161 protein-coding genes, 3 tRNA genes, 1 other RNA gene and 3 pseudogenes (1 of these 168 cut by a window edge) are annotated in these 187,686 nt (G+C 37.1%); 76 read left to right on the forward strand and 92 right to left on the reverse strand.

Annotated features, from left to right (window positions below; genetic code table 11):
• The 4 genes in view from pdxH to BUL40_RS09065 are tightly spaced (at most 10 nt apart) and all read left to right on the forward strand, a layout consistent with a single transcriptional unit that may run on beyond the window.
• Window positions 1–133 carry the 3' portion of a pyridoxamine 5'-phosphate oxidase gene (pdxH, locus tag BUL40_RS09050; protein WP_080318993.1) on the forward strand. 515 nt of this gene lie to the left of the window's left edge, so the window shows 133 of its 648 coding nt (coding positions 516–648); its start codon lies off the left edge, out of view; its stop codon occupies window positions 131–133.
• Between the two features lie 10 nt (window positions 134–143).
• On the forward strand, window positions 144–629 hold the full coding sequence (locus BUL40_RS09055; protein ID WP_080318994.1) for a SixA phosphatase family protein: 486 nt from the start codon (window positions 144–146) through the stop codon (window positions 627–629).
• Entirely contained in the window at window positions 630–2,714 is a 2,085-nt protein-coding gene (ppk1, locus tag BUL40_RS09060; RefSeq protein WP_010519735.1) for a polyphosphate kinase 1, read from the forward strand.
• The gene (locus BUL40_RS09065) at window positions 2,715–3,617 is read left to right on the forward strand and encodes a Ppx/GppA phosphatase family protein (protein WP_010519734.1); all 903 of its coding nucleotides are present in this window, start codon (window positions 2,715–2,717) and stop codon (window positions 3,615–3,617) included. It abuts the gene before it with no gap.
• Here the strand turns inward: BUL40_RS09065 and miaE are convergent.
• Window positions 3,604–4,185 carry a tRNA-(ms[2]io[6]A)-hydroxylase gene (miaE, locus tag BUL40_RS09070; RefSeq protein WP_010519733.1) on the reverse strand — a complete coding sequence of 194 codons (582 nt, stop codon included), beginning with the start codon at window positions 4,183–4,185 and terminating at the stop codon, window positions 3,604–3,606. The two genes, BUL40_RS09065 and miaE, sit on opposite strands and share 14 nt — an antisense overlap.
• A 95-nt stretch (window positions 4,186–4,280) precedes the next feature.
• Between miaE and BUL40_RS09075 the strand changes: the two genes are divergently transcribed.
• From BUL40_RS09075 to BUL40_RS09105, 7 genes are read left to right on the forward strand one after another with little or no spacing between them, the layout of a single operon-like run.
• Window positions 4,281–5,111 (forward strand): EboA domain-containing protein, encoded by an 831-nt coding sequence (locus BUL40_RS09075; RefSeq protein ID WP_080318995.1) that lies wholly within the window; start codon window positions 4,281–4,283, stop codon window positions 5,109–5,111.
• 1 nt (window position 5,112) lies between these two features.
• Window positions 5,113–6,024 carry a TatD family hydrolase gene (locus tag BUL40_RS09080; protein WP_080318996.1) on the forward strand — a complete coding sequence of 304 codons (912 nt, stop codon included), beginning with the start codon at window positions 5,113–5,115 and terminating at the stop codon, window positions 6,022–6,024.
• Window positions 6,024–6,926, forward strand: a complete 903-nt coding sequence (gene eboC, locus BUL40_RS09085) for a UbiA-like protein EboC (protein WP_080318997.1) — start codon at window positions 6,024–6,026, stop codon at window positions 6,924–6,926. Before BUL40_RS09080 ends, eboC begins: the two co-directional genes overlap by 1 nt.
• 2 nt (window positions 6,927–6,928) lie before the next feature.
• The gene (locus BUL40_RS09090; protein WP_080318998.1) at window positions 6,929–8,080 is read left to right on the forward strand and encodes a 3-dehydroquinate synthase; all 1,152 of its coding nucleotides are present in this window, start codon (window positions 6,929–6,931) and stop codon (window positions 8,078–8,080) included.
• A gap of 15 nt (window positions 8,081–8,095) precedes the next feature.
• Window positions 8,096–9,283 carry a metabolite traffic protein EboE gene (gene eboE / locus BUL40_RS09095; RefSeq protein WP_080318999.1) on the forward strand — a complete coding sequence of 396 codons (1,188 nt, stop codon included), beginning with the start codon at window positions 8,096–8,098 and terminating at the stop codon, window positions 9,281–9,283.
• Window positions 9,283–10,656 carry an alkaline phosphatase family protein gene (locus BUL40_RS09100; protein WP_080319000.1) on the forward strand — a complete coding sequence of 458 codons (1,374 nt, stop codon included), beginning with the start codon at window positions 9,283–9,285 and terminating at the stop codon, window positions 10,654–10,656. The genes eboE and BUL40_RS09100 overlap by 1 nt, the downstream gene beginning before the upstream one ends.
• A 2-nt stretch (window positions 10,657–10,658) precedes the next feature.
• Window positions 10,659–11,012 (forward strand): transmembrane 220 family protein, encoded by a 354-nt coding sequence (locus tag BUL40_RS09105; RefSeq protein WP_010519726.1) that lies wholly within the window; start codon window positions 10,659–10,661, stop codon window positions 11,010–11,012.
• On the opposite strand, the gene BUL40_RS09110 is transcribed toward BUL40_RS09105, so the two are convergent.
• On the reverse strand, window positions 11,009–12,772 hold the full coding sequence (locus BUL40_RS09110) for a DNA polymerase III subunit gamma/tau (protein ID WP_080319001.1): 1,764 nt from the start codon (window positions 12,770–12,772) through the stop codon (window positions 11,009–11,011). The two genes, BUL40_RS09105 and BUL40_RS09110, sit on opposite strands and share 4 nt — an antisense overlap.
• A gap of 107 nt (window positions 12,773–12,879) precedes the next feature.
• On the opposite strand from BUL40_RS09110, the gene rnpB reads away from it, so the two are divergent.
• Window positions 12,880–13,184: RNase P RNA component class A (gene rnpB / locus BUL40_RS09115), an RNA gene on the forward strand.
• Window positions 13,185–13,327: 143 nt separating this feature from the next.
• Here the strand turns inward: rnpB and rsmD are convergent.
• From rsmD to BUL40_RS09130, 3 genes are read right to left on the reverse strand one after another with little or no spacing between them, the layout of a single operon-like run.
• Entirely contained in the window at window positions 13,328–13,876 is a 549-nt protein-coding gene (rsmD, locus tag BUL40_RS09120; RefSeq protein WP_080319002.1) for a 16S rRNA (guanine(966)-N(2))-methyltransferase RsmD, read from the reverse strand.
• Entirely contained in the window at window positions 13,877–14,677 is an 801-nt protein-coding gene (locus tag BUL40_RS09125) for a DUF3822 family protein (protein ID WP_080319003.1), read from the reverse strand.
• A gap of 4 nt (window positions 14,678–14,681) precedes the next feature.
• Window positions 14,682–15,332 carry a hypothetical protein gene (locus BUL40_RS09130; protein WP_080319004.1) on the reverse strand — a complete coding sequence of 217 codons (651 nt, stop codon included), beginning with the start codon at window positions 15,330–15,332 and terminating at the stop codon, window positions 14,682–14,684.
• Between the two features lie 103 nt (window positions 15,333–15,435).
• Here BUL40_RS09130 and BUL40_RS09135 point away from each other — a divergent pair, with 103 nt between their 5' ends.
• The 7 genes from BUL40_RS09135 to BUL40_RS09165 all read left to right on the forward strand — a co-directional run bounded on the left by BUL40_RS09135 (window position 15,436) and on the right by BUL40_RS09165 (window position 22,643).
• Complete coding sequence (locus BUL40_RS09135) at window positions 15,436–16,875, forward strand: ATP-dependent DNA helicase (RefSeq protein ID WP_080319005.1); 1,440 nt, start codon at window positions 15,436–15,438, stop codon at window positions 16,873–16,875.
• Window positions 16,876–16,902: 27 nt separating this feature from the next.
• Window positions 16,903–17,472: a DUF4126 domain-containing protein gene (locus BUL40_RS09140; RefSeq protein ID WP_010519720.1), complete on the forward strand. Its 570-nt coding sequence runs from the start codon at window positions 16,903–16,905 to the stop codon at window positions 17,470–17,472.
• A 23-nt stretch (window positions 17,473–17,495) separates the two neighbouring features.
• A complete protein-coding gene (gene kdsB / locus BUL40_RS09145; RefSeq protein WP_080319006.1) occupies window positions 17,496–18,224 on the forward strand; it encodes a 3-deoxy-manno-octulosonate cytidylyltransferase in 729 nt (242 codons plus the stop codon).
• Entirely contained in the window at window positions 18,215–18,922 is a 708-nt protein-coding gene (locus BUL40_RS09150) for an HAD family hydrolase (protein ID WP_080319007.1), read from the forward strand. Before kdsB ends, BUL40_RS09150 begins: the two co-directional genes overlap by 10 nt.
• Window positions 18,923–18,984: 62 nt before the next feature.
• On the forward strand, window positions 18,985–20,040 hold the full coding sequence (locus BUL40_RS09155) for an iron-containing alcohol dehydrogenase family protein (protein ID WP_080319008.1): 1,056 nt from the start codon (window positions 18,985–18,987) through the stop codon (window positions 20,038–20,040).
• Entirely contained in the window at window positions 20,040–20,585 is a 546-nt protein-coding gene (locus BUL40_RS09160; RefSeq protein ID WP_080319009.1) for a 1-acyl-sn-glycerol-3-phosphate acyltransferase, read from the forward strand. Before BUL40_RS09155 ends, BUL40_RS09160 begins: the two co-directional genes overlap by 1 nt.
• 117 nt (window positions 20,586–20,702) lie before the next feature.
• Window positions 20,703–22,643: an NHL repeat-containing protein gene (locus tag BUL40_RS09165; protein WP_080319010.1), complete on the forward strand. Its 1,941-nt coding sequence runs from the start codon at window positions 20,703–20,705 to the stop codon at window positions 22,641–22,643.
• A gap of 53 nt (window positions 22,644–22,696) precedes the next feature.
• Here the strand turns inward: BUL40_RS09165 and BUL40_RS09170 are convergent, their stop codons facing one another.
• The 9 genes from BUL40_RS09170 to BUL40_RS09210 all read right to left on the reverse strand — a co-directional run bounded on the left by BUL40_RS09170 (window position 22,697) and on the right by BUL40_RS09210 (window position 31,082).
• Window positions 22,697–23,857, reverse strand: a complete 1,161-nt coding sequence (locus BUL40_RS09170) for an alpha-hydroxy acid oxidase (RefSeq protein ID WP_080319011.1) — start codon at window positions 23,855–23,857, stop codon at window positions 22,697–22,699.
• A complete protein-coding gene (locus tag BUL40_RS09175; protein ID WP_394336967.1) occupies window positions 23,854–24,192 on the reverse strand; it encodes an L-rhamnose mutarotase in 339 nt (112 codons plus the stop codon). The genes BUL40_RS09170 and BUL40_RS09175 overlap by 4 nt, the downstream gene beginning before the upstream one ends.
• A gap of 1 nt (window position 24,193) precedes the next feature.
• Entirely contained in the window at window positions 24,194–25,498 is a 1,305-nt protein-coding gene (gene fucP / locus BUL40_RS09180; RefSeq protein WP_080319126.1) for an L-fucose:H+ symporter permease, read from the reverse strand.
• Between the two features lie 34 nt (window positions 25,499–25,532).
• Entirely contained in the window at window positions 25,533–26,312 is a 780-nt protein-coding gene (locus BUL40_RS09185) for an L-fucose dehydrogenase (RefSeq protein ID WP_080319012.1), read from the reverse strand.
• 30 nt (window positions 26,313–26,342) lie between these two features.
• On the reverse strand, window positions 26,343–27,167 hold the full coding sequence (locus tag BUL40_RS09190) for an amidohydrolase family protein (RefSeq protein ID WP_080319013.1): 825 nt from the start codon (window positions 27,165–27,167) through the stop codon (window positions 26,343–26,345).
• On the reverse strand, window positions 27,167–28,021 hold the full coding sequence (locus tag BUL40_RS09195; RefSeq protein ID WP_080319014.1) for a fumarylacetoacetate hydrolase family protein: 855 nt from the start codon (window positions 28,019–28,021) through the stop codon (window positions 27,167–27,169). The genes BUL40_RS09190 and BUL40_RS09195 overlap by 1 nt, the downstream gene beginning before the upstream one ends.
• Window positions 28,022–28,031: 10 nt before the next feature.
• The gene (locus tag BUL40_RS09200) at window positions 28,032–28,805 is read right to left on the reverse strand and encodes an SDR family NAD(P)-dependent oxidoreductase (protein WP_080319015.1); all 774 of its coding nucleotides are present in this window, start codon (window positions 28,803–28,805) and stop codon (window positions 28,032–28,034) included.
• Window positions 28,802–30,127, reverse strand: a complete 1,326-nt coding sequence (locus BUL40_RS09205) for an L-fuconate dehydratase (protein WP_080319016.1) — start codon at window positions 30,125–30,127, stop codon at window positions 28,802–28,804. Before BUL40_RS09205 ends, BUL40_RS09200 begins: the two co-directional genes overlap by 4 nt.
• Window positions 30,128–30,212: 85 nt before the next feature.
• The gene (locus tag BUL40_RS09210; protein ID WP_080319017.1) at window positions 30,213–31,082 is read right to left on the reverse strand and encodes an AraC family transcriptional regulator; all 870 of its coding nucleotides are present in this window, start codon (window positions 31,080–31,082) and stop codon (window positions 30,213–30,215) included.
• Between the two features lie 165 nt (window positions 31,083–31,247).
• On the opposite strand from BUL40_RS09210, the gene BUL40_RS09215 reads away from it, so the two are divergent.
• A complete protein-coding gene (locus BUL40_RS09215; RefSeq protein ID WP_080319018.1) occupies window positions 31,248–31,589 on the forward strand; it encodes a pyruvate kinase in 342 nt (113 codons plus the stop codon).
• A 59-nt stretch (window positions 31,590–31,648) separates the two neighbouring features.
• Here the strand turns inward: BUL40_RS09215 and BUL40_RS09220 are convergent, their stop codons facing one another.
• From BUL40_RS09220 to thrA, 7 genes are all read right to left on the reverse strand, one after another.
• Window positions 31,649–32,359: a YebC/PmpR family DNA-binding transcriptional regulator gene (locus tag BUL40_RS09220; RefSeq protein ID WP_080319019.1), complete on the reverse strand. Its 711-nt coding sequence runs from the start codon at window positions 32,357–32,359 to the stop codon at window positions 31,649–31,651.
• Window positions 32,360–32,427: 68 nt separating this feature from the next.
• Window positions 32,428–32,706: a 4a-hydroxytetrahydrobiopterin dehydratase gene (locus BUL40_RS09225; RefSeq protein ID WP_010519703.1), complete on the reverse strand. Its 279-nt coding sequence runs from the start codon at window positions 32,704–32,706 to the stop codon at window positions 32,428–32,430.
• A 16-nt stretch (window positions 32,707–32,722) separates the two neighbouring features.
• Entirely contained in the window at window positions 32,723–33,556 is an 834-nt protein-coding gene (locus tag BUL40_RS09230; protein ID WP_080319020.1) for a sugar nucleotide-binding protein, read from the reverse strand.
• Window positions 33,557–33,637: 81 nt separating this feature from the next.
• Window positions 33,638–34,720, reverse strand: a complete 1,083-nt coding sequence (gene gcvT, locus BUL40_RS09235) for a glycine cleavage system aminomethyltransferase GcvT (protein ID WP_080319021.1) — start codon at window positions 34,718–34,720, stop codon at window positions 33,638–33,640.
• A 64-nt stretch (window positions 34,721–34,784) separates the two neighbouring features.
• Window positions 34,785–36,083, reverse strand: a complete 1,299-nt coding sequence (thrC, locus tag BUL40_RS09240; protein WP_080319022.1) for a threonine synthase — start codon at window positions 36,081–36,083, stop codon at window positions 34,785–34,787.
• Window position 36,084: 1 nt separating this feature from the next.
• The gene (locus tag BUL40_RS09245) at window positions 36,085–37,008 is read right to left on the reverse strand and encodes a homoserine kinase (protein WP_080319023.1); all 924 of its coding nucleotides are present in this window, start codon (window positions 37,006–37,008) and stop codon (window positions 36,085–36,087) included.
• Window positions 37,009–37,010: 2 nt separating this feature from the next.
• Entirely contained in the window at window positions 37,011–39,452 is a 2,442-nt protein-coding gene (thrA, locus tag BUL40_RS09250; protein WP_080319024.1) for a bifunctional aspartate kinase/homoserine dehydrogenase I, read from the reverse strand.
• A 255-nt stretch (window positions 39,453–39,707) separates the two neighbouring features.
• Here thrA and BUL40_RS09255 point away from each other — a divergent pair, with 255 nt between their 5' ends.
• Window positions 39,708–41,264: an NAD(P)H-hydrate dehydratase gene (locus BUL40_RS09255; RefSeq protein ID WP_080319025.1), complete on the forward strand. Its 1,557-nt coding sequence runs from the start codon at window positions 39,708–39,710 to the stop codon at window positions 41,262–41,264.
• A gap of 7 nt (window positions 41,265–41,271) precedes the next feature.
• On the opposite strand, the gene BUL40_RS09260 is transcribed toward BUL40_RS09255, so the two are convergent.
• A complete protein-coding gene (locus BUL40_RS09260) occupies window positions 41,272–41,679 on the reverse strand; it encodes a hypothetical protein (RefSeq protein WP_010519696.1) in 408 nt (135 codons plus the stop codon).
• A 186-nt stretch (window positions 41,680–41,865) separates the two neighbouring features.
• Entirely contained in the window at window positions 41,866–44,424 is a 2,559-nt protein-coding gene (locus BUL40_RS09265; protein ID WP_010519695.1) for an ATP-dependent Clp protease ATP-binding subunit, read from the reverse strand.
• Between the two features lie 258 nt (window positions 44,425–44,682).
• Between BUL40_RS09265 and gyrA the strand changes: the two genes are divergently transcribed.
• Window positions 44,683–47,241 carry a DNA gyrase subunit A gene (gene gyrA, locus BUL40_RS09270; RefSeq protein ID WP_080319026.1) on the forward strand — a complete coding sequence of 853 codons (2,559 nt, stop codon included), beginning with the start codon at window positions 44,683–44,685 and terminating at the stop codon, window positions 47,239–47,241.
• Window positions 47,242–47,295: 54 nt separating this feature from the next.
• Window positions 47,296–48,543, forward strand: coding sequence for a tetratricopeptide repeat protein (locus BUL40_RS09275; protein WP_080319027.1), 1,248 nt, complete (start codon window positions 47,296–47,298; stop codon window positions 48,541–48,543).
• 53 nt (window positions 48,544–48,596) lie between these two features.
• Here BUL40_RS09275 and BUL40_RS09280 read toward each other — a convergent pair whose 3' ends face one another.
• Entirely contained in the window at window positions 48,597–49,349 is a 753-nt protein-coding gene (locus BUL40_RS09280) for a C40 family peptidase (RefSeq protein ID WP_010519692.1), read from the reverse strand.
• An 11-nt stretch (window positions 49,350–49,360) separates the two neighbouring features.
• Window positions 49,361–50,536, reverse strand: coding sequence for an acetyl-CoA C-acyltransferase (locus tag BUL40_RS09285; protein ID WP_080319028.1), 1,176 nt, complete (start codon window positions 50,534–50,536; stop codon window positions 49,361–49,363).
• A gap of 113 nt (window positions 50,537–50,649) precedes the next feature.
• Here BUL40_RS09285 and BUL40_RS09290 point away from each other — a divergent pair, with 113 nt between their 5' ends.
• The 4 genes from BUL40_RS09290 (at window position 50,650) to BUL40_RS09305 (ending at window position 54,489) form a co-directional block, all read left to right on the forward strand.
• Window positions 50,650–52,689 (forward strand): HD family phosphohydrolase, encoded by a 2,040-nt coding sequence (locus BUL40_RS09290; RefSeq protein WP_080319029.1) that lies wholly within the window; start codon window positions 50,650–50,652, stop codon window positions 52,687–52,689.
• 107 nt (window positions 52,690–52,796) lie between these two features.
• Window positions 52,797–52,880, forward strand: a tRNA-Ser gene (locus BUL40_RS09295).
• Between the two features lie 26 nt (window positions 52,881–52,906).
• Window positions 52,907–52,981 (forward strand) — tRNA-Pro (locus BUL40_RS09300).
• Window positions 52,982–53,232: 251 nt separating this feature from the next.
• Window positions 53,233–54,489: a site-specific integrase gene (locus BUL40_RS09305; protein ID WP_080319030.1), complete on the forward strand. Its 1,257-nt coding sequence runs from the start codon at window positions 53,233–53,235 to the stop codon at window positions 54,487–54,489.
• Between the two features lie 66 nt (window positions 54,490–54,555).
• Here BUL40_RS09305 and BUL40_RS09310 read toward each other — a convergent pair.
• The 14 genes and pseudogenes from BUL40_RS09310 to BUL40_RS09365 form a co-directional block, all read right to left on the reverse strand.
• Window positions 54,556–55,351, reverse strand: a pseudogene (locus tag BUL40_RS09310) (DUF4138 domain-containing protein).
• 12 nt (window positions 55,352–55,363) lie between these two features.
• Window positions 55,364–56,152: a conjugative transposon protein TraM gene (gene traM / locus BUL40_RS09315; protein ID WP_080319031.1), complete on the reverse strand. Its 789-nt coding sequence runs from the start codon at window positions 56,150–56,152 to the stop codon at window positions 55,364–55,366.
• 26 nt (window positions 56,153–56,178) lie between these two features.
• Window positions 56,179–56,370, reverse strand: a pseudogene (locus tag BUL40_RS15935) (hypothetical protein); the annotation flags it as partial.
• Window positions 56,371–56,496: 126 nt separating this feature from the next.
• A pseudogene (locus BUL40_RS15940) lies at window positions 56,497–56,634 on the reverse strand (DUF6734 family protein); the annotation flags it as partial.
• A gap of 116 nt (window positions 56,635–56,750) precedes the next feature.
• Window positions 56,751–57,869: a UDP-galactopyranose mutase gene (glf, locus tag BUL40_RS09320; protein WP_080319032.1), complete on the reverse strand. Its 1,119-nt coding sequence runs from the start codon at window positions 57,867–57,869 to the stop codon at window positions 56,751–56,753.
• Window positions 57,870–58,511: a DUF707 domain-containing protein gene (locus tag BUL40_RS09325; protein WP_080319033.1), complete on the reverse strand. Its 642-nt coding sequence runs from the start codon at window positions 58,509–58,511 to the stop codon at window positions 57,870–57,872.
• 244 nt (window positions 58,512–58,755) lie between these two features.
• Window positions 58,756–59,295: a glycosyl transferase family 90 gene (locus BUL40_RS09330; RefSeq protein WP_080319034.1), complete on the reverse strand. Its 540-nt coding sequence runs from the start codon at window positions 59,293–59,295 to the stop codon at window positions 58,756–58,758.
• A 251-nt stretch (window positions 59,296–59,546) separates the two neighbouring features.
• The gene (locus BUL40_RS09335; protein ID WP_080319035.1) at window positions 59,547–60,386 is read right to left on the reverse strand and encodes a lantibiotic dehydratase C-terminal domain-containing protein; all 840 of its coding nucleotides are present in this window, start codon (window positions 60,384–60,386) and stop codon (window positions 59,547–59,549) included.
• Window positions 60,387–60,398: 12 nt separating this feature from the next.
• Window positions 60,399–61,520: a glycosyltransferase family A protein gene (locus BUL40_RS09340; RefSeq protein ID WP_080319036.1), complete on the reverse strand. Its 1,122-nt coding sequence runs from the start codon at window positions 61,518–61,520 to the stop codon at window positions 60,399–60,401.
• A 9-nt stretch (window positions 61,521–61,529) separates the two neighbouring features.
• Entirely contained in the window at window positions 61,530–62,864 is a 1,335-nt protein-coding gene (locus BUL40_RS09345) for an HlyD family secretion protein (protein WP_217983358.1), read from the reverse strand.
• Window positions 62,861–65,059, reverse strand: a complete 2,199-nt coding sequence (locus BUL40_RS09350; RefSeq protein ID WP_080319037.1) for a peptidase domain-containing ABC transporter — start codon at window positions 65,057–65,059, stop codon at window positions 62,861–62,863. Before BUL40_RS09350 ends, BUL40_RS09345 begins: the two co-directional genes overlap by 4 nt.
• A 50-nt stretch (window positions 65,060–65,109) precedes the next feature.
• Window positions 65,110–66,282, reverse strand: coding sequence for a TlpA disulfide reductase family protein (locus BUL40_RS09355; RefSeq protein WP_080319038.1), 1,173 nt, complete (start codon window positions 66,280–66,282; stop codon window positions 65,110–65,112).
• Window positions 66,283–66,442: 160 nt separating this feature from the next.
• Window positions 66,443–66,631 carry a hypothetical protein gene (locus BUL40_RS09360; RefSeq protein ID WP_080319039.1) on the reverse strand — a complete coding sequence of 63 codons (189 nt, stop codon included), beginning with the start codon at window positions 66,629–66,631 and terminating at the stop codon, window positions 66,443–66,445.
• Between the two features lie 124 nt (window positions 66,632–66,755).
• On the reverse strand, window positions 66,756–68,339 hold the full coding sequence (locus BUL40_RS09365) for a vitamin K epoxide reductase family protein (RefSeq protein WP_080319040.1): 1,584 nt from the start codon (window positions 68,337–68,339) through the stop codon (window positions 66,756–66,758).
• 2,183 nt (window positions 68,340–70,522) lie between these two features.
• Here BUL40_RS09365 and BUL40_RS09370 point away from each other — a divergent pair.
• Together BUL40_RS09370 and BUL40_RS09375 are read left to right on the forward strand one after the other, a co-directional pair.
• Window positions 70,523–71,635, forward strand: a complete 1,113-nt coding sequence (locus BUL40_RS09370; RefSeq protein ID WP_080319128.1) for a formylglycine-generating enzyme family protein — start codon at window positions 70,523–70,525, stop codon at window positions 71,633–71,635.
• A gap of 206 nt (window positions 71,636–71,841) precedes the next feature.
• Window positions 71,842–76,284, forward strand: a complete 4,443-nt coding sequence (locus BUL40_RS09375) for a chemotaxis protein CheB (RefSeq protein ID WP_080319041.1) — start codon at window positions 71,842–71,844, stop codon at window positions 76,282–76,284.
• On the opposite strand, the gene BUL40_RS09380 is transcribed toward BUL40_RS09375, so the two are convergent.
• Window positions 76,281–76,595, reverse strand: coding sequence for a hypothetical protein (locus BUL40_RS09380; protein WP_141239653.1), 315 nt, complete (start codon window positions 76,593–76,595; stop codon window positions 76,281–76,283). The genes BUL40_RS09375 and BUL40_RS09380 overlap by 4 nt on opposite strands.
• A gap of 160 nt (window positions 76,596–76,755) precedes the next feature.
• Between BUL40_RS09380 and BUL40_RS09385 the strand changes: the two genes are divergently transcribed.
• Entirely contained in the window at window positions 76,756–77,706 is a 951-nt protein-coding gene (locus BUL40_RS09385; RefSeq protein ID WP_080319043.1) for an alpha/beta hydrolase, read from the forward strand.
• A 38-nt stretch (window positions 77,707–77,744) separates the two neighbouring features.
• On the opposite strand, the gene BUL40_RS09390 is transcribed toward BUL40_RS09385, so the two are convergent.
• Together BUL40_RS09390 and BUL40_RS09395 are read right to left on the reverse strand one after the other, a co-directional pair.
• The gene (locus BUL40_RS09390; RefSeq protein ID WP_010519642.1) at window positions 77,745–79,544 is read right to left on the reverse strand and encodes a ribonucleoside-diphosphate reductase subunit alpha; all 1,800 of its coding nucleotides are present in this window, start codon (window positions 79,542–79,544) and stop codon (window positions 77,745–77,747) included.
• Window positions 79,545–79,550: 6 nt separating this feature from the next.
• Complete coding sequence (locus BUL40_RS09395; protein ID WP_010519641.1) at window positions 79,551–80,825, reverse strand: ribonucleotide-diphosphate reductase subunit beta; 1,275 nt, start codon at window positions 80,823–80,825, stop codon at window positions 79,551–79,553.
• A 413-nt stretch (window positions 80,826–81,238) separates the two neighbouring features.
• On the opposite strand from BUL40_RS09395, the gene galK reads away from it, so the two are divergent.
• The 11 genes from galK (at window position 81,239) to BUL40_RS09450 (ending at window position 92,782) form a co-directional block, all read left to right on the forward strand.
• Window positions 81,239–82,378 (forward strand): galactokinase, encoded by a 1,140-nt coding sequence (galK, locus tag BUL40_RS09400; RefSeq protein ID WP_080319044.1) that lies wholly within the window; start codon window positions 81,239–81,241, stop codon window positions 82,376–82,378.
• On the forward strand, window positions 82,362–83,399 hold the full coding sequence (locus tag BUL40_RS09405; protein WP_080319045.1) for a UDP-glucose--hexose-1-phosphate uridylyltransferase: 1,038 nt from the start codon (window positions 82,362–82,364) through the stop codon (window positions 83,397–83,399). Before galK ends, BUL40_RS09405 begins: the two co-directional genes overlap by 17 nt.
• Window positions 83,400–83,481: 82 nt before the next feature.
• Entirely contained in the window at window positions 83,482–85,137 is a 1,656-nt protein-coding gene (locus BUL40_RS09410; RefSeq protein WP_080319046.1) for a glycerol-3-phosphate dehydrogenase/oxidase, read from the forward strand.
• A 405-nt stretch (window positions 85,138–85,542) separates the two neighbouring features.
• A complete protein-coding gene (locus tag BUL40_RS09415) occupies window positions 85,543–86,940 on the forward strand; it encodes an arginine decarboxylase (RefSeq protein ID WP_080319047.1) in 1,398 nt (465 codons plus the stop codon).
• Between the two features lie 54 nt (window positions 86,941–86,994).
• A complete protein-coding gene (speB, locus tag BUL40_RS09420; RefSeq protein WP_080319048.1) occupies window positions 86,995–87,933 on the forward strand; it encodes an agmatinase in 939 nt (312 codons plus the stop codon).
• Entirely contained in the window at window positions 87,923–88,897 is a 975-nt protein-coding gene (locus BUL40_RS09425) for a deoxyhypusine synthase family protein (protein WP_010519635.1), read from the forward strand. Before speB ends, BUL40_RS09425 begins: the two co-directional genes overlap by 11 nt.
• Before the next feature lie 32 nt (window positions 88,898–88,929).
• Complete coding sequence (locus tag BUL40_RS09430; protein WP_080319049.1) at window positions 88,930–89,235, forward strand: hypothetical protein; 306 nt, start codon at window positions 88,930–88,932, stop codon at window positions 89,233–89,235.
• Window positions 89,236–89,279: 44 nt separating this feature from the next.
• The gene (locus BUL40_RS09435) at window positions 89,280–89,726 is read left to right on the forward strand and encodes an NUDIX hydrolase (protein WP_080319050.1); all 447 of its coding nucleotides are present in this window, start codon (window positions 89,280–89,282) and stop codon (window positions 89,724–89,726) included.
• Between the two features lie 19 nt (window positions 89,727–89,745).
• Window positions 89,746–90,531, forward strand: a complete 786-nt coding sequence (locus BUL40_RS09440; RefSeq protein ID WP_080319051.1) for an RMD1 family protein — start codon at window positions 89,746–89,748, stop codon at window positions 90,529–90,531.
• Between the two features lie 11 nt (window positions 90,532–90,542).
• Window positions 90,543–91,913: a 30S ribosomal protein S6--L-glutamate ligase gene (rimK, locus tag BUL40_RS09445; protein ID WP_010519631.1), complete on the forward strand. Its 1,371-nt coding sequence runs from the start codon at window positions 90,543–90,545 to the stop codon at window positions 91,911–91,913.
• A 170-nt stretch (window positions 91,914–92,083) separates the two neighbouring features.
• Complete coding sequence (locus tag BUL40_RS09450) at window positions 92,084–92,782, forward strand: hypothetical protein (protein WP_080319052.1); 699 nt, start codon at window positions 92,084–92,086, stop codon at window positions 92,780–92,782.
• Between the two features lie 31 nt (window positions 92,783–92,813).
• Here BUL40_RS09450 and BUL40_RS09455 read toward each other — a convergent pair whose 3' ends face one another.
• The 5 genes from BUL40_RS09455 to BUL40_RS09475 all read right to left on the reverse strand — a co-directional run bounded on the left by BUL40_RS09455 (window position 92,814) and on the right by BUL40_RS09475 (window position 100,236).
• Entirely contained in the window at window positions 92,814–94,220 is a 1,407-nt protein-coding gene (locus BUL40_RS09455; RefSeq protein ID WP_080319053.1) for a purine-cytosine permease family protein, read from the reverse strand.
• A gap of 26 nt (window positions 94,221–94,246) precedes the next feature.
• Complete coding sequence (locus BUL40_RS09460) at window positions 94,247–95,392, reverse strand: alpha-hydroxy acid oxidase (protein WP_080319054.1); 1,146 nt, start codon at window positions 95,390–95,392, stop codon at window positions 94,247–94,249.
• Between the two features lie 2 nt (window positions 95,393–95,394).
• A complete protein-coding gene (locus BUL40_RS09465) occupies window positions 95,395–96,768 on the reverse strand; it encodes an FGGY-family carbohydrate kinase (protein ID WP_080319055.1) in 1,374 nt (457 codons plus the stop codon).
• A gap of 9 nt (window positions 96,769–96,777) precedes the next feature.
• On the reverse strand, window positions 96,778–98,058 hold the full coding sequence (locus tag BUL40_RS09470; protein WP_080319056.1) for a TIM barrel protein: 1,281 nt from the start codon (window positions 98,056–98,058) through the stop codon (window positions 96,778–96,780).
• 78 nt (window positions 98,059–98,136) lie between these two features.
• Entirely contained in the window at window positions 98,137–100,236 is a 2,100-nt protein-coding gene (locus tag BUL40_RS09475; RefSeq protein WP_080319057.1) for a bifunctional aldolase/short-chain dehydrogenase, read from the reverse strand.
• Between the two features lie 298 nt (window positions 100,237–100,534).
• Between BUL40_RS09475 and BUL40_RS09480 the strand changes: the two genes are divergently transcribed.
• Window positions 100,535–101,047 (forward strand): GNAT family N-acetyltransferase, encoded by a 513-nt coding sequence (locus BUL40_RS09480; RefSeq protein WP_080319058.1) that lies wholly within the window; start codon window positions 100,535–100,537, stop codon window positions 101,045–101,047.
• A 167-nt stretch (window positions 101,048–101,214) separates the two neighbouring features.
• Here BUL40_RS09480 and BUL40_RS09485 read toward each other — a convergent pair whose 3' ends face one another.
• Window positions 101,215–101,949, reverse strand: coding sequence for an NUDIX hydrolase (locus BUL40_RS09485; RefSeq protein ID WP_010517668.1), 735 nt, complete (start codon window positions 101,947–101,949; stop codon window positions 101,215–101,217).
• A gap of 187 nt (window positions 101,950–102,136) precedes the next feature.
• Between BUL40_RS09485 and BUL40_RS09490 the strand changes: the two genes are divergently transcribed.
• Genes BUL40_RS09490 through BUL40_RS09525 form a run of 8 tightly spaced genes read left to right on the forward strand, consistent with a single transcriptional unit; the run spans window position 102,137 to window position 114,446 of the window.
• Complete coding sequence (locus BUL40_RS09490) at window positions 102,137–103,678, forward strand: alpha-N-arabinofuranosidase (protein WP_080319059.1); 1,542 nt, start codon at window positions 102,137–102,139, stop codon at window positions 103,676–103,678.
• A 7-nt stretch (window positions 103,679–103,685) separates the two neighbouring features.
• Entirely contained in the window at window positions 103,686–105,653 is a 1,968-nt protein-coding gene (locus BUL40_RS09495) for a glycoside hydrolase family 127 protein (protein ID WP_244901849.1), read from the forward strand.
• A 1-nt stretch (window position 105,654) separates the two neighbouring features.
• Window positions 105,655–107,691 carry an alpha-L-arabinofuranosidase C-terminal domain-containing protein gene (locus tag BUL40_RS09500; protein WP_080319061.1) on the forward strand — a complete coding sequence of 679 codons (2,037 nt, stop codon included), beginning with the start codon at window positions 105,655–105,657 and terminating at the stop codon, window positions 107,689–107,691.
• 7 nt (window positions 107,692–107,698) lie between these two features.
• Window positions 107,699–109,375, forward strand: a complete 1,677-nt coding sequence (locus BUL40_RS09505) for a ribulokinase (RefSeq protein WP_080319129.1) — start codon at window positions 107,699–107,701, stop codon at window positions 109,373–109,375.
• A complete protein-coding gene (locus tag BUL40_RS09510; RefSeq protein WP_080319062.1) occupies window positions 109,375–110,076 on the forward strand; it encodes an L-ribulose-5-phosphate 4-epimerase in 702 nt (233 codons plus the stop codon). The genes BUL40_RS09505 and BUL40_RS09510 overlap by 1 nt, the downstream gene beginning before the upstream one ends.
• 12 nt (window positions 110,077–110,088) lie before the next feature.
• Window positions 110,089–111,597: an L-arabinose isomerase gene (gene araA / locus BUL40_RS09515; RefSeq protein WP_080319063.1), complete on the forward strand. Its 1,509-nt coding sequence runs from the start codon at window positions 110,089–110,091 to the stop codon at window positions 111,595–111,597.
• A gap of 21 nt (window positions 111,598–111,618) precedes the next feature.
• Window positions 111,619–112,806 (forward strand): aldose epimerase family protein, encoded by a 1,188-nt coding sequence (locus BUL40_RS09520; protein WP_080319064.1) that lies wholly within the window; start codon window positions 111,619–111,621, stop codon window positions 112,804–112,806.
• Between the two features lie 20 nt (window positions 112,807–112,826).
• Complete coding sequence (locus tag BUL40_RS09525; RefSeq protein WP_080319065.1) at window positions 112,827–114,446, forward strand: sodium:solute symporter; 1,620 nt, start codon at window positions 112,827–112,829, stop codon at window positions 114,444–114,446.
• Window positions 114,447–114,479: 33 nt separating this feature from the next.
• Here the strand turns inward: BUL40_RS09525 and BUL40_RS09530 are convergent, their stop codons facing one another.
• Genes BUL40_RS09530 through nirB form a run of 5 tightly spaced genes read right to left on the reverse strand, consistent with a single transcriptional unit; the run spans window position 114,480 to window position 120,178 of the window.
• Window positions 114,480–114,848, reverse strand: coding sequence for a DUF7009 family protein (locus tag BUL40_RS09530; RefSeq protein WP_080319066.1), 369 nt, complete (start codon window positions 114,846–114,848; stop codon window positions 114,480–114,482).
• Entirely contained in the window at window positions 114,838–116,652 is a 1,815-nt protein-coding gene (locus BUL40_RS09535; RefSeq protein WP_080319067.1) for a PAS domain-containing sensor histidine kinase, read from the reverse strand. Before BUL40_RS09535 ends, BUL40_RS09530 begins: the two co-directional genes overlap by 11 nt.
• Window positions 116,653–116,655: 3 nt before the next feature.
• Window positions 116,656–117,243, reverse strand: a complete 588-nt coding sequence (locus BUL40_RS09540; RefSeq protein WP_010517651.1) for a DUF4202 domain-containing protein — start codon at window positions 117,241–117,243, stop codon at window positions 116,656–116,658.
• Between the two features lie 20 nt (window positions 117,244–117,263).
• On the reverse strand, window positions 117,264–117,641 hold the full coding sequence (gene nirD, locus BUL40_RS09545; protein WP_080319068.1) for a nitrite reductase small subunit NirD: 378 nt from the start codon (window positions 117,639–117,641) through the stop codon (window positions 117,264–117,266).
• A 23-nt stretch (window positions 117,642–117,664) separates the two neighbouring features.
• Window positions 117,665–120,178, reverse strand: a complete 2,514-nt coding sequence (nirB, locus tag BUL40_RS09550) for a nitrite reductase large subunit NirB (protein ID WP_080319069.1) — start codon at window positions 120,176–120,178, stop codon at window positions 117,665–117,667.
• Window positions 120,179–120,298: 120 nt separating this feature from the next.
• Between nirB and cobA the strand changes: the two genes are divergently transcribed.
• From cobA to BUL40_RS09595, 9 genes are all read left to right on the forward strand, one after another.
• Complete coding sequence (cobA, locus tag BUL40_RS09555; RefSeq protein WP_080319070.1) at window positions 120,299–121,075, forward strand: uroporphyrinogen-III C-methyltransferase; 777 nt, start codon at window positions 120,299–120,301, stop codon at window positions 121,073–121,075.
• Window positions 121,076–121,275: 200 nt separating this feature from the next.
• Window positions 121,276–122,661 carry a CmpA/NrtA family ABC transporter substrate-binding protein gene (locus BUL40_RS09560; protein WP_080319071.1) on the forward strand — a complete coding sequence of 462 codons (1,386 nt, stop codon included), beginning with the start codon at window positions 121,276–121,278 and terminating at the stop codon, window positions 122,659–122,661.
• A gap of 12 nt (window positions 122,662–122,673) precedes the next feature.
• Window positions 122,674–123,780: an ABC transporter permease gene (locus BUL40_RS09565; protein WP_080319072.1), complete on the forward strand. Its 1,107-nt coding sequence runs from the start codon at window positions 122,674–122,676 to the stop codon at window positions 123,778–123,780.
• 11 nt (window positions 123,781–123,791) lie between these two features.
• Entirely contained in the window at window positions 123,792–124,631 is an 840-nt protein-coding gene (locus BUL40_RS09570; RefSeq protein ID WP_010517639.1) for an ABC transporter ATP-binding protein, read from the forward strand.
• Window positions 124,632–124,649: 18 nt separating this feature from the next.
• Window positions 124,650–125,477, forward strand: coding sequence for an ABC transporter ATP-binding protein (locus BUL40_RS09575; RefSeq protein ID WP_080319073.1), 828 nt, complete (start codon window positions 124,650–124,652; stop codon window positions 125,475–125,477).
• A 43-nt stretch (window positions 125,478–125,520) separates the two neighbouring features.
• On the forward strand, window positions 125,521–126,804 hold the full coding sequence (locus tag BUL40_RS09580; protein ID WP_080319074.1) for an alginate export family protein: 1,284 nt from the start codon (window positions 125,521–125,523) through the stop codon (window positions 126,802–126,804).
• A 100-nt stretch (window positions 126,805–126,904) separates the two neighbouring features.
• Entirely contained in the window at window positions 126,905–127,573 is a 669-nt protein-coding gene (locus BUL40_RS09585) for a response regulator transcription factor (RefSeq protein ID WP_029511420.1), read from the forward strand.
• Window positions 127,574–127,701: 128 nt separating this feature from the next.
• Window positions 127,702–131,229 (forward strand): nitrate reductase, encoded by a 3,528-nt coding sequence (locus BUL40_RS09590; RefSeq protein ID WP_080319075.1) that lies wholly within the window; start codon window positions 127,702–127,704, stop codon window positions 131,227–131,229.
• A gap of 10 nt (window positions 131,230–131,239) precedes the next feature.
• Entirely contained in the window at window positions 131,240–132,682 is a 1,443-nt protein-coding gene (locus tag BUL40_RS09595; RefSeq protein WP_080319076.1) for a rubredoxin, read from the forward strand.
• Between the two features lie 14 nt (window positions 132,683–132,696).
• Here BUL40_RS09595 and cls read toward each other — a convergent pair whose 3' ends face one another.
• From cls to BUL40_RS09620, 5 genes are read right to left on the reverse strand one after another with little or no spacing between them, the layout of a single operon-like run.
• Window positions 132,697–134,103 (reverse strand): cardiolipin synthase, encoded by a 1,407-nt coding sequence (gene cls, locus BUL40_RS09600; RefSeq protein WP_080319077.1) that lies wholly within the window; start codon window positions 134,101–134,103, stop codon window positions 132,697–132,699.
• A 60-nt stretch (window positions 134,104–134,163) separates the two neighbouring features.
• Entirely contained in the window at window positions 134,164–135,465 is a 1,302-nt protein-coding gene (locus tag BUL40_RS09605) for an ATP-dependent 6-phosphofructokinase (RefSeq protein WP_080319078.1), read from the reverse strand.
• Between the two features lie 11 nt (window positions 135,466–135,476).
• Window positions 135,477–137,105 carry a phosphoenolpyruvate carboxykinase (ATP) gene (gene pckA / locus BUL40_RS09610; RefSeq protein WP_080319079.1) on the reverse strand — a complete coding sequence of 543 codons (1,629 nt, stop codon included), beginning with the start codon at window positions 137,103–137,105 and terminating at the stop codon, window positions 135,477–135,479.
• Window positions 137,106–137,126: 21 nt separating this feature from the next.
• On the reverse strand, window positions 137,127–138,965 hold the full coding sequence (locus BUL40_RS09615) for an SLC13 family permease (protein WP_080319080.1): 1,839 nt from the start codon (window positions 138,963–138,965) through the stop codon (window positions 137,127–137,129).
• A 20-nt stretch (window positions 138,966–138,985) separates the two neighbouring features.
• On the reverse strand, window positions 138,986–139,777 hold the full coding sequence (locus BUL40_RS09620; protein ID WP_010517624.1) for a universal stress protein: 792 nt from the start codon (window positions 139,775–139,777) through the stop codon (window positions 138,986–138,988).
• A 188-nt stretch (window positions 139,778–139,965) separates the two neighbouring features.
• Between BUL40_RS09620 and BUL40_RS09625 the strand changes: the two genes are divergently transcribed.
• From BUL40_RS09625 to BUL40_RS09670, 10 genes are all read left to right on the forward strand, one after another.
• Window positions 139,966–140,682 (forward strand): DUF2490 domain-containing protein, encoded by a 717-nt coding sequence (locus tag BUL40_RS09625; protein ID WP_080319081.1) that lies wholly within the window; start codon window positions 139,966–139,968, stop codon window positions 140,680–140,682.
• Window positions 140,683–140,781: 99 nt separating this feature from the next.
• Entirely contained in the window at window positions 140,782–141,513 is a 732-nt protein-coding gene (locus BUL40_RS09630) for an energy transducer TonB (RefSeq protein WP_080319082.1), read from the forward strand.
• A gap of 168 nt (window positions 141,514–141,681) precedes the next feature.
• Complete coding sequence (gene hemN, locus BUL40_RS09635) at window positions 141,682–143,040, forward strand: oxygen-independent coproporphyrinogen III oxidase (RefSeq protein ID WP_080319083.1); 1,359 nt, start codon at window positions 141,682–141,684, stop codon at window positions 143,038–143,040.
• A 19-nt stretch (window positions 143,041–143,059) separates the two neighbouring features.
• Entirely contained in the window at window positions 143,060–143,881 is an 822-nt protein-coding gene (locus BUL40_RS09640; protein WP_080319084.1) for a universal stress protein, read from the forward strand.
• 125 nt (window positions 143,882–144,006) lie between these two features.
• The gene (locus BUL40_RS09645) at window positions 144,007–144,426 is read left to right on the forward strand and encodes a CBS domain-containing protein (protein WP_010517616.1); all 420 of its coding nucleotides are present in this window, start codon (window positions 144,007–144,009) and stop codon (window positions 144,424–144,426) included.
• Between the two features lie 167 nt (window positions 144,427–144,593).
• The gene (locus BUL40_RS09650; protein WP_080319085.1) at window positions 144,594–145,448 is read left to right on the forward strand and encodes a DUF5694 domain-containing protein; all 855 of its coding nucleotides are present in this window, start codon (window positions 144,594–144,596) and stop codon (window positions 145,446–145,448) included.
• A 79-nt stretch (window positions 145,449–145,527) separates the two neighbouring features.
• Window positions 145,528–146,271 carry a sulfite exporter TauE/SafE family protein gene (locus tag BUL40_RS09655; protein WP_080319086.1) on the forward strand — a complete coding sequence of 248 codons (744 nt, stop codon included), beginning with the start codon at window positions 145,528–145,530 and terminating at the stop codon, window positions 146,269–146,271.
• 63 nt (window positions 146,272–146,334) lie between these two features.
• On the forward strand, window positions 146,335–148,827 hold the full coding sequence (locus BUL40_RS09660; protein ID WP_080319087.1) for a glycoside hydrolase family 3 protein: 2,493 nt from the start codon (window positions 146,335–146,337) through the stop codon (window positions 148,825–148,827).
• Window positions 148,828–148,916: 89 nt separating this feature from the next.
• Window positions 148,917–149,279: a DUF2200 domain-containing protein gene (locus tag BUL40_RS09665; RefSeq protein ID WP_080319088.1), complete on the forward strand. Its 363-nt coding sequence runs from the start codon at window positions 148,917–148,919 to the stop codon at window positions 149,277–149,279.
• A 2-nt stretch (window positions 149,280–149,281) separates the two neighbouring features.
• Entirely contained in the window at window positions 149,282–150,571 is a 1,290-nt protein-coding gene (locus tag BUL40_RS09670) for a nucleoside hydrolase-like domain-containing protein (RefSeq protein ID WP_080319089.1), read from the forward strand.
• 77 nt (window positions 150,572–150,648) lie between these two features.
• Here BUL40_RS09670 and BUL40_RS09675 read toward each other — a convergent pair whose 3' ends face one another.
• The 14 genes from BUL40_RS09675 to BUL40_RS09735 all read right to left on the reverse strand — a co-directional run bounded on the left by BUL40_RS09675 (window position 150,649) and on the right by BUL40_RS09735 (window position 164,217).
• Entirely contained in the window at window positions 150,649–151,503 is an 855-nt protein-coding gene (locus tag BUL40_RS09675) for a phospholipase D family protein (protein WP_080319090.1), read from the reverse strand.
• A 294-nt stretch (window positions 151,504–151,797) separates the two neighbouring features.
• Window positions 151,798–152,220 carry a hypothetical protein gene (locus tag BUL40_RS09680; protein ID WP_080319091.1) on the reverse strand — a complete coding sequence of 141 codons (423 nt, stop codon included), beginning with the start codon at window positions 152,218–152,220 and terminating at the stop codon, window positions 151,798–151,800.
• A gap of 128 nt (window positions 152,221–152,348) precedes the next feature.
• Window positions 152,349–152,960, reverse strand: coding sequence for a hypothetical protein (locus BUL40_RS09685; RefSeq protein ID WP_080319092.1), 612 nt, complete (start codon window positions 152,958–152,960; stop codon window positions 152,349–152,351).
• A 77-nt stretch (window positions 152,961–153,037) separates the two neighbouring features.
• Complete coding sequence (locus BUL40_RS09690) at window positions 153,038–153,370, reverse strand: hypothetical protein (RefSeq protein ID WP_217983359.1); 333 nt, start codon at window positions 153,368–153,370, stop codon at window positions 153,038–153,040.
• A gap of 67 nt (window positions 153,371–153,437) precedes the next feature.
• A complete protein-coding gene (locus BUL40_RS15750; protein WP_176465468.1) occupies window positions 153,438–153,605 on the reverse strand; it encodes a hypothetical protein in 168 nt (55 codons plus the stop codon).
• Between the two features lie 12 nt (window positions 153,606–153,617).
• On the reverse strand, window positions 153,618–155,207 hold the full coding sequence (locus BUL40_RS09695) for an erythromycin esterase family protein (protein ID WP_141239655.1): 1,590 nt from the start codon (window positions 155,205–155,207) through the stop codon (window positions 153,618–153,620).
• A gap of 76 nt (window positions 155,208–155,283) precedes the next feature.
• Entirely contained in the window at window positions 155,284–155,883 is a 600-nt protein-coding gene (locus BUL40_RS09700; protein WP_080319094.1) for a hypothetical protein, read from the reverse strand.
• Between the two features lie 539 nt (window positions 155,884–156,422).
• The gene (locus tag BUL40_RS09705; RefSeq protein ID WP_080319095.1) at window positions 156,423–157,979 is read right to left on the reverse strand and encodes a TlpA family protein disulfide reductase; all 1,557 of its coding nucleotides are present in this window, start codon (window positions 157,977–157,979) and stop codon (window positions 156,423–156,425) included.
• A gap of 599 nt (window positions 157,980–158,578) precedes the next feature.
• A complete protein-coding gene (locus tag BUL40_RS09710; protein WP_080319096.1) occupies window positions 158,579–159,484 on the reverse strand; it encodes a carboxypeptidase-like regulatory domain-containing protein in 906 nt (301 codons plus the stop codon).
• Between the two features lie 582 nt (window positions 159,485–160,066).
• Window positions 160,067–160,750 (reverse strand): hypothetical protein, encoded by a 684-nt coding sequence (locus tag BUL40_RS09715; protein ID WP_244901850.1) that lies wholly within the window; start codon window positions 160,748–160,750, stop codon window positions 160,067–160,069.
• 89 nt (window positions 160,751–160,839) lie between these two features.
• Entirely contained in the window at window positions 160,840–162,699 is a 1,860-nt protein-coding gene (locus BUL40_RS09720) for an AIPR family protein (RefSeq protein ID WP_080319098.1), read from the reverse strand.
• A gap of 159 nt (window positions 162,700–162,858) precedes the next feature.
• Window positions 162,859–163,173, reverse strand: coding sequence for a hypothetical protein (locus tag BUL40_RS09725; RefSeq protein ID WP_080319099.1), 315 nt, complete (start codon window positions 163,171–163,173; stop codon window positions 162,859–162,861).
• Window positions 163,174–163,177: 4 nt separating this feature from the next.
• Window positions 163,178–163,678 carry a hypothetical protein gene (locus BUL40_RS09730; protein ID WP_080319100.1) on the reverse strand — a complete coding sequence of 167 codons (501 nt, stop codon included), beginning with the start codon at window positions 163,676–163,678 and terminating at the stop codon, window positions 163,178–163,180.
• Between the two features lie 11 nt (window positions 163,679–163,689).
• On the reverse strand, window positions 163,690–164,217 hold the full coding sequence (locus BUL40_RS09735; RefSeq protein WP_080319101.1) for a hypothetical protein: 528 nt from the start codon (window positions 164,215–164,217) through the stop codon (window positions 163,690–163,692).
• A gap of 810 nt (window positions 164,218–165,027) precedes the next feature.
• Here BUL40_RS09735 and BUL40_RS09740 point away from each other — a divergent pair.
• Window positions 165,028–165,480: a GNAT family N-acetyltransferase gene (locus BUL40_RS09740; protein ID WP_080319102.1), complete on the forward strand. Its 453-nt coding sequence runs from the start codon at window positions 165,028–165,030 to the stop codon at window positions 165,478–165,480.
• Between the two features lie 134 nt (window positions 165,481–165,614).
• On the opposite strand, the gene BUL40_RS09745 is transcribed toward BUL40_RS09740, so the two are convergent.
• From BUL40_RS09745 to BUL40_RS09780, 8 genes are all read right to left on the reverse strand, one after another.
• A complete protein-coding gene (locus BUL40_RS09745; RefSeq protein ID WP_080319103.1) occupies window positions 165,615–166,325 on the reverse strand; it encodes a sulfite exporter TauE/SafE family protein in 711 nt (236 codons plus the stop codon).
• Between the two features lie 3 nt (window positions 166,326–166,328).
• Complete coding sequence (locus tag BUL40_RS09750) at window positions 166,329–166,775, reverse strand: FixH family protein (protein WP_080319104.1); 447 nt, start codon at window positions 166,773–166,775, stop codon at window positions 166,329–166,331.
• Between the two features lie 11 nt (window positions 166,776–166,786).
• The gene (gene ccoG / locus BUL40_RS09755) at window positions 166,787–168,199 is read right to left on the reverse strand and encodes a cytochrome c oxidase accessory protein CcoG (RefSeq protein ID WP_080319105.1); all 1,413 of its coding nucleotides are present in this window, start codon (window positions 168,197–168,199) and stop codon (window positions 166,787–166,789) included.
• A gap of 19 nt (window positions 168,200–168,218) precedes the next feature.
• Window positions 168,219–169,172 carry a cbb3-type cytochrome c oxidase N-terminal domain-containing protein gene (locus BUL40_RS09760; protein ID WP_080319106.1) on the reverse strand — a complete coding sequence of 318 codons (954 nt, stop codon included), beginning with the start codon at window positions 169,170–169,172 and terminating at the stop codon, window positions 168,219–168,221.
• Between the two features lie 3 nt (window positions 169,173–169,175).
• Window positions 169,176–169,361, reverse strand: a complete 186-nt coding sequence (locus tag BUL40_RS09765) for a hypothetical protein (RefSeq protein ID WP_010518594.1) — start codon at window positions 169,359–169,361, stop codon at window positions 169,176–169,178.
• Between the two features lie 15 nt (window positions 169,362–169,376).
• Window positions 169,377–171,575, reverse strand: a complete 2,199-nt coding sequence (ccoN, locus tag BUL40_RS09770; RefSeq protein WP_080319107.1) for a cytochrome-c oxidase, cbb3-type subunit I — start codon at window positions 171,573–171,575, stop codon at window positions 169,377–169,379.
• Window positions 171,576–171,577: 2 nt separating this feature from the next.
• Window positions 171,578–171,772 (reverse strand): cbb3-type cytochrome oxidase assembly protein CcoS, encoded by a 195-nt coding sequence (gene ccoS, locus BUL40_RS09775; RefSeq protein ID WP_080319108.1) that lies wholly within the window; start codon window positions 171,770–171,772, stop codon window positions 171,578–171,580.
• 70 nt (window positions 171,773–171,842) lie between these two features.
• Window positions 171,843–174,209 carry a heavy metal translocating P-type ATPase gene (locus tag BUL40_RS09780; RefSeq protein WP_080319109.1) on the reverse strand — a complete coding sequence of 789 codons (2,367 nt, stop codon included), beginning with the start codon at window positions 174,207–174,209 and terminating at the stop codon, window positions 171,843–171,845.
• A 126-nt stretch (window positions 174,210–174,335) separates the two neighbouring features.
• On the opposite strand from BUL40_RS09780, the gene BUL40_RS09785 reads away from it, so the two are divergent.
• Window positions 174,336–175,025 (forward strand): Crp/Fnr family transcriptional regulator, encoded by a 690-nt coding sequence (locus tag BUL40_RS09785; protein ID WP_029511483.1) that lies wholly within the window; start codon window positions 174,336–174,338, stop codon window positions 175,023–175,025.
• Between the two features lie 83 nt (window positions 175,026–175,108).
• Window positions 175,109–176,014 carry a universal stress protein gene (locus tag BUL40_RS09790; RefSeq protein ID WP_080319110.1) on the forward strand — a complete coding sequence of 302 codons (906 nt, stop codon included), beginning with the start codon at window positions 175,109–175,111 and terminating at the stop codon, window positions 176,012–176,014.
• On the opposite strand, the gene BUL40_RS09795 is transcribed toward BUL40_RS09790, so the two are convergent.
• The gene (locus BUL40_RS09795) at window positions 176,011–176,235 is read right to left on the reverse strand and encodes a hypothetical protein (protein WP_080319111.1); all 225 of its coding nucleotides are present in this window, start codon (window positions 176,233–176,235) and stop codon (window positions 176,011–176,013) included. The genes BUL40_RS09790 and BUL40_RS09795 overlap by 4 nt on opposite strands.
• Window positions 176,236–176,412: 177 nt before the next feature.
• Here BUL40_RS09795 and BUL40_RS09800 point away from each other — a divergent pair.
• Window positions 176,413–176,486: transfer RNA gene (locus BUL40_RS09800), tRNA-Arg, on the forward strand.
• A gap of 45 nt (window positions 176,487–176,531) precedes the next feature.
• Here the strand turns inward: BUL40_RS09800 and BUL40_RS09805 are convergent.
• Window positions 176,532–176,714, reverse strand: a complete 183-nt coding sequence (locus tag BUL40_RS09805) for a hypothetical protein (protein WP_080319112.1) — start codon at window positions 176,712–176,714, stop codon at window positions 176,532–176,534.
• 327 nt (window positions 176,715–177,041) lie between these two features.
• On the opposite strand from BUL40_RS09805, the gene BUL40_RS09810 reads away from it, so the two are divergent.
• The 3 genes from BUL40_RS09810 to BUL40_RS09820 all read left to right on the forward strand — a co-directional run bounded on the left by BUL40_RS09810 (window position 177,042) and on the right by BUL40_RS09820 (window position 178,303).
• Window positions 177,042–177,512 (forward strand): Hsp20/alpha crystallin family protein, encoded by a 471-nt coding sequence (locus BUL40_RS09810; RefSeq protein ID WP_010518602.1) that lies wholly within the window; start codon window positions 177,042–177,044, stop codon window positions 177,510–177,512.
• A gap of 71 nt (window positions 177,513–177,583) precedes the next feature.
• Window positions 177,584–177,811 carry a hypothetical protein gene (locus BUL40_RS09815; protein ID WP_080319113.1) on the forward strand — a complete coding sequence of 76 codons (228 nt, stop codon included), beginning with the start codon at window positions 177,584–177,586 and terminating at the stop codon, window positions 177,809–177,811.
• Between the two features lie 21 nt (window positions 177,812–177,832).
• The gene (locus tag BUL40_RS09820) at window positions 177,833–178,303 is read left to right on the forward strand and encodes a hypothetical protein (RefSeq protein ID WP_080319114.1); all 471 of its coding nucleotides are present in this window, start codon (window positions 177,833–177,835) and stop codon (window positions 178,301–178,303) included.
• Window positions 178,304–178,591: 288 nt separating this feature from the next.
• On the opposite strand, the gene BUL40_RS09825 is transcribed toward BUL40_RS09820, so the two are convergent.
• The 10 genes from BUL40_RS09825 to BUL40_RS09870 form a co-directional block, all read right to left on the reverse strand.
• Window positions 178,592–180,541, reverse strand: a complete 1,950-nt coding sequence (locus tag BUL40_RS09825; protein ID WP_080319115.1) for a GNAT family N-acetyltransferase — start codon at window positions 180,539–180,541, stop codon at window positions 178,592–178,594.
• Between the two features lie 207 nt (window positions 180,542–180,748).
• Entirely contained in the window at window positions 180,749–181,129 is a 381-nt protein-coding gene (locus tag BUL40_RS09830; protein ID WP_080319116.1) for a VOC family protein, read from the reverse strand.
• Between the two features lie 129 nt (window positions 181,130–181,258).
• Window positions 181,259–182,140 (reverse strand): PhzF family phenazine biosynthesis protein, encoded by an 882-nt coding sequence (locus BUL40_RS09835; RefSeq protein ID WP_080319117.1) that lies wholly within the window; start codon window positions 182,138–182,140, stop codon window positions 181,259–181,261.
• A gap of 106 nt (window positions 182,141–182,246) precedes the next feature.
• On the reverse strand, window positions 182,247–182,756 hold the full coding sequence (locus tag BUL40_RS09840) for a sigma-70 family RNA polymerase sigma factor (RefSeq protein WP_244901851.1): 510 nt from the start codon (window positions 182,754–182,756) through the stop codon (window positions 182,247–182,249).
• A gap of 136 nt (window positions 182,757–182,892) precedes the next feature.
• Window positions 182,893–183,246 (reverse strand): DoxX family protein, encoded by a 354-nt coding sequence (locus BUL40_RS09845; RefSeq protein WP_080319118.1) that lies wholly within the window; start codon window positions 183,244–183,246, stop codon window positions 182,893–182,895.
• A gap of 1 nt (window position 183,247) precedes the next feature.
• Window positions 183,248–184,108, reverse strand: coding sequence for an SDR family oxidoreductase (locus BUL40_RS09850; RefSeq protein WP_080319119.1), 861 nt, complete (start codon window positions 184,106–184,108; stop codon window positions 183,248–183,250).
• A gap of 51 nt (window positions 184,109–184,159) precedes the next feature.
• Window positions 184,160–184,717 (reverse strand): TetR/AcrR family transcriptional regulator, encoded by a 558-nt coding sequence (locus BUL40_RS15895; RefSeq protein ID WP_080319120.1) that lies wholly within the window; start codon window positions 184,715–184,717, stop codon window positions 184,160–184,162.
• Between the two features lie 239 nt (window positions 184,718–184,956).
• Window positions 184,957–185,652 (reverse strand): hypothetical protein, encoded by a 696-nt coding sequence (locus tag BUL40_RS09860; protein ID WP_080319121.1) that lies wholly within the window; start codon window positions 185,650–185,652, stop codon window positions 184,957–184,959.
• A 27-nt stretch (window positions 185,653–185,679) separates the two neighbouring features.
• Window positions 185,680–186,519 carry a hypothetical protein gene (locus BUL40_RS09865; RefSeq protein ID WP_080319122.1) on the reverse strand — a complete coding sequence of 280 codons (840 nt, stop codon included), beginning with the start codon at window positions 186,517–186,519 and terminating at the stop codon, window positions 185,680–185,682.
• A gap of 215 nt (window positions 186,520–186,734) precedes the next feature.
• Window positions 186,735–187,469, reverse strand: coding sequence for a DUF7003 family protein (locus BUL40_RS09870; RefSeq protein ID WP_080319123.1), 735 nt, complete (start codon window positions 187,467–187,469; stop codon window positions 186,735–186,737).
• Window positions 187,470–187,686 lie beyond the last annotated feature (217 nt).

The following is a 187,686-nucleotide window of genomic DNA, read 5'->3' on the forward strand; positions in this document are numbered from 1 at the left end:
ACATTGGGGTGGCTATTTGGTGCGCCCTGTTTCCATTGAATTTTGGCAAGGCAGGCCCAATAGATTGCATGATCGCATTCGGTTTTCGCTACAAGAGGATTTAGATTGGAAAATAGAACGTTTGCAACCTTAAAACAGCTTACATGAAAACCGTAATTTTTATTAGACATGGCAAATCTTCGTGGGATTTGGAGGTAAGTGATAGGGATAGACCATTAAAGGAACGAGGAATTAAGGACGCCTATTTGGTAGGAGAGTATTTGTATGCAATCAATAAGGATATAACAGCTGCATACGCTAGTCCTGCCAACAGAGCCCTACATACCGCCATAATTGTTTTAAAAACAATAGGATTTAATTTGCAAAATTTTTCTGTGTCTAATGATTTGTATGACTTTTCTGGAGAAAGCGTGCTGCAGTTTCTAAAAAAATTAGAGAATAAACATGATTGTGTTCTTGTCTTTGGCCATAACCATGCCTTTACAGAAATGGTTAACAAGCTAGGAAATACATACCTAGATAATTTGCCAACTGCCGGTATGGCCATACTAAATTTTGACATAGAAAACTGGACCAATATAACTAAAGGAAAAACAGAAAAACTTATCTTTCCAAAAGAATTAAGATAAATGGCAAAACCTAAGAACGATTACATAAATAGAGAAATTAGTTGGTTGCATTTTAATGACCGTGTACTGCAAGAGAGTGCAGATAAAGATGTACCATTAATTGAGCGTTTACGTTTCTTAGGTATTTTTAGCAACAATTTAGATGAGTTTTTTAAGGTACGCTATGCCACTGTAAAACGAATTGTGGATGCTGGTAAAAGTGGAAAAAGTGTACTTGGAGGAGAAAAGGCAAAGGATCTTTTGGAAGAGATTACTCGCATTGTAATTAAGCAACAAAGTAAGAGTTTAGAAATCTTAAACAAAATTCAGCGCGAGCTGGCCACGGAAAACATTTTTATGATTAATGAAACCCAGGTTTCAGAATCGCAAGCGCCATTCGTCAAGGATTACTTTTTAAAGAAAGTTAATCCAGAACTTACTACAATAATTTTAAACAATCTTAGGGAATTTCCACTCTTAAAAGATACTGCTGCTTATTTGGCGGTTCGTATGGTATTAGAAGATGAGGTAGGCACTTTTCTACGTAAACGAAACGAAGTTCAATATGCTCTGATAGAGATTCCAAAAGGCATAGACCGTTTTGTAGAATTACCAGAAGAAGATGGTAAGAATTACATTATTATGTTAGATGATGTAATACGCTATTGTTTAAATAGCATATTTACCATGTTTGAATATAAGGAGATATCTGCACACATGATCAAGATTACAAGAGATGCAGAATTGGATATAGATAATGATTTGAGTAAGAGCTTTATTCAAAAGATATCCTCTAGTGTAGAGCATCGTAAGATTAGCGATCCGGTACGTTTTGTTTACGATAAAAAAATTAAAATAGATACGCTACGTTTTTTGAAGGAAAAAATGGAGATTGAAGAAACGGATAGCGTTATTCCTGGTGGTAGATACCATAACCGTAGGGATTATATGGGGTTTCCAAGTTTGGGAAGAACAGACCTGTTGTACGATAAGATAAAACCCCTACCCATTAAAGGGCTGAGTTTAGAGGGAAGTATTTTTGAGAAGATTGCGCAAAAAGACTATTTGCAATATGCACCTTACCACACTTTTGGGTACCTAATAAAGTTTTTGAAAGAAGCGGCTTTAGATCCGTATGTAAAATCCATTAAAATTACAATTTACCGTTTGGCATCCGATTCTCAGGTGGCCGCAGCACTTATAAATGCGGTGAAAAATGGAAAAGATGTTACGGTTCAAATTGAATTACAAGCAAGGTTTGATGAGCGTAATAACATAGAGTATGCCAGTAAGCTACAAGAAGAGGGCATTAAATTAATTTTTGGGGTACCTGGTCTAAAGGTACATTCCAAAATATGTTTGGTAGAGCGTTTAGAAGGCGAAAAAATTAAACACTATGGGTTTATTAGCACGGGTAATTTCAATGAAAAAACGGCCCGTATTTATACAGATTATACACTGTTTACGGCTCATGAGGAGATTTTAAGAGAAATAGATAAAGTGTTTGGCTTCTTTGAGACCACTTATAAAATTAATAAATACAAACACCTCATAGTTTCTCCCCACTACACAAAAAGTAGGTTTTCTAAGTTAATAGATATTGAGATAGCTAACGCGAAAGCGGGTAAAGAGGCGTACATACGCATTAAGATGAATAGCTTTACCTCTTACAAAATGGTAGATAAGTTGTACGAAGCTAGTAGGGCAGGGGTAAAAGTGCAATTGATTATTCGAGGAATTTGTTGTCTAATTCCTGGAGTAGAAGGAATGAGTGAGAATATTGAAGCCATAAGTGTGGTAGATAAATTTTTAGAACATCCTAGGTTGTTCATTTTTGGGAATAATGGCGACCCCAAAATTTATATTTCCTCAGCAGATTGGATGACAAGAAATATAGATTATCGCGTAGAAGTAGGTTGTCCTATTTACGATGAAGATATTAAACAAGAACTTATAGATACGTTTGAGATTTCTTGGAAAGACAATATTAAGGCGCGCGAGTTTACTGCAAAACAAGACAATGCTTACAGGGATGACGATAAACCTAAAGTGCGCTCACAATTTGCTACTTATGATTATTACCAAAAGCGAATAGAGAACGAATAGATGGCCATTAATATTCGAAAATTTGCCGCTATTGATATTGGTTCCAATGCGGTTCGTTTTTTGGTGCATAACGTTATTGAAAGAAAAGGGCAACCCGTAAAATTCAAAAAAAGTGAGCTTATTCGGGTGCCAATTCGTCTGGGAGAAGATGCTTTTATCCTTGGTGAGATTTCTGAGAAGAATCAAAACAGAATGCTAAAGGCTATGAAATCCTTTAAATTATTAATGGATGTTTATGGTGTAGAAGCGTATTGGGCTTGTGCAACCTCTGCTATGAGAGAAGCCAATAATGGTCAAGAATTAGTATCTAAAATTGCAACAGAAGCCAATATAGATGTAGATATTATAGATGGCAAAGTGGAAGCCAAAATAATAGCTAGTACAGACTTAAAAGAACTACTGCAAAACGGAAAAACGTATTTGTATGTTGATGTTGGTGGAGGTAGTACAGAATTTACCATTTTTAACGGTAACCAGGTCAAAGGCTCAAAATCATTTAAAATTGGAACTGTTAGGTTGCTAAACCAACAAGTAAAAGAATCTGTTTGGGACGCGATAAAATTGTGGATAAAAGACCATTTAAAGGATGCGGAGAATGTGGAAATAATTGGGTCTGGAGGTAATATTAATAAGCTGCATAAAATGTCTGGTCGTAAAATTGGGCAGCCGTTATCTTACATATGGCTCAATGCACAATACCACTTTTTGGATGCTATGTCTTATGAAGATCGTATAGCAGAGTTAGGATTAAATCAAGATAGAGCAGATGTAATTGTACCAGCCACCAAAATATTCCTTAATACCGCAAAATGGTCCAAAGCAAAAAAGATACATGTTCCTAAGATTGGTTTATCAGACGGGATGATAAAGACTTTGTATCATAAGGTAACTACCCATGCATAGTTTCTTTTTTACCTAGTTTTTTCATAATCTCGGCTTCGTAGTTTAATAAATCCTGCCATTTTTTATCTACAACTTCTTTTTCACCGTATTTCCTAGCAAATTTTAAAAACATGGTATAATGGTTTGCTTCACTTACCATTAATTTTCGGTAAAAATCACGAAGGTCGGCATCGTTTATGTTTTCAGATAATAATCTAAATCGCTCACAGCTGCGTGCCTCAATCATTGCCGCATAAAGAAGTTTGTGTACCAGATGTGTTGTTTTGCTTCCACCCTTTGGAAAAAACTTCATCAATTCAATTACATATTCATCCTTACGTTCTCTTCCTAAATTTAAATTTCGTTCTAAAATTTTTTCGTGAACCATATTAAAATGCCCCATTTCTTCCCTGGATAAAGCAATCATTTCTTTTACTAAATCAGACTTATCTGGAAATCCAATAATTAAAGAAATTGCCATACTAGCCGCTTTTTGTTCGCAATAGGCATGGTCTGTTAAGATTTCTTCTATATTTTTTTCTACAATATTTACCCAACGCGGATCTGTTGGTAGTTTAAGTCCTAACATGATTTCTAAAATTTGGAGCAAAGATAAATTGATAGTATTAAATAAATTAAATTAACCCTCGTTATATTTGTAAGACCAACAGATTCTAACCTTTTATGAGTTTATCCGCTAACAGATATCTAGAGGATATTTTTTTAAGTAACGGAAAAGAAAAGCAGCTATCTTGGTTGCGGCAACAAATCAATAGTATTCTTAGCGCAAAATCGAAACAAAAACTATATATAACTTATAGTTTATGCGCCAATCATTTTAATGCGGATGTTACCTTTGATTTAGTACATGAGCAACAAAGTTTTACAGTTAATACCACTTTGTTAGAAGCTGCTCGGTTGTATTTATTGCAAACGGTTCTAATTCAAGAGCCAAATTTTGTTAAAGCGGTACAACAGCTTATACAGGTAGCCGACAAAACAGAGTTGGAAGCTTTTTTAAAACACCTCTACTTATTGCCAAATGCCATAGATTATAAGTTTGCGGGCGTGGAAGCCTTAAGAACCAACATTGCGACTGTTTTTAATGCAATATCTCAACAGAATCCTTACCCTGGCGCCTATTTTAACGATGCGGAATGGAACCAAATGTATCTAAAAGCAGCTTTTATGCAACAAGATTTGACTAAAATTCTTGACGTGGATAAAAGAGCAAATAAGGATTTAACCCGTATAATTTTAGATTATGCACATGAAAGATGGGCAGCTGGCCGTACTATTGACCCGCTGTTTTGGAGACCTGTTTCTAAATTTATAGATGGTGATGTTTTACATGATTTGGCAAGACTTTTTTCTAGTGCCAATATAAAAGAAAGAAAGGCGGCTACCTTGGTTTGCCAAAGCGCAACAAATGAAAGTGCCAAAAAGCTGTTAAAAGAAAATAATGAATTTCAGGAAGACGCCATAAGCGGTAAATTAACCTGGCAAAATATTTAAGATGGAAGAAGAAAAATTGATGATTATTGATCCCCATGTACACATGACATCTAGAACTACGGATGATTATGAAGCTATGGCTGCAGCAGGTGTAGTTGCGGTTATAGAACCTTCTTTCTGGTTGGGGCAGCCTAGAACCCAAGTTGGGTCTTTTCAAGATTATTTTAGTAGTCTAGTGGGGTGGGAGCCTTTTAGGGCATCTCAATTTGGAATTAAGCACTACTGTACAATTGGCTTAAATTCTAAAGAGGCAAATAACATTCCTTTGGCAGAAGAAGTAATGGATTTATTGCCATTATATCTACACAAAGATAATGTTGTGGGTATAGGAGAAATTGGATACGATGACCAAACACCAGCAGAAGACCGTTTTTTTAGAGAGCAGTTAGAACTTGCCAAGACGTTCAATATGATGGTTCAAGTACATACACCACATAGAGACAAGAAAGCGGGCACCTTAAAAAGTATGGAGGTTTGTTTGGAACATGGTCTAGATCCTGGTATGGTGGTGATTGATCATAACAACGAAGAAACCGTTAAATCGGTTTTAGATAAAGGTTTTATAGCAGCTTTTACTATTTATCCTAAAACCAAAATGGGTAATCAACGTATGGTAGAAGTAGTGCGGAAATTTGGAAGCACCAATATTATTGTTGATAGTTCTGCAGATTGGGGTGTAAGTGATCCTTTGGCCGTACCTAAAACAGCGAACCTAATGTTGCAAAATGGTATTCCAAGAGAAGATGTGGTTAAAACTTGTTACCAAAATGCACTTGACTTTTTTGGTCGTTCAGGGAAAATGAAGCCAGAACATTGGTTAACTCCAGAGGCTATTGATCAACGAAAATTGTTTAATAACAATAGTGTATTAAGGGGCCAAGAGCCAAAAGTAGAAAACAATAAAATACTCTAATGGGTACTGTTTTTAAGGCCTATTTACAATTGTGTAGGCCAGCAAATTTACCTACTGCTGCAGCAGACGTGTTGGCGGGTTTAGCCATTTCTGGATTGTTTGGAAGTTTAGCGTATTTTGAATTTCCAAACTTTTTAAATAGTAACCTTATTTTGTTGGTTTTTGCATCGGTATTCTTATATGCTGGAGGTGTAGTACTAAACGATGTTTATGATTTTGAATTGGACAAAAAAGAAAGACCTGAAAGGCCAATACCTAGTGGAAGAGTAGCATACAAGAATGCCATGGTTTTTGGGTACACTTTGCTATTAATAGGTATAATTTGTGCTTTTTTGGTGAAATTAGAATGCGGTGTAGTAGCCATGGCATTGGCAACGGCTATCTTATCTTACGATAAGGTGGCAAAACACCATTCGTTTTTGGGCCCTTTGAATATGGGGATTTGCAGGGGGCTTAATTTATTTATGGGTATACTGTACGTGAATCAACTTGATAATTGGTTGTATGCCTTAATCCCTGTTGTTTTTATCTTTGCGGTTACATTGATTAGCAGGGAAGAGGTGCATGGCAAGAACAAGCTTAACATTGTTTTTGCAGGCTTATTATATACTTTGGTAATAGGGGCTGTAATCGTTTTAAATTACTTTTACGGTCTAAACGAGGGTGTTTCTTATTTGTTCTTTATTGTTCTTTTCGCATTTATGGTGTTTTTGCCTTTAATAAGGGCATACGTCAAGAATACGCCCCAGAATATCAAAAAGTCAGTTAAAGCAGGTGTATTATCAATTGTGCTACTAGATGCAGCTATGGCTGTAGGGTTTACCAGTATAGCGTACGGCATTGCTATACTTCTGCTTTTACCGTTATCTATCCTTTTGGCTAAAAAATTTGCTGTTACTTAACTATGGATTTTAATAAACTCACTACCATTAAACAAGCTTTTCAGGTAAATTACCAGTATGAGTTGCATTTTACGTCTTCGGTATTTCAAGCCGAAAATTCTTTGTTTCGAAGAATTATTGAAAATTATGCTCCAACTCGTCCTGTTAAGTGCTTGTTTATTATTGATGATAAGGTAAGCCAATTGCACCCAGAGTTAGTAAGTCAGATAAAAGCCTATTGTAAAGAAAATGAAAATCAGTTACAGTTTACAACCGCCTTGGTGGTTCCCGGTGGCGAGATAGCCAAAAAAGAACCCAATCATACCCAAACTATTTTAGCGGCAATCAATGATTTTGCAATCTGTAGACACTCTTTTGTGGTTGCGATTGGTGGTGGTGCACTAATAGATATGGTAGGTTACGCTGCTACAATAGCACATAGAGGTGTTAAATTAATACGTATACCTACTACTGTATTGGCACAGAACGATGCCGCTGTAGGTGTAAAAAATAGTATTAACGCCTTTGGGAAAAAGAATTTTTTGGGAACCTTTTCTTTGCCCTATGCCATTATTAACGATTTGGATTTTCTAGAAACATTAGAACAGCGAGATTGGATAAGCGGGGTGGCAGAGGCTATTAAGGTCGCATTAATAAAAGACAAGACCTTTTTTGAATCCATAGCAAATTCTGCAACGCAATTAGCGGCTAGAAAATTAGAACCAATGGCAAGGTTGATACATAGGTGTGCGGCATTGCATATGGAGCATATATCTAAAGGAGGTGACCCATTTGAAAGTGGATCTTCCCGTCCGTTGGATTTTGGGCATTGGGCGGCACATAAACTTGAGTACATGACCAATTACCGTCTGCGGCATGGTGAAGCCGTAGCTATTGGTATGGCTATAGACATAACTTATGCCTGTTTTATAAATCTACTATCTAAAGAAGAAAAAGACCAGATTATTCAAGTTTTGGAAACTATTGGTTTCGACTTGAGAATACCTATTGAGCAGTTTCAAATTAAAGAGTTGTTAGAAGGGATTGAAGAGTTTAGAGAGCATCTAGGTGGCGAATTGACCATTACTTTAATCAATGCTATTGGAACCAAAGTAGATGTGCATCAAATAGATTATCCGGTAATGGAGAAAGCAATTGCAGCTTTTATTAATTAAGAACTAAATACTAGTATGGAAATAAATAATAGACATTTAACCTATTGTACCAACATTCATGCTGGGGGTGATTGGGCTGAAACATTTGATTCCATACAAGAAAATTTACCCGCATTAAAACAAAGCGTTTCACCTAACAAAATAATGGGGTTAGGTTTAAGATTGAGTAACAAAGCAAGCTTAGAACTAGGTGAAAAAGATAACCTAGTTCAATTTAAAAAGTGGCTTGATCAAGAAGAATGCTATGTTTTTACTATGAATGGTTTCCCGTACGGAAATTTTCATGGTGAACCAGTAAAGGATAAGGTACATGCACCGGATTGGACTACGGAAGACAGGGTAAAATACACGCAACGTTTGTTTGGTCAACTGGCATTTTTGGCTCCTGCTAACATGGAGGCAGGTATTTCTACGTCTCCAATTTCTTATAAACACTGGTATAGTACTGAAGCTTCTAAAACTATAGCTTTTAGAACGGGAGCTAGAAATATGGTTCGTATAGCAGACTATTTAAATCGTCTAGAGAAAGAAACCGGGCGCTATATGCATTTAGATGTAGAACCTGAACCTGACGGATTTTTAGAGAATACCACTGAGGTACTCACTTTTTATAAAGATTACTTAATTCCTGAGGCACTAGTATTTTTTAATAATTCAGGTAAAACAGAAATCGAAATTACCGCTTTGGTAAAAAGGTATATAACACTATGCTACGATGTTTGCCATTATGCTTTAGCTTTTGAAGAGCCTGAATTTACTTTTGAGCAAATGCAAAAAGCGGGTATATCCATAGGAAAAATACAGGTTAGTGCGGCCTTGAAAATAGTATACGATGACAACCATATAGACATTATTTGGAAAACGTTAGAGGAGTTTAACGAGCCGGTTTACTTGCACCAAGTAACAGAAGAGAAAGCAGGGAAAATAGTAACGTATAACGATTTGCCGTTGGTCTTGGATAAGAAATCACCGTTTACAGAATTACGCTCGCACTTTCATGTTCCCATTTTTTTAGAAGATTATGGGGTATTAAAATCTACCCAAGACCAAATTTTAAAAGTATTGGCCTTGTTACAAACAAACCATGTAAGTAATCATTTAGAAGTTGAAACCTATACATGGGATGTTTTACCACAGGCCTTAAAATTACCTTTGGTAGATTCAATTGCAAGGGAATTAAATTGGATGAAAAGTAGGCTATAATGAAAAAGACCGTGGTAATTAATGTAGTAGGGTTAAGCCAACGCTTAATTGGGGAGTACACTCCGTTTATTAGTCAATTTTTGGCTAACGGTAAAGCAGCAGTTATAGAACCAGTGTTACCTGCGGTAACGTGTAGTGCACAAAGCACGTATCTAACAGGTAAATTACCTACGGAACACGGTATAGTAGGCAATGGTTGGTATTTTAAAGATGAATACGAGGTTAAATTTTGGCGTCAATCCAACGCTTTGGTACAGGCCCCAAAAATATGGGACGACTTAAAAGGCATAGACCCTAAATTTACTTGTGCCAATATGTTTTGGTGGTACAATATGTATTCTAATGCAGATTATAGTGTAACTCCTAGACCAAATTATTTAGCAGATGGCCGCAAGATTCCAGATATATATAGTAATCCAGCGTCGTTACGAGATGAATTGCAAGGGCAATTGGGAAGGTTTCCCTTGTTTCACTTTTGGGGGCCAAAAACAAGTATTAAATCTACAAAATGGATTGTAGATGCCACTATAGAGACCGATAAAAAGTACAATCCTACGCTTACCTTGGTGTACTTGCCACATTTGGATTATAACATGCAGCGCTACGGTCTCAATTTTGAAATAATTAAAAATGATTTAAAGGAAATTGATAGTGAAGTGGCCAAACTTGTTACTTATTATGAAGCACAGCAAGCCAATGTAATTTTGTTATCCGAGTATGGTATAACAGATGTTTCCAATCCCATTCATCTAAACAGACATTTAAGAAAAGCTAATTTATTGGGTGTCCGTGTTGAGCGAGGTTTAGAATTATTAGATGCGGGAGCAAGTGAAGCGTTTGCGGTAGCGGACCATCAAATAGCGCATGTATATGTCAAAAACAAAGAAAAGCTACCTTTAGTGGCTTCAATCTTAAAGGAAATTAAAGGTGTAGAACGGGTTATTCCCAAATCTGAATTGGATAACGTAGGTTTAGCGCACGACCGCGCAGGCGATTTTGTTTTGGTGGCAAATGCAACGAGCTGGTTTACCTATTACTTTTGGGAAGATGATGAAAAAGCTCCAGATTACGCACGTATGGTAGATATTCATAAAAAACCTGGATATGACCCTGTAGAGATGCTTACCAATCCTAGCGATAAACTAATTATGGCCAAAGTAGCTTGGAAGTTGGCCAAAAAGAAACTTGGTTTTAGGAGTGTGTTAGATATTATACCACTAAAGGCAGAATTGATTAAGGGTTCTCATGGTAGAAAACCAGAAGATAAGGCAGATTGGCCTATATTTATTAGTAATGCCAATCACTTAAATGTGCAATCCGAGATTTCGGCTACCGCAGTTTATGATCAACTTAAAAACCATATTTTATTATAATTATGAACCTATTTTTCAAAGTTTTAGCCGGTTTGTTCGCTATCCTATTTGGTTTTGCTATAGTAGTACAGTTTAATGATCCAGATGCTTTTAAATGGGTAATTATTTATGCTATGGCATTGTTAGCATCCATTTTGTTTATTTTTAACGCGCTCAAAATATATCAAGCTTTATTTTTAATGGCGTTCTATGTTGCATTAACGGTAATCTACTGGCCAAGTGTATTTGAAGGTGTGCAGTTAGATCAAGGTATGAAAACTGAAAATATAGAATTGGCTCGTGAATCTTTAGGTTCACTAATTGCAGCGGTTGTAATGCTGGTTTATGCGCTACGTATTAAGTTTGGAAAAACCTAAAAGTCTAAATCAAATTCCCTTCTAAGAATATCAAGTGCAGGGTTTTTCTCTCGTAGCTTTTCAAATTTCTCTTGAGGAGTAAACGCAAATTTTTTGGCCACCTCTTCGTTTACAGATATTTGAAGTTCTATATTATAGTTTTGTAATTTTTCCCTCAAGTATTGAATCAATGGTCCCTGTTCCCGTTCCACCTCTTTTTTCATGGTGCTATTGGGTAGCTCTATCCATAAGGTGTGTTCTCCTTTTTTTCTAGGTATATCTGCTTGTAGATTAGAAGCTAGTATCTTTTTACCGTTCTTTTCAATTTTATTTACAAAATCGTTCCAATGGCGTTGCATGTCCTTTTCCTCAAAAGGTTTTGTAGGTAGATTTTTATGGTCTACTTCATCTACCTTTTGGGACTCGTGTACTTTTTTAGCCTTTATGCTGGATAACGACAAGCCAGAAACCCGTTTTTTACGTTCAGTTAAAGATATACCAACTTTCTTTGATTCTTCTACGCTTTGGGTATTTGTTGCTTGTGCTGTTTCGGTTTCTGATTTTACCTTAGGTTGTACCACTTCTTTTTCTTCCGCAACTTGGCTTCTGGTATGGGGTAGGGTAACCTCCTCTGTTATACTATAATTTTTTGAGGGAGCTTTGGTAAACGGTTGTCCTCTAAAATAAGTGGCAGGTATTATAAAATCAGGCTTTTTTTTTTCAGCCTCAAAACTTAATGAAGCTAATTTCATTAAGCAAAGTTCTACTAGTAACCTTTGGTTTTTACTAGTTTTATATTGCAAATCGCACGTATTGGCCAGCTCTAAAGCGTTAAGTAGTAATGGTCTTTTAAATTGTTTGGCTTGTTCTAAGTATTTAGCTTTTGCTCCTTCCCCTACTTCTAATAGAATGTGTGTATCTGGGTGTTGACTTACCAATAAATCCCTAAAATGGGAGGCCAAGCCGGTAATAAAATGATGCCCATCAAAACCTAATGCCAAGGTCTCATTAAAATGAATTAGCAGTGAGGGAATATTATTTTCCAACATTAAATCCGTTGCCTTAAAAAAGGTATCGTAATCTAAAACATTAAGGTTTTCCGTAACGGCCAAACGGGTTAAATTATTACCAGAAAAGCTTACTACACGATCAAAAATAGAAAGAGCATCTCGCATGGCGCCATCTGCCTTTTGGGCAATTATATGCAAGGCGTCGTCTTCTGCGGTTATTCCTTGCTCTTCTGCAATGTATTTTAAATATTCCGCAGCATCTTTAACGGTAATCCGTTTAAAATCAAATATCTGACAGCGTGATAATATGGTGGGAATAATTTTGTGCTTTTCTGTTGTAGCCAGTATAAAAATGGCATGCTTTGGCGGTTCTTCCAACGTTTTTAAAAATGCGTTGAAAGCCGATTGAGATAGCATATGTACCTCATCTATAATATATACCTTGTATTTGCCTGTTTGCGGTGGTATTCTAACTTGGTCAATTAAGTTTCTAATATCGTCCACAGAGTTATTAGATGCCGCATCTAATTCAAAAATATTGAAGGCAAAATCTTCCTCCTCACTTTCGGTACCATCTTGGTTTATTTTTTTTGCCAAAATACGGGCACAGGTAGTTTTACCCACTCCTCTTGGGCCACAAAACAAAAGTGCTTGTGCCAAATGGTTATTGGCAATTGCGTTTTCTAAAGTGTTGGTAATTGCCTGTTGGCCTACCACATCTTTAAAAGTTTTGGGTCTATATTTTCTGGCAGATACAATAAATGGTTCCAAACGCTAATCTTAATGTGCATTACAAATATAAAAATTGAAGTGCTTTTGTATTGGTAACAAATCTAAAGGCATTCATCTTTTTATTAACAATTAAAGTATCTTTGCCAGCTGCAGGCCACCTTATCGCTGCCGTGTTTGGCACGGGAGAGGAAAGTCCGGACACCGTAGTGCAACATAGCGGGTAACGCCCGTCCGCCGAAAGGCGAGGACCAGTGCAACAGAAAGCAAGTACAGTTAGGCTGTAGTGAAACCAGGTAAACTCTATGTGGTGCAACGTCATGTATACCAACGCTTGAGGGTTGCACGCCCAAGTTGGAGGGTAGGCGGTTAGACCTTAAAAGTAATTTTAAGGCTAGATAAATGATAAGGACCCATTTTGGGAACAGAATCCGGCTTATGGCCTGCTTTTTTGTAAACTAGTTATTAATTGTTCAAAAGGATGTGTAGGCTTAACAAGAAGCTGTTTTTCTTCTTTCTTGTGATTTATCTATTGTTATTTTAAAATGGATAAAAAGGTCTGGAAATTCTTAGGAGTCATTTAGGAATTTGGCTTGCCTAATCTTCTTCTTCTAAACCAAAAAAGCTAAAAACATTACTACCATATTTCCGGTCTTCTAAAAAGTAGGGTAGCTGGTCCATTTTAGTTTGGGGGCTGTGTTCTACTATCAAAGTACCTTCTGGTAGTAACAGGTTATTCTCAAAGATTAATTCAGGAATTTTTGCAAATTGTTCTTGAGTAAATTCATAGGGTGGGTCGGCAAAAATAACATCGTATTGTAGCCTATGACGTTCTAAGAATTTGTAGACATCTATTTTTATTACTTCTATAGAAAAATCTAGTTCCTGGGCTGTTTTTTGAATGTATTTAATACAGCCCATGTGTTGGTCTACGGCTGTTATTTGCTTTGTTCCTCTAGAGGCAAATTCAAAACTTATGTTTCCGGTTCCTGCAAAAAGGTCTAACACTTGTAAATCTTCTATATAATAGCTATTGCGCAAAATATTGAATAAGCTTTCCTTGGCCATGTCCGTTGTAGGCCTCACAGGTAATTTTTTAGGGGCTACTAGCCTTTTACCTTTATATTTTCCAGATATTATTCGCATTTATAAGGAGCTTAATAGCGTTAAGTCTATTGCGTTTTTTTGATGAACATCTAGTTCATAAGCCGTATTTTCAGGTTCGGCTAAGTATATCTGTTTAATATACTTTTCCGTAAGTATAAAGTTTTCGTCTGCAATGTCTATACTTCCAAACAAATGGCAAGGCACTTTTTCGGTATCCAATCCTAATTGTTCGTACGTGAAAAGAATATAATAAAGGAAATCTTCTTTTGATAAATAATCAAATTGATTATATAACTTAAGTTGTTTGTGTTCTATAACGCATATTTCCAGTGTTTTAGGGGTAACATGTACGTAGCAGGTTTTTTGCTGTTTACTTTCCGCTAATAGGGTTTGTATTACGGCCAAGCTAGAATGTTTAAACTCAAATGCGCCAAATAGATTTAAAAGGTAATTGTTTATGTTCGTGAAAGGTACATAAACACAAATAATATCTTGGTTAGGAACTTGATCGTAAACAATCTGATCCGTTGCAAGGATTTTTGCGTTAAATTTTAGGTAATTAGCCAATTCTTCTGGATCAAATAGAGCTTTGGGTACCAAACTAAATAGGTTGTTTCTGTGTAAAACCACAACTTCATTAAAATCTACACCAGTAAGGTTGTGCTTTTCAATGGTAGCTTTTAATTCTTTTAGGAGAAGGTAAGGAGTTAGCTCTGTTTTGAACGTAACTTGGTCTACCATTTCTATTTTTTTAGAAATGGTGTCTAGTACACAAAAAGAAAGTCCATTCAAGCTTACCTGAATGGACAGTTTCTTAAAATTATTCTTAGAATCGGTCACCCCATTAATTTTCTAATTTTCTATCATAGATAGGAGGCCAGTTACCGTTAGTGCTAACCTCGGTTAAAGAGCCTACTTTAATTGTGTTTCCATTAACTTCTTCAACACTATTATGGGAGTTTTCCTTTGCTCTTAAATCATCTGGTTGATCGTAAAGAATGACATCTTTTTTAACGCTTACCTCAAATACAGGAGCTTTAAAACCACTCTTTTCAATAATATCCGTTTTCATATCAAACTTTACATCTCCTTGAGCATAAGGTACGTTCATCATAGAAGTGTAGCGGTTATCCTTACCAAATAAAGTATCTTTTACCTTTACAAATCCTAAAGTATCTACCACAACGGTATCTACCTGCATGTCTATCTGGAATCTTTTATCGTAACGCATAAAAGAAGAATCACGTTGCTGGGTAATAGTAAAGTTGGCCGTATCTATAAATTGGATAAGGCTATTAAAATCTTTAGCATATTTTCCGTTTACTTTTTTGTAGGCCTCTTGAGAATCTCTAATATCCTTAAGTTTGGCGATAACGGCAGCATAACGCTCTTCACGTACTTTATTAAACTCAATAGGAGCCATTACGGACTGATAGATTAAATAAGCAAAAACTCCGCATAAAATCCAAAGAGCTATTTGTAAAATGGTCTTCATTCTATATAGTATTAATTACATTTAGTGGTTAAAAGCAAATCTACAATTTTTTTTGAATGATGAAAGTTTTTGTCCTAAAAATGATGGCTATCTTTGACCAAGTATGGACCAACTTACACCTGAAAATTTTTACGTTTATTTAATTGACAAATTTCCACACAAGCCTACTACGCTGCAAGACTTAACGTTACGCCAATTAGCAGAGTTTGTAATGTCTAAATCAAGAGAACAACTTTTCTTGTTGAAAGGATATGCGGGTACAGGAAAAACTACTATAATTGGTAGCTTGGTAAAAAGTCTTTGGAAGGTTAAAAAAACCGCGGTGTTATTGGCACCAACAGGTAGGGCCGCCAAGGTTATGACCAATTATTCAAATACACAGGCGTTTACTATTCATAAAAAAATCTATTTCCCTAAAAAACAACAGGGTGGCGGGGTACAATTTACCCTTGCGCCCAATAAGCATAGAAATACCGTTTTTATTGTAGACGAGGCATCTATGATTCCAGATGCACCTTCAGATTCCAAATTATTTGAAAATGGTTCTTTATTGGACGATTTAATATTTTATGTATACAACGGTCATAATTGTAAGCTGGTTTTAATTGGTGATACGGCCCAGCTACCACCGGTTAAATTAGATTTGAGTCCTGCATTGGACGCCGGTAAATTAGAATTGAACTATAATAAAGATGTGAAAAAAATAGAATTGGACGAGGTAATGCGACAATCTATTACCTCCGGTATTCTTTTTAATGCCACCAATTTAAGAGAGCAACTGCAAGATGCGTTTTATACCGATTTTAAATTTTCTGTGACCGGTTTTACAGATATTGCCAGGTTGGTTGATGGTTATGAGGTACAAGAGGCCATAGATACTTCGTATGCAGAAAACGGTAAGGAAGAAACCGCCATTATAGTACGCTCTAATAAAAGGGCCAACTTATTTAATGAGAACATTAGAAGCAGAATTCTTTTTTTGGAAAACGAAATTTCTGTGGGTGATTTTATGATGGTGGTCAAAAACAATTATTTCTGGCTTAAACCAAATTCGGAAGCTGGGTTTATTGCCAATGGCGATATCATAGAAATCCTAGAGCTTTTTGCCATAAAAGAATTGTATGGTTTTAAATTTGCAGAAGTAAAGGTACAAATGGTAGATTACCCCAACCAAAAACCTTTTGAAACGGTTTTATTGTTGGATACCATTGCCGCAGAAACCCCTTCTTTATCCTATGAGGATGGCAATAGGTTATACCAAGAGGTAAGCCAAGACTATGCCCATGAAAAATCTAACTACAAGCGATTTTTAGGGGTTAAGAATAATAAGTATTTCAATGCATTACAAGTAAAATTTAGCTATGCTATAACTTGTCATAAATCGCAAGGCGGCCAATGGGACACGGTATTTGTAGAGCAACCCTACATGCCAAATGGCATGGATAAGGAAAATTTAAGGTGGTTGTATACTGCGATTACAAGAGCCAAGAACAAATTATATCTTATTGGGTTTAAGAAGGATTTTTTTCTTGAAGACGAATAGCCTATTTTTAAACAAATACATTTTGCCATGACTTCGGAAACCATCATCAGTATATTTTTAGGTATAGGCCTTGCTGCTTCTGCAGGTTTTAGGGTCTTTTTGCCACTTTTTGCTTTAAGTTTAGCTTCTTATTTTGGTGTTTGGGAACTAAATGATAGCTGGAATTGGATAGGAAGTCTGGCAGCCGTTTTAACTCTTGGCGCGGCAACTGTTTTTGAGGTTTTTGCATACTTTATTCCCTGGGTAGATAATGCCCTGGATAGTTTGGCTATACCATTGGCTGCCATTGCTGGTACGGCGGTAATGGTGTCTACAATTGCAGATTTAGATCCAGTTATAACATGGTCTTTAGCTATAATTGCAGGCGGGGGTACGGCTTCTGCTATAAAAGGTGCCAATGCAGCGGGTAGGCTTACTTCAACCGCTACAACAGGTGGTTTGGCAAACCCAGTGGTTTCTACGGTAGAAACCGGTACGGCGGTAGTTGTTTCTACTGCTTCTATTTTTGCGCCTATTGTGGCAGTACTATTAGTTATTGTAATTTTGGCAATCATTTTTAGGGTCTATAGAAAACTCAGACCACGATTTAAAAATTAAAACAACATCGCATACCCAATTTTATGAAGGTAATTTCCATGATACCTGCACGGTATAAGGCCTCTAGGTTTCCTGCTAAATTAATGCAAGATTTGGCTGGCAAGCCAGTTATTCTTAGAACCTATGAAGCGGCCGTAAACACCAAATTATTTCAAGCTGTTTATGTAGTTACGGATAGTAAAGAAATCTTCGATTTGATAAAAGAAAATGGGGGTGACGTAATTATGAGTAAAAAGGAACACGAGAGCGGTAGTGATCGTATTGCAGAAGCAGTTGCTGATCTAGATGTTGATATTGTGGTAAATGTTCAAGGAGACGAACCGTTTATAGATCAAGAAAGTTTAGAAAAGGTAATCCAGGTTTTTAAAAAGGATTCCCAAAAAGAAATAGATTTGGCATCGTTAATGACACCCATAACCGATTGGGAGGAAATAGAAAATCCAAATACCGTTAAGGTAATTGTAGATAACCAAGATTTTGCACTCTATTTTTCCCGTTCACCTATTCCTTATCCGAGGGAAAAACAAGGGGGAGCTACATATTACAAACACAAAGGTATTTACGCCTTTAGAAAAAAGGCTATTCAAGATTTTACACAGCTACCCATGTTACCCTTAGAGGCCACGGAGAAAATTGAAGCCATTCGCTTTTTAGAATACGGCAAAAAAATTAAAATGGTAGAAACGCATGTAACGGGTGTAGAAATAGATACCCCGGAAGATTTGGAAAGAGCACGTAAGGAATGGAAGTAGATTACAAGAAGATTAAAGTTATAGGCTTTGATGCAGATGATACCCTTTGGGTAAACGAAACTTATTTTAGGGAAACTGAAGAGCGTTTTGCAACTTTATTGGAAAATTATGAAACCAAAAACAAAGTAGACCAAGAACTCTTTAAAATGGAGATAAAAAATCTTGACCTCTACGGTTATGGAATCAAAGGTTTTGTATTATCCATGATAGAGTCTGCTTTAGACCTTTCCCAAAATAAAATTCCGCAAGAAACTTTGGTAGAGATATTGGATTTGGGTAAAAAAATGATTTCCCAACCGGTTGAGTTACTAGATGGGGTAAAGGAAACTTTAAAGACTTTGAGTGATAAAGGTTACCGATTAATAGTATTGACTAAAGGTGACTTGCTAGACCAAGAGCGGAAGTTAGAAAAGTCTGGTTTAAGCAGCTACTTTCATCATGTAGAGGTGTTGAGCGATAAGAAAGAAAGCAACTACAAAAACCTCTTGGAACACCTAGAGATAGATGTAGATGAATTTTTAATGGTAGGGAATTCCATTAAGTCAGATGTTATACCCTTGGTAAACCTTGGCGCCAAGGCCGTTCATATTCCATTCCATACTACTTGGGTACACGAAACGGTTAGCGCCAAAGAAGAACAAGAGAGCGATTATCTAAAATTAAATTCGATAAAAGAGCTTATACCTCTTTTTAATTAAAACCAAATTGGTTTATAAAGTACAGAACACTGGAACAGACTAAAACATACAAGAATTTTCCAATGGTGCCCAGAGTGGTGTTTGGCCGAGGTAGTTTTGCAAGTATAGACACCATCTTAATGCCAAAACGTAGAAATTCTGAGGCCCCATTTATTTACTTAGTAGATGCCTTTTTTGAAGGTACGGATTTACACACAAAAATACCCCTGTTATTTGACGACCAGATTATTTACATATCTGCAGAAGAAGAGCCCAAAACAGAACAAGTAGATGCATTGGTAGCCAAATTAAAGGCAGACTATACCGAGTTACCGTCTGGAATTATTGGAATAGGAGGTGGCACCCTTTTAGATATGGCCAAGGCGGTTGCCCTGTTAATGACCAATCCTGGGTCATCTGCAGATTATCAAGGGTGGGATTTAATACAACGGCCCGGTTTATACCATGTAGGCATACCCACTATTAGTGGTACTGGTGCAGAGGTATCTAGAACTGCGGTTCTAATGGGGCCTGAAAAAAAATTGGGCTTAAACTCAGACTACACCACCTATGACCAAGTAATTTTAGACCCTAATTTTTTGGCAACTGTACCCAAAGAACAGTGGTTTTATACCGGTATGGACTGTTTTATTCATTGTGTGGAATCTTTGGAGGGTACTTACCTTAATGCCTTTAGTGAAAGTTATGGAGAAAAAGCCTATGACTTATGTAAAGAGGTATTTCTAGGAGATATTCCAAAATTGGAGGCAGAAGAAAAATTGATGATGGCCTCTTGGCATGGCGGTATGAGTATTGCTTATTCTCAAGTAGGCGTGGCACATGCCATGAGTTACGGGTTATCTTATGTATTAAGTACCAAACATGGTATTGGTAATTGTTTGGTTTTTCAGTTTTTAGAAGAATTTTATCCTGAAGGCGTGGCACTATTTAATAAAATGATGCAAAAACATAACATTTCCTTACCTAAAGGGATTTGTGCTAATTGCACCGATGCTGAATTGGAACTAATGGCCAAAATAGCGTTGGGTATGGCACCGTTATGGGAAAATGCATTGGGTCCTAATTGGGAATCTAAAATTTCCAAAGAAGATTTAATCGCCATCTACAAAAAGATTTAATGGCAAAATGGCTTTCCCATATAATCTTATTTAAAATTATGGGTTGGAAATTCAATGGTGAATTTCCAGATGTTAATAAATGCGTCATTGCCGTTATACCACATACCCATTGGATGGATTTTGTTGTAGGGGTCTTATGTAGAAGTATCATCAACAAGAAAATGCATTTTATTGGTAAAAAAGCATTGTTTAAACCACCATATGGATGGTTTTTTAGGTGGATGGGAGGTACTCCTGTAGACCGGTCTAAGAACAGTAACCTAGTACAGTCCGTTGCCGCAATTTTTAACCAGAAAAAAGTATTTAGGTTGGCCTTGGCTCCAGAAGGTACAAGGAAGAAAGTAACTGATTTAAAAACAGGGTTCTACTACATTGCATTAAGTGCCAAGGTTCCCATTGTACTAGTAGCCTTTGATTTTGGTAAAAAGGAAGTCAAATTTAGTAAGCCTTTTGATCCCACGGGCGATTACATTAAGGATTTAAACTACATACGTACGTTTTTTAAAGGGGTAACAGGTAAAATTCCACAGTACAGTTATTCCTAAACCAGTTGTAATTAGATTTAACAATCATCGTTTTTTTTAACAGAATTTGGCAGTTTTTAAGAAAACCTCATGCTCAAATTCTCGTAAGTAATTTCCAGAACAATTAAACAGATTCTTATGAAAGTTTTAAAAACACTAACTGGTAGGTCATTGCTGTTATCGGCATGTACTGCCTTAATTTTTACCGCTTGTAGCGATGATGATTCTGAAATGATGGGTATGGAAGATGATGATATGCAAGTGGGTAGACGAGCACAATTGTATACTACGAACAATGAAAATGGGGATATAACCATTTTTGATTTAACCAATGATTCACAGGTTACATTAAACACCAATTCTACAGCGGCAGAAGGTATTTATTACAATGCTGCAGAAGATTTAGTGGTACAAGCTTCAAGGTCAGGATTGGCATTAGAGGCCTATTCAGAAGTTAGTGCGTTAACGGCTAATACAGCTGTTTCTGTTAGTTTAAGTGCTAATGCAGATTTAGAAAGCCCAAGGGAATTAGCGGTAAAGGGCAACACTTATGTGGTAGCAGACAACGGAAGCAACAAACTTTTTGTCTACACCAAAAGTACGGCAGGGTTTAACTTGGATACTACAGTAGAAGTGCCTTTTGCCTTGTGGGGCATTACCTTTAAAGGCGATGATTTATATGCAGTAGTAGATAAGTCTAGTGATTTAGCAGTTTATTATGATTTCGTTGCAAATGCATCTACGGGTGCAATGGCTCCCAATAAAAGAGTTACCATAGAAGGCATTGTTAGAACCCATGGATTGGCGTATAGTGGTGCGGATGATACCATGGTAATGACGGATATTGGGGATGCTGCCAATACTACAGACGATGGTGGTTTTCATATCATAAAGGATTTTTCTACAAAATTTGACGCTTTATCAGATGGTGATGTTTTGCCCATGGGCATGCAAACAAGGGTGGCCGGTGATGCCACGCTAATGGGTAATCCAATAGATGTTGCTTACGATTCAGAAACGGATGCAGTTTATATCTCCGATATAGGTACTGGAAAAGTATTGGGTTTTACAAATATCAATACTGGTGGTAATCTTTCACCTAGCTTTAATAAAGATCTTACATCTGCTTCCTCTATTTTCTTTTCTAGTGATGAAACGGATATGGATTTTGGAAATGGTTCAACTAATTTCGCATCAACCTTATTTACAACTAGCACAGCAAATGGAAATATCACGGTTTACGATCTTTTAACGGGTGCTGTAAAAACGGTAGAAACTACATCCACGGCTACAGAAGGTATTTATTATTCTGCTTTGGATGATGTAGTGCTTCAAGCATCGCGTTCTAACCTTATGGTAGAAGCATTTACAGATTTTTCTAATAATATGGATGCAGCAATGATTTCTCCATCCGGACAGAGTATGGCAGATTTAAATAGCCCAAGGGAAATAGCAGTATACGGTAGTAAAGTGGTAGTGGCAGATAATGGAGAAAATAAGTTATTTGTGTATTCCTATGCCAATGGTAGCTTTACAATGGAAGGTGTTTATGAAACAGGTTTTCCGGTATGGGGTATTGCTTTTAAAGGAAATGATTTACTAGCAGTGGTAGATACTACAAGCGATTTGGCAATTTATGGCGATTTCTTTTCCAATATTGCAGATGGCACATTAACCACAACAAAACGTATAACCGTAGAAGGTATAGTAAGAACCCATGGTATAGCCTATAGCGCAGCAGATGATGTTTTGGTTTTAACAGATATAGGAGATGCTGCAAATACCACGGATGACGGTGGATTTCAGGTAACCATGAACGCAACAGCCATGTTAGATGCGGTAGAAAATGGAGGAACTTTGGCCTTGGCCAATCAACTTAGGGTGGCAGGTGCTGCCACTCAAATGGGTAATCCAATTGATGTTGCCTATGACCATAAGACCAAAACAGTTTACGTTGCAGAAATTGGTAACGGTAAAATTTTAGGTTTTACGGGTGCTTTAGAAGCAACAGGAGATATAGCGCCAGCTTTGGCTAATGATTTGGAAGCTGCAGCTTCACTATACTTATATAATAATTAAGTTAGTTTTTTTTGATTGAGAAGAAAAGGCTGCCAATTGGCGGCCTTTTTTATTTATAAAGTGTTTAGGTGATTTGGAAAATCGGCTACTTCTTCGCAGCAAAGTTGTTCCATAACCTGTTGTAACTCGGTCTTTAGTAATGAGATGGTATGGTCTCCTCCTTTGCTGCCCAATGCAGCAACACCATACATAAAAGATCTACCTAAAAAAGTAAAAGCCGCCCCAGAGGCCATAGTTCTAGCAATATCTGGTCCTGAGCGCAAACCGCTATCCATCATTACTTTAATTTGGTCGCCATATTTTGCGGCAATTCTTGTTAAGGGTCTAATGGTAGATTCTCCCGCATCTAATTGTCTACCCCCATGGTTAGAAACTATAATACCGTCTAACCCTAAACGGATGGCTTTTTCGGCATCCATTTCCGTAGCAACGCCCTTTAAAACCAATTTACCTTTCCACATATCTCTAATTGGTTTAATCTTTTCTTCGTTTAACCTGCCAGAAAAAGTCTGATCCATAAATTTGCCCAGTTGTTTTAAATCCAAGTTTTTGGGCATATAAGGTTTAAGAGTCTCAAAATTAGGCTGACCGTGAACTAGGGTTTTATAAGCCCATTCTGGTTTGCCCAAAATTTGTAAAATATTACTTAAGCTCATTTTTGGGGGCATGGCTAAGCCATTTCTTATATCTCTAGGTCTAAACCCAAAGGTGGGCACGTCACATAGAATTACCAATACGGGGCAAGCTGCTGCTGCGGCCCTATTAATAATATCGTCTCGTAACTTATTTTCAGCTGGGTGATAGAGCTGAAACCATGCTTTACCTTCTGTAATTTCAGAAATGCGTTCAATACTACTAGTAGTAACCGTACTTAAAATAAATGGTATATTATGCTCAAAGGCTGCTTTGGCCAGAATTTCAGGGGCATTGGGCCACATTAAACCTTGAAGCCCAACGGGGGCAATACCAAAGGGAGCATCGTAGGTATGGCCAAATAATTCTGTCTGCATGGTGGAGCCTTGGTGTTTGCTTAAATAGCTAGGCAAGAGTTCTATCGCCCTTATATCCGTTGTGTTTTTTATAAGATTAACATCTTCATTGCAACCACCGTCTAAATACTCAAAAGCAAATTTTGGAATTTTTCGTTTTGCTTTATTCCGCAAATCCGTTACGGAAGGGTAGGCGTTATTAATTATCCACTTGTTGTTGCTCATAATTTAAAAATCAAGTCCATTAATTGCCACTTTTCTCCTGGTTTTGCTAGTGGTAATGCTTTTTGGTATTTCCACATAAGTGTTTCCCATTCTTGAACTTTAGCATTATTTTTATCCATTTCTTCTTTCAATTCAAAGGAAAAATTGTCTCCTGTTTCCATTATCATAAATAGTCTATTCGCAACCAGGTAGATTTCTAAATCTATAATACCTGCGGCTTTTATACTGCTGATAATTTCTGGCCAAACTTTAGTATGATGTTTTTTGTAGGCCGCTATTAATTCGGTATCGTCTATTAAATCTAAAGCAAAGCAATGCCTTTGTTTTTTCATCATATTAATCAAATAGTTTTTGTGCATAATTACCATAGAGGGCAATCACGATAAAGCAACCCAAGGGTAAAATAAATGAGAAGTTTATCTCGCTTATTCCTAAAATTTGGGTGTCGTTTACTCCATAACCGCCAATATCAATAATTCTGCCCTGTAAATTTGGCATTAATGCCCCACCAACTATGGCCATGACCAACCCGGCCGCTCCAATTTTAGATTCTTCTTCTTTTAAACCTTCTAAAGCAATACCATAAATAGTAGGGAACATTACACTCATAAACAAGGTTATGCATACCAACCCATAAAGACCAATAATACCTTGTACGGTTATGGTTAATATGGCGCTAAGTATTGCCGCAATTGCATAAAACTTGAGTAGTTTACCTGCAGAGATAAAACGAAGTAAATAGGTGCCAATAACGCGACCTACCAAGAATAAAATAAAGGCCGCAAATTGATAGTTAGCCGCACGTTCACTAGAGATTCCAATAGCTTCGGCATATTGGTAAATGTAGGTCCAGCACATAATTTGGGCTCCAACATAGAATACTTGAGAAAGTACACCAAAAACGTAATTTTTATTCTTTTTTAGCGAATTAAATGTTTGGGCAATACTAGGTATGTTGCCATCCCCTTTAGTTTGGGGCATTTTACTTACTCCAATTAGCACAAAAATACCAATGATTACAAGTCCTAGAATTACATAAGGGTCTCGTATAACCATTAAATCCGCAGTTCTAATCATTGCTTTTTTGGTTTCGCTTAAAGCAGCATAGTTATCTATGTCATCTGATTGTAGATTTTTTAAAACAAACTGTTGGGCCACAAAAAGGCCTAATAATAGGCCTACGGGATTAAACGCTTGGGCAAGATTTAATCTTTGTGTTGCCGTTTTTGGTTCTCCCATTGCGAGGATGTAGGGGTTGGCCGTGGTTTCTAAAAAAGCTAGGCCAAAGGTTAAAATATAAAGGCCCAAGCAAAAGAACCAAAATTGTTCGGTTATGGCCGCTGGATAAAATAGTAAAGCGCCAACAGCATAAAGCGCCAAGCCAATTAATACGCCAATCTTATATGAAAATTTTCTAACGAACAATGCTGCAGGTAGTGCCATACAGAAATAACCACCATAAAAAGCCATTTGTACCCAAGCTGCCTGGGCATTAGAAAGTTCTAAAACTTTTTTAAAAGCTTGTACCATAGGGTCTGTAACCGCATTGGCAAATCCCCAAAGCGCAAATAAAGATGTAATTAAAATAAAGGGAATCAGTGTTTTCTTGGCCACAACGGCCGGTTTTTGGTCTATTTTCATTCTAGTTTTTAGTTGTTTGTTTGTGGTATGCAGTTTATAGGGCTCTATCAAGATGGGTATAACCACCATCTACAAAAAGTAATTGTCCTGTGGTATGGCTAGATTTATCTGAAAGCAAAAATGCCACTGTATTTCCAATTTCAAATTCAGTGGTCATTCTATTCTCCAAAGGAATTTTATTATTGATTTCTTCTAAACGTTCTTTGGAATTGGGTAAAGAACTTATCCATCTCTCGTATAACGGAGTATAACATTCTGCAACAATTACGGCGTTTACTCTAATGGAGTGGGGTAGTAGTTCTACCGCCCATTCTCTTGTAAGTGCGTTGCGGCCACCGTTGGCTGCGGCATAACCAGAGGTGCCTCCTTGCCCCGTCACAGATGTTTTGGAGCCTATATTAACAATTGCCCCTTTATTAATTTTTAGTTGGGGTAGGGCATAATGGGCCATCATGTAATAGTGGGTAAGGTTTCTAGAGATAGAACGCATAAAATCTTCATGATTTCCTTTTTCTAGGCCAACAGAATCATTAACCCCTGCATTGTTTACCAAACCATCTAAGGTTCCAAAGGCGGCTAAACACTCATTAACAGCTTTTTTACAATCTTCTGGTTGGGTAAGCTCTGCCTTACAGTAGGCTGCTTTAACCCCAAACTGCTCTAATTCTCTTATAACCAATTTTAGATTGGTTTCGTTTCTACCAACTATAAATAGATTGGCGCCTTCTTGGGCTAGGGTTAGGGCAATACCCCTACCAATACCAGAAGAACCGCCTGTTATTAAAATAACTTTGTTTTTTAAGTTTAAATCCATTCTACGTTTGTGTAAGCGGTTTAGTAATCTTTAAAGCTTATAAAATTTAATGGCATTATTGGCCATAATTTTACTTCTTTCATTTTCAGTTAAAGTAGCGGTATAATTTTTAACAATAGATAAGACCTCATTGAAATTTGCAGCAAGATTGGATACGGGCCAATCTGAACCAAATAATAATCTATCGCAACCAAATGCTTCAAATACTACGTCTAAATAAGGTTCAAAAACATCTGGGGTCCATTTCTCCCAATTTGCTTCGGTAACTAGACCAGAAACTTTACAAGAAACATTGGGTAATTGTGCTAATTCTTGCAAGTCTTTTTTCCAATTTAAGATGCGGCCATCTTTAATATAGGGTTTCCCCAAATGGTCTAGTACAAAAAACTGGTTGGGAAATTTTTTTACTAATTTTTTTGCCGCTTGTAATTGATTAGGAAAAACTAAAATATCATAGGTTAGGCCATATTTTTCCAATTTACCAATACCATGTAAAAATGATGCACTAAGCATAAAATCTTGGTGTTCTGCCTGCAAAATATGTCTAACGCCTTTAAAAGCATTGAAAGTGCTGTAATGTGCCAAGCTTTCTTCTACGGAATTATCGCATAGGTCTACCCAACCTACAACCCCTTTTATAAAAGAATAAGTTTTTGCTAAGCCTAAGAGAAAATCGGTTTCTTCTAAAGATTGGTCTGCTTGTACGGCAATACAGCCATCAATACTATTGGTTTGGTAATGGGGTAGTACATCTTCTGGTAGAAAATTACGCCTAATGACCTGCATAGAATCATCTATCCAAGAATCTCGGACAGGGTTATATTTCCAAAAATGTTGATGGCCGTCTATTATCATTAGCTATAGGCTTGCGCTATTTGAGACGATACTCCTAGTTTATCTATCCCTAATTCTACTACATCTCCGGGTTTTAAGTAACGTGGTGGATCAAAACCAAGCCCTACACCAAATGGTGTACCTGTAGAAATAATATCTCCTGGCAATAGCGTCATGTATTCGCTTATATAACTTACTAAATGCGGTATATCAAAAATTAAATCTTCTGTGTTGCTATCTTGTAAAAGTTCTCCATTTACCTTAAGCCATAGATTTAAATTATGCGGATTGGGAACCTCTTCTTTAGTTGCTAAAAATGGACCTATGGGCGCAAACGTATCACAACTTTTACCTTTTACCCATTGCCCTTCTTTTTCTAATTGAAAAGCACGTTCGCTATAGTCGTTATGTAATGTATAACCGGCAACATAGTCCAGAGCATTTTCTTTAGATACGTAGCTGGCTTTTTTACCAATTACTACTGCTAACTCTACTTCCCAATCTGTTTTTTCACTATTTCTTGGAATTATAACAGGGTCATTAGGGCCGCAAATGGCAGAAGTAGCCTTAAAAAACAACACAGGTTCTTTAGGCAAGGCCATGCCACTTTCCGCAGCATGTTTGGCGTAATTTAAGCCAACGCACACTATTTTTGATGGTCTTTTAATTGGGGGCCCCAATCTTTCTTGATTATTTATTACGGGTAAAGCGGTTTCGTTTTGGGCCACGTATTGTGCCAATGATGAAAGGCCATCGTTTTCAAAGAAAGCTTCATCATAGTCTGAAACAAATCCGGAAACATCTAGTCTTATGTTGTCTTCTGTTAATATGCCCGGTTTTTCTTGGCCGGGTGCGCCAAAGCGTATTAATTTCATTTTAAATTTTTTATCCGTTTAGTTTTATGAATCCACCATCTATTGGAAAATCGGTTCCCGTAATAAAAGACGCTTCATCTGAGCATAAGTATAGTGCCAAGTTAGCAATCTCTTCTGGTTTTCCCATTCTTCCAATAGGCTGCGTGGCCGATAGTTTTCTGAACATTTCCTCTTCCTGCCCAGGATAATTTGCTTTTAAAAAACCATCCACAAAGGGTGTATGTACACGTGCCGGAGAAATACTGTTACATCTTATGTTATGGGCCAAATAATCTTTGGCTATGGAATAGGTCATAGTTAATATAGCCCCTTTGCTCATGGAATAAGCAAAGCGGTCTGTAATACCTACAGAAGACGCAATCGAAGCCATGTTAATTATTACCCCGCCGTGCTCTTTAAGGTGAGGTACCATGGCATACATACAATTATAGGCGCCTTTTACATTAACATTATATACCCGATCTAAATCTTCTTCTGTTGTTTGTTCAATATTCCCAATATGGGCAATACCAGCATTATTTATTAAAATGGATAAAGGATGCGCTGCGGCAATGCTATTTACCGTATTTAGTACTTGTTGCTGATCAACAACGTTACAGGTGTAGGCAAAAGCTTTACCCTTTCTTTGTTCTATTTGAAGTAAAGTATCTATTGCATTTTCTTTACTAATTTCAATGATATGAACGGTAGCACCTTGTTCTGCAAATGTTTTGGCTATGGCCTGTCCAATACCACTTCCTCCACCAGTTACCAAGGCATGTTTTCCAGTTAGGTTAAATTTCATGATACTTTAGTTTTTAATTCTTCTTTCCAAAATTTGCCGCTTGGAAACTCGTAGGTGTCCAAGGATTTATTTTTCATGGTAATGCTATATCCCGGTAATTTAGGGGGCATATATGCACCATTCTTTATTACAACAGGTTCTATAAAATGTTCGTGCAAATGGTCTACAAACTCAATGATACGATCATCTAATTTACCACTTATGGCAATGTAATCTATCATTGATAAATGTTGTACGTACTCACAAAGGCCAACACCACCGGCATGGGGGCAAACGGGAATGTCAAATTTGGCCGCCATGAATAGTATGGCCAAAATTTCGTTTACGCCGCCAACCCTACAACTATCAATTTGGCAAATGCCTAAGGCACCTGCTTGCATCAATTGTTTAAAAATAACCCTGTTTTGGCAATGTTCTCCTGTTGCTACTTCTATAGGGTCTACGGCTTTAGCAATTTTGGCATGTCCTAGTATATCATCCGGACTAGTAGGTTCTTCTATCCACCATGGATTAAATTGCTTTAACGATTCCATGTTGGTAATGGCTTCGTCCACATCCCATTTTTGGTTGGCATCCATCATTAATTTTAAATCGTCACCAATTTCTTCTCTAATAATAGAGGCTCTTCTCATGTCGTCCTGGAGGTCTGAACCTACCTTGATTTTCATGTGTTTAAAACCACTTTCTTTAGCTTCTCTACAAAGCCTTCTCATTTTATCATCAGAATAGCCCAACCAACCAGCAGATGTAGTATAGGCGGGGTATCCATTTTTTTCTAAATGGGCAATACGCTCTGCTTTGGATTTTTCCTTGCTTTTTAGAAGATCAAGCGCTTCCTCTGGGGTAATGGCATCTGTGATATAGGTAAAATCCACACAACTAACCAGTTCTTCTGGACTCATATCTGCCAATAGTTTCCAAAGTGGTTTTTGCGCCACTTTGGCGTATAGATCCCATACGGCATTTACCACTGCACCGGTTGCTAAATGTATAACGCCTTTTTCTGGGCCCAACCATCTTAACTGGCTATCTCCGGTTATCATTTTCCAGAAAGCACCCATGTTGCTCGTAAAACTTTCCAATGTTTTACCAACAACCAAGTGAGCCAATGATTCTATGGCCTTTGTACATAATTCATTGCCCCTACCAATGGTAAAGGTTAAACCATGACCTTCTAAGCCTTGTACATTTGTTTCTAAAATTACATAGGCTGCAGAATAGTCTGGATCTGGATTCATGGCATCTGAGCCATCTAAAGATTTGCTGGTAGGAAAGCGAATATCGCGAGCAATTACGGCAGTAATTGTTACGGGTTTAGACATGTGTTACTGTTTTAATCAAAAGTAGCTGTCTATTTTTGACAAAACCACCTAATTAAACGCAGATACCTGTACTTTTTTTGCAATTTTAGAAATGTTTCTGATGCCTTTTTAGGTAAGAACGAGGCGTTTCTCCTTTGATCAATTTAAATTGTCTGTTAAAATTAGAAATATTGCCAAAACCACTTATGAAGGCAATATGTGTTATACTTTCTTTGTCTTCCAAAAGAAGTTTACACGCAAAACCCACCCGTATTTCATTTAAAAACCGAGTAAATGGCTTTCTATGGGTATTTTTAAAAAAACGGCTAAAAGCGGACGGATTCATATGGATATGATTAGCAACATCTTTTGCACTAATGGCATTGTGGAAATTGTTAAATACAAACTCATAGATGTTGTTCATTTTATCGTCTGCAGTTTTATGAAATGTATTTATAAACCCATTACTAGATAGTATTTCAAAGGATTCTGTTTGTGCTAATTCTAGTAGAATTTCCAAAATTCGTAAAAAACGGATACCATCATTATAATTACTAAGATTTAGAAGATTGTTTTTTAGTGTGTCTGTTAAGTCAAAAAAACGAATGCCCTGGCTCGCCTTTGCGAGTAATTTAGAGATAGCGCTCATTTCTGGGAGGGCAAAGAAAGTTTGTCCTGCAAAGTTTTCTTTAAAATGAATAGCTACCGCTTCTGCCTCAAGTGGATTCTCCTTATCAAAATAAGAATCATCATTTAACCACATATGCGGTACATTTTTACCAATTAAAACAAGTTCTCCACGATCAAACTTACCAATATGGTCACCAATAAAACGAGTGCCAGAACTTTTTAGAATATAAACCAATTCCAATTCTTCATGGAAGTGCCAAATTTTTAGAAAATGTGGATAGCAATTATGAGAAACTGTTATAGAAGTGTTATCAATGCTGGAACGGTCTAGCAAATGTAGGCGCATTTTCAAAGTTTTGTTGAAAGAAACAATGTATAAAAAATATTAGTTTAAAACGTGATTTTAGCTAGGAGACTCTCTTTTAAACTGTTATAAATATGTTAATAAACCACTCTAAAACTACTTTTCTTGCACGGGCCTTACCGGTATATTTGTGGCGTAAACGGTAATATGAGACCATTAGAAATAGGAGATAAAGTGTATAATGTAAAGCAGAATGGTTTTGCTGATTTTAAAAGGTATTCTTTTTCTGTTGTTGTAGAACTTACGAAAACCTTAGCGGTTTTAAAGAATGGGGTTCGCTTAATTAATGTGCCAAAAGAGTCTTTTATTATGGAAGATGTTGGCTATTCTGTGTATAGAAAAAAAGGTGTGCACTGGCATTTGGTTAGTTTAAATGCCATACGTTCCGCTCAAATAGAGAATAGACGTATTGCTGCGCACGATTGGTTTAAGGAAAAAGAGTTTACTGTTGAAGAAATGATTAAAGTACATGATTTATTAAAAGGATAACTTCATTCTAGAATAAATAAGAAAGCCGCTAAGTAGCGGCTTTCTATTAAATGCATAAATTATTCTTTCATGGTGTGGTACACGTTCTGTACGTCATCGTCTTCTTCTATCTTTTCCAATAATTTTTCCACATCCGCAATTTGTTCTTCGTTTAATTCTTTGGTTACTTGTGGTATGCGTTCAAAACCAGAAGATAAAATTTCAATTCCCCTAGATTCCAACTCTTTTTGTAAATCTCCAAAGCTTTCAAAAGGGGCATAAATTAAAATACCGTCTTCATCCACAAAAACCTCTTCGGCACCAAAATCAATCAACTCCAATTCTAATTCTTCCGGGTCTAGCCCTTCACCATTAATTCTAAAATTACAGGTATGGTCAAACATAAACTCTACAGATCCAGAAGTACCCAAGCTACCATTACATTTATTAAAATAACTTCTAATATTGGCCACGGTACGGGTATTATTATCTGTAGCCGTTTCTATTAAAATGGCAATGCCATGTGGTGCATAGCCTTCAAAAAGAACTTCTTTGTAATCTCCCTGACTTTTGTCAGAAGCTCTTTTAATGGCTCTTTCTATATTGTCTTTGGGCATGTTTACAGATTTGGCATTCTGTATAACCGCACGTAGTCTAGAGTTGGCATCCGGGTCTGGGCCACCTTCTTTAACTGCCATTACGATGTCTTTGCCAATTCTGGTAAACGCTTTGGACATTGCTGCCCAACGTTTCATTTTTCTGGCTTTTCTAAACTCAAAAGCTCTTCCCATGTTTACAATTTGATTTTTATGATAGCGACAAATTTAATCAATCAAGATTAAGAAATACAAATTTGGGCCTAGGCTAAATCTTGAATAGTTTTGGCAAGATCAAAATCTTTTTGGGTAACCCCACCAGCATCATGCGTGTTCAATTTTATGCTCACGGAATTGTATACATTTTCCCAATCTGGATGGTGGTTTTGTGCTTCACATTCAAACGCAACTCTTGTCATGAAAGCAAATGCCTGCTTAAAGTTTTTAAAGGTGTAGTTTTTTTGAATACAACCGTCTTTGTGCTCCCAACCTTTTAAGTTGGGTAGTTTTTCTGCAATTTCTTTTTCCGTCAATTTTTCCATGACCTAAAGTTAACCATTATTCTATAGGTAAATGATGGTCTATAACTTCTTGGTAGCCAAATTGTAGGTTTTTGGGTAGTAAATGATTTTTGGGCAAAGCGGCAAGATAACGGTCGTCATTGCTTGTGTAGACTTTTTTAAGAATAGGATGAAAATTACCAAGATTTTGAATGGTTTCTTTTATAAAATCTTCATGGTGCACCAAATCTTTACTTCCAAGGTGGTAAATTCCATAAAGATTCTGGTTTATGATGTAATGTATTTGTTGTGATAATTTATCATCATCAATAACATTGGTTATTAAATTTGGAAACACCTCTATAGGTTCGTTCTCCTGTAAAGCCGTTCTTATTTCTTTAAGACGTGGGGAGGCATTGCCAAAAACCATAGAGACTCTTAGTATGGCCATTTTCTCCTGAGGTATTCTCATGAGCATGTTCTCTATCCTAATTTTTAATTTTCCGTAAATACTACCAGATAAGGTTTTGTCATACTCATACGAAGGAAACTTGCTGTAGGCATCAAAAACATTGGCAGACGAAATGAATAGAATTTTGGCATCATTTTCCGATACATATTCTACCAAATGTTGGTGGGCAATTAGCTGGGCAGCAAAATCGCCCCTAACGGAAGAAATTATAACATCGGGTTTAATTTTATCCAAAATTGCAAAAACATCGTCCTCTACCATATTGTAAGGATAAAATTGCTGATTATCCCTAAACGTAGGGTTGGTGCAATAGGTGCCATACGTATCAAAATAACCCCTAAGTTCTTTGTATAGGGCATTTCCAATAAATCCGCTACCACCTAAAATCAGTATTTTTTTTCCTTTTTCTCTACTACTCAAATCCGCTTTCTCCTTAATTTAAAAAACAAACATCCTATCTTTTACAAAGGTAGGATGCTTTAATTTAGTGTTCGTTTTTGTCTAAACCTTATAAAAAGGCAATTTTACCACTTGTGCGGGCACTGTCTTTTTACGTATTTGTATGTGTATTTGGGTGCCTGGTTTGGCCATATTGGTAGGTACGTACCCCAATCCAATGCCTTTGTTAAGAGAAGGAGACATGGTACCAGAGGTAACGGTTCCAACTGTGGTATTGTCCGCTACAATATCATATCCTTGTCTAGGTATTGCTTTTTCTAGCATTTCAAAAGCCACCAACTTTTTAGAAACCCCATTTTCTTTTTGTAAGGCCAATGCATCCGAGTTAACAAAATCTTTATTGAATTTGGTAATCCACCCTAAACCAGCTTCCAATGGTGAAGTAGAATCGTCTATATCATTACCATATAAACAATAACCCATTTCTAAACGTAAGGTATCTCTTGCGGCCAAACCAATTGGCTTAATTCCGTAAGCTTTTCCTGCTTCAAAAACCTTGTCCCAGACTTGCTGTACTTCAGCATTCTTGCAATAAATCTCAAACCCACCGGAGCCTGTGTATCCTGTTGCAGAAATTATTACATGCTCTATTCCGGCAAAATCACCAACTACAAAGTTGTAGAAGTTGATGGCGGATAAATCATGAGCGCTCAAAGATTGCATGGCTTCAACGGCTTTTGGACCCTGAATGGCCAAAAGAGAATACCCTTCGGATAAATCTTTCATGCTGGCTCCAAACTCCTTGTTGTATTTAGAAATATGATTCCAATCTTTCTCTATGTTAGCCGCGTTTACAACCAATAGATAGGTTTCTTCCTTAACACGATAGATGATTAAATCGTCTACCACACCGCCTGTTTCATTGGGCATACAACTATATTGTGCTTTACCAACCGTAAGTTTACTGGCATCATTAGAACTGATTTTTTGAATCAATGCCAAAGCGTTAGGTCCTTCAATCAAAAACTCTCCCATGTGGGAAACATCAAAAACACCAACTCCGTTGCGAACGGTTTCGTGCTCTGCGTTTACGCCTTCATAGGAAACAGGCATTTCATAACCAGCAAAGGGTACCATTTTAGCACCTAAAGCAAGGTGTGTATCGTTTAAAGCAGTTTTTTTCATTAGTTGAAATTTAGTCTGCGCAAAAATATTAAATCTAGATGGGTTAAAACGTGGCTATTTGTAATTATGATTTTAATAGATAGGATTTTAGTTCTTCATAGGTGGTTATGGCAATGGCTTCCTTTTTTCCATTCATAACTTTCATAATTTGCGGCGGTATTTCTGGTTCTATATCAAGCGTTTCTTTTACCACCGGTAAAAATTTAACAGGATGCGCAGTTTCTAAAAATATGCCATAGGTGTTTGGATTTGTTTCCTGGAATTTCTTAAGTCCAAGATAACCTACGGCTCCATGTGGATCCGCTACGTAACCCGTTTCTTCATAAATTTTTTTCATGGCGGCTTTTGTTTCTTGGTCCGTAAAAGAATAGGAAGAAAGGCTTTTAGAAAGCGTTTCAAATGCATTGCCATACAGTTGCTGAATCCTAATAAAATTACTAGGGTCGCCCACATCCATTGCATTGCTAATGGTAGCTGTAGATGGTTTGGGACTGTACTTTCCTTTTGATGCCATGTACTGTGGCACTACGTCATTAACATTTGTAGCGGCTACAAAGTGTTTTACGGGCATGCCTAATTTTTGGGCTACCATCCCAGCGCAAATATTTCCAAAATTGCCAGATGGTACGGAAAAAACTATTTCATTGCCTTGTTCCTTGGCTTGTTTGTAGGCAAATAAATAATACAAGAGTTGTGGAAGCCAACGGGCTACATTAATACTATTGGCAGAAGTAAGTTTCCTAACATTGGTAATTTCTTTATCTAAAAATGCCGTTTTCACCATACGCTGGCAATCATCAAAAACACCATTTACCTCAATTGCGGTTATATTTTGCCCAAGCGTAGTTAATTGCTTTTCTTGAATAGCACTAACCTTACCACTAGGGTATAGGATAACCACACGTACCCCTTTTACACCTAAAAAACCATTGGCTACCGCACCACCGGTATCACCAGAGGTTGCCACTAAAACAGTTACTTCTTCATTATTGCCTTCAGAAAAATAACCTAAGCAGTTGGCCATAAAACGAGCCCCTACGTCTTTAAAGGCCATGGTTGGGCCGTGAAACAATTCTAAGGTGGCTACATTGTTTTCAATTGGCACGATAGGAAAATCAAAATCCAATACATTGGCCAATATTTCACGTAACCGTTGATTAGGAATTTCGTCAGCTACAAATTGATGTATGGCATTAAACGCAATTTCTTCTTTACTGAGTGTTGTTATATTCTTAAAAAAAGATTCTGGTAGCGGTGTTATTTGTTCTGGAAAATACAAACCCTTATCTGGGGCAATACCTGCTATAACAGCCTCTTTAAAAGTTGCAGTATGCGAATTGTTATTTAGGCTATAGTACGTCATTTTACGAAATTTTGTGTACCCCTGAGGAGGCTATTTTAGAAACGTGGATATCGAAATCTATCCCTGTTTTACTATAAATTGTTTTAATGGTTTCGGCAACTTGCTTGGCCATCTCTTTGCCTTTGCTCAATGCAAAAATAGAAGGGCCAGAACCAGAAATGCCAGCTCCTAAGGCGCCAGTTTCTTTTACGCTATCGGTAACTTTTTTAAATTCTGGTATTAATATGGAGCGTATAGGCTCAATTATATGGTCTTCTAACGAACGGCCAATTAAATTATAATCTGAAGTGTATAGGCCAGCGACCAAACCACCCATATTGCCCCATTGTTTAATACCCTGAGAAAGGGTAAAGGTATTTTTAAGAATTTTTCTAGAGTCTGAAGTTTTTACTTCTATTTGTGGATGCACTACGGTTGCATATAATTCTGTTGGAGTGGGTATGGGTATTATATCTAATGGGCTGTAACTGCGTACTAAAGTAAAACCCCCAAAGATAGCTGGGGCCACATTATCTGCATGGGCCACGTTACTGGCTAATTTTTCGCCCTGCATGGCAAACGTGGTTAGTTGGGTAAAATTAAATGGATTGTCTAGTAAGATGTTCATGCCCACTACAGCACCTGCAGCACTGGCAGCACTACTGCCAATGCCACTACCCGGTTTTATTTTTTTATGGATTTCAATTTCAAACCCGCCATGATAATCAGATGCTTCCAAAAAGGCCAAGCCTGCTACACCTGCTACATTGTTTTCTGTTGCCAGGGGTAAATCTTGACCGGTAATTTTGGTGATGGTTATACCGGGTTTCTTTTTTTTACGAATTATCATTGTATCCCCAACAGATGCTAAAGCTAGGCCAAGAACATCAAAACCACAGGAAACATTGGCAATTGTGGCAGGGCAAAAGAGTTGAATTTCTTCCATACCTAAAAATTACCAATTCTAACAATATCCGCAAAAATACCAGACGCCGTTACATCTGCTCCGGCACCGGCTCCTTTAATTATCAAAGGTTGTTGAGGGTACCTTTCTGTATAAAATAAGACAATATTGTCACTGCCTTCCAAATTATAGAAATCATGCCCTTGCGGAATTTCTTGTAAACCAACCTTTGCTTTGCCATTTTCAAATTGTGCTACATATTTAAGTTTACACCCTTTATCGGCAGCATTTTTATAGCGTTTTTGAAAATCAGATTCGTACTTGACCAAAGTATTAAAAAAGGCTTCGTTAGAATTGGTTTGTAAACTCTCTTCTGGTAGAAAGGCTTCGTTTTCAATATCTGTTAATTCCAAATGGTAGCCACTTTCTCTAGCAAGTATCAGAATTTTACGGGCAACATCAATTCCACTTAAATCTATTGTAGGGTCTGGTTCTGTATAACCCTGTACTTGTGCTTGTTTTACAACATCATGAAAAGTGGTTTCGCCATTAAAATTATTGAATACAAAGTTTAAACTACCAGAAAGTACAGCTTGTATTTTCTTCACTTTATCGCCAGAAACAATTAAATGTTTTAGGGTGTCTAAAATGGGTAAACCCGCCCCAACGTTGGTTTCAAATAAAAAAGGTGCGTTGTATTTTTTAGCTAATTGCTTAAGTGAAAGGTAATTTTGATATTCGCTAGAACAGGCAATTTTGTTGCAGGTAACCACAGAGATACTATTCTTTAAATAGTCGCTATAGGTAGCCGCAACGGTTGCATTGGCCGTATTATCTACAAATATGCTGTTGCGATAGTTTAGTTCTTTAATTTTTGAAATAAATGCTTCTTGGTTGGCTATGGTTCCAGAATCCAAGGTGTCTTGCCAATTAGACAAATCTATACCCCCTTCTTGAAAGACCATTTTTCTAGAATTGGCAATACCTATAACACGTACATTTAGTTTTAATTCCTTTTTTAAATAGCTATGTTGTTGCTGTAACTGTTGTAATAATTTGGAACCAACGTTACCACAACCCATAACAAAAAGATTCAACTGCTTTATGTTTTCTTCAAAAAAGGCTTCATGCAATGCATTTAATGCCTTTTTTATATCTTTTTTATCGATTACGGTAGAGATATTACGCTCAGAAGCACCTTGAGCTATAGCCCTAATATTCACGTTATTTTTCCCCAAGGTAGAAAACATCTTACCACTTAACCCTTGATGACTTTTCATGTTATCGCCTACTAAGGCAACAATAGCTAAGTCTGTTTCTACTTTAACTGGGTGAATTTTTTTGGAAGCGATCTCATATTCAAACGCAAGATTTACCGCTTTAGAGGCGTTAGCTACATCCTTATCTGCAATACCAATGCAAATAGAATGTTCCGAAGAGGCTTGGGTAATTAAAACTACACTTACTCCAATTTGGCTTATAGTTTCAAAAAAACGTTTGGAAATCCCTGGTATACCTACCATTCCGGGGCCCTCTAAAGATAACAGGCTAATGTTGCCTATATGGCTTATACCTCTTACGGTTTTACCTTCTCCATTGGTGTTCTTTGTAATTAAAGTTCCTTCTTGTTCTGGTTCAAACGTATTTTTTATAACTATGGGTATTTCTTTGTTTAAAACCGGTTGTATGGTAGGAGGGTAGAGTACTTTGGCACCAAAGTGCGACAACTCCATAGCTTCTTCATAAGATATATGTGCAACACATTTAGCTTGCTTTACCAATTTTGGATTGGCAGTATACATACCACTAACATCTGTCCAGATTTCTAAAATTTCACTATTTGTAGCTGCGGCTAAAATGGCCGCGGTAAAATCAGAACCACCTCTACCTAATGTTGTGGCATCTCCATCTTCTGTTGCTGCCACAAAACCGGGCACAACGGTAATTTTATGCGAATTGTTTTCAAAAAATGCTGCAACTTGTTCATTGGTCTTGCTAAAATTTACGGATGCGTTACCAAAATTGTCATTGGTAATTATAAGTTCTCTTCCATTTTTGAGAATCGCATCTAAACCTTCGGCCTTAAAATGTTCACTTATTAAATAAGAAGAAAGCAATTCGCCATAACTTACCACTTTATCAGAAAGGCGTTGAGTGGTTTCACCAATTAAAAAAGCCCCTTCTAGTAAGGTTTCCAAATCGTTTAGTTCACTTTTTACCTTACTAATTAGTCCGCTATGTATGGCAACAGGAAATAGTAATTTTATAGCATTAAAATGTCTTTCTTCTATTTGAGAAAGAATTTCTTTATAGCCAATTTCGTTTTTGGCAGCTAGGTCTAAAGCGTTTAATAATAAATCGGTAACGCCACCAAAAGCAGAAACTACCACTACAGTAGGTACTTGGTTTTGCGAAACTATATCTTTTACTAGTTTTATATTATTGGCATTGGCGACAGAAGTGCCACCAAATTTTAGGGTTTTCATATGAAATGAAATTTAGATTTAAACGAATTTAATTGAAATATGGACGGAAAGTATATAGATAGATTACCCCAAAGGGGTTGTAGTGGTAATTGTGCGGAAGTTGAAATTACCATGGGAAAAAGTTGTTTTAATGTCCGTTTGCTTAAATTGCATGCTTCAATTATCTACACCAAAAGTAGTGTATAGCAAATAGGCATCAAATAGATTCGTCTTATTTTTACGATATTATCAATTTAACACAAGCATTCTTATATAATGAAAATTTTATCTGCAAAACAAGTACATGAGGCTGACAATTTCACAATACAGAAATACGGAATTACCAGTGATATGCTTATGGAACGGGCTGCTGACCAAGTTTTTAACTGGATACATAGTAGGTTGCAAGGCAATCCTATAAAAATTCATGTCTTCTGTGGAATTGGCAATAACGGAGGGGATGGGTTGGCTGTTGCTAGGATGCTTAAAGAGCATGATTACAATGTAGTGGTCTACGTGGTAAATTATAGTGAAAAACGCTCCAAGGACTTTTTGATAAACCTAGACCGTTTAAAAGAACGTAAGCTATGGCCAGAATTTATAGATGAAAATTTACATTTAACCTCAATTGGTAAAGACGATGTGGTTATAGATGCAATTTTTGGTATAGGCCTAAATAGGGATCCAGAACCATGGGTCGTAAAAGTGTTAAGCCATATTAATGCTTCTGGAGCTTTTGTGTTAAGTGTGGATATACCTTCCGGATTATTTATGGAGCAAGCTCCATCAAGCGAAGAAAATGTGATTAAAGCAGATGTTGTATTAAGTTTTCAGACGCCTAAGCTTTCCTTCTTTTTACCAGAAACGGCAAGTTATTTGAACCACTGGGAACTTTTGGACATTGGGTTAGATCCTGAATTTATTTACAATGCCCCTACTGAATACCAATATATTGGTAAGCCTGAGGTGGCTGCATTGTATAGGCCAAGATTAAAATTTTCCCATAAAGGAACTTACGGTCACGCATTAATTGTTGGTGGTAGTTATGGTAAAATTGGGGCTGTACAATTAGCTGCAAAAGCTACATTAACGGTAGGGGCCGGTTTGGTTAGTACTTATGTTCCTGCCTGCGGTTACATGCCCTTACAAACTGCCCTGCCAGAGGTTATGGTAATAACAGATGAGCAAAATAAGCAGATTAGCGCTGTTGAAGTACCTGAAAAAGTGAACGTAATTTGTTTGGGAATGGGTTTAGGGCTACATGATGATACAAAAATAGCACTGACCAATTTTTTAAAGAAGAATAAATTACCGCTGGCTTTAGATGCTGATGCTTTAAACTTGTTATCCGCTAATAGGCAATTATTAAAATTGGTGCCAGAGGGTTCTGTTTTTACTCCACACCCAAAAGAATTTGAACGGTTGGTAGGTACGTGGTCCAGTGATTTTGAAAAGTTGGAAAAGGCCAAAAAATTTAGTGCGCAAACCAAAAGTGTGTTGGTCTTAAAAGGTGCACATACTATTTGTTTTTACAATGGTGTTGGCTACATTAACTCTACTGGAAATCCCGGAATGGCCACAGGAGGGTCGGGAGATGTATTGGCCGGAATGGTCACTGGATTAATAGCTCAGGGTTATGATGTTTTGGCGGCAAGTGTTATGGCAACTTATTTACACGGTTTATCTGCAGATATAGCTGTTACTACTATAGGGTATGAAGCGTTAACAGCAAGCAAAATTATTGAGGGTATTGGTGCCGCTTTTGTGGAATTGTTCAAACGTGAACAGCCACAACAACAAGGTCAACAACAACAAGAGAGAGCGGAGCAATAAGATTTTTTTATTTCTTCTTGGCTTTTACCTTTTTCTGAGCCCAAACAACCGCGTTTTCATATTCTATAAAAAACTCCATTTGTTTTTTATAGAATAGTTTTTCTATCTTAAAGTTGTGCATGTCTATTTCTTTTTTTGAAACAACGGCCAGTGCTTTAAGGTTATCTAGTTCTCTTAAGTACGTGTAAATTATTGGGTCTATAGCAAAAGAATTTTTTCTATAACTAATATATGCAAAGGGCCTTTCCCTAAAATGGATTTCTGTAATTCCAATAAGTTGATACAAACGCTCGAGAGTTAAGGTAGTACCCTCGTTAAAATGCGAAACAATATAGTCTTCAAAGACTTGTATTATGCCCGCATCCAAGTGGTACTCGCGCACGACCACCTGTTTCTTTGCTGCCCCAAATTTCATTTGCTCTTATTATAGTGTCTCAAGAGCAAAACTATAAAGGTGAGGTACGGTCTTGAAATTTATTAGATTAAAAGCAGATTTAGCTGGACAAATGTTAAAAAAAATGAACTTTTATCGATTTTAGACGCAACCATAAAAAAAGGACTGCATCAGCAGTCCTTTTCAAAAAACTTTTAACCTAACTTTTTAGTCTTCCTTTGTTTCAGAAGATTTTTCGGCTTTATTTATTTTTATGGTCAACTCTTCTTTGTCTTTGTTTAAGTCCATAAAAATGCTATCGCCCTCCTCTAGGTTTGCATTAACTATTTCTTCTGCAAGGGCATCTTCAATGTATTTTTGAATAGCTCTTTTTAAAGGTCTGGCACCGTATTGCTTATCAAAACCTTTGTCTGCAATGTAATCTTTAGCTTCTTCTGATAGCGTTAAATCGTAGCCAATATCTTTTATACGTTTGAACAATCTGTTCAACTCTATGTCTATGATTTTATGGATATCTTCACGTTCTAATGCATTGAATACGATAACATCGTCAATTCGATTTAAGAACTCAGGAGCAAAAGCTTTTTTAAGTGCATTTTCTATAACACTTTTTTGATGACTATCTGCTTGTGCCTTCTTTGAAGCTGTTCCAAAACCAACACCCTGTCCAAAGTCTTTAAGTTGTCTGGCCCCTATATTAGAGGTCATGATTATAATGGTATTTCTAAAGTCTATTTTTCTACCTAGACTGTCAGTAATAAAACCATCATCCAATACCTGTAACAACATGTTGAATACATCTGGATGGGCTTTTTCTACCTCATCCAACAAAACAACAGAATAAGGTTTTCTTCTTACTTTTTCGGTTAATTGCCCACCTTCTTCGTAACCAACATATCCTGGAGGCGCACCCACTAATCTTGATATGGCGAATTTTTCCATGTATTCGCTCATATCTATACGAATCAGCGCGTCTTCAGAATCAAATAATTCTCTTGCTAGAACTTTTGCTAGTTGGGTTTTACCCACACCTGTTTGTCCTAAAAAGATAAAAGAACCAATAGGTTTGTTCGGGTCTTTAAGACCTGCTCTATTTCGTTGTATAGCTTTAGCTACTTTTTGTACAGCTTCATTTTGGCCAATTACAAAATCCTTGATAAGGCTTGGCAGTTCTGCAAGTTTGTTGCTTTCTGTTTGGGCAATCCTGTTAACGGGAATTCCGCTCATCATACTTACCACGTCTGCAACATTATCTTCCGTAACCGTTTCCCTATTAAGCTTGCTTTCTTCTTCCCATTGTTCTTGGGCAGATGCTAGATCTTTTTCTAAACGTTTCTCATCATCCCGTAGTTTAGCAGCTTCCTCATATTTCTGCTTTTTAACTACGCTATTTTTAAGCTCCCTTACATCTTCTAATTGTTGTTCTAATTCTAGAATTTGCTTGGGAACGTCCATATTAACTATATGAACGCGAGAACCAGCTTCGTCCAAGGCATCTATAGCTTTGTCTGGTAAAAAACGGTCTGTCATGTACCTGTTGGTCAGGTTAACACAAGCTTTAATGGCATCGTCCGTGTAGACCACATTATGGTGGTCTTCGTATTTGCCTTTAATATTCATTAGAATTTCTATGGTTTCATCTACAGAAGTAGGTTCTACCATAACCTTTTGGAATCTTCTTTCTAAGGCACCATCCTTTTCAATATATTGGCGGTATTCATCTAGTGTAGTGGCACCAATACATTGAATTTCGCCACGAGCCAATGCTGGTTTAAACATGTTAGATGCATCTAGACTTCCGGTTGCACCACCAGCACCAACAATGGTATGAATTTCGTCTATGAAAAGAATAATATCATCATTTTTCTCCAACTCGTTCATTACCGCTTTCATTCGCTCTTCAAACTGTCCACGATATTTGGTGCCCGCAACCAATGAAGCAAGGTCCAAGGTAACAACACGTTTGTTGTATAAAATCCTGGAAACTTTTTTATTGATAATGCGTAAGGCCAAACCTTCTGCAATGGCACTTTTACCTACACCAGGTTCCCCAATCAAAAGAGGATTGTTCTTTTTACGTCTGCTCAGAATTTGAGACACACGCTCAATTTCTTTTTCCCTACCCACTACTGGATCTAGTTTGTTATCTTCGGCAAGGCGGGTAAGGTCCCTACCAAAATTATCTAGAACAGGGGTCTTGGATTTTTTGTTGCCTTTTGCTTGTCCAGAAGAACCAAAGGTGCTTTCCTTTCCATCTCCTAAATCGTCAGGTTCTCCAGGGAAAGATTCTGCCCTTGGTGAATCTGTAAAATCATCGTCGCTTGTTATCATAGACTTAAATTGCTCTTTTACGTTATCATAATCAACTTTTAGTTTATGGAGCAATTTGGTTGTAGGATCGTTTTCGTTCCTTAAAATGCACAATAGCAGGTGTGCGGTATTAATAGACGAACTTTGAAAAAGTTTAGCCTCTAAAAAAGTTGTTTTTAAAGCTCTTTCTGCCTGTCTAGTTAAATGTAGGTTTTTTTTATCTTTTTGTGTGGTACCTGCACTGGGGTTTGCGGGGCTTAATATTTCTACCTTCCTCCTCAAATGATCCAAGTCCACATCTAGGGCATCTAATATGTTTATTGCTTTGCCATTACCGTCTCGCAATAATCCCAACATCAAATGTTCGGTGCCAATAAAGTCGTGCCCTAAACGCAGGGCTTCTTCCTTACTGTAAGCAATCACATCTTTTACCCTTGGTGAGAAATTATCATCCATAGCTTATCTTTTCCGAACTTAAAATTAATAAAAGTATTGCAACCCTGTCCAAATACCGTACCTATATTCGATAAAGAAGTGCTAAATCACGGAAAATGTCAGGGTTTTGTAAAAACTTTAACGAAATACTTCTTCATAATATTGAACTGGAAGTGTTAATAATTTTTTTAATAAAGAAGTTTGTCAGTTCCTGTAAGGCGGCAATTTTTGGTATATTGCCACGATATTTAAACTGCAATTAAATTTAGCAAAATAAGTATGGCTGAAGGAGAAAAATTAATACCGATCAACATCGAGGACGAAATGAAATCTGCCTACATTGATTATTCAATGTCGGTCATTGTGTCACGTGCCCTGCCAGATGTTAGAGACGGTCTTAAACCGGTACACCGTAGAGTACTTTTTGGAATGCATGAATTGGGTGTAAGGTCTTCTAGTTCTCACAAGAAATCTGCGCGTATTGTTGGGGAGGTATTAGGTAAATATCACCCGCATGGCGATACATCTGTATATGACACCATGGTGCGTATGGCCCAAGAATGGAGCTTGCGTTATATGTTGGTAGATGGTCAAGGTAACTTTGGTTCCGTAGATGGCGATAGCCCAGCGGCAATGCGTTATACAGAGGCCAAAATGCGTAAGATATCTGAAGAGATGTTGGCAGATATTGATAAAGATACCGTAGATCACCAACTAAACTTTGACGATACCTTAAAAGAACCTACTGTTTTACCCACACGTATACCCAATTTATTGGTAAACGGAGCTTCTGGTATTGCTGTAGGTATGGCTACCAACATGCCACCGCATAACCTATCTGAAGTTGTGGATGGTACCGTAGCGTATATAGACAATCATGATATAGAAATAGACGAATTAATTACACACATTAAAGCGCCCGATTTTCCTACTGGAGGAATTATCTATGGCTATGATGGTGTTAAGGAAGCTTTTCATACCGGCCGTGGGCGTGTAGTTATGCGTGCCAAGGCTTCTTTTGAAGAAGTACAGGGTAGGGAGTGTATCGTTGTTACGGAAATACCTTATCAGGTTAACAAGGCAGATATGATCAAGAAAACTGCCGATTTGGTCAATGATAAGAAAATAGAGGGTATTTCTACCATAAGAGACGAGTCCGATAGAAAAGGTATGCGAATCGTATACATGTTAAAACGCGATGCCATACCAAACATCGTACTTAACATGCTGTACAAATACACGGCATTACAATCTTCTTTTAGTGTAAATAATATTGCATTGGTCAATGGTAGGCCCAAATTATTGAACCTAAAGGAAATTATCCATCACTTTGTAGAGCACAGACATGAAGTGGTGGTGCGTAGAACGCAATATGAACTAAAAAAAGCAGAAGAGCGCGCCCATATTTTAGAAGGATTAATCATCGCTTCTGACAATATTGACGAGGTAATTGCAATAATCCGTGGTTCTTCTAATGTAGAGGAAGCTAGAAATAGCTTAATGGAGCGCTTTAAATTAAGCGAAATACAAGCTAAGGCCATTGTAGAAATGCGTCTTAGACAGTTAACGGGTCTAGAACAAGATAAGTTAAGGGAAGAGTACGATGAGTTGATTAAAACCATTGAAGACCTTAAAGATATCTTGGAAAAGAAAGAGCGTAGAATGCAAATCATTAAAGATGAATTGCTAGAGGTTAAAGACAAGTATGGCGATGCCAGACGTTCAGAAATTAATTTTGCCGGAGGCGATTTAAGCATAGAGGATATGATACCAGATGAACAAGTGGTAATCACCATTTCTCATGCAGGTTATATCAAAAGAACATCACTTTCTGAATATAAAACACAAAATAGAGGTGGAGTAGGCCAAAAGGCTTCCAACACTCGTAATGAGGATTTCTTGGAACATTTGTTTGTAGGTACCAACCACCAATATATGTTGTTCTTTACTCAAAACGGAAAGTGTTTCTGGATGCGTGTTTATGAAATTCCAGAAGGCAGTAGAACCTCTAAAGGAAGAGCAATACAGAACCTAATCAATATAGAGTCAGATGATAAGGTTAAAGCGTTTATCTGTACGCAAGACCTAAAAGACGAAGATTACGTCAACAGCCATTACGTAATTATGGCAACCAAAAAGGGTACGGTTAAAAAGACTTCTTTGGAGCAATACTCTAGACCAAGACAAAACGGTATCAATGCCATTACTATTAAAGATGGAGACGAATTGCTAGAGGCAAAATTAACCACTGGTACCAGTCAAATCTTCTTAGGATTAAAATCTGGTAAGGCTATTCGTTTTGAAGAAAGTAAAACCAGACCTATGGGTAGAAATGCCTCTGGTGTACGTGGTATTACATTAGCAGATGATAAAGACGAAGTTATAGGTATGGTATCGGTAAACAATTTTGAAGACAACATACTAGTAGTTTCAGAAAATGGCTATGGTAAACGGTCGGATATTGAAGATTATCGTATAACCAATAGAGGTGGTAAAGGTGTAAAAACTATTTCTATTACTGATAAGACGGGTGGTTTGGTAGCTATAAAGAATGTTACCGATTCTGATGATCTAATGATTATTAATAAATCCGGTATCGCTATACGTTTAAGTGTAGAAGATTTAAGGGTTATGGGTAGAGCAACCCAAGGTGTTAGGCTTATAAACCTAAAAGGAAAAGATTCTATAGCGGCTGTAGCAAAAGTGATGAAAGATGAAGATGCCGTAGAAGATGTTGATGTTATGGATATAGAGGTGAAATCTGAAGATGGCACGGCTATTGATAATAAGACAGACGAAAACGGTTCTGAAGAAGCGTCCAATCCGGATAACGAATAAAAAAGAGCCTAATAAAGATTAATAAACACTAAATTAAAATTACAAATTAAGAAGATGAAACGTAAAATGTTAGTGCTACTTGCAATGGGAGTTTCCCTTGTAGGTGTTGCCCAAAAAGATGAAATAAAAACTGCTGCAAAAGCGATGAAAACTGGCGATGCTGCTGGTGCTAAAACAGCGTTGATGAGTGCTTCTGGTAGTATTTCTGGTGCAGATGAAAAATTACAAGCACAATACTATGCCCTTCTAGGTGACGCTCATGCTAAATTGTCAGAATTTGATCCTGCAATCGAAGCTTATAAGAAAGCAATTAGTATAGAAGAGGCTAGTGGTAAGAAGAAGTACTCTGCGGAAATAGAGCAAAAAATGTCTCAAATGTCTGCAGATATGGTTAATTCCGCTGTAGAAGACAACGCAAATAAAAATTTTAAATCTGCGGCAAAAAAGTTATACCAAGTTTATAACATGAGGCCGCAAGACACCATCTACCTTTATTATGCTGCTAGTAGTGCTGTAACTGCGGGTCCTGATAACTATGATCAAGCCATTAAGTATTATGAAAAGTTAAAAGAAATTAACTATGATGGTAGCGGTGTAAAATATACTGCTGTAAATGTGGCTACTGGAGAAGTTGAAGAGTTGGACCAGAATACCCGTGACCTATACATAAAAGCCGGTACCCATAAAGATCCTAAAGATGAAAAAACCGAATCTAAAAAGGCAGAAATTGTTAAAAACATTGCCTTAATATACCAAGAACAAGGTAAAAACGATGAGGCTTTAGCTGCTTACGAAGATGCGATTGCTAGCAATCCAAATGACGTTAATTTGGTATTGAACAAAGCAAATCTTTATTACTCAATGGGTGATAAGGATAAGTTTAAAGAATTGATGGCCCAAGCTTCTGAAATGGATCCAGATAACGCTGATTTGTTGTACAATATTGGTGTTATTAACATGGAGCAAGGAAATCTTGAAGAGGCACGAGCTGCCTATAAAAGAGCCTTGGAAATTAATCCAGATTATACTAACGCACAGCTTAATTTATCTACATCTTACGTAAATGAAGGTAATGCTTTAATTGACGAGATGAATACCTTGGGAACTTCTAGGGCAGACACCCAACGCTATGATGAACTAAAGAAGCAAAAAGATGATTTGTTTAAAAAGGGTGCCAAAATTTTAGAAGACGCATTAAAGCAAAAACCTAATAACGAAGGGATTTTGGCTCAGCTAAAGAACATTTATGGTGCTTTAGGTGATAATGAAAACTTTATGCGAATTAAGCAAATGATGGAGTAAGGATTACTTTGTCTTATACAGAATAAAAAAGCCTCGTTTTAAACGAGGCTTTTTTATACAATCTTTTTAATGACCCTAAGTTGATGGGAATAGCGGTTTTCATCCGTGTTGAAAATACCGGTATGGTCAATACGGTCTATGCGTACTTTATGGTGGGCGTGAATAATATAGTTGTCTTGTAGAATTATTCCAACGTGATTTATATTTCCTTCGCTGTCATCAAAAAAGGCCAAATCACCAGGTTCACTTTCTTCTATAAAACTCAAGGCTTCACCCTGTTTTGCCTGTTCTTGGGTTGTTCTAAGCAATTTAAGGTTATTTAGTCTGTATACCATTTGGGTAAATCCAGATGCATCCGTGCCTAAAGGAGTTTTACCACCGTTTAAAAAAGGCGCATTCAAAAATAGGAAAGCGGTTTTGACCAATTCTTGCTTAGCGGTAAACACGGTTGGCGCTTCTTCTTCATAAGTGTGTTGCAATAAAGGCGCTACATCTAATCTAGAGCCAAGGACCACAGGTTGTAACACATCTTTTTTAGTAGATATGTAAGTAAACAAATCTTGTGATAAAACACAGGTGTGCTGTTCCTCTATGGCCAAGAAGGAATTTTCTTCAATTTTGGTTATTTGCCCATTAAGAACCCAGCCTTCTATGCCGTCAAATCTATTTTGTACGCGGCACCAATATTTACGTTCTTCCTTAATCTTAAAATGATCACCGTAAATAAGTTGGGTGATCATTTCAGCTGTATTGTCTGGGTTTATCCTTACCGGGATAACACTTAAATGTGCCAGTCCATATTGCATGTATATTAGTATTACAGACGTTCCAGAACCAATGCGGAAGCACCACCGCCACCATTACAGATACCTGCTGCTCCTAGTTTGGCATTGTTTTGTTCTAGTACGTTTAAAAGGGTAACTACAATTCTTGCTCCGGAGCATCCTAAAGGATGTCCTAAAGAAACTGCACCACCGTTTACGTTTACATTACTATCATTTAATCCTAAAAGCTTCATATTGGCCAAAGCCACTACAGAAAAAGCTTCGTTAAATTCAAAATACTCAATATCCTCTATTGCCACGTTGGCTTTTGCCAATGCCTTTGGTAATGCTTTTGCCGGGGCTGTAGTAAACCATTTTGGTTCTTGTGCGGCATCAGCATAACCTGTTATTTTAGCCAATGGTTTTAGATTCAATTCCTTGGCTTTTTCGGCACTCATTAAAACCAAAGCGGCAGCGCCATCATTAATGGTAGATGCATTGGCAGCTGTTACTGTTCCTTCTTTAGTAAAAGCTGGGCGTAAAGCTGGTATTTTCTCCATTTTTACGTTTTTGTACTCTTCGTCTTCATCGATTTTGATTGCATCTCCACGACGCTGAGGTACTTCTACCGGTACTATTTCATTCTTAAACTTGCCATTATCCCATGCGGCCTTAGAACGGTTATAAGACTGTATGGCGTATTGATCTTGGTCTTCCCTTGTAAAGCTATATTCGGCAGCACAGGCATCTGCACAAACCCCCATGGCTTGTTGATCATAAACATCTACCAAACCATCTTTTTGCATGCCATCTACTAGGGTAGCCGAGCCAAATTTGGTGCCAGTGCGCATATGTACGTAATGTGGAATTTGGCTCATATTTTCCATACCGCCAGCAACTACAATATCCAAATCGCCCAAAGCAATACTTTGTGTGGCTTGCATAATGGTTTTCATGCCAGAGGCACAAACCTTATTTACCGTTGTACAAGGAACGCTATCTGGAATACCAGCATAAATTGCCGCTTGTCTTGCGGGCGCTTGCCCTGTCCCCGCTTGTACTACGTTACCCATTAGTACCTCTTGTACCATTTCTGGCTGCAAGTTTATTTTATCCAATGCTCCTTTAATTGCAGTTGCGCCTAATTTAGGTGCAGGAATGCTGCTTAAAGCACCCATAAAACTACCAATTGGTGTTCTAACCGCAGAAACAATGACTACTTCTTTCATGTCTTTTTCAGTTTGTGCCACGAAAATAGTAAATAAAGAGAAATGATGCGGTAAACTTTGCTAGTCCACGTTGCGTTATAATTTTCTATTTTTGAAGATAACCAATCTATAAAATGGCAAACGCTTTAGATAATCTATATAAAAACCAATCCCTTATTTACAAGTATATTCTATATGCCATTTCGGTTGGATTGATTGTTTTTTTCTTTCCTAGAGGCGGAAAATTTAAATTTGATTTTCAAAAAGGAAAAGCTTGGCAATACGAGAACCTTTATGCCCCTTTTGATTTTTCCATACGTAAGGGCATTGAAGAAATTGAAGCCGAAAAAAAAGAATTGCTGCTTAATAAGGCTGCATATTATGTATTTGATCAAAGTATATACAATCAAGTTCAAAAACGATTTGCCAATGATTTTGCCGATGTATTTGATGCTGCAAACTACAATACCAGTGAAAGAGAAAAGTTATTTAAGCTAGGAGAAGCGCTTCTAACTTCTATTTACAGAATAGGTGTTTTTAGAGACAACAAGATTACAGGGCAACCTTATTTAGTTAAAAACAATGAAGCTACTTTAATTCGTAAACATCAAATTATTACCATAGGTTCTGCTGCTGTTTTTCTAGATAATAATTTAGATGCCAACTTGCCTAAAGAACAGCGCACGCAACTTTTAAATGTTTTAGAAGGCGTTATTAAAGCTAATGTTGGTTATGACAAAGAATTATCTGATAAGGCATACGCAGATGAGCTAAGCAAGGTTTCTTTTACCCGGGGTTCCATACCAGAAGGGAAATTATTGATAGCAAAAGGTGAGGTAGTAGATGCAGATAATTTTCTAGTATTGGATTCCTTACGTTCTGAGTACGAATCTGAAGTTTGGAGTAGGGATAACTACTATTATATTTTAATGGGCTATGCCGTTCTGGTGGCCTTGGTGCTTGTAATGTTGCTTTTATTCTTAAAAAAATATAGACCAGATATCTTTGAAAATAACATAAAAGTTACTTTCATTTTTTTTAATGTATTGTTGATGGTTTTTATCACCACCTTGGTGGTAAAACGTATGGATGGCTACGTCTACATAGTACCCTTATGTATATTGCCCTTGATCTTAAAAAACTTTTTTGATGCTAGATTGGGATTGTTCGTACATGTACTTACTATATTGATTTTAGGGTTTGTGGTACCCAATAGTTTTGAATATATTTTTCTACAGATTATAGCGGGCATCGTAACCATCTTAACTGTTTCTGAGTTATACAAGCGTGCCAATCTATTCATCTCTGTTGGCCAGATAACCCTCATTTATATTCTAGGTTATTTTGCATTCCACATTATCCATGAGGGAAATATGGATAATATACAATGGTTTACCTTTTTAATATTCCTTTTAAATGGGATGCTTACCTTATTTGTGCAACCGTTGATTTATTTATACGAAAAACTTTTTGGATTGGTATCGGATGTTAGCTTACTCGAATTATCGGATACCAACTCTAAACTACTAAAAGAGTTGGCTAACAAAGCGCCAGGAACATTTCATCATTCCTTACAGGTAGCTAACTTGGCCGAAGCAGCAGCCAATGAAATTGGTGCCAATGCAATGTTGGTTAGAGTAGGGGCGCTATACCATGATATTGGAAAAATGAACAAGCCCACTTTTTTTACGGAGAACCAGATAACCAATGTAAACCCGCATGACGATTTACCTCCTAAGGAAAGTGCAAAAATTATAATAGACCATGTAATCCAAGGTATAGAATTGGCTAGAAAGAATAACCTGCCAGACCGTGTTATCGATTTTATACGAACCCATCATGGAAATTCGTTAGTGTATTATTTTTTTAAAAAGCAATTAGATTTGGAACCAGAAACGGACGAGGACTTTTTTAGATATCCAGGTCCTATGCCCTTTTCTAAGGAAACCGCTATTTTGATGATGTCAGATGCCGTAGAAGCGGCCTCAAAAAGTTTAAAGTCGCCAACCTATACCATTATCAATGATTTTGTTGAAAAAATAATACAAGGACAATTAAAAGCAGACCAATTTATTAATGCGGACATTACACTAAAGGAAATAGAAATGGTAAAAAAAGTGCTTAAAAAGAAGCTAACCAACATTTATCATTTACGTGTAGAATACCCAGAATAAGGCAGTTATAAATTTTATCTAAAAAAAGCGGTTAAAATAGTTGCATTGTATATCAACTTATGGTATTTTTGCGACCGCATTTTTAGAGACGTTCTTATAAAAATATTGGAGAGGTGCCGGAGTGGTAACGGAGCAGATTGCTAATCTGTCAGCGCGTAAGTGCTGCCTGGGTTCGAGTCCCAGTCTCTCCGCTTTTTTTCCAAATAATGATAACCTTCGGGGTGTAGCGTAGCCCGGTTATCGCGCCTGCTTTGGGAGCAGGAGGTCGCAGGTTCGAATCCTGCCACCCCGACAAATTATAGTATCAATCTATAACAAAAACCTGTTAATCGTATGATTATCAGGTTTTTACGTTTTATAGGATATCAAAACAAATCAATTAATCCCAATAAAAACGTCAACGAATAGGTCAACAAATTTAAAACTATAAAAGTGTTGACCTATTTGTTAAAACGCCAATTACGTTGACTAAATAAATGTATATTTATAAGTGATTTGACTTTCGTCTGATAACAAAATAAATGTTAACTAAAAGACGAAAACATGAAGACATCTTCAACATTCAGTATTCTCTTCAGGGCAGATTTTTCCAGAGTCAAGGACAATCAGGTATCACTTTATGCTAGAATCACGGTAAAAGGTAAACGGGCGGTCATCAGTTTAAAAAGAAAAGTTTTGATCTCCGATTGGGATGTACATAAAAACCGAGCTAAAGGGACTGGCCAAAAATCGAGAATACTAAACAGCTATTTGGACGAAACCTATAACCTTCTTTTTAATTCTTATCGGGATTTGATGGCCGGTAACAAGCTAATTACCGCGCAGGCTATAAAAGCTCGATACTTGGGAAAGGATGAAAATAATCATTCCATTCTGAACATTATCGCCTATCACAATGAGGATATGAAAGGTAAGCTGAAATGGGGTACCCACAAGAACTATTATACTACCCAAGGCTACATTTCGAAATTCCTTTTAAAATCTTATAAAACCTCCGATATATACTTGAAAGAACTGGATTATAACTTTATAACGCAGTTTGAAAAGTACCTTAGAAATTATATCCCGGAGGATCATCAACAACGAATGGGGAACAATACTGTGATGAAGCATATTGAGCGATTCAGGAAGTTGGTGAACCTATCCATAAAGTTAGGATGGATTGAACGAGATCCCTTTGCGAACTTCAAGGCGAAGTTTATTAAAAATGAGCGGGGTTTTCTAAGTTTACTGGAGCTGAAAGCAATAGAAGACAAATCATTTACGACTACAAGGTTACAGCTGGTAAAAAATTTGTTCGTGTTTAGTTGCTATACCAGTATGAGTTATATCGATGTAATTAATTTGACAGGAGAAAACCTCTGTATTGGAATTAATGGAGAACTCTGGATTTATTATCGGCGAGAAAAGACCACGAAACCTATCCGCGTTCCGTTATTGCCAAAAGCATTAGAAATTGTTGAGAAATATAAGAGTAATAAGAAATCTATTTCCCAAGGCACTATATTCCCTAAAATCAATAACCAAAAGCTAAACTCTTATTTAAAGGAAATTGCCGATGTCTGTGGAATTAATAAGAACCTTACCTTTCATATCGCCCGGCATACCTTCGCAACAACGGTAACTTTGAGCAACGGTATGCCAATCGAAACCGTCTCAAAACTATTAGGGCACACTAGGATATCCACTACCCAAATTTATGCAAAGGTTATAGAACGTAAGGTAAGTGATGATATGCAACAATTAAGAGCTCAATTCAACGACATTGATAGTAAACCCCCTTCCAAACTATCAAATTAAGCTAAAAATCAAAAGACCAAATCGAATAGATTTGGTCTTTTAATTTCTATCGCAGGATACCTGTTCTCAAATTTTTGTTTGTAAAACCACCTTTCTACTTCCTTTCAGCTCCTTTAATTCCAGCTGCAACTTTTCATTATCCCCCAATACAAATTTAGGAAGTACATAAACAAAACGTTGTGAAAACCTATCCAATACTTGGTATTTTTTGATGATAAATCACTTCCTGTTTCAAACCTTGGAAAGAAGCTCTTCGTTTCTTGTTTCCATTGGTTCAATACACATTCAAATAGTCAATTTCAAAATTAATTCCGGAATTGTTCTGAACCTCTATAACCAAATAGACTTCGGAACCATCATAGACCATTTTTTGTAGCTGTAATTTGATGCCCATTTGGCGTTTGGCTCTAATAGTCTGATAATTGGATTTCAGCAGGTAGTCGCAAGCTCTTTGAAAATAGGCTATCCGATTTTCATCACTTATGAGAGGTTGTTTTACCTGCTGTATTGGCTGTAGTGCTGGGGCCTCGTTTCCTATACTTTCTTCTTCGTTTATGAAATAGTTCAACTTGGAAAGTTTTTCGGAATATTTCAAAATATACGAATATACCTTACCATCACTGGTTACGGCCAGTAGATTACTCTCCAAACCCGGCTTTGCCTGTAGCAATCCTAAGTGTTGCTCCTTTTCCAAATTATAAGTGAATATAAAATGAGAGGCGCCTGTAATAGATTGCCGAATTGGGCTAGGGAAGAACATAGCAACATTTTTTTGGTCATTGGCGTAAATAGTGTCCAAAGGTTGCTGTGCAGATATGGAAATCCAAGAGGTTAACAGTAAAATAAGAAGCGTATCTTTCATGGCAAGGTGGTTTTAGTTGAACTGAAAATTGTTTTTTTGTTTCGATATTTTTATAATGAGCTGGTAGTTATCCAATACGGTAACTCTTACATTTCTTTGATTGCGACGGAAAACATTTTTGATACCGCTTACTTGTGGTACACCAGGAATATTAATGTCCTCGACCATATCGCCTATTAGTTCATTTGTGATTTCTGCACGAAAACTATTTTCGATATAGATGCCTTCGCTACCATCCTGAAAATCGTGTGCTTTCAGTTTTACCGGCTTATGATTTATATGTTCAATATCAATGATGGTACGATTTGGCTTAAAACTTACAAATCCATAAATAGGAGTATTTTTAGCGTAGTGCTCTTCATAAATATTTGCGGCTTTGTTTAAGCGTATCTGCAGCCTGTAATTGTTTTTGACCGTCTGATTACCGTCAACACGAACATAAATGAACGGGTCAGTTTTCAGGGAATTCAAATCATCATTTTCAATGGGGTGCGAAGCAAAAAAGAGCTGATGCTCCAAGCCCAATTCCCTTAATACTACTTCCGTTCCTTTTTCTTCGATAGCGATTGTGGTGTCTTTTATCATATCCTGAGCAGATTTTAAGGGACCCTTATCGGTAGTGATGTTTTCGAACTTTCTTTTATAATATTGAATTTGACCTTGTTGATAGATATTATCAACAATTCGCATCTTTTCTTTATCCAATAAATCGGGGTCATAGACTCCTGTGGAGTCCAACAGGCGTTCATCATAGATGCTTGGGGCATTGTACTCAAAAAATCTTTTGCCATAGTACAGCATTGCTGAAAAAAACCAATATCATTCCCACCAACAATGCCCACATTGGCAATCGATTTATAATCTTCTATGTTTTTTGTAAGATGGGTGGGATATTCTTTAATTTTTGGTTGTACTTCTGATAGTGCATTTTTGTAGTTACTTGGAACAGGATGTTTGCTTTGGACTATAAGGTTGTCCCTAGGATTGGATTGGAAAAGGCTCCCAAGTAAATACGTCATTATCCACGTGGATAAAGGGTTATTTTTGCAGTTCAATGATCTTTATTTTACCCAAAATCCATAGCTATGATCTTACTTTTCAAAATCGTTCAGCATTAAGGAAACATCTCCATAGGGCAGTCCCAACTAATTGATCAAAATGTCATATCCATGGTCATCGGTATACAAATCAACATTGGAATTCTCCCTTCTCAAGGTCAACAAGCTCAAACAGGTGCTCATCAAAAAATACTTGTACTCCAGCCAACCCCCAAATTTTCTGTTGTTGCTGAAGTCTTGTTTGTGTTTATGTAAACTGGGTTTGGATCAGAATGAATGGATGATTTTCATATAGTTAAGTTATGGTAAGAAATAATATGACGTTGATATTAGAGTGAAATTTATGGCATTGTATCGGCCTGTATTATTTTTTTTACTTTTGAAAGTGCTGAGGCGATTACTTGGTGCATATCATAATATTTATATTCTGCTAAGCGCCCTCCAAAAATGACTTTTTCTTCCTTTTTTGCCAATCTTTGGTACACACCGAGTCTCTCCATGTTCATTCTATCATTTATTGGATAAAAAGCTTCAGAGCCTAAGGACCATTCTTGTGGATATTCTTTGGTTATTACTGTCCCCTTTTGCTTCCCAAATTCAAAATGTTTATGTTCGATTATTCGTGTATATGGAACATTGAGATCAGTAAAATTTATTCCGGCTACCCCTTGATAATTTGGCAGGTTCAGATATTTATGCTCAAATCGTAAACTTCTGTATTGCAAATGCCCAAATTTGTAATCATAGAACTCATCCAATTTGCCCGTAAACACTACACGATCTGTAATTTGGATAAGTTCATTGCGGTCTTTAAAGAAATCGACTCCTGTCCTTACCTCAATACCATCCAAAAGACCATCGATTAATTTATTATACCCTCCAATTGGAATTCCTTGATATGTATCATTGAAATAATTGTTGTCATAGGTGAATCGAACAGGCAACCGTTTGATGATAAACTTTGGTAGTTCCTTGGCCTTTCTCCCCCATTGCTTTTCTGTGTATCCTTTAATGAATACATTATAAATATCGGCTCCTACCATACTAATAGCTTGATCCTCAAGGTTTTGTGGTGCTGTAATATTTTCTTTTTCAATCTGTTCCTTAATCTTTTTCTCCACCTCCTTGGGATTGCCTATTTTCCATAATTGGTAAAACGTGTTCATATTGAAGGGCAGGTTGAATAACTGTCCCTGATAATTAGCAAGTGGGGAATAGATAAAGTTGTTAAACTCTACAAATGAGTTTACATAATCCCAAATTCCTTTATCATTTGTGTGAAAAATATGCGGACCATATTTATGTACATTTATTCCTTCTACAGATTCACAATATACATTGCCCCCTTTATGGTCCCGTTTCTCGATGACCAGACATTTTTTTCCCATTTTAGTCATTTCATGGGCAAACACTGAGCCAAATAGTCCAGATCCGACAATTAGAAAATCATACTTTTTCATTTAGGTACTGTATATATCATAGCTTAAATCATGTTTGGTCATATACTCATGCAGTTCCTCCCTATTGTCCGATTGTACGGGACGGGTATGATTAGAACCGATATCATCGATAATAGCCATATTCATTTGAGTATAATCAAGAATTATGCCCCAATGAAAATCTATGCCCCAACCACTCTTAGTCTCATTAAAGGTAAAGAGCACTTTCTTCAAAGCCTCTTGGGAAAAGCAAGGTTGCATAATTTCAATAAAATTGGTATAACGGAGTATAGAATCCTTATGTTTTGTAGTATGGGGGTAAGAATAAAATGAATTGGCTATTGCTGGCTGTGCCGATGCCAACTGGTACTTATCCATAAGATTGAATAATTTTTTAATACTGGAACTATCAATCGAAATATCGTCATCAGGCATGTATATATAATTATACCTATCTATTAAATCTGGATTCCTGGAAAGGTAGTCATAAATCAATTTAAACTTATATCCCTTGTCTGTAGTAACATAAGGGGTGTCATTCTTGTACAAGCCATATGAATCATCGTAAATGATCAAATGAAGGTCAAACTTGGAGTTTTCATCAACCCATTCTCGGTGTAAACTTGATTTGCCCACCGCTGCCATCACACAATTTTCATTCATAAGTATATATTATTTAATGAAGGTAACAAAGTACTCTAAAGTTAATATTACATGACATAATTTTTATTACAAATGATTTATTAATTGATTGGTGAAAAAATCAATTACACTTTTTTTATTTAAGTTTTTTATTGCGTAGTTTCTAGCATTATCTGCAATAGCAATTGCATCTGAGTAGTTGTTTTCTGTCCCATTCTAATTGTACAATCAAATCACTAAGGTCCTCTTTTACAGGGATAAAATGCTAATAAGGAATAAGGTGGTCATAGAAATACTCTTGTTTGTTTTTATTTCTATCAACTATAAATAAAGGTCTATTGGTATGGAGTAAAAACTTCAATCTACCACTAAACCCACGGGCACCACAATCTATCAAATATTTGTATTCGATATGATCTTCCAGGCTTAGGTATTTTGTAAAATCATGTATATGCCCTTTTGGAAAAGTTCTTTTCCATTCCATAGGAACAATCTCCATTTTTTCATCATAAAGATTGCCCAATCTTAATAGTTCGTATCTTAGTGGTTGGGTGTTAAGGTTACCTATCCAAAAAAGTTTTTCGACGGAATGTTTTTTGTTTCCTTTATCTATAATTTTTTTTATCGTCTTACTGTAAGTAGTAATACCACATTCTATCCATTTATCAAAAGTGAAATCAGGACATGGAACAACATCACTGGATTTTGTATATCCAAAGGTTAATGTATCATTGATTTTTGACGAGACATCGTTGGTATTAATATAAAAATGAGTTGTTTTTAAAGCTTTTTTATCTTTTATCATATCAAAAGCTTCTTTATAAACAAGGTCATTGTTGAATTACTTCTTGATTCGTATCCAAAATGGTCAATAAAGGATACTTTTTGGTCAGAGTTAATAAAGACTTCAATATATTGATTCATAATTTATATTTATTCTGATGTTCACCATTCTAAGGATGAGGTGATTATACATAGGTTAATTTTAAACTTTAGTTTTGGTCAATATTATTTTATTGCTTTTTAGGAAGTCATGTATTATAGAGAAATCCACATTTACAATCGTTCAAGTCCGTTTGACAACAGATAATAGACCATCATGTTATCCTTAAAGTTGAAAGTGGTTTCCAAAGTGTTTATAAGCTCTTGGTACGTGCGTTTTGACACACCATTACCTTTTATATATGTCTTGACAGCACTATCCCAACTTTTTTCCCATGATTCCGCTGTTTCTATCCATTGGACATCTAAAGCTTTTTCCCTTAAATATCCGCAAATCTCATTTTTATTGGTCTCAAAATTCTCTTGAAGATTCTTTTTGACCTTTTCTAAAGATTCCGAATCATATTTTTGATACGTTTTCTGTAAGAGGGAATCAAAAAAATCGATGGCCTCCTTATTACTAAAACCTACAGAATGGCAAAAAACTGTGAGCAGTTCCAACATGATTTCAATGTTGCATTCCAAGGTCGACTCTTGGTAAGATTGGAATACCTGGATCAAAATCAAGGATATATCCCTCAATAGGATTTCAAAGGTGGCATTCGGTTCAATTGTATCCTCATAGGTAAATGCTCCATAGTGGATGGTATTATTTTTAAAATCTTGGAATAACGACGATTCCCGCAAATTTTTCACCTTGCTAAAGGATGGCCACTTGAAAAAAAAATCCTTAAAAAAGACATTGGCCTTTTCCGCTAAAGCCCTACATTTTTCTTTTTCTGTTCTTAAGACAAGCCTAATATGATCTCCCGATTCATGGCTCAACTTTAAAGAATAGGACCTTATATTTTCTTCTTCCAAAAAGGATTTGACTCCTTCACAAAGTAATATGTGCCACATAGATTTGCCATAGATAAGCGAAATCCCTATTCCGGAAATTACATTTTTATCCATTTACCAGTATTTTCATAAATAATGTTGATTTAAGGTTACATAGCCAAAACTTCCTTTATTTGGGGTTAGCACTTTCCCTTCTAAGTTCTTTTTTGTTTTTATCCTATTGTTTATTTGTGAAAAGAACATGACCAAGTCCATGAACAAGTCATTGTCCCAGACTTTATGGTAGATTTCGTTCCGTCCCTTTTCCGGACTCTGGAACATTCTTCCATTTTCGACCAATACCGTTTGTTTCCCTTGTTTGGGAAAAAGTTTTAAACCCTTATTGTTCCTTGAATATTCACCTGTTGTCCATTCGTCATTTTCCAAACGGTTCCTATATTCACGGGGCATCCCATTCCTTACAATTTCCTGGTTTCTGTTCTCTTTAAAGAGATTGTCTATGGATAATGAATTGTATAGGGCGTTGACTACTATGTTTCCCTTGAAAAAAGTTTGGTCATCCAACAGATACAACAACCCAGTAGTGGCATGGTCAATGTTCTTAAAATATATTTCCTTGATGTGATGGGTATTTGGTTCGTTCTCCAATCGGAGTATATCATCATGCTCCAAAGTTGTTAGGTGAGCCTTATTTATAATCTTCACTTTTCTTCCTAAAAGTTCCAAACGATTTCTCATGTCGTGGTCCTCAAAACCGTACCCTTTCATATTTTCATCGTATCCCTGTAATTTCACAAAGTCACTCTTTGTCATACATATCCTCCCAAAACCACCCTTGTCAGAAGTTAAGATATCGCCCGCCATATAAACATTGGCATTTTCAAGAAAGGACGTATTGATGTATTCCGCAAAACCGCGCCCAATAAAGTTATCTGCATCGACATTACAGACAATATCCCCGGACGCATTTTTGTGGGCTACATTTTTTGAGTGACTCATCAAAAAATATTTGGGTTTTCTTGTCCATATATATTTCAATACCCCAGAGTCCATATAATCTTTCATTTCCCTCCTGATCCATTCATCCATCCCATCTTTTGAATTATAATTGAGCACAACAAATTCAACATTTCCGTACGACAGGTTATCTTCGATGTTTTTTGGAAGGGTCTGTTTCAAAAAACTCAGTCGGTTCATACATACTGTACAGAAGGATATTTTATATTTTTCTGTTTTTAGGCTTTTCATTGGATTTTTTTAATATTTGAACACATCTTTGAACTTATAAAAGATACGTTCTGCTACACTCAGGTTTTCGGTGATGATCTCTGCATTGCCCAGAAGCTCCTGTTCAAAAGGGAGCCTTCTGTTGTAGGATGTTGTAGTGCCATGGGGAAGGGAAATATAAATGAAGTAATTTCCTTCCGAGTTTGGAGAAACCGATATGTTCTCCACTCTGCCAATCAACATACCATATTGTTGGTATGGGAAATTATCCAGTTTTACCAAGACTTTTTGCCCCTGGACCACCTTGCCCGCATTCTGTGAGGGAAGTACCAGTTTGCCCACCAATTTATCCGTATCTGTTGGGAGGATGGAAAAGACCACTTCGCCCGAACCAATGTACTGGTTTTCGCCCCAAAACTCTTGAAAGCCCACTACACCTTCTATGGATGAGGACAACACATAATTGTGCTCCCATTCCCTGACGGCCTTTTTGAGGGCATTGAATGTTTGTGACAGATTTGCCAAAAGTCTCGTATCATCCTCCTGCTTGTTGATTTTAGTTGTCTTAAGGGTCTGTCCCGCAGAGGCAATGGCCTCCCGCATCTGCGAAATGGAAATGGCCATGGCACTAAGGTTCTTCTCCATTTGGAGGAATTCCTGTTTTTTGGATTCAAATTCCTGTTGGGAAATGACCCCTTTTTCAGATAATTGCCTATAACGCTCGTAGTCCCTTTTCTCCAGTTCGTATTCCTGTTCCAACACCTTTTTTTGGTCCATTTGGCTTTTAAGCCTCTGTTTTATTTCTTCCAGGGTTTGACGGTTGCCGGACAATTGGGTGGTATAGGGATCCAAATCCTTCAATAAATGGTAATCCACATAGCTTTTCTCAAAATTGATATAGGCTGTCTCAATATCCCCCAGGACAAATTGGGAAGCGGAGTCGATGGGAAACAAAAGGCCTTGGGAACTTTGCTGTACGGTATCCAAAATGGATTTCAGTTTGTATACGTCTTCCACGTTGGCAGTATTTCTCAGTACCGCCAAACGTTGGTCCACTGCCACGGTATCCCCATTCTCTATATAGATTTTCTGCAAAGCTCCTGAGTATCGTGCCACGATTTGCTCTGTCGGCCTTTCAGTGGTCACGATGACCTTGGCAGTGACAAAATCTGGGTATTTGATCATGAAGGAGAGTGCCAAAATTATGACAGTGAACATGAATATGAGTGTAATGCCCCAGCGTACGATCCACGCAGGGGGATTGGTCAGTATCTCCTGTACTTCCTCTGACCGTAGGTTCAACTTTTCTACGTTCGAATTTGGCTCCTCTGCATTTGAGTTTGGCATCTTTGGTATCCTCATCATGCATTTAATTTTTCAAGTTCCAATTGGTTGCTCACCAAATTATAGTATGCCCCGTTGAGTTCCAATAGCTCTTGGTGGGTCCCCGATTCCTTTATCCTACCCTCGTCCATTACTACAATCTGGTCGGCATGTTTTACCGTGCTCAGTCTATGTGCTATTATGATGACCGTCCTGTCCTTAAAAAACTTATCCAGATTCTCCATGATGATCCGTTCATTTTTGGCATCGAGGGCAGAGGTGGCCTCGTCAAAACACAGTATCTGGGGATCCTTATAAACGGCACGGGCTATAAAGAGCCGTTGTTTCTGTCCTGTGCTTACCCCAACCCCCTCGTTCCCGATCTTGGTGTTGAACCCCAAGGGAAGGGATTGGATAAAATCATGGATGTTGGCAATCTTTGTGGCTTTAATTAATCGTTCCTGGTCTATGGTGTCCTCGCCCACGGCAATGTTGTAGGCAATGGTGTCGTTGAACACATATCCCTCTTGCATTACGGCCCCACAATGGTCCCGCCAGGCCTTATGTGATATACTTCCAAGATAGTGTTCCCCGTATTGGACGTTCCCTTTGTCGGGATCATAAAATTTCAACAATAGCTTCATCAAAGTGGTCTTGCCGCTGCCACTGGCGCCCACTATAGCGGTCACTTTATTGGCAGGAATCATCATGTCCAAATCTTTGATGACATTCTCGTCACTGCCCAGATAACGAAAGGACACTTTTTTAAGTTTTATGTCCTGGCCGGGCTTGATCTTCTTTATCAGTTGCTTTTCCCTGTTTTCCTCGTCGTCCTTTTCGTGGATCTCGGCCAAACGCTCCATACTGATCTTCGCATCCTGATAGGAGCGGATAAAGCCCACCATTTGTCCGATAGGGGAATTGAGCTGCCCTATGATGTACTGTATGGAGAGCATCATCCCCAGGGTGATGTTCCCCTCGATGACCAGCACGGCCGAGGTAAAGGTGATGATGATGTTCTTGAGCTCGTTGATGACCGAGGAGCCCACCCCTTGGGTCTGTTCCAGTTTCAGGCTCTGGATGGACACCCTGAACAGACGTGCCTGGACAAACTCCCATTTCCAGCGCTTTTGCTTTTCCGCATTGTGCATCTTTATTTCCTGCATGCCGTTGACGAGCTCTATGACCGTGCTCTGCTCCTGGCTCAATTGGGAGAACCGTTTGTAATCCAGTTCCTTACGTCTTTTGAGGAAGTACATGATCCAAAGGATGTACAGGATACTGCCCACGGCAAATATGCCAAAAATGGTAGGACTGTAATAAATAAGCACGGCCCCGAACACCACCAAGTTGAACATGGAGAACAGGGTACTCAATGTGGAACCGGTCAAAAGGTTCTCTATACGGCTGTGGTCATTGATGCGCTGCATGATGTCCCCCGTCATGCGGGTATCAAAATAGGCAATGGGCAGGGCCATGAGCTTGATAAAGAAATCCGAGACCAGGGAAATATTGATACGGGTGCTCAAATGCAACAGGATCCAGCTCCGGAAGATATCGACACTGGTACGCCCCAAAAAGAGCATCACCTGGGCGGCCAGGACCACATAGATAAAGTTGATGTCCCGGTTTTGGATGCCCACATCCACAATGCTCTGGGTGAGGAAAGGGAAGATGAGCTGCAATAAGCTACCCACAAGCAATCCAATGCACAATTGGACCAGCAGCCCTTTGTACTTGAACAGGTATTGGAACAAGAAACGCAACGATTTTTTGTCCGTGTCCTCCCAATGTAGTTTTTTAAACTTTGGAGTGACCTCCAATAACAGGACAATGCCCTCTTTGGTATGCTCCGTGGCATTGTTGCCAATCCAGCGGGGCATAAACTCTTCTTTGCTGTATGTTATAAGCCCATACGAGGGGTCTGAAATATAGACCACGTCTTTTTTTATGGCATAGACAACCACAAAATGGTTCTTGTTCCAATGGACGATGCAGGGCAGGGGGACATCCTCCAACTGCCCAAAATCAAGCTTTGCCCCAATGGTCTTAAACCCGATGGCCTCGGCCGCATCGCTAAGTTTTAGCAGATTGCTGCCGGCCCTGGTCGTCTCTGAAAGCTCCCTGATCTCTTGCAACGAAATCAGTTTGCCATAATGTTTGGCAACAATACGCAAACAAGTGGGGCCACAGTCCTTGGAATCGGGTTGTTTATAAAATGGGAAGGACGTTTTCAAATTATCTTCGATTTAATGAGTTGTTTCGAACTAACAGGATTAAATAACATTCAATCTAAGAACATATCTAAATCTCGCTCTAATTCACTAAAACCTTTTTTAAAATTATTAGCAGCAAGGTAACGCCCCTCAATTACCCCTTTTTCATCTATTAAAATAAGAGCTGGAATAGGTTTGATGTTATAGAGTTCACTTATAGGTATTTGATTGTCCCATGAATTGACATGATGCCAAATATCTACACCCTCCCTTTTTATTGCTTCTTTCCATGCCTTTTTATTTTCATCAATTGAAACCCCTATAATTTGAAAACCCTTACAATTATATTTTTTATATAATCTTATTAAATCAGGATGATTCTCAAGGCATGGGGCGCACCATGATGCCCAAAAATCTAATAGGACAAATTCATCCTTGAAATTTTCCAAGCTTATTTCATTACCATAAACATCCCTTAATTTAAAACTTAACGCTTTACTATTAACTGCAGCCCCCCTTGCCAATTCAATTTTTTTTTCAAATTGTTTCCCGAATAAACTACTTTTTATTTCGGGTTTAAAATTTTTGTAATATTGTTCAAGTGTGTCAATTGGCAACTTTTTAGAATAAAATTTAAGCCAGTAAGGATTTAAATATGATTGAGGATTATTTCTCAAATAATTTAATCGTACATTCATCATCCTTTTTTGCCTGTTTTCCCATTCAATGCTTAGATATACGATTGATTCATCTATTGATTCAATCTTATCTGGATTATTTATTTTCTTTTCTAATAATTCATTCCATTTTGATTTTATTGAATCTATCTCTAAATGCAAATACTCCAATTGATTTTCTAAATATTCATGCTCCTTCTGTGTTGCGGAACCTATTATTTTCGCGTTTTTAAATTTGTCTTCCGACAAGGAGATATAGTTCTTACCTGGTTCAATAAAAAAAAGGAGTACATTCGGGTCACTCATTCTCTGAGACTTTTTGTTTCCTTCAATACGAGCATATATGGCACCATTTATGAATCCCTTTGAATAAAATTTTCCATTATTTATCGGAATGGTATCAAAAACTGAGATTCCGAGAGTATCTTGATAGATAAAAATCAACTGTTCAGTATTTGTGCCTTTGAACTTACCATAAAGTTGAAACTCTCTATTCTCTTTTTGAGAGCATCCAACAAATATAATATTGAAAATCAAATTAATAACTATTACTAAACCTACTCTCATTAATCCACTATTTAAAATTCATTTTATAAAATGGAACAAAAGATTTGCCCGTTGTGCACTTAAATTATCACTAATTCCTAATTGTCTTGAAAATCTATACCATGAATAAAATGATAACTTTTCATAAATACACAACAGGCAAAATCAACTTAATTTAGAATCAAGTTCCACAACCCCCATCACCGCCTTGGGTAATGTAGCATTTTGGACATTCACCACTGCAATCAGAATCGGACTTGCAATCATCAAAACAACCACTTCCATACCCTCCAAAAACAGTCTTTAACTGTTCCTTTTGGAGCAGTTCGTCAGCTCCAAGATTCAACTTTTTTAAACTTAACTTCTTCATTTTTATATAAAATTTAAAATTAACTTTGCCCTGAACGTTTAGGGACCGTCAAGGTTTCGGTCCATGCTTCGCGAAAGCAATATCGTTCCCTCGGCCAAGGGTTTTCTTGGCCGTTTTTTATCTTCTATATTAAAACATTCTTTAAATCTTCAACGCTATACTCCTTGGGTAGTTCGTGCCCGTTGATGAAAATTGTGGGGGTATGGGTTATCTTTTCAGCATTGCACCATTGGCGCATGGCCTTTATTTTTTCATCCTGCTGCTCAAGCTCCCCATTCATGGGGTATCTTTGGGCAAAAACCCCATAATCCTTACTCTCGGAAAGGTACCAATCGTCAAGTGCCTTTTGGGTCTCTTTTTTATCCTCCTTGGAAGCAATGGCCAAAAAATGCCGTACAGGTTTGGCCTTAAAGTCCTTCTTATCCGCAGTTGCTGTAAAAAGAATCTGTAGGTTTATCTTATTATCTTCAACCAACCCCTCTAATACAGGATGTGCCTTGGCGCATGGGCCACAATAGGGGTTGCACACTTTTATGACATCATATCTTGCACCATCATTTTTTAGTGTTATACCCAATCCTTCAACAGGGGTCTCTATTTTTCGGTTCTTGCCCAAAAGCCCCATCAACACATCGGGATTGTTCTTTATTTTTTTGAGCCCTCTTTTGTAGAGGTTGGTCTCTTTCTCTTTTTCCATCAAAGGCTTGAGCCATTTCCATATAGGGATGGGAATAAACAGTAGTGCTATGAGCAAGGGCAATGAACTCACCTCTACACGGGCCAGATGGAACCCGCCCAAAAAAGCGGTCGTAGCTTCCAGGAGCAGCACTGCCTGTACCACAATGCAGAATTTGCACCACTGCTTAATGACCACTCCTTGATAATAGGCTGATAGGGCCACCACGGGAAGGGCGGCAAAACCCATATAGGCCAAAGGGGTCAAGGATATATTGGAAAAGCCATTGATGAGCAAAAAGAAAAACGTGCCAAAGAAATACGTAAAGCCAATCAACCCCAAACTCAGCTTTCCGTTAAAAACTTTTGCATATTTAGAGTTTAGGACAGAATCACAGTTCACCTTCTTGCCACCAGAGCAGAAACTTTGTAAGGTGGGGTTGTATTTGTCCACCTCGTACCAAAGCAGCATGCCCCCCATGGTAAGCCCAACCAGTTTCAGCAAAGCGTACCCGCCCAACAATAATAGGTCTGTTCCATGTATAAGTGGGGAATTAAAAAAGTTCAAAATTGCCCAGAGCAACAGGAACAAGGCTCCTATCCATTTAAGTGCGGTCATTGTCCTTCTTTCGGACAGTTTCTTTTCGATGCCCGGTTCGCCTGAAAGTTCACTTGTTTCCACCAAAAGGCATATTCCCGACCATCGTTTTAAAAAATCATTCGTGGGAATTGAAACCTGTTTCCCTTTATCATCCAGATAAACCGTTTCCTCCTTAGAATAACGGACCAAAGCATGGAACATTCCACCACTATCGGTTAATTGTACAATACATGGAAGTGGAAGCTCTTTAAGCTTTTCTTTATCTATCTTAACAGCAAGATTCTCAATATTATACTTTGACAAAGTTTCTGAAACAGCCAATAAACTGGGATGTTCGGGATGGGAAAGGATAGTGTCTCCCAGAAATTGGTTGGTATGCTTGATCTTGAGTTGGGCCAATAAATTTCCAGCCGCAAATGTGCAGTTGTCCATATTTTAATTCTTAAAATTAATCACTATAAAAAAGGAAAACAATCAAATATACATATTAAATTCATTTAAATGTTTAAAACACACTAATAAAATACTGAAAAAAAAAATAAAGCTTTTGTAGTCTTAAACTCACAAGAATATTGTTCTTTATAATTCAAGCTAAATATATTTCACAGTGTGTTTCCTTATTGAATTTTTACAGACTTTTGTTTTGACTGACTGTCAAAATGATTAAATTATTAGACTTGAAAATAAAATTTCAATAGCTTAACTTTTTAATGTAGCCATTTGTAAGCTAGTGTAGAGGATTGAGTTACAGGGTATATTGGTATGATGAATTTCGAAAAAAAACTTGAATCGAGGCTAAGATAAACGATGAAAACAATTGATATCAAAGAATCAGTCAATAATATAGTTATTACAGCTTTATTATTGATTGGGTTTAAAATTACAGAGTTTTTAAATCAATTTGTGAATAGGCAGTCTTCTTATTTTTCAAAAATGGGAATGAATAGTAATAGAGTTTATTTCTATACATTCTTTTTACTTGTAATTAGATTATTGGATTCTTTATCAAAAATGATATGTAGGTTTAGATTTTATAAGCTTAGCTACATTTAGCTAATATTTTAGTGAATACATTTGAATTCATAAATATTTTGCTTCAATAGTGATATATTGGCATAATTATAGATATTATTATTCGAAAAAAAAAATGTAATGGTTAGTTCCCGTAATTATTATTGGAATATTACAAGTAATTGCATTTCAAAATGGTTCGCTTAGTTATTATATGGTTGGAATTATGGAATTCTTAGTACTTAGTGTAGGTTCAACTTTTGTTATAAAGTCAATAGAATAAGGATTAGGGAATGTTAATTAATAGTTTAATAAAACGATTTTGAAAACTATTTTTAAACAGAGGGATTTTGAGGATTTTTGGATTATAGTCTATCTTAATCCAAAATAAAATTTCTTCACAGCATGTGCGGATTGTGCTTTAAATAGAAACTACCATGGTCTTGCTAAAATTCAAACAAAAAGAAAAGTATCTAAGGATTTGGACTGTTTTCATTGAGATTTTCAAAGAATTGAAGTGTTTCAACTTAGGCCTGATTTTTGTAATAAAGGACCAAATGCCTTAAGGGGATTTGGTATCACCCACGTTAATAATCATGTTTGGTCATTACTTTATTTAATTGTACTGGAAGATTACCAGTAGAAAAACTTAAATTAACGATCGGCTCTTTACATATTGTACCTTTCATGCGTTTAGAATTTTAATATTTTCATTTAATTTTCTGATAAAGGGTGAAATGGTAATTTATGACTTCAACATACTAAGTGAATAAGATAGGTGCGATATACTATTTACGAAAGGGCAATTCGTTGACACGGTATCCGAAGACGATTTAAGATATGCACTTTGTGCCCTATTTTACTTTTGAGTAGAAACCAAGTACGATTCTCCAAGCAATAAAATTATTGCAATTTCAAGCTTTTTAGCCGGTGATAAGTTGAATCGCTAAAGTAATGTTCCAAAGAAAATTTAATTCTTTATTAATAAAAAGAAACTCTCCAGATGAATCAGAATTATAACGTATAATTTGAACTGTATTTGATATCATGTTCTGATGCCTGTGGGAATGCCGGAAGATGATCTTTCTAAACAGATAAAGGCTATATAAACCATGAATTAAATTTAAATTGTTTTGGAACTTCACAAAACCAACTTTTAGTACAGATATCTACTTTTATGTAAATCAAACTAGAACCTTTGTTTAATCAGAATGTAAGTTATCTTACTTTAAGTTCATAAAAACACCGTCAACAAATCGGTCAACAGTTAAGTTTTTTAGTTTTTAAATTATTGATATATAGTTGATTATGTGGATAGTTTCGAATCCTGCCACCCCGACATTTAAAAGCCACTGATTTCAGTGGCTTTTTTTGTTTTTAACCTTAGCTATGTCTTGGTTAAATATTTTGACTTTACAATGTAGATGCTTTAAAAGTTATAGCGTTACATCATTTACATAACCTAGTCCTACGCTGTATCTATATTTAATTGTTATTTATAGTTACTACTGTTTTGCTACAGCTGAATTACGGGTGTACTTTTCCTCCTTATTATTCATTTTTCTTGTCAATTCATGTTACTTTTAACGGTGTACATGCAACGAATGAAACTAAGTAACTTAAAATATATTACAGCATTTTTAATACTCCTGGGTTGTAGGCAAGAACCTAAACGAAATGCTCCCTCTCAAGATGGCCTGAATTTAAAGCCACAAACAACTAAATTGGTTGTATCTAAACCTCCCAATTTAGAACCACCCGTAGACATGGTCTGGATAAAAGGTGGTACTTTTTATCAAGGAGCTTTACCAGAAGATTCTTTGGCTATGCAGCATGAAAAACCTCGCCATAAAGTAACAGTCAATGGTTTTTATATGGATATGCACGAAGTTACAAACGACCAATTTGCCGAATTTGTAGCGGCCACAAACTACGTTACCGTTGCAGAAAGAGCTATTTCTTGGGATGAGATGAAAAAACAGCTGCCTCCTGAAACGCCCAAACCACATGATTCTATTTTACAACCCGGTTCCTTGGTCTTTAAGAAATCAAAATCTAGCTTACCTAACTTGTACGATTACTCCCAATGGTGGGAATGGAAAATAGGAGCCAACTGGAGGCATCCTAATGGTCCTGGTAGTTCAATTGAAGGAAAGGGGAAATATCCTGTAGTGCAAATAGCTTACGAAGATGCATTGGCCTATTGTGAATGGAAGGGGGGGCGTTTACCAACAGAGGCCGAATGGGAGTATGCGGCGAGAGCGGAAAAAATAAATGACATTTATAGTTGGCCCGGTGGTTTGGAACAATTAAGCAGCCATGCAAATACTTGGGAGGGAGAATTTCCTGTAGAAAATAAGTTGCAAGATGGATATGAGCGTAGGGCACCGGTAAAAAGCTATCCTGCCAATGCTTTTGGTTTGTATGATATGGCTGGCAATGTTTGGGAATGGACTAGCGACTGGTACCATGTAAACTACTATGCTAACGTGTCAGAAATTGAAGAATTAAAAAACCCATCTGGTCCAGAAAAAGCCTATAACCCTAGCAATCCGTATGTTCAGGAAAAGGTAATTAAAGGTGGTTCGTTTTTGTGTAGTGCTAGTTATTGTGCCAGCTATCGCATTAGTGCCCGTATGGCTACAGGTTTAGACTCCGGGGCAGAACACCTGGGCTTTAGAACGGTCTTGAGTGTTGATAAGATAGAAAATAAGTAATACATAGTCTGCTTTTGCAAAAAAAGCATTATTCTCTTAAGGAAATGTTAATAAAAATAGGCCCTTAAAATTATTTATTAATAAAATTCTTACATTTAGTAATAGCATTACCATCTAATAAACAAAAGAATTTAAAATTGTAGTTCGGCATCTTAAAACACATACACCTTATTTTTACTGATTTTTAAACTATAAACTTTTATCAAATGGGGTCTAAACAAGATGGTTTTATGGTAGTGGCAATTGGGGCTTCTGCTGGAGGCTTGCAAGCAATACATACTTTTTTTGATGCAATGCCCGCTAGCCCAGATATGGCTTTTATTGTGGTTCAACATTTGGCCCCCAATTTTAAAAGTCTAATGCCAGAACTTCTGGCTTCGCACACCAAAATGAAAATTTTTGTTGCCGAAGAAAACCAAGAAATTAAACCAAACTGTATATATCTTAATAATAAAGATAACAATCTTGGCATAGAAGATGGTAAATTTACCTTGCTAAAGAAAGCACCAAGGAAGCAATTAAACTTACCCATAGATATCATTTTTAAAATGGTAGCTAATGCGTATAAAGAAAATGCGGTTGGGGTAGTTTTGTCTGGTACCGGCTCAGATGGTTCTAAGGGTATTTATAATTTAAAAGAAGTAGGTGCAACTATCTATGCACAAGACCCTAAATCTGCAGAATTTGATGGCATGCCAAAATCTGCTATACATACCAATTGCGTAGACTTTATATTACCACCCCAAAAAATTGCGGAAAACATATTATGGCTCGCAAATCAAGAAAGAGATTTTCAAACCCTTATAAATCCGCAGAATGCTACGGTCTATGATACCATAATTACTAAGTTATATAAACATAGTGGTATCGATTTTAGTAAATACAAACCCAATACCTTAATAAGGAGGATGAACAAACGAATGAGTTTGTTGCAATTGAACTCACTTGATGTTTACTATCAGTATTTATTAACAAATGAAGAGGAGTTAAAACTTCTGAGCCAAAGTTTTTTAATTGGCGTAACGTCTTTTTTTAGAAATGTAGAGGCGTTCAATAGTTTAAAACTTAGCGTAATTCCAGAGTTATTTGCCAATAGATTACCAGAAGAAACCATAAGAATATGGATACCGGGTTGCTCTATAGGTAAAGAGGTTTATTCCTTGGCTATTTTATTAGATGACTACCTGCAAAGCCAAGAATCTAATTTAAATTTTAAAATTTTTGCAACAGATATAGATAGGTATGCCCTTAAAAAGGCGGGTAATGCCGTTTTTGGTATTAATGATATCTCAGAAATTGGAGAGGAATACCTAACAAAATATTTTATAAAAAAAGGAGACCGTTTTCAAATTATAAAACGCATTAGGGAAAAGATTATTTTTTCTTATCACGATCTTACCAATGACCCTCCTTTTATTCAAATAGACTTGATATCTTGTCGTAATCTATTGATTTATTTAAACAAGGAAACCAAAGAAAAAGTAATTAATGCTTTTGAGTTTTCTTTAAATAAAAATGGTTTTCTGTTCTTGGGAAATAGTGAATCTTTAGCTAAGGCAGAACAAAACTTTACCGTGGTGAACGGTAAACATAAAATTTATAGAATAAAAAAGGGTAGAAATTTACTAGAAAACAACGCATTACAGATTAAGAATAAGACACATTCTAAAATCAACTATTTAAACTTGACCAATAAAGTGGAGCAGAATCATAATTATACCGCTAGAAAAGAAGTGCTGTTTTACAAACATCTAAGTAAGAAACACGCGCCTGTAACCGTTTATGTAAACCAAGATTATGATGTAATCTTTATGTTGGGCGATTTTCAAAAATGGTTCTCACAGAACGATGGAATTTTTAATAATAACCTATTAAACTTGGTAAATCCTGAATTGGCCAGTATAATTAGAAATGGTATACGTAGGGCAAAAACTAGTGATAAGACCATTTCTTATAAAAAGCTATCCTGCGCAGTACCTAGTGGCCAGATACTAACAGATTTATTTGTAGAAAGGGTGCAACTAGAGCCAAATGGAGACTTTTTATACATGCTTCAGTTTGGTGAAAGTATTGGTCAAGAGAATACAGAGGAGGTAGTTTTATCAAATGAAGATATTTCTACTCTTGCGCAACAGCAAATAGATGATTTAGAATATGAATTAAGCGAAAAAAAAGAAGCACTTACCAATATAACTGAGGAGCTAGAGACCAGCAATGAAGAGTTGCAAAGTTCTAATGAAGAGCTAATGTCTTCTAATGAAGAGTTGCAAAGTTCCAATGAAGAACTCCAATCTGTTAATGAAGAATTATATACGGTAAATACAGAGTTTCAAGAAAAGAACAAAGAACTAGAAGAGTTGAACAATGATATGAACAACCTTCTGGATAGTACGGATATTGGTACGCTTTTTTTAGACGAAGCATTAAAAATAAGAAAGTTTACACCAGCCTTAAAAAAGGTATTTAAACTAGAATCTCAAGACATTGGCAGACCAATTTTTAATTTTTCATCTGTTTTTGAAGAAGAGGCACGCCTGCGAATTTTGAACAAATCAAAAGATGCACTAACAACCTTTAATACTTTTGAGGAACAATTATTAGATTCTACTGGTAATTGGTACTTAATAAGGATTTCTCCATTTGTTACTAAAGAAAAAAGAATTTCTGGAGTAGTAATAACTTTTGTAGATATAACGGAGATCAAGAAAGCCGAAGAAGAGCTAAAATTGAAAACCAGAGAACTTACTATTGCGCAAGAGGTTGCTAAATTGGGTAGCTGGACTCTTAATATTGCTACCAACGAGGTGTATTGGTCAGAAGAATTATTTAAAATGTATGGCTTAGATCCTGAAGATGGGGTGCCAGACTATGATGATGAAAATCATAGAAAACTATTTACACCTAAATCTTGGGCAACTCTAGAAAAAGCGGTTAGTACAACTATAGAAACCGGTAAACCCTATACCCTAGAGCTACGTTCTATTAGAAACGATGGTAGTAAAGGTTGGATGTATGCCGTGGGTAGGGTACTAAAAAATGAAGAGGGTAAACCAACGCATTTACAGGGTATTGCGCAAGATATAACAGAGCGTAAACAACTACGTTCTAAATTGCAAAAGGCAGATGAATTTGCTGGTAAAATGACACGGCTTTCCCCTTCTGGCATGTATATATATGATATGGTCAAGGGTTCTAATGTTTTTATGAATGAGGGCTACACCAACATTTTAGGCTACACTCCTGCAGATATAGAAAAACTGTCACCCGATGAATTTTTTAATTTGTTTCATCCAGACGACCAACACCTCATAGAAAAGCATATGGCCAAGGTTTTGGAGGGTAAGCTAGAAAATATTGTTGAGTATCGATTTAAACATAAAAACGGGAAGTGGGTTTGGTGCTATTCTATCGATTCTCCTTTTGAAAAAGACGATGAAGGTAAGGTTACTAGTTTCTTTGGAGTATTTATTGATGTAACGCAAAAGAAAGAAAATGAAGAAAAGCTTAAAAAAGCGCTGGTAGAAGCTAATAGTGCCAACATCTATAAAAATCAGTTTTTGGCCAATATGAGTCATGAAATTAGAACCCCACTCAATGGTTTGGTAGGGTTTTCTAATTTATTAAGAGATCATGATTTAAATGTAAATGATAAGAAGGAATACATTTCTATCATAGAGAATTGTAGCCAGCAATTATTGAGTTTGGTAGATGATATAATTGATTTATCCAAGATAGAAGCAGGTGAATTGGATATGGAATTTATGCCATGTGAGTTAAATCATCTTGTGCGGGAATTGGAGATGACCTTCAATGAAATTAAAAAACAGCAAGAGAAAGACAATCTTGAAATAAAAACTTTTGTACCCAATCCAAATGTTCCCCTAAATATTAAAACAGATCCCAATAGATTAAAACAAGTATTAATTAATTTAGTTAACAACGCCATTAAATTTACAGATAGTGGAAGCGTGACATTCGGTTACGCGATTAAAGGTGATTGGGTTGAATTTAAAATTAAAGATACCGGTATAGGCATTGCAGAAGAAAATTTAAAACTGATTTTTGAACGTTTTGAAAGGATTGGATTCGAAAATAACGACAAGTACTCTGGTAAGGGGCTGGGCTTATCTATCTCTAAGGGTATTATTGGTCTTTTAGGTGGAGATATAGATGTTTCCTCAAAATTAGGGGTAGGAAGTGAGTTTACATTTACTATTCCGTTTACCTTGGTAGAAACGGTTAAACCAATGGAAAACAAATCTTCCGCAAAACAGATTAATAAGCTATTTAATGACCAGAAGATTTTAGTTGCAGATGATAATCGTATCAATAGACATTACTTAAAAACACTGCTTAAGCGAACTAATTTGTTAGTAGATTATGCAGAAAATGGCGAAGAAGCGGTAAGCATGTTTAGGCAAAAACCAGATTATGATATTGTTTTAATGGATATTAGAATGCCAGTGATGGATGGTTTTGAGGCTAAGGAAGAAATTGTAAAAATTAATCCCAATGCCAAAGTAATTGCGCAAACCGCACATGCCATGTCCAATGATCGCGAACAGTGCTTAAGTAGAGGGTTTGTAGATTACATAGCAAAACCATTGGGAAAAGAAGATTTGTTCGAGGTTATAGCTAAGTGGATTTAAGAATTTATAACTATTGCCTCTGCATACAGTTGGCTTGGCCAGGCTACTAAATCTTTCTGTATCAACTTAGAAACACTATCCTGAAGTTGAATAAGGTTATTTTTTAACTTTTTAGCTATTGGTTGTGGGGTTTCTGTGTCAATAAGGACGTGCCCATTCTTGATTTGCAAAGTTATCAGGGATTTGTAGTCTAGAAAGTGCTCTGCGTTCTTAATTAATATAAGGGTAACTTCAAGATTAAGTGCATATTCAATATTTAAACGAGAATAGTCGTCTAGTTTTAATTCGCTCGAATCCCAAATTATTTTCATACCCATTTATTTGTTGTAAAATTACAATTTTAAAACATAAAATTTACGTAAAATTTACATTGAAGTGTAGTTAACTTTAACGCTTAATTGAGAATTAGTTTTAGGGCCCTTGAGTCTTTGCAATTAGTTTTGTAGCTATTCTACATAATCTATTTAAAAAATGAATTATTTAAAACGCTTAATTGTTGTAATGGGTATTCTAATTTTTCTTACAAAATGTAATGCCCAAAACAAGGATATAGATAATAATAGAGAAGCAAAACCAAAGCGGGAAATGAACATACCACAACTGCCAGAAAACCTCATTACTTTTAAAAATCAAGCATACAAATCTGTTAACGGTAAACGATTATTGTTAGATGTCTACAAAAATAAGGTTGTTGCAAATCCTCCACTTTTGGTTTGGATTCACGGCGGAGCATGGAAAAGGGGTAGCAAAGAAGCGTTCATCACTAAAAATAATAATCTAGTGAATGCAGTTTTGAATAAAGGGTATGCCTTAGCTTCTATAAATTACAGATTAAGTGGCGAAGCTATATTTCCTGCACAAATACAGGATTGTAATGATGCCATCAACTTTTTATATGAACATGCAGACACCTATGGTTTTAACAAAGACGCTATTGCGTTAATGGGTAGATCTGCAGGGGGCCATTTGGCGGCGTTGGTGGCTACCTCCAATACTTCGGGTAGAGGGGATTTTATGGGTGATCGTGACAAAATTTTATTTAAAGTGAAGGCTTTGGTCGATTTTTTTGGCCCATCAGATTTGATAAATTTTAAAGCCTATGGCACGGATAAGGGTACAGGTACGCCAGAAGCGGACTTGTTAGGCGGTAGTCCATTAGAGAAAGAACGGTTGGCAAGAGCTGCAAGCCCAATTTATTATGTAAACGCACAATCCCCACCTACCATTTTATTTCATGGTACTGCAGATAGAAATGTTCCTAGTAAGCAAAGTGAACTTTTTAAAAGCGAATTAGATAAACATAATATTATTAGCGAACTCTATTTGGTAGATGGAGCAAGACACGGCGACCCAATTTTTGACACAGAAGTATATGTAACTAAAACAATGCAGTTTTTGCAAAAACATTTTCCTGTAAAATAAAAAAGGAGGCTTTACTGAGCCTCCTTTTTTTTAGTGTTTTAAGCTTCACAGCTAACACAATCTTTCTTCTGCTTAAATTTTTGAGCAGCATTCATACTGTGTTGGTAATACAAAGATTTTAGACCTAACTTCCAAGCGGTAACATGTATTTTATTAACCTCTTTGGTAGGCATTTCTGGGTGTACTATAATATTTACAGACTGCCCTTGGTCTATGTGGTTTTGTCTGTTGGCCGCTTGGTAAATAATATCCATTTGGTCCAACTCAGAATACGTTTTAAATACTGCTTTTTCTTCTTCTGTCAAGAAATCCAGGTGTTGTACAGAACCATCTCTATCTCTTATACTTCTCCACACTTCAGAGGTATTCATCCCTTTTTCTTCTAATAGTTCCATTAAATATGGGTTCTTAATGGTAACCTTTATTTTGGCAATATCTTTTACGTAGCAGTTAGACCAGATTGGTTCAATACCTTGTGATACTTGCCCTAAAATAAAAGCAGATGAAGTTGTAGGGGCAACGGCATTTAAAGTGGTATTACGTCTACCGTAACCTTCTAGCATTTTTGGTTCTCCAAAACGTGCGGCAAGCTGTTCAGATGCTTTATAAGAACGCTCTTTTATTTCCCTGAAAATCTCACTGTTTAGATTATAGGCTTCTTGACTATTAAAGGCCAATTTTTTAGACTGCAATAAACTATGCCACCCTAAAGCACCTAAACCTAATGCTCTGTTTTCTTTTGCAAAATTGTAAGCCCTTTCCATAAACAGGAACGTTTGCTGATCATCTCTATTATCAGAGTCTTTGTAAACCTCTAGTTTTTCAATAAATTCTGTTATAACCGCATCCAAGAAATGAATCATTGTTTCAACAGCATCTGTTTCTTTCCACTTATCGTAATGCAATAGGTTAATACTGGATAGTACGCAAACAAAAGACCAATCTTGGTTAGAAGGCAACATAATTTCGGTACATAAGTTACTAGCATAAATTCGTTGATCCTTGTCTTTGTACACATCTACCGTACCGTCATTGGCATTGTCAGAGAAAAATACGTAAGGATAACCCATTTCACCTCTACATTGCAAAACTTTGGCCCAGATGGTACGTTTTTCAACATCTCCATCTATCATTTCTTGCATCCATTGGTTAGGAACCGTTACACCATGTGTTAACTGCTGTATTGGGTTACCTTCTGTACCAATTTCTAAAAACTCTTTAATATCTGGGTGGTCTATTGGTAAATACGGAGAAAAACGACCTCTTCTAACGGAGCCTTGGCTTACAACATCTACCATAGACTCGAACAACTGCATAATATGAACCGCACCTGAAGCTTCACCGTTGTTCTTTACAGCTGCACCACGATGTCTTATTTTTCCAAAGTAACCAGATGTACCACCACCAAGTTTAGACATCATACCAACTTCAGATTGGGTATAAAGAATATTACCCATATCATCGTCTATATGAGAACCAAAACAGCTTATAGGTAAACCACGTTGCTTACCAAAGTTAGACCAAACCGGCGATGCTAGCGAATAGAACCCTTCTGACATGTAGTTGTAGAACTTGTCTGCAAATCCAGGCATTTCTAAGATTTGCTCTGCACGCTCAGCAATTTCTCTAATTCTTCCCTCTGGTGTTACACCCTCTGTTAGGTAACCAGAAGCTAGGAACTTTCTACTATACTCATTCAACCATTTAAAACCTTCCGTTTCTAGTGGTCTTTCTTTTAAATCAGATAAGGCAGATTTTCTTGCATTAACTAAATCTAAAGTGGTGTTTTCTTTTTGTTGTAGGGTTTCTTTCCCTATAGTTTCAGTGTTCTTTTCCATAGCTGCTTAAAATAAATCGTCGCTGGTTATACTTTGTGTTCTCTTGCTGTAGTTGATGGATCTTTTTACAAAGAAATCACCGTGCTTGGTTCCAATAATTTCATCATCGAACCATTCGGTTTGTTCCAATAATTTTTCGTCTACCTCAAATATTTTGTTGATTCCTATACTCTCAAGGGAGTTGTTAAATCTATTTTTTATGAATTCGTTTATAACCGCTTTAGGTAAAAAGTCCAATTCTCCATCCTCAAATATCCAGTCTACTATTTTACTTTCTGCAACAAATGCTTGCTCACAGATTTCTTGTATAGTTTGGTGGTAGGTCTCATTAAACCAATGCGGGTTTTCTTTCTTAATAATGTTAATGATGTCTATTCCAAAATCGCCATGTATTTGCTCTTCTTTAGAAGTAGCTTCTACTACATTAGATATACCCTTAAGCATGTTTTTATGCTTGTTAAAGGCCATGATTATCAAGAATTGGGAAAATAACGATACATGTTCTATAAACAGGGAAAATAACAAGATAGACTCTGCATATTCTTGGTCATTTTCGCTTTTAGCAGTTTTAAGGGCAGCTTCCAAATACTGTACCCTTTTCATGATCACAGGTTTCTTCTTTAGGGTTTCAAACTCTCTATTTAAACCTAGTATTTCCAATAAATGCGAGTAAGCATCATGATGCCTAACTTCACTTTCTGCAAATGTTGAACCAACTGCCCCAATTTCCGGTTTAGGCATTCTTTGATAGATATCTCCCCAAAAACTTTTTACCGCAACCTCAATCTGAGAGATAGCTAGCATAGTGTTTTTAATAGCACTGCGTTCTACCTCTGTTAATCTGGATTTAAAATCTTGGATATCACTGGTAAAATTGAACTCGGTATGTATCCAATAAGAATGTCTTATAGCAGAAACATATTCGTATAATTCTGGGTACTCAAATGGCTTTAAGTTAATGCGCTTTTCAAAGATATTGGTAGCCCTTTCCTGTGCCCTTTTGTTTCTGTAGATAATGTAAGCTTTGGCCACATCATGAAATTGACTTTCCATTAGGCTGTTTTCTACAACATCTTGTACTTCTTCTACTGTTGGAATGTAATCTTTTACTTGTTTTTTACGGTCTAACAGTCTTAATTGTACATCATCTGCAATTACTTGGGCATCACCTAGTTGACCGTGGTCAACAGCTGTCATTGCCTTCATGATTGCATTTGTAATCTTGTGTAACTCAAAGGGTTGTGTGCTAAAATCCCTCTTCTTTATCTCAGAAATCTGCATAGGTAAAACGGTTTTTGGAAATTAACTAATGGTTCAGATTGTAAAATTCCTATTTTCTTGCCTACAATTTTCATAAGATGGAAATGGGTTCTCAACATTTTTATTAACAAAGCGTTAAGAGCTTGTAAAACAAGGGTGTAAAGTGTTAGAGAATTGCAGAAAAAATCAGAAAAATTTGTTCGCTAAAAACTAGGATTATTTATCCACAGGGTTATAAACAGTGCTCACATTCAAGTATAAAAAAAGAACGAGTCCATTAGGGCTCTTGCTACTTACTTATTTGGAATGAAATAAAAATTTTATAGGTGTGATTTTTTTGTCAAAGATTAAATAAATGTAAATTGCACACATAAAAAATGCCTGTTTCCCTAAGAACTCACATTTACATAGGAAATAACGTAAAATTAAAATGTATGGGTGGCGAAAATAGCTTAACCATTGTTTCTCCCGGAAGAATAAATTTAATTGGGGAACATGTAGATTATAACGATGGGTTTGTATTGCCAGCGGCAATAGAACAACACATTCAATTTAAGATTTGTAAAAACGGAACATCCAATAAAGCTATTGTTCGCAGTAAAGGTTTTGAAGGAGTTTTAGAGATTAACTTAAAAGCAATAACCCCAAGACCTGCAGGTTGGGAAAACTATTTGCTGGGTGTTATCAACGAAATGCAACAATTAACAGACGGTATTTCTGGTTTTGATTGTGAAATTCAAAGTTTTTTACCCGTGGGGTCCGGTGTAAGTTCTTCGGCGGCTTTGGAATGTGGTTTTGCTTATGCCATTAACGAATTATTTGATCTAGGATTAGATCGGTGGCAAATAGTTAAATTGAGTCAACGTGCAGAACACAATTATGTAGGTACCAAATGTGGCATCATGGATCAGTTTGCATCAGTAATGGGTAAAAAAGGATTTGCTATGTTGTTGGATTGCAAATCATTGGAGTTTGATTATGTTCCGGCAAACTTTGATCCCTACGTGTTACTCTTGCTTAATTCCAATGTTACCCATGATTTGGCTACGGGAGCCTACAACAAAAGGAGACAACAATGCGAAGATGGCCTTTCTTTTTTAGTTTCTAAATATGGTATTGCTCCCTCTTTTAGGAATGTTACGCTAGATATGCTTACAGATAGTAAGTCTCAATTGGATGCTACAGTATTTAACCGTTGTAGTTATGTGGTAGAGGAGATTGCCCGCGTACAAATGGCCAAAACCCTTTTAAAAGAAAATAAATTAAAGGCATTTGGTGAGCTTATGTACAAAACCCATGAGGGTTTAAGTGATAAATATGAAGTAAGTTGTAAAGAATTGGATTTTTTGGTTGATCTGGCCAAAAGAGAAAATGCGGTACTAGGCTCTAGAATTATGGGTGGCGGTTTTGGAGGTTGCACAATAAATTTGATTCATAAAGACTCTGTAAATCTGTTTATAGCCAAAGCGGCTGCGGCTTACAAAAAAGAATTCGGTATAGAGTTAAACGCTTTTGAGACCCAACCAAGTAATGGAACTACCTTAATAAAAGAAAATCATGAAGTTGGATTATAACGAACATCCACATAGGAGATACAACATATTAACTGGAGAATGGGTATTGGTTTCACCGCACCGTACCAAACGGCCTTGGCAGGGTAAACAAGAAAAAATACCAGAAACCAAAAGACCTAAATACGACCCTACCTGTTATTTATGTCCAGGAAATACCCGGGCAGGTGGCGAGCAAACCCCAAAGTATGAATCCGTATATAGTTTTACCAATGATTTTTCGGCCTTATTAGCAGATACCCCTAATATTTTGGAAGAAGATGGCTTATTAAAAGCACAGGGCGAAACAGGAATATGTAAGGTGGTCTGTTTTTCTCCAGACCATAGTTTAACCTTGCCTTTAATGGAGCAGAAAGCTATTGCAGACGTAGTTGCTTTATGGCAAAAGGAGTATAGTGAACTGGGTGCCAAGCAGAATATACGACATGTACAAATTTTTGAGAACAAGGGCGCTATGATGGGTTGTAGTAATCCGCATCCACATGGGCAGATTTGGGCACAATATTCCATACCTCAAGAAGTAGAACGCAAAACAAAGATGCAAAGGGCATATTTTGAAAAAAACGATTCCAGTCTTTTGGGCGATTACCTAAAACAAGAACTTGATAAAGACGAACGTATTCTTTTTCAAAATGAACATTTTGTTGCACTAGTTCCTTTTTGGGCGGTTTGGCCTTACGAAGCTATGATAGCCCCTAAAAAACAACTTCAAAATATAGCAGCACTCTCAAAAGAGCAAGCTTTAGCCTTTGCAGAAGCTATTAAGGTGGTTACCACCAAATTTGATAATTTATTTGAGGTTTCTTTTCCCTATTCCTCAGGAATACACCAGTCGCCAACAGATAATGACTATCCCGAGTGGCATTTTCATATGAGTTTTTATCCACCTTTGCTACGTTCTGCTACGGTTAAGAAATTTATGGTGGGCTATGAGATGTTTGGTAACCCACAAAGAGATATAACTGCAGAGCAGGCAGCAAAAAAATTAAAGGGTTTGTCTAATACACATTACAGTTTAAAATAGCCGCTTAGGGTATTCTAGCGTTAAGGAAAATAATTTGTTGTATTTTTCTGCTTGCTTTCCGTAAAATAGAAAGTGATTAGCTATGCAGAAGACCAAGAAATTTTCAATAAAAACGAGAAGTAAGGTTCTAGAAAGGGCAAAGGAGGAAACTTTTGACCTAATCATTATTGGTGGCGGTGTTACCGGAGCCGGTATTTTATTAGATGCCGCCTCAAGAGGTTTAAAAACCCTTTTGTTAGAAAAAGGAGACTTTGCCTCTGGTACCAGTAGTAAATCTACAAAGCTAATTCATGGAGGTCTACGCTATTTAAAACAGATGGATTTTGGTTTGGTGCATGAAGTTGGTACGGAACGGGCCATTGTTCATGATTTAGCTCCGCACTTGGTAGTGCCAGAAAAAATGCTTTTACCCTTAACGGAAAACGGTGCCTATAGCAAATGGTTAACCTCTATTGGTTTAATGGTTTATGATTTATTGGCAAAGGTTACAGGTGACGATAAGCGTAAAATGTTAAATACTAAAGAGGCTTTAAAAAAAGAACCGCTACTACCGGTAAAAGGACTTACGGGGGCTGGTTACTATGCAGAATACCGTACAGATGATGCCCGTTTAACTATGGAAATTATTAAAACGGCAAGAAACTATGGCGGCATGGCCACTAATTATACAGAGGTGGTTGGTTTTGTCTATGGAACCGATAATAAGGTAAGCGGGGTAACGGTAAAAGATTTTGTTAGTGGGCAAAATATTACCATACAAACAAATTATGTGGTTAGTGCCGCTGGTCCTTGGGTAGATGATTTAAGGCAGACCGATAAATCCAAAAAAGGAAAACGTTTGCACTTAACCAAAGGTGTTCATTTAGTTGTACCGCATAAAAAATTTCCAGTACAACAATCTGTTTATTTTGATGTGCCAGATGGTAGAATGATGTTTGCCATACCTAGGGGTAAAATTACATACTTTGGCACCACAGATACCAATTATGATGGGGATAAGGAGAATGTACTGGCCAATAAGGAAGATGTAGATTACCTTTTAAACGGAGTCAATACAATGTTCCCTACGGTTAATTTAAAGCCCAAGCACGTAATATCTTCATGGGCCGGCCTTAGACCTTTAATTCATGAAGATGGTAAATCTGCATCTGAACTTTCTAGAAAAGATGAAGTGTTCGAATCTAAAACGGGACTTATAAGTATTGCCGGTGGTAAATTAACGGGCTACAGAAAAATGTCTGAGCGTATTGTGGATTTGGTAGCCAAGAAAGCAAAGAAAACGCATAAAAAAGAACTTAATAACTGTATTACGGATGCCATACCCTTGTGTGGTAACGATTTTAAAAAGTACAAACAAGTAAAAAAATATACACTTAAGCTTACACAAAAACTAAAGGCAGAAAATCTTACTGCTTATGATGCTTGGTATCTGGTTAGTAACTATGGAAAACAGGCAAATCAGATTTGGAATATTTATAATGAACTAGAACCTGGCGAGTCTAAGTTGAGGTTGGGTAGGGCAGAGTTGCAGTTTACTTTACAACACGAAATGGTAACCAACCCAATAGATTTCTTTGTAAGACGTACCGGTAGGTTATATTTTGACATTGAAAGTATACCCTATTTATGGAATGGTTTAAAGGTCGATTTTAAAAATGCATTGAATGCTTCAGATGAAGAATTAGACAGCTATGAAAAAGAATTAAATAATTTGATAAAAGAACACTCCAAATTTTAATAAGATTAATCTTTTTTATGTCGTTTAAGTAATTGAAAATCAATTTTTTAAAAATTATTTTTGAAAATACTTAAAAATAACCTTTAAAAAGTTTGCAGCATCGATTTTTTATCTATGTTTGCCCCGTTAAATGAGTCCAACTAATTAACCGGACGCATTGCCTTTTTATTGAAAACTTTTTTCATGTTCGGGCCTTTGGGGATAAGGAAGTCTACCCAAAAAGCTGTTCTAAGATTAGGACTCCGGATACTAGGGCTGACTTCTAAAGACCGCTTGTTGTCAGGACGTGCAACTATTTTAAACCGCACGTTTAAACCATACACCGTTTTTGAATTTCGTATCTGATATTCTTGTTATTCCCTCGTATTTTTTAGAATTTTAGGATTAACAGATGCATAAACAAAAATGAAAACGAAATATTTTGATCTAATTGATCAAACCTATGACTTTCCACAAGAGGAATTTCAACTTAAAGACAACAATTTAGAATTTCATGGTATCGATTTAAAAGGATTAATCGCTGAGTATGGCGCACCTTTAAAATTCACATACCTGCCAAAAATATCAGACAACATACAACGTGCACAAAAGTGGTTTGCCAAATCCATTAAAAAGCATGGGTATAAGGGTAAATACCATTATTGCTATTGTACCAAAAGCTCGCATTTTCAGCATGTGTTGAATGAGGCCTTGAAGAATAACATCCATATAGAAACGTCTTCGGCTTTTGATATCGATATTGTAAACCACCTTAAATCTAAAGGAAAAATAAGCAAAGATACCTTTGTACTTTGCAATGGGTTTAAGCGCGATAAATACATTAACAATATTGCAGACCTTATCAATAACGGACACGAAAATTGCATTCCTATTATTGATAACTATGAGGAGCTCAACTTGTTGCAGTCCAACATTAACGGTACGTTCAATGTGGGTATTCGTATCGCTTCAGAAGAAGAACCAAAATTTGAGTTCTATACTTCAAGGTTGGGTATTGGCTACAAAAATATAGTTCCTTTTTACAATCAATCTATTAAAGAAAATGAGCAAGTGAATCTTAAAATGCTTCACTTTTTCATCAACACAGGTATTAGGGACACCGCTTATTATTGGAACGAACTATTAAAATGTTTAAAGGTGTATATTAACCTTAAACGCGTTTGCCCTACTTTGGATAGCCTAAATATTGGGGGTGGTTTTCCTATCAAAAATTCGTTGGCGTTTGAATATGATTATGCTTATATGATAGATGAAATCATCAATCAGATAAACCAGGCATGCCAAGAAGCAAAAGTAGATGTGCCCCATATTTTCACTGAATTTGGAAGTTTTACCGTAGGCGAAAGTGGCGGTGCCATTTATGAGGTATTGTACCAAAAACAACAAAATGATAGGGAAAAATGGAACATGATCAACTCATCTTTCATAACAACCTTGCCAGATTCTTGGGCTATAAATAAGCGCTTTATTTTACTGGCTATAAACCGTTGGAATGAGGAGTATGAGCGTGTTCTGCTTGGCGGTTTAACATGTGACAGTGATGATTACTACAACTCTGAGCAACACATGAACGCTATTTATTTGCCAAAATACAAAAAGGATAAACCCTTATATATTGGTTTCTTTAATACAGGAGCATACCAAGAGTCTATAGGGGGTTATGGCGGATTGCAACACTGTTTAATACCAGCACCAAAACACATTCTAATAGATAGAGATGAAAATGGTGAGCTAACTACAAAAGTTTTTGCAGAACAACAGACATCAGCCAAATTTATGGATATCTTAGGGTATACCAAGTAATTGAGCATTTTCGTAAAAAATAAAACAACAAATAATTTTTAGTACCCTTTTAAAATGAAAAAAAATAGGACCTATGCTGGCATTCCAGACCAATATGCCGCTATGGATAAGTCTAAAGTAGTTTTATTGCCCGTAGCTTATGATGGTACAAGTACATGGGGCAAAGGAGCAGACAAGGGACCAGAAGCTTTTTTGGAGGCTTCTGAGAATATGGAACTCTATGATATAGAGACCGATAGTGAAGTGTATAAAGAAGGCATTTACCTAGCAGATACTTTGGAAGGTTTTAACTCTCCTGAAGCTATGGTTGCCGCGGTTCACGATAAGGTAAAAGAACTGGTTAAGCGTAATAAATTAGTAACCATGTTTGGTGGTGAACATTCGGTTTCTATAGGCGCAATACGTGCTTTTTCTGAATATTACCAAGATTTAACCGTAGTACAGATAGATGCACACGCAGATTTGCGTAAGGAGTACGAAGGTACCAAATACAACCATGCATGTGCGTTGTATGAGGCCAATGAGACCACCAATTTAATACAAGTAGGTATCCGTAGTATGGACCATGCAGAAACTTTGGTTATGGATTATAACAAAGTGTTTTTTGCGCATGAGATGGTTACGGACGATTTTTGGATGGATAACGCCATAGAATTAATGACAGACAACGTTTACATCACGTTTGATTTGGATGCGTTTGATCCTTCTATTTGTCCATCTACAGGAACACCGGAGCCAGGTGGCTTATTGTGGTACGAAACCTTAGAGTTTTTAAGCAAAATTTTTGAAAGCAAAAACGTGGTAGGTTTTGATATCGTGGAGCTTTGCCCAAATAAGATAGACCGCTCGTCTGACTTTTTAGCTGCAAAACTATATTACAAAATGTTAAGCTATAAGTTTAGAAAAGACGAAATTGAAACAGAAGAATTAGATGGAGCTGAACCATTACACAAAAGAAATTTAAACGCAGAAGATTTTTACGATGAGCAATAAAGGACCTATATCTAATTTTATAGAAAAACACTACCTACACTTTAACGCAGCTGCCTTGGTAGATGCCGCAAAAGGGTACGAGGCACAGCTAAACAATGGCGCTAAAATGTTGGTGTCTTTAGCTGGGGCAATGAGTACCGCAGAATTGGGTAAAAGTTTTGCAGAGATGATTCGCCAAGACAAAGTGCAAATTATTTCTTGTACGGGTGCAAACTTGGAAGAAGATATTATGAACCTTGTAGCACATTCGCACTACAAAAGGGTGCCAAACTATAGAGATTTAACACCACAAGACGAGTGGGATTTACTAGAAAACGGCCTAAATAGGGTAACAGATACCTGTATTCCAGAAGAGGAAGCCTTTAGAAGGCTGCAAAAACACGTTCATAAGATTTGGAAGGATGCAGATGATAAAGGAGAACGTTACTTTCCGCACGAATACATGTACAAAATGTTACTTTCTGGCGTTTTAGAAGAATATTATGAGATAGATTTAAAAGATTCTTGGATGTATGCTGCGGCAGAAAAAAACTTGCCTATTGTTGTCCCCGGTTGGGAAGACAGCACCATGGGTAACATTTTTGCTAGCTATGTACTAAAGGGAGAGTTAAAAGCGAGTACCGTAAAATCGGGGATAGAGTATATGACCTTTTTGGCAGGTTGGTATAGAGACAACAGCCAAAACGGAATTGGATTTTTCCAGATAGGTGGTGGTATTGCAGGGGATTTTCCTATCTGCGTAGTACCTATGCTATATCAGGATATGGAGGAAACGGAAACACCGTTCTGGAGCTACTTTTGCCAGATAAGTGATTCTACTACTAGTTATGGGTCGTACTCCGGTGCGGTGCCAAATGAGAAGATTACTTGGGGTAAGCTAGATATAGATACACCTAAGTTTATTGTTGAATCAGATGCTACTATAGTGGCACCCCTGATTTTCGCTTATTTATTAGATCTTTAAGCTTAGAAAGCAAACGTAATTTTAATTAAAAAATGAAAGTATTAACTTTTGTATTGGCCTTTGTTCTTACCGCTAGTAATCCTTTTGTAACACAAGATGAAACCGTGGTAGGCACCTATCTTGGCTTTGAGAACGACATGTATGTTTTTGTAGACAATGAGGAAAACTACTATGAGTTCTCTAGTGCGCTACCTGCAGTTACGGATAAAATGGACCTTATGGCAGAAGAAGCCAAAGGTAAATTATATCAGGTAACATATAAGGTAGAAACAGATATAGATGAATTGGATGAAGAATTTGACGTCTATATTATTACAAGTTTAAAGTTATTACAATAACTTAGTAGGGCAGGAGTTGTGCTCCTGCCCAATTTTATCGGTATATGAAAAAGTTATGCAAATCTAGATTGGTAGCAATTAGCGGCTCAAAAGTTCTTGTTATGAGAAAGGTAGGAGCGGCCTTGCAATATACCCTGCCGGGTGGCATAAAAAAGAAGCACGAAAAATATACCGATGCTTTAGTTAGGGAAACAGCAGAAGAAATAGTTTTATCTATTAATGCTGAAGAGCTAGAGCTGTTCTATACCCATACCAAGAGCGACAAAACTACCCTATACACTAAAAAATATTATTACATAAACCTTGAACCAAACCCTATTGCTGTCATAGAAAAGCATAAGTTTTTAAAAACCCTTTGGTTAGATTGGAGAACGGCCATGATTTATATGGACAAGACCGATAAGCTGGCTATAAAAACCATCTTTAAATCTAGAAGGGAGTTAGAAATGAACAGGGTAAAATCTACTATTAGAAATATAAAAACGGTTTAAGAAATTACCATTTACTACAATGGAAACTATAGCACATGCAATGCATGTTGCACAGAGCTTGGATATAGCCCAGTGTGCAACCCTATCTTTGGGCCAATTATTATTTGGAGACCGAGACGAACTTTTTTACCGTAACCAAGAAGGTTATTTGTACTTGTTTAAATACGGTATTATCTCTTACTATAAAATTCCAGAAACCACCATTAAACAAATAAAATCGCAATTAAAAGAATTTGCTACCGGTTGGGGAGTTTCTGATTTTGAAGACAGCATACCTTTAAAATTAACAACCAACCCTGTGGTAAAAAGGGTTAAAACCAATGAGGTAGAGCTTAAAGAAGACAATCAAGAAGGGATAAGGTTAACCTTAATGCACTTGGCCCAATCTGTGGCATTGGATTATTATGCCAATCTATCGGAACAAATTATGAAAGAAACCCGTATGCATACTACTAATTTAGAATTGCACGGTAAATTGGATATTGGGGGTAAAAAATTAAAACGACATATTGGGCATGTTCTTAATATTAACAATCAAATATCAGAGAATCTCTACATTTTTGATTCCCATGAAGTAACTTGGGAAGATGTAAGTCTAGATTACCTAGATCAAGATTTAAAGCGATTGTTCGACCTAAAAGAGCGCTACAGAACCATTAAGGAGCAAGGGGCAATTATTAAGGAAAACCTTAGTTTGTTCAAAGATATAATGGACCATAAAGAAAGTAGCCGCTTAGAATGGATTATCATCATATTAATTTTGGTAGAGGTGCTAGATTTATTTATTATGCGAATGATTTATTAAAACTATATTAAATGATGGATAACATTGTAGCAAGTGAGGAGTGGTGTAAACTAGAAGAATTAGGAATACCTGCGGTAAAGGCCAGGGTAGATTCTGGAGCAAAAACCTCTTCCTTACAAGCCACAAAAATTAAGATATTTTCTAAAGGGTTAGAAGAATGGGTTCGGTTTGAGGTAAATCCTATTCAAGACAATAGAAGCATATCTATCTTATGCCAAGCTAAATTAGTAGGGTTGCGTACCGTTAAAAGTTCGCAAGGTATTGCAGAAGAACGTCCGGTTATAAAAACCCTTGTTACTATTGGTAACCAAGATTTTGATATAGAGGTAACTCTGGCCAATAGAGATACCATGGAGTATAGAATGCTTTTAGGTAGGGAGGCGTTAAACGAACGTTTTTTGGTAGACCCATCTAAAAGTTTTTTAATGGGAGATATTTCCGAGGATGAAATAGAAGTGCTTTACAAACCATATATGCGCAAAAAAGATGGATTAACTATAGGCTTATTGGCCAGTAATCCAAATTTGTATAGTAACAAACGTATTGTTGAGGCAGGCCAAGCGCGTGGACACGAAGTTGTTTTCTTGAACGTAGAAAGTGCCTACATGAAACTTGATGCCGTTGCTCCGCAGGTACGCTATAGAGGAGGTAATGTTTTGGACAAAATGGACGCCGTAATTCCACGTATAAAACCCTCGGTTACCTTTTACGGCTGTGCCTTACTAAGGCAATTTCACACCCTTGGAGTGTACTGCTTAAATTCTGCGGATGCCATATCAAAGTCAAGGGATAAACTGTACGCCTCTCAGGTATTTTCTAAAAACGATATTCATATTCCCGTAACGGGGTTTGCCAAATCGCCACAAGATACTAAAGACTTAATACGTATGGTAGATGGGGCACCCTTGATCATTAAACTGTTAGAAAGTACCCAAGGTAGAGGTGTGGTTTTAGCAGAAACCAATAAAGCGGCAGAAAGTGTTATTAATGCCTTTAAAAGCGTGCAAACCAACATTTTGGTTCAAGAGTTTATTAAAGAGGCAAATGGTCAAGACATCCGTTGTTTTGTAGTAAATGGCAAGGTGGTTGCTTCAATGCAAAGGCAAGCACAAAAAGGTGAGTTTAGGGCCAATATACATCAAGGAGGTAAAGCTTCATTAATTAAAATTACACCAGAAGAACGTAAGCTAGCTATTAAATCTGCCAAAGCATTGAATTTAGACGTTGCCGGTGTGGATTTAATACGTAGTAACCGTGGGCCTTTATTATTAGAGGTTAACTCCTCTCCCGGATTAGAAGGTATAGAAAATGCCACCGGTTTGGATATTGCCAATATCATGATTGAAACTATTGAGCGTAAGCTTAAATATAAGGCGGTTTAAGTACAATTAGCGTAGCCAAGTATTTCTGTTATTGTTCTAAATATCTAGCGTTTAAATTCCCCGTAAAGCAATAATCATAATTATGGTTTTAAATACTAGTTGGTGTAGAATTTATACCTTGATATTATTAGACGCGATTAAAAAGGCTATTTAATTGTAAAACTTGGAGTATGCTTAGAATTTATACGGTACTAATTGGTCTGCTATTTATTTCTTGTGCCGAAATGGTTGAGAAAAAAGTAGTAGACAAAGTAAACGAAAGAGACCAAGTTGATAAGAAAACGGTGTTTGCAAGTATAGAGGACTGCAAACTATACAGTTTTAAAACGTATCAGCAACAAGCAGATTATCTACTTAAATTTTTAGAAAAAGCCAAAGAGTCAAAAGGGGAAATAAAGAAAAAATGGGAACAACAATTTTTTTGTGCTTTTCCCAATTCTTTTGAAGAAATGAAACTTGTTTTTGGTTATGATGATGATCTTGGAGCTGCACCTTTATACAACCATGAAAAGGGTAGTGGAGTTATAAAATATTTTAGTGAATTAGCATCCATACCAGATTCTATCTACTACAAAAAATACATTGCTATTAATATTGGCGGTAAATGGGAAGCAGACCATATTAGAGAGGCGTTTGGTTTTGCAGATGCATTGGAATCAGATACCCAAGCAGTAGCCAAAGCACTTTCTATGTATACAGATGAAGAAATAGAAAGTGTATTTCGGTTTGTATTTGATGGTCCACACCCTAACAATAACCAAAATTTAGCCCGTTACAATCATATTAAATCAGAATTGGAAAAGATAGATTTAAGATTAAGTACCGCATGTACAAACTCCTTTACACAATTGCTAACAACTTCTTATTAGAACAGCAGGTTTTTTATGCTGTTATTATAAGTTACTCCTGCTGAAATTTGCTAAACCATAAAAAGAGCAACCCACATAAAATCCAAGCTGGTAGTGTAACAAAAGACAGAAATATTCCAAAATTAACAGAGATTAGGTAACAACCAATTGCGCTTATGGCCCATGCTGCCAATACGGATGTATTTACCGCTAAATTCTTTTTTTCTGCATAAAAGGGGATGTGGTTCCATTTAGCGCCAAAAAAGTACTCAAATACAATTATAGCACCTACTGGCGCTAAAATAAAGCCATATAATGCCACAAAGTCTAAAAGTTTCATGGCAAATGCAGGAAAAAGACCTGCAATTGTAGCAATACTACCGGCTAATATGGTAACCCAAAATGTTGAGGTTTTTGGTAAAATTGCCTGGAAAGCCAAACCAGCCCTATAAATAGTAGGGTTGGCAGTGGTCCAACCTGCTAAAACTACCGCTATAATTCCAAAAAAACCAATTGCATTATAGGCTAATGGTCCTGGTGCAACAGTTGGCGCTTCGCCGTTTGCAAGCATAGCTTGGGCTTCCGCAGAATTTAAATAAACAGCATATAGCAGCGCTGCTGCTATCCATGCCATAAAGTGGCCAACATACATACCGGCAGCCGTAGTCCACCCAACATTCGGTTTTTTTGCAAATCTAAATACGGATAAATCAGACATACCAATATGCATAGCAGCATTGGCAAACCAAGACCAAATAGCAACATGCCAGAATGTATACTTTATTTGTCCGGGAAATGGCTCGCTTCCTTCTCCCCAAATGGCCCAGAATTCAGAAAAACTATTTATTTCCAATTGATTTAAGGCAACTATACCAGAAACTAAAAAGGCCAATACAATAATGGGAGACATCCAGTTGGCTGCTTTAGAAACCGTTTCATACCCTTTGGCGGCTATCAAGGAAATAACAATACCTATTAATAAAACTATGATTACCCACGTTGGTCCGTTAGGCATAGTATCCGTAAGTTTGGGCATTTCCATATTAAAAGGAATACCAACCGCAGTGGCAGATATGGTAATCATGGAACCGGCAAGAAAGCAAAACAGAATTCCATTGGCTAGATTATAGAGAATAACCAATTTTTTACCACATATCTTCTCTAGATGATAATAAAGTGTAAGTCTGTATTTAACTGCAATTTCTGCTGTTAAAAATCGCCAGCTCAACACCGCCAAAAAGTTACCTAAGAGCAAACCAATAATTAGGTCAAATGCACTTACCCCGGTAGTTAAGAATAAGGGGCCAATTACAAACTCGGTACCTGCGGCATGTTCCCCGGCATACATGCCCAAAAAGTTTTTCCACCCTTTCCATTTGGATTGTGGTACTGGGGTTCTCTCAAATTCACCGCCCGCTATTTCTTCTATGACTACTTGTTCGTTACTAATTTGGCTCATGGTTATTCCGTTTGTTTGCAGTTGTTCTAAAGTATAAAATTGGGCAGGTCAGTTACTTTTTCGCAGCAAAGTTGCTCTAAGACTTGTTGTAATTGTGTTTTTAGCATGGCCATTGTATGGTTGCCACCTTTGTTGCCTAAAGCTCCAACGCCGTACATAAAGGACCTCCCCAGAAAGGTAAATTCGGCGCCGCTAGCCAATGCTCTGGCAATATCTGGCCCGGACCGCATGCCACTATCCATCATAATGGTAATTTGGTCGTTGTATTTTTCACTGATTCGTTTTAAGGGAGCAATAGCCGCTTCACCGGCATCCAATTGCCTACCGCCATGATTGGAAACAATTATTCCGTCAAAACCTAATCTTATTGCAGCTAAGGCATCTTCTTCGCTAGCTACACCCTTTAAGATCAGTTTACCTTTCCATTTATCTCGAATTGGTTTAATTCTTTCTTCATTCAATCGCCCAGAAAAGGTTTGATCCATAAACTGCCCAAGTTGTTTAAGATTTAAACCTTCTGGTGTATATGGTTTTAAGGTTTCAAAAGTGGGAGTGCCATATTTTAAAGTATTAATCGCCCAATGCGGCCTACCTAAAATTTGTAAAATATTGGCTAGGGTCATTTTTGGTGGCAGAGCCAAACCATTTCTAAAATCTCTTGGTCTATATCCAAAGGTGGGTACATCGCATAATAGAACCAGAACAGGAACCTCTGCGGCCGCAGCTCTATCCAAAATATTATTTCTTAAAGTATCCTCTGCCGGATTATAAAGTTGAAACCAAGCGTTTCCATTTGTTAATTCGCTTGCCCGCTCAATATTCATAGTTGTTACCGTACTAAGAATAAAAGGTAGGTTGTGTTTCAATGCGGCCTTGGCCAGAATCTCGGGAGAATTTGGCCACATTAGACCTTGAAGGCCAACTGGGGCAACACCAAATGGGGCATCATAGGTTTTACCAAATAATGTGGTTTTCAAATTTGCCCCTTTATATTCCCTTATGTATCTAGGTTTTAATTTTACCTCTCTAAGTTCCGCAGTATTTCTGTGCAGGTTAATATCTTCATTGCATCCGCCATCTAGATATTCAAAAGCAAACCGAGGCATTTTTTTATAGGCCTTTGCTCGTAAATCTTCCATTGAAGGATATTTTGTGTCAAAATCAAAGGCCATATTTAAGTGGTTATAAGTGGGCTATGTTTTTTTAATGCGTAATTTTTATGTAAAAATTGCCCGTCTAATTTTACATTAGAAATAGCAATTGCCGCCCCTAGGGCAGAGCCTAAAGAAGCATCTGTTGTTTTTATTTTCATGGAAGGAAGCGCCCTAGAAAGTAATTCTACAAAAATTAGGTTATTGGCGAATCCACCATCCATATACAGGTTGGTGATTACATCCTGACCTATGGCTTTTTTTATGTAAGAAACTTGTAGTTCTACTAGTTCTAAGACCAATTGATGGTAGGCTACCTCATAAGATTTAAATGGAATATGGATTTGTTGGTCAGAATTTGAATTTTCTATTTGTTGTGACGTAAAATAGTGGGAGTTACCCGTAGTTAGATTATCGATTATATGCGAATCAAAAGCTACTTTTTTATGATAATCTACAGGCTTATTGAAATAGTTGGCCAGCCATTCGGTTTTTGTATTGTAAAGATGGCCTAAAAATAATCTGGATGCTTTTACGGGTTCGCCATTTATGCGCATATAATTAATGCAATTATCCGCTACATCATTTTTAGATAGTATGCCATTAGAAAAAGGATTAAGGCAAATGCTCCATGTGCCTGTAGAAAGAAGAACAAACTTGCTGTCTATGCTTCTAACATAAGGCAACAATGCTGAAGAACTATCATGAATGCCTACACCAATTTTTAAGCGTTTTTGGTTGTATTTCATATTTATACTGGTCTCTGCAGCAACTATAGGAGCAAGTTTTTCATGTATACCTTCTTGGTAAACCCAGCTGTGATAATCTTGTTTATCATAATCCCAAAGCGCTGTGTGGCAACCAATACTGGTATATTCGCTTACCGGTATTCCTGTGAACATATAACTTAAATACTGGGGTAAATGCATAGACCATTTGATTTTTTTATACAAATGGGGCTTTTGGTGTTTTAACCAATACAACTGCATTCCAGCGTTTAACATACCACTATTGGTAGTTCCGGTTGTTTGTCCAAAGGCCAATTCAGGTCCATACGTTTTATAGAAAGTAGCAATAAGGTCTTTAGGAAGCTCTTTGGTATAGTTATAGAGCGGGGCGATTACTTGTCCTCTTTCATTTAAGTGAACCCAACTGGCACCATAGGATGAAAAATTTATGGACGTTATATCATATTTCTTAGCATTTAAAATTTCATGGAAAACAGCCTTCATCCAACGGTGTAGTGCATCTATGTTTTCGGTTGGGTAACCGTCTTCATCTACAATTTGCTCTAACTCGATGTATCGTCTATAAACTTCCTTGAAATTGGTATCAAAAAGAAAAAATTTCTTATTGGTTTTACCAATATCAAATACCGCTGTAACCTCTTTCAACATAGTTATATTTTATAATCCGGAAGCCACGGAATTCTTGCCTCTAATATCAATTAAACTTTGTCTAATTTGCAAGTTTCTATAGGTTTCTATGGGGGTTACGGCACCGCCAGCGTTAATTCTAGCCTGAGCTACCAAGGGTCTTACATCTGTATTATAAGCAGCATGTAATATCTCTTGACATGCAACTACGTCATGTTCTTGTTGAGCGGCTTTCAATTTTGTTTGGTCTACCAATAATGCCTTTGCATATGCAATTTGGATTGCTTCCAATGATTGCATTAGATCCTCCAAAGGGTCCTTGGTATTATGGCTGGCATCTATCATCCAAGCTGGGTATGGGTTCTGTTTATTGTTCTCTATACCATATACCAACTCGTTAAAAATAAGGAACAGGCTATACGGTTTTATGCTACCTACGGTTACATCATCATCTCCATATTTACTATCGTTAAAATGAAACCCACCTAGCTTGCCTTTTAGCATTAAAGTGGCAACAATTTGTTCTATGTTGGTATTGGGCAAATGATGCCCTAAATCTACCAAAGTGTACGCTTTGGGGCCACATGCGTTTGCTAGCATAAAAGAGGTGCCCCAATCTTGAATTACGGTACTATAAAAATTGGGTTCGTAAGGTTTGTATTCTATAAATAATTTCCAGTCTTCTGGTAAGTACTTGTAAATTTCTTTTAAGCTATCCTCTGTATGGGACAGTGCCGTTTGAAAGTTATTTTGCCCTGGAAAATTAGCACCATCTGCCAGCCATACGGTTAAACTCTTGGAGCCTAAATCGTTACCAATTTTTATGACTTCTTTATTGTGTGCTATAGCTTGTTCCCTAACGGCTTTGTTAGTATTGCAAAGCGAACCAAATTTATAGCTAAACGCTTGATTCTTTTGGTCTTGAAAAGTATTGGAATTAACCGCGTCAAAAACAATCCTATTTTCTAGGGCTTTTTCTTTAATAGCCAAGGTATCCTCGGGGATATCCCATGGAATATGAAGTGAAACAGCTCCCGCGGTTTGCGTGAGTTGGTGTAACAAGCCAATATCTTCAATTTTTTGTTCTAAAGAGCTGGGCTCGCCCTGATACGAAAATCTGCCAAAACGGGTACCGCCCGCACCTAGCGCCCAACTTGGAATAGCCACTTGAAACGCTACCAATTTGTCTACTAGTTCATTAACTTGTAACCCACTTGCATCTAGTTCATTTGCCAGAAAATCAAAACGTGCATGGTGTTGCGTAATTTTCTTTTGGTTTGTATTATATATTTGGTCTTTAGAAATCTTCATGCGTTTAGTTTGTCTTAGGTGCTTAGCTAATTAGCAACGCTAAGCATATGATAAGTTAATTAAATTATCCTAAGGAGATTATCTTACAAATGCATTTGCCATACCGCCATCTACATTTATAATATTTCCTGTGGTTTTGGTTAATATACCCACAAGAGCAAAAACGCCATCGGCAATATCTGCAGGATAAATAATCTTATTTAAAAGGTTTCTTTTGGCATAGTGGGCCGGTAATTCATCTACAGATATACCATAAGCCTTGGCTCTGCCTTCTGCCCAATCTCCTTCCCATATTTTACTACCAACTATGACACCATCTGGATTTACGGTATTAACGCGAATATCATCTGAACCTAATTCTGCGGCCAAAAGTCTTACCATATGTTGTTGTGCTGCTTTTGCGGTACCATAACCTACATTATTAGGACCAGATACCAATCCGTTTTTACTGGCTATACTTATAAAATCGCCCCCTAATCCTTGTTGCTTTAACAGGGCAACCGCTTGTTTTGCTAGCTCAAACTGGCCTTTTACCAAAACATTTTGTAAAAGGTCCCAATCTTGTTCTGTGTGGGCTTCTAGTGGTTTACTAATGGCCAATCCGGCACTGTGTACCACAATGTCTATTCCTCCAAATTCTAGACAGGCCTTTTTATAAGCTTGGGCTATGGAATTTGCATTGGTAACATCGCAAACGGCATAGGTTGCAACATCTCTTTTATAGGTAGCTTCAGCTTCTTTTAAACGGTCTTCGGCAATATCCGTTAAAACAATGTTGGCCCCTTCTTCTGCTAGTTTGTCCGCAATGGCTTTTCCTATACCTCCACCGGCTCCAGTAACCAAGGCCACTTTTCTAGATAAAGGTTTTTCTTTGGGCATGCGTTGTAGCTTGGCCTCTTCTAACAGCCAATACTCTATATCAAAAGCTTCTTGTCTGGGCAAAGAGGTGTAAGCACTAATAGCCTCTGCGCCCCGCATTACATTAATTGCATTAATATAAAACTCGCTAGCCACACGGGTGGTCTGTTTGTTTTTTGCAAAACTGAACATTCCTACTCCAGGATAGATAATAATTACCGGATTTGGGTCTCGCATTGCCGGGCTATTATCTCGTTTACAGGTATTGTAATAGGTAGCGTATTCTTGTCTGTATTTTTCGAATGCAGGCTTTAATTTGTCCAAAACAGCCTCAGAATTAGAAAAATCCTCGTCTGTACCCAAGTCCAATACCAACGGCTGTATTTTAGTCCTTAAAAAATGGTCTGGGCAAGAGGTACCCATTGGCGCCAATTTATATAAATCGTTGCTATTAATATACTCTAAAACAACATCGCTATCAGAAAAATGGCCAATCATCCTATTTTCAGAAGAACATAGGCCACGTAGCAATGGCATTAACTGGGCTGCTTTTTCTTTACGTATGTCTGCTGCTAAAGATTGTACTTTTTGCCCACCAAATACACTGCCTTTTTCTTTTATTTTTTTGGTAATGTATTCAGAGGCCATCTCAATTACTTCTAGGCTATTCATATAACATTCATAAGAAGTGTCGCCCCATGTAAATAATCCATGGCTACCTAGAACAATGCCCCTAATTCCCGGGTTATCGTTAAGGCACTTTTCTAACTGTAATCCTAAATCAAAACCTGGTCTTTGCCAAGGTACCCAACCCATGGTATCTCCCCATATTTCTTTGGTAACCTTTTCGCTATCTTTTGCTGCAGCTACAGCAATTAATGCATCCGGATGTAAATGATCTATATGTTTAAAAGGTAGTAGGCCATGTAAGGGGGTGTCTATAGATGGCGCTCTACTATCTAAATCGTATATGCAATGATTAAATAAGCCAACCATGCGGTCTTCGTCATGAAGCCCTTTGTAAACTTTTTTGAGGTTTCTAAGTCTTTCGGTATACAGGCCTGCTATTCCAGCCCTATTTAAAGTGCCAATATCGCCACCGGAACCTTTGATCCACATTACTTCTACCTCCTCGTTGGTTAGTGGGTCTTTTTCTATGGTTTTACAACTGGTATTTCCTCCACCGTAATTGGTAATACGTAAATCTGCTCCTAAAATGTTGGAACGATATAGAAAAAGCGCTACTTGGTCGTCTCCCAATTCTGCAGCTTTTTGCTCATTCCATAGATAGTTTACGTGTTTAAAGGTTTTTATGGACATCAGAAGTTCTATTTTATATGGTTTAGGGTAAAAGTAATTCCTGAGGCATTTTTAAGTGTCCTGTACTGTTCTGTTTTAATTTTATTACATAACGGAAAAAGTAATCCGTTACACCCTTAATATAAATACTTTCAATTGTTTAATGGGCTATTTTACAATGATTAAGTTGGTGCATAAAATGAAAGGTTTACCTTAGATAGTAATTTTAGGGCTGTTTTAAACGGGTTGTCTAGGTTGTTTTGAACCGTTGGTCAACTAAATTTTTAAGTGCGAAATAGGTTGAGATTTTATATTTATTATGATAGTAAGAGAAGTAACTCTAAAAGATATTGATGCGTTAGTGGAATTATCAAAAACTACGTTTTTTGATACGTACGGCGCAAAAAATACCGCCGCCGACATGAAACACTATTTAGAAACCAATTTTTCTAAAACAGTGCTATGCTCAGAGCTAAAAGATGTAAATGTCTTTTTCTACTTTCTAGAATTAGAAAACGAAAATGTTGGTTATTTAAAACTTAATGTGGGTAGTGCGCAAACAGAACTCAAAGATGCTAAAAGCCTAGAGATAGAACGTATTTACCTAAAAAAAGCCTATCAGGGCAAAGGTTTAGGTCTACAACTTTTAAAAAAGGCTATAGCGGTTGCTAAAGAGAAAGCAGTAACCTATATCTGGTTAGGCGTATGGGAAGAAAACCCAAAGGCAATTCAATTTTACAAAAAGAATGGGTTTGAAGTTTTTGATACGCACACATTTTTACTAGGTTCAGATATGCAAACTGATTTTATGATGCGATTGAACTTGAAATAATCTGATTACTGTATTTTCTAAGTTTTTATAAAACGAATGAATTGCAGGTAACATGCCAAAACTAAAAGAAGAAATTTAAGCTAATTAATTAGCTTAAATTTCTTCTTGTTAGCATTTAGCTACGCTAAATAAAAAGCAAAAATGACTTTTAATTCCTTGTTATATAATTAAAGTTTAAAACTAAAACCATCTTCCTTGACCTTTTTCTCATATTTATCTTTATCAAAATTATAGAGGTAAGCCCCCTTTCTAGAAACCGTTTTATCTTTTTCTTCTAATTTAATTAGAACGTCCAAAGAGTTTATTTTATTGATAAAGTTTCGTTTGTCCAGTTTTTTATCCAAAATGGACTCATATAGGGTTTGTAGCTGGCGCATGGTAAATTTTTCGGGTAACAATTCAAAACCAATAGGCTTAGAAAGGGCGCGTCTTCTTAACCTGGCTATTGCTTTATCTACCATGTCTTGGTGGTCAAATATCAGTTTGGGAGCTTCATCTAAATCAAACCATTTAGCAGAATCTAATTGTATACCATCAAACTGGTGGTTGGCTACGTCTATCAAAGCAAAGTAAGATACAGAAATGGCTCGCTGCCCTGGGTCACGGTCCACTTTACTATAGGTGTAGAGCTGTTCCATATAAATATCACTCAATCCGGTAAGTGTATATAAAACCCTTGCGGCGGTAGTATCTAGGTTTTCATTTTTTTTCATAAATCCACCTATCAAAGACCACTTGCCAAACTCTGGTTCAATATTTCTTTTTACCAATAACAGTTTTAATTTGTTTTGGTCAAATCCAAAAATAATACAGTCTACCGCTAGTAAAACTTGGTCTTCTTTTTCATAATAAGTAAGGGGCTGGTCTACGTTCGTGATTTTGTCCAGTTCTGATTGATTCATGTCTAATGTTAATAGCTAATGTTAGTTACGAAAAATGTTAAGTGTCAAAAGTACATTTTTTTGACCGTTTCTTTGGTAGTAAGGGTATTCTTTCCTTAATTTACAAATGTAAAACTGACACTTTTTAAAATTGCCCTCTAGTAATTAGAGATACAACTTTGAAAAGATACCACAACAAGCTGTAATTATGAAAACTAAAGCAATCTTATTTTATGTGCCACTACTATGGTTATATTCCTTGGTAGGATGGGGGCAAGAAGTAAACATTTCTATTAAACTAGATGAAAAGGCCCCAATTATAAGTAAACACATATATGGGCATTTTGCAGAACACTTGGGAAGGTGTATCTACGATGGTTTATACGTGGGTGATACCAACAAAATTATCCCAAACACTGCTGGTGTTCGTAATGATATTATAGCAGCCCTTAAAGAATTACGAATTCCAAATTTAAGATGGCCAGGCGGTTGTTTTGCAGATACCTACCATTGGAAAGATGGTGTTGGACCAAAAGAAGAAAGGCCTACTATAGTGAACCGTTGGTGGGGCGGCACTACAGAGGATAATAGTTTTGGAACCCATGATTTTTTAAATCTTTGTGAGGTTCTAGGTGCAGAACCGTACCTATCTGCAAACGTAGGCAGTGGTACGGTCCAAGAACTTATAGATTGGGTGCAGTATACCAACCATGATGGTAAAAGCCCTATGGCAGACTGGAGAAGAGAGCACGGTAGGGCGCAACCTTGGAAGGTTAAATATTGGGGAGTGGGTAATGAGACCTGGGGATGTGGAGGTAATATGACGGCGGAGTTTTATGCCAATATTTATAGACAGTACGCCACCTTTATGCCAGGTTGGTCCGGTGAAACTAAAATTGTTAGAATAGCTTCAGGTGCTTCTGAGGACGATTATCATTGGACGGAAACCTTAATGAAAAATGTGCCCCATCACCTTATGGAGGCAGTGGCATTGCATGATTATGCCGTTTTTAACTGGGAAGATAAGGGGCCCTCTTTAAACTTTGACGAAGAAGTTTACTATAAAAGTATGGAACAGGCCCTGAAAATGGAGGAATATGTGACCAAACATGTTGCTATTATGGATAAATATGACCCTGATGGCAAAGTTGATTTATTTGTAGACGAATGGGGCGGTTGGTACGATGCTGAGCCCGAAGTAAAAAAAGGGGTACTGTACCAGCAAAATACCATGCGGGATGTAATGATAGCGGGTACGGTGCTTAATACCTTTAACAACCATGCAAGACGGGTAAAAATGGCAAATTTGGCCCAAATGGTAAATGTGTTACAAGCCGTAATCTTAACAGAAGGGGAAAAAATGATTAAAACCCCAACTTATCATGTCATGAATTTATATAAGGTACACCAAGATGCTACCTTGCTACCAACTACAATTACCAATAATACGGCGTACAGAGGCTTGCCTTCTATATCAGTTTCGGCCTCAAAATCCAATACGGAAGGCATTAATATTTCTTTGGTGAACATAGATGCCAACGAGCAAATAGAAGTAGTCATAGATCTGCAGCATATCTCTTCTAAGAAGTTTACAGCCCAACAATTGGCCTCCAATAATATTACGGCGCACAATTCATTTCAAAATCCAGATAGCGTAAAACCAATGCCTTTTAAAGATTTTAAGGTTAAAGGAGATAAGCTAATTGTTAACATGCCTAAACATGCTTTAGTTGTATTTAATTCTAAGTAGCATAGAAATGTATAAATGGTTAAGTTGTTTCTGGATACTTTTCTTATTGGTTTCTTGTAACCTAAAAGAAACATCAAGACAACTTGGAGAATCATCTGTTGGAAACTCTGAATATCCTATACAACCGGTAAATATTCAGCAAGTACAACTTACAGATGCTTTTTGGTTACCCATTATAGAAAAGGTTCAGGAGCAGACGATAGCATTTGCTATAAAAAAGTGTAAAGAAGAAGGCAGGTTCGATAACTTTTTAATTGCAGGAGGTCAACTAGAAGGCGCAACTAGGGGTACCATGCCTTTTGATGATACGGATGTTTACAAAATTATAGAAGGGGCCTCCAACTCTCCAATAAGTGCACCAAATCCACAATTAAATCAACTTTTAGATTCCCTGATTCAAATAATTAAGGTTGGCCAAGAAAAAGATGGTTATCTAACTACCTGGCGCACCATAAATCCCGGAAAACCTCCTGCAAATTGGGTTCAAGTTAAAGAGGGTAAAAGATGGGAGTCCTTAAATATGAGCCACGAATTATATAACGCAGGACATCTATATGAGGCGGCGGTTGTACATTACAAGGCCACAGGTAAGCGAGATTTTTTAGATATAGCCTTAAAAAATGCCAATTTAATGGTGAAGACATTTGGGGCTGAGCAAAACCAAATACAAACAGTGCCGGGGCACCAAATTATAGAGACAGGTCTTTTAAAATTATATCAAATTACTGGAGAAGTAGCCTACAAAGACTTAGCTAAGTTTTTTTTAGATAATAGGGGAGTAGCAAGAGATAGAAAGTTGTTCGGCGCTTACTCTCAAGACCATCTACCTGTTACTCAACAAAAAGAGGTGGTAGGGCATGCAGTACGAGCTGTTTATATGTATGCTGCTATGACAGATATTGCTGCTATTATGAAAGATACTTCCTATTTACGTGCTGTTGATACGTTGTGGCAGAATATGGTTGAAAAAAAAATGTATATCACGGGTGGTATTGGTGCTAAACATGATGGAGAAGCTTTTGGTGCTAATTACGAATTGCCCAATCTTACAGCTTATAATGAAACCTGCGCGGCCATAGGAGATGTTTACTGGAATCACAGATTGCACAATTTAAAAGGGAAAGCCCACTATTTTGATATAATCGAAAGAACGCTATACAACGGTTTAATCTCTGGTATTTCTCTCGATGGAAAACAATTCTTTTACCCAAATCCATTAGAATCTGATGGGTTATATCAATTTAATCAAGGTGCATGCACGCGTAAGGATTGGTTCGTTTGTAGTTGTTGTCCTACCAACTTAATTCGGTTTATACCTTCTATTCCAGGGTTACTTTACTCCAAGGGAGCAAATGAGTTATTCGTAAACCTATACGCGAGCAATTCTGCAACTATAAATCTTAAATCCACCGAACTTAATGTTGTACAAGAAACCAATTATCCGTGGGATGGTACTATTCGCTTTACTGTAAATACAGCTAAACCATATACATTTCCAATTCATTTTAGGGTGCCGGGCTGGGCACAAAATCAAGTGTTGCCAAGTGGGCTATATCAATATGAAAACCCCAACCCTTCATTTCCTATAAAAATTAAAGTAAATGGTAAGGCAACCGCAATAGATAGTAAAGAAGGTTACCTAAGTCTAGATAGAAGGTGGGCTAACAATGATGTAATAGAAATAGAATTTCCAATGGATGTGAAATTGGTTAAGACCAACACCAGGGTGGTGGAAAATAGAGGTAAGGTGGCTTTGGAACGTGGTCCTATTGTTTATGCTATTGAGGAAGTGGATAACCAAAATAATTTTGAGGATATAGCCATTAGCGGTATCGAAGAATTTACTATTAAAAGCGGCGAAGAACATCTTGGCAGCATAAACTTAATAGAGACGGCAACATTTACCGCTATACCTTATTATAGCTGGTCTAATAGAGGTGTTAATAAAATGAAAGTTTGGATAGATAAAAAATAATATGAACAAAATAATAAAGGGTGCAATAACCGCCTTACTACTATTGGTAATAGCAAGTAGTTGTAAACAAAAACAACCGCAAAATACCATAGATAACAATAAAGCGGTTTCCAAAGAATTTGAAACCAAATCAGACTTGGTCGTAGATTTTTCAGATACCGGTATTGTTATACAACCTACCATGTATGGCGTTTTCTTTGAAGACATCAATTTTGGTGCAGATGGGGGTATCTATGCTGAATTAATCAAGAATAGGTCTTTTGAATTTCCTAATCCAAAAATGGGATGGCACGAACCTAATAGTGTACGTTATTCACTAAATGGAGATTCTGGCTTTGCCAAGGTTACAGATTATGTAAATGGTAAGGGCAACAAAAGATATGTTCATGTGATGGTAGAGAACGACCAACGTTATGAGTTGTATAACGAAGGTTTTAGGGGTATTGGGGTAAAAGCAGACGCAAAGTATGATTTATCACTTTCCTTGGCTAAAAACAAAGGTATTACGCAAATATCCGTTGCTTTATTGGATACTACCAATACGGTTGTAGGCCAAACAAACATAATACCAAAAGAACATGAAGAATGGCAAACCTATACGGCTACTTTGCAACCCAATAAAACTGTTGCCAAGGGTAAACTAAAAATAACCTTTAGCGGAAAAGGAAGTATAGATATGGACTTGGTTTCTTTATTTCCGCAGGAGACTTGGAAAGGAAGAAAAAAGGGACTACGTAAAGATTTGGTAACGCTTTTGGATGGTTTAAATCCTGGATTTGTACGTTTTCCTGGTGGTTGTATTGTTGAGGGAATGAATTTGGACAACCGTTACCAATGGAAAAAGACCGTAGGCGCTTGGGACGAACGCGAACTAATGATAAATCGTTGGAATATAGAGTTCCCTAATAAAAATGCGCCAGACTATTTCCAAAGTTTCGGATTGGGATTTTTTGAATATTTCCAATTATCCGAAGATTTAGGTGCGGAGCCACTACCTATTTTAGGATGTGGAATGGCATGCCAATTCAACTCTGGCGAGCTGGTACCGTTAGAAGATTTAGACCCTTATGTGCAAGATGCTTTGGATTTGATAGAATTTGCCAATGGCAGCACCAATACCAAATGGGGTAGTTTGCGCAAAGAGATGGGGCATCCAGAACCATTTCAAATGAAATACATTGGAATTGGTAATGAACAATGGGGACCAGAGTATTTTGAACGGTATAAGGTGTTTGCAGCAATTTTGGCAGAAAAACACCCAGAAATAACCGTGGTTTCTACCCCAGGGCCTTTTCCAGATGGTGATATGTTCGAGTATGGTTGGGAACAATTAAACGAACTGGATGTAGCCTTGGTAGATGAGCATTATTATAAATCTCCAGAGTGGTTTTTAGAAAATGCGGATAGGTATGATTCTTATGACCGTAACGGGCCAAAAGTTTTTGCAGGCGAATATGCAGCCCATCCTAAAGACAAAGATGGTATAGTAGAAAATAATTGGCAAGCGGCATTGGCAGAAGCGGCCTTTATGACCGGATTGGAACGTAATGCAGATCTGGTACACTTAACTTCCTATGCACCTTTAATGGCACATGCAGACGCATGGCAGTGGGCTCCAGATTTAATTTGGTTCAACAACTTAGAGGCAGTGCCCACACCCAATTATCAAGTGCAAAAATTATTCTCTAACAATCCTGGCACCAACTTAATTGGCATAACCAAGAATGATAAGCCACTTACTGGCCAAAATAATCTATATGCATCGGCCGTGATAGATAGCAGTACCCAAGAGGTGATATTTAAGATTGTAAATACAGCGAGCCAGGCCCAAGAGGTAAATATCAAACTAAAAGGACAAGATGTAGTTGCCAAGGGAACCAAGACGGTGTTGACCAGTGACGGGTTAGAGGAAATTAATTCATTTGAAAATCCCAATAATATTGTTCCGCAAGTAGAAGAAATCACAGCAAAAGAAGATATGGTGCAGTTACAATTGGCACCACGATCTTTAAACGTTGTCAAATTTAAAATCAAGTAAAGTAAAAATGGGCAATTATGTAGTTGGCTTAGACTATGGCACAGACTCCGTTAGAGCTGTGTTGATAAACACAAATGATGGAAAAGAAATGGCCACGGCTGTTTTTTATTATCCAAGGTGGAAAAAACAACAATACTGTAATGCAGCCATAAATCAATTTAGGCAACACCCACTAGACCACATAGAAGGTTTGGAAACCACTATAAAAACGGTGTTAAAAAAATCTGGTGTGGCCGCTAAATTGGTAAAAGGGATTTGTATAGATACTACGGGGTCTAGCCCAATGCCCATCCAAAAAGATGGTACACCGTTGGCATTGCATCCAGATTTTTCTGAAAATCCAAATGCTATGATGGTGTTGTGGAAAGACCACACAGCAGTAGCAGAAGCTAACCAAATAAACCAATTGGCATGGAATTGGGGCGGTACGGACTACACCAAGTATGTTGGCGGAATTTATTCTTCGGAATGGTTCTGGGCAAAGATTTTACACATTGCCAAAGAAGATAAAACCGTAGTGGATGCCACGTATACGTGGATGGAGCATTGTGATTATATGACATTTATGCTTTTGGAAGACCAAAACATTGACCAGTTTAAACGTAGTAGATGTGCTGCTGGGCATAAAGCTATGTGGCACGAGAGTTGGGGCGGTCTTCCAGATAAATCTTTCTTAGAAAAGCTAGACCCGTACTTAGCAGATTTAAAAGATAGGTTGTATACGGACACGTACACTTCTGATGTTGTGGCCGGTAACCTGAGCACTACTTGGGCCAATAAACTAGGTCTTACTACAGATACAATTGTTACCGTTGGTACTTTTGATGCACATGCTGGTGCTGTAGGGGCTAAAATAGACGCTTATACCCTGGTACGGGTAATGGGTACTTCTACCTGCGATATTATAATAGCCAATAACGAGACCATTGGCACTAAAACGGTTAAAGGAATTTGTGGGCAGGTAGATGGTTCCGTAATTCCGAATACTCTAGGTTTGGAAGCCGGACAATCTGCCTTTGGAGATGTATTGGCATGGTTTAAGTCGGTCCTAATTTGGCCAATAGAAAACCTGGTATTGCAATCCGATACCCTTAGCGCCCAACAAAAGGAAGCATTGACCAAGGAAGTTGAAGATAACTTTATTACGATACTTTCCAAACAGGCCGCAGCTCTATCAGAGGAAGAAGTTGTTCCGGTAGCTTTAGACTGGGTAAATGGGCGCAGAACCCCAGATGCCAATCAGGAGCTCAAAAGTGCACTAAAAGGACTTTCACTGGGTACCAAAGCCCCCCACTTGTTTAAGGCCTTGGTAAATGCTATTTGCTTTGGTTCTAAAATGATCGTAGATCGTTTTGAGCAAGAAGGTGTAACCATAAAATCGGTAATTGGTATTGGTGGGGTAGCCAGAAAATCGCCTTTCATCATGCAAACCTTGGCAAATGTGCTAGATAGACCCATAAAGGTGGCCGCATCTGACCAAGCACCAGCCTTAGGGGCAGCCGTTTATGCGGCAACAGCAGCTGGTTTGTACCAATCCGTTATTGAGGCAAGCAAAGTAATGGGTAGCAATTTTGAGGCAGAATACCTTCCAAATAAAGAGCAGGTTTCTAAGTACGCATTATTGCACAAAGAGTACGAAGAACTGGCCAAATTTATAGAGACACAAACAAAAGAAGAGAACTAATGAATGCTACCTATAAAACGTTAAAAGAAGAGTGTTACGAGGCCAATATGGAACTCAATGCACTTGGTTTGGTCATATATACATTTGGTAATGTTAGTGCTGTTGATAGGGACAAAGCGGTTTTTGCAATTAAACCTAGTGGAGTGCCATACGAAACCCTACAACCAAACGATATGGTTATTGTAGATTACGATAATACCATTGTAGAAGGCAAACTTAGACCATCTTCTGATACCAAAACACATAGCTTTTTATATAAAAATTGGCCAGAAATAGGTGGTGTGGCCCACACGCATGCCATGTATTCGGTCTCGTGGGCACAGGCACAGCAAGACATTCCAATTTTTGGTACTACGCATGCAGACCATTTAACACATGATATTCCTTGTGCGGCACCAATGGCAGATAATTTAATTGCGGGCAACTATGAACACAACACAGGAATCCAAATAGTGGATTGCTTTAATGAACGCCAATTAGATTACAATGAAGTAGAAATGATTCTTATTGGTAATCATGGACCATTTGCTTGGGGTAAAAATGCTTCAAAAGCGGTATACAATACCAAAGTTTTAGAGACGGTGGCGCAAATGGCATACCTAACCTTACAAATAAATCCAGAAGCCCCAAGATTAAAAGCTTCTTTAATTAAAAAACACTTCGAACGTAAACACGGTAAAAACGCTTATTACGGTCAATAATAAAAACAAAAAATGTCAAAAATAACAACGAAAGAAATATGGTTTGTAACAGGTAGCCAACACCTATACGGCGCGGAAACCTTACAGCAAGTTGCAAATAATGCCCAAACTATTGCAGAAGGGTTAAATGGCGCAGCGGCAATTCCTGTACCTATTGTTTTTAAACCAACGGTTAAAACACCTTCAGAAATAACGGATTTATGTACCCAAGCAAATGCTTCTTCTAACTGTATTGGAATCATTACCTGGATGCATACGTTTTCTCCTGCTAAGATGTGGATACATGGTCTATCTATTTTAAACAAACCGCTTTGCCATCTGCATACACAGTTTAATGCGGCAATTCCTTGGGAAAGTATAGATATGGATTTTATGAACCTAAATCAGTCTGCTCATGGCGACCGCGAATTTGGCTACATAATGTCCCGTATGCGTAAAAAGCGTAAAGTAGTTGTAGGCCATTGGCAAACAGAACGCGTTCAGCAAAAACTAGGTATTTGGTCAAGGGTGGCTTTAGGAGCGGACGAAATGCGTAACCTTAAAGTGGCACGTATAGGAGATAATATGCGTGAGGTTGCTGTGACCGAAGGCGATAAGGTTGAAGCACAGATTCGGTTTGGACTTTCTGTAAATGGATATGATTCTTCTGATGTAACACAGAAAATTGAAGAAGTTTCACAAGCTGCTATTGATAGCCTGTTACTGCAATACGAAGCGGATTACGATTTAACGCCCAGTTTAAAACAAGGTGGCAATCAAAGGGAAAGTTTGGTAGAAGCGGCTAAAATAGAACTAGGTCTAAGAGCTTTTTTAGAAGAAGGAGGTTTTAAAGCGTTTACAGATACTTTTGAAAATTTAGGAGCATTAAAGCAATTGCCAGGATTGGCGGTACAACGCCTAATGGCAGATGGTTATGGTTTTGGAGGTGAAGGCGATTGGAAAACGGCTGCCATGGTACGGGTAATGAAGGTGATGGCACAAGGTTTAGAAGGTGGTACGTCTTTTATGGAAGATTATACGTACCATTTTACCCCAGAAAAATCCTATGTTCTGGGGTCGCACATGTTAGAAATTTGCCCGTCAATTGCAGATGCCAAACCATCTTGTCAGGTACATCCTCTGGGTATTGGTGGTAAGGAAGATCCAGTTCGTTTGGTATTTAACTCGCCAAGTGGTGCCGCAATAAATGCTTCACTTATAGATATGGGCAATCGTATGCGTTTGTTGGTAAATGAAGTGGAAGCCGTGGCGCCTATGGGAGAACTGCCTAATCTGCCGGTGGCAAGGGTGCTATGGGACGCTAAACCCAATTTAGAAGTGGCTGCTACGGCTTGGATTTTAGCTGGTGGGGCGCACCATACGGTGTATTCACAATCAATTACTACGGAATTTATGGAAGATTTTGCAGATATCTTTGGTATTGAGCTAGTGGTAATAGATGAGGATACAAGAATCAGGAGCTTTAAAGATACGCTAAACGCTAATGAAAGTTACTACCATTTATTTCAACACGGATTATAGTATAAATCAAAATTTAGCCACATGTATAAAATAACAAAATACAGTTATTTGTTTTCTACTTTCCTTCTTATCTTGGCTACTACTAGCTGTAAAGAAGCTAAAAAAGTAGAAACCGAAATCACAACTGAAACTGCAGAACAAATGAGCGCTCAGCCCATATCAAAATCGGAATTTGGTACCTTGCCAAACGGCACCGTAATAGACAAATACACCTTAACCAATGCCAACGGAATTGCCATAGACGTTATATCCTATGGAGGTAGAATTACCGCTATAAGAATGCCAGATAAAAACGGTAAGGTAGAGAATATAACCCTTGGCTTTGATAAACTAGAAGATTACTTGGCAGACAACCCTTATTTTGGTGCTTTAATAGGTAGGTATGGTAACCGCATAGCAAATGCTCAATTTTCCATAGGAGAGAACACCTATAAACTTGGAGCCAACAATGGTACCAATAACCTGCATGGTGGGCCAGAAGGTTTTGACCGTGCTGTTTGGAAAGTAACCCCAAAAGCCGATGGGGATAAAAGCGTTCTGGTTTTGGAATATTACAGTAAAGATGGGGAAATGGGATATCCAGGTAATTTAGCTACTGTGGTAACCTATACGTTGGATAATGACAACCAATTTGAAATAAATTACGAAGCCGAAACGGACAAGGCAACTGTTATTAACCTAACACAACATGCATATTTTAATCTTTCTGGAGATTTTAGCAAGCCAATAACAGACCATAAAGTGAAAATTGATGCGGATAGCTTTTTACCGGTAGATGAAAATTTAATTCCTACGGGCGAAATACGAAACGTTTCTGGAACCCCATTCGACTTTACACAATCTAAAACGGTAAGCAAAGAAATAGATGCGGATAATAAGCAAATAGCATTGGGTGGTGGTTACGATCATTGTTGGGTATTAAACGGTGTTACGGGCACTCTTAGAACAAGTGCTATAGCAGTGCATGCCGCTTCTGGTAGAAAATTAGAAGTTTTGACCACGGAACCCGGAATTCAATTTTATACGGGTAATTTCTTGGACGGTACCTTGCCCAATCCAGCTGGAGGTTATTACGGAAAGCGCTCTGGTTTTTGTTTAGAAACACAGCATTATCCAGATAGCCCTAATCAACCTAAATTCCCTTCTACAAAACTAGAACCGGGAGAGCGCTACAAAACAACAACCATTTTTAAATTTTCAATTGAATAACAACTTTAACCAACTAACCAATGCAAACCTTAGATACATTTGATTGGATTGCCATAAGCGTATATTTTGCCATTTTATTGGGCATTGCTTTTTGGGTAATTCGTAAAAAAGAGGATAACACAGAAGATTATTTTTTAGCGGGCAGAAACGTAGGCTGGTTTGTGGTTGGCGCTTCTATATTTGCTTCCAACATAGGTTCAGAACACGTTGTAGGCCTTGCAGGAGCAGGTGCAAGTAACAAACTGCCCATGCTTATCTATGAAATACACGCTTGGATCGTATTAATATTAGGTTGGGTGTTTTTGCCATTTTATGCACGTAGTGGAGTGTTTACCATGCCAGAGTTTTTAGAGAAAAGGTTTGATGCCCGTTCTAGATGGGTTCTATCTATTTTTTCAATTGCCGCTTATGTGTTAACCAAAATATCGGTGACTATTTATGCCGGTGGGGTTGTGGTTTCTGCGCTATTAGGTATAGATTTCTGGACCGGAGCCATTGCAACCGTTATCCTTACGGGTATATACACAGTTTTGGGCGGTATGCGAGCCGTAGTATACACAGAAACCTTACAAGCTGTTTTATTAGTTATTGGAGCAGGTATATTAACTTACCTAGGGTTAGAAAAAGTAGGCGGTTGGAGCAGTATGGTAGAGACCGTTAAGCCAGAATATTTAAATATGTGGCGCCCTTCTGATGATCCCGATTTTCCGTGGCCTTCTTTAGTGGTTTCTAGTACCATTGTAGGTATTTGGTATTGGTGTACCGATCAATATATTGTACAAAGGGCATTGACCGCTAAAAACATTAAAGAGGGGAGAAGAGGTACTATTTTTGGTGCGGTTATGAAACTGATGCCCGTATTCCTATTCTTAATTCCTGGGGTAATTGCTTTGACATTAAAAATGCGTGGCGAATTGCAATGGGATTCTCCAGATGAGGCTTTTCCGGTTTTGATGAGCAACGTTTTGCCTTCTGGTCTAAGAGGTTTAGTAGCTGCTGGCCTATTAGCCGCTTTAATGAGTTCCTTGGCCTCTGTTTTTAACTCAGTTTCAACTTTGTTTACAGTGGACATCTACAAAAAGCTAAGACCAAACACACCAGAGAAAAAATTGGTAAGAACGGGACAAATAGCAACTGTAGCCGTGGTAATCATTGGTATTATTTGGATACCTATCATGGCTAATATTTCAGGCGTTTTGTATGAATATTTACAAAGCGTACAGTCCTACATTGCACCACCGATTACTGCCGTATTCCTTTTGGGTATTTTTCATAAACGGATTAATGGGCTAGGAGCTTATGCCACTTTGATTATGGGTATTGTGGTAGCTGCTTTGCGTATTGTTTTAGAATTGGTAAGGGGTTCCCTAGATCCGGACGGAATCTTGTTTTACCTAGGCGATATGAACTTTTTGACCTTTAGTGCGTGGTTCTTCCTGTTCTGCGTGCTGTTTGCAATTGGTACTAGTTTATTGGCTCCGGCACCAACTATTGAGAAGGTAGAAAACCTTACCTATGGTACCATTACGGAAGAAGAAAAACGGAAGAATAAAACAAGTTATACCACTAGCGATATTGTTATTTCCATTCTTGTTTTGGCAATCGTAGTAGGGGTAATGGTATTCTTTAATGGTAAATAATATAGTTAAGCTGCAACCGCTTTAGGTTGCAGCTTAATTTATAGCTTTTGGATTAGGGTAATTATCAGATTGATCTTCCACTGTTTCATCCATACACACAAAATCTTTCTCTACTAATAAATAAAGGTCTTCTCCATTGGGTAATGGCAGGGTGGCATTATAACCAATAATTGACGATGATGCCCAGGTTTCTAAATTTTCAATCGGCATTGATACGATTATTTCATTATTTTCAAAAGAAGCTTCCATTTCTGAAATTCCTTTTTTGGACCGCAAAGAATAGCTAAATATACTTGTAGGGAATTTGGTTTGGTTTGTATAGAAGCCTTCTCTACAAAAGGTCTCCACCTCTGTTTTGGTTAAGCGTAACCTTACTGAGTTTCCTTTTATTCTAATTTTCATATTGTAAATCGTAATTAATAGTTACCCTGGTGCCGTTGCCTGGGGTGGAGTTAAAAAAGAGACGACCGTTAATATATCCAATACGTTCTTTCATAAAAAATACACCCATGCCACCTTCGCTATTATTTTTAGGTGGTTTACTTAATATTGAAGTGTCAAAACCTTTTCCATCATCTTCAATAGAAACGCTTAATAGGTTTTCCGTTACATCAATGATAACTAAGATATAATTGGCCTGTGCATACTTAATGGCATTGTTCACGGCTTCTTGTGTTACACGGTAAATATTGGTTTCTGCAAGCGAATTAAAACGAATGTTTACTTCAGCTTTATTTTCAAAAAGCACATTTTGTCCAGTAAGTTTTGCCAATTCTGTGGTCATTTTCTGCAATGCGGGGAAAATGCCGTGGTCTCCTAATTCAGGAGGGGTTAGATTAAAGGTCGCCGTGCGTACTCCTTTTATGAGGTCAGACGTTAAGTCTTTAAGGTAAGCTACTTTTTCAGCGGCTTTTTCTGGATGGTCTAAGTTTATAGATTGTATGTTAAAGCGTAAGGCGGTCAACATTTGCCCTATACCATCATGTATATCTTTTGCAATACGTTTGCGCTCTTCTTCTTGCCCGGCAACAATTAAACTAGCCTGTACTTGTTTCTGTTGCATACGGTCTTCATAATTACGCTGGTTCAAGGCCGCAATTTCGGCTTCGTTCTTTTTACGCTCCGTACTGTTAGAACATAGAATTAAAATACTCTGCTTAAGGGTGGTTTGGAACATGGGTATAATAGACATGTCTAACCAAATTTCTACGCCCTTATGGTTTTGTATTTTTATTTCTTCCGTACGGATGTTGCGTTTTTTTAAGGACAGTAACTCGCGCAAATATTGTTGTTGTCCTTCGTTTTGTGTTAATGCTTGGTATAAATAAGAATTTACAGGTGTTTTTTCTAAGCCCAATAGGCCTAAGAACTTTTTGCTGATAAAGGCAATTTTACCGTTGCGGTCCGTACTGGCAAATAATGCGGCATTGTCTATGGCAAAATTGAGTTCTTTTAGTTCCTGTAATGAAGCTTGCCTATCCTCTGCAATTTTCTGGATTTTTTGGGCATCCATTTCCGATTGTTGTCTGCGCTGCATTAAATCGCCAATGGTTCTTTTAATCTGGATAGACATTGGTTTAAAAATAAAAAGCACCTCTAATAATAGAATCAGCAATGATATACCCAATAAAAGATATTCCTTAAGTTTTAATTGTTGCAGGCGTTCTTTGGAAATAGTATCATACGCATTTACAATAGCATCCATTTTGGTCAAAAAATACTGCTCGTTTTGTAGCAAGGTGTTCACCTCTTGATCAATGCTAATCTTAGTTTTTTGCTTTTGCAAGATGCTTTTCACGGCCTCTACCATGGTGGTGTGGTGCGGTTGTAATTCTGTAAAGAGCTGTATAATTTCCGGATTTTCCTCTTTAGGTAAACCTATGCTATCATTACCATATAACAGCCCGCTGTGCGATGTTTCCCAAACATAAAGCGTCTCTTTTAATCGTTCTGGTAAGCTGGTGTCTTCCGCACCTTTTTGTAGCAATAGACTTTCTTTGACCAATTTTTGACTGTAGGCCCTTTGGCGGCCGGCAACGTTGATTACCCTAGAGTCACTTAATTGGGAATCTAAATGATTTTGAATAAGTATTTGTGCTACAACAATAGTTAACGCTATAGTAGCTAGGGCAAGAATATACCATTTACGAACCCTTAAAAAAGTAAGGGTATCTAACGTTTGATGCTTTTGCCCGTTTTCTGCCATATACTATGCTAATGCTTGTTGTATTAATTGCAAACCTTTTTCTGAGTAGTGGAGCTCCAAAGCGGCTTTATGTCCTTTCTCAGACATTTTTTTCCAAGTTTTCTGTAATATGCCTATCATTTTGGCATCATCGTGTTTGCTTAAGAACGATTCATAGTAATGTTCTAAAAAAACGAGACAAATAACATCTTCTAGACATTGGGTTTCATCGTCTCTTTTCAGTTGTTTTTTCTGTAATAAAAACTGTACCCGGTCTATGGTTTCTTGGTCGTAGCCAACTTGGGTTAGTATATCTGCTGCTTTTTTAGCGTGGAATTTCTTTAAATTCTGTCGCCATAACAAATAACCAGTTCGGTTCATCTCATAGCTTTCCCTAGGTATTTCCCATCGGCAAATGTGCTGGCAGCGAGCAGTTAGCTGTAAGGCCTCGGTGGCATTTGGTTCAAAACGATTTAAAGTTGCGGTCATTCGCTCAGCATAAAGTAGTTCTTTGGGATAGGTTTTCCCATTAACTACTTCAGTATTAGGATCTTTAGCATTAGCAGCATCAAACATGGCAAATGCCTGTTCTAATTTTTGGGAGTTGCCCATAGGTATTGGTTTTTCAGACGTTAATCAGAAAAGCCAATATACACAAAACCTGCTTCAATTTTTACGGGATAGGTGGCTATTGCGGGTAAATCGCCATTCAAGTTTTCACCAGATTCTAGAGAAAAGGTTTTCTTGTGTAAAGGACAGGCTACTTTAGGTATGCCTTGGTGGTCGCCTATCATACCACGGCTTAAAACCATTTCTAATTTATGCGGACATAAATTTTGGCATGCAAACCATTGGTTGAGTCGCTCAAAATTGAACACGGCTATCTGCTTGTCTTTGTATTTAACGCAGGCGCCGCCATCTTTTGGAAAATCGTTTACCGAAGCCGCTTTGAACCATGTGGTGACTTCTGCTGGAGCGGTTTTGGTATATTTAGAAAGAAATGTTTCCATGGGTTATTTTTTAGGTTGATAGGTTATTGCCATTGCTGTGGCATTTTTTGTTCGCGCATGGGTACAAAAACCAAATTATCGTCTTCTTCTTTACTATTTACAAAATGGTTGAAGCGTTTCATCATTTCCGGATTGTTCACGGCTTGTGTCCATTCGCACTCAAACTTATTGACCAAGGTTTGCATTTCTGCTTCCAAGTCGGCCGCGATTCCTAGTTTGTCTTCTATAATTACTTCTTTTAGATACGCCATACCACCGTCTAAACGTTCTTGCCACGCAGCAGTACGTTGTAAAGGTTTTGCCGTACGCATGTAGAACATTAAGTAGCGGTCTAGGTATTTAATAACCGTTTGGTTGTCTATTTGCTCCGCCAATAGTTCTGCATGCCGTGGATTGGCGCCACCGTTGCCACCCACGTAGAGATTCCAACCGCCTTCTACAGCAATAAGGCCAAAATCTTTACCTCTGGCTTCGGCACATTCCCGAATACAACCAGATACGCCACCTTTAATTTTATGTGGCGCTCTAATACCACGATAGCGGTTCTCCAGTTCTATTCCAAAGCTTACACTCTCGTCCATACCATAACGGCACCACGTACTACCTACGCAGGTTTTAACGGTACGTAACGATTTACCATAGGCATGTCCGCTCTCAAACCCGTGACTAATTAATTCTTTCCAAATTAGTGGTAGCTGGTTTAAGGTAGCGCCAAACAAATCGATACGGACACCCCCAGTAATTTTGGTATACAAATCGTACTTCTTGGCTATTTCTCCTAAGGCGATGAGCTTATCTGGCGTAATTTCACCACCCGGTACCCGCGGTACTACGGAGTAGGTGCCGTTCCGTTGAATATTCGCTAAAAATCGGTCGTTAGAATCTTGTATGGCATACTCTTTATTGGCTGTATCGGCGTGAATCGTAGCCATAAGCGAAGCAATTACAGGTTTACAGATTTCACATCCATGTCCGCCATTACCATGGTTATCTAGAACCTCATTGAACGTTTCATAGCCTTTTACCTGTATTAAAGAATACAGTTCTTGTCGGTTAAAATCAAAATGTTCACAAATGTGGTCTTTGACTTCTATGCCTAAAGATTTTAATGTGGCTTCCGTAAGGTCTTTAACCATAGGCTTGCAACCTCCACAGCCAGTGCCTGCCTTGGTACAGCTAACAACACCGGCCAAATCCGTAGCAGCTCCTGTTTCTATGGTATTGCAAATTTGACCTTTAGAAACGCTCTCGCAAGAACATACTTGGGCTTCGTCTGGTAAGTCCATGATGTCACCTAACAATCCACCGCCCTCGCTGGCAGGTAAGATTAATTGTGCTGGGTCTTCTGGGATGGCCATTCCATTTAGGTATATTTGATGTAGCATGCTATAATCAGCAGCATCACCAACCATAATACCACCCAATAATTTTTTGCCATCTAGACTTACGTTGATACGCTTGTAAAGAAACTGGGTTTTATTTTCAAAAATGATAGATAACCCTTTATCTGCAGGCATAAATGGAGTGCCAAAACTAGCTACGTCTACACCAATGAGTTTTAACTTGGTAGACATATCTATATCACTCGCCATTGTGATATCTGTGTGCCCTAAAATTTGTTGCACGGCTACATGAGCCATATCATAACCAGGAGCCACCAGACCATATATCATTTGGTTGTACAGTGCTACTTCTCCTATGGCGTAGATATAAGGGTCAGATGTTTGCATACGATTATTCACTTCTATGCCACCACGAATTCCCATTTTTAAGCCGCAGCTTTTTCCAAGTTCGTCTCGTGGACGTATACCCGCAGAAATAATAAGCATATCGGTTTCTAAAATATCATCTTCTCCAAATTCCATTCCTGTTATGACTTCATCCCCCAAAATCTGATTGGTAGCCTTGCTTAGGTGAATGTGAATACCCATGGATTCTAGCTTTAATTGCAATACCTTACTGCTACGAGCATCTAATTGTCTGGGCATTAATTTAGGAGCAAATTCTACCACATGAGGCTCTAAACCCATATCCATAACGGCCTTTCCGGCTTCTAAGCCTAGTAGACCACCACCAAGGATTGCCGCCTTACCATTCGGTTTAATTTGGTTGATGTGTTTGGCGTAGGCAATCATCCCTTCTAAATCTTCAATAGTCCGGTAGACAAAAACGCCTTCCTTTTCTACACCTTTAATAGGAGGAACAAAGGGCACAGAACCTGTTGCTAGGATCAAATAGTCGTAAGTGTGTTGTTGGTTATGTTGGTCGGTTACCGTTTTGGCTTCTTTATTAATATCTACAATACGGTTATTAGTAATAAGATTGATGTTATTTTCTGTGTACCATGAGGCAGGCGCCATTTCTAGTTTTGTAGCATTTTCATCTTCAAAATAGGCACTTAAATGAACCCGGTCGTAGGCAGGTCTTGGTTCTTCTCCAAAAATGGTTAAAGTAAACCCAGTAGTTTGGGCGGCAACAAACTTCTCACAGAACTTGTAGCCTACCATTCCGTTACCAATAACAATTATATTTTTCATAAGCCTCTACTTAATTGATAAATCAAAACTAAGTATTATTACTTAATTTATTGCTTTTTATTTCGAAATAAATACGTATTATTGTTGCGAAATCAATAATTCTAACCTAACTAAATACATATGAAAGCAATAGATAGAGAAGCGAGAATTAGTTTGGTGGGAGCAGGGCCAGGAGCAGAAGATTTAATTACAGTAAGGGGTTTACGAACTTTACAGGATGCAGATGTGGTTTTGTATGATGCTTTGGTTTCAGAAAAGTTGGTGGCAGAAATTCCTGCTGGTATTAAGAAAATATACGTAGGTAAAAGATGTGGGCAGCACAGTCTAAACCAGCAAGAAATTAATACCCTATTAGTAGAGAGTGCTTTTACTTACGGACATGCGGTGCGTTTAAAAGGAGGTGACCCGTATGTGTTTGGTAGGGCCACGGAAGAAATAGCTTACGCCAATACCTTTGGCATTCCCGTAAACGTAGTGCCAGGGGTAAGCAGTGTTACTGCAGTTGCGGCTAGCCAAGGTATACCTATTACTAAAAGAGGTGTAAGTTCTAGCTTTTGGGTGGTTACCGCCACTACTAAAGATGGTTCCTTTTCCAAGGATTTAAGTCTAGCGGCACAATCTTCGGCAACCTTGATAATTCTTATGGGAATACGTAAAATGAAGGCGTTGTCAGAAGTATTGCTACAGCATAAAGGTGCAGGAACTCCCTTCGCGGTTTTGCAAAACGGAACTTTAGAAAATGAAAGTTGCGCCATGGGTACATTAGGGACCATGGCAGAAGTATCAAACACTATAGATTTTACCCAGCCAGGTATACTTATAATTGGTGATGTAGTGGCAGAGCATAACTTCTTTTTTGAGGATGATATACAGCGTGTATTGGATTCTGTGCTGTAAATCAAACTTTTAAATTATCAATTTGCAAATCTTATCCTTTAGTTTTTTGCATTCTGTAAAAATTCCCCTACTTAGATTCTCAATCACATAATAATCGGTAATTTTAAGTATAAATACGTAATAATACGTAGTTAAATACAATTTCATACGTACATTTACAACATAAGGAATTAGAATAACCATTTAAACAATACCGCTTTATGAAAACGATTATGACAAAATTATCCGCTTTTCTTGTAATGGTTGCACTTGTAGCCTGCGGAGGAAAAAAAGAGAAAAAGGGAGAAGAGTTAGCGCAAGCTGAAACAACTTCTACTGCTTTAGAGATTGAAAAACCACAATTGACGTTTGGTTTTATTAAGTTAACAGATATGGCGCCTTTGGCCATTGCAAAAGAGAAAGGCTTTTTTGAGGATGAAGGTTTATTTGTTTCTGTAGAAGCACAGTCTAACTGGAAAAATGTGTTGGATCGTGTAATAGATGGTCAATTAGATGGTTCTCACATGTTAGCAGGGCAACCTATTGCGGCAGGTGCTGGTTTTGGTAGACAGGCCGAATTGGTGACACCATTTTCTATGGATTTAAATGGAAATGGTATTACGGTTTCTAATGATGTATGGTCTAAGATGAAGCCAAACGTGCCAAAAGGAGATGATGGCAAGCCAGTACATCCTATTAAAGCAGATGCTTTAAAGCCTGTAATTTCTGAGTATAAGAATAGTGGCAAAGCATTTAAAATGGGAATGGTTTTCCCAGTATCTACGCACAATTATGAAATTCGTTATTGGTTAGCTGCAGCGGGTATACACCCAGGATTATACACAGCAGATAACGTACAAGGGCAAATAGATGCAGAAGTACTATTATCTGTTACGCCACCACCACAAATGCCAGCAACCTTGGAAGCAGGTACTATTTATGGATATTGCGTGGGTGAACCTTGGAACCAACAAGTCGTTTTTAAAGGAATTGGTGTGCCGGTAACTACCAATTATGATATCTGGAAAAACAACCCTGAAAAGGTATTTGTAATGACCAAAAAGTTTGTAGAAGAAAACCCAAATACGGCTACAGCAGTAACCAAAGCATTAATTAGAGCTGGTAAATGGTTAGATGAACCTGGAAACAGAGCAGAAGCCGTTAAGATTTTATCTATGCCACAATATGTTGGTGCAGATGAGGTGGTTCTTGCCAATTCTATGACGGGAACGTTCGAGTTTGAAAAAGGTGATAAGCGTTCCATGCCAGATTTTAATGTATTCTATAAGTATAACGCTACGTATCCTTTCTATTCTGATGGTATTTGGTTCTTAACGCAGATGAGAAGATGGGGGCAAATTCCGGATTCAAAACCAGCCGCTTGGTATGATGAAACCATTAAGGATATCTACAGACCAGACATCTGGAAAAAGGCTGCGGAAGCCTTAGTGGCAGAAGGTAAAATACCTGCTAGTGATATTCCAACTACAGATGGGTACAAGCCTGCAACTACAGATTTTATAGATGGCAAAACGTATGATGCTAAAGACCCAATTGGGTACATCAACAGTTTTGAGATAGGAAACAAAGACGATTCATCACTCTAAAACAAATTCACCATGAAGCAAAGTGTTACTGTTGTAAAAGATGATAATGTAAAGTTTGGTGCTACAGCAAAAGCTGTAGCGGCCAAGCTGCTACCTAAAATGCCTAAATGGAATGTACAGACCTTTCTTAGAAAAGTATTAATTCCGCTTGCATCCATTTTGTTGTTCATTGGATTATGGCATGTGGGGGCAAAATCACTGTTTAATATAGAGGCTGATTATAAAATTGAGAAAGCCTTAACCGACCAAGGTCAAGCCGCGGCAGACGAGATGGCGGCGTGTATAGCTTCTGGTGATGTAAGCTGTCAACCCAACACTTTGCCGTCTCCTGCTCAGGTTTGGACGTCCTTTAATACACTTATTGCGGACCATAAAACCATTAGTGCGGATAAAGCTGAGTTTAAGGCAAAAACGGCGGCTTTAAATGAAAAAAGAGAAGCAGAAGGTAAGGCGCCAATTACGTATACGGGTAGGCCTTCTTTTGTTGACCAGATTTTTACCAGTTTAAAAACGGTTTTCGCTGGCTTCCTTTTAGCCTTGGTTATTGCAGTTCCTGTTGGTATTATTATAGGTCTGAGTTCAACTTTACGCAATAGCTTTAACTGGTTAATTCAGATTTTTAAACCCGTATCTCCTGTGGTTTGGTTGCTTTTGGTGTTCATGATTGTAAAAACCATGACCAAAGATTCAGACTCAGACAGTGCATTTATCATCTCGTTCATTAGTGTTGGGCTCTGTGCCATGTGGGCAACATTGGTCAATACGGCAATGGGCGTATCAACGGTAGACAAAGATTACATTAACGTAGCCAAGGTTCTAAAATTAGGAGCAATCCAAAAGGTGTTTAAGGTGATATTACCCTCGTCTTTACCCTTAATATTCACAGGGTTACGAATTACCTTATCCGTAGCTTGGATGGTATTGATTGCCATTGAATTATTAGCCCAAAGTCCAGGATTAGGTTCGTTTGTATGGGAAGAATTCCAGAACGGCGCTAACGATTCCAACTCAAAAATAATCGTTGCCATGTTCGTTATTGGGATAATCGGTTTTTTACTCGACCGTATTATGTTAACCATACAAAACATGGTGTCTTTCAACAAAAACGCAACAGCTTAAATAAAAGAGGTATGGCGTATTTAGAACTAAAGAACATCAATAAAACATACGGCACCGGAGCGGAAGCTACAGAGGTACTTACAGATATCAATCTTAGTATAGAAGAGGGCGAATTTGTAGCTATTGTAGGCTTTACCGGTAGTGGTAAAACTACTCTAGTCAATTTAATTAATGGTTTGCTAAAACCTACAAGTGGCGAAGTACTGTTTAAAGGCGAACCGGTAAAAGGTACCAGTCACGAAAGAGGCGTTATTTTTCAGAATTATTCCCTTTTGCCATGGCTCACTGTAGGCCAGAATGTATCCATGGCGGTAAAAGAAGCTTTTCCAAAGGCAAGTAAAACCGAATTGAAGGAACGTGTAACGGAATACGTAAAAATGGTAAATCTGTTACCGGCCATCAATAAGAGACCTAAAGAACTTTCTGGGGGTATGCGTCAACGGGTATCTGTGGCCAGAGCGCTAGCAATGAATCCAGAAATGATAATCATGGATGAACCTTTAGGGGCTTTGGATGCCTTGACCAGAGGGAATTTACAAGACGAAATTTTAAAAATCTGGAGCAAAGACAAGCGTACAGCATTGTTAATTACCAATGATGTGGACGAGGGTATTTATATGGCAGACCGTATTATACCCTTAAAACCAGGGCCTAATGCTACGCTAGGGCCCGAGTTTAAGATAAATATAGACAGACCTAGGGATAAAACGGCTTTAAATGATAATCCAGAATACAAAAAGACCCGTAACGCTATTATTGAATACCTCATGGGTATTGGAGAAGCGCGCAAGTCTGCCTCTAAGAAAGAATATGTTTTGCCAGATGTGGCCCCTAAAAGTTTTGTTGCCTAATCTTTAAAAAAAGAAATCATGTTTGTAGAAGTTACTAAAGAAGCACTTGGTCATCAAAATGGAATTACATTTCCGTCAGACAACGTAATGTTAGATTTAAACGACCTTAAAAAAGTGTACCCAACGCCAAAAGGGGATTATGTAGTCTTGGAACATCTAAATCTGCAGATATTAAAAGAAGAGTTTGTGACCATTATTGGGCATTCCGGTTGTGGTAAAACTACCATGCTCTCCATGATTGCAGGGTTAAATCCAATTTCTGATGGGCGTATTTCGGTTTTGGGTAGTCCTATAAAAGGGCCAGGGCCAGACCGCGGGGTTATTTTTCAGGCACCCAGTTTAATGCCATGGATGACCGCTTTGCAAAATGTATTGTTGGGGGTAAATCAGGTTTTTCCGCATGCCAGTAAATCCCAAAGAAAAGACATCGCTATGTATTACCTGGACAAGGTAGGGCTAGAAGGAGCTTTTCATAAAAAGGCGAACGAACTCTCTCAAGGAATGCAACAGCGAGTTGGTATTGCAAGGGCTTTCGCCATAAAACCCAAGGTATTGTTGTTAGATGAGCCTTTTGGAATGCTAGATTCCCTTACCCGTGGCGAACTACAAGATATTTTAATTGAAATCTGGAATAAAGAAAAAATTACTGCGGTGATGATTACCCATGATGTGGACGAAGCTATCTTTTTAGCAGACCGTGTGGTAATGATGACCAGCGGACCAAGAGCTAAAATTGGTGATGTCTTGCCTATAGAATTCAAACGTCCCCGAACCCGAAAATCGGTCTTGGAACATGCCGATTACTACAAGTATAGAAAACACTTAATCGATTTTTTAGAACACTAAAAATTTCAATAAAAAAACTAAATAACCCAAACATTTAATCAGTATGAAAAAGCTAATATGTACTATTGGCCTAGGTATCTTTTGCCTTGCCACCACCCAAGCACAGTTTACTCTAGATGGTCAATTTAGACCACGTACGGAATACAGAAACGGATTTGGAAGTATAATTCCTGATGCGGCCGACCCTGGTTTTGCCATTTCTACGCGGGCAAGACTAAACGCAGGCCTTAAAACCGAGAACTTTAATGTATTCTTAAGTATACAAGACGTTTTAGTTTGGGGTGAGAACAGACAGATTTTACCGGATGATCAAAACGATTCTTTTGCCGTTTTTGAAGCTTGGGCAGAATTGAACCTAGGTTCTGGGTGGTCTACCAAATTAGGGCGACAAGTATTATCGTATGACGACCAACGTATTTTAGGGGGGTTAGATTGGGCACAACAAGGTCGTAACCATGATGCCGCCATGATTAAATATGGTAAGGATAAATTTAAAATGGATTTTGCCTTTGCTTTTAACCAAGATTTTGATAACCCAACTGGATTTCAATCTGTGGGTACGGCGTACAATACTACCGGATTCTTTAGCTATAAAACAATGCAAATGCTGCATTTGAGTCAGAAATGGGATTCGTTTTCTGGGAGTGCTTTGTTGATGAATAATGGGTTCCAAAATTTTGATGACGAAGGAGCAGCAGACGGTCTAAACAATCTGTTTACTGCTGGGGTACACCTTAAATACAACAAAGGTAGTTTTGGTGCTGCCGCCAATGCGTATTTCCAATCTGGAGAGCGCCAAGGCGGTTTGGAAGTTAAAGGGGCTAGTCTACTAGGATTAGATGTGTCCTATATGGCATCGAGCAAAGTAGGACTAGGTGCCGGAGTGGAGTTTATTAGCGGCAATGATGGCGAAACTGCAGGGGAAACAGGAGCTTTCTTTCCTTTGTATGGTACCAATCACAAGTTTAATGGTCTAATGGATTACTTCTACGTAGGTAACCATGCTAATTCTGTTGGGCTAACAGATGTACACTTAAGTGCTAATTTTAAATTAGGAGAAAAAGGTGGCCTAATGGCAAAAGTGCTTAATTTCTCGGGCGCAGAAGAATTGCCCAGCGGCGAAAAATCTTTGGGAACGGAATTAGATTTGGTGTATTCCCAAGGCTTTAAAGGTTTTGCCTTAAAAGTGGGCTATTCGCATTTATTTCCTTCAGATGGTATGTACGAGCTTAAAGGGGTGGCAGAAGCAGATGCGGCAAGTTCTCAAAATTGGGCTTGGGCCATGCTCATCATAAAACCTAAATTTTTCACCACAGCAGAAAAATAAAAGTAACACATTGCTTCGATTGGGTCATGTTGCTTAGGCAATGTGGCCTTTTCTAGTTTATAGATAATTCAATTACATTTGCGTTATGGACCCACAAACTATGCAGCAGACTATAGAAATTGTTTTGGCAGACGACCACGCTTTGGTAAGAGATGGTATTCGTGCGCTACTAGAAGAAGAACAAGATTTAGATGTAGTTGCAGAAGTCAGCAATGGTCTAGAGGCCTTGGATGTGGTAGCGCAAAAAGCCCCGGATTTGTTGATAATCGATATTCGAATGCCGCAAATGGGTGGTATAGAGGCGGTAGAAAAATTAAATCTGCAGAAAGATCTTAAAACCAAATGCATCATTTTATCTATGCACGATTCTGAGGAGTATATTCTTAAATCGGTTAAGGCTGGTGCCAGCGGTTATTTGTTAAAAGATACAGACAAGGCAGAGTTTATCAAAGCAATACATACCGTACAAAACGGCGGTAAATATTTTAGTGGCGATATTTCTAATGTGTTGGTGAACAATTTATTTGCTAATGCTAATGGGGCTGCAGAAAAAGTAGAAGGCGAAATACCGTTCGATTTAACCAAAAAAGAATTAAAGGTATTGGAGCTAATACTGGAAGGCTATACCAATAAAGAAATTTCAGAAAAGCTTCAGAATAGCAAAAGAACCATAGAAACGCATCGGTTTAACCTCATGAAAAAGATGGAGGTGAAAAACCTTATCGACCTAACCAAAAAAGCGAGAGCGCACAATCTAAGCTCATTTTAAACAATTCTTTCTGTTTGCCCCTATTTTTTGTTGAAACGCTATTTTTTGGACGCATATTTATGATATAAATACTACGTATTAATACGTATTTTTATAATTTTCCATAAGCATTGGCAACTCCTTTGATTATGAAAAATTCTACCTCACATAAAACTGTATGTTCCTATTGTGGTGTTGGTTGTGGTATGGTTATACACAAAGACCCAAAAGGGGCAATAACCCTAGAAGGAGATGCAGACTATCCCGTGAACAAAGGCATGCTTTGCTCCAAAGGGAAAACCTTGAATTATGTAGCACAAGATACCACAGACCGCATTCTATATCCAGAGATGAAGTGGAGTAAAAACCATGCAAGACAACGGGTGTCTTGGGATGTTGCCTTTAAAAGAGGTGCTGCGGTCTTTAAAAGTATAATTCAAAAATACGGCCCAAACAGTGTGGGTATGTACGTTTCTGGGCAATGCCTTACAGAAGAATATTACCTAGCCAATAAATTAACCAAAGGTTTTTTTGGTACCAATAATATAGACACCAACTCGCGTTTATGCATGAGTTCTGCCGTTGTAGGGTATAAAAAAACGGTAGGTAATGATGCCGTGCCCATTGCCTATGCAGATATAGAATTGGCAGATTGTTTTTTAATTGCTGGAGCCAATCCGGCTTGGTGCCACCCCATCTTGTTTAGGCGTATAGAAGCGCATAAAGAGAAAAACCCTAAGGTTAAGATTATTGTAGTAGATCCACGTAAGACACAAAGCTGTGCTTTGGCAGACTTGCACCTACAGCTATTACCCGGAACCGATGTAATCCTATTCAATGCCATAGCAAGATGGCTTATAGAAAAGAAAAAAATAGATAAAGGATTTATAGCCAAGCATACCGTAAATTTTGAGGCATGCAAGCAAAAAGCTTTTGAATTGTCTTTAAAACAGGCAGCCAATTTGTGTGGTGTACCGGTAGATGATATTAGAAAAGCGGCCAGATATATAGCAGATGCCAAAGGTTTTATAAGTATGTGGACCATGGGGCTTAACCAAAGTGTTATTGGGGTAGATAAAAACGTATCCTTATTAAACCTTTCAATTTTAACTGGGCAAATTGGAAAACCCGGCAGCGGACCATTTTCATTAACCGGGCAGCCCAATGCCATGGGTGGTAGAGAGGTTGGTGGTATGGCAAGTTTACTGGCAGCTCATAAAGATTTAGGTAACCCCAAAGACCGGTTGGCCGTACAAGAATTTTGGAACAGTGGGCCCATCCAAGCAGAACCTGGCTACACGGCCACAGAAATGTTTAAAGCCTTGGAAAGTGGTAAAATGAAAGCCGTATGGATTATTTGTACCAATCCTGTTGTGAGCTTACCTAATGCTAAGCTTGTAGAAAGAGCCCTAGAAAAAGCCCATTTTGTAATTGTACAAGATATAAGCCATAATTCTGAAACTACTAAATATGCAGATTTACTGCTGCCTGCAGCAGGTTGGTTAGAGAAAGAGGGCACTATGACCAATAGTGAAAGGCGCATTAACTATTTGCCTAAAGTATTGGATGCTCCCGGAGAAGCCTTGCCAGATGCAGAAATTTTATGGCGCTTTGCGCAAGAAATGGGATTTAAAGGGTTTGATTATGAGTCGGCCGCAGAGGTGTATGATGAATATTGCCTTATGACAAAAGGTAGCAATATAGATATTGCGGGGTTATCTCATGAACGCTTGCAAAAAGAAGGCAGTTTTCAATGGCCGGTACCCCATGCCGAGCATCCGGGAACACCACGTTTATTTACAGACCAAAATTATTACACCCTATCTGGTAAAGTACAGTTTAACGCACCCCAAAATCTGTATAACAAATCTGAAACTACAAGCCCAGAGTTTCCATTGGTACTAAATACGGGTAGGGTAAGAGACCAGTGGCATACCCGTACCAAGACCGGTAAAGTTAAAAGGTTGCTTACCCACATTCCCCAACCGTTTTTAGAAATGAATGCAGTTGATGCTTATGTTAGGGGAATCAAAGAAGGAGACTTGGTGGTAATTAAAAGTAAGCGGGGTACGGTTAGGGCCAAGGTTAATGTTAATTATGAAATACGGGAAAAGTTGGTTTTCTTACCCATGCACTGGGGTAAAATACTTAACCAAGATTTTAGCCGTGCCAATAATTTAACCCACGCCTTGGTAGACCCAATTTCTAAGGAACCCGATTTTAAATACAGTGCCGTACAAGTAGAAAAATACAAAAAAGCCAAACAGAATTTGGTGATTATTGGGGCAGGGGCGGCTGCCTACCGCTTTATTCAAACCTATAGAGATAAAAATAAGACCGACACGATATCCGTTTTTTCTAAAGAAGAAAACCCGTTCTATAATCGGGTTTTACTACCAGAATATGTGAATGAAGATTTGAGTTGGGACGCTTTAAAAAAATTTAAAGCGGGCGAATTGGAAAAACTTCAAGTTACTTTATATGCTAAAAATGGGATTCAGAAAATAGACACTCAGAAAAAGATAGTCTATGACGATTTTGGAAAGAAACATCCTTATGATTTGCTTATTATGGCAACAGGGAGTAGAGCTTTTGTTCCGCAAGGAGTACGTATGGATTTGCCTGGGCGTTTTACCATGCGTGAAAAAGGGGATGCAGACCGATTAAAAAGCTACTTAAAACAAACGGGGCTAGCAAATGAGCAACAACATGTAGCTATTGTTGGTGGTGGATTGCTGGGACTGGAGTTAGCGGCATCACTAAAAAAAATTGGTTTAGAAATTAGTATTATTCAGCGAGCGCCACGTTTAATGGAGCGCCAATTAGACCCAATAGCTAGTAGATTATTGGCAGAAGATGTATTAGAGCGGGGTATTAAAATCTATTTTGATAATGAGGTAAGCACCATTTTTGATGCCGAAGGCAGTACCCATGGCTTGCAAATAAACCTAAAAACCGGGCGTACACTGCATTGTAATGCCATAGTGTATGCTATTGGTACAAGGCCTAATATGGATATTGCCAAGAATGCAGGCTTGCAAACGGGTAGAGGAGTGGTAGTTAATCCGTACCTACAAACTAGTGACCCCAGTATATTTGCTATGGGAGAGATTGCCGAATTTAAGGGTAGTCTATTTGGAATTACCTCTGCGGCGGAGCAACAAGCAGATGTGGCGGCCAATTATATTTTAGGCGATTTAAGTAGCATTTACAACGGTTCTGTATTGATGAATATCTTAAAGTTTGATGATTTGGACCTGTGTAGTATTGGAATGGTCAATGCTCCTAAAAATGATGATACATACCAAGAAATTATTCTAATGGATGTGCACAAACGGTTTTATAAAAAGTGTATCGTTAAAAACGATATTTTAAAAGGTGCCATCCTTATAGGCGATAAAAATGAGTTTGCCGAGTTTAAACGATTAATAGAAGAGGAAATAGAACTCTCTGAAAAACGTGACGAATTACTACGTGGAGCACCTTCTGGCGAACCTATGCTGGGTAAGCTGGTTTGCTCTTGTAGCCAAGTGGGGCAAGGTAATATAGAAAAGGCCATAAAAGGTGGTTGCACCAGATTCACAGATTTAGTTGCACAAACAGGTGCGGGCTTGGGATGTGGTAGTTGTAAACCAGAGGTGAAAGCTATTTTAGAAGCACAATTGCAAACGGTATAAACCTAAAGCTATGAATGACGATTTACATCGCATATTTTTTAAAGGTGGGGTTACTTCGCCGGGCGAATTAAAGGATAGTATTGCCATGCTAGAGGCTGCTGGCCTGCAAGAAGTGTATTTTGGCTCGCGCCAAGATTTACTTTTTCCGCTACCTCATAAAAGTAAAAAGCAATTAGAACTGTTGTCTGAGTTTAATACCAACATTGTAGCAGATAGAACCTATCAAAACATTGTATGCTCTTACGTTTCTGCAGATATTTTTGATATGACCCATTGGTTAAAAGGATCTACATATTTGTATTTGTTAGAGCAATTTAACTATCAACCTAAATTAAAAATAAACATTGCGGACCCAAAACAGCGGTTGGTGCCCCTTTTTAGTGGTAACCTTAACTTCATAGCCTCTGCAGAAGAAGATTATTGGTATCTAAATGTTATGCTTCCCCATTGGAAGAACAAGGCCTTTTACCCGGTATTGATCTATAGCTGGGATATTGTAAAGATCGCCAAAGTTATAGAAGAGGTGTTTACGGGAATCGATAATGTAGACCAGTTGTTTACCATCATCAATCAGCAATTAGAAACAAACAACAAAAACATACAAGAGCCCTTGCAAACACCCTATTTAACCTTTCCTTATTATGAGGGGATGAACAGAATGGGGCTAGACCAATATTGGTTAGGACTTTATTGGCGTAATAACCGCTACGATTTAAAATTTTTAAAAGAATTTTGCGGCTTTTGTTTGGACAATGGTATTGGTAAGATATGCATAACCCCATGGAAATCCTTGATTGTAAAAGGAATTAAAACTCAAAGTAGACCCGCTTTGGAACGATTTTTAGGTTTAAACGGTATTAACGTTCGCCATTCACAATTAGAGATGAACTGGCATTTGCCCGTAGATGATGCAGAAGCATTTGAGTTAAAAAGGTTCCTAGTGCGTAATTTTGACCAGAATGATATTAGTACATACGGGCTAACCTTTGGTATTAGTAACGATGTAGGCAAACGCTCACATTTTTCTTCCATTGTAATAGAAAAGAATGCGCCACCAAAACTGGTAGCGGATTTTGAGGTTAGACCTTCTTACAATGTACTACACTTTAAAAATTTTGACCCAAATACGGATACATATATAGTTTATGCCCAAGATGTAGACAAGGTAGAATTGAGTGGCCTGCTTATGGAGCTAAGTAAAAAATATTTTGAACAGCTGTATAAGGTTGCCGAGCCAACAATTCAAAAAGAGCCCAATAAACCCAAAGATAAAGGCAGAAAGGTACACCAATGCCAGAATTGTTATACCATTTATGACGATGTTGTGGGGGATAAAAAGAATAAAATACCTAAGAACACGGCCTTCAATGAACTACCTTCTTTATTTGCTTGCCCTACCTGTGGCGCATCTTTGGCAAAATTTAAACCCGTCCAGTTGGAACTTCACAGCTAAATTTAGTACGCTTTTTATAACATAGGACTTAACAATTTTGCCGCACCTTCAAGTAATTTCTTTCGTTTAGAGCGCTTATGGTAGGCATCAAAATCTGATAGTCTTATAGCGCTTTCGCAATCTTTTAAAAACTGTTCTTTTACTTGTATGCTTAAGGCTTCATGATAGATAATGGCATTGGTCTCATAGTTTTGTTGTAGGCTTCTGTTATCTAAATTTGCCGTGCCAATGCTAGCTATTTTATCATCACTAACCATAATCTTACTATGGATAAAAGCGTCTGGATGCAAATGTACTTTTATCCCCGATTTTAGGTAACTCTCAAAATAAGAGCGTACACACCAATCTACCATTTTATAATCTGTAGTTGCAGAAATTAGCAGCCTTACATCTACACCGCTCAAGGCCGCCGTTTGTAAACTCTGCAAAATTGCATGGTTGGGAATTATATACGGATTTACAATGTATAGATAGTCTTTGGCATTGTTTATAATTTTAAAATACACTTGTTCCATTACCGCAAAATCATCATCTGGTCCGCTGGGAACTATTTGTAACGGAATTTTATGCTGAATTTCTTTTTTGAGGGTATTGCTAGGTATTTTTACCTCTTTTTCCGTGGCTAGGTACCAGTCGGTTAAAAATATCCGATTCAATAGGTTTACGGCATCGCCTTCTATCTTCATATGGGTATCTTGCCAAGAACCAATTTCCGTGTCTTCTTTTAGGTATTTATCAGACACGTTTATTCCGCCGGTAAACCCAATTATATTATCGATGATAACAATTTTTCTATGATTTCTATAATTTAAAGAAGATATGAATTTACCCAACCTAAAGGGTAAAAATTGACCCACTTCCACGCCAATAGTATTTAATCTTTTTTTGTAAGATTCGTCTAAAGAAAAGCTTCCCACGCTATCATACATTACACGTATACTAACTCCTTCTTTTCGTTTGGTCTCTAGAATTTTAAAAAAACGTTCTGCCAATTCGCCATCTTCAAAAATGTAATACTGTATATGTATATGGTCTTTGGCAGTTTCTAGGGCGTTAAAAATACAGTCAAAAGTGGCTTTACCATCTCTTAGAATCTCTACACTATTGTTGCAGGTTAAGGGGTAGCCACAACTACCATAGATAAGATTTACCAGATTTCTATGTTGTTTTACATTCTCAGTAGGTTTAGACCTGGGAGGCTCTGGAAGGTTTTTTGTAAAATCGTCCTTAAGGGTAAAAAGTTTATTCTTTCTTCTGTTGCGCCCCACCATAAGATACAGCAAAATACCCCCAATGGGTATGGTAAAAATGGCAAGTAACCAAGCCAGAGATTTGCTAGGTCGCATGCCATTTATTAAAAGTTTGGCCACTATACCAAAGGCAAGTAACACGTAAAGAAGTATTGTTATCGTCCAGAACATATGCAATGTTAGTTTAATTGGCGTAACAAAAGGTGCTCTATTAAATTAATAGTTAACCAACTAAAAAGAGAAAGGTTGCCCTGTACTTTGTAATACGGCGAACCAAAATTCGCTTTCTAAATCTATCTTTTTACGTTTTGTTGTAACGGCCGCTATAGGTAGGTATACAAACTTGTTGTTTACTTTGCCCACAACAAATTGTGTTTTACCTGCCATGGCACCGTGCACTGCCTGGTATGCCAAACTGCTACAAAAAATACTATCGCTACTATTAGCAGGTGCGCTACGTACAATGTAACTAGGGTCTATGTATTTAATGGTTACAGGCAGGCTATCCGCAAAATACGCTTTGATTTTATCTTTTAAAAAAACACCAATATCCTCGTGCTGTATATTACCAGAGGCATCTTTAACTTCTGCCGCTTTTTGTATCAAATGTTGCCCTGCACCCTCTGCCACAACAATTACCGCATGTTTTTTATCCAATAAGCGCTTTTTTAATAACTCTAAAAAACCCGTTTCACCGTAAAGGTTAAAATCCATTTCTGGTACCAATACGTAGTTTACCTCTGGCATGGCCAAGGTGGCAGATGCAGCTATGAAGCCACTGTCCCTACCCATCACTTTTATAATTGCAATGCCATTTAGTGCGCCAGCCGCTTCATTATGTGCATCTCTAATTATTGGGCTGGCAATGTCAAAACTGGTTTCGAACCCAAAAGACTTGTCAATGATATCAATATCATTGTCAATAGTTTTAGGTATACCCACTACACTAATATTGGCACCACGCTTGGCTACTTCTTCGCCTATGGCATTAGCTCCCTTTAGGGTACCGTCACCACCAATGGTAAATAAAATATTAATGTTATTTGCAACTAGGGTGTCTACCATGGTACTTACACTTTGGCCTCCTCTGGAAGAGCCTAAAATGGTACCACCATGATGGTGAATATCCTTTACAACATCTGGGGTCAATTTTAAAAATTCATGGCCCGCTTCAGGGTTTAAACCCTCGTAACCGTAACGTATGCCTAGAATATCCTTAATATCGTAAAAGTAATGCAAGGCCATGACTATGCCTCTAATTACATTGTTAAGCCCTGGGCACAAACCGCCACAGGTAACAATAGCCGCTTTTGTTTGTTTGGGGTCAAAATGTAAAAATTGTCTTGGTCCTGCCTTTTCTAACCAAACTGGTGCAATACCATCTGCAATGCATTGTTGATAGTTTTCTAGGGAAAGGTCATAAATAAGTTTATCCTCATCTTTGATAAAATTGAAGATATTATCCCCCTTAACAGTACTTAACTGTAAGGGGGATGCTATTTTGGGTGTTCCCAATTGATTAATTTGGAACATAAATTTTAGGTTTAAAAGTGATCGGCCAATGTGTGGTGCGAATCAATTAGCGGTCCTCCATTTAAAATTTCATCAGATGCCTCACTGGCAAATTTGTCAAAGTTAATATGGAAAGAATGTGCCAATTGTATTGCTTTACTAATATAAGCACCTTTTTGTAACCAAGTATTCATTGGGTCTAAAATTTCTGAAGGTACACCGGGGCAATATTTGGGCATATGTAAACCAAAAATAGGATGTGACTCAAAATCCACATCGGCTAGTTGGCCTTCTAAAATTGCAGAAATCATGGCCCGGGTATACTTTAGCTTAATTCTAGAACCTACGCCATAGGGGCCGCCACTCCAACCTGTGTTTATTAACCAAACATTTACACCTGCTTCTGTCATTTTTTTGCTGAGCATTTCTGCATATTTGGTTGGGTGCAACGGCATAAAGGGTTCTCCAAAACAAGCAGAGAAAGAAGGTACGGGTTCAGTTATACCCGCTTCAGTACCCGCCACTTTTGCGGTATAACCCGATATGAAGTGATAGGCGGCCTGCCCTGGTGTTAATTTAGATACGGGTGGTAAAACCCCAAAGGCATCACAGGTTAGAAAGAAAATATTCTTTGGATTGCTAGCATAGGAGGGTACCTGTATGTTATCTATATGGTCTATTGGATAACTAACCCTAGTATTTTGGGTAATGGTACTATCAAAAAAATCTACCTCTTTGGTGCCTTTTTTAAACACTATATTTTCCAATAAAGCCCCTGGTTTTATAGCTCTGTAAATATCTGGCTCTTTTTCTTCGGTCAAGTCAATAACTTTTGCGTAGCACCCACCTTCAAAATTAAATATGGTGTTTTCTGCTGTCCATCCGTGTTCATCATCCCCAATCAATTTTCTTTTGGGGTCTGCGGATAAGGTGGTTTTTCCGGTACCGGACAATCCAAAGAAAATAGCGGTGTCTCCTTCTTCTCCAACATTGGCGGAACAGTGCATGGGTAAAACGTTTTTTTCTACCGGTAGAATTAGGTTCAATGCCGAAAAAATACCCTTTTTAATCTCGCCGGTATACGCAGAACCGCCTACCAAAGCTATTTTTTTAGTAAAGTTCAATATTGAAAAATTACCAGCTATAATACCAAATTCCTTTGGGTTTTTTGCCTCGTATCCAGGTGCACAAAGAACCAACCAATCTTCCTCAAAATTCTCTAATTCTGCTTCTGATAAACGCAAGAACATGTTCTTTACAAAAAAGTTAGACCATGGGTATTCTGTTACCACACGTACGTTCATGGTATATTGTGGGTCTGCACAAACCGCGGCATCCCTAACATATACTTCTTTACCAGAAAGGTAATTTTTAATCTCTGTTTCTAATTGGTCAAAATGTTCTGGACTAATAGGTTTATTTATTCTACCCCACCAAACTTTGTCTTTGGTATACGCATCCTTTACCAAAAAGCGGTCTTTTGGGGAGCGACCTGTAAATTTTCCTGTTTTTATGGCCAAGGTTCCATTATCGGTTTCTACCCCCATTTCTTTTTCAAGGGTAATTTTTTGGAGGGTTTCCCCATCTAAATTCCAATTAGCCTTGGTGTTCTTAAGGCCGTATTGTTCTAAGTTTCTAGTGTTTTGAATAACTGCTTCCATTGTTGTTGTTTTTTAAGGTTTTTAAAAATTCCATATAAGGGGAACTAGTATTAATGTTGTTATGAAAAAGAGTAGCAGTAAGGGCCCGCCAACCTTTACGTAATCCATGAATTTGTACCCCCCAGCGGTCATAACCATGGCGTTGGTGGTAGTACCTACCGGTGTTAAAAATGCTGTTGAAGCACTAATGGCCACTGTAATTAAAAAGGGCTTGGGAGATACACCTAAAGTTGTAGCGGCAATTAAGGCTATAGGGGCCATAAGTACTGCCGTTGCCGAGTTGTTAATGGTTTGGCTAAAGGCGGTTGTTAACAGAAAAATACCGCCTAACAAAGCCACGGGGTGCCACGTGCCCAAAAAGCTCACCAAATTTTCTGCAGCTAGTTGGGCTACACCTGTTTTTTGTAGTGCTATACCCATGGGTATCATGGCGGCAATCATAATTACACTGGTCCAGCTGATACCCTTGTAGGCTTTAGATATGGGTACACAGCGCGTAAGCATCATAATACCCGCGCAGAGCAGTGCCGCTATTGCTCCGGGTACTATTTTAAATACCAATAAGATGATCATGAGTAATAGGGTACCCATAGCAATAAAGCTTTTTGGGGTAAGAGCCGTTACATTCTTTGCCATGGCTTCTGGACTACCAATGATTACCACATTTTCATAAAGGTTTTTTAACGATTCTATGTTATGCCATGGCCCCCTTATTACAAAGGCATCACCGGCATTAATGGTTATCTCTCCTTTTAATGGCCTATTGTTTCTTGAAGCAGCCAAGAGTTGCACCCCAGATTTTTTGAGGTATTGCCCTAAATTTATTTGCTTACCAACAAAAATAGATTTTGGGGTTATAAGCATTTCTGCCATACCTACCTCTTGGTTTATAAATTCTTCTTTTAATCCGTCTTTTTCTGATGGCGCCGGTAAAATACCCAAGCTATAGGTTTGCATTAGTCGGTTTACAGCTGCTGCTTCACCTTTAACGGTAATAATATCATGATATCGCATTTCTGTGTCAGCACTAGGCAACTCAACAAATAGCGGTGTTTTTTGTTGTAACGGACTAGGATGTCTACGTCTAAGTCGCATGATGCTAACTTTAAAATCTTCCTCAAAATTCCAATGGCCCATTTGGGTACCGATTAAAGGAGACATGGAGCGAATCCTAAATCGGTAAAGGTTTTCTCCAATGCTATATCCTTCCATCCATTTTAGCATTTCGGCATCTAAATCTACTGGCTTATTGGCCGTTTTATTTTTGGGCAATAACCTGTGCCCAATAAACCGGAAGTATAAAATAGCTACCAATAATAAAGGCAAACCTATAAGCCCAAACTCAAAAAATGAAAAACCTTCAAATCCGTTTTCTACAAGAGCATTGCTTGCAATAATATTGGGTGGTGTTCCGGTTAGCGTTAATAAGCCTCCGGTATTGGAGCCAAAAGCCACGGGCATAAGTAATTTTGATGGTAGGGTGCCAGCATTCCAAGCAGCGGATACGGTTACCGGCAATAGTGCCGCAACGGTTCCTGTATTACTAACAAAACCAGATAAGATACTGGCACCCAATGTTACAATCACCAAAAGTTTTGGAACACTTTTTCCCGCCCATTCTACAAAGAATTTACCTGCCAAGGCAGTCCAACCTGTTCTAGATAAACCTTCACCAATAATAAATAATGCGGCTATCATGATTACGGTAGTATTGCTAAAGCCACTTAAGGCTTCTTTTACCTCTAAAATGCCAAAAAGGTATAAAGAGAGCATGGCAATAAGGGCTACCACATCTGGCGGAAATTTTCCCCATATAAATAGGGCTATGGTTATAAATAGTATGACTAGTACTAGTGTCATATCTTGTGTTTATTGCGGGGTTAATCCAAGGTTAAAACAGGTACGGTGGCATGTAGGGTCAACAATTTGGTTAACCTACCTTCTGAGGGGCTTGTTTTATGGGCATGATTTCTAGGTATTATGGCCAACAAATCAATTTCTTTCTCTGCTATAAAATCTAGGATACCTTTTTCCACATCCTGATTTTTTTCAAAATTGTGTTCGGCATAAAAATGTTCCAGATAATATTCCAAGGTTTCTTCATTGCCCTCAACAATTGCTTTTTCTTCTAGAATGTTTTCTTTGTAGATGGTAAGCACATGAACTTTTGCATTAAAACTTCTAGCTATATCTAACAATAAGTTCAGCACACTTGGTCTTTCTATTTCTTCGCTACCCAAAACCAAGGCTATTTCTTTAGGTAATACCATTTCTGCATTATACGGAACGGTAAGAATAGGGCATTCCGCTTCTAAAACCAGTTTGGATGTATTGGTAACATGATCATCTGCACTTTGATCGCCCATAGTACCCATGAAAATAATATCCGCAGCCATAAATTCCCTTTGGTATAGAATTACATCGGTAAGTTTACCTTGTACCAGAACCAGTTCTGGCCGATTTTTGGTTTTCTTGTTCAGTTGCTTTAAAATTCGATTAAAACTGGCCTCACTCTCTTTTATATCTAGCGCTGTAAATGGATTGGGACTAACGTAAAGCGCTTTTATAGCTACATTGTTTTCAAAACCTATAAACGTCATGCTATAATCCAATGCATTTATAGCTGCTTCCGTAAAATCAAAGGGAACCAAAATGGTTTTTATTGTGTTCATACCTGGTCTTTTAAAATGATTATTAGTAACACTTCAAAAGTACGGGCGGGTATCTTCCTAAAACATGACAGATGTCACGTTTTCAAAACTTTACATGAAATTAACCTATAATAGTAAGTTCATGATAATTGTCATGAATTTGGTTTGGAATCCGTAAGACCTTTACACAAACAAGTAATAATAGGTGTATGTGGTCTTTAAAAAGCAATAGCTTCCAATTCATTTTCATCTGGCTTTTGATCTTACTATTAAATCCAGATACCACTCAAGCTCAAGAAAACTTAAAAAACCAAGTAGGTACTTGGTTTATAGTGGCCGGTGATAATGCTCTTGGAGACCATTGGAGTATACCAATTGTAGGCATATGGCGCCAATACAATTATGCGCAAGAAACAGAATTTGGATTTTTAAGAACGGGCTTAAATTATAGGCTAAGTAAGCAATGGTATGTTGGTACTGGGGTGGCCTTTTTGGATACCCACCCCTTTGAGCATCCTAATAATTTGCAAGAAAAGTCACAATTCTGGTGGTACCAAGAGGCAGGTGTTAAGCACACTAGTACGTTTACACAACGTTATAGGGTAGAAAATAGATGGCTTAATGGACCTAACGGGAAATCTTTCCGTACACGATTTAGACACCGGTTACAATACAAAAAACCGTTTACGACAACCACTTACTTTAAAGTTTCCAATGAATCTTTCTTTGAGTTTAAAGAGCTAGATTTTTTACAGAATCGTTTTTTTGTAGGGGTAGGTAAAGCGGTGCATCCAAATGTTTGCTTAGAGGTAGGTTATTTAAAGAACCATGTAAACGGAGAAAACTACGACCGTATACGGGTAGCTATATACTTTAAAACACGTATTGCAAAAAAAACCGTGGACCTTGTTAACAACACACCTTAATAGTTGCCATTGGTTTTTATCGGAATTATAACTGAACTGATAAATATCATGTTTTAAGGCATTTAGAGGTAATACCTTTAGGGTATAAATAACAAAGTCATGGAACGCAAGAAAAACCCACAAGCAGATTTGAATAGAAATAGCGGACTTTATTTTGTAATAGGTCTTGCCATTGTCTTGTTTACCGTATGGAGATTGTTAGAATACAAAACCTATGATACGGTTAAAGAATATGATACGGTACTTAATGTTATGGATAATATGGATGAGGAGGTACCGATAACTGAAATGATAAAAACGGTTACCCCGCCACCACCTCCTGCTGCACCAGATGTAATTGCTATTGTAGAAGATATGGTAGAGGTAGAAGAAACCATTATAGAAAGTACGGAAAGTAGCCAAGAAACGTACGTAGAAGATGCCATAGTAAGCGTAGAAGAGGTAGAGGTAGAAGAAGTAGAAGAAGAAATAAGTGTTCCTTTTGCCGTAATAGAAGATGTACCGGTATTTCCGGGTTGTGAAAATTTGGCCACCAATGCGGAGCGTAAAACTTGTTTTAATGAGATGATTCAAGAACACATTAAAACCAACTTCAAATATCCTAGTACGGCAATAGAATTAGGTATTCAAGGCAGGGTATATGTTCAGTTTGAAATAAACCAATATGGTAAAGTAAGTAAAATACTAGAAAGAGGTCCGGATAAATTGTTAGAGGCAGAAGCAGGTAGAATCATTGCTTTATTGCCCCCCATGAAACCGGGAATGCAACGTGGTAGACCGGCAACTGTTAGGTATGCCGTACCTATAAATTTTGTAATGCAAATGCAGTAGAGGGTTTTATATTGTTACTTGCAAGAGCTCCATATACTTAGGTGTATGGGGCTTTTTTTAGTGTACGTTTTACCGGTTAACAGCTAATTAAATTACTTGCAAAGCTGACAATTATCATATTTTATCCCTGCTACAACCTATAGTTTTGGAATATAATTTATTTCAGGTATGTGTAGTTTAATTCAAAAATATAATGTTCCCGGTCCTAGGTATACCAGTTATCCAACGGTACCCTATTGGGATATTGCTTCTTTTAGCGGAAAGCAATGGGAGGCTTCTTTGCGTAAAAGTTTTATAGAAAGCAAAGAAGAGGGGATAAGCCTTTATATTCATCTGCCCTTTTGCGAACAAATGTGTACGTTTTGTGGTTGCCACAAGCGCATTACCAAAAGGCACGATGTAGAAATACCTTATCTAAAAGCATTACTACAAGAATTGGATTTGTATGTAACCTTGTTGGCCGAAAAACCAACTATTAAGGAGTTGCATCTTGGGGGTGGTACTCCTACTTTTTTTGCTCCAGAAAACCTAGGTTGGTTACTACAGCAAATTTTTAGAAAGGCGCACAAAGCGCAAGATGCGGAACTTAGTTTTGAGGGGCACCCTAACAATACCACCAAGTCACATTTACAAGCGTTGTATAACGTTGGTTTTAGACGGGTAAGTTATGGTGTTCAAGATTATAATAGCACCGTACAAAAAGCCATTAACCGTATACAACCTTTTGAGCAAGTAGAAAAGGTAACCCAATGGGCTAGGGAAATTGGGTATACCTCAGTAGGGCATGATCTAATTTATGGCCTACCGTTTCAAACCCTAGAAGACGTGGCGCATACCATTGAACGGACCAACGACCTTAGGCCAGACCGTATAGCTTTTTACAGTTATGCGCATGTACCTTGGATAAAAGGTAATGGACAACGCGGTTTTAAAGAAGAAGACCTGCCAAGCGCTACAACCAAAAGACAGCAATATGAGCTGGGCAAAAAGCAATTGGAAAGCATGGGCTATAAAGATATTGGCATGGACCATTTTGCGCTACCAGAAGACGAATTGTACATGGCGTCCACGCAAGGTAAATTACACCGAAATTTTATGGGGTACACGCCCTCCAAAACACAAGTAATGATTGGTCTTGGTGCCAGCAGTATAAGCGATAGTTGGTATGCCTTTGCACAGAACACCAAGAGTATAGAAGAATACCAAGAATTGGTGGGCAATGGCGTAATACCGGTTTTTAGAGGTCACATTCTTACGGATGAAGATACCATTATTAGAAAACATATTCTTAATTTAATGTGCCGTTTTAAAACAGAGTGGCAGCAAGAAGATGCGGCTTTTATAGATAAGCAGGCCATCCAAGAAAGATTGCAAGAAATGCAGAACGATGGACTTTTGATTATGGATGATCAGGGCATACAGGTAACCCCAGAAGGGCAACCTTTTATCCGTAACATAAGTATGGCACTAGATTTAAAATTACAACGTAAAAAACCGGAAACCAAGTTGTTTTCCATGACCATATAAACCCCAAAATTAGAAGCATATGAAAAATATTGTAGTACCTATAGATTTCTCGGAACAATCAGAAAGAGCTTTAAAAGTAGCTGCTGATATTGCCAAAAAGAACAATGCGGAATTGTTTGTAATGCACATGCTAGAGCTATCGCCCTCGGTAACCTCTAGTACAGATTTAATACCGCCGCAACATATGGTGCATTTGCTAAAAATCACAGAAGAGCGTTTTGAAAAATTCCTTCAAAAACCGTTTTTAGAATCGGTAAAGGTTACCCCAATTATTAAACATTACAAAGTGTTCTCAGAGGTTAATGAGGTAGCCCAAAAACACGAAGCAGATATGATTGTAATGGGATCACACGGAGTAGATGGCTTGGAAGAAATTTTTATTGGTTCCAATACGGAGCGTGTAGTGCGCAATGCAGAAGTACCGGTATTGGTGGTTAAGGGCAATTACGATACATTTAATGCGGAACGTATTGTTTTTGCATCAGATTTCAAAAAAGAATCGGCCCACGTGGCCAAGCGTGTGGTAACGTTTGCAAAGCTTTTGGGTGCGGAACTCAAGCTGGTCTTTATTAATACCCCTGCAGACAACTTTTTAAGCACAAAAGACGCTTACGAACGTATCTCTAGGTTTTTAAATGAGGCCAATTTAGGTGTTGAGGTAGACATTTATAACGATTATACCGTAGAAAAAGGGGTGCTTGCCTATGCCGAACAAAATGCTGCGGATATGATTGCCATACCTACGCATGGGCGTAAAGGTCTAGCCCACTTTTTTATGGGAAGTATAGGTGAGGATATTGCCAACCATAGCGAAATACCTGTGGTTACCTTTAGAATATAATTACATTTTTTAGATTGGTTTTCTTAGGCGCTGTTTACAGCGCCTTTTTTGTGCAATCTGATAATTGTCATGTTTTTAGCTGTTTATAAAAAGTAACTTGTAGTATAAACTAAAACTAAAAGGTGATGAAAAAGCGAGTACCCGTATCCGAGATAATGACAAAAAATGTGGTAACCCTTAGTACTACGGACGATTTGGTGACGGCAGAAGAATTGTTCAAAAAGAACAACATAAGACATATACCCGTAACCGAGGGCGCACGTATTATTGGAATGATGAGCTATACGGATTTAATGCGTATAAGTTTTGCAGATGCCATAGACGAGGATGAGCAAGAGGTAGATACCATGGTCTACAATATGTTTACCATAGAACAGGTGATGGTAAAAGATGTGGTTACCGTGCAGCGGCACACTACCATAAGGGATGTAGCCCTGTTCTTGAGCCAAAAAGAGTTTCATGCATTGCCAGTAGTAGATGGCGATGAGCTGGTTGGCATAGTGACTACTACGGATTTAATTAACTACTTATTACAGCAATACTAGACGGAAACTTAAACGAATCCACAAGGTATTGTTTGGGGAGGTTTGGGAGAGCCTCCTCTTTTTTGATAGTTAAGACTCATTTTTTTAAGGCGAAAGAGTATTTAGCGTGTAACAAATTTTAAAATGGTGCATCTTTTACCTAAATCAATTAATAACCATTCAGAAAAATGAAAACTTCTACTTTATTTTGCCTACTACTCTTAACCACAGTGGTTACCCTTAGCGCTCAGTATAAGGCAACCGCCATAACCAATCCTAAAGAAGTACTCTTGCTGGGTACGTTTCATTACCATAACCCAGGAGCAGATGTAGCCAAAACCAAATCTTTTGACATCCTAAGCCCTAGTGCCCAAAAAGATTTGGATAAGATGACCAAACAACTGGTAAACTATAACCCTACAAAAATCTTTGTAGAATGGCCATATAACGAACAAAAAGAACTAGACTCACTCTACAACCTGTACAAGGCGGGCAACTATTTTAAACAAAATAACCTATCTAATTTTTACAAAAAAAATGAGATTTTTCAACTAGCGTTTAGGGTTGCCAAAGCCAATAACCTAGAGCGGGTATATGCCATAGATTACACGGATACCAACTTTCCGTATACCGAGGTGATGGAAGACATAGAAGCCAACCAACAGACCCAATTACAGCAAGAAATAGAAGAAAAGCTAAAATGGTTTAGTGCAGATTTTGATGCGCAAATAGAAAAGGGTGTTTCCTTGATTGCCTTAACCTTGGGTATGAATACCAAAACTATGCGGTACGAGAGCAACAACCTACACAATAACGTACTTTCCCTTGTCGGTAACACAGAACAGTTTAATGGCGCGTTCTTAACGGCAGAGTGGTACAAAAGAAACTTGTACATGTGGTCTTTGGTACGCAAGTATACCGCCGCAACAGACGAGCGGGTAATGGTTTTGGCCGGTTCTAGCCACGCGGCCATGTTCGAGATTTTTGTAGACCAAGACAACAAATGGAAAATGATAGAAGTATCCCAAGTGTTGAAAGAGTAAGAAAAGGGTGCTTTTTGTTTTAGTTTAATGGCAAAGATGGCTGGTTGTGGGGGTATCAACTTAATAAGCATAATTGCATATGAAAAATTTAAGTTACCTGTTTTTACTGTTATCCCTATTGGCAGAAATATTGGGTACCATTGGCGGGTTTGGTTCCTCGGTTTTTTTTGTGCCCATAGCCAACTTTTTTTTTACGTTCGAGGCCGTTTTGGGGCTCACCGCTATTTACCACCTGTCTAGCAACCTAAGCAAAATAGCCTTATTCAAAAAAGGACTCAACAAAACGCTATTGCTCCAAATTGGTGTACCCTCCGTGGTATTTGTTGTGTTGGGTGGCTTGCTGGCCAATTATTTTAAGAGTAGCAATTTAGAATTGGTTTTGGGTCTTTTTTTGGTCGTACTGGCCCTTGCTTTCTTAATTAAATCCAACTGGGTAGTAAACCCCAATAAAAAGAATGCGTTAATAGGGGGTAGCCTCTCAGGGTTTTCTGCTGGCTTGTTAGGTACGGGAGGCGCCATTAGGGGGCTTACCATGGCCATGTTTAACCTAGAGAAAAATGTGTTTATCGCCACTTCGGCTTTTATCGATTTTATGATAGATTTCTCCAGGACCTTTGTATATTGGTACAATGGTTTTATCCATAAAGCTACCTTGGTATACGTGCCTTTTTTATTACTTATTGGTTTTATAGGTACATGGCTGGGTAAAAAACTACTGGATCATATTCCCCAAGAACGTTTTAAACGTATTTCGCTTGGGCTGATTTTGCTTATTGGTCTAGCCACATTGGTAAAGGTATTTACCACTTCAGTACCCACATAATTAGTAACTTATGGCATCAAACTAACAAATAACAGACTATTTATTCTTTTAAACTATACCAACATGTTTACCAAAGCCGTACTTAGGTGCACGCTAGTTACCGCCTTGTTTTTTCTAGCTTGCAAACAGCAAACCAAAACACCGGAACCGCTACTAGAATCCAAAGCTATGCTAACAGATTGGCCCGTTTTTGAACCCCAACCCCTAGACCCTAAAATAGAAGCTAGGATAGACCGTATTTTACCACAGCTAACCCTGGAACAGAAGGTGGGACAAATAATACAGGCAGATAGCGAATCCGTTACACCGGAAGAAGTGAAGCAATACCGCTTGGGTTCCGTTTTAAGTGGGGGTAATTCTGCCCCGGGCAATAAAGCCTACGCAGATGCCCAAACGTGGCTACAAATGGCAGATAAATATTACAATGCTTCGGTAGATGCAGAAGGTGTAGCAGTAGCCATACCAATTATATGGGGTATAGATGCGGTACACGGGCATGGCAATCTAGAAGGGGCTATTGTTTTACCGCATAACATTGGTCTGGGTGCTACCCATAACCCAGAACTCATTCAAAAATTGGCAGCGATTACGGCTCATGAACTAACGGTTTCTGGGCACGACTGGACTTTTGCCCCAACCTTGGCCGTGCCACAAGATGTACGCTGGGGGCGTAGTTACGAGGGGTTCTCAGAAGCGCCGGATTTGGCCAACCGCTACGCGGATAAAATTGTATTGGGCCTACAAGGCCAAAAGGGCGATGCAGGTTTTATGGGTGCTGGCCGCGTAATTTCTTGTGCCAAACATTTTTTGGCAGATGGTGCCACGGAAAATGGGGTAGACCAAGGTGATGCAAAAATTGACGAATCGGAATTATTAAACGTTCACGCAGCGGGATACTACAGTGCCATCCCTGCAGGTGTACAAACCGTAATGGCCTCTTTTTCTAGCTATAATGGTAGAAAATTGCATGGCGATTATGAGTTGTTGACCGAAGTTTTAAAAGGTAAACTGGGCTTTAATGGTTTTGTGGTGGGCGATTGGAACGGCCATGGCCAAGTACCCGGTTGTACCAATGAGGACTGCCCCAATGCATTTAACGCGGGTGTAGATATGTTCATGGCGCCAGATAGCTGGAAAGGGCTTTATGAAAGCACGTTAAAACACGTAAAAGAGGGCACTATTACCCTAGAACGTTTAGACGATGCCGTACGTAGGATATTGCGGGTAAAATTGGCTTCGGGTATTTTTGAAAAGGGTGCCCCTAGTACGCGCCCATTTGCAGGAGATGAGAACCAATTGGCATTACCAGCGCATCGCGCCCTAGCACGCCAAGCGGTACGGGAATCTCTAGTGCTACTTAAAAATAACAACCAACTGTTGCCCTTAGATGCCAGTAAGACTATTTTGGTGGTGGGCGATGGTGCGGAACATATTATCAAGGCTGCCGGTGGGTGGACGCTCTCTTGGCAGGGCGAAGGGCACACCAATGACGAGTTTCCAAATGGGGAGTCCATTTTAGAAGGTATAAAAGAAGCAGTGGCCAAAAAAGGTGGGAAGCTTATTTTTTCGCCAGAGGCAGATACCAACCTTACCGCAGATGTGGTCATTGCCGTTTTTGGCGAAGACCCGTATGCTGAGTTTCAAGGAGACCGCAAGCACTTGGATTTTGAACCTAACGGATTTGATACCGAAAAATTAGCGACCTACAAAGAAAAAGGCATTTCGGTTGTGAGCGTCTTCCTTTCCGGTAGGCCCATGTGGACCAATCCAGAACTAAATAATTCCGATGCTTTTGTGGCCGCTTGGCTACCGGGTAGTGAAGGTGGTGGTGTTTCAGACCTGTTGTTTCAACGAGATTCCGGCTATGATTTTACCGGTAAACTATCCTTTTCTTGGCCGGCAACCGCATTGGCGCCACAAACCAAAGACGTTCTTTTTGGTCTGGGGTATGGCTTAAATTACGGCAGTACGGAAAAAGTACCGTTGCTACCAGAAAATGCTGGTTTAGAAAACGTAATAGTGGCCTCTACCGGTGTATTTTTTGCTAAGGGGCAAGCAACGGCTCCTTGGCAACTGAGGCTACAGTCGGCCGAATTGGTAAAGCAGGTAGCCAGTTTCCCAACTTCCATTGGGGGTTTATTGGTAGCCAAGACAGACCATATGGCACAAGAAGATGCCTTAAAATTAGAGTGGACGTCTACGGAATTGTTACAAGCGCAATTAGTAACCGCTAGCCCGGTAGATATGGCCCGGGAAAGCAATGGTGCCATGGAACTGGCCTTCTACGCGCGCAATTTTGGCCAAGAAACCGCAACCGTACAAATAGGGTTGTGCGGTACGCCCGGCCTTTGCAACCGAACCTTGGCCATAACCATTAGCGGGCAAGATTGGAAAGCATACCGGCTAAGCCTTAGTTGTTTTGAAAAATTAGGTGTAGATATGTCCAACATTACCACGGCTTTTAGCATAAGCGCCCCACAGGGTACCCAGCTAGGTCTGGCCGCAATACAATTAGCTACAGATGCAGATGCCAAACCCGGCTGCAACGGGCAGTAAGCTTAAGAAAATGTCATTGGATTTAAAAAGCGAATAAAAGGTTATTAAAATTTGATTACCTTTTTGGTAACCAAAACCAAACAACGGGTATGAAAGTAACACCAGAACATAATGAACGTATAGCCAATTTAAAATTCTTTTCGGTCTACCCACATTACTTGAGTAAAGTAGAAAAAAAGGGGCGTACCAAAGAAGAGTTGCACCAAGTAATTACCTGGCTTACCGGGTACGATGAGGCGGCCCTTGCACAACACTTGGCAGACCAAGTTACCTTTAAAACCTTTTTTGAACAGGCTACCGTAAACCCTAATGCCCAATTGATTAAAGGGGTAATTTGTGGGTATCGTATAGAAGAAATAGACAATACGCTTACCCGGCAGGTACGGTATTTAGATAAATTGGTAGATGAATTGGCCAAAGGCCGAAAAATGGAAAAAATACTACGCAGCTAGCCATGAAAAACAGCGCTTTACTATTCTTGTTCCTATTTACCGCCAGCCTAATGTTGGCCCAGAACAAAACCGCCCAAAAGCCTAGGGTGCTAATAAGCACGGATATTGGCGGTACAGACCCAGACGATAACCAATCAATGGCCCACCTGCTCATGTATAGTGATCGGGTAACTATAGCAGGTTTGGTTTCTAGCCCCTCTTATGGCGAAGGCAGTACCCAAGAAATCTTTAGGATGATAGATTTGTACGAAAAAGATTTGCCTAAATTAGCAAAACACTCCAAGGACTTTGCCCAACCGGAGTATTTGCGCCAACGGGTAAAACAGGGCCAAAAAGGCACCGCGCCCTACAAAGGCTACAGAACCGCAACCGAGGGTTCTAATTGGATTATAAAATGTGCGGGCCAGAAAAAAGAACCCTTGTGGGTCTTGGTTTGGGGCGGCTTGGAAGATGTGGCACAGGCCCTGCACGATGCACCGGAAATAGCTTCTAAGCTAAAGGTGTATTGGATTGGCGGACCCAACAAAAAATGGAGTGCCAACGCCTATGCGTATATCGTGGCCAATTTTCCAGATTTGTGGTTTATAGAGGTAAATGCTAGTTACTACGGTTTTTTCTCGGACAATACGGCTATAGACACCATTAGGCCAACAGATTACTACAACAAGCATATTAAGGGCGCAGGCCATTTGGGTGCCGATTTTAAAAACTATTATGGTGGCGAAATTAAAATGGGAGACACCCCCTCCTTGCTCTATGTGCTAAACGGTAACCCAGAAAACCCCACTACGGAAAGCTGGGGTGGTAGTTTTGCCCCCATAACCCACAGCCCTAGAAAAATATACACGGCGCCCACTACGGTTAAAGACAGCATACCTTTTTGTGGTATTATGGAATTTAACCTTAAAGGCCCAGAACAGACCATGGAACCGGGTACGGTCTGTTTTAAAATGGTAGTGCCCTATGGCAAGAGCCAACAAGTATGGCCGGGGTATTATATGGGCAATGGGCAGTACCAATTACGGTACATTCCTAAAAAGGCCGAAACCTTAAACTACTATTTTACCTCTGATATTGACGCACTAAACGGATTAAAAGGTAGTATTGTGGTGACTAATAAATGGCCGGGAGACCAATTAAAAACTAGTTACCCCTTGGGCAAAACTTGGTTTACAGACAAACCCGAAGCCCAGTTTTATGACGGCAAACTACAAGGGGGTAAAACCATTGGTAAATGGCGTACTGCCGTTATGGAAGATTGGGCCCAACGCTGGGCATGGTTAAAAGAGTAACTAGGTGGCTTAATTATAAACCACCTAATATCTGATTAGTATGTAATTGTTTGTATTATTCTTTTTTTACTGAAGTGTTATCTTAATATAGGGTTTCTCATACTAGTTTTACCGTAACTTTCTTTTCCTGTTTTATGACAATAATTTTCTTCAAAGTCATAATTCTCAAATTGTTTCCATGTTCTAAAAGCATAATAGGAAAAAGGCTTTTCAGGGTTATAAGGTATTTGCTCACCTGTCCTGATACAATATCCAAACGTAGGTGATTGTTCTAAATTATTTTCTCTTTGGGGCTTTATATCATAAACCTTGTCTACGTCGCTTAAATTTTCATAATCAAAATCTGCTAATGATTTAATATCGTAGTCATGACCATTAAAAAAGTCATCTGAAACATCGAATAAAACAGATGAATTTTGAAAAGTCTTACTTAGTCCAAACATTTTTTTCTTGTATTGGGGTTTTTTTAAAAATACGACATGACTTTTTTCAAAAATTAAATCATCGGTAAATTCCTCTGTTTCCTCAAATAAATTTTCTGAAGGATTCAATATGTTTTTAGTAAAATGAACTCCATATTCAATGTTATTAATCATAGAATAATCGTACAAATTTAGTGAGGTAATTAAACCTTCCTTTTCGTTACAATAATGTTTGGCATGTAGATCTTTATTGTATAAAATAGATATGTTTTTAAAGTTTTTAAAATATTCAAAGTCCTTCTCTCTTAAACTCTTTTGTTTGTACCCTTCATTTTTTCCAAATACAAGAATTAAGTTGATTTCATGAGTTGCTTTTATCTTATCAAAAATGCTTCTTACATGATTATCTAGCTTTATAAAAGGAGAAATAACAATCACATACTTTTTAGCGTTCCATAAAATGTCTGTTAATTTTTCTTCTAGGGGTTTACCGGTTAAAAATTTACTCATCTGTTTTATTTTTGGTCAATTGGTGAATGTTCTACAACGTTTTTGCATATCAATTGTTGTGTTTTAAAATATTATCGTACTTTTTGCATAATGTTGGATTGACATTATTTTAAATTTTATGGTAAAGAGTGCTAAATGTCTAACAATTAATCTTTCAATATTGATCTGTCAATATTATTTAAATCGTACATAAAGTTTCATTGGAGACGGTAGATTTATCGCCCCTGGGAAGTATTATTTCTACGGGGTGTGCTATAGGTAGTATTTTGATTTGTACAAGCTGTTTTGCCATATTTAGGTGTTAAACCTAGTTATGGTTACAAATATTAACAGCAAGGTTAATAGTCCAATTGCAGTTGTAAATAGGCCCACTTTTTTAGATTTGGTCCAGCCAGATAATCCAATCATAGCTGCTAGCGCAAAAAGACCTACCATAAAGGTTAACATACCAATTAGTCTAGCCAATTGAAAATCTTCTATGGTGACGTTTTTAAGATAGCCACCAGGGGTTGTGGTCATAACAATTTGTACCATGGCAAAAACCGTAACCAAAAAACACCCGGCCGATAAGGTTGCACATTTTAAAATACGGTTGGTTAGTTTCGTAGTTTTATCGGAAACCAATAGGTTGGCTACAATGGTAATTGAAAATCCACTTAATAAGGAGGTGATTAGAAGGGTTTGTTTTGCTAGTTCATTCCAATATTCTAAGGTCATTTTTTAGGTGTTGGTTGGTTTGGATTATTGGTAGTTTATTTAATTAAAAAGTAGGATAATACTATTTATTAAATTTAGCTTAAAAAGACTTGTTTTTAGTTAAGTTCTTTGTTGCAACACGCTATTTATTAGTCAGTTTTAATTAATGATTTTTCGTTTTTATTATTAGGATTCCAGTCTAAAGGTCTGCCCCTTAAATGATTGTCAATAAATTCATAATCTCCACTTCCCATTCTTTTTTCAGCGTACTCTTTGTCTATTAAAGGTTTAATTTTTTCCCAATATTCTTCTGGTGCGTGTCTAAAAATAATCACAGGTGCAATATATTCAGTACATCCCAAGCCGTCTTTACTTACCCAACCTCTTTTTTTAGTTATATCAATTAAAAGTTTAGTATTTTTTCTATCAATTTCCGTTTGTATTTGCCATAATGAGTCTCTAACTTTTTTTGAACCTTTAGGTCGTTTTTCGGCTATTTCTCTTGCTATTTTTCCCCATTTCAGTTGCTCTTCCGTACTTAAATTCGAGTAAATCTCTAGAGTTAAGTTATTCGCTTTTCTAATAGAATCCAAAATTTCAAAAAACGGGTCATTCAATTCAGGTAATTTTCTAATGCTTTGGTCAGTTTCTATCATTTCAGCCAGAATTGTGCATAATTCAGTATCATTCTCATAGTTGTTTTCTTTCTTACAACTCAAGAAAATAATTGAAATAGTTAATGTTAGTAGAATGTTTCTCATAAAGTGTTATATCTATTTAGCATAAGAATAGCGGTGAAATTTCACGCACAGACTTTTCGGTTAAACACAGACCTTTTTTATATTTCCTCACTTTCATTATAGTCATGTTTTGTGAAAGCAACTAATTCATAAGTTCCAATTCGGTTTTTCTTTGGTCCATTTCCGTCTGGGTCTAATAATTCCATTGTTGCGAATCCAGTTCCTTTTATATGGTTAGGAAAGTAATACATGTCTACCGCACCTCCAATGGCGAAAGGAATTATAGCGTGTCCAACTAAGTTGTGCATTTTTCCAAGAACATTTTCAAGTCCTTCAGATTTTAATTCATAATCTTTTTCGTGTTCTTCTTCCGTAAATTCCTTTTTAATTGGCTTTTCTTTTTTGCCAAATAGTCTTTTTAAAAATCCCATATTTTGATTTCAGTTGGTTTTTTTAGGCTTTTGCAACGGTGACTATTATTAGCAATTGCCCTTTTCACTAGAACATTCGTTTTGTTGAATTAGTTTCTTCAATAAAAATCATCGTATCAAAATTTTTGATTAAAGGAAGATAATAAACATCCTCTTCCGATTCTTTTGAATACCCTATTAATCTTGTAGCTCCTATTATTTCATCTGTGGTTAGTTCATTTTTTAAGTCTAACATATCTATAACAAACTAGTTGCCATTTTGAGATAGTTTTTTTTCCCAAAACAAGCTGTCGACAGGTTGTAGCGATTCTGTTTTAAGCTTCTCATTATAAATGTGGTCTCCGTTTATAAATTTTTCGTCCATATACGAATAATTCCCTTTTAAGGTTGTAAGCCCGATTGTATAATAATCTTTTTTGAACTCTTTTTTTAAGTTACGCCCCATTATGCCTATTTCGTTGTCTGTGATAATTTCGTTGGAAATATGTGCATTGTGTGCCCAAACAATAATTTTACTATCCGAATTTTTTGCTAAAAAGGATATTCTATCAGCCATTATTTCATCTCGACTTTGAAATGGTTTTTGGTTTTTAATGTTTACATAGTTGATATAAGTGTTCTTTCCATTGAATAGAATTTCTTTGATTGATTCAGTTATTTTTTTAGTTGTTTCTAAATGATTTTCAATTTCTAATATGTTATTGTAAATTGAATTATTGACTTTATAAGCCTTTTTTAAATCATCAGTTGCGCTTTTTGCAATATTAGATTTTAATTCTTCTAATAGCTTTTTCAATACCTTGTCATTGATTGAATCTATGTTTTCTTTTATTAGTTCATAGAAAACCCAAAATGAATCATCGCAACCTTTAAACTTAATGTTGTATTGAGATTTGTTAGCCTTATACCATTGTAAGAAAGATTTCATTTCTTGGGTTTGATAAATTGAAAACAAGTGTTTTCGCATTAAACTATCTAATGGTGTTTTATCCAAATCTTTGTTCAGTATTTCAATATCATCGTACGGATTTTCTAGCACCACAAGGCTATATCCCTTTTCTATTACCAATCTTTTTGTTATAATTTCTCTAAGTTGATAAAATTCTGAGGTTCCGTGTGTACTTTCTCCTATTGCAACTATCTTTTTATCTCCAATTTTTTCTATCAACGGGTCTAAGCTATTGCGCAGCGTTTCTTCACTGGAAAAGTCTAATTTTCTAGAGGCTTTTGACAAAGCCAATTCAAGTTCGCTGGAATTGTAGTTTTCTAATGTTAATCTTTTTGATTCTTCCAGTTCCTGAATGTCTTTACCGTCAATGCTCACTTTAAAGTCATCAAACCAAGCAACACCTTTTTTACCTAAAATCCCACCTACATAGATAGTTTTTGCGTTAGCCGGAAAAGGTAGTTTTATAGAATATTCCTTCCAATCACTTGTCCCTCTTATTTTTTGATTTTGCATTGATTTAAATGCTAAGGATTTTTTTTTGGAATTTCCGTCAATACGCATTAAAAGCCCAACATATCCTTTGACATTCTCGTATTTAATTTTACCAGAAAGTACAATGGTGTCTCCAACATAATTAGCTGGAATACTATAAGTAATACAGCCAAAAGTTCCATTTTTATCTGAAACAACTTTCCCAACAGTGTTTTCTTTATCAATGGTTTCACCAGTCAAACCTTTAAAATATCCCCACTTAAACCAGCCTGTGGGCATTTTTTGTTCTTTGGGATTAAAGTCGTCAAAATCCAAATTGTATTTATCTTGGGAAAAAACTGTTAATGGAAATACTAAAAAGACTAAAAAAAATGCTGGGTTTATGGTCAATCTCATAATTATGATGAATGTTTTTTTAAGGTTACTGGTAACGGCTTCAGTATAAATTTCATAACAATCATTCCATGTAATTTCAAAACTCAATGTTTTTTATTTTTTGATCTCCAAAATATAATTCATATCCTTTGTGTTCTAATAAATCTTTTGGAATATCAAAGAAAAGGTCTATTGTAAATTTTTTTTTACTTTCAACTACTCCATAATAAGTTGAAATTCTTTGACCGCTGGAAAAAGGAAATTTTGATTCGCATATCTTATAGCCTTTAAACTCATAATCCAAAAAACTATCCTTTATCGATGGATCGTATTTGGCATAGGACACTTCTATTTCCTCTCCCTTTTTATTGTAGGGTTTTTCAATTAAATACTGATTTATTTTAGGACCGCCATAAACATAATAAGCAGAAATATCAGATAATCGATATCTTAGCTTATTGATTGAATCAATAAGTGAAAAAGAGTTAATGTCCATTTGATTATTGGAAGGAATTATTTTACACCTTACCATTACCCTTTTTGTATTTTTACCTTTAATTAACGTATGTGCTCTTGCATTAAAAGTTTTTGATACTTTTTTTGATTTGATAAAAGTAATGTTTGATTTTTCATTTTTGGCCTCTTGTCCAATTATGAAATTAACTGAGATGAATAATAATAGTATTGTAACTCTCATAAGTTCAATATTGAATTTTAATAATTAGATATTCTGCATAAACGTGTTGATAGCTTGCAGGTAGCAATTGTTTATCCATCATTACTCGGATAGTGTTTTTTAAATAAATAGGTAACACCCATGCGTAAATGCTTTGGTTGGGGGAAGTGCTAGTGCTAAAGATAGTTTTTATTTGCTTATGCTAGTGGGTTAGTAGCTAAAAGTTATTAGTAGTTAGTATTAAGTACAAAGTATTAAGTAGTAAGTAAAAAGTAGTAAGATATAGCAGTGGTCTTTTCTGCGTTCGACCTGAGCAGTTAGAAGCTGAAAACCCGTAATTCTAAACAGATTTCTCGAGCCTAGCTATGTTAGTCCCCTCGAAATAACGCCAAAACTACTAACTGCCAACTACAACAAACAGCTATTGCAACATGTTCAGCATGATGTGGCTAATGGCTAGATACAATGGCAGATTCTGGATTGTATCCTATAAACCTACATAGATAAGTAAATCTAAACCAAATAAATTTTCACGTCGGTTCCTTAGTTTGTAGCTGGCCTTAATTTTTGCTAATTAAATTATTCAATTCTTCTCTGGCTCCTTCACCAGGTCTATTGGCAAATCCATTGACTAATTCTCCTTTTGGATTATAGATAAGGTAATGTGGAATTGATTTAATCCCTAGATCTTCGATAACTTTAGATACCTTTCCATTTTCTATAAAATAATTTTGACTAGTTGAAATTCCTTCTACTACAATTGCTTTTTTCCAGTTTTCTTTTTTGTCGTTAAGGCTTAAATAAATAAACTCGATATTTTTTTCTTTGAATTCTTTCTTGAGTTTATTGGATTCTGGCATTGCTTTTCTGCAAGGGGCACACCAACTTGCCCAAAAGTCCATATATAGCCATTTACCCTTATTGTTTTCTAAAAGGTTACGATAAGTTAGCGTGTCGTTTTTTAAAGTTGTTAGAACCAACTCATTGGATTTACTGAAATCAAGTTTATAGTCTTCTTTTAGTTTATCTAGCTTTTCTATGCTGGTAGTGTTTTCCTGAAGTTTCTTAAAATATTCTTCCTTGTCTTTTACTTTAAAATTTTGACCAATTCCATTGTAAGCATCAAATAACAGGAAATTTTTCGCTGTCTGGTTAAATCGTTTGTCTTTTATGATTGAGTCAAATCTTATTCTTGAATCAATGTAAGATCCACCCGAGCCTCCATTATTTTCTTCGATGAAATTTAATTCATATTGCGAAATGTTATTCAAGTAATCCCGAAAGAATGAAAATTTCATTAAAGAATCTGTTTCTGATAAATTAAATCCAAAAACGTGTTCAATAGTTTCTTTATCTCTTAAAGATTTGTTTTGTTCTACCCATTTTTTAATATTCTTTATGTTTTTATGCTGCTCCATTAACATATTCAAGGCATCCTTGCGATAGCGGTAATTTGTTTGAGAAATTAACTTATTGCTTTTTAAAGAATCTAAAAGCTTAATCTCTTTGGTGAAATCCAATTTCGCTTGATTATAATAATCAATAGATTTTTGCTCGTAATCTTGAATATTTTCAAGAAAAAGGATATTGGCAATAATCAAATAATGACTGGTGTATTTATTGTTAAATAAGTTTTTGAGTCTATAACTATTGTAATTGAGTTCTATGTCGCTTACCTCTCTATTAGTAATTTTTGCTTTTGGTATATCATGTTCGTAATTAAATATAACGGTGTCTCCATTTTTGACTAAAAACGTTTCCTTTATTGCAGTAAAAAAGTTGTTTGTGGACAATTCTAGATAGTCATTGTGGGTTTCTATGGTAATGGTATCCAAAACGTTTGCCTTTGGCCTCCATGTTTGCACATTGTTCATGTAGTCTAGGTATGTGAAGCCATTGTTGTTCCATTTTGCCTTTGGCCCCAAACTATCTTTTAACTTTTTTCCAACGCTATCTTGTTTCATTACGTGTACATATTTCTCCGGGGCATTAACAGAAATGAGAACAATTTTATTTGGTTTAGGTATTTCGGTTACCATTTTCTCATTTTCTTTTTTGCAAGAGAACAAGGTTAAAATTAGAAGTGTAGATAAAGCGAAAAGGTAATTTTTAATCATAAGATCATATTAAAGTCTAAGGTTTTTTGTAGTTGGCTAAAAATTGTGGCTCCACAATTTTAGGACTACTTACGTACATGATTTAGAGGTAACACCCATGCCTAAACACACGGGTTGGGGGAGGTACTTGTGTTAAAGATAGTTTTTATTTGCTTATGCTAGTGGGTTAGTAGCTAAAAGTTATAAGTGGTTAGTATTAAGTAGTAAGTAAAAAGTTTTAAGTACAAAGTAGTAAGACAAATCAGTGGTCTCTACTGCGCTCGACCTGACCAGTGATAAGCCGAAAACCCGTAATTCTAAAAAGATTTCTCGAGCCTAGCCGTGCTAGTCCCCTCGAAATGACGAACTGGACGCATACCTGCATACTTTTACTTCTAACTAGAACACAGACCCCTCAGTCCTCCGGACAGCTCCCCTTACTTAGGGGAGCAGCGGTATTTGTTTTCAGAATAGCTACTATGGCAATGAGTTTGGTATGTGTAAACTAATTGCAATACCTTTATAGGTATAAAGATTTCTCAGTCCTAGCTACGCTAGTGCCTTCGAAATGACGCTAAACTACTAACTGCTAACTATAACAAACAGCTATTGCAAAACGTCTAATTATTCTTTTTATAGATTACCTTACCCACTAAATAAGGCGTATTATACAGCTTCTTTTTAAAGGCAGAGATATGATTGTTTTTATACCATTTATTTTGCCCAAAACGAGTATAGGTTAGACTTTCATCAGTGTGGGTATGTACTATGTTCGGTGTGGTTACATACATACTTCCAGAAGCTTCAACAGTATCGGGTTTAATAGTTTCTAGGCTTATAAAGATGCCATTTTCATCAAACGCCACATACTTGTTTGCCAAATCTATTTGATATTCGTTAACTCCTTTTTTCGGCTTTATTATGATGTTATCATAAAGAAGGGCTTTTCCGGGATATCCTAAGCTGTTAGCTTTGTAAAAAGATAATCTGTAGAATGTTTTATGGATGGTGATTTTCTCCTTGGATACATCCTTTAATTTGATGTTTACTTCTATTAATCTGCCTTTTTTCTTGCTCTTGTTTTCAATAAAGGTTGCCGTTTCGTAACCAAAAGGAACAGAAATGGGCAACAGTGTTTTTCGCTTACCTGTTTTAAAGTTGAGCGCTTTGGTTTCGTATTGTTCTTTACCATCAAAAACGATAACCTCGTTTAATGCTTCTATTTTGGGGGTTAACGCTACATTTAATATACTCTCCTTGTGCGCAATATAGCTGGCTAAAGCAATAGTTTTGGTTTGGTAACCAATTAATGAAATTAGTAAACTATCCTTATTAGTAGCTCTAGATAAATCTAAACTGTAAGCTCCTTTATTAGTGCTAAAAGTGCCTATTTCTTTGTTTTTAAACGATATATTAACATACTGCAAATTTTCTTTTGAAATACTATCAAAAACAACACCTTTCAATACCTGGGAATTAATTGAAAGGTGAGTAAATAGTAGAATAGTTGCGTATACGTACTTCATTCTTAAAATATAGTTTATTCTAAGGTAACCCCACAGAATATTTCATAAGTCTTATTATACTTAATTAAACCAAAAAATGCAGTGTCGTAAGACCAGACGTGTAAACATCCTTTATCATCCAACCAATTTCCAGAATGGTGCTTTGCTTCTGCTAATTGTGGATAGCACATTATTGTCATACATATTCCAATAAGTAAAGACGATTTAATTTTTTTCATTTTCTAAGATTTTAATAGTTCGTACAAGGTTGAATTTATAGTGCGCAATAATTCATATTAGTTTGTAATGGTAAGGATTCAAGTAATTGAATATGGGTATTTAGATTGATATTGGTTTTTGTAATTTGATGAATCGAATCTTACTTTAAGACTTTGGTTGGGGGAAGTACTTATGCTAAAGATAGTTTTTATTTGCTTACGCTAGAGGTAGTTACATGATTTTTTGTGGTTTATTAATACAAACCGTTTCGTAAGTTAAATAGCACATTATAGTAAAAAGAGCTATGGAAACCTGTTCTCCTTGAGGTGGCTACTGTCAATTATGAGTTTATCGTTTTAACTTTATAGGTGTTTTTGTAAGTAGTTACTTTTCAGTTCTATATTCACCAACTTTTAATTCAGGCAATCCAATTTTTTTCCTTTCCATATTAGTGCTGTCAATATTTTCAATGAACGGCGGTACAATGGTATTCGTTTTAGGGTCAAATTCCTTTCCTGTTCCATAAAGTTGATTTTTTCCAAATGCTTTTTTACGCATATTGTCAACATACATTGCAAACTTACTAGGTTCCATACGCTTTGCATTTACTTCTTTAAAAAGTAATGCTTGCATTTTTTCAATGGTCTCTTTTGGGGTATGGAATAAAAATGTCATGGGGTCAACTATAGAGTCCAATCTAGTTTCACTCAACCATCCATATTTTTCTGTTAATTCATAAATACGATTAGTGTTTTTTAAATCGATTTCTTTTTGTATTGCCCAGAGCGAATCTTCTTGTTTTTTATTGAGTTCTGATTTATGGGATTGCATAAACGAGATATATTCCTGAGTAGTTAGGTTTTTAGTGCTGTCAATTAAATTTTGATTAAAGGTTCCTAATGAAATGTACGACCTGTTTAGTTGGTCTTGTTCTTTCATTTCTTTTAATTCTGATATTAATTTCTCTTTTACAGATTCGGTTAATTCCGCTTTCTTTACTTCATATTCTTTTTCTTTACAGGCATTAATAGCCAACACTATTGTTAAGAGGTATATTACTTTTTTCATGAAATTCAGATTTTTCATAATTATTAAGAATGTTTAGGCTATGCGTAGTATACCGCTGAGTATTTTCTATTAATTTTGTTGAGTACCGTTTAATATTTTTCTAAAAATTTCTTAATCATTTTTTCAGTTCCTTCCTCGGTGTAGTAACTTTTAGATTTAACCTTGGTTTTTTCAGGTGTCTTTTCGATAAAGAAGTCAAAGTTGTCAACCGCTAAATCACAAATTTTCTTCAATCTAGTATCAAATTTCGATTTGGATTCTACCAGCTTTGTTATTCCTGTAATAATGTTTTCAGGAACACTTCTTTTGTAAGGTTCGACTTTGGTATGAAATTCTTTGTCTACAGAAATAAACAATAACAATAGAAAATGATGTCTTAAACTTAATAAATAAGGATATTTTGAACGTAAGAACCTTTCCAAGTAATTGAAAGCAATAGACGATATATAATAAGTTCTTAAATCCTGCTTAGTTTGTCCGTTGCTTTTTGTTCCTAAAAAATCCTTACGTTTCAACATTTCTCTTTCAAATCCACCATATCCTACGGTTAATTTGTGAGGTGCAACTCCAAATGTTGAGTAATAGCTCCTAAACAAATCAGTTGTCTGTATTTTATATGATTCACCAATTTCTGGATACTGGTTTGATAATCTTTCATAATACAATCTATCACCACTTCTAACTTCTATATTGAACATGTTTTGGATAGCTTTAGCTTCATCAGTTATTGATATAAGCTGAATTGTTTTGACATCATTAGCTGTGTTTGCAGTTTCTGTTATCAGAGCACGCAAATCAGTATTTCCAGTGATTATAATTTTAACAGGAATATTTACGGTCTTCAAATATTCACTCGAATGGGAATTATCTTTAACCCATTCATAAATGATATTGGATGTTTGACAACCATTGATGATTGAAAATGCTTTAATTTCTAGGTTGCCATTTTGAGGATTAAAGTGCTTTGAATGTGCTGTAATAGTGATCCCATTATGTAAGAGATGGAAAATACTATCGTTGTGGGATAAACTCTTATATATCTTACTATTTACGCTATCATCATCGCCAAACCCTTCGAAATATCTGATATTGTCAAAAAACACATCATCTAGATCGTCATCTTCCGTTGTTATAAGTTCATTTATTTCATCTAAGTTGAGATAACCGATATAGCATGTCGCTTTATCATTAGTGATTTCTATGAAGCGATCTTTTAAATCTTTAACGGGATAATCACGTTGGTTAGGTGCCAATATCGCTTCAAGTTTTTCCAAGTATTCCTGTCCTGATTTAATACCGATACTGACATCTGAAAAAATAATAGACTTTAAATCCCTTTTTTGTTTAGCTATGGCTGAAGTCCATTGAGCGTCTGAAATTGTCCTTTCAAGAGTTTTTATATCCTTGTTGATTGCACAAATTTTTACATCAAGCTCAAGTTTATGTTCTTTTTCACAGACCTTTTCGTATAAATACCTCACAGTTTGTACTTGTCGATTTGAATGTAAATCAGATGGTTGGTCATTAAAAATGTCGTAAACCGCATCGCAAACACCTTTGAATTTATCTAATTCAATTTTTGACGATTTGGATTGAATGAAGACAAATTTTGCATCTATTTTTGCCGACTCATCAATTATTTCGATAATTCGATCCTTCCAATCTGTGTAAAAGTCAGAGTCATCTTTTTCAGGAAAACTAATAAATTGATTGTTCAGTATGACATACATACCGTCAATGCCTCTTAAATCTCCAGTGGAAATAGATTTAATTTCCTCGCTATCAATTACTTTTTGAACCGTGTAATACTCAATAGAGTTAACAAAATATTCATATCGTAATGCTTTGCGATGTATTTCAGATTCGGAATTGTTTCCTAGAATTGAATAGTCTATATCAGGAAAGTGACTATCAATGAATGTTTCAATTTTTTGATCTATGCTTGCCATGCTTTGGTTTCTATTATTGTATATAACGGTCTCGGCTATGCGTAGTTGCGTGGTTTAGCATTTAACTTTGCAAGTACACACCAAACTGAAAATCCTTGAGGATTTTCAGAAGTAGGCGAAAACGAGCAATTACTTATAGCCATTGTTGTAACCAGTTATTTATGTTATGGATTCAATCGCTTTCCATAGTAAATCAACTATTGCATTCCAAACTTTTTCTATTGTTACGGACAGGATTCCTTTTAAAGTATTTACAAAGTTTAATGCCATTGCCTCCAAACCATCTAAAAAGAACTCTTTTAAATCTTCATCAATGTCTCCATTTAGAATTCCTTTTTGAATAATTATTGTTTGCTTTGCAATTGCTTCTACTTGTCGCTCACTAAACCCTCTTACAGTTGAAATATCTTTCTCTAAAATGTTTGTAGCAACTTCTTTTATGTCGTTAATTAATTCAATTACATTTTCATTCATAATATTATCGTTTTAAAAAGCTTTCATATGTTAATGCTTGGTCAAGAAATGTTTCAATTTGACCTTTAAATGCTTCTACTGCAGTTGGTTTTAATCCAGACTCATTATCGGTCTCTTTCATTTTCTTTAATGTTTTAGATATTTCTTCAAAAGCAAATGCGCTTGGGTAATCTTCTGAGAGAGAATTACCTCTCGTTTCTAACAATTCATTAATTTTCTTTGTTGCAGTATTTTTTGGAATAGGACGAGCTTTAGCTTTAATTTTTAAAGCATCATAAGCTCCAATTAAATCGTTATACTCTTTTTCTCTTTCTGAAAAGTTGCTCTTTGAAGTACCTTCTGAAACTTTAGCTAAAAAACTCATAGTTTTTTCGCTAGTTGAAGTAACTGTTTCAACAATGGCCTTATCGTATTCTGGTGCTAATAAAGTTTTGCATCCAATTATAGTACTAACTAATCCTATAAAAAGGATCAATGGAAAAATTTTCTTTTTTATTACTAACATAGTTTATCGTATTAAGTTAAAAAATCATAATCTTTAGTCTCGAGAGTATTAGAGGCAATTGTACCAACCAAGTATGGAATAGAGTAGGGTCTAATATTTGTTCTTTTATAATCGTGTGTGAAGCCTATAACGTGCATATATTCGTGTATCCAATGTGACGCAATATATCTCTCACTCATATTGCGAAATTTTTTCTTTTTTGTGAATATTGTTTCTCTGCTTCGATGTCCAATTTCACTTGTTAAACTCCTATAAAGTGTTACTCTTAAATCCCATTCGAAATCTTCTTTTTCTCCAGTGTATTGTTCTTTTCCTGAAATGATTTTTTGAAGGATAATTTCATTATCATTAATATCAGTCGTATTGTTGTTTTCATCCACAAACCTTCTGTCTTTAAAATCAGCGTTTAAGATTTCATTTCTAAAATGTTCATCATTAACGACTTCTTGGATGAGCTTTCTTACTCTTTCAGCTTTTTCTAAATCACTTTTTCGACTGAAACTTATAAGTCGATTGTTCTTAACTTTAATTTCTTTCATATGGTTGGTTTTAATTGGTTACAACAATTGTATATCCGTCATTACTCGGATAGTGTTTTTTAAATAAATAGGTAATACCCATGCCTAAATACACGGGTTGAGGGAAGTACTTGAGCTAAAGATAGTTTTTATTTGCTTACCTTAGAGGTAGTTATATGATTTTTTGTGGTTTATTTACACAAATCGTTTCATAAGTTGAATAGCACATTATAGTAAAAAGAGCTTTGGAAACCTGTTCTCCTTGAGGTGGCTACTGTCAATTATGAGTTTGTCGTTTTAACCTTATATGGGAATAAAGATTTCTCAATCCTAGCCGTGCTAGTCCCTTCGAAATGACGGACTGGCCGCATACCTGCATACTTTTACTTTTAACTAGAACACAGACCCCTCAGTCCTCCGGACAGCTCCCCTTACTTAGGGGAGCAGCTGTAACAGTTTTCAAAATAGTTTTTATAGCATTGGGTTTGGTATGCCTAAACTAATGGCAATACCTTCATAGGTGTAAAGATTTCTGGGGCCTAGCTGCGCTAGTCCCTTCGAAATGACGCTAAACTACTAACAGCTAACTATAACAAACAACCAATGCAACACGTTTAGCATAACATAAGTGGTATCACTTTTAAACCGGTAGATTTAGCTTTATACCTGCGCAGGGATTTCTAGGCCTTACCAATGCTATTTACTTCTAAATAATTTTTTTGACTATAAATTGATTACAAAACAATTAAACAAGGCTCTGTTACACCAACCCTAATTAATCTAGTTAAAAAGTAGAATGCCCTATTTTAGTTAAAAAGAATTTACTAGCCCATGCAACCTATAATTAGAAAAGCCACCATAGCAGATGTACAAAGCGTAGCGCCACTTTTTGATGCGTACCGTGTTTTTTATAAAAAAGAATCTGATGTTACCGCTGCAACCAATTTTCTTACGGACAGGCTTACCCAAAAGGATTCTGAACTATTTGTTTGTGATGCCGGAGACAACAAATTAGTGGGTTTTGTACAACTATATCCCTTATTCTCATCTACGCGTATGCAAAGATTATGGTTGCTCAACGATTTGTTTGTAGATCCTAATTATAGAGGTAAAGGGTTGTCTGTAAAACTTATAGCTGCCGCCAAGGAATTAACCAAAACCACTAATGCTTGCGGCCTATTATTAGAAACGGGTAAGAGCAATAAAGTAGGCAACAAGTTGTATGTAAAAACAGGATTTGAATTGAACCAAAGTTGTAATTTTTACGAGTGGTCCGCGGTGTAACCCACCTTCTTTTGGCTAGGGTTTAAAAGCACAACGGGCGCTGTAATGAGGGCTATATATAATTAGTTCAACCCGCACAAATTTTGGTGTTGGGAAGATTTTACCGTAGCTACAAATAACTACTTTGCTCAGCGTTAATGGCATTCCATTTGGCTATCTACCATTTCCAAAACGGTTGGTGGCGCCTTAGGGGATACGTAAGGGATACCCAAACCTAGGCCCCTAAAAATAAAAAGCATGCCAATGAGCACCACGAAAAGGGGGACTAATTTTCTAATCTTAGTCTTAAGGCTGCCTTTAAAAAAAGCGCTAAAATAAACGGCAGCAGACATTAAGGGTATGGTGCCCAGACCAAAGAGGGCCATATACAAGGCACCTTGCCACGCGTTGGCCATGGCTACCGCTCCCAATAGTGCCATATACACTAAGCCACAGGGTAATAATCCGTTTAAGAATCCAATAGTCAAAAAAGTGTCTGGGGTTCGCTTTTTAAGCTCTTTGCCCAAGGCCGTTTTTACGGTACCTATAAGTTTGTATAGGGGTTGGGATAGTTTAAATTGATTAAGGTATTTGGCAGGAATAAGCACTAGTAAAATCATGATGGCCCCAATAGCAATAGATAGTTTTTGTTGTATACCAAACAGGTATAATCCTTTACCTACAGTACCAAATACCAAGCCCATTAAGCTATAACTTACAATTCTACCCAAATGATAAAGAAATAGCTGTAGCAGTTTTTTTAATTTATTTTCCTGGTCTAAGGGTAGCATAAAGGCAATGGGGCCGCACATGCCCAAACAGTGCAAACTACCTAAAAAACCTAAACCAAGTGCTGTGGTAACCATGAGTTAGTATACTATTTTTTCTTTGTGTAGAAACTGGTCTTTGCCATGTTTCCAGTTAATGGTTATGTCCCAGCGACCGTCTACCAAGCGATTGTCAGGTATGAGCAAATGTGAATTGGATAAACTTATGGGCAAGTTAAAATCCAAGTGCCGGTTAGACGGTCTGTATAGGGACACATTACCAGTGATGTGTTTGTAATTGTAATTTTCCGGAAAGCGAACTAGGAGTCCGTCCTTGGTTTTTTCTACTATTAATTGGGCGCTATTGGTAGCGGCCGCGTTTTGCGCATCTATTTCGGCTTGGTACGCCAGTTCTTTTTTATAATAGGCTTCTGTGACCAAGTCGTGATTGGCACGGTCGTCCGTACTCATCCTTACCACAAAATAAAGTATAAACGCAATGAAGCTAATAAATGCCAATACTATTCCTGTTCCCCAATTAATCTTCATTTTTTTTCTTTTTAATTATAACTTCTAGGTGCCAAAAATTGTGCTTTGGTGGTCTCTATTAACTTTCCTTTGCTGTAGACCCCAATTTTAAGCACATCCTTATCTCCGTTAAGTCCGCTATTGTTTATTTCAATAAATAATGTTCCTTCTGCTATGTTTTGCGCGGGTACCGTAAAATGGTCTTTAGCTACTAATGTAATGGTACCTTGGTGCGATAGCAGTTTAAATTGTACATCGGCTACGTCTTCAACTGTTTTATTAACCAGTTTATACGTATACACATTACTGATGATGTTGTTTTCTTTCCTTTCGTACAATTGCCCCGGTAACCTTAAAATGTTGGCTTCTAACTCGTTTCTTAAAAAAAGCATCCCCACTAGAATACCGGTTAAAATGGTAAGGATGGCCGTATAGCCCTTCATCCTTGTCGTAAATTTAAATTGTCTGTTTTCCGTTATTTCAACTTCGCTGGCATACCGTATTAACCCTTTTGGTTTATTAATGCGGTCCATGATGGTATCGCATTCGTCTATACAGGCGGTACAGTTAACACATTCCAATTGGGTTCCGTTTCTAATATCTATACCGGTGGGGCAAACATGTACACATTGCAAGCAATCAATACAATCGCCATGGCCTAATGCCTCACGGTCTTCATTCTTTCTAAATTTTTTACGTCCGTTATCACCTTCCCCACGCACATGATCGTAGGCAACTACTACCGATTTTTCGTCCAATAACACCCCTTGTAACCTGCCGTAGGGGCAGGCTATGATGCACACTTGTTCTCTAAACCAAGCAAAAATAAAATAGAAAACCGCGGTAAAAATCAACAGTGGAATCATGGTGCCCAAATGGGCCATGGGTCCGTCTGTTACGTATTTTACTAATTGGTCGCTACTTATTAAGTAGGCCAAGAAAATATTGGCTATTAGAAAGGAAATGATAAAAAAGATAACCCATTTTAATACCCTTTTTCTAATTTTTTCTGCGGTCCATTTAGACTTATTCAGTCGCATTTGCGCACCACGGTCACCCTCTATCCAATATTCTATACGTCTAAATACCATTTCTAAAAAAATGGTCTGTGGGCACATCCACCCACAAAAAATACGGCCATAGGCTACGGTAAACAAGGCAATGAAAACCACCCCGATTATCATGGAGATAACCACCAAATGAAAATCTTGTGGCCAAAATGGAAACCCGAATATATTAAAACGACGCTCCAATACATTGAATAGCAAAAATTGGTTGCCGTTTATTTTTACAAAAGGAGCCAGAACAAGAAACAAGAGTAAAAAGTAGCTTACATACTTACGGTATTGATAAAATTTACCACTTGGCTTTTTAGGAAAAATCCAAGCTCTTTTACCCTCCTTGTTGATGGTTGCTATTGAATCTCTAAAATTTTCTTGTTCCATGACTCCCGGTCTCAAAAAGTTAATTCATGGCCACGGTGGTTGAGTCCGTAGCTTGTTCTATTGGAGTTTCACTGGTTGATTTTTCTTCTGCGGGTGCATTTGGGTCTATCCAGACCTCACCTTCCGGGTCTTTAGGATTGGCCGGAGTGGTACCCTCAAATTGAAGCACGTAACTGGCCACTTGCGCAATTTCGTTAGGTTTAAGGCTGTTTTTCCAAGCTACCATGCCTTTACCATCCCTACCACCTTCTGAAATGGTATTGAAAACATTAGAAATACCACCGCCCAAAATCCAATATTGGTCCGTTAGGTTGGGGCCAATACCACCACCACCATCTGCCATGTGGCAGGCCACACAGTTGGTCTGGAAAATTTTCTCGCCCGCTTTTAAATCAGATGCTTCTGTAAGTAGGGCCACTGTGCTGGCGTCTACAAGGTCTTTGGCGTTCTTTTTGTATTCTTCTATAGCAATTTTGGCAGCCGCCACCTCTTGTTCGTACTCCAATTCTTGGTCATAACCTCCTGCAATATGAAAACGAACCAAGTATACCACTCCAAAAATGATGGTAGCATAGAACATATATACCCACCAAGGGGGTAATACGTTGTCTAATTCTTTTATACCATCATAATTGTGGTCCAAAATAATTTCGCCCTCATTTTCAACGGCTTTACTTTGGGTAAGTTTGGCATACATTTCTTTACCCCAGGTCCATTCCCATTTTTTGTTCTTACTGGCCAAATACTTGGCCTGCGCGGCAGGGCTCAAGGTTTGGAACATTACGTTCTCTATAGACTTTAATATCAGCTCTATGGCAATTAATATCATTATTACCATTAGCAAAAAGAGCTGTGTAACGGGATAAGCAATTATTGCCGGTTGGTCTCCAGAGTCTATAAAATACTCCATCAACCCAAAAATTAATAAAAACAGTACCGGAATTCGTATCCACCAAGGTGTTTTAGTTATCATGGTTTATCGTTTTTGTGGGTTATTATTATCCAAGGGTAAATTCCCCATCTCTTTTATATAGCCTTTGCTTGCCGTAATTACCCACCAGAATAGCAGGGTAAAGAATACAAAGAATATGAGCAGTGAAATCATAGGATAGGTGGCTATACCTTCTATGGTCTGCATGTGTTCTTTTACAAATTTTAGCATGATTCCAGTGTTTAATTAATTTTGAGACAATACTTCGCCAGTTTCCTTTATTTTGATATCCGTACCTAGACGTTGTAGATAGGCAATAAGCGAAACAATTTCACGATCTTTCATTTCTACAAATGGTAATCCATTTTCTGCGGCATACTTTTTATCCGCTTCATAGGATTTGGCAAATTCCGGGTCTGAATACAAATTCTTTTCTATTTGTGAGGCCTGCACCGCCATAGCGGCTTGAGCGTTGTTGATATCTTCGTCAGAATAGGGCACACCTAGCTTTACCATTGCCGCCATCTTGGCTTCAACACCACTACGATCATGTGCATTGGTTACCAACCATTGGTAAGCCGGCATAATAGAACCCGATGAGGTACTCTGTGGATCGTACATATGGTTTAAGTGCCAGTTATCTGAATATTTACCGCCAACCCGCAATAAGTCTGGACCTGTACGTTTACTGCCCCATAAGAACGGATGGTCGTAAACAAATTCTCCTGCCTTGGCATATTCACCATAGCGCTCTACCTCGCTTCTAAAAGGTCTGATCATTTGTGAGTGGCAACCCACACAACCTTCTCTTATATACAGATCCCTACCTTCTAATTCCAAGGGCGTATAGGGTTTTACGCTAGTTATGGTAGGTATGTTGGATTTTACCAAAATGGTAGGAACTATTTGGATGATTCCCCCAATTAAAATGGCAACAGTAGCTAAAATGGTTAGTTGTATGGGCTTACGCTCTAACCAGGTATGAAAGGTTTCGCCAGCTACACGTCTTTTAGACACTTTGGTCAAAGCCGGTGCTTCTGCCAATTCATCTTCTACCTTGCTGCCCCTGCGTACAGTGGCCACAACATTATACAGCATTACCAAAGCCCCAATAATGTATAAGGTTCCACCAATAGCACGCATCCAATACATAGGAATTATCTGGGTAACGGTTTCTAAGAAGTTACCGTAAACCAAGGTGCCATCTGGGTTAAAATCTTTCCACATTAACGCTTGGGTAAAACCGGCAACGTACATAGGTAGGGCATAGAGTACAATACCTAGGGTACCGATCCAAAAATGGAAGTTGGCCAAACCTTTTGAGTATAAATTGGTCTTGAACATTTTGGGAACCAACCAGTAGATCATACCAAAGGTCATAAAACCGTTCCAAGCCAGTGCACCTACGTGTACGTGGGCAATAATCCAATCACTAAAGTGGGCAATGGCATTTACGTTTTTTAAGGATAGCATGGGGCCTTCAAACGTAGCCATACCATACCCGGTAATTGCAACTACCATAAATTTTAAGGTAGCATCGCTCCTTACTTTATCCCAAACTCCACGTAGGGTTAACAAACCGTTGATCATACCACCCCAGGATGGTGCAATAAGCATTACGGAGAACACCACACCTAAATTCTGTGCCCAGTCTGGTAAAGAAGAGTATAAAAGATGGTGGGGTCCTGCCCAGATATATATAAATATTAAGGACCAAAAGTGTACTATGGATAAACGATAGGAATAAACCGGTCTATTGGCCGCCTTGGGAACAAAGTAATACATTAGACCCAAGAACGGTGTGGTCAAGAAAAAAGCCACCGCGTTATGGCCGTACCACCATTGTACCAAGGCATCTTGTACGCCCGCATAAACGGAATAACTTTTTAACGCGGATACCGGTAATTCTAAACTATTGAATATATGTAACACCGCAACCGTTACAAACGTGGCCAGATAAAACCAAATGGCAACGTATAAGTGGCGTTGTCTTCTTTTTAAAATGGTGCCAATCATATTCCAACCAAAGACCACCCAAATCACCGCAATAGCCAAATCTATAGGCCATTCCAATTCTGCATATTCTTTAGAGCTGGTATACCCCAACGGCAGGGTTATGGCCGCTGCTACAATAATTAATTGCCATCCCCAAAAGTTAATGTTACTTAGGGCATCACTAAACATTCTGGCTTTTAGCAGTCGCTGTAGGGAATAGTAGACCCCGGCAAAAATAGCGTTACCTACAAAGGCAAAAATAACCGCATTGGTGTGCAAAGGCCTTAAACGACCAAAGCTTAACCAGGATATGCCATCTGTTAAGTTGGGAAACAAGAACATAAAGGCCAATAAAAGCCCTACTACCATACCCACCACACCCCATAACATGGTGGCGTAGAGGAATTTCTGAACGATTTTATTATCGTAATGAAACTGTTGTACTTCCATAATTACTTATTCAATTCTATTTTATCGTTGGTTGTTTTATTTTCTTTTGGAGTAACCAGTTCGTCTTCAAAAAGCATACGAACAGAAGGGGTGTAGGCATCATCATATTGTCCACTCTTTACAGAAAGGATAAAGACAAAAAAGAACACCACGGCCACACAAATACTGATGGTTAATAACATATAAATGACACTCATACCTATTTAATATTTGGTAAAACTACGTTGGAGTTAAAGGGCAAAAAATGATAATTATCAGCTTTCCGTATCATAATTTTCTACTGATAAAATTGGTGGCTACCGTAGTAAAAACCACAATGCTAATAGAGCTCAACGGCATTAGAATGGCGGCTATAACAGGTTCTAAACGCCCTGTAACCGCAAAAGAAAGACCAATGAGATTATAGCAAAGCGATAGCACAAAACTCAATTTGATGATTTGTATGCTTTTTTTAGAAAGTCCTAAAAACGAGGGGAGGGCGTTCAATTTTTCTGCACTTAGAATGGCATCACATGCGGGCGAAAAAACGTTGATGTCATCAGAGATGGCAATACCCACATCACTTTGGGCCAATGCCCCAGCATCGTTAAGGCCATCGCCAATCATTAATACATGGGCACTTTTTTGGCATTGTTCTATGTACCGTAACTTGTCTTGTGGTTTTTGGTTGAAGAACATGGGGAGTTTAAAGGGAAATTTTTTTTCCAAAATCTCTCGCTCACCATCATTATCCCCAGAAAGTATAACCAGTTTGTATTTGGAATGTAAGCTGGTAAACAGTTTTTCTATCCCTTTTCTATAGGCATTTTTAAAAAGGTATTTTCCTTTATGCCTGGCGTTGTAATTAATATGGACCGCAGTTTCCGAACTTTCTGGATTACGACCATCTGTATAGCTGGCAGAACCTAATTTTATGGTGTTGTTATTGTAAGTTGCCGTTACGCCTTTACCGGTATCCTCCCTAAAAGAATCCAAGGTTTTGATATCATAGGTAGCCAACAAATCATATAAAGATCTGCTCAACGGGTGGTTAGAGCCCCTTAGGGTGTTTTTTAGTAAGGCGGCTTCTTCGTCATTCAATGGCATACCGTGGTAGGTTATTTCCGTTTCTTTATGGGTGGTAAGTGTTCCGGTTTTATCAAAAACGAGTGTATCTATTTTGGCCAAGCGTTCTATGGTGTTGGTATCCTTTAGATAGAATCCTTTTTTACCAAAAATCCGAATAAGGTTTCCTAGGGTAAATGGTGCTGCTAGTGCTATGGCACACGGGCAGGCAATGATTAACACGGCGGTAAATACATTTAACGCCTTTGTGGGGTCTTGCCATAACCAAAACGCAGTGGCCAGGGTGGCAATGGTTAAAACGGCAAGGGTAAACCGTTTGCCAATGGCATCTGTAAGCGTTTGAAAATTACTAGCCTTATTTGTATTAAAAACAGCATTGCTCCATAGTTGGGTCAAATAACTTTGGGATACGGATTTTGTGGCTTCAATCTCAATAACCGCTCCAATTTGTTTGCCCCCGGCAAACAAACGGTCGCCACTTTGCTTAAGAACAGCTTCGGATTCTCCCGTTACAAAGCTATAGTCTATTTGGGCCTTACCTTTGATTAAAATAGCATCTACCGGGAGTATTTCTTCATTTCTTATAAGCAAACGGTCTCCTTTTTTTACCTGATGTATTTCAATATTTTCTTCCTGATCTGAGGCAGACAAACGAGTTACGGCAATAGGAAAATAAGATTTGTAGTCACGTTCAAAGGATAGATAGGCATATGTTTTTTGTTGAAAATATCTTCCTAGCAGTAGAAAGAAGACCAACCCGGTTAAACTATCAAAAAAACCAGAGCCCCAATCCATTATAATATCTACGGTGCTTCTTAAAAATAGGACTAAAATACCTAGTGCAATGGGTACGTCTATATTTAGCAATTTAGAGCGTATACCTTTGTAGGCGCTTATAAAATAATCTTTGGCCGCATAAAGTACCACGGGAATGGAAAAGGCAAACATGAGCCACCTAAAGGTATGTTTGTATTGTTCTAACCAGAATTCCCCTACCTCAAAATACTCTGGAAAGGAGAGTAGCATTACATTACCAAAAGCAAAGCCGGCCAAACCTAATTTATAGAGTAAAGAATGGTCTTTTTTGTCTGTCTTTTTCTGGTAATCTTCTAAAGATATATTGGGCTCATAACCAATTCTTGCCAATAATAAAGCAAGTTCTTTTAATGTGATTTGGTTACTTTTAAACGTTATCCTCACCTTCTTCTTTGGAAAGTCTACTTGGGCGGTAGTTATACCCGAATTTAGTTTGTTGAGGTTTTCCAAAACCCAAATACAAGAACTACAATGGATGTGTGGAATTAAGAATTGGGCCACCTGCACACCCTCTTCATTAAATTCTAAAAGCTTTGTGGCAATCTCTTCATTGTCCAGAAAATTGAACTTATTGGTTGTAGCTTTTGGTGTGGCCCCCGCACTTTCTTGTATCTCATAATAATAAGCCAAGTTGTTGGTGCTAAATATTTCGTAAACCGTTTTACAACCGTTGCAGCAGAAATTTTTATCGTCAAAGACTAGATGTTCTTTCTCACAGGGGTCACCACAGTGATAACAATTTGTAGTATCCATAAAATTTGCTCTTACCTAAGGCAAACTTCTAGAAATGTTCTTCTTTAAAACATGATATATGTCAGGTTTTGGTCTTTGTGTTTTGTTTAACTTTACCCTGTCAGGTAATTTAAAAAATCCATTGGTATGGAAAGCAGATGCGAAAGTTGTATTATACGTCAGTTCAATTCGTTACGGGCCATGAGTAAGGAAGAATTGAAACAGGTTTCCGATTCTAAAATCACTAAAAAAGTAAAAAAGGGCGACCCATTGTTCAACGAAGGTGAAAAGTTGAATGGTGTTTATTGCGTTAGAAGTGGTGTTACCAAATTGAGTAAACTTAGTGAAAACGGTAAAGACCAAATAGTAAAATTGGCAACCAAAGGGGAGGTATTGGGGCAACGTTCCGTAATTGCAGAAGAACATACCAATTTATCTGCCACTGCAGTGAGCGATATGGAGATTTGTTTTATACCCAAAACGAGTATTACGGATACCTTAAACAAAAACCCAAACTTTACCCTAGAAGTTTTACGCCATATGGCACATGATTTAAAAGAGGCAGATGATGTAATCGTAAACATGTCTCAAAAAACCGTGAAACAACGTATGGCCGCTGCCTTTCTATATTTAAAAAATAATTTTGGAGAAGACGAAGAGGGTTATTTAAGACTAAACCTCTCGCGAGAAGATATGGCCAATGTGGTAGGCACTGCTACGGAATCTGCTATTCGTATTATTTCTGAATTTAAGAAAAACGAATGGATTGCTACAAAAGGTAAACGTGTACGTGTGCTAAACGAACAAAAATTAGTGGACTTATCCGAAGGTTTTTAGTGTGATAAATTTTAAAACTGACATTTGTCATAGTTTGCCCTAAACGGTACATTTAATTTTATACCATCTAAAATGTTGATGGAATGAAAAGTGTACTGATCCCAACCGATTTTTCTGAGAATGCGTGGAATGCCATTTCTTTTGCCATGCAACTATTTAAGGAAGAAAACGTAACGTTTTATCTTTTAAACACTTATACACCCGCTATTACCACCAATAGGTTTATGGCACCAATGGATGGTGTAGGCCTTGTAAATAGCGTACAACAACGATCAGAGGCTGGGTTGGCAAATACGGTAGAACAAATTAAAAGCAACTTTGGTAATCCCAAACATCAGCTAGAAACAATTTCCTCTTTTAGTTTATTGGTAGATGCGGTTAAAGATGCTGTAGAAACTTTTGCTATTAATTTAATTGTAACCGGTACCAAAGGCGCTTCTGGGGTAGAAGAGGTGTTTATGGGTAGCAATACCGTACGCATTATCAAAAATACCAAGAGGTGCCCTGTATTGGTAGTACCTCAAAATTTTGACTTCATTAGACCTACCGAAATAGCGTTTGCTACAGATTTTACCAGATTCTATGCCTTGTCTGAGTTAATGCCCCTAATAGATATGGCAAAAATGTTTAAGGCTACTATACGAATAGTACATGTACAGTACGAGATAAAGGCCCTAACAGAACTACAGCAATTTAATTTAAATATGCTTAGGCGTTATTTTATAGATGTGGAACATTACATACACACTGTTTCAGAATTACATTCCGTATCGCAAACCCTAGAGGTTTTTACAGAAGAATTGCAAATTCATCTTTTGGCCTTATTGAATTATCAGCATAGTTACATGGAGAAAATGACGCGAGAACCTATTGTTAAACGAACCGCTTTTCATACACAAATACCACTTTTGGTAATACCAGAATTGGGTATGGTTGCCAAAAATGTACAAAACGATTTTAGCGAGATGGCAACCTCTAATGCGTCTTAAAGTTTTTGGTTCAGAGGTTTGTCATCATATCCGTCTTTAAACGTATGTGGAGTTTGGTAATCGTCTTTTAAAACAACATATACCATGACTATGACAAATGCTTGGCCTAAAACAGTTAAGTAAAAAATCCAATTGAAAGGCAAGTTCATACTGGCCATTATGGTTACCGTAATCAATAATAGGGTAGTAGTTGCCACTAAGGGTATTGCTAAATTCTTCATTTTTATTCTGAAGCTACAATTTTATAGGGTTTTAATTTAATTTGTTTAAATAATTTTTAAATCCTAACTGGTTGATTTTTAATTGGAATGGAATTAAATGAAATTGTTTTTAAAATAATCCTTGTAAAAAAAATTATAAATAGTAAATTTGCACCGCTCTAATACAGAGTAACCGTAGGTCGCGTAGCTCAGCTGGATAGAGCATCTGCCTTCTAAGCAGACGGTCGAAGGTTCGAATCCTTCCGCGATCACTTAATAAAAAACCACGCAAACAAGCGTGGTTTTTTTATTTATACTTAAGCACTATTACTAGTGGACACCTTTACCGGTTGGTCATAAAATTCATACGCATTACTATGCAACATTTTTTGATATAGGGTATGATTTACGGTTACAGGAATTTTCAAGTTAGGAAACTTGATGTCATATTCATCCCCTCTTTTTTCAATTAGCTTTACGGAAATAGGTGATTTACTCATGCCAAATCAATTTTAAGTTATCAAAAAAAGTATGTTTAAACGGCTACAATAAATATTCCAATTCTTTAATGTGGCGGATTAATTATTAAGAATTCATGAACTAACCCGTTAGGATATGACATTTTGACCAAATCAATAAAAAAGGTAAAATCTTTTTTTTGCTCCACCTTTATTGTTCACTGAAATTTTGACAGAAAATCGTAAAAAAAATATTAAAAAAAGAGGGCTCTAAAGGTTTTTAAATTGATGTGGTATTTTATTTGTTTTACCAGTTAAGCCACAAAGGGCATACATATAAATTGAATGTTAAACTTAAATTTTTTCATTATGAGCAATTTAGTTTCTTTTCCAAAAAATGGAAGTTTAGCAAAAACAGGTCTAGACTTCCCAAGCTGGTCCAATTGGATTGACAGTTTTTTTAACACTGATCTACCTAATGTGTTTGCCTCTAATTTTAATTCTGGTATGACCTTGCCAAAGGTAAATATTAAAGAAACTGCAGATGCGTATTGGGTAGAAATGGCTGTACCTGGTTTACAAAAAACCGATTTCCAGATTGATTTGGATAACCAAGTTCTTTCTATTGCAACAGAAATGAACCAAGAAGAGCAAAATGAACAGGTAAACTATACACGTAGGGAGTTTGGTTACGCTGCTTTTAAACGTAGTTTTTCTTTACCCGAGACAATTGAAGAGGAAAATATTAATGCAACTTATGAAGCGGGTATCTTAAAAATACATTTACCTAAAAAAGAAGAGGCAAAACAAAAACCCGCAAAGACCATAGCAATATCCTAACTTAATCTTTTCCCTATTAATCCAAGATGGAGGAGTGTAGACTCCTCCATTTTAAATTTTAGTTTTTGATAATGCTTAGAAAATTTAAACCCGGAGAAAGGGTAATTCAAAAAGAGAAAATCAATGCAAAAGAAATGGAAGTATTGGACTATGTAGACCAAAGACTACCCATAATTGGAAGTCCTCTTAGAAACTCTTACGTACGCTGTGTAGCTTACGATAAAGGGGAAAGAAGGGTGTATACCTTTCATCAAAATAGGCTTAGAAGGGTATATCGTAAAAAAGCAAAGGTTAATTAGATAACTAAAAACATTTTACAAATGAGAATTTGGAACTATTTAGGTTTGATAAGTTGGCTATTTTTACAAAGTTGTAATGGACAAGAAACGGGAAAAGCCGAACAAACATTACAGGATTCTAAAAATGATACCGGTAATTGGCGTGTTTCTAAGGAATATGATGATTATGGTAACTTAATTAGTTATGATAGTGTGTATACTTGGGCATCTTCTCCTGAGATTACCAAAGGAAATAAGGATAGTTTACTACAACAGTTACAGCATCGCTTTTATAAGCGATATCATGGAATACCAAGTGGTGGTAACGAATTCTTAAACGAAAAGGATTCGCTTTTAATTTCTGATTTTTTTAATGACGATTTCTTTGAAAGTGAGTTTGGTAAGGAATTTATGCAATTAGATAAACTTCATGAACAGCTGTGGGATAAGCATAGGAATTTCTTTGAGAAATACGGTTTAACTATAGATAGGGATAGTACTTTAATTTTTTAACTATGGGTAAGTTTGCAATTTCATTGGTGGTGACCACCGTTGTAGGTTTGCTAATAATTCATATTATAGCACAACTTTTTCTGTATAAATGGGATGCTATCAAAAATTTATTCGATAAAAAAAAGAACAAATTGAATCCTTCATAGAACGGTTTAATTAGTCTTGCTTCAGGACTTACTATTATAAACGTTTGAGCTCTATAGCGTTTAATACTATAGAGCTTAATTTTAATATTACGTTGTAATTTGGTAGTACCAGCATTAAATTCAACAAAATAGACTTATCACATTAACTTTTTGTCAAGTTTATATGTCTTATGTTTTTTAAGACTTCTATACGTGCAATAAAAGTATCTAGTATTAGGTGGTACAATTGGTCTCCCAATACCTGGTCTTCTACACCAAAATCAATGTTAGGGTTATCATTGACCTCAATAACGTAAACCTTGCCATCTACAAATTTTAAATCAACCCCATAAAGGCCGTCCCCAATTAAGGATGCTGCCTTAAGTGCCGTATTTACTACTTGTTTTGGCACTTGGTCTATGGATAGGGTTTCATGATTTCCAGATTTATCGGTATCATCACTATTCCAATTATAGATTTGCCAATGATCTTTGGTCATATAATATTTGCAGGCAAAAATGGCTTTGTTGTCCAATATACCAATACGCCAATCAAATTCTGAATACAAGAATTCTTGGGCAATTACCATATCTGTTTTTTTGAACAAAGCTTTTAACTCTTCTTTGGCTTCAATTTTATTGTTTACTTTTTTAACGCCCAAAGAAAAGGCACTATCTGGTTGTTTTAATACGGCAGGGTAGTTAATGGTCTCTAGCACCTTATCATTAAACATGTTCTTGGTCAATGCCTCTGTGTTGGGTGTTCTAATCTTATTCTTTTTAAACAATTCGTGCTGGTAAATTTTATTGGAACACCTAAGAATAGACCAGGGGTCGTCTATCACCACTAAACCTTCGGCAAAGGCCAATCTAGCCAATTCATAAGTGTAGTGGTTCACGTTGGTGGTTTCACGGATAAACAACCCATCAAACTCATTTATTTTATTCGCATCAGCTTTACTAATGAATTCCACATAAACCCCTTTTTTGTTGGCTATTTTTTGAAACTTGTCCAACGCTTCTTTATTAGAGGGTGGATTTTCTTCGTAAGGGTTAATTAGTACCGCAAGGTCATAACTATAATTGTTCAGTTTTGGTAGATTATATCTTTTTTTATTGAAATGTTTTTGGGCAGCGCTATACATAAAGTCCAATTGGGTATCCTTAAAACCCTTAAAGCTCAACGCTTTTATATTTTTAATAATCCACTTATCACTCTTTACAAAGTTTACCGTAAACAAAGGAACCTCAAAAACCTGATATAAACTTGCCGCCAGACTTTTATACTTACTTAATGGAGTTTGCCCAAAATAGATATCCAACTGTAAATTAGATTCGGTCTCTTTTTGAAGGGTGCGATTAATTTGATCATTAAGTTCATATGAAAGTGATTGTACCACATTGGCAATTTGTACATCTTTAATAGTAGAAGTGCTGGGTATGGCACGCTGCCCGCGAGCCGAGGCCAATAAGGAAACGTAGTACCCGTAACTCTGATATTTGTAAGAACTACAGAGGTTAAAAACACGATAATTGGCGTTGTTCTGGTAAGTTGGGTTGTTAATATAATCTTTAACAGAAACTACCGTAGCTTTAATATCCATAGCTTTCCAAGCATAGGGTTGGTCTATGATAATAAGGTTTTTGTTTTCTTTTTCCATGATAGTATGGCCAATAGGTAATCCCATTTTTATGGCATCTATACTGTTTTTATAGTATGCCTTAAGGGTTTTTATTTTTTTAAAGCCTTTTTGGTAATACCAGTTTAATAGTTTGGTATTGTCTGCACTAGCTTCTAAAGTAATACTGTGGAAGTTATGGGTACTAGCAAAGGTTTTAATATAGGCTAAAAGCTCGCTACCAATACCGCTATTTTGGTATTCTTTAGCTACACCTATGGAATATATACGAAGCATATGCTTATACTTAAATAGGGTAGCTGCCGCAACTTTGTTGCTAGAATCCTCTGCTAGGATTACCTCTTGAAAGGGACTGGTTAAGCTTTTCTTAATACTATTTTTAGCTGTTTGTTGATAGATAGGAAAGGCAGCTGTTTCTAGTTGAAGTAGAAAGTCTAAATCGTCTACGGTTGCCTTTCTAAAGTGTATATTCATTTAATCTGTTACCTGTTGTAAATTAGTGTTTTAAGGTTTGTTTTTTTTACTTCAAAACACCTTTGTTATTTGCTGCAATAATACAGTTTTAGTACACACAAAATTGAATTCTTTTCATAAAAATATAGTGAAAATTATAGGGTAAGATGCGGCTAAAATATGTTGTGTACAGTGAAGTAGAAAAGTGATACAAAATGAAAACAGCTTTTAATTGTGTAATCGCCAAGGTGGATTAATTCTATTTTCACCGGCATGGAAAAGTATGAGTTGATTGCCGTCTAAATCTTTAAGGCGAGCTTCCCTCCATAGCCACTTCTGGTCTATTGGTTCTTGCTCAAATTCTATCCCATTTTGTTTACAATTGGTAACGTGTTGGTCTAAATGTTCGCATTCAAAATACACATAAATTCCATTACCATTTGGTAGCTGTTCAACCAAATGGATAGAAAATGTAGCATCTCCTGTTGGGCATAGGAATCGTGCATAATGCGGCAAAGCTTCTACGATTAAGGTTAAACCAAGTTTTTGATAAAATGGTATGGCCCTTGCAACATTTAAAGAGGGTACGGTTATTTGGTTTAGATTCATAGTAAATGGTGTACTTAATTGGATAGAATAGCAAGTTAATCTACCTTACAGTTCCTGACCAAATGCTGTTCTAGATTTATAGGGAGAATGAAATGGATTTATCTCAGTTCTTTGTTATGTGCTGGCTTTTTAAGCGCTTATTTCAATGTCTAATTGTCTATTTAGTATTCCTTTACCCCCTGCCATTAAATCCTTTATTTCTCCATTATCGATTCGCAAATTTACTATAATCAAGCTCGGTGAAGGCTCTTTCATATACTTACCTTGTTGAATATGGAAGGAGCTTTTTTTTAATTTTAAAATATCGAATAAGTAGCAACCTAATGGTCCAGCAGCCATTCCAGTTCCTGACTCTTCTAAAATTCCATAACGAGGACCAAACATTCTTGAAGTAGCGTCATGCTCTGTCTTAGTAGAAAACACATAGTAGCCGATTAAATCGAATTCATCACTAATTTTGGTTATCAAGTCAAAATCAGGAATTATGTTCTTTAAAATTTCATTGCTTTTAACAGGAACGAGTATGAATGAATTTCCTGTGTTTACTAATTGAATTGGAGCATTTGGCATAAGGTCAGTTTTTTTTAATCCCAATGATTTTAGAATTAGGGTTTCTTTCTGGTCAACATTAACATATTTTGGAGCCAATTGTTCCATAAAAGCTAAATCCCCAATTATTTCTATTTTTCGTTTTCCGTCTATGGTTTCTTTTGATGAACTATTATTTTGCAGCACACCTATTTGTTTTAAATATGAAAATGTTGCTACTGTGGCGTGACCACAATGTGCTATTTGTTTATTTGGCGTGAAGAAATCTAACTTAAAATCCTCAGTTTTGGATTTTGAAACAAAAGCGGTTTCTGATAAACCTACTTTTTTCGAAATCTCAAGTTTATTTTTATCAGATAATTCATCTGCGTTTAAAACTACACCTGCTGGATTACCACCTTTACCGTTTTCTGCAAAAGCGTTAAGAATTTGTACGTTAATTATTTTTTTTGAACTGTCCATTTATATTTTATTATAAGTTATATAGGATGGACGTTATTAGTTAGAAAAAGACGTAGTAAATTTTAATTATTTTCAAAATCTATTAGCTTACCTGTACTATCCGATTCTACATTTGGTAAACCAAAATGTTCTCCTTTAATACTTCTCTGGCTTTTTGAACTCTTGACTTTGCACCAGAATATGACAATTTTAAATGTTCGGACAGTTCTTTTTGTGAGAAGTTTTTAAAAGAGGTTAAGATAATAGCCTCTTTATGGTCTGCAGAAAGTTCTTTGATTTTCTGATTGATACAATTAGTAAGATTTGAATAATTGAAATTTTCCTCTACGGTCAAAGGGATATCTAATTCATCTATTAAAACATTCTTATTTTTGGCTTTGCGTAAATAGTCAATAATTGTATTTCTTGTAATTTGGTAAACCCAGGATGTAAGTTTTGAGGTGTGTTTTAATTGATGAATTTTAGTTTGAATTTTTAAAAAAACCTCTTGATGAATATCTTTTGACGTTTGTTCATCTTTTATTTTTCCCAAAATGAACTTATAAAGTTCTTCATTTAAGTCAATCCAAATAGTATTAATTTCAGTTTTCACAATTTCAGTTTTTTCTGCTTGCACTTAACGGTCTTGTATATGAAAAATAGCGGGTTTTATTCACTAACTTTTCGGATTATAATAGACTTTTAATTTATTAATTTTCTTTTGTTTAAGCAGTTAAACCGCTATTTTTTATAAACGTTGTTACACACAGTATTTATTTCAAAATCTTGTTCATATAAATGTTGGATATTATTAGAATTCCCATAAGGATTACAAGTAAAAACGTAATAAAGATAGAATCCTTATGTTTGATATGTGCGATTAAAGCCGTTATTAAAAATAATCCTACACCTGCATATGCCCATTCTTTTAGCTGCAAAGAAGCAAATGGTAGTAGTAATACTATTGCAGCTAAAAATTTTAAAATAGCTAATTCTATCCTGAAAAAATCAGGAAACCCTAAGGCTTTAATTCCTTGAATTGTACTTTTACTGAATACATAACTATAAGAACTTAAGAAGAGAAAAACTGATATAATTAGTGTTGAAGACCAATAAATTGCTTTCATTCTATAAAAAACTATCAGTAATTTGTTTTACCAATTTAGTGCCATCTGGGTCTGCTTTTGTTTTTAGCTCACAAAAATCTTCTGCCCATTTTGAAGTTCGGATTCTTAAAGGTGGATTTTCATTTTCAGTTATATCTAAAATTACTTCAGCTACTTCTAGACCTGTTTGGTACACTTGTTCTTTACTTTCTGTAGCTCTGTTTTGGTTTCCAGCCATATATCTTTCGAATATTGGTAAGTATTCACCAGTTGCAAATTGTCCTTCAACAGCCGTTTTTTCAATAGCGGAAGTCATAAATTCGGTAGCTATTCCACCTGGTTCAACACAGGTAATTTTAATATTAAAGGCATCACTAACATAGGTTGCAAGTCCTTCCATAAAACCTTCAACGGCAAATTTAGCACCGCAATATAATTCGTTAAACGGTTGTCCAACTAAACCACCAACTGAGGTAATACTTATTATTTGACCAGATTTTTGTTTTCTCATATAAGGAAGTACGGCTTGTGTGCAAAATACAACTCCATGATAATTTACGTCTGTAACCCATCTAATTTCTTGCTCAGTAGCCTGCTCAGTTGTTTTCGCAAAACCAGCTCCTGCGTTATTCACTAATACATCTATTTTCCCATCTTTCTCTATAATAGTTTTTACGGCTAATTCTATTGAATCTATTTTAGTTACATCTAAAGGAAGTATTTCTATATTCAGATTTTCTTCCTTAATTTTCTGTTTAAGTAGTTCCGATTTTTTGAGATTTCGCATTGTAGCGTAAACTTTGTAGTTGTTTTTAGCGAAAAGAATAGCACTTTCAAATCCTACGCCTGTTGATGTTCCTGTGATTAATACATTTTTAGTCATAATTGCAATTTTATGGAACGAACGTTCATTCCAAATTATTGATAAATTTTTTTATTCTTTGATGGCATCCCAAACCATTGTTACTTGATTTTTAAGGGATGCTTGTTTTTTCTCTGTTTGTGTTTGATTAAAATACCATCTTAAATAGGATAAAATAGCTCCACCTATAAACATTAAAATTTCTTCAATATCAATGTCTTTGATAATGCGTTGTTGCTTTCCCAACACTAAAAGTTCAAAAACAGGAGTAATAGATTTTCGACCTTCTTCTTTGCTATTTTCTGTTATAATAGGAGAAGCTTGTAGCTGCTCCATAAATCGGAAATAGCTAGGATTGTTAATAAAGAAAGTTACAGCAATAGTAAAATAGTTTTCAAATTGAGTATTGATGGGTTTATCCGATTCAAAATTCTCAAAGAGTAATTTTTCTTTTTTTTTTATATCTGTGTAAATTTCATTGATTAAGGCTTCTTTATTTGGGAAATAGTTATAAATAGTTCCCATTCCAGTTTTTGCAGCTTTTCCAATAGCAGACATTGGAGTATTATGAACTCCTTTTTCTACTAGTAGTTCGAGTGCAGAAGATAATATGGTTTGTTTCTTATTCACTTTGCAAATATATAATAATTGGAATGATTATTCCAATTTTAGTAATTTTTTCGGAACTGCTGGTGATTTTATATTGTGGGTAACGGTTCAGGTATGAACAGTACGGGAACGAACTAGCGTTTACTTTCCACTAGGCACATAGCAAAATCTTATTAGATTTGCGAACTTGAAAAAATACGCAAACCATTTGTTTAAGCACAAAGTCTGTATTGTTTATAGGTTTTGTTGTAAAATGTTTTTTAGTAGTACTGTATATTCCTATTATATTCAATTTTATTATCAGTTTTGACATTAAATTTAGTCTCTTTTTTAATCCAATTTACATTTCCATCATAGGTATAGGAGTTAATTTCTTTAAATCCATTCGTTTCTTTTTCGGATTTGGATTTATCTTCAGAATATATTAAAGAAACAGATTGATTGTTAATTTTGTTTTTTACCATAATCAAACTTGATTCATTGTCAAATGACATTTCTTTGTTCATTCGTGGTGATATTAAGGAGATTGAATTATCAAAATACTTCATTTTAATTGAATCTGTAAGTTGATTTTCATAGTCAATATTTAATATTGATACTAATTTGTTATCAACCCCGTACGAGTATATATATTTCTGAATTATTTTATTATTAGAGTCAAATATCGAAGTTGAATCCCTTAGTTTATTGGAATAATGATTTTGATAATTATGCTCAGATGATTCTAAGGATGATTTTCTAATTTTGCTAACTATATGACCTTCTTCATTAAATGATATTACTTCTGAAATAGTAAATGTATTTCCATTATTATAGTGAGTTTCAGAAATTTCACATTTTTTTACATTCCCCTTTAACTCGCTTAGGTATAAATCTTTAGAGATTAAGCTCGAAACGTCTAGACTATTATTGCATGAAACCAGTATTAAACTAGATAGAATAAAAAAATTGGTCATCCTTATAAAAAAAGTTTTTTAAATATTTTACATAGTGTTACCTACTTTTTCTTCTAATTTCCAATTATCATTAATCAACTCATTGCTTCGCTTAATAAAATATTTCGCTGCTACTTCATGGCTATTATCATAATTTGTATCTGGTTTATGAATTACTTCGTCAATTTGACCAGAACTTTTGAAGATTGTAACATTATGAGTAATAGTTAATTCCGAAATTTCCTGATTTTGCTCAAATGTCCAGTTAATAGTTTTATTCGCACGTTTGATATTTTTGTTCGTTCGAGCATATATTTCTTCAAGTTCTAATCGTCTATTAAAAGCAGTGCCATTAATTCTTTTGTCAAACCATTCGTTGTGGAAAGAGGAAATATTGTCAAATAAGAAATCATTAAAATAGAACATTCGTGTACTATTGTTCTCAATTGTGCAAGTAGGAATTCCTGATTTACTCCCATCACATTCTTGCCATAGAAATGAAACCCAAGTGTAGAAGAGTCGATCCAATAACTCGTAATAGATATCTAATTCTACATCTTCTATTTCATTGACATTTGAAAAGTTAATTTTACCGTGAAAGTCTTCAACGAACAGCATAAAGTCATCATCTATATCATGGTCTTCTAAAGCTGGTGAAAGAGAAAATATTCCAATATCCTTCCAGAATTCTAAATGAGTAGATTGTGAGTCATCTCTTCTAATATTTTTGAGATTTTCATATTGATATTTCTCTACTATCTCTTTAAGCTTTAAAGAGGTTGAATCACTAATGCTTGACCAATAATTACAAATGTTCTTAATTTTTAGAATCAAGTCTTCTGAATAGTCATTCGTGGATTCCAATCTCTGTATAATTTTTTCAAACATCTGATTAATTCTTGTAGGTAACGGTCTTAGCTATGAGTAGTGAGGGATTGAAAAGCGATAGTTTTCAATCTGGCACGAAACTTAGCGAGCCGTTTTTATATTTTTTAATTTTTGTTTCATAAATATCTAAACTGCGAGCGGATTAAAAAGCACGAAACTTCGATTTGGTACTTCTGGCCGCATTACTTATAGCCCTTGTTACCAAACTTACTTTTTTATAATGCTCCTCCATTTGGCCAATTTTTCCAATGATTATTTGGTTTGTAAGTAGGTTTATAAAATTCCATTTTTCCGGTTTCCAAGACTTTAGCTATTTGTTTGAATGTTTCGTTTTTGCTCGGAAGTTCCGAATCCGCACAGTCAGGATGATACCATTCGGTTAATTCCATGATTTTTGGTATATCAAATGGGATTCGTTCTCTTATTTCTTGTTCGGTCGCTTCAAATTCATTGTTATATTCAGGCTCTAAACCTCTCATAAATTCCCAAATGAAAATTTTGTCTTTCTCTTCGAGTTCAATTCCTTTATTCAGATAAAACTCTCTATCGTGATTAACGTTAATTTCCTTTCCACGTAGAATCATTGTATTGGCTCGAGGATTTAAACTGTCCAAATATTCCTCATCAAAAGTTGGGTTGTCAGAACTGTCCTCTGTGATATAAAGAAAATTGTTGTTGTTAGTTCCAGGTTGCGTTTCTATACAATTTCCAAAAATGTGCAGGCAGTTAGTAATCCCATTGTGTCCACCGCCTCGATAATTAAAACCAATTGCTTCGATTATTAAAACCCAACGGTTTTCATCTCGGTAAGCACTCAATTTCGAGTGAATTGGATAAACATATCCATTGTCCAACATAGGAAAAGTAAAATATTCAGCACACTTGTCAAGTTGGTTTAGTATTTCCTTTGCTGAATATTCATGTTTTTTCTTAAATGCGAAGATGCTCATTTGTATGTTTGGTAACGGTCTTGGCTATGGTTTCGTTACGGAATGGTACGCGAGTATCATTCCGCCGTAACAATAAATTTAGCAAAAAGGCTTGAAATTCCGATAAGGAATTTCAGCCGTAATGAACTATAGCCGTTGTCGTAAAACGTTTTTATTTTATTCCGAATGGTTTTGCTTTCAATTCGTTCAGCCAATCAGTTCCGTATTTTTTATTTAA

The organism is Croceivirga radicis, from assembly GCF_002072105.2.
Classification (GTDB): Bacteria; Bacteroidota; Bacteroidia; order Flavobacteriales; family Flavobacteriaceae; genus Croceivirga; species Croceivirga radicis.

Excerpts from the sequence above, each read along its gene's own strand:
- BUL40_RS09100 (WP_080319000.1), top strand. The coding sequence starts at position 9,283 with ATGAAAAAGACCGTGGTAATTAATGTAGTAGGGTTAAGCCAACGCTTA.
- speB (WP_080319048.1), top strand. The coding sequence starts at position 86,995 with ATGAAAAAAAATAGGACCTATGCTGGCATTCCAGACCAATATGCCGCT.
- BUL40_RS09365 (WP_080319040.1), bottom strand. The coding sequence starts at position 68,339 with ATGGACAACTGCACATTTGCGGCTGGAAATTTATTGGCCCAACTCAAG.
- fucP (WP_080319126.1), bottom strand. The coding sequence starts at position 25,498 with ATGAAAATAGACCAAAAACCGGCCGTTGTGGCCAAGAAAACACTGATT.
- BUL40_RS09520 (WP_080319064.1), top strand. The coding sequence starts at position 111,619 with ATGTATAAAATAACAAAATACAGTTATTTGTTTTCTACTTTCCTTCTT.
- BUL40_RS09725 (WP_080319099.1), bottom strand. The coding sequence starts at position 163,173 with ATGAATGAAAATGTAATTGAATTAATTAACGACATAAAAGAAGTTGCT.
- BUL40_RS09090 (WP_080318998.1), top strand. The coding sequence starts at position 6,929 with ATGGATTTTAATAAACTCACTACCATTAAACAAGCTTTTCAGGTAAAT.
- ccoS (WP_080319108.1), bottom strand. The coding sequence starts at position 171,772 with ATGAGTGTCATTTATATGTTATTAACCATCAGTATTTGTGTGGCCGTG.
- BUL40_RS09655 (WP_080319086.1), top strand. The coding sequence starts at position 145,528 with ATGAAAAATTTAAGTTACCTGTTTTTACTGTTATCCCTATTGGCAGAA.
- BUL40_RS09425 (WP_010519635.1), top strand. The coding sequence starts at position 87,923 with ATGAGCAATAAAGGACCTATATCTAATTTTATAGAAAAACACTACCTA.
- hemN (WP_080319083.1), top strand. The coding sequence starts at position 141,682 with ATGTGTAGTTTAATTCAAAAATATAATGTTCCCGGTCCTAGGTATACC.
- BUL40_RS09710 (WP_080319096.1), bottom strand. The coding sequence starts at position 159,484 with ATGAAGTACGTATACGCAACTATTCTACTATTTACTCACCTTTCAATT.
- BUL40_RS09305 (WP_080319030.1), top strand. The coding sequence starts at position 53,233 with ATGAAGACATCTTCAACATTCAGTATTCTCTTCAGGGCAGATTTTTCC.
- BUL40_RS09760 (WP_080319106.1), bottom strand. The coding sequence starts at position 169,172 with ATGATAACTAAAACACCTTGGTGGATACGAATTCCGGTACTGTTTTTA.
- BUL40_RS09170 (WP_080319011.1), bottom strand. The coding sequence starts at position 23,857 with ATGAGCAACAACAAGTGGATAATTAATAACGCCTACCCTTCCGTAACG.
- BUL40_RS09405 (WP_080319045.1), top strand. The coding sequence starts at position 82,362 with ATGAAGTTGGATTATAACGAACATCCACATAGGAGATACAACATATTA.
- BUL40_RS15750 (WP_176465468.1), bottom strand. The coding sequence starts at position 153,605 with ATGTTAGACTTAAAAAATGAACTAACCACAGATGAAATAATAGGAGCT.
- BUL40_RS09860 (WP_080319121.1), bottom strand. The coding sequence starts at position 185,652 with ATGACCAATTTTTTTATTCTATCTAGTTTAATACTGGTTTCATGCAAT.
- BUL40_RS09360 (WP_080319039.1), bottom strand. The coding sequence starts at position 66,631 with ATGAAGAAGTTAAGTTTAAAAAAGTTGAATCTTGGAGCTGACGAACTG.
- BUL40_RS09205 (WP_080319016.1), bottom strand. The coding sequence starts at position 30,127 with ATGTCTAAACCCGTAACAATTACTGCCGTAATTGCTCGCGATATTCGC.
- BUL40_RS09345 (WP_217983358.1), bottom strand. The coding sequence starts at position 62,864 with ATGATGAGGATACCAAAGATGCCAAACTCAAATGCAGAGGAGCCAAAT.
- BUL40_RS09435 (WP_080319050.1), top strand. The coding sequence starts at position 89,280 with ATGAAAAAGTTATGCAAATCTAGATTGGTAGCAATTAGCGGCTCAAAA.
- BUL40_RS09475 (WP_080319057.1), bottom strand. The coding sequence starts at position 100,236 with ATGTCCATAAAAACCTTTAAACACGTAAACTATCTATGGAATGAGCAA.
- BUL40_RS09450 (WP_080319052.1), top strand. The coding sequence starts at position 92,084 with ATGCTTAGAATTTATACGGTACTAATTGGTCTGCTATTTATTTCTTGT.
- glf (WP_080319032.1), bottom strand. The coding sequence starts at position 57,869 with ATGAAAAAGTATGATTTTCTAATTGTCGGATCTGGACTATTTGGCTCA.
- BUL40_RS09740 (WP_080319102.1), top strand. The coding sequence starts at position 165,028 with ATGCAACCTATAATTAGAAAAGCCACCATAGCAGATGTACAAAGCGTA.
- BUL40_RS09595 (WP_080319076.1), top strand. The coding sequence starts at position 131,240 with ATGAATGACGATTTACATCGCATATTTTTTAAAGGTGGGGTTACTTCG.
- BUL40_RS09105 (WP_010519726.1), top strand. The coding sequence starts at position 10,659 with ATGAACCTATTTTTCAAAGTTTTAGCCGGTTTGTTCGCTATCCTATTT.
- BUL40_RS09675 (WP_080319090.1), bottom strand. The coding sequence starts at position 151,503 with ATGAGTAAATTTTTAACCGGTAAACCCCTAGAAGAAAAATTAACAGAC.
- BUL40_RS09850 (WP_080319119.1), bottom strand. The coding sequence starts at position 184,108 with ATGACTAAAAATGTATTAATCACAGGAACATCAACAGGCGTAGGATTT.
- BUL40_RS09260 (WP_010519696.1), bottom strand. The coding sequence starts at position 41,679 with ATGAAATTTGGGGCAGCAAAGAAACAGGTGGTCGTGCGCGAGTACCAC.
- BUL40_RS09585 (WP_029511420.1), top strand. The coding sequence starts at position 126,905 with ATGCAGCAGACTATAGAAATTGTTTTGGCAGACGACCACGCTTTGGTA.
- BUL40_RS09640 (WP_080319084.1), top strand. The coding sequence starts at position 143,060 with ATGAAAAATATTGTAGTACCTATAGATTTCTCGGAACAATCAGAAAGA.
- BUL40_RS09465 (WP_080319055.1), bottom strand. The coding sequence starts at position 96,768 with ATGTTGAAAGAGGTTACAGCGGTATTTGATATTGGTAAAACCAATAAG.
- cobA (WP_080319070.1), top strand. The coding sequence starts at position 120,299 with ATGAAAGCAATAGATAGAGAAGCGAGAATTAGTTTGGTGGGAGCAGGG.
- BUL40_RS09670 (WP_080319089.1), top strand. The coding sequence starts at position 149,282 with ATGAAAAACAGCGCTTTACTATTCTTGTTCCTATTTACCGCCAGCCTA.
- BUL40_RS09355 (WP_080319038.1), bottom strand. The coding sequence starts at position 66,282 with ATGAGAGTAGGTTTAGTAATAGTTATTAATTTGATTTTCAATATTATA.
- traM (WP_080319031.1), bottom strand. The coding sequence starts at position 56,152 with ATGCTGTACTATGGCAAAAGATTTTTTGAGTACAATGCCCCAAGCATC.
- BUL40_RS09870 (WP_080319123.1), bottom strand. The coding sequence starts at position 187,469 with ATGAGCATCTTCGCATTTAAGAAAAAACATGAATATTCAGCAAAGGAA.
- BUL40_RS09750 (WP_080319104.1), bottom strand. The coding sequence starts at position 166,775 with ATGAAGATTAATTGGGGAACAGGAATAGTATTGGCATTTATTAGCTTC.
- BUL40_RS09625 (WP_080319081.1), top strand. The coding sequence starts at position 139,966 with ATGTGGTCTTTAAAAAGCAATAGCTTCCAATTCATTTTCATCTGGCTT.
- BUL40_RS09255 (WP_080319025.1), top strand. The coding sequence starts at position 39,708 with ATGAAAATTTTATCTGCAAAACAAGTACATGAGGCTGACAATTTCACA.
- BUL40_RS09825 (WP_080319115.1), bottom strand. The coding sequence starts at position 180,541 with ATGAATATACACTTTAGAAAGGCAACCGTAGACGATTTAGACTTTCTA.
- BUL40_RS09790 (WP_080319110.1), top strand. The coding sequence starts at position 175,109 with ATGAAAAGTGTACTGATCCCAACCGATTTTTCTGAGAATGCGTGGAAT.
- BUL40_RS09785 (WP_029511483.1), top strand. The coding sequence starts at position 174,336 with ATGGAAAGCAGATGCGAAAGTTGTATTATACGTCAGTTCAATTCGTTA.
- BUL40_RS09660 (WP_080319087.1), top strand. The coding sequence starts at position 146,335 with ATGTTTACCAAAGCCGTACTTAGGTGCACGCTAGTTACCGCCTTGTTT.
- thrA (WP_080319024.1), bottom strand. The coding sequence starts at position 39,452 with ATGAAAACCCTAAAATTTGGTGGCACTTCTGTCGCCAATGCCAATAAT.
- BUL40_RS09165 (WP_080319010.1), top strand. The coding sequence starts at position 20,703 with ATGAAAGTTTTAAAAACACTAACTGGTAGGTCATTGCTGTTATCGGCA.
- BUL40_RS09325 (WP_080319033.1), bottom strand. The coding sequence starts at position 58,511 with ATGAATGAAAATTGTGTGATGGCAGCGGTGGGCAAATCAAGTTTACAC.
- miaE (WP_010519733.1), bottom strand. The coding sequence starts at position 4,185 with ATGTTAGGACTTAAACTACCAACAGATCCGCGTTGGGTAAATATTGTA.
- BUL40_RS09150 (WP_080319007.1), top strand. The coding sequence starts at position 18,215 with ATGGAAGTAGATTACAAGAAGATTAAAGTTATAGGCTTTGATGCAGAT.
- BUL40_RS09765 (WP_010518594.1), bottom strand. The coding sequence starts at position 169,361 with ATGCTAAAATTTGTAAAAGAACACATGCAGACCATAGAAGGTATAGCC.
- BUL40_RS09460 (WP_080319054.1), bottom strand. The coding sequence starts at position 95,392 with ATGGCCTTTGATTTTGACACAAAATATCCTTCAATGGAAGATTTACGA.
- eboC (WP_080318997.1), top strand. The coding sequence starts at position 6,024 with ATGGGTACTGTTTTTAAGGCCTATTTACAATTGTGTAGGCCAGCAAAT.
- BUL40_RS09410 (WP_080319046.1), top strand. The coding sequence starts at position 83,482 with ATGCAGAAGACCAAGAAATTTTCAATAAAAACGAGAAGTAAGGTTCTA.
- rimK (WP_010519631.1), top strand. The coding sequence starts at position 90,543 with ATGATGGATAACATTGTAGCAAGTGAGGAGTGGTGTAAACTAGAAGAA.
- gcvT (WP_080319021.1), bottom strand. The coding sequence starts at position 34,720 with ATGAAAAAAACTGCTTTAAACGATACACACCTTGCTTTAGGTGCTAAA.
- BUL40_RS09080 (WP_080318996.1), top strand. The coding sequence starts at position 5,113 with ATGGAAGAAGAAAAATTGATGATTATTGATCCCCATGTACACATGACA.
- rsmD (WP_080319002.1), bottom strand. The coding sequence starts at position 13,876 with ATGCGAATAATATCTGGAAAATATAAAGGTAAAAGGCTAGTAGCCCCT.
- BUL40_RS09380 (WP_141239653.1), bottom strand. The coding sequence starts at position 76,595 with ATGAAAATAATTTGGGATTCGAGCGAATTAAAACTAGACGACTATTCT.
- BUL40_RS09375 (WP_080319041.1), top strand. The coding sequence starts at position 71,842 with ATGGGGTCTAAACAAGATGGTTTTATGGTAGTGGCAATTGGGGCTTCT.
- BUL40_RS09385 (WP_080319043.1), top strand. The coding sequence starts at position 76,756 with ATGAATTATTTAAAACGCTTAATTGTTGTAATGGGTATTCTAATTTTT.
- BUL40_RS09480 (WP_080319058.1), top strand. The coding sequence starts at position 100,535 with ATGATAGTAAGAGAAGTAACTCTAAAAGATATTGATGCGTTAGTGGAA.
- BUL40_RS09155 (WP_080319008.1), top strand. The coding sequence starts at position 18,985 with ATGGTGCCCAGAGTGGTGTTTGGCCGAGGTAGTTTTGCAAGTATAGAC.
- BUL40_RS09830 (WP_080319116.1), bottom strand. The coding sequence starts at position 181,129 with ATGAATCTAAACCAAATAACCGTACCCTCTTTAAATGTTGCAAGGGCC.
- BUL40_RS09220 (WP_080319019.1), bottom strand. The coding sequence starts at position 32,359 with ATGGGAAGAGCTTTTGAGTTTAGAAAAGCCAGAAAAATGAAACGTTGG.
- BUL40_RS09485 (WP_010517668.1), bottom strand. The coding sequence starts at position 101,949 with ATGAATCAATCAGAACTGGACAAAATCACGAACGTAGACCAGCCCCTT.
- BUL40_RS09075 (WP_080318995.1), top strand. The coding sequence starts at position 4,281 with ATGAGTTTATCCGCTAACAGATATCTAGAGGATATTTTTTTAAGTAAC.
- galK (WP_080319044.1), top strand. The coding sequence starts at position 81,239 with ATGGGTGGCGAAAATAGCTTAACCATTGTTTCTCCCGGAAGAATAAAT.
- BUL40_RS09690 (WP_217983359.1), bottom strand. The coding sequence starts at position 153,370 with ATGGGATTTTTAAAAAGACTATTTGGCAAAAAAGAAAAGCCAATTAAA.
- BUL40_RS09160 (WP_080319009.1), top strand. The coding sequence starts at position 20,040 with ATGGCAAAATGGCTTTCCCATATAATCTTATTTAAAATTATGGGTTGG.
- BUL40_RS09580 (WP_080319074.1), top strand. The coding sequence starts at position 125,521 with ATGAAAAAGCTAATATGTACTATTGGCCTAGGTATCTTTTGCCTTGCC.
- ccoG (WP_080319105.1), bottom strand. The coding sequence starts at position 168,199 with ATGGAACAAGAAAATTTTAGAGATTCAATAGCAACCATCAACAAGGAG.
- BUL40_RS09330 (WP_080319034.1), bottom strand. The coding sequence starts at position 59,295 with ATGATAAAAGATAAAAAAGCTTTAAAAACAACTCATTTTTATATTAAT.
- BUL40_RS09745 (WP_080319103.1), bottom strand. The coding sequence starts at position 166,325 with ATGGTTACCACAGCACTTGGTTTAGGTTTTTTAGGTAGTTTGCACTGT.
- BUL40_RS09810 (WP_010518602.1), top strand. The coding sequence starts at position 177,042 with ATGAGCAATTTAGTTTCTTTTCCAAAAAATGGAAGTTTAGCAAAAACA.
- BUL40_RS09665 (WP_080319088.1), top strand. The coding sequence starts at position 148,917 with ATGAAAGTAACACCAGAACATAATGAACGTATAGCCAATTTAAAATTC.
- BUL40_RS09525 (WP_080319065.1), top strand. The coding sequence starts at position 112,827 with ATGCAAACCTTAGATACATTTGATTGGATTGCCATAAGCGTATATTTT.
- BUL40_RS09805 (WP_080319112.1), bottom strand. The coding sequence starts at position 176,714 with ATGAGTAAATCACCTATTTCCGTAAAGCTAATTGAAAAAAGAGGGGAT.
- BUL40_RS09455 (WP_080319053.1), bottom strand. The coding sequence starts at position 94,220 with ATGAGCCAAATTAGTAACGAACAAGTAGTCATAGAAGAAATAGCGGGC.
- BUL40_RS09680 (WP_080319091.1), bottom strand. The coding sequence starts at position 152,220 with ATGACCTTAGAATATTGGAATGAACTAGCAAAACAAACCCTTCTAATC.
- BUL40_RS09700 (WP_080319094.1), bottom strand. The coding sequence starts at position 155,883 with ATGAGAGTTACAATACTATTATTATTCATCTCAGTTAATTTCATAATT.
- nirD (WP_080319068.1), bottom strand. The coding sequence starts at position 117,641 with ATGGAAACATTTCTTTCTAAATATACCAAAACCGCTCCAGCAGAAGTC.
- BUL40_RS09685 (WP_080319092.1), bottom strand. The coding sequence starts at position 152,960 with ATGAGAAACATTCTACTAACATTAACTATTTCAATTATTTTCTTGAGT.
- BUL40_RS09835 (WP_080319117.1), bottom strand. The coding sequence starts at position 182,140 with ATGGACAGTTCAAAAAAAATAATTAACGTACAAATTCTTAACGCTTTT.
- BUL40_RS09650 (WP_080319085.1), top strand. The coding sequence starts at position 144,594 with ATGAAAACTTCTACTTTATTTTGCCTACTACTCTTAACCACAGTGGTT.
- BUL40_RS09505 (WP_080319129.1), top strand. The coding sequence starts at position 107,699 with ATGGGCAATTATGTAGTTGGCTTAGACTATGGCACAGACTCCGTTAGA.
- BUL40_RS09245 (WP_080319023.1), bottom strand. The coding sequence starts at position 37,008 with ATGGAAGAAATTCAACTCTTTTGCCCTGCCACAATTGCCAATGTTTCC.
- BUL40_RS09565 (WP_080319072.1), top strand. The coding sequence starts at position 122,674 with ATGAAGCAAAGTGTTACTGTTGTAAAAGATGATAATGTAAAGTTTGGT.
- BUL40_RS09730 (WP_080319100.1), bottom strand. The coding sequence starts at position 163,678 with ATGTTAGTAATAAAAAAGAAAATTTTTCCATTGATCCTTTTTATAGGA.
- BUL40_RS09390 (WP_010519642.1), bottom strand. The coding sequence starts at position 79,544 with ATGGAAAAGAACACTGAAACTATAGGGAAAGAAACCCTACAACAAAAA.
- BUL40_RS09265 (WP_010519695.1), bottom strand. The coding sequence starts at position 44,424 with ATGGATGATAATTTCTCACCAAGGGTAAAAGATGTGATTGCTTACAGT.
- nirB (WP_080319069.1), bottom strand. The coding sequence starts at position 120,178 with ATGAAAAATATAATTGTTATTGGTAACGGAATGGTAGGCTACAAGTTC.
- BUL40_RS09195 (WP_080319014.1), bottom strand. The coding sequence starts at position 28,021 with ATGAAATTAATACGCTTTGGCGCACCCGGCCAAGAAAAACCGGGCATA.
- BUL40_RS09605 (WP_080319078.1), bottom strand. The coding sequence starts at position 135,465 with ATGTTCCAAATTAATCAATTGGGAACACCCAAAATAGCATCCCCCTTA.
- BUL40_RS09735 (WP_080319101.1), bottom strand. The coding sequence starts at position 164,217 with ATGAAAGAAATTAAAGTTAAGAACAATCGACTTATAAGTTTCAGTCGA.
- BUL40_RS09490 (WP_080319059.1), top strand. The coding sequence starts at position 102,137 with ATGAAAACTAAAGCAATCTTATTTTATGTGCCACTACTATGGTTATAT.
- BUL40_RS09820 (WP_080319114.1), top strand. The coding sequence starts at position 177,833 with ATGAGAATTTGGAACTATTTAGGTTTGATAAGTTGGCTATTTTTACAA.
- BUL40_RS09140 (WP_010519720.1), top strand. The coding sequence starts at position 16,903 with ATGACTTCGGAAACCATCATCAGTATATTTTTAGGTATAGGCCTTGCT.
- BUL40_RS09720 (WP_080319098.1), bottom strand. The coding sequence starts at position 162,699 with ATGGCAAGCATAGATCAAAAAATTGAAACATTCATTGATAGTCACTTT.
- BUL40_RS09130 (WP_080319004.1), bottom strand. The coding sequence starts at position 15,332 with ATGAAGACCATTTTACAAATAGCTCTTTGGATTTTATGCGGAGTTTTT.
- BUL40_RS09275 (WP_080319027.1), top strand. The coding sequence starts at position 47,296 with ATGAAACGTAAAATGTTAGTGCTACTTGCAATGGGAGTTTCCCTTGTA.
- BUL40_RS09055 (WP_080318994.1), top strand. The coding sequence starts at position 144 with ATGAAAACCGTAATTTTTATTAGACATGGCAAATCTTCGTGGGATTTG.
- thrC (WP_080319022.1), bottom strand. The coding sequence starts at position 36,083 with ATGACGTACTATAGCCTAAATAACAATTCGCATACTGCAACTTTTAAA.
- BUL40_RS09645 (WP_010517616.1), top strand. The coding sequence starts at position 144,007 with ATGAAAAAGCGAGTACCCGTATCCGAGATAATGACAAAAAATGTGGTA.
- BUL40_RS09780 (WP_080319109.1), bottom strand. The coding sequence starts at position 174,209 with ATGGATACTACAAATTGTTATCACTGTGGTGACCCCTGTGAGAAAGAA.
- BUL40_RS09510 (WP_080319062.1), top strand. The coding sequence starts at position 109,375 with ATGAATGCTACCTATAAAACGTTAAAAGAAGAGTGTTACGAGGCCAAT.
- BUL40_RS09715 (WP_244901850.1), bottom strand. The coding sequence starts at position 160,750 with ATGAAAAAAGTAATATACCTCTTAACAATAGTGTTGGCTATTAATGCC.
- BUL40_RS09615 (WP_080319080.1), bottom strand. The coding sequence starts at position 138,965 with ATGACACTAGTACTAGTCATACTATTTATAACCATAGCCCTATTTATA.
- BUL40_RS09620 (WP_010517624.1), bottom strand. The coding sequence starts at position 139,777 with ATGAACACAATAAAAACCATTTTGGTTCCCTTTGATTTTACGGAAGCA.
- BUL40_RS09495 (WP_244901849.1), top strand. The coding sequence starts at position 103,686 with ATGTATAAATGGTTAAGTTGTTTCTGGATACTTTTCTTATTGGTTTCT.
- BUL40_RS09540 (WP_010517651.1), bottom strand. The coding sequence starts at position 117,243 with ATGGGCAACTCCCAAAAATTAGAACAGGCATTTGCCATGTTTGATGCT.
- BUL40_RS09530 (WP_080319066.1), bottom strand. The coding sequence starts at position 114,848 with ATGAAAATTAGAATAAAAGGAAACTCAGTAAGGTTACGCTTAACCAAA.
- BUL40_RS09795 (WP_080319111.1), bottom strand. The coding sequence starts at position 176,235 with ATGAAGAATTTAGCAATACCCTTAGTGGCAACTACTACCCTATTATTG.
- BUL40_RS09065 (WP_010519734.1), top strand. The coding sequence starts at position 2,715 with ATGGCCATTAATATTCGAAAATTTGCCGCTATTGATATTGGTTCCAAT.
- BUL40_RS09280 (WP_010519692.1), bottom strand. The coding sequence starts at position 49,349 with ATGCAATATGGACTGGCACATTTAAGTGTTATCCCGGTAAGGATAAAC.
- BUL40_RS09415 (WP_080319047.1), top strand. The coding sequence starts at position 85,543 with ATGAAAACGAAATATTTTGATCTAATTGATCAAACCTATGACTTTCCA.
- BUL40_RS09210 (WP_080319017.1), bottom strand. The coding sequence starts at position 31,082 with ATGCGCCTACATTTGCTAGACCGTTCCAGCATTGATAACACTTCTATA.
- kdsB (WP_080319006.1), top strand. The coding sequence starts at position 17,496 with ATGAAGGTAATTTCCATGATACCTGCACGGTATAAGGCCTCTAGGTTT.
- BUL40_RS09185 (WP_080319012.1), bottom strand. The coding sequence starts at position 26,312 with ATGGATTTAAACTTAAAAAACAAAGTTATTTTAATAACAGGCGGTTCT.
- BUL40_RS09175 (WP_394336967.1), bottom strand. The coding sequence starts at position 24,192 with ATGATGAAAAAACAAAGGCATTGCTTTGCTTTAGATTTAATAGACGAT.
- BUL40_RS09630 (WP_080319082.1), top strand. The coding sequence starts at position 140,782 with ATGGAACGCAAGAAAAACCCACAAGCAGATTTGAATAGAAATAGCGGA.
- BUL40_RS09590 (WP_080319075.1), top strand. The coding sequence starts at position 127,702 with ATGAAAAATTCTACCTCACATAAAACTGTATGTTCCTATTGTGGTGTT.
- BUL40_RS09340 (WP_080319036.1), bottom strand. The coding sequence starts at position 61,520 with ATGAAAAGCCTAAAAACAGAAAAATATAAAATATCCTTCTGTACAGTA.
- araA (WP_080319063.1), top strand. The coding sequence starts at position 110,089 with ATGTCAAAAATAACAACGAAAGAAATATGGTTTGTAACAGGTAGCCAA.
- BUL40_RS09290 (WP_080319029.1), top strand. The coding sequence starts at position 50,650 with ATGGCAAACGCTTTAGATAATCTATATAAAAACCAATCCCTTATTTAC.
- ccoN (WP_080319107.1), bottom strand. The coding sequence starts at position 171,575 with ATGGAAGTACAACAGTTTCATTACGATAATAAAATCGTTCAGAAATTC.
- BUL40_RS09395 (WP_010519641.1), bottom strand. The coding sequence starts at position 80,825 with ATGCAGATTTCTGAGATAAAGAAGAGGGATTTTAGCACACAACCCTTT.
- BUL40_RS09695 (WP_141239655.1), bottom strand. The coding sequence starts at position 155,207 with ATGAGATTGACCATAAACCCAGCATTTTTTTTAGTCTTTTTAGTATTT.
- BUL40_RS09225 (WP_010519703.1), bottom strand. The coding sequence starts at position 32,706 with ATGGAAAAATTGACGGAAAAAGAAATTGCAGAAAAACTACCCAACTTA.
- gyrA (WP_080319026.1), top strand. The coding sequence starts at position 44,683 with ATGGCTGAAGGAGAAAAATTAATACCGATCAACATCGAGGACGAAATG.
- BUL40_RS09370 (WP_080319128.1), top strand. The coding sequence starts at position 70,523 with ATGAAACTAAGTAACTTAAAATATATTACAGCATTTTTAATACTCCTG.
- BUL40_RS09865 (WP_080319122.1), bottom strand. The coding sequence starts at position 186,519 with ATGTTTGAAAAAATTATACAGAGATTGGAATCCACGAATGACTATTCA.
- BUL40_RS09470 (WP_080319056.1), bottom strand. The coding sequence starts at position 98,058 with ATGAAGATTTCTAAAGACCAAATATATAATACAAACCAAAAGAAAATT.
- BUL40_RS09500 (WP_080319061.1), top strand. The coding sequence starts at position 105,655 with ATGAACAAAATAATAAAGGGTGCAATAACCGCCTTACTACTATTGGTA.
- BUL40_RS09430 (WP_080319049.1), top strand. The coding sequence starts at position 88,930 with ATGAAAGTATTAACTTTTGTATTGGCCTTTGTTCTTACCGCTAGTAAT.
- BUL40_RS09570 (WP_010517639.1), top strand. The coding sequence starts at position 123,792 with ATGGCGTATTTAGAACTAAAGAACATCAATAAAACATACGGCACCGGA.
- BUL40_RS09200 (WP_080319015.1), bottom strand. The coding sequence starts at position 28,805 with ATGAAATTTAACCTAACTGGAAAACATGCCTTGGTAACTGGTGGAGGA.
- cls (WP_080319077.1), bottom strand. The coding sequence starts at position 134,103 with ATGTTCTGGACGATAACAATACTTCTTTACGTGTTACTTGCCTTTGGT.
- BUL40_RS09815 (WP_080319113.1), top strand. The coding sequence starts at position 177,584 with ATGCTTAGAAAATTTAAACCCGGAGAAAGGGTAATTCAAAAAGAGAAA.
- BUL40_RS09535 (WP_080319067.1), bottom strand. The coding sequence starts at position 116,652 with ATGGCAGAAAACGGGCAAAAGCATCAAACGTTAGATACCCTTACTTTT.
- BUL40_RS09190 (WP_080319013.1), bottom strand. The coding sequence starts at position 27,167 with ATGATAATAGACGGCCATCAACATTTTTGGAAATATAACCCTGTCCGA.
- BUL40_RS09845 (WP_080319118.1), bottom strand. The coding sequence starts at position 183,246 with ATGAAAGCAATTTATTGGTCTTCAACACTAATTATATCAGTTTTTCTC.
- BUL40_RS09285 (WP_080319028.1), bottom strand. The coding sequence starts at position 50,536 with ATGAAAGAAGTAGTCATTGTTTCTGCGGTTAGAACACCAATTGGTAGT.
- BUL40_RS09560 (WP_080319071.1), top strand. The coding sequence starts at position 121,276 with ATGAAAACGATTATGACAAAATTATCCGCTTTTCTTGTAATGGTTGCA.
- eboE (WP_080318999.1), top strand. The coding sequence starts at position 8,096 with ATGGAAATAAATAATAGACATTTAACCTATTGTACCAACATTCATGCT.
- BUL40_RS09575 (WP_080319073.1), top strand. The coding sequence starts at position 124,650 with ATGTTTGTAGAAGTTACTAAAGAAGCACTTGGTCATCAAAATGGAATT.
- BUL40_RS09705 (WP_080319095.1), bottom strand. The coding sequence starts at position 157,979 with ATGATTAAAAATTACCTTTTCGCTTTATCTACACTTCTAATTTTAACC.
- BUL40_RS09440 (WP_080319051.1), top strand. The coding sequence starts at position 89,746 with ATGGAAACTATAGCACATGCAATGCATGTTGCACAGAGCTTGGATATA.
- BUL40_RS09215 (WP_080319018.1), top strand. The coding sequence starts at position 31,248 with ATGAGACCATTAGAAATAGGAGATAAAGTGTATAATGTAAAGCAGAAT.
- BUL40_RS09135 (WP_080319005.1), top strand. The coding sequence starts at position 15,436 with ATGGACCAACTTACACCTGAAAATTTTTACGTTTATTTAATTGACAAA.
- BUL40_RS09335 (WP_080319035.1), bottom strand. The coding sequence starts at position 60,386 with ATGGATAAAAATGTAATTTCCGGAATAGGGATTTCGCTTATCTATGGC.
- ppk1 (WP_010519735.1), top strand. The coding sequence starts at position 630 with ATGGCAAAACCTAAGAACGATTACATAAATAGAGAAATTAGTTGGTTG.
- pckA (WP_080319079.1), bottom strand. The coding sequence starts at position 137,105 with ATGGAAGCAGTTATTCAAAACACTAGAAACTTAGAACAATACGGCCTT.